The 208,108-nt window shown below is 65.1% G+C and carries 188 protein-coding genes, 1 tRNA gene and 2 pseudogenes; 80 read left to right on the plus strand and 111 right to left on the minus strand.

Going from position 1 to position 208,108, the window contains the following annotated elements; translation table 11 throughout:
* Positions 1-136: 136 nt before the first annotated feature.
* The 9 genes from HL671_RS08990 to HL671_RS09030 form a co-directional block, all read right to left on the minus strand.
* Positions 137-2,035, minus strand: a complete 1,899-nt coding sequence (locus HL671_RS08990) for a potassium transporter Kup (protein WP_172236190.1) — start codon at positions 2,033-2,035, stop codon at positions 137-139.
* 269 nt (positions 2,036-2,304) lie between these two features.
* Positions 2,305-3,135 carry an OmpA/MotB family protein gene (locus tag HL671_RS08995; RefSeq protein WP_012043615.1) on the minus strand — a complete coding sequence of 277 codons (831 nt, stop codon included), beginning with the start codon at positions 3,133-3,135 and terminating at the stop codon, positions 2,305-2,307.
* 36 nt (positions 3,136-3,171) lie between these two features.
* Complete coding sequence (locus HL671_RS09000) at positions 3,172-3,945, minus strand: motility protein A (protein WP_012043614.1); 774 nt, start codon at positions 3,943-3,945, stop codon at positions 3,172-3,174.
* Positions 3,946-4,122: 177 nt separating this feature from the next.
* Positions 4,123-4,485: an Hpt domain-containing protein gene (locus HL671_RS09005; protein WP_012043613.1), complete on the minus strand. Its 363-nt coding sequence runs from the start codon at positions 4,483-4,485 to the stop codon at positions 4,123-4,125.
* Positions 4,482-6,671 carry a hybrid sensor histidine kinase/response regulator gene (locus HL671_RS09010; RefSeq protein WP_172236191.1) on the minus strand — a complete coding sequence of 730 codons (2,190 nt, stop codon included), beginning with the start codon at positions 6,669-6,671 and terminating at the stop codon, positions 4,482-4,484. Before HL671_RS09010 ends, HL671_RS09005 begins: the two co-directional genes overlap by 4 nt.
* 288 nt (positions 6,672-6,959) lie before the next feature.
* On the minus strand, positions 6,960-7,679 hold the full coding sequence (locus HL671_RS09015; RefSeq protein ID WP_012043611.1) for an RraA family protein: 720 nt from the start codon (positions 7,677-7,679) through the stop codon (positions 6,960-6,962).
* 111 nt (positions 7,680-7,790) lie between these two features.
* Positions 7,791-8,681, minus strand: a complete 891-nt coding sequence (locus tag HL671_RS09020; protein ID WP_012043610.1) for a CDP-alcohol phosphatidyltransferase family protein — start codon at positions 8,679-8,681, stop codon at positions 7,791-7,793.
* Between the two features lie 87 nt (positions 8,682-8,768).
* Positions 8,769-9,485, minus strand: a complete 717-nt coding sequence (locus HL671_RS09025) for a phosphatidylserine decarboxylase (protein ID WP_305727951.1) — start codon at positions 9,483-9,485, stop codon at positions 8,769-8,771.
* Between the two features lie 101 nt (positions 9,486-9,586).
* The gene (locus HL671_RS09030) at positions 9,587-11,560 is read right to left on the minus strand and encodes an ABCB family ABC transporter ATP-binding protein/permease (protein WP_012043608.1); all 1,974 of its coding nucleotides are present in this window, start codon (positions 11,558-11,560) and stop codon (positions 9,587-9,589) included.
* A 243-nt stretch (positions 11,561-11,803) separates the two neighbouring features.
* Between HL671_RS09030 and HL671_RS09035 the strand changes: the two genes are divergently transcribed.
* A complete protein-coding gene (locus tag HL671_RS09035; protein ID WP_012043607.1) occupies positions 11,804-12,406 on the plus strand; it encodes an LOG family protein in 603 nt (200 codons plus the stop codon).
* 5 nt (positions 12,407-12,411) lie between these two features.
* Here HL671_RS09035 and HL671_RS09040 read toward each other — a convergent pair whose 3' ends face one another.
* From HL671_RS09040 to cysS, 4 genes are all read right to left on the minus strand, one after another.
* The gene (locus HL671_RS09040) at positions 12,412-12,789 is read right to left on the minus strand and encodes a VOC family protein (RefSeq protein ID WP_012043606.1); all 378 of its coding nucleotides are present in this window, start codon (positions 12,787-12,789) and stop codon (positions 12,412-12,414) included.
* 122 nt (positions 12,790-12,911) lie between these two features.
* On the minus strand, positions 12,912-14,525 hold the full coding sequence (cimA, locus tag HL671_RS09045; protein ID WP_012043605.1) for a citramalate synthase: 1,614 nt from the start codon (positions 14,523-14,525) through the stop codon (positions 12,912-12,914).
* Positions 14,522-15,022 carry a GNAT family N-acetyltransferase gene (locus HL671_RS09050; protein WP_012043604.1) on the minus strand — a complete coding sequence of 167 codons (501 nt, stop codon included), beginning with the start codon at positions 15,020-15,022 and terminating at the stop codon, positions 14,522-14,524. Before HL671_RS09050 ends, cimA begins: the two co-directional genes overlap by 4 nt.
* 114 nt (positions 15,023-15,136) lie before the next feature.
* Positions 15,137-16,555: a cysteine--tRNA ligase gene (gene cysS, locus HL671_RS09055; protein WP_172236192.1), complete on the minus strand. Its 1,419-nt coding sequence runs from the start codon at positions 16,553-16,555 to the stop codon at positions 15,137-15,139.
* A 372-nt stretch (positions 16,556-16,927) separates the two neighbouring features.
* On the opposite strand from cysS, the gene HL671_RS09060 reads away from it, so the two are divergent.
* Together HL671_RS09060 and HL671_RS09065 are read left to right on the plus strand one after the other, a co-directional pair.
* The gene (locus HL671_RS09060; protein ID WP_012043601.1) at positions 16,928-17,236 is read left to right on the plus strand and encodes a hypothetical protein; all 309 of its coding nucleotides are present in this window, start codon (positions 16,928-16,930) and stop codon (positions 17,234-17,236) included.
* A 153-nt stretch (positions 17,237-17,389) separates the two neighbouring features.
* Positions 17,390-18,568, plus strand: coding sequence for a DUF2865 domain-containing protein (locus HL671_RS09065; RefSeq protein ID WP_012043600.1), 1,179 nt, complete (start codon positions 17,390-17,392; stop codon positions 18,566-18,568).
* Between the two features lie 23 nt (positions 18,569-18,591).
* Here the strand turns inward: HL671_RS09065 and HL671_RS09070 are convergent, their stop codons facing one another.
* The 4 genes from HL671_RS09070 to pip all read right to left on the minus strand — a co-directional run bounded on the left by HL671_RS09070 (position 18,592) and on the right by pip (position 23,605).
* Entirely contained in the window at positions 18,592-19,971 is a 1,380-nt protein-coding gene (locus HL671_RS09070; protein WP_172236193.1) for a nitrilase-related carbon-nitrogen hydrolase, read from the minus strand.
* A gap of 12 nt (positions 19,972-19,983) precedes the next feature.
* Complete coding sequence (locus HL671_RS09075) at positions 19,984-20,337, minus strand: diacylglycerol kinase (RefSeq protein WP_172236194.1); 354 nt, start codon at positions 20,335-20,337, stop codon at positions 19,984-19,986.
* Positions 20,337-21,725: a class II 3-deoxy-7-phosphoheptulonate synthase gene (locus HL671_RS09080; protein ID WP_012043597.1), complete on the minus strand. Its 1,389-nt coding sequence runs from the start codon at positions 21,723-21,725 to the stop codon at positions 20,337-20,339. The genes HL671_RS09075 and HL671_RS09080 overlap by 1 nt, the downstream gene beginning before the upstream one ends.
* Before the next feature lie 965 nt (positions 21,726-22,690).
* Positions 22,691-23,605 carry a prolyl aminopeptidase gene (gene pip, locus HL671_RS09085; RefSeq protein WP_172236195.1) on the minus strand — a complete coding sequence of 305 codons (915 nt, stop codon included), beginning with the start codon at positions 23,603-23,605 and terminating at the stop codon, positions 22,691-22,693.
* On the opposite strand from pip, the gene HL671_RS09090 reads away from it, so the two are divergent.
* Together HL671_RS09090 and HL671_RS09095 are read left to right on the plus strand one after the other, a co-directional pair.
* A complete protein-coding gene (locus tag HL671_RS09090) occupies positions 23,604-23,876 on the plus strand; it encodes a hypothetical protein (RefSeq protein ID WP_172236196.1) in 273 nt (90 codons plus the stop codon). The genes pip and HL671_RS09090 overlap by 2 nt on opposite strands.
* 178 nt (positions 23,877-24,054) lie before the next feature.
* Positions 24,055-24,789, plus strand: coding sequence for a metallophosphoesterase family protein (locus HL671_RS09095; RefSeq protein WP_012043596.1), 735 nt, complete (start codon positions 24,055-24,057; stop codon positions 24,787-24,789).
* A 64-nt stretch (positions 24,790-24,853) separates the two neighbouring features.
* On the opposite strand, the gene HL671_RS09100 is transcribed toward HL671_RS09095, so the two are convergent.
* Both HL671_RS09100 and HL671_RS09105 read right to left on the minus strand, forming a co-directional pair.
* A complete protein-coding gene (locus HL671_RS09100; protein ID WP_012043595.1) occupies positions 24,854-25,582 on the minus strand; it encodes a sulfite exporter TauE/SafE family protein in 729 nt (242 codons plus the stop codon).
* 37 nt (positions 25,583-25,619) lie between these two features.
* Positions 25,620-25,814, minus strand: a complete 195-nt coding sequence (locus HL671_RS09105; RefSeq protein WP_172236160.1) for a hypothetical protein — start codon at positions 25,812-25,814, stop codon at positions 25,620-25,622.
* A 223-nt stretch (positions 25,815-26,037) separates the two neighbouring features.
* Between HL671_RS09105 and HL671_RS09110 the strand changes: the two genes are divergently transcribed.
* From HL671_RS09110 to HL671_RS09120, 3 genes are read left to right on the plus strand one after another with little or no spacing between them, the layout of a single operon-like run.
* The gene (locus HL671_RS09110; protein WP_012043593.1) at positions 26,038-26,361 is read left to right on the plus strand and encodes an ArsR/SmtB family transcription factor; all 324 of its coding nucleotides are present in this window, start codon (positions 26,038-26,040) and stop codon (positions 26,359-26,361) included.
* Positions 26,358-26,768, plus strand: coding sequence for an SRPBCC family protein (locus HL671_RS09115; protein WP_172236197.1), 411 nt, complete (start codon positions 26,358-26,360; stop codon positions 26,766-26,768). The genes HL671_RS09110 and HL671_RS09115 overlap by 4 nt, the downstream gene beginning before the upstream one ends.
* Positions 26,769-26,809: 41 nt before the next feature.
* Entirely contained in the window at positions 26,810-27,025 is a 216-nt protein-coding gene (locus tag HL671_RS09120; RefSeq protein WP_012043591.1) for a hypothetical protein, read from the plus strand.
* A gap of 29 nt (positions 27,026-27,054) precedes the next feature.
* Here HL671_RS09120 and HL671_RS09125 read toward each other — a convergent pair whose 3' ends face one another.
* From HL671_RS09125 to rpiA, 4 genes are all read right to left on the minus strand, one after another.
* Positions 27,055-27,456 carry a (R)-mandelonitrile lyase gene (locus HL671_RS09125; RefSeq protein WP_210263828.1) on the minus strand — a complete coding sequence of 134 codons (402 nt, stop codon included), beginning with the start codon at positions 27,454-27,456 and terminating at the stop codon, positions 27,055-27,057.
* 238 nt (positions 27,457-27,694) lie between these two features.
* Positions 27,695-29,080 carry a glutathione-disulfide reductase gene (gene gor / locus HL671_RS09130; RefSeq protein WP_172236199.1) on the minus strand — a complete coding sequence of 462 codons (1,386 nt, stop codon included), beginning with the start codon at positions 29,078-29,080 and terminating at the stop codon, positions 27,695-27,697.
* Positions 29,081-29,112: 32 nt separating this feature from the next.
* A complete protein-coding gene (locus HL671_RS09135) occupies positions 29,113-29,640 on the minus strand; it encodes a DUF2059 domain-containing protein (RefSeq protein ID WP_012043588.1) in 528 nt (175 codons plus the stop codon).
* A gap of 49 nt (positions 29,641-29,689) precedes the next feature.
* Positions 29,690-30,382 (minus strand): ribose-5-phosphate isomerase RpiA, encoded by a 693-nt coding sequence (gene rpiA / locus HL671_RS09140; RefSeq protein ID WP_012043587.1) that lies wholly within the window; start codon positions 30,380-30,382, stop codon positions 29,690-29,692.
* Positions 30,383-30,558: 176 nt separating this feature from the next.
* On the opposite strand from rpiA, the gene HL671_RS09145 reads away from it, so the two are divergent.
* From HL671_RS09145 to HL671_RS09160, 4 genes are all read left to right on the plus strand, one after another.
* On the plus strand, positions 30,559-31,245 hold the full coding sequence (locus HL671_RS09145; RefSeq protein WP_012043586.1) for an HAD-IA family hydrolase: 687 nt from the start codon (positions 30,559-30,561) through the stop codon (positions 31,243-31,245).
* A gap of 273 nt (positions 31,246-31,518) precedes the next feature.
* The gene (locus tag HL671_RS09150; RefSeq protein ID WP_012043585.1) at positions 31,519-31,998 is read left to right on the plus strand and encodes a hypothetical protein; all 480 of its coding nucleotides are present in this window, start codon (positions 31,519-31,521) and stop codon (positions 31,996-31,998) included.
* Positions 31,999-32,166: 168 nt separating this feature from the next.
* Positions 32,167-33,201, plus strand: a complete 1,035-nt coding sequence (gene moaA, locus HL671_RS09155) for a GTP 3',8-cyclase MoaA (RefSeq protein ID WP_172236200.1) — start codon at positions 32,167-32,169, stop codon at positions 33,199-33,201.
* A 7-nt stretch (positions 33,202-33,208) separates the two neighbouring features.
* On the plus strand, positions 33,209-33,895 hold the full coding sequence (locus HL671_RS09160; protein WP_172236201.1) for a spermidine synthase: 687 nt from the start codon (positions 33,209-33,211) through the stop codon (positions 33,893-33,895).
* 37 nt (positions 33,896-33,932) lie between these two features.
* On the opposite strand, the gene HL671_RS09165 is transcribed toward HL671_RS09160, so the two are convergent.
* Positions 33,933-34,904 (minus strand): aldo/keto reductase, encoded by a 972-nt coding sequence (locus HL671_RS09165; protein WP_012043582.1) that lies wholly within the window; start codon positions 34,902-34,904, stop codon positions 33,933-33,935.
* Between the two features lie 389 nt (positions 34,905-35,293).
* Here HL671_RS09165 and HL671_RS09170 point away from each other — a divergent pair, with 389 nt between their 5' ends.
* Complete coding sequence (locus HL671_RS09170) at positions 35,294-35,566, plus strand: hypothetical protein (RefSeq protein ID WP_172236202.1); 273 nt, start codon at positions 35,294-35,296, stop codon at positions 35,564-35,566.
* A 209-nt stretch (positions 35,567-35,775) separates the two neighbouring features.
* Positions 35,776-36,666, plus strand: coding sequence for a cation diffusion facilitator family transporter (locus HL671_RS09175; protein ID WP_012043580.1), 891 nt, complete (start codon positions 35,776-35,778; stop codon positions 36,664-36,666).
* Between the two features lie 120 nt (positions 36,667-36,786).
* On the opposite strand, the gene HL671_RS09180 is transcribed toward HL671_RS09175, so the two are convergent.
* Positions 36,787-37,023: a hypothetical protein gene (locus HL671_RS09180; RefSeq protein WP_172236203.1), complete on the minus strand. Its 237-nt coding sequence runs from the start codon at positions 37,021-37,023 to the stop codon at positions 36,787-36,789.
* A 627-nt stretch (positions 37,024-37,650) separates the two neighbouring features.
* Between HL671_RS09180 and HL671_RS09185 the strand changes: the two genes are divergently transcribed.
* Positions 37,651-38,190: a TRAP transporter small permease subunit gene (locus tag HL671_RS09185; protein WP_012043578.1), complete on the plus strand. Its 540-nt coding sequence runs from the start codon at positions 37,651-37,653 to the stop codon at positions 38,188-38,190.
* Positions 38,187-39,788 carry a TRAP transporter large permease gene (locus HL671_RS09190; RefSeq protein WP_012043577.1) on the plus strand — a complete coding sequence of 534 codons (1,602 nt, stop codon included), beginning with the start codon at positions 38,187-38,189 and terminating at the stop codon, positions 39,786-39,788. The genes HL671_RS09185 and HL671_RS09190 overlap by 4 nt, the downstream gene beginning before the upstream one ends.
* A 13-nt stretch (positions 39,789-39,801) precedes the next feature.
* Here HL671_RS09190 and HL671_RS09195 read toward each other — a convergent pair whose 3' ends face one another.
* Together HL671_RS09195 and HL671_RS09200 are read right to left on the minus strand one after the other, a co-directional pair.
* Entirely contained in the window at positions 39,802-41,139 is a 1,338-nt protein-coding gene (locus HL671_RS09195; protein ID WP_172236204.1) for a sensor histidine kinase, read from the minus strand.
* A 1-nt stretch (position 41,140) separates the two neighbouring features.
* The gene (locus HL671_RS09200; RefSeq protein ID WP_012043575.1) at positions 41,141-41,815 is read right to left on the minus strand and encodes a response regulator transcription factor; all 675 of its coding nucleotides are present in this window, start codon (positions 41,813-41,815) and stop codon (positions 41,141-41,143) included.
* A 243-nt stretch (positions 41,816-42,058) separates the two neighbouring features.
* Here HL671_RS09200 and HL671_RS09205 point away from each other — a divergent pair, with 243 nt between their 5' ends.
* From HL671_RS09205 to HL671_RS09215, 3 genes are read left to right on the plus strand one after another with little or no spacing between them, the layout of a single operon-like run.
* Positions 42,059-43,267 (plus strand): efflux RND transporter periplasmic adaptor subunit, encoded by a 1,209-nt coding sequence (locus tag HL671_RS09205; protein WP_374050113.1) that lies wholly within the window; start codon positions 42,059-42,061, stop codon positions 43,265-43,267.
* A 54-nt stretch (positions 43,268-43,321) separates the two neighbouring features.
* Entirely contained in the window at positions 43,322-46,573 is a 3,252-nt protein-coding gene (locus tag HL671_RS09210; protein WP_172236205.1) for an efflux RND transporter permease subunit, read from the plus strand.
* A gap of 11 nt (positions 46,574-46,584) precedes the next feature.
* Entirely contained in the window at positions 46,585-48,156 is a 1,572-nt protein-coding gene (locus tag HL671_RS09215) for an efflux transporter outer membrane subunit (RefSeq protein ID WP_172236206.1), read from the plus strand.
* A gap of 33 nt (positions 48,157-48,189) precedes the next feature.
* On the opposite strand, the gene HL671_RS09220 is transcribed toward HL671_RS09215, so the two are convergent.
* The 4 genes and pseudogenes from HL671_RS09220 to HL671_RS09235 form a co-directional block, all read right to left on the minus strand.
* Positions 48,190-49,278 (minus strand): TRAP transporter substrate-binding protein, encoded by a 1,089-nt coding sequence (locus HL671_RS09220; protein WP_012043571.1) that lies wholly within the window; start codon positions 49,276-49,278, stop codon positions 48,190-48,192.
* A gap of 183 nt (positions 49,279-49,461) precedes the next feature.
* A pseudogene (locus HL671_RS09225) lies at positions 49,462-50,556 on the minus strand (TRAP transporter substrate-binding protein); the annotation flags it as partial.
* A 174-nt stretch (positions 50,557-50,730) separates the two neighbouring features.
* Positions 50,731-51,861: an Mrp/NBP35 family ATP-binding protein gene (locus HL671_RS09230; RefSeq protein ID WP_172236207.1), complete on the minus strand. Its 1,131-nt coding sequence runs from the start codon at positions 51,859-51,861 to the stop codon at positions 50,731-50,733.
* A gap of 132 nt (positions 51,862-51,993) precedes the next feature.
* Positions 51,994-52,440 (minus strand): VOC family protein, encoded by a 447-nt coding sequence (locus HL671_RS09235; protein ID WP_012043568.1) that lies wholly within the window; start codon positions 52,438-52,440, stop codon positions 51,994-51,996.
* A gap of 228 nt (positions 52,441-52,668) precedes the next feature.
* On the opposite strand from HL671_RS09235, the gene HL671_RS09240 reads away from it, so the two are divergent.
* From HL671_RS09240 to HL671_RS09270, 7 genes are all read left to right on the plus strand, one after another.
* Entirely contained in the window at positions 52,669-53,571 is a 903-nt protein-coding gene (locus tag HL671_RS09240; protein WP_256374719.1) for an NAD(P)-dependent oxidoreductase, read from the plus strand.
* 342 nt (positions 53,572-53,913) lie between these two features.
* Positions 53,914-56,313 carry a TonB-dependent receptor gene (locus HL671_RS09245; protein WP_172236208.1) on the plus strand — a complete coding sequence of 800 codons (2,400 nt, stop codon included), beginning with the start codon at positions 53,914-53,916 and terminating at the stop codon, positions 56,311-56,313.
* Positions 56,314-56,319: 6 nt separating this feature from the next.
* Complete coding sequence (locus tag HL671_RS09250; protein ID WP_172236209.1) at positions 56,320-57,774, plus strand: PepSY domain-containing protein; 1,455 nt, start codon at positions 56,320-56,322, stop codon at positions 57,772-57,774.
* 113 nt (positions 57,775-57,887) lie between these two features.
* Complete coding sequence (locus HL671_RS09255) at positions 57,888-59,486, plus strand: sensor histidine kinase (protein ID WP_012043564.1); 1,599 nt, start codon at positions 57,888-57,890, stop codon at positions 59,484-59,486.
* A gap of 47 nt (positions 59,487-59,533) precedes the next feature.
* Complete coding sequence (locus tag HL671_RS09260) at positions 59,534-59,731, plus strand: DUF1289 domain-containing protein (RefSeq protein WP_012043563.1); 198 nt, start codon at positions 59,534-59,536, stop codon at positions 59,729-59,731.
* 28 nt (positions 59,732-59,759) lie between these two features.
* On the plus strand, positions 59,760-60,296 hold the full coding sequence (locus tag HL671_RS09265) for a TIGR02281 family clan AA aspartic protease (RefSeq protein ID WP_012043562.1): 537 nt from the start codon (positions 59,760-59,762) through the stop codon (positions 60,294-60,296).
* A 62-nt stretch (positions 60,297-60,358) separates the two neighbouring features.
* Positions 60,359-61,387 carry a pyridoxal phosphate-dependent aminotransferase gene (locus HL671_RS09270; protein WP_172236210.1) on the plus strand — a complete coding sequence of 343 codons (1,029 nt, stop codon included), beginning with the start codon at positions 60,359-60,361 and terminating at the stop codon, positions 61,385-61,387.
* Position 61,388: 1 nt separating this feature from the next.
* On the opposite strand, the gene dusA is transcribed toward HL671_RS09270, so the two are convergent.
* Positions 61,389-62,408, minus strand: a complete 1,020-nt coding sequence (dusA, locus tag HL671_RS09275) for a tRNA dihydrouridine(20/20a) synthase DusA (protein WP_172236211.1) — start codon at positions 62,406-62,408, stop codon at positions 61,389-61,391.
* A gap of 145 nt (positions 62,409-62,553) precedes the next feature.
* Here dusA and HL671_RS09280 point away from each other — a divergent pair, with 145 nt between their 5' ends.
* A complete protein-coding gene (locus HL671_RS09280) occupies positions 62,554-63,642 on the plus strand; it encodes a tyrosine-type recombinase/integrase (RefSeq protein WP_172236212.1) in 1,089 nt (362 codons plus the stop codon).
* A 549-nt stretch (positions 63,643-64,191) separates the two neighbouring features.
* Here HL671_RS09280 and HL671_RS09285 read toward each other — a convergent pair.
* The 6 genes from HL671_RS09285 to HL671_RS09310 all read right to left on the minus strand — a co-directional run bounded on the left by HL671_RS09285 (position 64,192) and on the right by HL671_RS09310 (position 70,802).
* On the minus strand, positions 64,192-65,112 hold the full coding sequence (locus HL671_RS09285) for an HpcH/HpaI aldolase/citrate lyase family protein (protein WP_307769017.1): 921 nt from the start codon (positions 65,110-65,112) through the stop codon (positions 64,192-64,194).
* Positions 65,109-66,275: a CaiB/BaiF CoA transferase family protein gene (locus HL671_RS09290; protein ID WP_172236213.1), complete on the minus strand. Its 1,167-nt coding sequence runs from the start codon at positions 66,273-66,275 to the stop codon at positions 65,109-65,111. Before HL671_RS09290 ends, HL671_RS09285 begins: the two co-directional genes overlap by 4 nt.
* A gap of 89 nt (positions 66,276-66,364) precedes the next feature.
* On the minus strand, positions 66,365-66,751 hold the full coding sequence (locus tag HL671_RS09295; protein WP_172236214.1) for a VOC family protein: 387 nt from the start codon (positions 66,749-66,751) through the stop codon (positions 66,365-66,367).
* Between the two features lie 45 nt (positions 66,752-66,796).
* Positions 66,797-68,155, minus strand: a complete 1,359-nt coding sequence (locus HL671_RS09300; protein ID WP_172236215.1) for an NAD(P)H-dependent oxidoreductase — start codon at positions 68,153-68,155, stop codon at positions 66,797-66,799.
* Between the two features lie 18 nt (positions 68,156-68,173).
* Positions 68,174-69,889: a dihydroxy-acid dehydratase gene (locus HL671_RS09305; RefSeq protein WP_172236216.1), complete on the minus strand. Its 1,716-nt coding sequence runs from the start codon at positions 69,887-69,889 to the stop codon at positions 68,174-68,176.
* A 1-nt stretch (position 69,890) separates the two neighbouring features.
* Positions 69,891-70,802, minus strand: coding sequence for an NAD(P)-dependent oxidoreductase (locus tag HL671_RS09310; protein ID WP_172236217.1), 912 nt, complete (start codon positions 70,800-70,802; stop codon positions 69,891-69,893).
* Between the two features lie 414 nt (positions 70,803-71,216).
* On the opposite strand from HL671_RS09310, the pseudogene HL671_RS38935 reads away from it, so the two are divergent.
* The 3 genes and pseudogenes from HL671_RS38935 to HL671_RS09320 form a co-directional block, all read left to right on the plus strand.
* Positions 71,217-71,804: pseudogene (locus tag HL671_RS38935) on the plus strand (TRAP transporter small permease); the annotation flags it as partial.
* A gap of 234 nt (positions 71,805-72,038) precedes the next feature.
* Positions 72,039-73,322 (plus strand): TRAP transporter large permease, encoded by a 1,284-nt coding sequence (locus tag HL671_RS38940; RefSeq protein WP_307769019.1) that lies wholly within the window; start codon positions 72,039-72,041, stop codon positions 73,320-73,322.
* 163 nt (positions 73,323-73,485) lie between these two features.
* The gene (locus HL671_RS09320; protein WP_172236218.1) at positions 73,486-74,487 is read left to right on the plus strand and encodes a DctP family TRAP transporter solute-binding subunit; all 1,002 of its coding nucleotides are present in this window, start codon (positions 73,486-73,488) and stop codon (positions 74,485-74,487) included.
* 41 nt (positions 74,488-74,528) lie between these two features.
* On the opposite strand, the gene HL671_RS09325 is transcribed toward HL671_RS09320, so the two are convergent.
* The gene (locus HL671_RS09325) at positions 74,529-75,419 is read right to left on the minus strand and encodes a LysR substrate-binding domain-containing protein (RefSeq protein ID WP_172236219.1); all 891 of its coding nucleotides are present in this window, start codon (positions 75,417-75,419) and stop codon (positions 74,529-74,531) included.
* Between the two features lie 263 nt (positions 75,420-75,682).
* On the opposite strand from HL671_RS09325, the gene HL671_RS09330 reads away from it, so the two are divergent.
* Together HL671_RS09330 and HL671_RS09335 are read left to right on the plus strand one after the other, a co-directional pair.
* Positions 75,683-75,988, plus strand: a complete 306-nt coding sequence (locus tag HL671_RS09330) for a hypothetical protein (protein ID WP_172236220.1) — start codon at positions 75,683-75,685, stop codon at positions 75,986-75,988.
* Positions 75,989-76,126: 138 nt separating this feature from the next.
* Positions 76,127-76,801: an N-acyl homoserine lactonase family protein gene (locus HL671_RS09335; RefSeq protein ID WP_246705843.1), complete on the plus strand. Its 675-nt coding sequence runs from the start codon at positions 76,127-76,129 to the stop codon at positions 76,799-76,801.
* 160 nt (positions 76,802-76,961) lie between these two features.
* Here HL671_RS09335 and HL671_RS09340 read toward each other — a convergent pair whose 3' ends face one another.
* Together HL671_RS09340 and HL671_RS09345 are read right to left on the minus strand one after the other, a co-directional pair.
* Positions 76,962-78,362 carry a spinster family MFS transporter gene (locus tag HL671_RS09340; protein ID WP_172236222.1) on the minus strand — a complete coding sequence of 467 codons (1,401 nt, stop codon included), beginning with the start codon at positions 78,360-78,362 and terminating at the stop codon, positions 76,962-76,964.
* Between the two features lie 160 nt (positions 78,363-78,522).
* The gene (locus HL671_RS09345) at positions 78,523-79,533 is read right to left on the minus strand and encodes an LLM class flavin-dependent oxidoreductase (RefSeq protein ID WP_172236223.1); all 1,011 of its coding nucleotides are present in this window, start codon (positions 79,531-79,533) and stop codon (positions 78,523-78,525) included.
* 396 nt (positions 79,534-79,929) lie between these two features.
* Here HL671_RS09345 and HL671_RS09350 point away from each other — a divergent pair, with 396 nt between their 5' ends.
* The 4 genes from HL671_RS09350 (at position 79,930) to HL671_RS09365 (ending at position 84,481) form a co-directional block, all read left to right on the plus strand.
* The gene (locus tag HL671_RS09350) at positions 79,930-81,324 is read left to right on the plus strand and encodes a carotenoid oxygenase family protein (RefSeq protein ID WP_172236224.1); all 1,395 of its coding nucleotides are present in this window, start codon (positions 79,930-79,932) and stop codon (positions 81,322-81,324) included.
* A 579-nt stretch (positions 81,325-81,903) separates the two neighbouring features.
* Complete coding sequence (locus tag HL671_RS09355) at positions 81,904-82,326, plus strand: MarR family transcriptional regulator (RefSeq protein ID WP_172236225.1); 423 nt, start codon at positions 81,904-81,906, stop codon at positions 82,324-82,326.
* Between the two features lie 246 nt (positions 82,327-82,572).
* Entirely contained in the window at positions 82,573-83,454 is an 882-nt protein-coding gene (locus tag HL671_RS09360; RefSeq protein ID WP_172236226.1) for an alpha/beta hydrolase, read from the plus strand.
* 430 nt (positions 83,455-83,884) lie between these two features.
* Entirely contained in the window at positions 83,885-84,481 is a 597-nt protein-coding gene (locus HL671_RS09365) for a MarR family winged helix-turn-helix transcriptional regulator (protein ID WP_172236227.1), read from the plus strand.
* A 36-nt stretch (positions 84,482-84,517) separates the two neighbouring features.
* On the opposite strand, the gene HL671_RS09370 is transcribed toward HL671_RS09365, so the two are convergent.
* The 4 genes from HL671_RS09370 to HL671_RS09385 form a co-directional block, all read right to left on the minus strand.
* A complete protein-coding gene (locus HL671_RS09370; protein ID WP_172236228.1) occupies positions 84,518-84,820 on the minus strand; it encodes a hypothetical protein in 303 nt (100 codons plus the stop codon).
* A 67-nt stretch (positions 84,821-84,887) separates the two neighbouring features.
* Positions 84,888-85,406 (minus strand): flavin reductase family protein, encoded by a 519-nt coding sequence (locus HL671_RS09375; RefSeq protein WP_172236229.1) that lies wholly within the window; start codon positions 85,404-85,406, stop codon positions 84,888-84,890.
* A 269-nt stretch (positions 85,407-85,675) separates the two neighbouring features.
* Positions 85,676-86,740, minus strand: a complete 1,065-nt coding sequence (locus tag HL671_RS09380; protein WP_172236230.1) for an aromatic ring-hydroxylating oxygenase subunit alpha — start codon at positions 86,738-86,740, stop codon at positions 85,676-85,678.
* Positions 86,741-87,192: 452 nt separating this feature from the next.
* On the minus strand, positions 87,193-88,524 hold the full coding sequence (locus HL671_RS09385) for an MFS transporter (protein ID WP_172236231.1): 1,332 nt from the start codon (positions 88,522-88,524) through the stop codon (positions 87,193-87,195).
* 151 nt (positions 88,525-88,675) lie between these two features.
* Between HL671_RS09385 and HL671_RS09390 the strand changes: the two genes are divergently transcribed.
* Together HL671_RS09390 and HL671_RS09395 are read left to right on the plus strand one after the other, a co-directional pair.
* Complete coding sequence (locus HL671_RS09390; RefSeq protein WP_172236232.1) at positions 88,676-89,434, plus strand: IclR family transcriptional regulator; 759 nt, start codon at positions 88,676-88,678, stop codon at positions 89,432-89,434.
* A gap of 90 nt (positions 89,435-89,524) precedes the next feature.
* Positions 89,525-91,156 carry an FAD-dependent monooxygenase gene (locus tag HL671_RS09395; protein ID WP_172236233.1) on the plus strand — a complete coding sequence of 544 codons (1,632 nt, stop codon included), beginning with the start codon at positions 89,525-89,527 and terminating at the stop codon, positions 91,154-91,156.
* Positions 91,157-91,181: 25 nt separating this feature from the next.
* Here the strand turns inward: HL671_RS09395 and HL671_RS09400 are convergent, their stop codons facing one another.
* A complete protein-coding gene (locus HL671_RS09400) occupies positions 91,182-92,069 on the minus strand; it encodes a LysR family transcriptional regulator (protein WP_172236309.1) in 888 nt (295 codons plus the stop codon).
* A gap of 159 nt (positions 92,070-92,228) precedes the next feature.
* Between HL671_RS09400 and HL671_RS09405 the strand changes: the two genes are divergently transcribed.
* From HL671_RS09405 to HL671_RS09415, 3 genes are read left to right on the plus strand one after another with little or no spacing between them, the layout of a single operon-like run.
* Positions 92,229-93,206 carry an NAD(P)H-dependent flavin oxidoreductase gene (locus tag HL671_RS09405; RefSeq protein ID WP_172236234.1) on the plus strand — a complete coding sequence of 326 codons (978 nt, stop codon included), beginning with the start codon at positions 92,229-92,231 and terminating at the stop codon, positions 93,204-93,206.
* 35 nt (positions 93,207-93,241) lie between these two features.
* Complete coding sequence (locus HL671_RS09410; RefSeq protein ID WP_172236235.1) at positions 93,242-94,429, plus strand: ABC transporter substrate-binding protein; 1,188 nt, start codon at positions 93,242-93,244, stop codon at positions 94,427-94,429.
* Entirely contained in the window at positions 94,422-95,990 is a 1,569-nt protein-coding gene (locus tag HL671_RS09415) for an acyl-CoA synthetase (RefSeq protein WP_335341770.1), read from the plus strand. Before HL671_RS09410 ends, HL671_RS09415 begins: the two co-directional genes overlap by 8 nt.
* Before the next feature lie 47 nt (positions 95,991-96,037).
* Here the strand turns inward: HL671_RS09415 and HL671_RS09420 are convergent, their stop codons facing one another.
* On the minus strand, positions 96,038-97,699 hold the full coding sequence (locus tag HL671_RS09420) for an FAD-dependent oxidoreductase (RefSeq protein ID WP_172236237.1): 1,662 nt from the start codon (positions 97,697-97,699) through the stop codon (positions 96,038-96,040).
* Positions 97,700-97,793: 94 nt separating this feature from the next.
* Here HL671_RS09420 and HL671_RS09425 point away from each other — a divergent pair.
* Positions 97,794-97,855, plus strand: a tRNA-Gly gene (locus tag HL671_RS09425).
* A 13-nt stretch (positions 97,856-97,868) separates the two neighbouring features.
* Here the strand turns inward: HL671_RS09425 and HL671_RS09430 are convergent.
* A complete protein-coding gene (locus HL671_RS09430) occupies positions 97,869-98,861 on the minus strand; it encodes an alpha/beta fold hydrolase (RefSeq protein WP_172236238.1) in 993 nt (330 codons plus the stop codon).
* A 355-nt stretch (positions 98,862-99,216) separates the two neighbouring features.
* Here HL671_RS09430 and HL671_RS09435 point away from each other — a divergent pair, with 355 nt between their 5' ends.
* Together HL671_RS09435 and HL671_RS09440 are read left to right on the plus strand one after the other, a co-directional pair.
* The gene (locus HL671_RS09435) at positions 99,217-100,602 is read left to right on the plus strand and encodes a carotenoid oxygenase family protein (protein ID WP_172236239.1); all 1,386 of its coding nucleotides are present in this window, start codon (positions 99,217-99,219) and stop codon (positions 100,600-100,602) included.
* Positions 100,603-100,830: 228 nt separating this feature from the next.
* Positions 100,831-101,280 carry a DMT family transporter gene (locus HL671_RS09440; RefSeq protein WP_246579414.1) on the plus strand — a complete coding sequence of 150 codons (450 nt, stop codon included), beginning with the start codon at positions 100,831-100,833 and terminating at the stop codon, positions 101,278-101,280.
* A 340-nt stretch (positions 101,281-101,620) separates the two neighbouring features.
* Here the strand turns inward: HL671_RS09440 and HL671_RS09445 are convergent, their stop codons facing one another.
* Positions 101,621-102,151 (minus strand): hypothetical protein, encoded by a 531-nt coding sequence (locus HL671_RS09445; protein ID WP_312010697.1) that lies wholly within the window; start codon positions 102,149-102,151, stop codon positions 101,621-101,623.
* 200 nt (positions 102,152-102,351) lie between these two features.
* On the opposite strand from HL671_RS09445, the gene HL671_RS09450 reads away from it, so the two are divergent.
* A complete protein-coding gene (locus HL671_RS09450) occupies positions 102,352-102,666 on the plus strand; it encodes a hypothetical protein (protein ID WP_172236241.1) in 315 nt (104 codons plus the stop codon).
* A gap of 276 nt (positions 102,667-102,942) precedes the next feature.
* Here HL671_RS09450 and HL671_RS09455 read toward each other — a convergent pair whose 3' ends face one another.
* Together HL671_RS09455 and traA are read right to left on the minus strand one after the other, a co-directional pair.
* Positions 102,943-103,188 carry a helix-turn-helix transcriptional regulator gene (locus tag HL671_RS09455; protein ID WP_172236242.1) on the minus strand — a complete coding sequence of 82 codons (246 nt, stop codon included), beginning with the start codon at positions 103,186-103,188 and terminating at the stop codon, positions 102,943-102,945.
* 116 nt (positions 103,189-103,304) lie between these two features.
* The gene (gene traA, locus HL671_RS09460) at positions 103,305-106,316 is read right to left on the minus strand and encodes a Ti-type conjugative transfer relaxase TraA (protein WP_172236243.1); all 3,012 of its coding nucleotides are present in this window, start codon (positions 106,314-106,316) and stop codon (positions 103,305-103,307) included.
* Between the two features lie 171 nt (positions 106,317-106,487).
* Between traA and HL671_RS09465 the strand changes: the two genes are divergently transcribed.
* The 4 genes from HL671_RS09465 to HL671_RS09480 all read left to right on the plus strand — a co-directional run bounded on the left by HL671_RS09465 (position 106,488) and on the right by HL671_RS09480 (position 109,351).
* Positions 106,488-106,859, plus strand: a complete 372-nt coding sequence (locus HL671_RS09465) for a conjugal transfer protein TraD (protein ID WP_172236244.1) — start codon at positions 106,488-106,490, stop codon at positions 106,857-106,859.
* Position 106,860: 1 nt separating this feature from the next.
* Positions 106,861-107,121, plus strand: coding sequence for a conjugal transfer protein TraD (locus tag HL671_RS09470; protein ID WP_172236245.1), 261 nt, complete (start codon positions 106,861-106,863; stop codon positions 107,119-107,121).
* 659 nt (positions 107,122-107,780) lie between these two features.
* Positions 107,781-108,203: an AprI/Inh family metalloprotease inhibitor gene (locus tag HL671_RS09475; protein WP_172236246.1), complete on the plus strand. Its 423-nt coding sequence runs from the start codon at positions 107,781-107,783 to the stop codon at positions 108,201-108,203.
* 887 nt (positions 108,204-109,090) lie between these two features.
* A complete protein-coding gene (locus tag HL671_RS09480) occupies positions 109,091-109,351 on the plus strand; it encodes a pyocin activator PrtN family protein (RefSeq protein WP_172236247.1) in 261 nt (86 codons plus the stop codon).
* Between the two features lie 575 nt (positions 109,352-109,926).
* Here HL671_RS09480 and HL671_RS09485 read toward each other — a convergent pair.
* From HL671_RS09485 to HL671_RS09510, 6 genes are read right to left on the minus strand one after another with little or no spacing between them, the layout of a single operon-like run.
* Positions 109,927-110,868: an ABC transporter substrate-binding protein gene (locus HL671_RS09485; RefSeq protein ID WP_172236248.1), complete on the minus strand. Its 942-nt coding sequence runs from the start codon at positions 110,866-110,868 to the stop codon at positions 109,927-109,929.
* Entirely contained in the window at positions 110,865-111,968 is a 1,104-nt protein-coding gene (locus HL671_RS09490) for an LLM class flavin-dependent oxidoreductase (protein ID WP_172236249.1), read from the minus strand. The genes HL671_RS09485 and HL671_RS09490 overlap by 4 nt, the downstream gene beginning before the upstream one ends.
* 20 nt (positions 111,969-111,988) lie before the next feature.
* Positions 111,989-113,173, minus strand: coding sequence for an acyl-CoA dehydrogenase family protein (locus tag HL671_RS09495; RefSeq protein ID WP_172236250.1), 1,185 nt, complete (start codon positions 113,171-113,173; stop codon positions 111,989-111,991).
* A complete protein-coding gene (locus HL671_RS09500) occupies positions 113,167-113,958 on the minus strand; it encodes an ABC transporter ATP-binding protein (RefSeq protein ID WP_172236251.1) in 792 nt (263 codons plus the stop codon). Before HL671_RS09500 ends, HL671_RS09495 begins: the two co-directional genes overlap by 7 nt.
* Positions 113,952-114,968, minus strand: coding sequence for an ABC transporter permease (locus HL671_RS09505; RefSeq protein WP_172236252.1), 1,017 nt, complete (start codon positions 114,966-114,968; stop codon positions 113,952-113,954). The genes HL671_RS09500 and HL671_RS09505 overlap by 7 nt, the downstream gene beginning before the upstream one ends.
* Complete coding sequence (locus HL671_RS09510; RefSeq protein ID WP_172236253.1) at positions 114,946-116,040, minus strand: ABC transporter substrate-binding protein; 1,095 nt, start codon at positions 116,038-116,040, stop codon at positions 114,946-114,948. Before HL671_RS09510 ends, HL671_RS09505 begins: the two co-directional genes overlap by 23 nt.
* A 446-nt stretch (positions 116,041-116,486) precedes the next feature.
* On the opposite strand from HL671_RS09510, the gene HL671_RS09515 reads away from it, so the two are divergent.
* Positions 116,487-117,470, plus strand: coding sequence for an ABC transporter substrate-binding protein (locus tag HL671_RS09515; RefSeq protein ID WP_172236254.1), 984 nt, complete (start codon positions 116,487-116,489; stop codon positions 117,468-117,470).
* A gap of 59 nt (positions 117,471-117,529) precedes the next feature.
* On the opposite strand, the gene HL671_RS09520 is transcribed toward HL671_RS09515, so the two are convergent.
* Complete coding sequence (locus HL671_RS09520; protein ID WP_012043423.1) at positions 117,530-118,309, minus strand: MetQ/NlpA family ABC transporter substrate-binding protein; 780 nt, start codon at positions 118,307-118,309, stop codon at positions 117,530-117,532.
* Positions 118,310-118,347: 38 nt separating this feature from the next.
* Positions 118,348-119,448, minus strand: a complete 1,101-nt coding sequence (locus HL671_RS09525; RefSeq protein WP_012043422.1) for an LLM class flavin-dependent oxidoreductase — start codon at positions 119,446-119,448, stop codon at positions 118,348-118,350.
* 298 nt (positions 119,449-119,746) lie between these two features.
* Between HL671_RS09525 and HL671_RS09530 the strand changes: the two genes are divergently transcribed.
* From HL671_RS09530 to HL671_RS09570, 8 genes are all read left to right on the plus strand, one after another.
* Complete coding sequence (locus tag HL671_RS09530; protein WP_012043421.1) at positions 119,747-120,607, plus strand: ABC transporter permease subunit; 861 nt, start codon at positions 119,747-119,749, stop codon at positions 120,605-120,607.
* Complete coding sequence (locus HL671_RS09535) at positions 120,604-121,323, plus strand: ABC transporter ATP-binding protein (protein WP_172236255.1); 720 nt, start codon at positions 120,604-120,606, stop codon at positions 121,321-121,323. The genes HL671_RS09530 and HL671_RS09535 overlap by 4 nt, the downstream gene beginning before the upstream one ends.
* An 18-nt stretch (positions 121,324-121,341) precedes the next feature.
* Complete coding sequence (locus HL671_RS09540; RefSeq protein WP_172236256.1) at positions 121,342-122,358, plus strand: NrtA/SsuA/CpmA family ABC transporter substrate-binding protein; 1,017 nt, start codon at positions 121,342-121,344, stop codon at positions 122,356-122,358.
* A 36-nt stretch (positions 122,359-122,394) separates the two neighbouring features.
* Positions 122,395-123,624, plus strand: a complete 1,230-nt coding sequence (locus tag HL671_RS09545; protein ID WP_172236257.1) for an acyl-CoA dehydrogenase family protein — start codon at positions 122,395-122,397, stop codon at positions 123,622-123,624.
* A 62-nt stretch (positions 123,625-123,686) separates the two neighbouring features.
* On the plus strand, positions 123,687-124,259 hold the full coding sequence (locus HL671_RS09550; RefSeq protein WP_012043417.1) for a flavin reductase family protein: 573 nt from the start codon (positions 123,687-123,689) through the stop codon (positions 124,257-124,259).
* 28 nt (positions 124,260-124,287) lie between these two features.
* On the plus strand, positions 124,288-125,247 hold the full coding sequence (epsC, locus tag HL671_RS09555) for a serine O-acetyltransferase EpsC (RefSeq protein ID WP_172236258.1): 960 nt from the start codon (positions 124,288-124,290) through the stop codon (positions 125,245-125,247).
* Between the two features lie 462 nt (positions 125,248-125,709).
* Positions 125,710-127,053: an LLM class flavin-dependent oxidoreductase gene (locus tag HL671_RS09565; protein WP_012043414.1), complete on the plus strand. Its 1,344-nt coding sequence runs from the start codon at positions 125,710-125,712 to the stop codon at positions 127,051-127,053.
* A gap of 77 nt (positions 127,054-127,130) precedes the next feature.
* On the plus strand, positions 127,131-127,958 hold the full coding sequence (locus tag HL671_RS09570; protein ID WP_172236260.1) for a MetQ/NlpA family ABC transporter substrate-binding protein: 828 nt from the start codon (positions 127,131-127,133) through the stop codon (positions 127,956-127,958).
* 59 nt (positions 127,959-128,017) lie between these two features.
* On the opposite strand, the gene HL671_RS09575 is transcribed toward HL671_RS09570, so the two are convergent.
* The 4 genes from HL671_RS09575 to HL671_RS09590 all read right to left on the minus strand — a co-directional run bounded on the left by HL671_RS09575 (position 128,018) and on the right by HL671_RS09590 (position 132,202).
* On the minus strand, positions 128,018-128,872 hold the full coding sequence (locus HL671_RS09575; RefSeq protein WP_172236261.1) for an NADPH-dependent oxidoreductase: 855 nt from the start codon (positions 128,870-128,872) through the stop codon (positions 128,018-128,020).
* Between the two features lie 140 nt (positions 128,873-129,012).
* Complete coding sequence (locus HL671_RS09580; protein WP_168167895.1) at positions 129,013-130,233, minus strand: LLM class flavin-dependent oxidoreductase; 1,221 nt, start codon at positions 130,231-130,233, stop codon at positions 129,013-129,015.
* A complete protein-coding gene (locus tag HL671_RS09585) occupies positions 130,230-130,607 on the minus strand; it encodes a 4Fe-4S dicluster domain-containing protein (protein ID WP_172236262.1) in 378 nt (125 codons plus the stop codon). Before HL671_RS09585 ends, HL671_RS09580 begins: the two co-directional genes overlap by 4 nt.
* The gene (locus HL671_RS09590; RefSeq protein WP_172236263.1) at positions 130,604-132,202 is read right to left on the minus strand and encodes an FAD-dependent oxidoreductase; all 1,599 of its coding nucleotides are present in this window, start codon (positions 132,200-132,202) and stop codon (positions 130,604-130,606) included. The genes HL671_RS09585 and HL671_RS09590 overlap by 4 nt, the downstream gene beginning before the upstream one ends.
* Positions 132,203-132,646: 444 nt before the next feature.
* Here HL671_RS09590 and HL671_RS09595 point away from each other — a divergent pair, with 444 nt between their 5' ends.
* A complete protein-coding gene (locus tag HL671_RS09595) occupies positions 132,647-134,071 on the plus strand; it encodes an FAD/NAD(P)-binding protein (RefSeq protein WP_041750663.1) in 1,425 nt (474 codons plus the stop codon).
* Here the strand turns inward: HL671_RS09595 and HL671_RS09600 are convergent.
* From HL671_RS09600 to HL671_RS09630, 7 genes are all read right to left on the minus strand, one after another.
* Positions 134,053-134,829 carry a MetQ/NlpA family ABC transporter substrate-binding protein gene (locus tag HL671_RS09600; protein ID WP_012043407.1) on the minus strand — a complete coding sequence of 259 codons (777 nt, stop codon included), beginning with the start codon at positions 134,827-134,829 and terminating at the stop codon, positions 134,053-134,055. The genes HL671_RS09595 and HL671_RS09600 overlap by 19 nt on opposite strands.
* 230 nt (positions 134,830-135,059) lie before the next feature.
* A complete protein-coding gene (locus HL671_RS09605) occupies positions 135,060-135,842 on the minus strand; it encodes a class II aldolase/adducin family protein (protein ID WP_012043406.1) in 783 nt (260 codons plus the stop codon).
* Between the two features lie 184 nt (positions 135,843-136,026).
* Positions 136,027-136,692, minus strand: a complete 666-nt coding sequence (locus HL671_RS09610; RefSeq protein ID WP_172236264.1) for a methionine ABC transporter permease — start codon at positions 136,690-136,692, stop codon at positions 136,027-136,029.
* Complete coding sequence (locus tag HL671_RS09615; RefSeq protein WP_041750662.1) at positions 136,682-137,800, minus strand: methionine ABC transporter ATP-binding protein; 1,119 nt, start codon at positions 137,798-137,800, stop codon at positions 136,682-136,684. The genes HL671_RS09610 and HL671_RS09615 overlap by 11 nt, the downstream gene beginning before the upstream one ends.
* Positions 137,801-137,963: 163 nt before the next feature.
* The gene (locus tag HL671_RS09620) at positions 137,964-138,809 is read right to left on the minus strand and encodes a CmcJ/NvfI family oxidoreductase (protein ID WP_012043403.1); all 846 of its coding nucleotides are present in this window, start codon (positions 138,807-138,809) and stop codon (positions 137,964-137,966) included.
* 171 nt (positions 138,810-138,980) lie between these two features.
* A complete protein-coding gene (locus HL671_RS09625) occupies positions 138,981-139,919 on the minus strand; it encodes a TauD/TfdA dioxygenase family protein (protein ID WP_012043402.1) in 939 nt (312 codons plus the stop codon).
* Between the two features lie 32 nt (positions 139,920-139,951).
* Positions 139,952-140,155 (minus strand): hypothetical protein, encoded by a 204-nt coding sequence (locus HL671_RS09630; protein WP_012043401.1) that lies wholly within the window; start codon positions 140,153-140,155, stop codon positions 139,952-139,954.
* A gap of 487 nt (positions 140,156-140,642) precedes the next feature.
* Between HL671_RS09630 and HL671_RS09635 the strand changes: the two genes are divergently transcribed.
* Complete coding sequence (locus HL671_RS09635) at positions 140,643-140,864, plus strand: hypothetical protein (protein WP_172236265.1); 222 nt, start codon at positions 140,643-140,645, stop codon at positions 140,862-140,864.
* Positions 140,865-140,875: 11 nt separating this feature from the next.
* Positions 140,876-141,280, plus strand: a complete 405-nt coding sequence (locus HL671_RS09640) for a hypothetical protein (protein ID WP_049795364.1) — start codon at positions 140,876-140,878, stop codon at positions 141,278-141,280.
* A 155-nt stretch (positions 141,281-141,435) separates the two neighbouring features.
* On the opposite strand, the gene HL671_RS09645 is transcribed toward HL671_RS09640, so the two are convergent.
* The 9 genes from HL671_RS09645 to HL671_RS09685 form a co-directional block, all read right to left on the minus strand.
* The gene (locus HL671_RS09645; RefSeq protein ID WP_172236266.1) at positions 141,436-142,329 is read right to left on the minus strand and encodes an amidohydrolase family protein; all 894 of its coding nucleotides are present in this window, start codon (positions 142,327-142,329) and stop codon (positions 141,436-141,438) included.
* 82 nt (positions 142,330-142,411) lie between these two features.
* Positions 142,412-143,401 (minus strand): substrate-binding domain-containing protein, encoded by a 990-nt coding sequence (locus HL671_RS09650; protein ID WP_012043397.1) that lies wholly within the window; start codon positions 143,399-143,401, stop codon positions 142,412-142,414.
* 42 nt (positions 143,402-143,443) lie between these two features.
* Positions 143,444-144,472 carry an ABC transporter permease gene (locus HL671_RS09655; protein WP_246579692.1) on the minus strand — a complete coding sequence of 343 codons (1,029 nt, stop codon included), beginning with the start codon at positions 144,470-144,472 and terminating at the stop codon, positions 143,444-143,446.
* 10 nt (positions 144,473-144,482) lie between these two features.
* Positions 144,483-145,979 (minus strand): sugar ABC transporter ATP-binding protein, encoded by a 1,497-nt coding sequence (locus tag HL671_RS09660; RefSeq protein ID WP_172236267.1) that lies wholly within the window; start codon positions 145,977-145,979, stop codon positions 144,483-144,485.
* A 35-nt stretch (positions 145,980-146,014) separates the two neighbouring features.
* Positions 146,015-147,874 carry a TRAP transporter large permease gene (locus HL671_RS09665; protein WP_172236268.1) on the minus strand — a complete coding sequence of 620 codons (1,860 nt, stop codon included), beginning with the start codon at positions 147,872-147,874 and terminating at the stop codon, positions 146,015-146,017.
* Entirely contained in the window at positions 147,871-148,884 is a 1,014-nt protein-coding gene (locus tag HL671_RS09670; protein ID WP_172236269.1) for a TRAP transporter substrate-binding protein, read from the minus strand. The genes HL671_RS09665 and HL671_RS09670 overlap by 4 nt, the downstream gene beginning before the upstream one ends.
* An 80-nt stretch (positions 148,885-148,964) precedes the next feature.
* Complete coding sequence (locus HL671_RS09675) at positions 148,965-149,978, minus strand: transketolase family protein (RefSeq protein WP_172236270.1); 1,014 nt, start codon at positions 149,976-149,978, stop codon at positions 148,965-148,967.
* Positions 149,978-150,826: a transketolase gene (locus HL671_RS09680; protein WP_172236271.1), complete on the minus strand. Its 849-nt coding sequence runs from the start codon at positions 150,824-150,826 to the stop codon at positions 149,978-149,980. The genes HL671_RS09675 and HL671_RS09680 overlap by 1 nt, the downstream gene beginning before the upstream one ends.
* Positions 150,827-150,840: 14 nt before the next feature.
* Positions 150,841-151,590 (minus strand): SDR family NAD(P)-dependent oxidoreductase, encoded by a 750-nt coding sequence (locus tag HL671_RS09685; protein ID WP_012043390.1) that lies wholly within the window; start codon positions 151,588-151,590, stop codon positions 150,841-150,843.
* Between the two features lie 107 nt (positions 151,591-151,697).
* On the opposite strand from HL671_RS09685, the gene HL671_RS09690 reads away from it, so the two are divergent.
* Together HL671_RS09690 and dinB are read left to right on the plus strand one after the other, a co-directional pair.
* The gene (locus tag HL671_RS09690; RefSeq protein WP_012043389.1) at positions 151,698-152,579 is read left to right on the plus strand and encodes a LysR substrate-binding domain-containing protein; all 882 of its coding nucleotides are present in this window, start codon (positions 151,698-151,700) and stop codon (positions 152,577-152,579) included.
* 125 nt (positions 152,580-152,704) lie between these two features.
* Positions 152,705-153,808 (plus strand): DNA polymerase IV, encoded by a 1,104-nt coding sequence (gene dinB, locus HL671_RS09695; protein ID WP_172236272.1) that lies wholly within the window; start codon positions 152,705-152,707, stop codon positions 153,806-153,808.
* A 150-nt stretch (positions 153,809-153,958) separates the two neighbouring features.
* On the opposite strand, the gene HL671_RS09700 is transcribed toward dinB, so the two are convergent.
* A complete protein-coding gene (locus HL671_RS09700) occupies positions 153,959-154,753 on the minus strand; it encodes an SDR family NAD(P)-dependent oxidoreductase (protein ID WP_172236273.1) in 795 nt (264 codons plus the stop codon).
* Between the two features lie 123 nt (positions 154,754-154,876).
* Here HL671_RS09700 and HL671_RS09705 point away from each other — a divergent pair, with 123 nt between their 5' ends.
* Entirely contained in the window at positions 154,877-155,845 is a 969-nt protein-coding gene (locus HL671_RS09705) for a GlxA family transcriptional regulator (protein ID WP_172236274.1), read from the plus strand.
* 175 nt (positions 155,846-156,020) lie between these two features.
* Here HL671_RS09705 and HL671_RS09710 read toward each other — a convergent pair whose 3' ends face one another.
* Together HL671_RS09710 and HL671_RS09715 are read right to left on the minus strand one after the other, a co-directional pair.
* The gene (locus HL671_RS09710) at positions 156,021-158,258 is read right to left on the minus strand and encodes a xanthine dehydrogenase family protein molybdopterin-binding subunit (RefSeq protein WP_172236275.1); all 2,238 of its coding nucleotides are present in this window, start codon (positions 158,256-158,258) and stop codon (positions 156,021-156,023) included.
* A 12-nt stretch (positions 158,259-158,270) separates the two neighbouring features.
* Positions 158,271-158,720 (minus strand): (2Fe-2S)-binding protein, encoded by a 450-nt coding sequence (locus tag HL671_RS09715; protein WP_172236276.1) that lies wholly within the window; start codon positions 158,718-158,720, stop codon positions 158,271-158,273.
* A 248-nt stretch (positions 158,721-158,968) separates the two neighbouring features.
* Between HL671_RS09715 and HL671_RS09720 the strand changes: the two genes are divergently transcribed.
* Complete coding sequence (locus HL671_RS09720) at positions 158,969-159,526, plus strand: MarR family winged helix-turn-helix transcriptional regulator (protein WP_244424428.1); 558 nt, start codon at positions 158,969-158,971, stop codon at positions 159,524-159,526.
* A 77-nt stretch (positions 159,527-159,603) separates the two neighbouring features.
* On the opposite strand, the gene HL671_RS09725 is transcribed toward HL671_RS09720, so the two are convergent.
* Genes HL671_RS09725 through HL671_RS09755 form a run of 7 tightly spaced genes read right to left on the minus strand, consistent with a single transcriptional unit; the run spans position 159,604 to position 166,984 of the window.
* Positions 159,604-161,241, minus strand: coding sequence for an ATP-dependent acyl-CoA ligase (locus HL671_RS09725; protein ID WP_172236277.1), 1,638 nt, complete (start codon positions 161,239-161,241; stop codon positions 159,604-159,606).
* Between the two features lie 26 nt (positions 161,242-161,267).
* The gene (locus tag HL671_RS09730; protein ID WP_012043381.1) at positions 161,268-162,422 is read right to left on the minus strand and encodes an ABC transporter substrate-binding protein; all 1,155 of its coding nucleotides are present in this window, start codon (positions 162,420-162,422) and stop codon (positions 161,268-161,270) included.
* Between the two features lie 59 nt (positions 162,423-162,481).
* On the minus strand, positions 162,482-163,264 hold the full coding sequence (locus tag HL671_RS09735; RefSeq protein WP_012043380.1) for a cyclase family protein: 783 nt from the start codon (positions 163,262-163,264) through the stop codon (positions 162,482-162,484).
* Between the two features lie 34 nt (positions 163,265-163,298).
* Positions 163,299-164,540, minus strand: coding sequence for an SDR family NAD(P)-dependent oxidoreductase (locus tag HL671_RS09740; RefSeq protein ID WP_172236278.1), 1,242 nt, complete (start codon positions 164,538-164,540; stop codon positions 163,299-163,301).
* Positions 164,537-165,721 (minus strand): thiolase family protein, encoded by a 1,185-nt coding sequence (locus HL671_RS09745; RefSeq protein WP_172236279.1) that lies wholly within the window; start codon positions 165,719-165,721, stop codon positions 164,537-164,539. Before HL671_RS09745 ends, HL671_RS09740 begins: the two co-directional genes overlap by 4 nt.
* A 17-nt stretch (positions 165,722-165,738) precedes the next feature.
* Positions 165,739-166,167, minus strand: a complete 429-nt coding sequence (locus HL671_RS09750; RefSeq protein WP_172236280.1) for an organic hydroperoxide resistance protein — start codon at positions 166,165-166,167, stop codon at positions 165,739-165,741.
* Complete coding sequence (locus HL671_RS09755) at positions 166,154-166,984, minus strand: aspartate/glutamate racemase family protein (RefSeq protein WP_012043376.1); 831 nt, start codon at positions 166,982-166,984, stop codon at positions 166,154-166,156. The genes HL671_RS09750 and HL671_RS09755 overlap by 14 nt, the downstream gene beginning before the upstream one ends.
* A 593-nt stretch (positions 166,985-167,577) precedes the next feature.
* On the opposite strand from HL671_RS09755, the gene HL671_RS09760 reads away from it, so the two are divergent.
* Genes HL671_RS09760 through HL671_RS09775 form a run of 4 tightly spaced genes read left to right on the plus strand, consistent with a single transcriptional unit; the run spans position 167,578 to position 172,288 of the window.
* Positions 167,578-168,726 carry an ABC transporter substrate-binding protein gene (locus tag HL671_RS09760; protein ID WP_041750656.1) on the plus strand — a complete coding sequence of 383 codons (1,149 nt, stop codon included), beginning with the start codon at positions 167,578-167,580 and terminating at the stop codon, positions 168,724-168,726.
* Positions 168,727-168,768: 42 nt separating this feature from the next.
* On the plus strand, positions 168,769-169,812 hold the full coding sequence (locus tag HL671_RS09765; RefSeq protein WP_172236281.1) for a branched-chain amino acid ABC transporter permease: 1,044 nt from the start codon (positions 168,769-168,771) through the stop codon (positions 169,810-169,812).
* Positions 169,809-171,578, plus strand: a complete 1,770-nt coding sequence (locus HL671_RS09770) for a branched-chain amino acid ABC transporter ATP-binding protein/permease (protein ID WP_172236282.1) — start codon at positions 169,809-169,811, stop codon at positions 171,576-171,578. Before HL671_RS09765 ends, HL671_RS09770 begins: the two co-directional genes overlap by 4 nt.
* Positions 171,575-172,288 (plus strand): ABC transporter ATP-binding protein, encoded by a 714-nt coding sequence (locus HL671_RS09775; RefSeq protein ID WP_172236283.1) that lies wholly within the window; start codon positions 171,575-171,577, stop codon positions 172,286-172,288. Before HL671_RS09770 ends, HL671_RS09775 begins: the two co-directional genes overlap by 4 nt.
* Positions 172,289-172,357: 69 nt before the next feature.
* Here the strand turns inward: HL671_RS09775 and HL671_RS09780 are convergent, their stop codons facing one another.
* Genes HL671_RS09780 through HL671_RS09795 form a run of 4 tightly spaced genes read right to left on the minus strand, consistent with a single transcriptional unit; the run spans position 172,358 to position 175,563 of the window.
* Positions 172,358-173,059, minus strand: a complete 702-nt coding sequence (locus HL671_RS09780) for a hypothetical protein (protein WP_244424426.1) — start codon at positions 173,057-173,059, stop codon at positions 172,358-172,360.
* Positions 173,060-173,070: 11 nt separating this feature from the next.
* Positions 173,071-173,508, minus strand: a complete 438-nt coding sequence (locus HL671_RS09785) for an acyl-CoA thioesterase (protein ID WP_172236284.1) — start codon at positions 173,506-173,508, stop codon at positions 173,071-173,073.
* On the minus strand, positions 173,508-174,416 hold the full coding sequence (locus tag HL671_RS09790) for a fumarylacetoacetate hydrolase family protein (RefSeq protein WP_172236312.1): 909 nt from the start codon (positions 174,414-174,416) through the stop codon (positions 173,508-173,510). Before HL671_RS09790 ends, HL671_RS09785 begins: the two co-directional genes overlap by 1 nt.
* Before the next feature lie 40 nt (positions 174,417-174,456).
* Positions 174,457-175,563, minus strand: a complete 1,107-nt coding sequence (locus HL671_RS09795) for a cupin domain-containing protein (RefSeq protein WP_172236285.1) — start codon at positions 175,561-175,563, stop codon at positions 174,457-174,459.
* 268 nt (positions 175,564-175,831) lie between these two features.
* Between HL671_RS09795 and HL671_RS09800 the strand changes: the two genes are divergently transcribed.
* The 4 genes from HL671_RS09800 to HL671_RS09815 are packed head-to-tail and all read left to right on the plus strand — an operon-like array spanning position 175,832 to position 180,575.
* A complete protein-coding gene (locus tag HL671_RS09800; protein WP_172236286.1) occupies positions 175,832-177,991 on the plus strand; it encodes a thiamine pyrophosphate-dependent enzyme in 2,160 nt (719 codons plus the stop codon).
* On the plus strand, positions 177,988-179,547 hold the full coding sequence (locus HL671_RS09805; protein WP_172236287.1) for an indolepyruvate oxidoreductase subunit beta family protein: 1,560 nt from the start codon (positions 177,988-177,990) through the stop codon (positions 179,545-179,547). Before HL671_RS09800 ends, HL671_RS09805 begins: the two co-directional genes overlap by 4 nt.
* 18 nt (positions 179,548-179,565) lie before the next feature.
* Positions 179,566-180,093, plus strand: a complete 528-nt coding sequence (locus tag HL671_RS09810; protein WP_244424424.1) for a MarR family winged helix-turn-helix transcriptional regulator — start codon at positions 179,566-179,568, stop codon at positions 180,091-180,093.
* A complete protein-coding gene (locus HL671_RS09815) occupies positions 180,093-180,575 on the plus strand; it encodes a MarR family winged helix-turn-helix transcriptional regulator (protein ID WP_012043364.1) in 483 nt (160 codons plus the stop codon). Before HL671_RS09810 ends, HL671_RS09815 begins: the two co-directional genes overlap by 1 nt.
* A gap of 10 nt (positions 180,576-180,585) precedes the next feature.
* On the opposite strand, the gene HL671_RS09820 is transcribed toward HL671_RS09815, so the two are convergent.
* The 15 genes from HL671_RS09820 to HL671_RS09890 form a co-directional block, all read right to left on the minus strand.
* Entirely contained in the window at positions 180,586-181,326 is a 741-nt protein-coding gene (locus tag HL671_RS09820) for an SDR family NAD(P)-dependent oxidoreductase (RefSeq protein WP_172236288.1), read from the minus strand.
* 5 nt (positions 181,327-181,331) lie between these two features.
* A complete protein-coding gene (locus tag HL671_RS09825; RefSeq protein WP_172236289.1) occupies positions 181,332-182,948 on the minus strand; it encodes an ATP-dependent acyl-CoA ligase in 1,617 nt (538 codons plus the stop codon).
* A gap of 7 nt (positions 182,949-182,955) precedes the next feature.
* Complete coding sequence (locus HL671_RS09830) at positions 182,956-183,432, minus strand: aromatic-ring-hydroxylating dioxygenase subunit beta (protein WP_012043361.1); 477 nt, start codon at positions 183,430-183,432, stop codon at positions 182,956-182,958.
* Positions 183,429-184,769, minus strand: coding sequence for an aromatic ring-hydroxylating dioxygenase subunit alpha (locus HL671_RS09835; protein ID WP_172236290.1), 1,341 nt, complete (start codon positions 184,767-184,769; stop codon positions 183,429-183,431). Before HL671_RS09835 ends, HL671_RS09830 begins: the two co-directional genes overlap by 4 nt.
* Before the next feature lie 18 nt (positions 184,770-184,787).
* Positions 184,788-185,738: a PDR/VanB family oxidoreductase gene (locus HL671_RS09840; RefSeq protein ID WP_172236291.1), complete on the minus strand. Its 951-nt coding sequence runs from the start codon at positions 185,736-185,738 to the stop codon at positions 184,788-184,790.
* A 304-nt stretch (positions 185,739-186,042) separates the two neighbouring features.
* Positions 186,043-187,551 (minus strand): glycerol-3-phosphate dehydrogenase, encoded by a 1,509-nt coding sequence (locus HL671_RS09845; RefSeq protein WP_012043358.1) that lies wholly within the window; start codon positions 187,549-187,551, stop codon positions 186,043-186,045.
* On the minus strand, positions 187,548-188,297 hold the full coding sequence (locus HL671_RS09850; RefSeq protein WP_012043357.1) for a class II aldolase/adducin family protein: 750 nt from the start codon (positions 188,295-188,297) through the stop codon (positions 187,548-187,550). Before HL671_RS09850 ends, HL671_RS09845 begins: the two co-directional genes overlap by 4 nt.
* A gap of 18 nt (positions 188,298-188,315) precedes the next feature.
* On the minus strand, positions 188,316-189,365 hold the full coding sequence (locus tag HL671_RS09855) for a 2-hydroxyacid dehydrogenase (protein WP_172236292.1): 1,050 nt from the start codon (positions 189,363-189,365) through the stop codon (positions 188,316-188,318).
* Positions 189,358-190,938, minus strand: coding sequence for an FGGY-family carbohydrate kinase (locus HL671_RS09860; protein ID WP_172236293.1), 1,581 nt, complete (start codon positions 190,936-190,938; stop codon positions 189,358-189,360). Before HL671_RS09860 ends, HL671_RS09855 begins: the two co-directional genes overlap by 8 nt.
* A gap of 2 nt (positions 190,939-190,940) precedes the next feature.
* On the minus strand, positions 190,941-192,050 hold the full coding sequence (locus tag HL671_RS09865; protein WP_012043354.1) for an ABC transporter ATP-binding protein: 1,110 nt from the start codon (positions 192,048-192,050) through the stop codon (positions 190,941-190,943).
* 15 nt (positions 192,051-192,065) lie between these two features.
* Positions 192,066-193,169, minus strand: coding sequence for an ABC transporter ATP-binding protein (locus tag HL671_RS09870; protein ID WP_172236294.1), 1,104 nt, complete (start codon positions 193,167-193,169; stop codon positions 192,066-192,068).
* A gap of 7 nt (positions 193,170-193,176) precedes the next feature.
* Positions 193,177-194,034, minus strand: coding sequence for a carbohydrate ABC transporter permease (locus HL671_RS09875; RefSeq protein WP_172236295.1), 858 nt, complete (start codon positions 194,032-194,034; stop codon positions 193,177-193,179).
* 12 nt (positions 194,035-194,046) lie between these two features.
* On the minus strand, positions 194,047-194,973 hold the full coding sequence (locus tag HL671_RS09880; RefSeq protein WP_172236313.1) for a carbohydrate ABC transporter permease: 927 nt from the start codon (positions 194,971-194,973) through the stop codon (positions 194,047-194,049).
* Between the two features lie 105 nt (positions 194,974-195,078).
* Complete coding sequence (locus HL671_RS09885) at positions 195,079-196,518, minus strand: extracellular solute-binding protein (RefSeq protein ID WP_012043350.1); 1,440 nt, start codon at positions 196,516-196,518, stop codon at positions 195,079-195,081.
* Between the two features lie 29 nt (positions 196,519-196,547).
* Entirely contained in the window at positions 196,548-197,537 is a 990-nt protein-coding gene (locus HL671_RS09890; protein ID WP_041750651.1) for a sugar-binding transcriptional regulator, read from the minus strand.
* A gap of 179 nt (positions 197,538-197,716) precedes the next feature.
* Here HL671_RS09890 and HL671_RS09895 point away from each other — a divergent pair, with 179 nt between their 5' ends.
* The 3 genes from HL671_RS09895 to HL671_RS09905 are packed head-to-tail and all read left to right on the plus strand — an operon-like array spanning position 197,717 to position 200,894.
* Entirely contained in the window at positions 197,717-198,991 is a 1,275-nt protein-coding gene (locus HL671_RS09895) for an FGGY-family carbohydrate kinase (RefSeq protein ID WP_172236296.1), read from the plus strand.
* Positions 198,988-199,854, plus strand: a complete 867-nt coding sequence (locus tag HL671_RS09900) for a TIGR01459 family HAD-type hydrolase (protein WP_012043347.1) — start codon at positions 198,988-198,990, stop codon at positions 199,852-199,854. The genes HL671_RS09895 and HL671_RS09900 overlap by 4 nt, the downstream gene beginning before the upstream one ends.
* Before the next feature lie 14 nt (positions 199,855-199,868).
* Positions 199,869-200,894, plus strand: a complete 1,026-nt coding sequence (locus HL671_RS09905) for a class II aldolase/adducin family protein (protein WP_172236297.1) — start codon at positions 199,869-199,871, stop codon at positions 200,892-200,894.
* A gap of 25 nt (positions 200,895-200,919) precedes the next feature.
* Here the strand turns inward: HL671_RS09905 and HL671_RS09910 are convergent, their stop codons facing one another.
* Positions 200,920-202,299, minus strand: a complete 1,380-nt coding sequence (locus HL671_RS09910) for a sensor histidine kinase (RefSeq protein ID WP_172236298.1) — start codon at positions 202,297-202,299, stop codon at positions 200,920-200,922.
* Entirely contained in the window at positions 202,296-203,021 is a 726-nt protein-coding gene (locus tag HL671_RS09915) for a response regulator (protein WP_172236299.1), read from the minus strand. The genes HL671_RS09910 and HL671_RS09915 overlap by 4 nt, the downstream gene beginning before the upstream one ends.
* A 164-nt stretch (positions 203,022-203,185) precedes the next feature.
* Between HL671_RS09915 and HL671_RS09920 the strand changes: the two genes are divergently transcribed.
* Both HL671_RS09920 and HL671_RS09925 read left to right on the plus strand, forming a co-directional pair.
* Positions 203,186-203,488 (plus strand): hypothetical protein, encoded by a 303-nt coding sequence (locus tag HL671_RS09920; RefSeq protein ID WP_049795362.1) that lies wholly within the window; start codon positions 203,186-203,188, stop codon positions 203,486-203,488.
* Between the two features lie 116 nt (positions 203,489-203,604).
* Entirely contained in the window at positions 203,605-204,492 is an 888-nt protein-coding gene (locus HL671_RS09925) for a CE1 family esterase (protein WP_246579691.1), read from the plus strand.
* Positions 204,493-204,526: 34 nt separating this feature from the next.
* Here HL671_RS09925 and HL671_RS09930 read toward each other — a convergent pair whose 3' ends face one another.
* Positions 204,527-204,925, minus strand: a complete 399-nt coding sequence (locus HL671_RS09930; RefSeq protein WP_172236300.1) for a DOPA 4,5-dioxygenase family protein — start codon at positions 204,923-204,925, stop codon at positions 204,527-204,529.
* A 220-nt stretch (positions 204,926-205,145) separates the two neighbouring features.
* Here HL671_RS09930 and HL671_RS09935 point away from each other — a divergent pair, with 220 nt between their 5' ends.
* Together HL671_RS09935 and HL671_RS09940 are read left to right on the plus strand one after the other, a co-directional pair.
* Positions 205,146-207,221: a toll/interleukin-1 receptor domain-containing protein gene (locus HL671_RS09935; protein WP_172236301.1), complete on the plus strand. Its 2,076-nt coding sequence runs from the start codon at positions 205,146-205,148 to the stop codon at positions 207,219-207,221.
* Between the two features lie 13 nt (positions 207,222-207,234).
* Entirely contained in the window at positions 207,235-207,972 is a 738-nt protein-coding gene (locus tag HL671_RS09940; protein WP_172236302.1) for a hypothetical protein, read from the plus strand.
* Positions 207,973-208,108: the final 136 nt, after the last annotated feature.

Here is a 208,108-nt window from a genome sequence, read left to right on the forward strand (position 1 = left end):
CGAGGACTCGTTAATGCTTCACTGCACAATCGCAGGGCGCGCGGCTTATAGCTGCAGCGCTCCAAGGATGAGCCGGGGAGATTGCATACGTTCCATGCAAAATAACATGGATCAACCCTCCGGGCAATCGAGCCGATCAGATCGTCACCTGTGTCCCGACCTCGACGACCCGCCCGGTCGGAATTTGGAAGTAGTCGGTGGCGTCGTTGGCCGACCGGCTGAGCGCGATGAAGAGATGGTCTTGCCAGCTCGGCATGCCCGATTGGGATGACGGCTTCAAAGAGCGGCGAGAGACGAAGAACGACGTCGACATGATGTCGAACTGCCAGCCGAGCTTGCGGGCCACCGCGAGCGCCCGCGGCACGTTCGGCGATTCCATGAAGCCGAAGCGCAGCCGCACCTTGGAGAATTTTTCGCTGATCTTCTGCATGCGCACACGCTCCGACACATCGACCCGGGGCGTCTGCGCCGTCTCGATGGTCAGGATCACATTGTGCTCGTGCAGCACCTTGTTATGCTTGAGATTGTGCAGGAGCGCGGTCGGCACCGAGGTCGGATCGCTGGTGAGAAACACCGCCGTCCCTTTCACGATATGCGGTGGCCGCTTTTCCAGGCTCCCGATCAGGTCATCCAGCGGGACCTCGATCTTGCGCGTCTTCAGCACGAGAATCGCCGAGCCGCGCCGCCATGTCCAGATCGTGACTGCCATGGCCGCGCCGAACAGCAGCGGCACCCAGGCTCCTTCGAAAAGCTTGAGCAGGTTGGCACTGAAGAAGGACAGGTCGACAATGACGAAGGGAACGATGATGGCGGCGGCGACGGCGGCGCGCAGGTTCCAAAGCTTCCAGATCACCACGAAGCCCATGATGCCGTCGGCGACCATGGTGGTGGACACGGCGATGCCATAGGCCGAGGCGAGATTGCTGGAGGTGCGGAACAGCAGCACCAGCAGCATCACGCCGATCAGGAGCAGGCGGTTGACCCGCGGCAGATAGATCTGCCCGGCATGGCTCTCCGACGTATAGCGCACCTCGAAGCGCGGCAGCAGACCAAGCTGCACGGCCTGGCTGACCAGCGAATACGCCCCGGTGATCACCGCCTGGCTCGCGATCACGGTGGCGGCTGTCGCCAGCACCACGAGCGGCAGCAGCAACAGCTCCGGCACCAAGCGATAGAACGAGTTCTCGATGGCCGCGGGATCGGACAGGACCAGCGCGCCCTGCCCGAAATAGTTGATCAGCAGTGACGGAAGCACGAAGAACAGCCATGCCGACTGGATCGGCTTACGGCCGAAATGGCCGAGATCGGCGTACAGTGCCTCGCCGCCGGTGACCGCGAGGAACACCGCTCCCAGCGTGACCAGTCCGATCGTCCCGTGCGAGAGCAGGAATTGGACAGCATAATAGGGATTGATCGCGGCAAGAACGGAGGGATCGTCAGTGATGTGCACGATCCCCATCACAGCCAGGCTGGCGAACCACAACACCATCACCGGACCGAAGGCGGTCGCCACCCGGGCCGTGCCCTTGCTCTGGACCGCGAACAACACCACCAGGATGAACACGGTGAGCGGCACGACATAATGCTCGAGCGCCGGCGCGGCGAGCTTGAGGCCTTCGACGGCCGATAGCACCGAGATCGCCGGCGTGATCATCGAATCGCCGATGAACATCGACGCACCGATGACGCCGAGCGACATCAGAAAGATGCTGCGCCGGCCCAAAGCGCGCTGGCCGAGCGCCATCAGCGACAACGTTCCCCCCTCACCGTTATTGTCGGCTCGCAGCAGCAGCAGCACATATTTGGCCGTCACCACGATGAACAGCGACCATAGGATCAGCGAGAGCACGCCGAGTACGATCATCCGCGACACCGGCTCGCCGTGAGCGGCGCCATGCGCCGCCTCGCGGAACGCGTAGAGTGGCGAGGTACCGATGTCTCCGAACACGACGCCGATGCTGCCGAGGGTCAGCCCCCAGAACCCCGATGTGCTCGCCGCTTCCTGTCCTTCGGTCGATGTTGCGCTGGCCGTCATGTCGCTCGGAACGCATCTTCCCTGTTTGGTTCGGGGCGTTTGGACGCAGACCCGCCGCCGATCAAGTCGCCACCGTAGCAGAGCTTGATTCCTCGGCTATGACCAAACAAGCACGGCGCTCACAGATCTCTCATCCCGCGTCGCGGCAAATTGCAGCGGCGGTCGCTCCGACGCCATGTCAGGTTGGCAAGCGCGCGAATCAAGGTGTGCTCGCACTCGGAGGCAGGAAATGACGGGCGACGCCCGCCCTTCTGGCCGACAATCCCGCTTTAGGGCTTCAGATCGGGGGGCAATGGCGGATCCTCGCGCATCAAGGTGATGGTCACGCGGCGATTGGCGGCGAGCGAAGGATCGTCCGGGAACAGCGGCTGGGTATCCGCCTTGCCGGAAACCGCGAAGATGTGGCTCGGCGGCAGACCTTCCCGCTCCAGGATCTGACGCACGGCGTTGGCGCGGTCTGCCGACAGGTCGAACGCGCCGTAGTCGCTGCGCGCCGGAACGAAGCCGGCCGCGGTATGCCCGGTGATCTGCACCCGCAGCGGCGTCGCCTTGAGCGGCGCAGCCAGCTTCTCGATCAGGCGGCGGGTGCGATCATAGGGCACTTTCGAGCCATCGGCGAACATGGAACGGCCGTCCTGGTCGACGATCTCCAGGTTGAGCCCCTGCTTGGTCTCCTCGAACATGATGTGCTTGGAGATCTCGGTCATCTCCGGCATGTCCTGCAAGGCCTGACGCAGCGATGCGGAGGCCAGGGCGAACTGCCGGTCGGTCTTGAGCTTGGCGCCGTTGGTGTGCTGGCGCTCCTCCTGCTCGGGGCTCGGCTCGCGGGACGTCTCCTCCGGCGAGACATGGGCTGCGTTCTTGAGCTTCGGCCGGGTCGGCAGGCCGTCGGATTCGACGATGCCCGAATAACGCGACTCGGATTGCACGCCGAACGCATCGCGCATCGAGCCCGCGACGACCTTCAGCTTGTTGTTGTCCATGGTCGAGAAGGCGACCAGCATCACGAAGAAGCTGACCAGCAGCCCCATCAGGTCGGCGAAGGTCACGAACCAGCCGTGACCGCCGCCATGCGCATCGCCCCGCTTCTTCTTGGCCATCGCTCACCCCATCCCCGGATCGCCTGCCGCTGCCGATCAGGCAGGCACAGGCTCACCTTCGGCGTGGCGATGCTTCTCCGGCAGATAGGCCAGCAGCATCTCGCGCACGAGAGCCGGGCTCTTGGAGTCGCGGATCATCAGGATGCCGTCGATGATCAGCGTGCGATTGGTCTCCTCATCGAGCAGCTTGCCATGCAGCTTGTCGGCGATCGGCAGACAGATCAGGTTCGACACCAGCGCGCCGTAGAGCGTTGCCAGCAGCGCGGTGGCCATGAACGGACCGAGCTTCGACGGGTCGGTCATGTTGGCGAACATCTGCACCATGCCGATCAGCGTTCCGACCATGCCGAACGCTGGCGCGCAGTCGCCGATGGCGCGGTAGATCTTGCTGCCCTCGTCGAGGTGCATCAGGAAGTTGTCGCGGTCGCGCTCGAGATTGTCACGGATGAATTCGAGGTCGTAGCCGTCAGCCACATAGCGAATGCCCTTGGCCAGAAAGGGCTCATCGGTTTCGACCTTCTCCAGGCCGACCGGCCCCTGCTTGCGGGCGATCTCGGCGATGCGGGCGAGTTCGTCGACCAGCTCGCGGGCCGACAGGCGGCTCATGGTGAAGGCGAACTTCATGCCGAGCGGAATGCCGTGCAGCATGACTCCGAGCGGAAAGCGGATCATGGTCGCGGAGATCGAACCACCGAAAATGATGATCGCGGCGTGCTCGCTGACGAACATTTCGAGATCGCCGCCCAGCAGCATCATCGTCGCGATGACGATCACGCCAGCTACGAGCCCCGCAGTCGTCATAATATCCATGAGTCAACTCCACCGCCTACGCGCACCACCGACCCCGCCGGACCGACGCGGCTCTTCTGAGCCACGTGTTTCGAACCCTACGCGGCCGCCATTAAGGACGAGTTACTGAAATTGGTAGGCATAACACCGGGTAAAGAACGTCGCCGGCATCCTGTCGAAATGGACCACGGTCGCTTCTCAGGCGGCCGCTACGCCACGCTTGAGCAGGTTCGCCTCGGCGAACCGAACCGCCTGCTCGAACGACTGCTGCATCTTGTGGACCATCTCCAGCATTTGCGCCGGCTCCATCGTCGCCGAGCCGAGCTCGAGCTCGCGTGACAGCCTCGACAGCGCCGAGAAGCCGAACGTCGCCGACGAGCTCTTGATGGAATGCGCCTCGCGCTTCAGCTCCAGGCGATCCTCGAACTTGCTCGCAAGAGTGCCGAACTTCCCCGACGTATCGTCCAGGAACGTGCGCAGCACCTCCAGCGCGTCTTCCTCGCCGAGCTCGGACACCAGGATCTGGTAGACGGATTCATCGAATTGAACCAAGTCGGTCATGCCACAAGCCTTTCCTTGTGTTTGGCAGCTGTCGCCCGAAGCAGAGCAGCATTCAGTCGATCGCGTGTGACCGGCTTGGTCACGAAGTCGTTCATGCCGGCATCCGTGCACGCCAGATGATCCTGGCTGGTGGCGTTGGCCGTCAGAGCGATGATGTAGATGTCCCGCGCGGGCGGCGGCAGCGATCGGATCATCCGGGTCGCCGTCAGCCCGTCCATCTCGGGCATCATCATGTCCATGAGCACGAGATCGTAGGCATGCTTCTGCACGGCAGCGATGGCCTGGGTCCCGTTATCGACGATGTCATAGCCGTGACCAAGTTTGTCGAGGAGCTTCTTGATCACGAACTGATTGGTGAGATTGTCCTCGGCGACAAGAACCTTGAGCGGCTCGAAATTAGCCGGCCGCTCCTCGGAAACGCTCTCGCCGACCGGCACGATCGGCGCTTCTGGCACGCTGAGCTGCTCGACATCCGGCTGCGGTTGCGGCTGGACCTCGATGGAGAAAGTGAAGGTGCTGCCTTCGCCGATCTTGCTCTGCACCTTGATGTCGCCGCCCATGCAGGTGACGAGCCGTTTGCAGATCGCAAGGCCGAGACCGGTGCCGCCAAAGCGGCGCGAGATGGAGTTGTCGACCTGCGAGAACTGTCTGAACAGACGGCCGACAGCCTCGGCGGGAATGCCGACGCCGGTATCGGCGACCGAGAACACCAGGGTCAGGTTCGGTCCTGCCAGATTCTCGGCCCGCACATCGATATTGACGCTGCCCGCCTCGGTGAATTTGAGCGCATTGCCGACGAGATTGAACAGCACCTGGCGAAGCCGCGCGGGATCGCCCACCACGTAATTCGGCACGTCCGGCGCGATCGATGTCGTCAGTTGCAGGCCCTTCTCCTTGGCGCGCGAGACCAGCAGTTCGGCCGTCGCGGTCACCGACCGGTGCAGGTCGAACTCGATATGCTCGATTTCCAGGCGATCGGCATCGAGCTTCGAGAAATCGAGCACGTCGTTGAGCAGCTGCAGCAGATAGTCGGCAGATTCCCGCAATGTGGTCGCGATCTTGCGCTGCTCCGGCGCGAGATCGGCCGACAGCAGCAGGTCGGCAAGCCCGATGACGCCGTTCATGGGGGTCCGGATCTCGTGGCTCATCATGGCCAGAAATTCGGATCGCGCCCGCGTCCCGGCCTCGGCCGCGTCGCGTGAGGCGGCGAGGCCGGCCTGGTAGCGCGCGATCAGGATGGTGATGATGCCGATGATGACCGTCAGCAGCGTGCCGACCATCAGGCCGCGGTCGACCCTGATGGCGCTGAAGACCTCGTCGGTCGCCTGCCCGACAACGACCACCAGTGGCTGATCCTTGACACGCCGGAACGAATAGATCCGAGAGATGCCGTCGATCTGGCTCTTGGTGATGTAGGATCCACTGGTCTTTTGCTCGATGTTCGCCATGATGGGGCTGCCGGCCAACGAGGAGCCGACGGCACTCGGACCAGCCGAAGCACGCGCGCGAACAATGCCGTCGGTGCCGACCAGGGTCACATTGCCATTCTTGCCAATGTCCACCGAGTTGTAGAAGCTGGAGAGATATTCAGGATCGAGCGAGACCACCACGACACCGCCGAAGGAGCCGTCCTGCAGGATGATGCGGCGTGTCAGCTGGATCGACCATTTGTTCGAGACGCGGCCGAAGATCGGCTTGCTGATGAAGAGAAAATCGGCCGTGCCGTCGGCGTGGACACGGAAATGCTCGCGGTCGTGCAGGTCGAGGCCGCGCATTTTCGGATCGATATTGCTGGACAGCATGACGCCGTCCTTGCCGATCACGACGACCTGGAACGAGAAGTCGGACAGGAACTGGCTGTTCCTGGCCCACAGCGACATGTCGAAATTCTGCGGATCCTTGGCATAGGAGTCGCGGACATAGAGCAGCGTCTGATCCGCCGCGCGGATCGAGCGGATGATCTGCTCTTCGAAAGCCCGGGCGAGGTTGGCGCCGTTCTTCAACGCCGACTGCTCGGTGCGGGCGCGCTCCTCGGTGATCGTGTAGACAATTCCGACCCACACCAGCGCAATCGCCGACAGGCCGATCACGGCGCTGCCGAAATGCCCGATCAGCCGGACCAGTGCATCGACAGCCCGGTCGAGCCGGCCGAACAGCGGCATGGATTTGGATAACACCCTGAGCATGTCTTCTCGTCCTCGAAGACATGCAATAGCGATGCAGGCTCGCCATCAGGTAAAGCTTGATGGATAAAATCTTCCCAACGCGCGACGGCGCGTTAATTCTCGCCATGCCGCTCGTGGTTCGAGGTAATCCCTCACCTGAATTGGTGCGATTTCAGGGGCGCGGCACTCATCCCCGTAGTCATCCGGAGAAACCCGCCGATGGCCCCGTCCGGCCTCGCGGATGCACGGACCGAGCGAGCCGCCCCTCGAACGAGGCGGCTCGCTCTGGAACGATGGCGCAAGCTGCGCTCAGTGGATCTCGGCGGATCGCTTCAGCGCCTCTTTGAGCTTGTCGAGCGAGAAATCAGCCGACCGTGCGATCTCCAGGATCGGGGTTTCGCGGCGGGCGCAGAGCTCGGCCGCATCGGGCAGGCTGGCGGCGATGTCGTGGGGGATCACGATGGCGCCATGGCGATCGGCATGGATCAGATCATCGGAGTGCACCGTCATGCCGGCGACGCGAACTTCGCCGCCGAAGCTCTCGGCATGCACCCAGGCGTGCGACGGCCCGATCGACCCCGCCAGCGCCTGAAAGCCGGGCGCCCATTGCGGGATGTCGCGAATGGAGCCATCGGTGATCACGCCGAGACAGCCAAGCGCCTTATGGACGTTGCTCTGCACCTCACCCCAGAAGGCGCCATAGCCGATATCCGGCCCGTCGATGTCCTGGATCACGGCAATCCGCGGACCGTGACCGGTGCCGACATACTCATAATAGGCAATGCGCCGCCTCGCCTGCTCCTCGGCCGGGAGTGCGGACTTCACCACCGAGCGGATGGTCACCGTGCGCGCATATCCGACCATGGGAGGCAGATCGGGAAACGGACAGACCAGCGGCTTGGTGGTGTAGCCGATCAGGCGGCGCTCCGGCGCCACGATCTCCATCGCATTGCAGATGGTCGGCGTGTCGTAGCGCGCGAGCGCCTCGAGGATGGAGGGAGCGAGCGGCGCGGCGGCAGGACTTGTCACAGGCGTTATCTCCGGATGATGCGGACGGCATTCACGAGCGTCCTTGGCCATCCGGTATAGACGAGGCGGCCCAGGCCGGCAAAGCTCCGGCCCGGACCTGGGGCCTTGCGCTCAGTGCAGACGTTCAGGCGGCCGCTGCTCCTGCTCGGGCGCAGGCACGCTCGGCTGGGAGAATGAAGCGGCGGACGGCGCCGACCCTTGCGACGCCGTGGCCGCGGCGCCGAGCGCGGCCGCATGGCGCGCCGCCTGCTGACGGTACAGCCGCCAGCCGAACGGCAGGCTCAGCATATAGAGGATCGAGCCGGCCGAGAGGATGTGCCAGGGATAGACCACGAGCAGCGCGACGAAGAACACCACCGCCGCAAATACTGGCAGCACGAGCTCAGGCGCGACGCGCATTCTTGCGGTCTTGCCCGAGAACACCGGAAGCCGCGACACCATGAGGAAAGCGATCAGCAGCGTGTAGGCCGCGGTCACCAGGGCCGGCGGCTTCGGCACATCGAGGAAGGCCAGATAGACAGGCAACAGCACGGTGATCGCTCCCAGGGGGGCCGGGACACCGGTGAAGAAATTCGCCGCGAACGGCGGCTTGTTGGGATCGTCGATGCTGGCATTGAAGCGCGCCAGCCGCAGTCCGCCGCTGATCGCGTACATCATGGCGGCAATCCAGCCGCCGTCGCGCAGCTCATGAAGCTGCCAGAAATAAAGGATCAGGCCGGGCGCCACGCCGAAATTGACGAAATCGGCGAGGCTGTCGAGCTCCGCGCCAAATTTCGACTGCCCCTTGATCATCCGGGCGATGCGGCCGTCGATGCCGTCCAGGAAGGCCGCAAAGACGATGGCGCCGACAGCGAGCTCCATCCGGCCTTCGGTCGACAGCCGGATCGCGGTCAGGCCGGCGCAGATCGCCAGCAGGGTGATCATGTTCGGCACGAGCAGCCGCACCGGAATCGGACGGAAACGGCGACGGCGCAGTTCGGGAGAGTTCGGATCGAAGCTCATGATCACACCGCAGAGTGGCTGGTCTGAACCTTGTGCCGGAGCGCGACCCAAGGTTCCCTTAATGAGTCATACTGGATTGGCCGCGGTTCACTGGCTCCGGAACGTCAGTCCAGGCGTGGCCACATCGAAATCGGCCAGGATGGTTTCGCCGGCAATGGCGGTCTGCCCCTCCGAAACCAGAACTTCCGTGCCATCAGGCAGATAGACGTCGAGCCGCGATCCGAACCGGATCAGGCCGAAGCGCTCGCCGGCACCGACCGTCTGGCCTTCGCGCACGAACGACACGATCCGGCGCGCCACAAGACCGGCGATCTGGACCACGCCGATCTTGCCGTGGGGCGTCGAGATTGCGAGCGAGTTGCGCTCATTGTCCTCGCTCGCTTTGTCGAGCTCTGCATTGATGAACGCGCCGGGGCGGTAGGAGATCTTCTCGATCCGACCGGCCACCGGGCTGCGGTTCACGTGAACATTGAAGACGCTCATGAAGATCGATACGCGCAGCAGTGGACGGTCGCCGAGGCCGAGCTCGGCCGGCGGCAGCGCCCGCGTAATCATCGAGATCCGCCCGTCGGCCGGTGCCACCACCAGCCCCTCCCGCTGCGGGGTGACGCGGATCGGATCGCGAAAGAACAGCGCGCACCAGACGGTGAGCAGCGTTCCGATCCAGCCAAGTGGGGTGAAGATCCAGAACAGGATCAGGCTGACGAGGGCAAATCCTCCGATGAAGGGATAGCCTTCGGGGTGAATCGGGGGAATCTGAGCACGAATGGAATTGCTGATCGACATGGCCTGCTTCGTTGAGATGGTGCCGCTCCGAGATCAGAGCTGAGCGCCGCCCTGACTAGGTCGCCGGGCGGCGAAGGTCAAAATGAATCCTTAACTGGGGATCGCGGCGGTTCGCGGGCTCATTCGGCAGCCGTCGCCACTGGACCGTCCAGATCGGGTCTGGTCACCTCCGGCTCGCTTCGACCGGGCGGATTGCGGTTCGGAGCCGAAACGTCGTCGCCGATCTGAGCCAGCTTCTCGCGCGCCGCCTCGGCCTCGCGCTGGCGGTTCCACATGCTGGCATAGAGACCGCCCTTTGCGAGCAACTCGGCATGGGTGCCCCGCTCCGCGATGCTGCCCCGGTCCAGCACAATGATCTCGTCGGCAGCCACAATCGTCGAGAGCCGGTGCGCGATCACCACCGAGGTCCGGTTGCGCGACACCCGGTCGAGCGCCTCCTGAATCTCGTGCTCAGTATGGCTATCCAGTGCCGAGGTGGCCTCGTCCAGGACCAGGATCGGCGGACCCTTGAGGATCGTTCGGGCGATCGCGACGCGCTGCTTTTCACCGCCGGAGAGCTTCAGACCGCGCTCACCCACCTGCGTCTCGTACCCCTTGGGGGCCATCCGGATCAGGCCATCGATCTGGGCCAGCCGGGCGGCCTCCTCGACCGCGGCATCGTCGGCATCCCACCGCCCGTAGCGGATATTGTAGCGGATGGTGTCGTTGAACAGCACGGTATCCTGCGGCACCATGCCGATCTGGGCGCGCAGCGACACCTGGGTGACGTCGCGGATATCCTGCCCATCGATCAGGATGCGGCCGCTGGACACGTCGTACAGCCGGAACAGCAGCCGCGAGATGGTCGACTTGCCAGCGCCCGACGGCCCCACGATCGCAACCGTTTTGCCGGCGGGCACCTCGAAGCTGAGCCCCTGCAGGATCGGCCGGTCCGGCTCATAGGCGAAGCGGACATCCTCGAAGCGGAGCTGGCCGCTCGTCACCACCAGCGGCTTCGCCCCCGGCGCATCCTTCACCTCTGCATCGCGCGTGAGCACGCCGAACATCTTCTCGATGTCGATGATCGCCTGCTTGATCTCGCGGTACACCATGCCCATGAAGTTCAGCGGCTGGTACAGCTGTATCATCATGCTGTTGATCATGACGAAGTCGCCGACCGTGTTATGGCCCTGACGCACGCCTTGGGCACACATCAGCATCGCCGCAGTCAGCCCGATGGTGAAGATCACCGCCTGCCCTGCGTTGAGCACCGCGAGCGAAGTATAGGTTTTGACGCTGGCGCGCTCATAGCGCTCCATCGAGCGGTCGTAGCGCTCGGCCTCGCGCGCCTCGGCGCCGAAATACTTCACCGTCTCATAGTTCAAAAGCGAGTCGATCGCTTTGGTATTGGCCTCGGTATCCGAGTCGTTCATGCGACGCCGGATCTCGATGCGCCATTCGGTCGCGATGTAGGTGTAGTAAAGATAGGCCGCCACCATGGCCAGAGTGACCAGCACGTAACGCCAGTCGAATTGCCACAGCAGCACCGCGGTCAGCAGTGAGACCTCGACGATCGTCGGGATCAGCTGCAGGATCACCATGCGCACGATCGTCTCGATAGCGTTGCGGCCGCGTTCGAGCACGCGGGTCAGACCGCCGGTCTTGCGCTCCAGATGAAAGCGCAGCGACAATTCGTGCATGTGGACGAAAGTGATGGTCGCGAGCTTGCGCACCGCATGCATGGCGACGCGGGCGAAGATGCCGTCGCGCCATTGCGTCAACACCGCCATCAGCACGCGTATCGCGCCGTAGCTCGCTGTCATCACGATGGGCGAGGCAACCAGCCAGAAGGCCCAGTTATCCGGTTGAATTGGCGCAGTGTTGGCGCCGGTCAGCGCGTCGGTGGTCCATTTGAAGGTGAAGGGTAGAACAAGCGTCGCGACCTTGGCCGCGAGTAGCAGCACGACCGACCACAACACGCGCATTTTGAGATCGGCCCGATCGCTCGGCCAGATGAAGGGCCAGAGACGCCGCAAGGTGCCGGCCAGCGTTCCCTGCTCGAGGGACGCTTGCGGCTGGTTGGCGGCAGGATCGGAGGCGGAATCAGGTGGCATCAAGCAATCTGGAACAGCAGGGGGCGCGGCATGTTGTGATGCCGAGGCGAGCCTGCGTCATATAGAGTGTCCCCGCGCCATATGCACGCGCGTGGCGACCAAAACCGTTGCCGCGGCGCAGTATTTGCATCCTCGATTGCGACAGATTTATCCGGATCGTGCGGGACTCTCCGTAAAAGCCCGCAGATCCAGCCCATCCGCCTTCGTCTTGACGCCTTTCAACTGCAGTGTCACATCCCTCCAATGACTGAAATCCGCACCGTCTGCGTCTATTGCGGCTCCGGCCCGGGGACGAATCCCAGCTTTATCGAATCAGCCAAGGCGCTCGGCAAGGCGTTTGCCGAGAGCGGCGTCAGGCTCGTCTATGGTGGCGGCTCCGTCGGCATGATGGGCGCCGTCGCCAAGGCCGTGCTGGATCATGGTGGCGAGGTGACCGGCATCATTCCGGACTTCCTAGTGAAGAAGGAAGTGATGATGCCGCTGAAGGATCTCATCATCACGCCCGACATGCACGAACGCAAGCGGCTGATGTTCGAGCACTCCGACGCGTTCGTCGCCCTGCCGGGCGGGATCGGCACGCTCGAGGAGCTGGTGGAGCAGCTGACCTGGAAGCAGCTGGGACGCCATGCGAAGCCGGTGCTGATGGCCAATATCGACGGCTTCTGGGAACCGCTGTTCGCGCTGCTCGCCCACATGCGCGAGACCGAGTTCATCCGCCCCGGCTTCCAGATCGAGCTGCTCAAGGCCGAACGCGTCGAGGACATCCTTCCCCGCTTGCGCGAAGCGGCCGCCCGCGTCGCCAAGGAAGAGACGGAAATGGCGCCGGAGATCGCCAAGCGGCTCTGACATCCCTACTCCGTCGGAAATGTCACCGCTTCGATCCGGTTGCCGTCGGGATCGAGCACGAAGGCCGCGTAATAGCGTACGCGGTCATGCGGCCGCAGCCCGGGCGGACCATCCGAGACCCCGCCGGCCTGCAGCGCCGCGGCGTGAAAGCCGTCGACCTCCGCCGTGCTCTTGGCGCGGAAGCAGAGATGCGAGCCGGTGTCAGCCGGCACGCGGGCCATCCCAGGGCGCAGATTGATCCAGAACTCCGGATAGGCCTTGCCAAAGCCGATGGTCGTCGGCCGTTCGATCAGACGCGCCAAGCCAAGTGGCGCCAACGCCTGCTCATAGAAGCGCGTGCTGCGAGCGAGATCGCTGACACCGACGGAAATGTGGTCGATCATGCGTTTGCTCCTGGCCCCTCCGCGTCAATGCGAGGAGCACAGCGACGGAGCAGTCCAGAGTCGCGCGATCGCTCCTGCACTGCTTCGCTGTGCCGCTGCGCTCGCAATGACGGCCACCTATTTCACCCCGCCGCGCCAGACTTCACGAGCTTGTAGAATACCGAATCCATCAGCGCCTGGAACGAGGCGGCGATGATGTTGGGCGAAACACCGACCGTGGTCCAGCGCTCGCCTGTTTCGTCCTCGCTCTCGATCAGCACGCGCGTGACCGCCTCGGTGCCGCCGTTGAGGATACGCACGCGGTAGTCGATCAGCTTGAGGCCGTCGATATAGCCCTGATACTTGCCGAGGTCCTTGCGCAACGCGACGTCGAGCGCGTTGACGGGGCCGTTGCCTTCGGCCGCCGAGATCAGCCGCTCACCGGCAACGTCGACCTTGACGACCGCGAGCGCCACGGTGATGCGCTCGCCGACCGCGTTGTAGCGCTGCTCGACATTGACGTCGAACTGCTCGACACGGAAAAACTCCGGCACCGAGCCGAGGGTGCGCCGGGCCAAGAGCTCGAACGAGGCATTGGCGGATTCATAGGCGTAGCCGGCGGCCTCGCGCTCCTTCAGCTCCTCGACAAGGCGCGTCAGCTTCGGATCGTTCTTGCTGAACGGGATGCCGCCGCGCTCCAGCGCGGCGATGACGTTGGAGCGGCCAGCCTGATCGGAGACCAGCACCTTACGATGATTGCCGACGCTCTCGGGCGCGACGTGCTCATAGGTCTGAGGATCCTTGAGCACGGCCGATGCGTGGATGCCGGTCTTGGTGACGAAGGCGCTCTCGCCGACATAGGGCGCATGCCGGTTCGGCGCCCGGTTGAGCATGTCGTCGAGCGTGCGGGACACCTTCACCAGCGAGCCGAGCTGCTGATCCGAGACGCCGATCTCGAATCGGCTGGAAAATTCTCCCTTCAGCTTCAATGTGGGGATCAGCGAGCACAGATTGGCGTTGCCGCAGCGCTCGCCGAGACCGTTCAAGGTGCCCTGGATCTGGCGGACCCCGGCCCGCACCGCCGCAAGTGAATTCGCCACCGCCTGCTCAGTGTCATTATGGGCGTGGATACCGAGATGATCGCCGGGCACGTGCTTCGCGACCACACCGACGATCGTCTCGATCTCGTGCGGCATGGTGCCGCCATTGGTGTCGCACAGCACCACCCAGCGCGCCCCGGCCTCATAGGCGGTCCTGGCACAGGCGAGAGCGAACTCGGCATTCTCCTTGTAGCCGTCGAAGAAATGCTCGCAATCGAGCATGACCTCGCGCCCGGCGGCCCTGGCCGCCGTCACGCTGTCGCGGATCGACGCCAGATTCTCCTCGTTCGTCGTCTCGAGCGCGACCCGCACCTGATAGGCCGACGATTTGGCGACGAAGCAGATCGCATCCGCCTTGGCCTCAAGCAGGGCCGCCACGCCGGGATCGTTCGACACCGAGCGGCCGGCACGCCGCGTCATGCCAAACGCGGTGAAACGGGCCTGGCCGAGCCTCGGCTTCTCGGCGAAGAACTCGGTGTCGAGCGGATTGGCGCCGGGATAGCCGCCCTCGACATAATCGATGCCGAGCTCGTCGAGCATGCGCGCGATGACGCGCTTGTCGGCGAGCGTGAAATCGACGCCGTTGGTCTGCGCGCCGTCGCGCAGGGTCGTATCGAACAGATACAGCCGTTCCCGGCCTGTGCCCGTGCTGCTCATGCCTGGGCTCCTGCGCCGAGCGTCTTTTTCATCGTGGTGTTCGCGAGCCACTCGCCATTGATGGAGACGCTGTTGCGCTGCTGAGCGACGTAGCCACGCTTGCGAAAGAAATCCACCGCGCTGTCGCTGGCGTCGACCCGCAGGCCTGTGGTGCCACGCGCGCCCGCGAGCTTCTCCAGCGCGTCGCACAGCGTCGCTCCAACGCCCTGCCCGGCGGCGCTCGGATGCACATAGAGCATGTCGATCTGGTCGTTGCCCTTCAGGGAGGCAAAGCCGACGGGCGCCCCTTGCAGCGTCGCGATCAAGGTGAGCTCGGATGCCAGCCTCTTGCCGAAGCCGGCTTCATCATCGGCGGCGGACGCCCAAGCCTCCTGCTGCTCCTCGCTGTAATCGTCTGACGTCAGTTCGTGGATGCTGGCAACGAAGATCGCGGCCAGCAGCGGCGCATCTGCGGGGAGAAACGGCCGCAACGCGGCTTTCGGAAATGCCTGTCCCATGTCCTCACCACATGCCGTAGAGCTTCGTGACCAGCGCCACTGCGCCCGCGATCAGCACCAGTTTCAGTCCGATATAATACAGCCAGTGCCGCGGAAACGGCGTGTCGGGCTTCGTCATCGCGCCATCTCCCAGGTCGTGACCGGCTTGCCGTCGGCGCCCTTGCCGTCCTTCAGCACCACGCCCATGGCCGCGAGCTCGTCGCGCAGACGGTCGGATTCCTTGAAATCCTTGCGCGCCCGCGCCGCGGTGCGCTCGGCAATCAGGCCCTCGACCTTCGCCGCATCGACGCCGCTGGCCTGTTGCTTGCGCGCGCGCCATTGCGCGGCATCTTCGGCCAGGAAGCCCAACAATCGCAGCGACCCGACGAAGCGCGCCACATCGTCGACACCGCCAGAAGCTGCCTCATTGCGCAGACCATGAAGCACGGCGACCATCAACGGCGTGTTGATATCGTCACGCAGCGCTTCGATGACGGCGTCCGCAGGCCTGCCTTCGCGCAGATCGCCCGCCGTGCGGTACCAATCATCGACCGCCTTCGCGCTCTCCTCGAGCCCTCTCAAGGTCCAATCGATCGGCGAGCGATAATGCGTCTTGAGCATGTTCAGGCGTACGACCTCGCCCGGCCAATCCGCCAGGACCTCCCGAATGGTGACGAAGTTGCCGAGGCTCTTCGACATCTTCTCGCCCTCGACCTGCAGGAAGCCGTTGTGCATCCACACATTGGCCATGCGCGCGGTGTGGAAGGCGCAGCAGCTCTGCGCCACCTCGTTCTCGTGATGCGGAAATACGAGATCGATGCCGCCACCATGGATGTCGAAGGTCTCACCGAGGTGCTTCCAGGACATTGCAGAGCATTCGATGTGCCAGCCGGGACGGCCCTCGGCCGCGATGCCGGCCGGCGACGGCCAGGACGGCTCGCCGGGTTTCGACGGCTTCCACAGCACGAAATCGGTCGCATCCTTCTTGTAGGGCGCGACGTCCACGCGGGCCCCGGCGATCATCTCGTCGAGCGAGCGATTGGCGAGCGCGCCATAGCGCGGCAGCACCTTGTTGGCGGCATTCATGGCGGCTGGAGAGAACAGCACGTGGTCCTCTGCGACATAGGCGAAGCCGCCGGCCACCAGCCTTTCGATGATGTCGCGCATCTCGGCGATATGCTCGGTCGCGCGCGGCTCGATCGTCGGCCTGAGGCACCCGAGCGCGTCGACATCCTCATGGAACTGTCGCTCAGTCAGCTCCGTCACATTGCGGATGGCCTCGTTCAGCGGCAGTCCGGGAAAGTCGCGCGCCGCGCGCGCGTTGATCTTGTCGTCGACATCCGTGATGTTGCGGACATAGGTGACGTGCTCGGCGCCATAGAGATGGCGCAACAGCCGGAACAGGACGTCGAAGACGATGACCGGGCGCGCGTTGCCGATATGGGCGAAGTCATAGACGGTCGGTCCGCAGACATACATGCGGACATTGTTCCGATCGAGCGGCACGAAGGGGCGCTTCTCCCGCGTCGCGGTGTCGTACAAACGCAATTCCATGGTCCGTCCCCGAATGCCTGTGCGTTCCGCCTCGCCGGGCGAGACGTGACAGCTGTCCTCCGCCAGATGACGGCCCGCAGGCGGGCGGCCACGGCAAAATCACGCTCCGACCTGCCGGCCGGGCGTCCTGATCATCTCGGGTGAGAAAAGACGGCCTCAGCCAGCGAATCGCTAGCGCGTAATCTCGCGGCAAATGCAGCAGATGGCGAGGAAACCGTTCATGGGTTTCACCATGATCCAGGCTGGTGTTGCCGTCAAGGGTCGCAAAACGGCCGTTTTCGCCGCCCAAATGCACCCGCCCTGCCGCGAGGTTAATCATTATTAACCTTTTTGGCCTAACCATGAGTTGTATCCCTCATCGTCCGGTGCACCATGCGATTCTCCTCGGCGCTGCTCGCCTGCTTCGTCCTTCTCGCCGCCGCAACGACCGCTTCGGCGGAGAGCCGCATCTTCATCATCGCCAACGAATCCGACGGCTATGGCGTCGACCAGTGCCTGGCCAGGGGTGACAAATGCGGTGCCTCGGCCGCGCGCTCCTACTGCCAATCACGGGATTTTGCTCAGGCCTCGTCCTACCGCCGGGTCGATCCCGATGAGATTACCGGATCGGTCTCGAAGGCCGGCGCAAGCTGCACGCACGGCAGCTGCAGCGATTTTGTCGCGATCACCTGCCAGCGCTGAGCCGTCCGGCACCGGCAGTTCCCGCCTTCCGGGCGCCCTGGAAACGACGTGACGCTGCCGAACAAAGCGGCTATTGGAAGCTCGCCGCTGCCGCGATTTTTCCGAATTCTGTGCTAGTCCCGCGGCTGCATCCATGGACCGGAATACCGCATCTTGATCGCTTCCCTGTCTCCGCGCCTGTTGGCCCGCACCGCATTGCTCGGACTGATCCTGACCGGCTCGCACGCGCTCGCCCAATCCAGTTCCGACTCCTATGCGCAGATGCCGCCGGGCCCGCCGACGCCGCAGGCCGGGGTCAATCCGATCTGCCCGCGTCTCGAGGCGCAGCTTGCCTCGATCGACCGCGGCGGTGGCGGCGATCCCGCCCGTGAGGACCAGATCCGGCGCTATCAGGATGCGGCGGCCAAGCAGCAGAGCGAGCTCGATCGCGTCAGCATGCAGGCCAAGCGCATGGGCTGCGACAGTTCCGGCTTCTTCTCGCTGTTCAACGGCCGCTCGGCCGAATGCGCCCCCGTGAACAACCAGATCCAGCAGATGCGCGCCAATCTCGACCAGATCACCGGCAGCCTGGAGCGGCTGCGCGGCGGCGGCTTCGGCGGCGAGCGGGACAATCAGCGTCGTTCGGTGCTTGCGGCGCTCGGTCAGAACAATTGCGGCCCGCAATATCAGCAATACGCCAATGCCAACCGCGGCGGCGGCGGCGGCGGTGGCGGCGGCGGCAATTTCCTGACGAGCCTGTTCGGCGGCGGCCCCGACACCAACCCGGCCGCGTCGCTGCCACCGCCGAGCGCCGATCTCGCCGCGCCCCAGGGCACCTACCGCACCGTCTGCGTACGCAGCTGTGACGGCGCCTATTTCCCGATCTCGTTCGCCACCGTTCCCGGCCGCTTCGCCGATGACGAGCGGGCCTGCAAGGCGCAATGCCCGGCCGCCGACGCGACGCTGTTCACCTATCGCAATCCCGGCGAGGACATGAACCAGGCGGTGTCGGTCAACGGCCAGCCCTACAGCGCACTGCCGAATGCGTTCAAATATCGCACCGAGTTCAACCCATCCTGCTCGTGCAAGGCGCCGGGCCAGACCTGGGCCGATGCGCTGAAATCGATCGACGACCGGGCCAGCGCCGCCGAGCAAGGCGACATCATCGTCACGGAAGAGAGCGCCAAGCGGATGCAGCAGCGCCAGACCGGCAAGCCACCGGCGACGGCTGCCAAGAAGGGCGCAGCGCCCGCCGATGCGGCGCCGCCGGCCGCGACCGCCGACACCACCACCGGCGCCGGCGGCGACAAGCAGATCCGTACGGTCGGCCCGACCTTCATCCCGGCGCGCTGAGCAAGTCCGCCGGGTCATCCGCATCATCCCTCGCACGCGTCGGGCGCTGTCGCCTCGACCGCCCGGCCCCGCGCATCGCCAGGCGTCCAGCGCCCCCGCAAGGCGGCGAGGCGCATCACTTGCATCGTGCTGATGTCGGCGAGCGGAGCGAAGCCGCAGCTCACATCATCAGCGTGACGCGTGCCTCTCCCCGGCAGATCCGACGTGTTGCTGGCGGCAACGACCAGCAGGCCGGATGTGCGCGCCAGCGCCCGCAGCATGGTGCCGCGGATATGCGCCAGCAGGTCGTCCTGAACGCCGGTCGCAAGCGGCCGAGGCAGGATCTTTTCGAAGCCTTCGACGGCAGCCTCGATCGGCCATATGTCGAGGGTGATGCCGAGCCTCGCCGCGAGCGCCTTGGCGTCATCGTTTGCCCCCGGCGCGGTATCGCGCCCAGGCAGCAATACGCCGCGAACCTTGTCCGGCCCGAGCGCATCGACCGCGATCTCGGCTGATAAGACCGTCGAGATGCCGCCGGCCAAATCGAGCAGCACGCCAGAGAACCCGTTCTTGAGCGCGTGGTCGCGCAGGCCGAGCACGCACGCGGCGTAATCGGCCTCGTCACCGTCGATCGCGTTCGCCACCGGGCCGTGGCCGTGCCAGCCGTCGGCGCCCCTGCTCCAGGTCAAGGTCACGACCTCCGCCGCGAAGCCGCTCAACTGGGTGGCCACCGACAAATCGGCATTGAGCGCGAACGAGGCGCCGTCGAACACCACTCCATCCTGGCCGCCCACCTGGTTGAGCCAGACGAGCGGCAGGTCGCTCCCGGTGACAACCGCCACGGCGGCCGAGAGGCGCCGATCGCCGCCACCGCGGACATAGGCCGAACCGCTCGGGACCACGATGATCTCGGCTCCGGTTTCCGCCAAGGTCTCGACCACGCTCTCGTCGTCCGACGATGCTTCGACCCGGATGTCCTCGCCAATCGCAACGCCGATGCGAACCCCGCGCACGCTGACGGGCCCGGCGGCCGGACCACGGGCGAACAGGCGCCTCTGGTCGCCATCGGGCAGGTTGGCCTTGAAGCGCAGCGCGGCAATGCGGCCGCCGTCAAGCAGCGCGCAGGCATTGAAGAGCCTATCGTCCTCGGCCCAGGGCGTGCCGATCAGCACGGCCGGCCCGCCATCTGCGGTCTCACCCGCCAACGTCTCGATCGCGGCGCGGCAGGTGGACTGGAACGCGGGCTCGCGAACCAGATCGGGCGGCGGATAGCCGGCCATGAACAGCTCCGGCAGCACCACCAGATCGGCACCATCGGCCGCCGCCTTAGCGCGCGCCTCGCGCGCCCTCGCGGCGTTGCCCGCGACATCGCCGACCGTGGGATTGAGTTGGGCCAGCGTGATCCGGAAGACGTCAGCGGCCATCGCTCAACCCGTTCACAACAGCCCGAGCCGCTCGGCGATCGCGAACAGCCAGAAGCTGCCGGACATCAGGAGCGCCACGCCGACTGCGGCCGAGCCGAGATCCTTGACCCGGCCGATCTGCAGATCGTGCTCGGTGGTCAGGCGATCGGCGAGCTTCTCGATCGCGGTGTTGAGCAGCTCGACCACCAGCACCAGCACGACGGCGCAGACCAGCTCGACGCTGCGCATCGGCGTCGCGCCGATCACATAAGCGAGCGGCAGCGACAGCAGGAAGGCGACCACCTCCTCACGCACCGCCTGCTCGGAGCGAAGCGCGAAGGCCAGGCCATTGCGCGAGTTAACCGTCGCGCGCCACAGACGCAGCATCAGAAACCCGCGACGGCCGGCATCGGGGCGGACTTGCCGCCGCGCTGCTGCTTCAGCAGCTCGGCGATCAGAAACGCCATGTCGATCGACTGTTCGGCATTGAGCCGGGGATCACACACCGTGTGATAGCGGTCGTTGAGATCCTCATCGGTGATCGCCCGCGCGCCGCCGATGCATTCGGTGACGTCCTTGCCGGTCATCTCCAGATGGATGCCGCCGGCATGGGTGCCCTCGGCCGCATGCACGGCGAAGAAGGCGCGCACCTCCGAAATGATGCGGTCGAACGGCCGGGTCTTGTAGCCCGAGGTCGAGGTGATGGTGTTGCCGTGCATCGGATCGCACGACCACACCACCTTGCGTCCTTCCCGCTGCACCGCGCGGATCAGGTGGGGCAGGTGATCGCCGACCTTGTCGGCGCCGAAGCGGCTGATCAGGGTCAGCCGGCCCGGCTCGTTGTCGGGGTTGAGGATGTCGATCAGCTTCAAGAGCTCATCCGGCTTCAGCGAGGGACCGCATTTCAGGCCGATCGGGTTCTTGATGCCGCGGAAATATTCGACATGGCCATGGTCGAGCTGCCTTGTGCGGTCGCCGATCCAGATGAAATGACCCGAGGTCGCGTACCAATCGCCCGTCGTCGAGTCGACGCGGGTGAAAGCCTGCTCATAGCCGAGCAGCAGCGCTTCGTGGCTGGTGTAGAAATCGGTGGCGCGCAGCTCGGGATGGCTTTCGAGATCGAGGCCGCAGGCGCGCATGAAATTGAGCGCCTCGGAGATGCGGTCGGCCAGTTCCTTGTAGCGCCGCGACTGCGGGCTATCCTTGACGAAGCCGAGCATCCATTGATGCACGCTGCCGAGATTGGCGAAGCCGCCGGTGGCAAACGCACGCAACAGGTTCAAGGTCGCCGCCGACTGCCGGTAGGCATCGAGCTGGCGCTGCGGATTGGGGATACGCGCCTCGGGCGTGAAGGCGGTGTCGTTGACGATGTCGCCGCGATAGCTCGGCAGCTCGACGCCATTGATCTTCTCGGTCGGCGACGAGCGCGGCTTGGCGAACTGGCCGGCGATGCGCCCGACCTTCACCACCGGCACCGCGCCGGCATAGGTCATCACGACCGCCATCTGCAGCAGCACGCGGAAGAAGTCGCGGATGTTGTTGGCGCCATGCTCGGCAAAGCTCTCGGCGCAGTCGCCGCCCTGCAGCAGGAAGGCCTCGCCGGCTGCCACCCGCGCCAGCGATTTCTTCAGGTTGCGGGCCTCGCCGGCGAACACCAGCGGCGGAAAGGTCGCGAGCTGCGCCTCGACCTCGGCCAGCGCCTTCGGGTCGGGATATTCAGGCACCTGCTGCACCGGCTTGGAACGCCAGCTCTCCGGGCTCCAGCGCTCGGTCATGGCTTCTACTCCCTTCGCGAAACACCGCGCGCTTGTTCCCCCGCCGCGGCGCGCGCGTTATACACAGCCTGTCTGCGAACCGCCATCCGGAATTTAAGTCGTCCCGCCAAGCCGTTGCAGCTGCGAAGGGATTCCGGCTCGTCCGAGATTCCGGAGATTGGCGGCGGGCCCACGCCCTGCGCCGTCCTTGCGAGCGCAAGCGAGGCTCGACAATGACCAGTGTCATCCCGGCCATCGCCGCAATCCATCACCACCGGCTGTCGTCGTGACGCCACGTGGATCAACTTGCGCAAACCAACCGCGCCTTGGGCGTATGGGTCCCGGGTCGGCGCCGCGCCGCCGCGGCTTGCCCGGGACGACAGCCGACGATGACCAGGGAGCACGGGATCAGTTGACACGTGGTCTCGTTCCCGCAGCACGGATGCCCGAGGTTGAAGCCGAACGGTTCACCCTCTCGACAGGTCGGAGGGCGCAGGGAATGCCGGGTGAAGGCCCCACCCATGGCCCGCCTGCGGAAAAAAGTGCAGGCGGCAGACACCACAGGCAAAGCCGATCAACCGGCATTCCCTGCGCGACAGTCTTAACGCTTATACGCAGTCTGCCTGGTGCGCCGGCGTGTTGGCCACCATGGCGACAATGCGCTTTCGCACATTGCGCTGGACACCAGCATCGGGGTGTCGGCACGCTGCGACTTCACGTCCGCAGCCTCGCCGTTCGTCCGCGCATCCCAAGGACACGCTGCGGCAAAACCACGGCCATCGCTCCCCGCCCCGCGTGTCGTGACGATCGCGCGCAACGCCCCTTCCGAATGAGGCGGGATGCGCGCAGTAGAGCATGATTTCTGGAAATCGTAAAGACAAATCTTGCAGCGATACCAACCGCGGTCCAAAGCCGACGAGATCGAGGCCACGCCTGCCAGTATTCACTTTCCTGAGGCAGCAAGCCGGAGAGAAGGCCACGGATAATTACAGTGCAGCGAACCGGTTTAAGGCACTAACAACGGCGGTCATGAATGTGTCGCCGCCGCCATGGCCGGCATCGTCCAGGACCTGAAGCTCGCTGGTCGTCCAGCCTTTCGACAGTTTCCACGCGGTATTCAGCGGACAGCTGACGTCATACCGGCCGTGGATCAGGACACCGGGAATGCCGTTCAGGAGCGCGGCATCACGGAGGAGTTGGTCCTCTCCCAGGAAGGCGGCGTGCCGCCAGTAGTGCGTAACCAGGCGTGCGAACCGGAGGCGAAATTCCGGATCTTCGTAGCGCGGATTCGGGAGATGCCCGGGGGTAAGCGAGACGTGCGCATCTTCCCAGGCGCACCACTCCCGCGCCGCGTGGTCGCAGACGGCGGGATCGGCGTCAAACAACAGCGTGGCATACGCATCGGCCAAAGGCAGGTGCCGCAATGTGTCGGGCACGGCTGAGGCGAACCGGTTCCACTCGCGGGGGAAGATGCGGCCGACGTCGTGGGTGACCCATTCGACTTCGCGACGCGATGTGGTGGTGACGAGTGCCAGCACCAATGCGTCGACCCGCCGCGCATGTGTCCGGGCATAGGCCAAGCCAAGGGTGGTTCCCCACGACATGCCCAGGACGGTCCAGCGCTCGACCCCGTGTAGCTGGCGCAACGCTTCGATGTCGGCGATGAGATGAGCGGTGGTGTTAGTGCTCAGGTCGGCATCCGGCGCGCTGGCGAGCGGCCTGCTGCGTCCGGACCCGCGCTGGTCGAAGAGTACGACCCGATAGGCATCTGGATCGAACAAGCGTCGCTGGCCCGGCGTGACGCCTGAACCCGGGCCGCCGTGCAGATAGAGCGCGGGCTTGCCAGCGGGGTTCCCGCAGCACTCCCAATACACCTGATGACCGTCACCGACGTCGAGCATGCCGCTGTCGTACGGTTCAATTGCCGGGAATCGATCGTCCTACATTCAGAGCGGCTCCGCCATCTTCTCGACCACCGCCTCGTTTGCTCAACCCGTTCGAGATGTGGTCTGCAATTCTCCAGGGCCGTCACGGGGTGGCGCCTCATTCACCGATCTCAAGCAGTTCGAGCATCAGATCGATTCCGATGTCAAAGCCGACAACGACAGAACTGCTCCTACTGTCCGGACCAAGAAAAAGCTACGCCAGCGCCTCCTTATCACTCCACTCTGATTCCGAGCACTGGCGGCCCTTCTCCTTTCCGCATTGTCCGCACCAAGGGCGGCATGCTAGCGTGAGGACCAAGCGCCGATTTGACCATCAGCTTGCGGGCGCGTTTCCAAATGCAGCTAAAGCGAACGGTTCATCGCATGGCCACGCCCTGCCCGCCGTTCCCCGAACGGAGGCTTTCATGCGTTTTGCGGCCATCGCCGACATTCATGGCAATTCAGACGCGCTCGCGGCCGTGTTGGCCGACATCGCTTCGCGCGGCATTGATGACGTGGTCAATCTCGGAGATCATCTGAGCGGCCCGCTCGAACCTGTCCGCACCGCCGAGATGCTGATGGCCTGCGGCTTCGCGTCGATCCGCGGCGACCAGGACCGGCACATGATCGACTTGCATCGCGCGGGAGACTCGTCGCGTCGCGATGTCCGAGCGCTCGAACAGGCGCATATCGACTGGCTCGCGGCCCAGCCAGCGACGCTGATCTATCGCGACGACGTCTTTCTTTGCCATGGGGCGCCGGACGATGATGCCGCATTCTGGCTCGAGGAGGTGATGGCAGACGGCACAGTGCGCCCGAACAGTCTTGCTCGCATCGCGGCGCGGGCGGACGGAATCGATGCCTCGCTGATCCTGTGCGGACACAGCCATGTTCCGCGCGTCGTTCGACTGCATGATGGTCGGCTGATCGTCAATCCCGGCAGCGTCGGACTGCCCGGCTATCGCGGCCGTCCGCCGAGCAGCTATCGGGTGGAGACCGGCACTCCCGATGCCTGCTACGCGGTTCTGGAGCGCGGGCTACGCCAGTGGTCGGTCACGCTGCACTACGTGCCCTATGATCCAGCGCCGATGGCGGCGTTGGCGCGCAGCGGGGGCATGCACGACTGGGCGAACGCCATCGCGACCGGCTGGGTGGCGTGAGCCGCTGACGCAGCTGTCCTGTTCGCCGCATGCGCAGGCATCACGCCCAGAAGGGCATGACCTTTCAGACGACCAGCAGCAGACCCGACAGCAGCAGGATGCCCAGGATGATCTTCCTGAACACCGCGTCCTTGATCCTGCGAAAAGCGAGGATGCCGAGGGCGGTGCCGGCAAGGAGAGCGGGAATGCTCATGGCGAGATCGACGAGCACCTTGGACGACAGTTCGTGGCGCGCCAGCATCATGGCCAGCGATGACACCTGCATCACCGCGATGAAGGGCTGCACCAGGCCGCGCTGATCGGCTTTCTGCAGGCCGTGCATCTCGCACCAGATCGTCGGCAGCGCACCGGGCATCGCCGTGAGGCCGCCGATCACACCGCCGCCGAATCCGACCATCGCCGTGCGGCTTCGGCTCATCTCCTGCAGGCGGCCGAGGCCGGGCTTGAACAGCATGTAGCCGGAATAGGCCGCAATCATCAGGCCGAACCCGCGCTGAAAGGCGCGGGCATCGGCATTATGCAGCAGCCAAAGCGCCAGGGGCACGCCGAGGATGCCGCCCAGGATCAGCACCGCGCTCTCCTTCCAGCGGATGCTGTTGCGCAGCGCCCACAAATTCGTCGCCTGCACGCCGATGCTGCAGGCCATCATCAAGGGGACAGCCTCCAACGGCTGCAGCACATGCAGCAGGATGGCGCCGGCCACGGCCGAAAAAGCGAATCCTGCCAGTCCGGAAACGAAAGCACCAAAGAAAACGGCGACGCTGAGCAGCAGGAATGAATCGAGCCCGGGCATGAAATATCTCCGGCTGAAGAATGAAAATGAACTGGGGTCAATCGTAGGTCTGACGCATCGAAACAGAAGAAGGACCATCCACCGTGGCAGAGGCCCGCACGATGACGCCGGCAACAACGTGCAGCAGCAGGAACAGGATCGCGATGCCCACCGCCAGCGCCGCGCGTGGCGTGACCGAAAGTCTCTGCTGCGGCGGAACCCGATGGGCCTGCATATCCGTGATCTCCAGCAACTGATTTGATGGTTGCTAGCATCACAGCGTCCCCTGAGCGTCCCCCGATAGGAGTATGGCACGCGACGTTCGTTCCCCGGCGCGCGCAGCGTTGGCTGTCTCGCCTGGAGCCGGCTCATCCGCCATTGCACCGATGCATTGCTCATTCGGCGAGAGTTCCAGATTGACAAATCCATAACCATACGGTTATGCATATATCCATAACCAACGAGTTATAGATTGAATGGCCCGCTCGCCCGACCTCCTGTTCCGAACGCTCGCCGATCCGACCCGGCGTGCGATCTTCGAAGGCCTGTGCCGCAACGGCGAGCAGACGGTCGGCGCGCTCACCGCCAAGGCCGGCGTGTCGCAGCCGGCGGTCTCGAAACATCTCGGACTGCTCAAGCAGGCCGGCCTGGTGCGCGAGCGCCACGAGGGTCGCCTGACGCATTATCGCGCGCAGCCCAAGGCGCTGGCGCCGCTGCTCGACTGGACCAGCCGCATGGCCGCGTTCTGGGAGAGCCGCTTCGACGATCTCGACAATCTGCTCAACAGGATGGATCAATGAACTCTGCTGCGCCTGAAACCCGCACCGTCGTCGTCGAACGCGAGTTCGCACATCCGCCGGAAAAGCTGTGGCGCGCGCTGACGCAGCCGCATCTGATCGCGGAATGGCTGATGGCGAATGATTTCATTCCGGAGCTCGAACATCGCTTCAAGCTGAAGGCCGACTGGGGCATCGTCGACTGCCAGGTCCTGGCCATCGAGCCGAACAGGACGCTGGCCTATAGCTGGGCCGCGCTCGGCCTCGACAGCGTGGTGACCTGGACGCTGACGCCGACGCGCCATGGCACGCATCTGCGCATGGAGCAGACCGGCTTCGCCGCCGATCAGACCCGTGCCTATCAGGGCGCGCGCTACGGCTGGCCGAAATTCTTCGACGGCCTGGAGCAGACTCTGGCGCGGCTCGACTGAGCCGCACCGACCAAAAGCAACGTCATCACCGGGAGGAACAGATGAACTGGAGCAACACGATCCGGCAGGTCCATCGCTGGGTGTCGATCGCCTTCACGGTCGCGGTCATCATCAACATCGCGGCGATGACGCAAACGCAACCGGCGTTCTGGGTCGGCCTGCTGGCGCTGGTCCCGCTCATCGCGCTGCTGGCGACGGGGCTCTATCTGTTCGCGCGGCCCTATCTGTCGGCGAGTTCGGCAAAGACTCAGCCCTGAGCGGGACGGGCGCGCGCCTGAGCCGAACGTCACAAACGCGCGCGATATTGTGCCTCGCTCACATGCTCGAACCAGTCGGCCGTCTTGCCGTTCAACGACTCCGTGATCGCGATGTGAGACATTGCGGTCGTGGCGGTCGCGCCATGCCAGTGCCGCTCGCCGGGCTCGAACCTCACGACGTCGCCGGGGCGGATCTCCTCAATCGGGCCGCCGTCGCGCTGCACCCAGCCTAGGCCGGAGGTCACGATCAGGACCTGCCCCAGCGGATGGCTGTGCCACGCCGTGCGCGCCCCCGGCTCGAAGGTGACCAGCCCGCCCCGCGCCCGCGCCGGCTCCACCACGTCGAACAGGGGATCGCTGCGCACCGCGCCGGTGAAATGATCGGGCGCTCCCACGCCGGAAGGCCGCGAACCGCTGCGCTTGATGTCCATGTCGTCTCTCGTCCTGCTGCTCATGCTCGCGATGACATGCCTCGTCATCGATCGTGCCCGCCAGTGTAGGACGCGCGCCGCCGCCCGATAAGATGGGACGCGGAGCATGGTTTTCTGAATGCAGCTCACACGGGAGAAGCAACGCCTCAGCCAGCACTGGGTGGCGCCAGTTCGGGTGCAATGTCAACGCATCCGGACATCGCCGCCTCGATCGCGCAAGGCGAGGCCGCTGCGGCCCCTACTCCGCGGCCTGCCGCACGTGGCGCTCGGTCACGGTGCGCATCGTGACGAGTTCCTCGGCGGCCGAAGGATGCAGCGCGACGGTGGCGTCGAAATCGGCCTTGGTGGCCTTCATCTTGACGGCAATCGCGACAGCCTGGGTGATCTCGGCGGCCATGTCGCCGACGATGTGGCAGCCGAGCACGCGGTCGGACGCGCCATCGACGACGAGCTTCATCAACACGCGGGTGTCGCGGCCGGACATCGTCGCCTTGATCGGCCGGAAGCTCGTCTTGTAGATGTCGACGCGGTCGTAGAGTTCGCGCGCCTGGGTCTCGGTGAGGCCGACCGTGCCCACCTCAGGCTGGCTGAACACCGCGGTCGGGATATCGGCGTGGTCGACGCGCACGGTCTTGCCGCCGAACACAGTGTCGGCGAAGGCATGGCCCTCGCGGATCGCCACCGGCGTCAGATTGAAGCGATGGGTGACGTCGCCGATCGCATAGATGCTCGGCACCGAGCTCTGCGAGAACGCGTCCACCGCGATGCCGCCGTTGCGCGGATTGATGGCGACGCCGGCCTTCTCCAGGCCGAGATTGGCGACCGCAGGATGACGGCCGATCGCGAACATCACCTTGTCGGAGGCGATGCTGGAGCCGTTCGACAGATGCGTCGTGTAGTCCTTGCCGTGCTTGTCGACACTCGCCACCGTGCAGCCGGTCAGGATGGTGATGCCTTCCTTCTCCATCTCGGCGCGGACATGCTTTCGCACGTCCTCGTCGAAGCCGCGCAGGATATTGTCGCCGCGATAGACGACGGTGACGTCGGAGCCGAAATTGGCGAAGATGCAGGCGAATTCGAGCGCGATATAGCCACCGCCCTGGATCACGATCCGGCGCGGCAGCTCCTCCAGGTGAAACGCCTCGTTGGAGGAGATGACGTGCTCGATGCCCGGAATCGGCGTACCGTGATTGGGCGCGCCGCCGGTCGCGATCAGGATGTATTTGGCGCGGATCGTCTCGCCGGTGGCGAGCCGCACGGTGTGGGCGTCCTCCAGCACGGCGCGGGTCTTGACGATGCGCGCGCCCGACTTCTCGACATTGGCGGTGTAGGCCGCCTCGAGCCGCGCGATCTCCTTGTCCTTGTTGGCGATCAGCGTCTTCCAGTCGAAGGTCGCGGTCGGGATCGTCCAGCCGAAGCCGGCGGCATCGGCGATCTCCTGGCGGACATGCGAGCCGATCACGAACAGCTTCTTGGGCACGCAGCCGCGGATCACGCAGGTGCCGCCCATGCGGTATTCCTCGGCGACCATCACGCGGGCGCCATAGCCGGCGGCGATGCGGGCGGCGCGCACGCCGCCCGAGCCGCCACCGATCACGAACAGGTCGACGTCGAATTCAGCCATTTCGTCCTCGACCTATCCTTTTGACAACCTGATCAGAGCTGCTTGCCGCGCTTGCGCATCTCGGCGCGGAACTGCGCGGCAACGGTGTCGGAGAACTCCGCCGCCCACTGATTCATTGCGCCCATGCTCATCTGGATCGCCTTCGGCTCGGCCGCAAGCAGCTTCTGGCCGATCGCCGACTTGTAGAATGTGACGAGGTTCGCGATCTCCTGGTCGGAGAACTCGTTGCAGTAGATCTGCGCCATCTTCTCGCCGATCTCCTTCTCCTTGCCGGCATAGGTCTGGGCGACCACCACGGCGACCTCGTCGAGATCCTTCTGGTAGTTGAGGTTGGACTGGAGCAGCGCCTGCTTGGTCTGCTGCACGATGCCGGGGACGGCATTGGCGTACATCGCAGCCGCATTCTTCATTCCCAGAATCTCGCGCGCACCGGCCATGCAGGCGGGCGAGGCCGGCTTCAAGGCCGGCGGCTGCGCTTGCGCCTGCGCGGCAGCGGGGCTCGCCGAGGCCAGGGCCAGCACAACGCCGGCGGCCGGCAAGATTCTGAACACGCTCTTCATTCCAAGTCTCCTGTGAGATTGCGGCGCTGGGCGCAGTTTCGGGCTGCGCTCAAGGCCGCTGGATAACGCGAATTCCCTGTGCGCCCGCCAGGATCGCCGTGCTGCCGAGGCCGATGAACAGCCCGTGCTCGACCACGCCCGGAATTGCGCTCAAAAGACCCGCCAGGCGCGGGGGATCCTCGATCTCCCCAAGGCGGACGTCGACAATCCAGTGGCCGCCATCGGTGACGAAAACGTGGCCATCTGCCGACTTGCGCAGGTCCATCTGTCCGGACACGCCCGCCTTCGCGAAGGCGGCAGCAATGGCATGCCGGGTCGCGGCAAGCCCGAACGGGATCACCTCGATCGGCAACGGGAAGCGGCCGAGCCGGGCCACCCATTTGCTCTCGTCGGCGATCACGATCATGCGATCTGAAGCGCTGGCGACGATCTTCTCGCGCAGCAGCGCCCCTCCCCCGCCCTTGATCAGATCGAGCGCCGGATTGATCTCGTCGGCGCCATCCACAGTCAGGTCAAGATGGTCGATCTCGTCGAGCGTGGTCAGCGGCACGCCGCAGGCCTCCGCCTGTGCCCGCGTCGCCTCCGACGTCGGCACGCCCACGACCTTGAGGCCGGCGCGGACCTTCTCGCCGAGCAGGTCGACGAAATGCTTGGCGGTCGAACCGGTGCCGAGCCCGAGCTTCATGCCGCTTTCGACCTCGCGCAGCGCGTGCGCCGCCGCCTGCCGCTTCAATGCATCCATGTCGACCAAGGAACCCGCCCCTCGCAACCCCTGAGGCTCCGCGCAAGCCGGAGCCGAAAACCGGCGCATATCTAGCGATGTTTTGCCGCGGGGCCTAGCTCTCCGCGGCCACGAAATCGGACAAAAAGCCGTCGCGAGCCCTTGCAAGGGCGCGAGCCTGCCGGTAGCGGATACCCATGCGCATCTCGAGCACCATCGTTTTCGATCTCGACGGCACCCTGGTCGACACGGCGCCGGACCTCATCAACGCGCTCAACCACATCCTGCAGCGCGAAGGTCTGCGGCCCGTGCCGCTGGCCTCGGCGCGCAAGATGATCGGGCATGGCGCGCGCAAGCTGCTCGAGCGCGGCCTCGAGGCTGAGGGCCGCTTCGCCAGCACCGAGGATATCGAGCGCCTGACCGTCGACTTCATCGACTTCTACGCCGAGAATATCGCGGTCGAATCGCGCCCCTTCGACGGGCTCGAGGCCGCGCTGGACGAACTCGCCGGCCGCGGCTGCCAATTCGCGGTGTGCACCAACAAGCTGGAATGGCTGTCGAAGCGGCTGCTCGACCAGCTTGGCCTCTCCGCGCGCTTTGCGGCGATCTGCGGCGCGGACACGTTCGGGGTGGCCAAGCCGGACCCGGCGATCCTGCGCCAGACCATTGCCCGCGCCGGCGGCGAGCTCGGCGCCGCGATCATGGTCGGCGATGCCGGAACCGATGTCGGCGCGGCGCGCCGTGCCGGCGTCCCCGTGATTGGCTGCACCTTCGGCTATACGGATGTGCCGATCGCGGAGCTGAATCCGGACCACCTGATCGACCATATGCGCGAGCTGCCGGCCGCCGTTGCCGCGCTCGGGCCGTCGCTCAAGGTCGGCTGACGGGCACTCAGCCGGGCGCCTCGCAGAGCGCGGTTGCATCTCTTCTCGTTCAAAAGTGCGCAGCCTCGCCCCCGGCCCGGCTGCTCTCCAAAATTGCGAATCTCCCGCAGCACCACACGTAAGACGCTGGCCAATCTCCGGAATTCGTGGCGGTTCCAGGTTTAACCTTCTGTTGAGAATAAGGTTGACCGCAGTTGCGCCGCTGTTCTGACGCTCCTATGGTCGCCCTGGGATTGCGGCGGATGGCCGCAGGGTTGTGGGGCGGACATCATGATGTGGCGTGTCATCGCAATTGCGATCGCGGGAGCTGGGTTGGCCGGCTGCTCGTCCTTCTCCATGGACAGTTTCAAGATGGCGGCGCCGGAGGTGCCGGTGCAGCTCGATTCCGTGCCGCAAGGGGCCGAGGCCAAGACCTCGCTCGGACCGGGCTGCAAAACGCCCTGCACCGTCTCGGTGCCAGCACCGGATGCGGGCTTCAGCGTCACTTTCACCATGGACAAATATCAGCCGGCGACGATCCCCGTGCAGGTCATCCGCAACAGCGGCGATTTCAACAGTTCACCGCCTGTTGTGATGGATCCGAGCCCTGTCGTGGCCGAATTGCAGCCGGCCGCGCCCGCGCCCAAGGCCGTCAAGCATATGCGGCCGAAGAAGCCGAAGCCGCAGAAATCCGCCGCTGCGCCGGCCGCAGCAGCCCCTGCTCCGGCGGCCACCGGTTCCGCATTCCCGGCGCCGACCGCGGCACGCCAATAGCAGCTCGCCCGCGATATCGCTGCTTCGGCGGCGCTGCATCGCAGCATCGAAGGCGCGCATCTCGACGATTGTGAGCCGCGCTGATCATGATTAGATTGCTTCGTAATTGATGTTCGGCCGCGCCACGCGGCCGCCTCGTGGCATCGGCGCCACCTGCCAAGGCTTTCCATGACCGCTGAGACGACGTTGAGTGACACCGCCCTGACGCGCCCGATGACCGACCCCTTCGGACGCCGGATCAGCTATCTGCGCGTTTCGGTCACCGACCGCTGCGACCTCAGATGCTTCTATTGCATGGCGGAGGACATGACGTTCCTGCCGAAGGCCGACCTCCTGACTTTGGAGGAGCTCGACCGCCTCTGCTCCGCCTTCATCCACAAGGGCGTGAAGAAGCTGCGCCTCACGGGCGGCGAGCCGCTGGTCCGGCGCAACGTCATGAGCCTGGTGCGCTCGCTGTCGCGGCATCTGAAGAGCGGCGCGCTCAACGAGCTGACGATGACGACCAATGCGACCCAGCTCGCGAAATACGCCGCCGAGCTCGCCGATTGCGGCGTTCGCCGCATCAACGTCTCGCTCGACACGCTCGATCCTGAGAAGTTCCGCACCATCACCCGCTGGGGCGATCTCGACCGCGTGCTGGCCGGCATCGAGGCCGCGCGCGCCGCTGGCCTTGCGGTGAAGATCAATGCGGTCGCGCTGAAGAACATGAACGAGGACGAGATCCCCAGCCTGATCGACTGGGCGCATGGCAAGTGCATGGCGCTGACGCTCATCGAGGTGATGCCGATGGGCGAGATCGGCGAAGGCCGTATCGACCAATATCTGCCGCTCTCGCTGCTGCGCGGCCGTATCGCGCAGAAATACACGATGACCGATCTCGACGAGACCACCGGCGGCCCTGCCCGCTATGTGCGCGTCGCCGAGACCGGCGGCACGATCGGCTTTATCACGCCGATGACGCATAATTTCTGCGAGAGCTGCAACCGCGTGCGCGTCACCTGCACCGGCACATTGCACACCTGCCTCGGCCACGAGGACGCCTCGGATCTGCGCAAGCCGCTGCGGGCCTCCGCCAGCGACGAGGAGCTCAGCGCCGCGATCGACCGCGCCATCGGCCTGAAGCCGAAAGGTCACGACTTCATCATCGACCGCCGCCACAACCGCCCGAGCGTCAGCCGGCATATGAGCGTGACGGGCGGGTGAACCACCCGTGATCCCCTGGAAGCTGATCGACACCGCAGACGTCCCGGGCGGCGGCGAGCCGCTGCGGCTGATGCAGCGCGGCAAGGAGTTCACCATCAAGCTCGGCCAGAACGAGCTGATGAGCAGCCGCCTCTACGGATCCGAGGAGGCGCTGGCGACCCTGAGCTGCGCCCGTCTCAAGGCCCGGCCCGATCCGCATCTTTTGATCGGCGGCCTCGGCATGGGCTTCACGCTGCGCGCGGCGTTGAAGGTGCTGGGACCGCAGGCCCGGATCACCGTGGCAGAGCTGGTGCCCGCGGTGATCGCCTGGGCACGCGGCCCGATGGCCGAATTGTCGGGCGAAAGCCTGCTCGATCCGCGCGTCGACATCCGCGAAGCCGACGTGGCGCGACTGATCGCGGGCGGACGCGGCACGTATGATGCCATCCTGCTCGACGTCGACAACGGTCCGCAGGGCCTGACCCGGCAATCGAACGACGCGCTTTATGACTCGTCCGGCCTGCGGACGGCGTTCGCCGCGTTGCGCCCCGGCGGGGTGCTGGCGGTGTGGTCGTCGCACCCCGACGATCGCTTCGCCCCGCGCTTGCGCAAGGCCGGCTTCGACACCGAGGAGATCAAGATCCGCGCCACCGGTCGCGGCGGTGGCGGTGGCGCCCGCCATGTCATCTGGATCGCGACGCGACCGGCGCGATGACGCCTGGCGCAGCGACGGCCGACCACATCGATCTTGATCAGGCGCTGGCGAAGGTGCGCTGCTGACGGAACGCCGAATAGATCGAAGCGGCGTGCGCCTCGGACAGGCGTTTTTCCGGAGCGGCAGCGATCTCCCGGAGGTTCTTCAGGTTCGTGGTTCCGAAAATGCAGGCCGACACCTGCGGAAGCCCGAGAATATAGGACATTGCGGCCTGGGCCGCCGAGAGACCCTCGACTGCCGCGAGCGCGGGCCGGACATCACGCGCGGCCAAGGCCAGGCGGCGGGCGTCCGGCTTTAGCAGCGCGCGGGCCAGATACCACAGATCGGCCGCGCTGCGGATGTGACCGATCTTGCCACGGATCAGGTGCCCCTGCGCCAGCACCGTGCCCGCCACGACGGCAATGCCCGCTTTGTGCAGTTGCTCGACCACCGGCAGCCGGTCCAGTTGCGCGACGTTCAGATCGATCAGGGCCACGTCGAACACGCCCTTCAGCTGGGCGACATATTGCATATGCGCCTCGGAATGCGTGTTGATGCCAAGCAACCGGAACATGCCATTGCGGCGCATCGCGGCGAGCTTCGTCAACAGCTCATCGGTGATCGAGGCCGGCGAGAAATTATGCAGATAGAAAATATCGATGAAACCGGCGTTCAAATTCTTGATCGCCTGCGCGCAGGCGCGCTCAATATAATCGGGGCTGTGATCCTGCGTCTTGACCTCACGGAGCGACAGCAAAGGCCGCGGACGCAACGTGCCGGCCTTGGTCGAGACCACGATCTTCGAGCGATCTGAGCGCTTCAATATCTCTGCCAGCGCGCGGCCCAACCGCGGCTCGGCATTATAGTTGCAATAATTGTGTCCAGTATCGAACAGATTGATTCCGAGATCGAACGCTTCATGCACGATCCGGATGGCCTGCCGGTCGTCGAATTGCCGATGCCCCCAGAATCCGGAGCAGCCGAGACCGATTTCGGAGACGGTCAGAGAACCAAGTTGTCGATACTTCATGGACAAACGCAAAGGTTGAACGCTACCGTCAGCCAATCATATCCGGCAATCATTGGCAATATTTGGATACCGACCGACACATTTTTGTCGGCCCACACAGGCGCGCGATGTCGAGTGGTTCGTTGCGGTCGTCCGGTCTCTTATGGCTCGGCCGCCCGTGCGCGACCCGGCCGCTCGGGCTGGGATCGACCCGACACATCAGACCGTGGCGACACAGCGGCCGCTGCAGCCGCTTCGTCCACGCCGCCGATCAAGGGTGTCCGCCACATGTCGCCGGAACGGCTGCCTTGCGCGCGAGTTGCACAGGCGCGGAGAGGATCGAGCGACGACCAGCAAGGCTGTCGGGCGCATCCGTCCTGCATTGGCAGTAACTGGAAAGAGAGGCGACAATGAAAGCACCCCTTCTTCTTGCTGGCGCGGTGATCATCGGATCCATGGCCCCGTCATTCGCTGACGAATACTATGTCGTGCAGGGCCCGAGCCATCGCTGCACCATCACCACCACGCGTCCCGCCGACCGGGAGGTCGTGACCCAGATCGGACCGATGGCGTTCACGAGCCGCGTCGAAGCCGAGGACCGTATCAAGCAGACCAAGGTCTGCGAGGACGAAGGCACCGTCGGCAGTTCCACCAGCACCACCACGGTCATCAAAGAGAAGTAGTCGGCCGTCCCTCGACGGGCTATGGCGACGTCAGGAGGTCGTGCTCATCCCCGGGCGCGACCTTTCTGTTTGCTGGGGTCAGCAAGATCATGCGACATCGCTCCGCCAGTTGCAGGCAGCAACAAGCTCTCCCGAAACTCAGTCGCAGCAACGGACATTGCGTTCCCTCGCGCCCTTGAGTACCCAGCTTCGGTCGGGATCAGGACATCATGCATTCGCAGTCGCTCAAGCTCGCCGTCGGCAGCCTCGTGGTCGGGATGATCGTCCTCGCCCTGAAATATGCTGCCTATTGGATCACGGGATCGGTCGCGCTCTACTCCGACGCGGTTGAGAGCATCGTCAACGTGGTCACGGCGGGCGTGGCGCTGCTCGCGGTGCGCATCGCCGCCAAGCCGGCCGACGCCAACCATCCGTTCGGTCACCACAAGGTCGAGTATTTCAGCGCGGTGATCGAAGGCGTCATGATCGTGGTCGCCGCGCTGCTGATCGTCCACGAGGCCTATGGCAATCTGTTCGCGCCGCGGCCGTTCTCGGCTCCCATTGAGGGTCTCGCCGTGAATGGGCTCGCAAGCGTGATCAACGGCATCTGGTGCTGGCTATTGATCACGCGCGGTAAGCGGCTACGGTCGCCGGCCCTGGTGGCCGACGGGCGACATCTGCTGACGGACGTGGTCTCCTCGGGCGGCGTTGTGATCGGCCTTGGCCTCGCGGTGATGCTGCAGCTGCCGATCCTCGACCCGGCCCTGGCTCTGCTGGTCGCCGTCAACATCCTTTGGTCGGGATGGCAGGTGCTGAAGGAATCGACCGGCGGCCTGATGGATGAAGCGGTGCCGGACGCCACGCTCGCCCGTATCCGCCAGATCATCAGCGGCCATGCCGACGGCGCGCTCGAGGCGCACGACGTCCGCACACGGCACGCCGGCAAGATGACCTTCATCGAGTTCCACCTCGTCGTTCCCGGCGAGATGTCGGTCAACCAGGCCCACGCCATCTGCGACCGGATCGAAGAAGCCTTGCGTGAGGACGACGAGCATAGCTCGATTACCATTCACATCGAGCCCGAAAACAAGGCCAAGCACTCCGGCGTCGTCGTGCTCTGAGTGAAGCGCGGCACCCATGTCGGTTGCCGTTCGGCCGCAATGCTGCGAAGGCTTGCCGACCGCCAAGCGAACGCCCCTGATCCGACGCTCACATTCGGACCGCGTCCCGCGCGAAGCGCGTCACTCCTGAAGCGCGTACTGCTTCGACAAATGATCGCCGATCTGGACCAGCATGGCGACCCATTCGGGATAGCCGGGCTTGCTGATCGTTTCCTGATCTGCGCTGGCGCGAAACTCCCAGGAATGTCCGTCCCGCACGACGGAAATGCGAAGGCCCTCAGCATAATCCGTATGAACCTTCAGCTCGGCCACCGCCATCGCGATCAGTTCGGCCTCGGTCTTGCTCGGCTTGCTCATCCGGTTGATCCCTGGGTCAGACGTTCATGATGACGTTCTATCCAGCTTGTGGCCCCGCGCCAACATTCCCATGGGCGATCTCGAGACAGGTTGGGGATCGCTGTTTGGAACGCTCCGGCGTGGTCGAGCTGTAGGGTCTCTGCTGAACGACGATCCATCCATGGCCATGGACGCCCCGGCTCCGCGCCTGCGGCGGCGGCCGCGGTCGCGTCGCGAACCGAATTGGCACCAGCCCGTTCTGATCCGCCGCTGTGGCGGCTGCGAACCGCCTCCAGCCGACTGCCTGATCCTTCGGCAACAAAGACTGCGCGTTCGCCGTGAGCTGTCGGATCCGAGTTTACCGAACAGCGCCAGACTGTTGCCGGGGCGTCAATGTGTCCATTTTCCGATTGACGGCAGGATGACACGCTGAAATGGTGCCCTCGCTTTCGGGCCCGCGCGGCCGACGGGCGTTCGCCCTCACACAAGCGCCGAACAAGAGCCGGAAGCATCGAGGGGGAGGACGTTTCGTTGCATTCGCTCCAAGCGCGTCGTCGACAAGACCCGCACGCTCAGCGTGATCGCGAAACCATGCCTCCCGTGAGCTCAGGCGCGCTGTTCTGACCAGCGCCCGCAGCGGAGACCATGATGCGCCCCTTGTTGGCAATCAGTAATGCCATCGATCAGCTCAACGAAAAGATCGGTTACATCTGCAATCTGCTGGTGCTGCTGGCCTGCCTGGTCAGCGCGATCAACGCCATGATCCGCTACGCCTTCAGCTATTCGTCGAATGGATGGCTGGAGCTGCAGTGGTACATGTTCGCATTGCTGGTGATGTTCGGCGCCTCCTATACATTCCGGCGCAACGAGCACGTCCGGGTCGAGCTGCTCTATCTGTATCTGTCCGAGCGCGGCCAGCTCTGGCTCGATCTGATCGGCACCCTGTTCTTCCTGATCCCCACCTGCCTGCTGCTTGCCTATCTGTCCTGGCCGTTCTTCATGCAGTCCTATTCGGTCAACGAGATGTCGGCCAATGCGGGCGGCCTGCTGCGCTGGCCGGTCAAGTTCGCCATCCCAGCGGGCTTCGTGATGTTGGCCCTGCAGGGCCTCTCCGAGGTGATCAAGCGTGCGGCGGCGCTGCAGGGCTACGTGACGATCGACGCGAAATACGAGAGGCCGACGCAATGATTACGCTGGAGATGATGCCGCCGCTGATGTTCGGCGGCCTGGTCCTGGCGATGCTGATCGGCTTCCCGGTGGCGTTCACGCTCGCCGCCGTCGGCCTGTCGTTCGGCTTTCTCGCCATCCATCTGGGCTTCTTCGACCTGAACTTCCTGCAGGCGATCCCGGGGCGCATCTTCGGCAGCGTGCTCGCCAACGACCTGCTGCTCGCGATCCCCTTCTTCACCTTCATGGGCGCAATCCTGGAAAGATGCGGGCTCGCCGAGGACATGCTGGATTCGATGGGCCAGCTGTTCGGGCCGATCCGCGGCGGCCTCGGCTATTCGGTCATCATCGTCGGCTTCATCCTCGGCGCCATCACCGGCACGGTGGCGGCGCAGGTGATCGCGATGGCGATGATCTCGATGCCGGTCATGATGCGCTATGGCTACAACATGCGCTACATCACCGGCGTGCTGGCGGCCTCCGGCACCATCACTCAGCTGGTGCCGCCGTCGCTGGTGCTGATCGTGCTCGCCGACCAACTCGGCAAGTCGGTCGGTGACATGTATCTCGGCGCCTGGGGCCCGTCGATCTTCCAGGTCATCCTGTTCGCCGGCTACACCTTCGTGCTCGGCCTGATCAAGCCGAGCCATGTACCGCCGGTGCCAAAGGAGGCGCGCACGCTGACCGGCTGGGCGCTGTGGAAGAAGTGCCTGATGGGCATCATTCCCTCGGCGGTGCTGATCTTCGTCGTGCTCGGCACCATGATGATGGGCCTGGCCACCCCGACGGAGGCCGGCGCCATGGGCGCGGTCGGCGCCATCGTTCTGGCGGTGATCCACCATAAGGAGTTCACCAAGAAGGATCGCAGCATCCTGATCGTCGGCGTGGTGGCGGCGGGCATCGGCACCATCGTGGCGATGCTGTTCACCGAGAACCTGGTGTTCAAGCTGTCGTTCGCGATCACCTATCTCGCAGTGGCCTGGCTCGGCATCCGTGCGGTGGCTATCCCGGACCTGCGCGACCTGATCAAGCAGGGCTACGAGACCACCATGCGCATCACCTGCATGGTCACGTTCATCCTGATCGGCTCGACCTGCTTTTCGGTGGTGTTCCAGGGCGTGTCCGGCGGCGAGTGGCTGGAGCACCTGCTGACGTCCCTGCCCGGCGGCGTCTGGGGCTTCCTGATCTTCATCAACGTCTTCATCTTCTTCCTGGCCTTCTTCCTCGACTTCTTCGAGATCGCCTTCATCATCCTGCCGATGATCGCGCCGATCGCGCAGAAGATCCTGGCCCCCGTGGTGGGCCCGGAGGCCGCGCTGATCTGGTTCGGCGTGATGCTGTGCGTGAACATGCAGACCTCGTTCCTGCATCCGCCGTTCGGCTTCGCGCTGTTCTACCTGCGCGGCGTCGCGCCGAAGGAAGTAAAGAGCTCGGACATCTATTGGGGCGCGATGCCCTGGATCGGCCTGCAGGCGATCATGGTGCTGCTGGTGATCGCTTTCCCGATCACCGTTACCGGCCTGCTGGACAAGCCGGTCCAGGTCGACCTCGACAAGGTCAAGATCGAGGTGCCGCAGATCGACCTGCCGCCGCTCGATTTCGGCCAGCCGAAGCAGTAGCCGCGGCCACTAATTAGGCCGCGGCCGAGGGTGCCGGAGCGGGCCGGAAGCGCAGCGAGAACTCGGTGCCGCCGGCTGCAAGGTCTCCGACCATGATGCTGGCGCCGTGATCCTCGATCACGGCGCGCACGATCGACAGACCAAGCCCGGCGCCCTCGGTATCGCGGTTGTCGCCGCGCCAGAACCGCTGGAAGATGAACCCGCGCTCCGACGGGCGGATGCCGGGCCCGCGATCGCGGACCCAAACTGCGCCGCCTGAGCCGATCTCGACCTCGACCGACGTCCGCGGCGCGGTGTATTTGATCGCGTTCTCGGCCAGATTGAAGATCGCCCGCTCCAGCATGCCGGCATTGCCATAGATGTAGACCGGCGTATCGGGGCCCTTCAGTGCGATGTCCTTGCCGTGCGCCAGCGCGAACGGCGCGATGGCGGCGACGACCTCGGCACAGACCGCCTGGAGGTCGGCGATCTCCTCGGGATCGAGCGCCAGCGTGTCGAGCTCGGCGATCTCGAGCAGCTGGTGTACGATCCGGCTCATCCGCGCGATGTCGTCGAGCAGTTCGGCGCTCCCCGCGGACGGGCCGGTGGTCTCGATCCGGGTGCGCAGCACGGCGAGCGGCGTGCGCAGCTGATGGGCGGCATCCGCCGTGAACTGGCGCTGCATGCGAAAGCCGTCCTCCAGACGGTCCAACGCCTGGTTCACCGCGAGCACCAGGGGGCGGATCTCGGCCGGCATCCCGTCCCCCGGCAGACGGATGTCGGTCCGCGCCGGACCGATGCGGCTCGCCTCCTCCGACGCGCGCAAGAGCGGCGCGAGGGCACGGCGGAAGATCATGATATCGATGGCCAGCAGGACCAGCAGAATCGGGATCGTGATCCAGCCGACCCGGCGGAAGAAATTGGCGGCGATGTCGTCGGTGATGACGTCACGATGGGCGAGATCCTCGGCAACCTCGATGCGCAGCACCCGATCGCCCACCGTCCGGGTGACGCGCGCGCCCGAGATGCTTCCGGAGGATGATGCGCCGGCGGGCAGTATGGCCCGGCCGTCCGCGCGCGAGGAGAACAGCACCTGTCCCTCAGGATCGCGAACGTCGTAGGTGTAGCGGCCATAGGCTGCCGAGTAGAGATCACGCTGGCTCTGGGTGAGGTTGAGCTGCAGCGTGCCGTCGGCCGCCTGCACGAGGCGATCGCCTAGCGCATCGGCCTGCTCCTGCATCGACTCGCGATGCAGATGGTCGATCTCGGAGGTGAGCAGCCAGAACAGCACCAGCGGCAGGAAGACTGCGGCGATCGCCACCGCCACGATGTGCAGCAGCACGATCCGCGAGAGCAGCGATCTGAAGCGCACGCTATTTCTCCGCCGCCATCATGTAGCCGACCCCGCGGATGGTGTGGATCACGACGGTCGCCCCGTATTCCGAAAGCTGCTTGCGCAGCCGCGACACATAGACCTCGACGGCGTTCGAGCCGACCTCGCCGGTCAGGCCGAAGATGTGATCCTCGACGGCCTTCTTCGGCACCACCCGGCCCTGCCGCCGCAACAGAATCTCCAGCACCGAGAGCTCGCGGGCCGAGAAGGTGCGAGGCGTGCCGGCGACGAAGGTCTGCCGGCTCTCGGTGTCGTAGACCAGATTGCCGAGTTCGAGCGACCGGCCGAGCAGCTGTCCCGGACGGCGCAGGATGGCCTCCAACCGCGCCACGAGTTCTTCGAGCGCGAACGGCTTGACGAGGTAATCGTCGGCACCGCTGCGCAGGCCGCCGACGCGGTCCTGCAATCCGCCCCGCGCCGTGAGCACGATGACCGGCAGCGGATCAGAGCCGCGGCGCAGCGCCGTCAGCACCGCCAAGCCATCCTCATCAGGCAATCCGAGATCGAGAATCATGGCAGCGTATCTGATGCCGCTGAGCGCATCGCGGGCATCGGCCGCGGAGCTCACCGCATCCACCTCATAGCCGGCCCTGCCGAGCCCTTGGGACAACAGCTTGGACAGTTCGACATTGTCTTCGACGATCAAAAGACGCATGCGGGCTCACGCAGGCAATGCTCGGCTGGAGCAAGCTCGATAGACCAGGGCTCGGATGAACCAGGGCGCGATGAGGCGCCATCGCGCGCGCACGATGCCCGACCGCCCCGGTGCATGGCAAGCCCGACGGAATGACCAAAGCGGCGGGCCTGTAAGGCCAGTGTCAGCCTGCTCTGCTATTGCCCGCTCAGGCGCGGACCGCCTCCAGGACCTCACTCCGTCAGTTGCTAATCAGTTTCGGACATGGCCGTGACTTCGTCTCTCTTCAAATTCGCGGTGCTCATTGTGGCCGCGGGCGCTCTCCTCAGTGGCGCGTGGATGGCAATGCGCCCCGAAGTGGCGACCGCGACCAAAGCCGCTGAGTCCTCCGCCTCGCCCGCGATCAACGCCGCCGAGCAATGGGTCGAACTGACCGAGCGGCAGGCCGAAGCCTTTGAGGTTCGTCCGGTCGAAACGCGCGCGTTTCGGGTGACCCGGAATGCCGTCGGATCGATCGACTTCAATCAGAACATGCTGGTGCAGGCCTTCACGTCGAATTCCGGCAGGATCGTTGATACGTTCTTCAACATCGGCGACGAGGTCAGGAAGGGCGAAGCGCTGTTCACCATCGACAGCCCCGATCTGCTGCAGGCGGAATCCAGCCTGCTCGCGGCCGCGGGCGTGCTGGAGCTGCAGACGCGCACACTGGCGCGCGTGCAACAGCTGTTGAAGGCAGGCGGCGGCGCGCAGAAGGACGTCGATCAGGCCACGTCCGATCAGCAGACGGCCGAGGGCAACTACAAGGCGGCCCATGACGCCGTACGGATTTTCGGCAAGACCGACGCGGAGATCGAGCGCATCCTGGCTCAGCGCAAGGTCGACTCGATCCTGATCGTGCGCTCGCCGATCTCGGGCCGCATCATCGCCCGCAACGCCGCGCCCGGCATCTACACCCAGCCCGGCGCGTCGCCCGCACCCTACACGCTCGCCGATCTCTCGACCATGTGGATGGTTGCCAATGTGATCGAGACCGACGCGCCAGCCTACCGGCTGGGCCAGCCGGTCGAGGTCTCGGTGCCGGCCTATCCGGGCGAGATCTTTCGCGGGCGGATCACGACGCTCGGCCTCAACATCGATCCGACGAGCCATCGCCAACTCGTCCGCTCGGTGATCGACGACCCCGAGCACAAGCTGCGCGCCGGCATGCTGGCAAGCTTCACCATCGAGACCGAGCCTCCGCGCGACTCGCCGGCCGTTCCGGCCGAGGCCATCGTCCGCGAGGGCGACGGCACGATGACGGTCTGGGTCACCACCGACCGCAAACGCTTCGTCCGCCGCACCGTGACGACCGGCCTGATGCAGGACGGCTGGCGGCAGATCGTCGGCGGGCTCGCCGCCGGCGAGCAGGTTGCGACAACCGGCGCGATCTTCCTCAGCAACAGCTTCGCCAATGCGGTCTCGGGTGGGTCGTGAACTCCTCTCCACAGCAGGGCCCACCCGCGTCGCTGCGAGTTCGGTAGAATCGCCTTGGTCAAAAGCCTCATCCAGTTCGGCCTCACCCGCAGCGCCATCGTCGTGCTGGGCCTGCTCGTGTTCTGCGCAGCCGGCATCGCCGCGTTCCTCAGATTGAACATCGAAGCCTACCCCAATCCTGCACCGGTGATCCTGGAGATCACGGCGCAGGCGTCGGGCCTGTCGGCAGAGGAGATGGAGAAGTACTATACGATCCCGATGGAGGTCGGGCTCTATCCGACCCCGGGCGTCGTCAACATCCGCTCGACCTCGTTCTACGGCCTCGCTTTCGTTCGCGTCACGTTCAAATACGGCGTCGACTATTATTTCGCTCTGACGCAGGCCGCCAACAGCATCCAGCAGAATATCCAGCTGCCCGGCAATCTCGTCCCCACCATTCAGCAATCGAGCCTGATCGGCGAGATCTACCGTTATCGGCTGGTCGGGCCGCCCAATTTCGGGCTGACCAATCTGCGCACGCTGCAGGACTATGTCGTGACGCGGCGGCTGATGACCATTCCCGGCGTGGTGCAGGTCAACGCCTGGGGCGGCACCACCAAGCAATTCAATGTCGACGCCGATCTGCAGAAGCTCGAATCCTACAACATCACAGTGCCGCAGCTGGTGGCTGCGCTCGGCAACGCCAACGTCAATGTCGGCGGCCGCGAGATCACCATCGGCCAGCAATCGGTCAATATTCGCGGCATCGGGCTGATCGATTCGGGCGGCACCGACGACATCACCAAGGGGAATCGCGTCGCGGATATCGAGAACATCGTGCTGACGCAGTCCGCGGGACTGCCGATCCAGATCAAGGACGTGGCCAGGGTCTCGGTCGGCTACGTTCCCCGACTCGGCATCGCCGGCAAGGACAAGGATGACGATATCGCGGCCGCCATCGTCGTGATGGGGCGCACCCAGCACACCAACGACATCATCCCGAAAGTGCAGGCCGAGGTCGCCCGGATCAATTCCGACGGCACGCTGCCGGCCGGCGTGCGCATTGTGCCGTATTACGACCGCAGCGCGCTGGTCGGCGTCACCACGCATACGGTGCTGCACAATCTCGTGTTCGGCTGCCTGCTGGTGTTTGCGATCCAGTGGATCTTCCTCGGCGATCTCCGCAGCGCGCTGATCGTCAGCGCCAACATTCCGTTCGCGCTGTTCTTCGCCATCATCATCCTGGTGCTGCGCGACGAGGATGCCAACCTGCTCTCGCTCGGCGCGGTCGATTTCGGCATCATCGTCGACTCCGCGGTCATCATGATGGAGAACGTGTTCCGCAATCTGCAGTCGCCACCGGAGGCGCGGCAGCTGACGCTGCAGAGGCTGTCCGAGGGTTATTGGGGTGTCGATCCCACCGTCGCCACGCATGGTCATCCGGCGGCGGTCCGTTGGAGCGAGCGGCTGCGCATGATCTATGTCAGCGCGCTGCAGGTCGACAAGGCCGTGTTCTTCACCGCAGCGATCACGGTGACCGCGTTCGTGCCGCTGTTCACGATGCAGGGTGTCGAGGGCCAGATTTTCGGCCCGATGGCGCGGACCTATGGCTATGCGCTGGCCGGCGCGCTGCTCGCAACCTTTACCGTCACGCCTGTTCTCGCCGCGCTGCTGTTGCCGCGGCACGTCGAGGAGGTCGAGACGGTGATCGTGCGTGCCCTCCGCCGCGTCTACACGCCTGTGCTCGCCTGGTCGCAGGCGCATGTCAGGCTCGCGGTCGCGGCCGGCTTGGCCTTCCTCATGCTCAGCCTGCTGGCCGCAAGCCAGCTGGGCAGCGAATTCCTGCCAGCGCTCGAAGAGGGCAATTTCTGGATCCGCGCGTCCATGCCGCCGACCATCTCGCTCGATGCCGGCACCGCCGCCACCCGTAAAATGCGCGAGATTCTTCTGCGCCACCCCGAGATCATCACCGTGGTGTCGCAGCACGGCCGTCCCGACAATGGCAGCGACGCCTCGCCCTTCTCCAATGTCGAACTGTTCGCCCCGATCAAGCCGTTCGACGAATGGCCGGCCGGCCTGACCAAGGAGAAGCTGACCGAACAGTTGCAGCAGGAATTCGCAGCCGAGCTGCCCGGCATCAGCTTCAACTTCTCGCAATACATCCAGGACAATGTCGAAGAGGCGCTCTCCGGCGTGAAGGGCGCCAATTCGGTCAAGGTGATCGGTTCCAATCTCGAGGTGCTGGAGCAGATTGCGACCCACGTGATGGAGGAAATGGCGAAGGTGAACGGCGTCGCCGATCTCGGCGTCTTCCACCTGGTGGGGCAGCCCAACCTGGACATCAAGGTCAACCGCGAGAAGGCGGCGCGCTACGGGCTGAATACCGGAGATGTCACCACGGTGATCCAGGCCGCGCTCGGCGGCACCAACGCGACGACCGTGCTCGAAGGTGACCGAAGCTTCGCCGTCGCCGTCCGGCTCGATGCGCGCTTCCGCAGCAGCATCGATGCGGTGAAGGACATCAAGGTCGCCTATGTGACACCGTCCGGCACCAACGCCTATATTCCGTTGTCGGAGCTTGCAGACATCTCGCTCGATACCGGCGCACTTTTCATCTATCGCGAACTCAGCCAGCGCTACATCCCGATCAAGTTCTCGGTGCGCGGCCGCGATCTCGGCGGCACGGTCAAGGAGGCGCAGGAGCGGATCGCGCGGGCCGTCCCGCTGCCGGCCGGCTACCGCATCGTCTGGTCGGGGGAGTTCGACAATCTCGAAGCTGCGAAGGCGCGCCTTCTGGTCGTGGTACCGATCACGCTGCTGCTGATCTTCGTGCTGCTCTACAGCCTGTTCAACTCGCTGCGCGACAGCCTGCTGGCGCTGGCCGGCATTCCCTTCGCGATCGGCGGCGGCCTGATCGCGCTGTGGATCGCCGGGCTCGCCTTCTCGATCTCGGCTGCGATCGGATTCATCTCGCTGTTCGGCGTGGCCGTCATGGACGGCATTCTGAACATCACCTATTTCCGCGAGCTCCGCGCCACCGGCCGCAGTGTCGCCGAGGCCGTGTTCCGCAGCTCCGAGCAACGCATGCGGCCGATGCTGATGACCGCGCTGTCCGCGGGCGTCGGTCTGTTTCCGGCCGCCCTCTCCCATGGCATCGGCAGCCAGGTCCAGCGGCCGCTCGCCACCGTCGTCGTCGGCGGCATGTTCATCGGCCCGCTGCTGCTGCTGATCGTCGCGCCGGCGCTGCGCCGCATCTTCCTGGCGCACGATCCCACGACGGCCCCGATCGACGACGGCACCGCGGCCTCTCCAGAACCTGCTGAATAGGAGCCGGCCCGATGCGTCAGCTTCATCCACTCTCGCGGTCTGTCCGGCGTGCCTCAAGGGCTTGGCTTGCCCTGGCGCTCTTGATCGCGACAAGCGGCTGCGCCGTCGGTCCTGACTTCGATAGGCCCGAGCCGCCTGCAGTCGCAGGCTATACACGAAAGCCATTGGCCTCGCCTGCGGCGGACCGCACCGGTCCGCAGGTTGCGCCGCAACAATTCCAGATTGGCGCTGGCGTGCCGGCGCGCTGGTGGGCGGCGTTCCGCTCGGTCCCGCTGAACGAGTTGATCCGCAGATCAGTCGCGCGCAACCCGACTCTCGACGCCGCCGACGCCGCGATCCGCATCGCCAACGAGAATGCGCAGGCACAGCGCGGGCTGTTCTATCCGCAGTTCGGCGCGAACTATACGGCCGCGGACCAGCAGAGCTCGAACATGGCGAGGCAGCAGGGGCCGGGTGATCCGCCACAGTCGCGCTACTCTCTCCACACGGCGCAGCTGACCATCAGCTTCGTGCCGGACCTTTGGGGACAGAACGCGCGCAGCGTCGAAAGCCTGGAGGCGCAGACCGAGCAGGCGCGCTTCCAGCTCGAGGCGGCCTATCTGACGCTGACGACGAACGTCGTCACGGCCGCCATCCAGGAGGCCTCGCTGCGCGGCCAGATCGCAGCGACCGAGCGCATCATCAAGATCGAGCGTGACATTCTCGGCATTCTCAACAGCCAATTGCAGGCCGGTCAGGCCGCGCAGGTCGACGTGCTGACGCAACAGACCGCGCTGGCCCAAGTCGAGCAGACGCTGCCGCCACTGCAGAAGCAGATCGCGATCCAGCGCGACCTGCTGACCGCGCTCGCCGGTCAATTCTCGGCTGACGAGATCACTGAGACATTCGACCTGCAGCATCTCGCTTTGCCGCGCAACCTGCCGATCAGCCTGCCGGCTGCGCTGGTGGCGCAGCGGCCCGACATCCGCGCCGCCCAAGCTAATTTGCATGCGGCCAGCGCGCTGGTTGGCGTGGCCATCGCCGCCCGGCTGCCCAACATCACGCTCTCAGCCAATCCCGGCAGCAGCGCCTTCAGGCCCGCCGAGTTGCTCACGCCGGGCACGCTGTTCTACACCGTCGCCGGCAGCGCCACCGCGACCGTGTTCGACGGCCTCACGCTCTATCACCGGCAGAAATCCGCGGAGGCAGCCCTCGACCAGGCCGGCGCGCTGTACCGCCAGGCCGTGATCACCGCGCTGCAGAACGTCGCCGACAGCCTGCGCAGCCTGCAGGCCGACGCCCGCGCGGTGCAGGCGGCGATCAAGGCCGAAGACAGCGCCCGCGCGACCCTCGACATCATTCAGAAGCAGCTGACCCTGGGCCAGATCAGCCAGGTCACCGTCCTCAACGCCCAGCAGGCCTACCTCAACACGGCCATCGCACGCGTCCAGGCGGAGGCGACCCGGCTTGCTGATACCGCCGCCTTGTTCATGGCGCTCGGCGGCGGCTGGCCTGCCGCCTGCACCACGCATGTGTGGCGCGACTGCATCATGAGCGAGGGCCGGGTCGATGTCCTGCGAACGGCCGACGCCGCACCGAAGTGATTGGCCGGCCTGCTTCGCACGCCGGCCGTTGTGTCAGCTCTGGGAACGCCGGGCCATGAAGTTGTCGTAGCCGACCTCGGCGACCTGGAACCAGGAATAGCCGGCGCCCGAATAGGCCGTCAGCGACTCCAGCGCCTTCTTGAAGTTGGGATTGCTGGCTGCGACCTCGGCATGCAGCTCCTTGGCGGCCTTGAACGAGGCTTCCATGACCGGCGCCGGGAAAGGATGCAGCTTGGCGCCGCCGGCGATCAGCTTGCGCAGCGCCAGCGGATTGGCGGAATCGTATTTCGCCATCATCCAGTTGTTGGCGAAGTGGCCGGCCTGCTCCAGGAGCTTCTGATAATGCTTGGGCAGAGCATTCCACTTCTCGAGGTTGATCATCGCGAGCAGCATCGGCCCGCCCTCCCACCAGCCGGGGAAGTAGTAATGCGGCGCGACCTTGAACAGGCCGAGCTTCTCGTCGTCATAGGGACCGACCCATTCAGCGGCATCGATCGTGCCCTTCTCCAGCGCCGGATAGATGTCGCCGCCGGCGAGCTGCTGCGGCACGCAGCCGAGCTTCTGCATGACCCGGCCGGCAAAGCCGCCGATGCGGAATTTCAGGCCGTTGAGATCGTCGACCGAGTTGATTTCCTTGCGGAACCAGCCGCCCATCTGGCAGCCGGTGTTGCCGGCAAGCAGCGAGGTGACGTTGTAGCTCTTGTAGAACTCGTTGAGGATCTCCTTGCCCCCGCCCATCAGGTACCAGGCCTGGTTGATGCGCATGTTCGGGCCGAACGGCACCGAGGAGCCGAAGGTGAAGGTCGGGTCCTTGCCGAAGTAGTAGTACGACGCCGTGTGCCCCATCTCGACCGTGCCGTTCTGCACGGCGTCGAGCACCTGCAGGCCGGGCACGATTTCGCCGGCGGCGAAAGTCTGGATCTGGAATTTGTTGTCGGTGGCCTCGCTGACCATCTTGGCCATCATCTCGGCGCCACCATGCAGGGTGTCGAGCGATTTCGGCCAGCTCGTGGTCATGCGCCATTTGATCTCGGGCAATGATTGCGCGATCGCGGGCGATGCGATTGCGGCGGCGCCGGCCGCGCCGAGCCCCGTGACCTTGATGAAATCTCTCCGCTTCATAGTCTTTCCCTCCCTCATGATGATGATGTGCCTGGTGTTGGGCGGCCTTCTTACGAGGCCTTTGCAACCACTCTGGATCAAACCGCGACGGAGTGCCATTGCGAAACGTTGTCGCAACGCAGCGCAAAAAGCCCGGCCTCTTACGAGGCCGGGCTCAATTGTCCGCCGATCGAATGGTTGAGATCAGCCGCGGGTGCGCGAGCGGATCATGAAGCTGTCATAGGTGTATTCAGCGACCTGCCACCACAGATACTCATCCGAGCGGTAGGCCTGCATGGCGTCGATCGACTTCTTGAAGTCGGGGTTCTTCGCCGAGATCTCGCCCCACAGCTCGTTGGTGGCCTTGAGGCAGGCTTCCAGCACCTCGTTGGTGAACGGGCGCAGCTGCGTGCCGCCGGCGACCAGGCGCTTCAGCGCCGAGGGGTTCTGCATGTCGTAGCGCGCCGCCATCCAGGTGTTCGCCGCCATCGTCGCGTTGGTCAGAATGGCCTGGTAGTTCTTCGGCAGCGAATTCCACTTCTCCAGGTTGGTGTAGGCGTGGACGGTCGGACCACCCTCCCAGAAGCCCGGATAATAGTAGTACTTGGCCACCTTCTGGAAGCCGAGCTTCTCGTCGTCATAGGGGCCGACCCACTCGGCGGCGTCGATGGTGCCCTTCTCCAGCGCCGGGTAGATGTCGCCGCCCGCGAGCTGCTGCGGCACGACGCCGAGCTTCTGCAGCACCTGGCCGGCGATGCCGCCGATGCGGAATTTGAGGCCCGAGAGGTCGGCGACCGTCTTGATCTCCTTGCGGAACCAGCCGCCCATCTGGGTGCCGGTGTTGCCGCAGGGGAAGCCGATCACGCCGAACTTCTTGTAGAATTCGTTGGCGAGCTCATTGCCGCCGCCCTGATACAGCCAGGAGTTCTGCTGCCGGGCATTGAGGCCGAACGGCACCGAGGCGAAGATCGCAAACGTCGGGTCCTTGCCGACATAATAATAAGACACCGTGTGGCACATCTCGACGGTGCCGTTGGCGGTCGCGTCCAGCGCCTGCAGGCCGGGGACGATTTCGCCGGCCGCGAACACCTGGATCTGGAACTTGTTGTCGGTCATCTCGGCGACGTATTTCGCCAGCTCGGTCGCGCCGCCATAGATCGTATCGAGCGACTTCGGGAAGCTGGAGGTCAACCGCCACTTGATCTCGGGCGAGGACTGCGCAATCGCCGGCGAGGCAATGGCGCCCGTCGCCGCGGCGCCAGCGGCCGAAACCTTCAGAAAATCACGACGCTTCATATTAAGGCATCTCCTTGTTGGGGGCGTTTCCCGTGAAAACTATTTGTCCGCCGATGCGATTGGCCGCATCGAGTCGAGTACGATCCGGCCGGGGCTTTAGCACGGAACCGGGTCAGCGAAAACGCGACGTTGGAATGACAGGCCGTCCAATAGTCGCACGCAAATTGCTGCAGCGCGTCACGCCGCGGCGATGGCGCCCTTGATCTGATCCCGAACCGACGCAGCGATAGTCCGGTAGATCGCCGCATGCGGCCCGCTGGGGTCGCTCTCCACCACCGGGGTGCCGGCGTCGGAGGTCGAGCGGATATCCATGTGCAGCGGGATCTCGCCGAGGAAGGGCACGCCGAGCCGCTCGGCCTCGTGGCGGGCGCCGCCATGGCCGAAAATGTCCGAGCGCGTGCCGCATTGCGGGCACTGGAAGTAGCTCATGTTCTCGATGATCCCGAGCACGGGCACGTTGACCTTGCGGAACATCGCAAGACCCCGGCGGGCGTCGATCAGCGACAGATCCTGCGGCGTCGATACGATCACCGCACCCTTCAACGGCACGTTCTGCGCCAGGGTCAGCTGCGCATCGCCGGTGCCCGGCGGCATGTCGACCACCAGAACGTCGAGCGTGCCCCAGGCGACCTCGCGCAGCATCTGGTTGATCGCCGACATCACCATCGGGCCGCGCCAGATCATCGGGCTGTCCTCCTCGACCAGGAAGCCGATCGACATGATCGCAAGGCCGAAGCGCGACAGCGGGATCATCTTCTTGTCCGGCGTGAGCTGCGGCTTCTCGTGCAGGCCGGTCAGCTTGGGCACCGACGGTCCGTAGATGTCGGCATCGAGCAGCCCGACCTTGAGCCCAAGGTCGCGCAGACCGAGCGCAAGGTTGATCGCGGTGGTCGACTTGCCGACGCCGCCCTTGCCGGAGGCAACCGCGATCACCGCGCCGATGCCGGGAATCGCAGCCTGCCGCGACATCGGCGAGTCCGCCGGATGCTGATGCTGGTGGGGACGATGCGCCGAGACCGGCTGCACGCCGGAGCTCCGTGGCGGCGGCGGCGCGGCGCCCGGCTTGCGCTCGGCGGTCAGGGCGATCATGGCCATGGTCACGCCGGGAATGGCGCGCACGGCCGCCTCCGCCTGGGCGCGGGTGTCCTCCCAGCCGCGCGCCTCGCTGGCCTCGACATTGATGGAGAAGAACACCTTGCCGTCATTGGCCGTGATCGGCGACAGCACCCCGGCGTCGGTCAGCGCCACGCCGCGTGGCGAGCGGACCCGCTTGAGTGCCTCGAGAACCTGCTGCTGCGTCACGCTCACGGCGCGTCTCCTGAAGAAGTTCAGAACGCGCCACATCGTCGCGCCCTATCGTCTTGGCCGGACATGATCTTCCGTCGTTGCCGACAGCATCCGCCCGGCCTCCTGTTGGGCTGCTTCATAATGCCGGTCGGCTCAAAACGCCACCATGGTTCCGATGTCGGATGCGGTCTCCACCGGCGCATCCCCGGCCTGCTCCTTGGCTGCCTCGTAATTGAGCTCGATCATCACGCCGTTCGGATCGCGCACGAAGATCTGCCACAGCTCACCCCCCGGAACCTGGCGGGCTTCGAACGGCATGCCCTTGGCCGCGAGCCGCGCCTTCATGGCGGCGAAGCCACGGCTGACGAAGGCGACGTGATGGACGACGCCGGAATCAGGCTTTTGTGCCTCTGACGTCGGCGAGATATCGACCAGATGCACCACCGCCCGGCCCTCGCTGTACATCCAGGCGCCCGGAAACGCGAAGTTCGGCCGGGCGCCGTTTTCCAGCCCGAGCACGTCCTCATAGAAGCGGACCGTCTCGGCAAGGTTGCGGGTCCGGATGTTGAAATGATCGAGCACGCCGACGCTGACGCCCATGCGGGACACTCCCTGGCTGGTTCGTTGGTTATTCGGATTTCGTAGCCGGATGACGGCTTTGCAAGCCGTCATGATCAGGCCTGTTTAGCACACAGTCCCGCTTTCGCATCCGTCACGAAGCCGTTGCCCCCGCCTCGCAAGCCGTTATGGTGCGGCGTCCAGCACGCCGCCGCGAGCCGCGCGGGGTGCTGATGTGTTCCTTCCAAGAACAGCCCGGCCCTCTCAAGGCTGTCGGCAGAACCCAAGGTCAAGGTAGCTCATATGGCTAAAGTCGCTTTCATCGGTCTCGGCGTCATGGGTTTCCCCATGGCAGGACATCTCGTGAAGAAGGGTGGTCACGAGGTCACGGTCTATAACCGCACCGCGGCCAAGGCGAAGGAATGGGCCGACAAGTTCGGCGGCAAGACCGCCGCAACGCCGAAGCAGGCCGCCGAGGGCCAGGACTTCGTGATGTGCTGCGTCGGCAACGACAACGACCTGCGCTCGGTGACGATCGGCGCCGACGGCGCCTTCGCCGGCATGAGCAAGGGCGCGACCTTCGTCGACCACACCACCGCCTCGGCTGAAGTGGCACGTGAGCTGGACGCGGCAGCCACCAAGGCCGGCTTCAAATTCATCGACGCACCGGTGTCCGGCGGCCAGGCCGGCGCCGAGAACGGCGTTCTCACTGTGATGTGCGGCGGCACCGCGGAGGCCTATGCCGGCGCCGAGCCGGTCATCGCGGCCTATGCAAGGATGTGCAAGCTGCTCGGACCGGCCGGCAGCGGCCAACTGACCAAGATGGTCAACCAAATCTGCATCGCCGGCCTCGTTCAGGGCCTGTCCGAAGGCATCCATTTCGCGAAGAAGTCGGGCCTCGACGTCGCAGCCGTGATCGAGACCATCTCCAAGGGCGCTGCCCAGTCCTGGCAGATGGAGAACCGCTACAAGACCATGAACGACGGCAAATATGATTTTGGTTTTGCAGTGGAATGGATGCGCAAGGACCTGTCGATCTGCCTCAACGAAGCGCGCCGCAACGGCGCCCATCTGCCGGTGACCGCGCTGGTCGACCAGTTCTACTCCGAGGTCGAGAAGCTTGGCGGCAAGCGTTGGGATACGTCCAGTCTGCTGGCCCGGCTGGAGAAGTAACAAGACGAATATCGATCCGGCTCTGCCGCCGCCTTGCGTGCGCGGCAGAGCGCTCGCCTCGCTTGGCGGCGAGTCCCCTCTCTCTCGCTCCCCCCAGTGCACCGAGCCACGCGCGATGGCAGGTCGCATCGCCATTGTGCGCATCACGACTCGCTGTTACCGATTGCAATCGCTAGTCGTTCGCAACTGTTGCCGAAACGAGACAGCCCGTGGCGGAAAGAAGGAAATGTAATGTTATAACATTACATTCTTCCGATTTTCGGCTAACTCGTCTCCGTCATCATGAACGCATGGCTTGGGGACGCGGGACGCCGGCACAGCCGACCCGCGGTGGGGATTGGAATGAGCGCGCGGGACGTCTGGGGTTCGATATCGCTGGCGGGGCTGGTTGCGGCAGGCTGGGGCTGGGCGCCCGCGCCCATGGCACATGCGCAGCAGGCCGCCAATTCGTCGGGAAAGCCGGCGGCGGAAACCGTTCTGCCCGGCGTCACGGTCGATGCACCACGCCCGCGACCGGTCGACGGCCGCGCCCCCTCCGCGCGACCGACCGCCGCGCAGACCGCGAGTTCTGCGCCGCGACGTCCGCCGGCGTCCTCCCCGGCAGCAGCCTTGTCGTCCGCCACCACCGGCCCCACGGCCACCACCCCGCTCAATGGCAATGCGACGCCGGCCAGCGGCAGCCGGCTCGGACTGACGGCGCGGGAGATCCCGGCAACAGTTGAAGTGATCGGCGCCGAGACGCTGCGCGAGCAGGGCTATCACACGACTGTCGATGCGGTGAAGGGTGCCACCGGCGTCAGCGCGGGCGATGCGCCGAACGATGTCGGCTTCGCGATGCGCGGCTTCCAGGGCAACCAGATCAATGTGCTCTACAACGGCATCAACATCGGGCCGACCGGATTCACCGCGCTGACGATGGAGACCTTCAACCTCGATCGCGTCGAGTTTCTGAAAGGCCCCTCCTCGCTGAGCTCAGGCCAGGGCGCGGTCGGCGGCACCATCAACTTCGTGACCAAGGCGCCGCACACCGGCCCGGTCGAGAGCGAGGCCTTCATCGGCTTCGACCAGCGCGGCACGTTCCGCAGCGGCTTCGGCTCGGGCGGCAGCACGACCGTCCGGGGGCTCGACTACCGCTTCGACATCAGCCGCACCAGGGAAGTCGGCTTCATCGACGACACCGAGTTCAAGAACGTCCACGTCTCGGGCCAATTGAACTATCGCCTGTCCGACAGCTTCAGGACCTTCGTCGCGGCCGAGTTCAAGGACTACAAGGCCAAGCCCTATGAAGGCACACCGCTGGTGCCGGTGGCCTTCAGTGGCGCGAATGCGACCAGCGGCATCGTTTCGGGCACCAAGGTCTCCGACTACAACGGCACCAATCTCGGCGCCGTCACGATCGATGGCCGCACGCTGTCGACCAACTACAATGTGATCGACGGCCACAAAACCATCAAGGAGTCATGGGTGCGCAGCGGCTTCGAATGGGACCTCAACAACGCCGTCACGCTGCGGAGCCAGATCTACAACTACAATGCCAGCCGCGACTGGTACAACAACGAGGTGTCGGCGTTCAACGCCGGGACCAACCTGGTCGACCGCGAGCGCTTCTTCGTCCACCACAACCACAACATCGTCGGCAACGTCACCGACGTCACCTGGAACGGCAGTATCTTCGGCCTGTCCAATCGCATGGTCGCGTCGGTCGAGAGCTCGCACACCGACTTCACGCGGCCCGGCGCGGCGAACTTTCCCGGCGAGTCGGTCCCGCTGGTCGGCTTCGACCGCGGTACCTATGGCCTGCTGACGACACAATTACAGACTGCCGCCATCGACAGCGTCGCGATCAATCTCGAGGACCGGCTGAAGCTGACGGACAGCTTCGCGCTAGTCGGCGGCCTGCGCTACAATCCGTTCACGCTCGACCGCAACTGGATCCGGAATGGCGCCGAGCGGCCGGGCTTCCCCTATTCCAAGAGCTGGCAGCCGGTCACCGGCCGCATCGGCTATACGTGGGAAGCGCTGCCGGGGACGACCTTCTACAGCCAATATGCGACCGCGAGCGACATCTCGGCCGACAGCATCTTCCTGCTCAGCCCGACGCAGAACCTTACGCTGTCGGACTCCCGCAGCTACGAGACCGGCGTCAAGCAGCTCGTGTGGAACGGCCGCGCAGAGTGGACCTTCTCGGCGTTCGACATCGAGCGCAACAATGTCTACAGCGCCCAGGCCGGCCAGCAGCTCAACCTCGCCGGCAAGGTGAAGTCCCAGGGCATCGAGCTGGCCGCCGCCGTGCGGCCGACGACGGAGACCAGGCTCTGGGGCAACGTCGCCTATGTGCGCGCACGCTACGCCGACTACGATCTTGCCAATGGCGGCTCGTTCTCCGGCAACACGCCGCCGAACATTCCGGCTGTCATCGTCAATGGCGGCGGCTCCTACCGCTTCCTCAATCCGGGCTGGTGGCCGGTCGAACTCGGTTTCTCCGTGCGCCATGTCGGCGACCGCTGGAGCACCGATGCCAACACGGTGAAGCTGCTCGCCTATACCACGGCCGACCTGTTCGCCTTCATCGACCTGCCGAAGGTGCCGCTGTTCGCCACCGCGACCAGCACGCGCCTCGCCTTCCGCGTCCGCAACGTCACCGACAAGCGCTATGCGGCCTGGAGCGATCCGTTCTATCCCGACCAGATCTTCCTCGGCGCGCCCCGCACCTACGAGGTCGAAGCCTCGTTCAAGTTCTAGGGCCGCATGATCCGGGCGCTGATCCTCACGCATCGCTGGCTCAGCATTCTGCTCGGTCCGCTGTTCATGCTGTGGTTCGCGACCGGCATCGTGATGCACTTCGTGCCGTTCCCGGCACAGACGGAGGGCGAGCGCTTCGCAGGACTGGCGCCGCTCGATCTCGCTGTGCCGCTGCACGCCCCGGCAGAGGCGCTCGCCAGCCTGGGCAGCCAACCTGCCCGCCGCATGCGGCTGATGCAGCGCGTCGATGGCGCGGTCTACGTCATTGCCACGCCGGGTCGCGAGGTGGCGATCCATGCCGACAGCCTTGCCGCGGCCGACGTCACCGATCCCGACCTCGCTTTGGCGATCGCCCGCGCCGCCGCACAGCGGCGCGGGCTCGACGCCGCGGGCGCCGCGATCGCGGCGCTCGGCGATTACGATCAATGGACGGTGCCGAACCGGTTCGATGCGCACCGCCCGCTGCATCGCATCGCGCTGAACGATGCCGACGGCACCGAGTTTTACGTCTCCTCGCGCACCGGAGAGGTCGTGCTCGACACGACACGCTTCGAACGCGGCTGGAACTATGTCGGCAGCGTCGTGCACTGGATCTACCCGACTGTGCTGCGCAGAGATTGGGCGGCCTGGAACGTCACGGTCTGGTGGCTCTCGCTCGCGGCGGCGATTGCCGCCGTCACCGGTGCCCTGCTCGGTCCGCTCCGGCTGCGGTTGCGCAAAGCACGCCTGTCGTCGCGCTACCGCAGCTGGCACCTGTGGCATCACTGGGCCGGCCTGATCTGCATGCAGTTCGTCCTGACCTGGATCGTCAGCGGCTGGCTGTCGATGGACCATGGTCGATTGTTCGCGACCGGCCAGCTCACGGCTTCGGAGGACGCCGTCCTCATCGGCGTCCCCGACTGGAGCGCCCTGACCACCATCCCTCCGACGGGCCTGTCTGGCGACGTCCGCGAGATCGAATGGTTTGCGTTCGGCGGCCGCCTGTATCAGCGCGCACGGCGGGCCCTCGGCCAGCAGCAGATCTCGGTGCGCGACCGCGCGACCTGGCGACCGGTCGGCCGCTTCCTGCAGCCCGCCGATATCAATGCCACGGCGGATCACCTGGGCGGCCATTGCGGGCGCGCGACCGAGGTCGAAGCGGGCGACGATTATCCTTTCGTCTCCGACGTCCCGGGAGCGCCGGTCTATCGCATCGTCTGCGGTGACGCCTGGTATCATGTCGACGCCGCCTCGGGCGCCCTGCTCGAGAAGCTCGACTCCTCCCGGCGCGCTTATCGCTGGCTTTATCAGGCGCTGCACACGCTGGACTTCCCCAGCCTGCTGGCCCACCCGACGCTGCGCACGCTTGTCATCGTCGGCCTCTGCGCCTGCGGCTTCGCCTTCAGCATCACCGGCGTCGTGATCGGCTGGCGGAGGCTGCGTTTTCTCGGCATCGCCGCGCGGCGGAAGCCGGCCTCTTAACGCGGCGTTAACGCAAATTTTTCGTTGTCTATAATCCGTCTTAAGGATTTAGAGCCAGTTATAGAAGATGCAGAAAGCAGCCCGTATGGCCACGGGCAGGATTCGTGTTGTTGATGAGTAGACCCGCTGAAAAGCCCGAAGTCGTCGAGCTTCCGGCCGATACGCCGGCGCTTGCACCGGCAAGCCAGCGTCGGGCCGCGCAGCAGCGGGTGCGCGAGGCGCGCGATCGATTGACATCGACATCGGGAACGCGGCCAGCCTTCGATCGCGAATTGCTGCGCCAATATGCGCAGACTCGCATCTCCGCATCCTACATCGTGATGCTGCTGGTCGTGGCGACCGGGCTGATGCTCAGCGTCTGGCTGCATGCGCTGGCGGCCGGCGCCTGGACCTGCGGCGTGCTCTGCATCCACGCCGCGATCGTGCGCAACTGCTCGAACTTCCTCGCCGACCAGCCGTCGATGGCGGCGACCCGGCGCTGGCGCACGCGCTTCGTGCTGCTCGACCTGCTCTACGGCGTGTGCTGGATGGCGATCCTGATCCATCCCGCGCTCGCGGAGGTGTCGGGCACGCTGATGATGTTCCTGATGCTGCTGGTGATCGCCGTCTCCAGCATGCTCGCCGCCAACCTGCCCGTCGCCGCCGTCGCCGTCACCGCGCCGGTGACGGTCGCGATCACGCTGAGCCTGGCGCTGTCGGGCACGTTCGACAATTACCTGCTCGCCGCGTTCGCGGTCGCGGCCGAAGGCTATTTCGTTCTGCTCGCCCATCAGCTGCATTCGACCACGCTCGCGACCCTCGAGGCGCGCGCCGAGAAGGATGCGCTGATCGGCGAGCTCGAACAGGCCAAGGCGATCTCCGACGAGGCGCGCTATCGCGCCGAAGCCGCCAACGTGGCGAAGTCGCGCTTTCTCGCCCAGATGAGCCATGAGCTGCGCACGCCGCTGAACGCCATTCTCGGCTTCTCCGAGGTGATGAAGAGCGAGATCTTCGGCGCGCATGCGGTGCCGGTGTACAAGGAGTATTCCGCCGACATCCACAATTCCGGCGTCCACCTGCTGAACCTGATCAACGAGATCCTCGACCTTTCGCGCATCGAGGCCGGCCGCTACGAGCTTAATGAGGAAGCCGTGGCACTGGTGCATGTGGTGGCCGACTGCCATCATCTGTTGAAGCTGCGGGCGTCCAGCCGTGGCCTGACCATCCATGAAGTGTTCGAGCAGAACATGCCGCGCTTGTGGGCCGACGAGCGGGCGATCCGCCAGGTCGTGCTCAACCTGCTCTCCAACGCCATCAAGTTCACGCCGCAAGGTGGCGAGATCTGGCTGAAGGCCGGATGGACCGCATCGGGCGGCCAGTATCTCAGCGTCAAGGACACCGGCTCCGGGATTCCCGAGAACGAGATCCCGATCGTGCTCGCCTCGTTCGGCCAGGGCTCGAACTCGATCAAATCGGCCGAACAGGGCGCGGGCCTCGGCCTCCCCATCGCCAAGAACCTCATCGAGATGCATGGCGGCACCTTCACGTTGAAGTCGAAGGTCCGCATCGGCACCGAGGTGATCGTCACGTTCCCGCCCGAGCGGGTAATGTCGGCGCTCGCCCCGTTGTCGGACGAGGCGCCGCCGCTGCAGCCCGAGACGGTCGCCGCACCTGCCCAGGAGAAACGCCGGCTGCTCCGCAAACCGATCATGAATGCCGGAACGGGACTGTGAGATGATTGCACTTGCAAAACAGTGCCAGAAGCTTTCACACTCGCATGATGAGCCAAGATACACCATGCATCGCTGTCTGCATGATCGATCCCAAGACCAAGCTCTGCTTCGGCTGCGGCCGCACCTTGCCGGAGATCGCCCGCTGGGGGCGCATGTCAGCCGACGAGCGTCTGGCCCTGATGGACGGGCTGGCCGCGCGGATGCACGACGCCGGCCTCGCCGCGATGGGACGCCGGCGCGACTGAGCGCGGCGGCATCGACGGGAGGCCTGGCATGAACAAGGTCGTGCTCGTCCTGGTCACCATGGTGACCACCGCAAGTGCCGTGATCGTCTACAAGGATCCCGAACAGGCTGCGCTGGCGAGCGACACCGTTTCGGAGATGCTGCGCAGCCGCGCCTTCCGCGCCAAGGCAAGCCCACCGACCAACGCGGTCGAGATCGAGCGCACCCGCGGCGGCGAGTTTGCGCTGCGCGCCAAGATCAACGGCGTCACCGCGCCGATGGTCGTCGACACCGGCGCGACATCGGTGGTGCTGACCTATGAGACCGCCAAGGCGGCAGGCCTGCCGCTCGAGCTGCTCAACTACGATGTCGATGTCGAGACCGCCGGCGGCCACACCAAGGCGGCGCGGCTGACGCTCGATCGGCTCGCGATCGGCCGGCTGGTGGAGCGCTCCGTGCCGGCGCTGGTGGTGCCGCACGGCCAGATGAAAACGAATCTGCTCGGCATGAGCTTCCTCGACCGGCTCGAACGCTGGGAGGTGCGCTCCGACCGGCTGATGCTGCACGGCTATCCAGAGCGCAGCTGAGGCCGCCGCGGCGGCGGTCCGTTCGCTTGCGCGGGCGGCAGGTCCCGGCCTAGATTCCAGCCATGGCCGATGCCCTGCCCCCACCATCGATCCGACTGGCCCTCAACGAGACTCCGCTCGGGCCATCGCCTGCGGCGATCGACGCCATCAAGGCCGATCTGTCCGGCCTTGCCCGCTACACCGGCCGGGAGCTCGACGATCTCACGGCGGCCATTGCCGCGCGTGAAAACATCGCGCCGGAGCAGATCGTGCTCGGCGAGAACCTCAACGTGCTCGGACTATATCTGTCCGCGCGCGGCGGACGCGGCGGCACATTCGTCTACTCCGAGCCGGGCTACACGGCGCTGGTCGATGCGGTGACACCGGCCGGCGGCCGCGTGGTCGGCGTGCCGCTGAATGCCGCGCTGGAGAACGACCTGCCGGCCATCGCGGCGGTGGTCGACGGCACCACGCGCGCGGTGTATCTCGTCAATCCGCACAACCCCTCGGGCACGGTCAGCGACACCGCCGCCTTCATCGCGGCGGTGCGCGACTTGTCGGCACGCACGCTCGTGATCGTCGACGAGGCCTATCTCGAATTCATGCCGGACTTTGCCGCCCGCAGCGTTGCGCCGCTGGTGCGCGAGGGCGGCAATGTCGCCGTGTTCCGGACATTCTCCAAGATCTTCGGACTCGCAAGTCTCGCGATCGGCTACACGCTGGCTCCGAAGCCGCTGGCCGCTGCGCTGAAGCAGATGGGCATCGGCGCGTTTTTCGGACTGAGCCGGCTGAGCCTGGTCGCCGCCACCGCGAGCCTCGGTGATCACGACTACGTCGCTTCGGTTCGTACCAAGGTCGCGGCCGAGCGCGAGGCCTGGCATGCGCTGCTGCGCGCTCGCGGGCGCCGCTTCAGCGCCTCACAGGCCAACTTCGTGTTCTTCGATTGCGGCCGGCCGCATGCCGAGGCTGCGGCGGCGCTCGCCGCCCGCGGCATCATCATCGGCCGTGCACAGCCACAATTTGACGCTTGGCTGCGCATCTCGATCGGACTGCCGGTCGAAAATGCGATTGCGCGCCAGGCCGTGGCAGAACTGCTGCCGGCCAGCGGATGAGTCAGGCGAACGCGGCCGCCGGCGCACGCTCCTCGACCATCGCCACCGCCTCGCGCAGCACCTCGATCCCGGCATCCGGCTTGACGCCGCGCTCGGCGAGATGACGGCGAAAGGCGCGCGCGCCCGGCACCGCGTGATAGGCGCCGACCAGATGCCGCGTGATCGCGTGCAGCCGCGAGCCCTCCCGGAGTTGGCGTTCAATATAGGGCTCGAGCGCCGCCAACGCGTCTTTCATGCTCCGATGCGGCGCGGCGTCGCCGAACAGCATGGGATCGACGTCGAGCAACTGCCACGGTTCCTGATAGGCGGCGCGCCCGAGCATCACGCCATCGACGTGAGCCAGATGCGCTTGCGCCGCCGCGATGCTGGTGATGCCGCCATTGATGATGACCGGCACGTTCGGCAGCCTCGCCTTCAGCCGATAGACCCGGTCGTAATCGAGCGGCGGGATGTCGCGGTTCTCCTTGGGCGACAGGCCGTTCAGCCAGGCCTTGCGCGCATGCACGATCAGCGCGTCGGCGCCCGCATCGACCACCGCATCCGCCAGCGTATCGAGCGCGAGCTCCGGATCCTGGTCATCGATCCCGATGCGGCATTTCACCGTGACGGGAATGCGCACCGCGCGCTTCATCGCCGCGACGCAGGCGGCGACGAGCTCAGGCTCCGCCATCAGGCAGGCGCCGAAGCGGCCATCCTTGACCCGGTCGGAAGGACAGCCGACATTGAGATTGATTTCGTCATAACCGAAGTCTTCGCCGATCCGCGCCGAGGTCGCGAGATCGGCCGGATCGGACCCGCCAAGCTGCAGCGCCACCGGATGCTCGCTCGCATCGAAGCCGAGCAGCCGCTTCCGATCGCCATGAATGACGGCGCCGGTGGTGACCATCTCGGTATAGAGCAGCGCCCGCCGCGACAGCAGGCGGTGAAACACCCGGCAGTGCCGGTCGGTCCAATCCATCATCGGCGCCACGGCGAAGCGCCAACGCGTTGATATCGTAGATTTATTCGTATTTTCAGTCATTTACAAGTCGTACCGGGAGCATCCGATATCCGCCTGTTGACGCCGATCTCCACCGATTTTCACCCATTTTGCGCCCCTCGGTACAACAATGTTGTACCGGAGAGATTGATGTTGTACCGGAATCCGGCACCCCTAGAGGCACCTAATGGGAACGATCACCGCTCGCAAGCGCAAAGACGGGACCACCGCCCATCTGGCCCAGGTCCTCATCAAGCGCGGCGGCGCCATTCTGCACCGGGAGGCTCGAACATTCGACCGGAGGCAGGCGGCCGCAGCCTGGCTGGAGAGACGGGAAAAGGAGCTGGCGGCACCAGGAGGGCTCGATCAGGAAAAAGGTCTCGACCCCGTCCTCTCCGACGTCATCGAGCGCTACGTTTCCGAGTCCAAGAAGGAGGTCGGGCGCACCAAGGCGCAGGTCCTGAACGCAATCAAAGGCTACGAGATTGCGCAGCGAAGGTGCTCAACGATCGATAGCACCGACCTCGTGGAATTCGCCAACCAGCTGGTAAGCAAAGTCCAACCCCAGACCGTCAGCAACTATCTCTCACACCTCGCGGCCATCTTCGCGATCGCACGCCCGGCTTGGGGATATCCGCTCGACCAGGCTGCCATGAAGGACGCCTTCGTCGTCGCCAAGAGGCTGGGGATCACGAGCAAGAGCCGGACACGGGAGCGGCGCCCGAGCTTGGCGGAACTCGATCTGCTGATGCAGCATTTCGGCGAACGGCAGCAAAGGCGGCCCTCGTCTGTGCCGATGCAGAAGGTCATTGCATTCGCAATCTTCTCAACGCGACGTCTCGAGGAAATCACGCGGCTGAGGCGAGCCGACCTCGATGAGGTCGGAAGCAAGATTCTGGTGCGTGACATGAAAAACCCTGGCGAGAAGCTCGGGAACGACGTCTGGTGCGATCTCCCCGCTGAGGCTCTCCACGTCGCACAATCCATGCCTTCGGATACCGATGAGATCTTTCCCTACACGACCGACGCAATCGGCATGGGATTCACGCGCGCATGCCAACTGCTCGGCATCGTGGATCTGCATTTCCACGATCTCCGCCACGACGGCGTTTCCAGGCTATTTGAAATGGGCCACAACGTTCCCCAAGTCGCAGCCGTCTCAGGCCATCGTTCCTGGTCGAGCCTGAAGCGATACACGCATCTCCGGCAGACGGGGAACAAGTATGAAGGCTGGAAGTGGCTGGAGGTCGTTACAGTGAAGACAGCTCCCGGATGAGCTTCGTTGACCGGTGTCCTATGAGAAGCCGTAGGTGCCCAGGGAGTGATCGACGATATCCTCTCATTCAATCGAGTGCGCATTTTTGAAAGCTGGCCGGCAGTGTACGCTCTACCTTGCGCGCGATCGTCGGAACTTCGACCGATCTTTCTGACGAAACTGTTTGCTAGTATCCGACTTTCCACCCGGAACATGGCCCAAGTCGGTGCTTGTTTGTATGCGACTTCGGCTCATGCACCGGGGAATAGACCATCTCGTTAGGCGGTTCGGGTCTCGGGTCCCTACATCGGGTAATCCACGACCTTGTCTTCTGACCAGCGAGCGAATGACGTCGGTAGTCGAGTTGTCACGCTTCGCCCGAAGGTCGTCCTTCCAATGAATGCGGGCGTGCAGGGGCGCAGGGCGCAGGCGTCTTGGTGCCAAACGCTCAACTCCGACGGCACACACCGTCCCCGGGGTCGAGATGGCTGAAAGCGGGTGTGAAAGCTGCCTCCCCCCCATCATGGCGCCATGGGCGGCGCTCTCTGACCTCCAGCCGTAGGGCGTCCTTCAGGTTGCGAGCAGAACCACGCGTTGTGCCATCCTGACATTGGCGTAGTCGATCATCTTGCCGTCGAGCGTCACCGCGCCATGGCCGTGCGCCTCGGCCTGCTCCATGGCCTCGACGATGCGGCGCGCCGTCGCGACCTCCTGCTCGGAGGGGAGGAAGGCGCGCTTCGTCACGGCGATCTGGTCGGGATGGATCACCTGCTTGCCGTCGAAGCCCATCGCGGCGGCCTTCACCGCGCTAGCCTCGGTCAACCTGGCGTCCTTGAAATCGCCGCACGGCCCATCGATCGCGCGCAGGCCGAAGGCGCGGGCGGCGACCAGCAGACGCATCATCGGATAGGCGAACAGATCCAGCGGCACGCTCTCGTAGCTGGCATCCGGGCCGCCGACGTGACGGTAGCTCGACGGCGAGGCGCCGATGGTCGAGGAGCGCGCGCCGATCGAGGCCGCGAGATCGCCGACCCCGAGATGCAGCGCGCCGACATCGGGGTGAGCCGCCGCCAGGGCCTCCACATTGACGAGCCCCCTCGCCGTCTCGATCAGCAATTCGATCGCGACCGGCCGCGCCCGCGCCGGTGCGGCTGCGCTCAGCGCCTGCGCCGTTGCGGCGACCGTGCCGACCTGCTCCGCCTTCGGTAGGATCACCGCATCGAGCCGCGGACACAAGGCGAGCGCGCGCAGCTCCTCTGCGACGGACGGACTATCAGCCGCGTTGACGCGAACGGAGACCAGTTTGTGGCCCCAGTCCAGCTCGGCGAGCGCCGTCACCGCCCCCGCAAGCGCCGCAGCCTTCTCCGCGGGCGGAACCGCATCCTCCAGATCGATGAACACGGCATCGGCCGGCGATCGCGCAGCCCCCGCGACCATGCGCGGCCGATGTCCGGGCACCGCCAGGTAGGTCCGTGTCGGTCGCGCGCTCACTGGGCGTCCTCCGGCCGCTGCAATTCGGCGAGGATGGCCGCGTTGTGCTCGCCGAGAGCCGGCACCGGCCCCATGCGCGGCGACATACCCGGAATGGTCAGCGGCGGCAGGAAGCTCATCAGAGGTCCACCGGGTGAGTCCACGCTCGTGATCCGTGATCGCGCGCGAAGCTGCTCATGGCTCAGGAAGCGCTCGACCGAATTCATCTCCGCATTGGCGATCGATGCACGGTCGAGCAGGGCCAGCGCCTCGGCACTGGTCAGCGCGGCGAAGCGGGCCTCGATATGCGCCTCGAGCGCCTCTCGATGCTGCATCCGCAACGGATTGGTGCTGAAGCGCGGATCGTCGGCGAACTCCGCATCGCCGAGCACGACGGCGCAGAAGGAGCGCCATTCGCGGTCGTTCTGGATGCCGAAAAACACCGTGCGGCCGTCGCCGACGCGGAACGGCCCGTAGGGCGCGATGGTCGCATGCTTGGCGCCGGTGCGAGGAAGCGGACGGCCGCTGCCATGGGCATAATACGCCGGGTAGCTCATCCATTCGGTGATCGAATCGAACAGCGAGACCTGGAAGGCGAGGCCTGTGCCCGTCCGCTCCCGGTGATAGAGCGCCATCAGCACGCCGTTCAGGATGTACATGCCGGTGGCGATATCGACGATCGAGAGTCCAACTTTCGCCGGCTCGGCCTCGGTGCCATTGACCGCCAGCACGCTGCCCTCGCATTGCACCAGCAGATCATAGGCCTTTTTGTTGCTGTAGGGCCCGCCAGGGCCATAGCCGGACACGTCGCAGGCGATCAGCCGCGGGAATCTCGCCACCAGGGCCGTCGCGTCGAGACCGAGCCGCTCGGCCGCGCCCGGCGCGAGGTTTTGGACGAACACGTCGGCCTGCGCCAGCAGCGCGTCGAGCACCTTGCGTCCTTCGGCGCTCTTGATGTCGATCGCCAGACTCTCCTTCGACCTGTTGGTCCAGACGAACTGGCTCGACATCCCGTTCATCACATGGTCGTAGTCCCGGCAGAAGTCTCCGACTCCGGGCCGCTCGATCTTGATGACACGGGCGCCCCAATCGGCGAGATGCCGGGAGGCGAGCGGCGCAGCAATCGCCTGCTCGACCGAGACGACCACGAGGCCGGACAAGGGAAGTCTGCTGCCGTCAGCCATGTCTCGTTCTCTCGCTGCCTTATGGAAGAGTACGACGAGGCCTCGATCGGCAGCAAGCCGATGCGCCGGCGCCGCCGGACCTTTCGGTGTCAGGACACTTCGTTGGAAATCTCGACGAGGTTGCGGTCGGGATCGCGGATGTAGACCGAGCGGATCGGTCCGCACGCGCCGGTGCGATCGACGATGCCCTCCTCGATGGCGATGCCGTTGGCCTGCAGGTGCCGGACGACATCCTCGAGCGGCGTCGCGGTGATCAGGCAGAAGTCGGCGGACCCGCTGGTCGGCCGCAGCGCCTTCGGCTCGAACTCCTTGCCGACCTGATGCAGGTTGATCTTCTGCCGCCCGAACTTCAGAGCCTTGCGGCCGCCGGCAAACGTGTCGACCGTCATGCCGCAGGCCGCGACATAGAAGCGACAGGTCGCCTCGATGTCGGCGACGGTCAGCACCAGATGATCAAGACGATCGATCCGCACCATCTCGTTTCTCCCTTCGTCGCGACGCACTCATCATCGTCTGCCTTGTTACGCATGCCGGCGGGCGGCCGGCATATGCAGCGCCTCCTGCTCGCGACGCAGCCGCACCGCCGGCAGGGTCTCGTCGATCGCGACATCCGACCAGGTGATGCAGGCGTCCTTCGCCACCGGACGGACCAGCCGCACCTGGTGCGCGAGGCCGAGCGGAAGATAGCCATGATCGAGCGAGGTCTCCGCCGGCGTCAGCTTGCCGAACACGGTATAGCCGCCCTCGCCATCGAGCACGTCGCCGGGCTTCAGGTCGCGCTTCGCGGTGGCGGCAACGTCGGCGTTGAAGCAGGTGGCGACGCCGGTCGGCTCGCCGCGCAGCGCGATCGAGGCCACGGAGATGCCGAGCTCGAGGCCGATCAGATGCCATTTCTTGTAGGCGCTCATGTAGCGGCCGCTCGGATCGGTGACGACGTTGTACTCCTCGAAGCAGTTGCGGATGTACTCGCTGTCACCCTCGAAGCACACCCAGACGCCCTTGCGGATGTCGTTGGCGATCGGACGCCCGTCCGTGGTGAGGCAGGACACCACCTCGACCTGGCCCTTGGCCTCGAGCACGCCGCCCTCCGCGCGCGGCCGCATCAAGGTCGGAATGTCGTCGACCGATCCCGGCGGAAAGGCCAGCCCCTCAGACGGTGCAGCGAGCCCGGTGGCATTGGCGATCGCCGCCGATTCGATCGCCGGCTTGGATCCATCCAGAAAGGCGTTGAACATTTTCGGATTCATGCCGCCGCGCGCGGCCTGCTCCGCGGTGAGGCCCCAATGATCCCACACCGTCTCCGGCGTCGATTCCCGATATTGCGGCAGCCATTTGTGGCCGCGTCCGGCCGCCACCACGGGGAAGCCGCAGGCACGCGCCCAGTCGACGAGATCGCAGGCCAGCGCCGGCTGGTCGCCATAGGCGAGGCTGTAGATGACGCCCGCCTGCCGCGCCTTGTGCGCCAGGATGGGTCCGCAGAACGCATCGGCCTCGACCGTGACGTTGATGATCGGCTTGCCGGCAGCAAAGGCCGCGAGACAATGCTCGACGGCGGCGACCGGGTTGCCGGTGCATTCCGCGACAACGTCGATCGCGCCGCACGCAATCAGCGCCTGCCAGTCGTCGGTGACGAACGTCGTGCCATGGCGCAGGGCATCATCCAGCGACGTGGCGGCATAGCGCTCCTCAGTCCAGCCGACGCGCTTGAGGTTCTCGATGGCGCGGGCCGGCGACAGATCGGCAATGCCGACCAGATGGATGCCGGGCGTGCGCAGCACCTGGTGCAGATACATCGCACCGAACTTGCCGGCGCCGATCAGCCCGACCTTGATCGGCCGACGGGCCACGGCGCGCCCCATGAGCTTGGCATAGAGGTTCATGGATGGATCTCCCTTGGGCTAGGTCGCGTTGCGATGCTGACGCAGCGACGATGGGACGAGGAAGGCGAAGTCGCATCCCTCCGGCGCCTGCGTCACGTTCTGTCGATACAATGCCTCGTAGCCCCGCTCAGGCTGAGGCGGCGGCACATGATCGCGGAGCCGGCGCGCAAGCTCGTCGTCGTCGACCAGAACGTCGAGGCGCTTGTCGCGCACCGACAAGCGGATCCGGTCGCCATTTCTGACGGCCGCGAGCGCGCCGCCGACCGCGGCCTCCGGCGACACGTGCAGCGCGATCGTGCCGAATGCCGTGCCCGACATGCGGGCGTCGGAGATGCGCAGCATGTCCTTCACGCCGCGTTGCGCCAGCTTCTTCGGGATCGGCAGATACCCCGCCTCCGGCATCGCCGCCGCGACGGGGCCGGCATTCTGCAGCACCAGGACGTCCTCGGGATGGACATCGAGGTCGGGATCATCGATGCGCCGGGCGAGATCCTCCAGGCTGCTGAACACGACGGCGCGGCCCTCCGTCTCGAACAAGGCCTCTGTCGCCGCCGCGCGCTTGAAGATCGCCCCGTCGGGGGCAAGGTTGCCATGCAGCGCGATCAACCCGCCCTGGCGCGACACCGGATCGGAGAGCGGACGCACCACGCTGCGGTCGACCCAATCGAGCGGCTCGTCGAGCCGCTGCGCCAGGCTGCGCCCCTCGACGTTGAGGGTGTCCAGGTTCAGCAGCGGACGCAGCTCGCGCAGCACCGCTCCCATGCCGCCAGCGGCGTGCAGATCCTCCATGTAGCCCTCGCCGACCGGCTTCAGATCGACCAGCACCGGCGTCTCGTCGGAGATCTCGTTCAGCCGCGACAGCGGGATGCGGATGCCGAGCCGTCCGGCGACGGCGGTCAGGTGAATCACGGCATTGGTCGAGCCGCCCAGCGCCATCAGAACGCGGAACGCGTTCTCGACCGATTCATGCGTGATGACCTGGCTCGGCGTGATCGGCGTGTTGATCAACGCGACCGCCGCCCTGCCCGTTTCCTCCGCCGCAACCAGACGGTCGGAATGAGTGGCCGGAATGGTCGCCGTTCCCGGCAGCGACATGCCGAGCGTTTCGGCGATGCAGGCCATCGTGCTCGCCGTTCCCATCACGGCGCAGGTGCCGCTGGTGACCGACAGCCGGCCTTCGATCGTGTCGATCTCGTCGCGCGAAATCTCGCCGCCGCGATACTTGCCCCAGAAGCGCCGGCAATCGGTGCATGCGCCCAGCCTCTCGCCGCGATGGCGCCCGGTCGACATCGGACCGGTCACGAGCTGGACCGCCGGGATGTTGGCCGAGGCCGCCCCCATCAACTGCGCCGGCACCGTCTTGTCGCAGCCGCCGATCAGCACGACCGCATCCATCGGCTGCGCCCGGATCATCTCTTCCGTATCCATGGCCATGAGGTTGCGGAACATCATGCTGGTCGGGTTCAGGAACACTTCACCGAGCGAGATCGTCGGAAAGGTTCGCGGCAGCGCACCAGCCGCCAGCACGCCGCGGGAGACGGCCTCGACCAGCTCCGGCATCGCGCGGTGGCAATTGTTGAAGCCGGACGGCGTCACCGCAATGCCGACGATGGGCTTGCCCAGCATCTCGGTGGACAGACCCATCGAGCGCGCGAACGAGCGGCGAAGATAGCGTGCGAAATCCTGATCGCCATAGTTCGTCAGGCCGCGGGCGATGCCATGGCTCCTGCTCATCCTAATTGTCCTTGCGCGCGTCTGTGGAGAGGTCTCTGCGGAACCGGACGCCGAGGAGATCCTCGAACACCCGGATCATGCCGCCCTTGTCGTGGTCGCCATGGCCGCGCAGCAGCGCCTGCTGATACGTGGCGGTGGCCGCGGCCAGCACGGGCATCGGAATGCCCCGTGCTGCCGACAGCTCGGCTGCGCTCACCAGATCCTTGTAGGCGTGCTTCATCGGATAGCCGTCACTGAACCGATTCTGCAGGATGCGCGGGACGAAGAATTCGGAGGCGTAGCTGCGGCCGGTGCCGCCGTTCACGACGGCGCCGACCTTCTCGGGATCGAGCCCCATCCTCGCCGCCATGGGCAGCACCTCGGCGAGAGCCGCAGCGTTGATGTCGAACAGCAGCTGATTGATCAGCTTGGTCAGCTGGCCCGCGCCGGCGGCGCCCATGTAGAGGATGTCGCGGCCCATGCGCTGGAGCCATGGCCGGGCAGCCTCGAACGCGGCGGCATCGCCGCCGCACATGATGGTCAGCGTCCCGTCCTCCGCCCGGGCCTGCATGCCCGACACCGGCGCATCGACGAACGACAGCTGCATGTCGCGGAGCGTCCTGCCGATCTCCACCGTCGCGCCGTAGCTGATGGTGCTGGTATCGATGACCAGCGCTCCCGGCTGAAGCCGCTTCGCGACCCCATCGACGCCGAACAGGACCTCGTTCACTGCTGAAGTCCCGGGGAGGCTCAGGACCAGCACCTCCGCGCCCGCGAGATCGGCAACGCGGGTCGTTGCCTGTACGCCCCGATCGGCGAACTCGGCGAAATGTTCGGCGCGCCGGCTGCAGACGATGTAGTTGCCGGGCGGCCTCGTGAGATTATGGGCCATCGGCCTGCCCATCTGTCCGAGCCCGACAAATCCGATCGTCACGTTCCTCTCCCTCTCGATTTGCGAGCGACCATCGGGCAAGCCAATCGCGAGGGCCATCGTTCATTGGCGACGGCCGACCTCGCAGCTCACGATGGCCGCGCCGCGCGCCCCCTGCCATCGCAAGCCGCGATGGCGCCCGTGCCGAGTCGATGGTTTTCGCGCTGTCCTGCCAAATCTATTCTCGCGGCAACCCAGCAGGGCGGGCTTCGCGCGCTGGGAGCAATCAAGAAGCACATCGCCGCACGAGGGAGGCACATTTGGATCAGCATTCCGGCCCGCCGTCAGGCGGGAGCATCTGGCCTGTCGCGTTCCCGGCACGCCTCCGCCATGACGCTGCGACGCTCGCTCGCCGAGCGCCCCGTGCCGCCGCGCGGCTGTGTCCGCCCCCCGCCCCTTCGAACCGGCCCGCCTCGCATGCTTGAGACCGTCCCCGTGCGAACGAATACGCGCGCCCCGTTTCAACCGCCGACCATCGCGCGGCTCTTCAACGGCGCACTCGACCATATCGAGGAATGGCTGATCGCGACCCTCATTGCGGCGGCGACCGGCCTGATCTTCATCGCCGTGCTGCATCGCTATGGCGCGGGCGAGTCCATCGCGCTCGCGAGATGGGCAACGGCACACGGTCTGCCGCGGCTCGCCGCCGCTGCCCAAGCGGTGTTTACCTTTGCCTCGGAGCTCGACCTGTCCTGGGCCCAGGAGCTCTGCATCTACATGTTCGTCTGGATGGCGAAGTTCGGCGCCGCCTATGGCGTCCGCACCGGCATCCATGTCGGCGTCGACCTGCTCGTCAACCGCCTCCCCGAACATTCGCGCAAGCAGGTGATCCTGTTCGCTCTGCTATGCGGTGCGGTCTTCACCGGCATGATCGCGACCTTCGGCGCCTCGTTCGTCCGCGCCATGTTCCACACCGGCCAGCAGTCGAACGATCTCGAGGTGCCGATGTGGATCGTCTACCTCGCCATCCCGCTGGGATCGGGCCTGATGTGCTTCCGCTTCCTGCAGGTCGCCTGGTCCTACTTCTGGACGGGGACGCTGCCGCATCACGACGAGGCCCATGTCGAGGGGGTGCAGGCCAACGCTTCGCCGGCGCTGCATCCGCAGCCAGCGGGAGCGGCGACGAAGGCGGCCGCGCGCAAGCTCTCGCCGCTCGGCTTCATCCTGATCCTGGCGCCGATCCTGATCTTTGCGATCTGCATCGCGGGCAAGGCCGAGCTGTTCATCCTGCCGCAGGCGCTGCGGGCCGCAACCATCTTTGCGCTGCTGATCTCGCTCATGCTGACCGGCGTGCCCGTCTCCATCGCGCTCGGCCTGACCGTGATGACCTTCCTGTTCACGCTGACGGCGGTGCCGATCGAAGCGGTCTCCATGAAGCTCTTCACGGGCATCGAGAGCTTCGAGATCATGGCGATTCCGTTCTTCATCCTCGCCGGCAACTTCCTCACCCATGGCGGGGTCGCGCGCCGCATGATCGGTTTCGCCACCTCCCTGATAGGGCACTGGCATGGCGGTCTCGGCCTCGCGGGCATCGTCGCCTGCGCGATGTTCGCGCTGGTGTGCGGATCGAGCGTTGCGACCGTCGCGGCGATCGGCGCCATCGTGCTGCCCGAAATGGTCCGGCACGGCTACCCGATGCGCTTCGGTGCCGGCATCATCACGGTGGCGGGCTCGCTCGGCATCCTGATGCTGCCCTCGATCCCCAAGATCGTCTACGCCGTCGGGACCAACACCTCGATCGGCGCGCTGTTCGTCGCAGGTCTCCTGCCCGGCCTTCTGCTCACCGCCATGCTCTGCGTCGTGACCTGGTGGCTGGCTCGCAAGCGCGACTACCCGCGCCTGCCCAAGGCGAGCTGGGGCGAGACGCTGCGGACGTTCCGCGAGAGCATCTGGGGATTGATGCTGGTCGTCATCATCATCGGCGGCATCTACTCCGGCCTGTTCACCGCCACCGAAGCCGCCGCGATGGCCGCGGTCTACTCCTTCTTCATCTCGGTCTTCGTCTACAAGGCGATCGGCATGAAGGACGTGCCGCGGGTGCTGCTGCGCGCCGCCAACACCAGCGCGATGCTGCTCTACATCGTCACCAACGCGGTGCTGTTCTCGTTCGTGCTGTCGAACGAGAACCTGCCGTCGACGCTCGCCGACTGGATCGCCGCACAGAATCTCGGCTGGATCGGCTTCCTCGCGGTGGTCAACGTGCTCCTGCTGCTCGCCGGCAACTTCATGGAGCCGAACTCGATCATCCTGATCATGGCCCCGATCCTCGCGCCCGCCGCCAAGAAGCTCGGCATCGATCTCGTCCATTTCGGCATCGTCATCGACGTCAACATGGAGGTTGGGCTCTGCCACCCGCCGGTCGGCCTGAACCTCTACGTCGCCTCGATGATCGCAAGGATGCGCATCACCGACCTCGCGGTCGCTGTCCTGCCCTGGCTGATCACCATGCTCGGCTTCCTCGTCATCGTCACCTATTGGCCAGGCCTGACATTGTGGCTGCCGCGGATGTTAGGGATGCTCTGACATGCGCCTCCTCGCGCCCGGCTCGACCGGATCCCGCGTGCTGCTGAGCTCGCCCGCGCCCGACGATCGCTCCACTGTGACGTCGAATGTCTCTCCGCCAGCCGGCCTCCGGACGCCGTAAAGCTGCGGCGGCTGCCTCTCAGGCCCAAGAAAGGAAACGCCAATGAAACGAAGCCTTCTGTTGATCATGGCTGCGGCCTTCATCTCCAGCGCCGAGGCCGCCCTCGCCCAGGCGCCGATCGTGATCAAATTCAGCCATGTCGTCGCCCCCGATACGCCGAAGGGCAAGGGCGCGCTGAAGTTCAAGGAGCTGGCCGAGACGTATACGGGTGGCAGGGTCTCGGTCGAAGTCTATCCGAACTCCAGCCTGTACAAGGACAAGGAGGAGATCGAAGCCTTGCAACTGGGTTCGGTGCAGATGCTGGCGCCCGCGACGGCGAAGTTCGCCCCGCTCGGCGTCAAGGAGTTCGAGGCGCTCGACCTGCCCTGGCTGTTCAAGGACGAGGCCACCTATGCCGCCGCCATGAAGGGGCCGATCGGCAAATATCTGTTCAAGAAGCTCGAAGCGAAGGGGCTCACCGGGCTTGGCTATTGGGACAATGGATTTTATCTCGCGTCATCCAACCGGCCTCTGATCGAGCCGAGCGACTTTCAGGGCCTGAAGATCCGCATCTCCGGCTCGAAGGTCGCCGACCGCTATTATCGCGAGGTCGGCGCCGTTCCTCAGATCATGGCGTTCTCGGAGGTGTATCAGGCGCTGCAGACCGGGGTCGTCGACGGGTGCGAAAACACGGCCTCGAACTACCTCACGCAGAAGTTCCACGAGGTCCAGAAGCACATCACCACCTCCTATCACGAGCATCTCCAATATGCCGTGATCGTCAATTCGAAGTTCTGGGCCGGGCTTCCCGCCGACATCCGCGCTCAGCTGGAGAAGGCCATGGACGAAGCGACGGACTACACCAATTCGATCGCCAAGAAGGAGAACGACGACGCTCTCGCCGAGCTTAAGGCATCCGGCAAGAGCACGTTCCACGACCTCTCCGACGCGCAGCGGGCCAGATGGGCGCAGGCCATGCGCCCGACCTATCGATGGGCCGTCGGCCGGGTCGGCCAGGAGGTCATCGACCTGATCTTCACGGAGCTGAAATTGAACTCGAATTAGCCCCGATCGAGCGCTCTCCTCCGGCGTGGCATCGGCCGCGTTCAGGCGAGCGGGGCGAGCGTCTCGACCAGATAGCGGGCGACCAATGGAAGCGCGCGGTAGTCGCGATAGGCCACATAGAGGGTCCGGTTGGCCCAGGGCTCGTCGAGCGGCACCGCGCGAAGGCTGCGGCTGTCCAGGTAAGGCAGCACGGCGCCCTGCGGCAGGATGGCGATGCCGAGGCCTGCCTCCACCATGCGTCGGATTCCATCGAAGCCGAAGACATGGACGCGCAAGTTGATCTCGACGCCCGCCTCGCGTGCCGCTTCGAGGACCTTGGCCTGAAGCGAGCTGCCGACCTGCAAGCCGACGTGATCGTAGTTTTCCAGGTCACGAATGGTGACCGCCTTCGCATCCGCCAGCGCATGGCCGGACGGCACGATCACCATCAGCGTATCGCGGCGATAGATGCGCTGTTCCAGATCGGTCTGGCCGATATGGCCGGAAAATATGCCGATGTCGGCCGTCCCGTCCCTCACCGCTTCGATGATCCGCGCGCTGGTATCCTCGCGCAGCTCGATCCGGACGGCGGGACGCTGATCGACATAGACCTTCAGGTCTTCAGGAAGGAATTGCGTCACCGCCGAGGTATTGGCCCAGAGCCGGATGCGCCCGCGCTCACCGGTGGTGAACTCGCTGAGATCGGCCTGGAGCCGGTCGACGGCGGAATTGATGCCGCGGACATGCTCATAGAGCACCTGCCCTGCAGCCGTCGGCCGGATGCCATCCCGCAGCCGGTGAATCAGCGCTACGCCGATCTGGTCTTCGAGATCGGAGATCCGCTTGCTGATCGCGGAGGCAGCAATGCCGTTGACGCGAGAGGCCTGCGCGATGTTGCCGTGCTCGATCACCACGGCAAACAGACGCAGCGAAACGAAGTCCAGCGTGCGCATCTTGCTCCTTTCTTCGACGAAGCCCGCTGCAGCGGGATAGCAAGTCTCGGGGCCACCCTCAATCCGCCAGCGGAGCACAACAACCGCTGACGCCCATCGTCGCACACACGACGCCCACAGGCATCGCGTCTGGCGATGCGAGGCATATCGACCGGATGGTTCTGGCTCTGAATGGGCAAAACTATCCTGAAGCCGGGACCATCGGCCAGATGGTTTGAATGCCGTAACGCAAAACAAGCACAGCGGCAACGGGGAGGTTGACCTTGGACTCGACGATCGCCGCACGAGCAATATCGAAGATCGGCTGGCGTCATCTTCCGCTGCTGTTAGCCTGCTTTGTCATCGCCTTCCTCGACCGCGTCAATATCGGCTTTGCCGCCCTGACGATGAATGCCGACCTGACGTTCTCGGCATCCGTCTCCGGCCTGGGTGCAGTGCTGTTCTTTCTGACCTATGTCGCGTTGGAGGTGCCCTCGAACCTCGCGCTCGACAGATACGGCGCGCGGCGCAGCCCGGCCCGCTTGGGGGGCGAGGACGAGACCGCAACGGCTCCGACTGCGGCCGAATAGGAGCGTGCCATGTCGCTTGCCCAGATCCCCCCTGCAACACCTCTCTACGAGGTCTACGCGATCAAATATGCGGAGTTGAAGCAGCGCCCCGCCTCCGACATCTTCCTGGGAGCCGATCCGCACGACGCTCCCGTCGACATGGACTATTTCGTCTGGCTGATCCGGTCGCCGGAACGGTCTGTTCTCGTCGACATGGGATTTAACCGCAACGTTGCGGCCAAGCGCGGACGACGGTTCATCCGTTGCCCGGGCGACGGCCTCAGGGCGCTCTCCGTCGATCCAGCGGAGATCGAGGACGTGATCGTGACGCATCTCCATTACGATCATGTCGGCAACTATGCGCTGTTTCCGAAGGCCCGGTTTCACCTTCAGGATCGCGAGATGGCGTTCGCAACGGGACGCATGATGCGCCATCGCTGTCTGTGCATGGCCTACGAGCCAGAGGATGTCTGCGCGATCGTGAGAAACGTATTTGCCGGCAGGGTCGAGTTTCACGACGGCGACGAGGACATTGCGCCGGGGATCTCCGTCCACCTCGCGCCCGGTCATACAGCCGGCCTGCAATTCGTCCGCGTGGCGACGCACCGCGGTTGGATGGTACTTGCGTCCGACGCGTGCCACTACCGCCGCCATTTGGAACGAAACGAAGTGTTTCCTCTCGTCACCAGCGTGCCCGATCTGCTGGAAGGATATGGCAAGTTGCGCAGGCTCGCGACATCGTCCGAGCTCATCATTCCCGGACATGATCCCGCAGTGCTTAGCTCATTTCATCGTGCCCAATCAGATGATCCGCTAACGGTCAGGCTTGATTAGGCAGCTGAGGTTGTCGCCGACGTCATACGCTGCACAATGACGGAGCGGCGCGACCGGTCATTCTGTCAGATGATCGACGGCGTCGAAGATGACGCCGCCAGCCAACCGGCCGCACGCAGATTAGTTCTCGAGCGGCTTCACCGGCCGCTGCTCCGATGGATCACCGCGTCGAAAATCCCCCGACCGTCTCTCTCAGTGCGCGCGAGGACAACAAGAAGAATCCGGCCGCGACCACGATCAGCACGGATGCGCCGATCAAGGCTCCCATGATCCCGGAGGCCGCGGCCGCGCGGCAGGCCGCATCGATCGCCGCATCGGGTGACACCGCCTGGCCGCGATTGCACAGGGCGCTGAAGTCGCCGGCGGTGAAGCTCCGCCGCGCAAGAGCGTCGCTGACGATGCCCACGAACAGCGGGCCGAGGCCAGCGCCGAAGAGTCCCGTGAAAACACCGAATACGGCGACGGCGGTCGAGCGCATCCTGACGCCCGCGATCGCCTGTACGGTGGCATAGGACGGGGCGGAATAGAAGAAGGCGAGGATCCCGCCGAGCGTGATCAGCGCGACGGCCGGCTGCAGCGCCGTCTGGGCGAAGCCGGCCGCGAAGCAGGCGGCGCCTGCCGTGCATCCGATCGCCGGCAACCACATCGACCAGCGTCGATCGCGGCGCGCGAGCCAGTCCGTCAGATTGCCGCCGATCAGCATGCCCGTCCCGATCGAGACGAAGGCGATCAGGCCGTTGACCAAGCCGGCCTGACCAAGACTCATCTGGTGCACACGAAGCAGATAGACCATCTGGAATTGTCCGATGGCGTTGAGCGCACAGGTGCAGACGGTCCCCGCCACGACGAGCCGGCGGAAGGCGCTCAGCCGCAAGAGCTCGCGCAGCACGGCACCGAAGCTCGGCGCAGCATCGCGGACGATCGCCCCTTCGGCGAGGCCGCGCGGCGGCTCCCGCAGCAGCAGGATCATCAGGAGCGAGACCACGACCCCGGGCACGCTCATCACGAAGAACACCATGCGCCAGCCCCAGTGCTGGGCGACGATGCCCGCCAGCAGCGAGCCGAGAAAGAAGCCAAGAGGAATTCCGAGCAGGAAGATGGCCAACGCCGAGGCACGCCGCTCCGGCTTGTAGTGATCCGCCACGAGCGACGTTGCCGGCGGCATGTAGCCGCCCTCGCCGACCCCGACCAGGACACGGAGCAGGAACAGTTGAACGAACCCGGCCGCCAGACCGCACAGACCGGTGGCGACCGAGAACACCATGATGCAGACCGTGAGGATGCCGATGCGGCTGCGGCGCTCGGCCAGGTAGCCGATCGGAATGCCGGTCAGCGAATACATCACCGCAAAGGCCAGCCCCTGCAGCATGCCGATCTGCAGATCCGACACGCCGAGCTCGTGCCGGATCGGCTCGACCACCGCCGAGAGAATCGCACGGTCAGCGAAGCTCAGCGTGTTGGCCAACAGCAGGATCGTCAGCAGCCGCGCCCGGTACGATCGCCGTAACAATTGACTCTGCGCAGCGTCGGCCGCGCCCAATGATGCCGACAGGATCGTCATGGTCCCTCCCCTGATGAATCCGAAGCCGCTTGACCGCAGCCTTTCTGGATTGATGGCGCGAGGCCCCGCTGCGCGGCGCCTCGCATCGTCGTTCGACGAGCGCTGCTCGTGATGGGTCAACCTGATCGGCCGGCCGTTGCCGGCCGGCGCTGCGGCGCGCCTAGCGCTTCGACAGCGCCGGAATCACGGCTTCCGCGAACAGGCTCACGGAGTCCACGACCTCGTCGAAGCTGAGATCGCCGAAGGCGAAGTTGCCGCTGAGATAGTTGACGCCGCTGATCTCGACCTGGCGCTCGATCTCGGCGCGCACTGTCGTCGGCGATCCGATCACGACAAACCCGCTTTCGATCAGCGGATCGAGCGTTGGCGGCAGCTTCCAGCCGCGCGGCTCGCTGTCATAGCGGTGCCACAACGTCCAGAAGCTCTTGTGATGGACCTGCCAGGCGCGGTCGGCAATCTCCCGGGCCAGCGCATCGGTCTTCGCCACCACGATGTAGCGATTGACGCCGAACAGATTGGCCGACGCCCGTCCGTCGAGCACGGAGGCCTGCTCCGAGCGATAGCGCAGCACGACCTCACGCACACGCTCGACCGGGCCGGCACAGACCATGTTGAAGAAGTTGCGCGCCGGCCAGGCCGCGGAGTCGGGGCCACCCGCCGCATACCAGATCGGCGGCGGCGACTGCACCGGACGGATCGAGAGATTCACGTCGGCGTAGGACCAGTGCTTGCCCTGATAGTCCAGCCGCCCGGTCGCCAGCCCCTGGCGAATGATCTCGAACGCCTCCTGGTACCTTTCGAGCGCCTCGGACGGGTTCACGCCGAGATAGCCAAGCTCGAAGCCCGACGCGCCACGCCCGACGCCGAACTCGAAGCGGCCGCCGGACAGATTGTCCAGCATGCAGATCTCCTCGGTCAGACGCATCGGATTGTAGACCGGCAGCAGATACACCAGCGGACCGAAGCGCAAAGTCTTGGTGCGCTGCGACATCGCAGCGAGAAACACGCTCGGCGACGGCGTCGTGCTCAGCGGCGTGCCATGGTGCTCGCTCATCTGGTAATGCGAGAAGCCCAGGCTCTCGTATAGGGCCGCAAGCTTCAGCCGCTCCTCATATTGCAGCGCAGCCGACCGGCCGGACGAATCGTTCTGGTCGAATACTCCAAACTTCATTTGCCTTCCTTCGATGTCTCTCATCCCGGCGCGACACTACAGAACAGATAACAGTTGTCAACGCAACGATGTCCAAACAACGTTATGCGCTCGCGGCAGCGCCCTTGGCGGCCACAGTCGCGACGCTTTTCCCATTGCATCCAACGAGGTGAGCAGATTGCCGCAGTGCGGCACGCCATCGGAGGCCACGGCGAGGCGCGAACCGGCCTGCTGGCAGGCTGCGAGAACCGGCTTGACATCGATATCGTTGTGTTGACATCATTCTTGCAACGAGCGGCAGGGACGTCGTCCTGAGCCGTCCGGCGAGCCGAGCGAGGCAACGGCCAGCCCGGCTCAGCGCACCCGAGGAGACACGCCCGAACAACGGGCGTGGTGCCACAGACCAAGAGAGGAAACATGCCAGAGCCACTTTACCCATCCGTCGGATTTTGGGGTCTTTCGCGGCCCATGCGTTTCGAGGCCGACGTGCGCGACTGCGAGGTCATCGGCGAGATTCCGAAGGACCTGCGCGGATCCTATTTCCGGGTCGGGCCCGACCGCGCCTATCCGACGCTGGAGGGCGACGCGCTGATCAACGGCGACGGCGTGATTTCGGTGTTCCGGATCGAGGATGGCGGAGTGGACTTCCGCTGCCGCTATGTCGAGACCGAGCGCCTGCGCCACGAGCGCAAGGCGCGCCGCCGCCTCTACGGCATCTATCGCAACGAATTCACCGATGACCCGTCGACGGCGGGCACCGATCGCGACAACACCGCAAACACGCACGCGTTCTCGCATCACGGCAAGCTGTTCGCCCTGCGCGAGGACAGCTACCCGACCGAGATCGATCCGAAGACGCTGGAGACGCTCGGCACCTGGACCTGCGGCAACCGCCTCAAGTCGAAGACCATGACCGCCCACCCCAAGATCGATCCGGACACCGGGGAATGGTGGGGCTATGGCATCTTCGCGCATAAGCGCTACGAGGGCGAGATGACGCTGCAGGTCATCGACCGCAACGGCAAGCTGATCCGGGAAGAGGAGTTCATGTCGCCCTTCCCCGGCATCGGCCACGATTTCGCGCTTACGACCGAGCACATCATCTTCCCGATCATGCCGCTGACGGTCGACCTGAGGCGGGTCCGGCAGGGTGGCGATTTCTACGCCTACGATCCCGACCTCACGCCGGTCTACGGCATCATGCCGCGCGGCGGCAGCGTCTCGCAGATCAAATGGTTCAAGGTCCCCGGCGCGTTCCTGGCGCATGTGATGAACGCCTATTCCGAAGGGCATCTCGTGCACATCGATGCGCCGCTCGCACGTGGCAACAGCTTCGCCATGTTCCGCGACGTGTCCGGCAACAAGACCGATCCGGCGCTCGGCATTCCGATGATTTCGCGGCTGACCTTCGATCTGAAGAGCGGCGAAGTCTCCATCAAGCAGTTTCCCGGCTCGATCGGCGAGATGCCGCGCTGCGATGAGCGCTTCGCGTCGAAGCGCTACCGCTATGGCTTCCACCGATCGCTCGAGGGCATCACGCGAATCGACTGGCAGACCGGCGAGCGCTCGATTTGCGCCACGCCGCACGCGCCCGGCGGAACGCAGGAGCCGGTGTTCGTGCCGCGCGCGCCGGACGCTCCGGAGGGCGAGGGCTATGTCGTCTGCCTCGCCAACGTCGCGTCGGAAAACCGCGCCGAGCTCATCGTGGCTGACGCGATGAAGATGGAACAGGGCCCGGTGGCGACCGTTCGTCTGCCGTTCAACCAGCCCGCGGCGTTCCACGGATGCTTCGTCTCCGACTGGCAACATTGATGCGCCGGCGTGCGGCACCACTGCCGCACGCCGCTGCAGCCTGCGAGCTGCAGCAGCGTTCTCGACACCGCTGAGACGCGCATCGGCGTCACACCGGTTCTTGACTGAGGGCAGGCTTCGAGCAGTCCCCCGACGAGGGCCCCTCTCCTCGCGGCGGGCCGCCCAGCGGGCGCGCGTCCAGCCCTGCGCGGGCGGTCGTCGTCCGGCTGGGGTGGAGCTCGCGCCACCGTTCAGGGCGGGCCGACCGATCCCGTGCGGTCCAAGCCCCTGAAATGCCGGGTTGATGGAAACCGTTCTGCGCGCGTAGTGTTCGCGAGCTTCACCTCGGACAGTGATTCCGGGCATCTGCCCGGACAAGGTGCAGCGATGAGCCACTGATCTCGGCCTCAACGTCCGAGAAGGGGCTGACGAGATTGCCTTGATACGTCCGACAGACGCAGATATTTGCCAGCAAGCCCATCGCAGATGACACAGACCAGCAGATCGGGACACGATCATCGTCCAGTCAGCGGCGCGCGCGGGACCGGCTCCGACGAGGTCGGACATCTCGATGATCTCGTCCTGGTCCGGATCATGCGCATGGCGGAAATGGTCGCGCGTCTGTCAGCCATCAACCTCGAAGCGCGCTACGGCATCCGGATGACCGACATGCGGATCCTGGCGCTGCTGCACGATGCCGACAGGATGTCGGTGGCCGAGATCAGCCGTCAGGCACGGGTGGACAAGGCCTGGATCAGCCGCCTCTCTCGCGAGCTCGAGGACAAGGGGCTGATCGAGCGCGTTCCCGACCCCGAGGACTCCCGCGCCATGCTGCTCTCGCTCACCCGCAAGGGCCGCGACATCCAGCGCAGGCTGCTGCCCGAAGCGACGAAGCGCGAGCAATTCCTGCTGCGGGGAATCGACCGTCGCAAGCTCGTCACCGTGCTCGCGAAGCTCGATCAGAATCTCGGGGCTCTACTGGGCGAGGCCGGACTCATGCTCGATCAGTCAGGGCAAGATTGATCCCATCGATCGGCCTGACTGAGATCAGGCTGGCCTTCATATCCGGCGGCACGAGCCCTCGACCCTCACGTCAAAGGGGTGGTCTGCCGTCTTGCTCCATTTGCTATGACCTCTCTCACGAGGTTTAAATGTCTTGACATCCATTATGTTGTTTTGACATCATTTACGATAGGAGCGACGTCATCACCGCCCGCGAGAGCAGAGGCCGCAGAAACCGTCAATGTCGCTCACGCTGAGGAACCGTTGATGTCCAATCTTCCGATCGCCTTGTGCGAGGCCCTGTCAGAACTCGGCACGGCAATCACGCCACAGCTGATCCAGCAGACATCGTTGCTGCTGGCTCCGACCGCGGCGCGTCCCGCCCCGTCGTTCTGCAGCGTGGAGCGCGATCTCGCTTATGGCCCGCACGAGCGACACCGGCTCGACGTGTTCGTCCCGGTCGCCGCCGGCCAGTCCCGTCCGATCCTGGTCTATGTCCATGGCGGCGGCTTCACGATGGGCAGCAAGGGCGGTCCTGACGATCCGTTCTTCAACAATTTCGGCGCCTGGGCGGCGCGCGCAGGCTTCGTCGGCGCCACCCTCAATTATCGCCTCGCGCCTTCGCATCAATGGCCGGCCGGGCCGGAGGATCTCGATGCCGCCGTCACCTGGCTGCGCGACCATGCGGCGCAGTTCGGCGGCGATGCTGACAAGATCGTCCTGGTCGGGCAGTCGGCCGGCGCCGTTCACGTGGCCGGCTATCTCACGCTCGCCAAGCATGACGGCCGCGCCCCCCTGGCGGCCGCGATTCTGCTGTCGGGCATCTTTGATCTCGAGCGGCACCAGGGCGGCCTGCCCTCCGAGGTCCTCTATTACGGCGATGACCCAGCGCGCCGGGCCGAGCAGTCGACGCTGGCCGGGCTGTTCCAGCAGCGCGTGCCGTGCCTGTTCACCGTCTCCGAATTGGACCCGCCGACGTTCCAGCGCCAGGCCGCCCATCTGGTCGAGCATTGCATCGCCGTGCACGACCGGCTCCCCCGCCTGATCTATCTGAGCGGGCACAATCACCTGACACCCGGCTACAGCCTGGGCGGCGCCGACAGCGCCTTCAGCGAGCTGTTGGAGAGGTTCGTCCGTCAGATGACCTAGATCATGATGCGCTTCTACAGAAACGCATCATGATCTTACCTCTTTGTTTGAGCATGATCTTTTCGGAAAACCGGTTTCCACTTTTCCGGATCATGCTCTAGGTCAGACGTGCTGGACACCGCCGCGCGGGACGCGCCGGCGCCACCATCGGGCCTCGCCGTGACCGGCGAGGCCTTTGCGTGTGATGGGCATGGCTCCCCACGCAGATCCAGGGCCTGATGGCTCTCCCCGCACCGGCCTTTTTCGTCCTGGAGCTGTCGTGGGCCGCGCCGCCCCATGGTGCGGACCCGGTCATTCGAAATGCTGGGTTGAAGGAAGTGGCCTCGGCCGCGTAGTGTGGCATCCAAGCGTCATCGTATGCAACGGATCAGCGCCCTGCTCCGGCGCCAGCTGCAAGCGATGTCGCCATCGGCCTTCCCCGGTCCGGGGCATGGCTATCGTCCCACCTTCGCCCGCGTTCGAGTTGACGCCGAAAAACACCACCAGCCTGCAGCGAATGAAGAAGACCACCAAGGCCCGCTCCGACCGTCGTCGGCCCGCGGACAAGACCGCCGCCCCTCAGGACCAGGTCCAGTACCTCGACGATCTCATCGTCGTGCGGATCGCGCGCATGTCGGAGGCGATCGCGCGCCTGACCGCCGTCAACATCGAGGATCGCTTCGGCATCCGGATGACCGACATGCGGATCCTGTCGCTGCTGCGCGATGCCGACCAGATGTCGGTCGGCGAGATCAGCCGGCTGGCTAGGGTCGACAAGGCCTGGATCAGCCGCCTGTCGCGCGAGCTGGAGGACAAGGGACTGGTCGCAAGGGTGCCGGATCCGCAGGATTCCCGGGCGATGCTCGTGTCGCTCACCCGCAAGGGCCGCGAGCTGCAGAGCAAGATGCTGCCGCAGTCGATCGCCTGCGATCGCTTCCTGTTGCAGGGCCTCGACCGCCAGAAGCTGGTAGCGCTGCTCACCAAGCTCGATCAGAACCTGCTGGTGCTGCTGGAAAACTCGGGCGCGGTCCCAGATCAGGACAGCTGATCCCGAGTGCGGTGGAGAGGTCGCTGCCTGCAGCGTTCAGACCAGCTCGACGTGGACCTTGATCGCCCCGCTTGCTTCGTCGATCCAGCCGCTTGTCCCCGCCTGCCGCAGCATGGTGTCGAACTTGACGTTCCAATCGGCACCGACGCCGGGCCCTGCGAGCCGCCGCAGCGCATCGGGATTGATCAGCGCATCGGTCTGCGACACCAGCGATCCGACGCCAGCGAGCGCCGAGACGAGCGCCGCCTGCGACAGGCTCCGCGGCGACGTGATCTTCAACGCGCGAAAATTGCCGGCATCGACCAGCCGGCAACGTCCGTCCGTGACCTCGATGATCATCCGAGCCTCCCGGTCAGAATAAGAGCCTTGATCCAAGCCGCACGCATTACCCTGGCTTCCGGCAACGTCAGTGTGACCGCGAGACCTTCGGCGCGATGTCCCGCCCGAGCCCGACATAGCGCCCGCCGAAATATCCGAGCGGCATCCCGTTCTCATGGCCGAACTCCGCGACCCGCCCGATCAGGATGGTGTGGTCGCCGGCGCTGATCGCTTCGTGCCTGGCACAATCGAGCCAGGCGATGGCGCCGTGAATGATCGGACTTCCGCGCTCCGACAGCTTCCACGCCACGCCCTCGAACTTGTTGTCGCCGGGCCGCGCGAAGCGCGCCGAGATGTCGACCTGATGCTGGCTCAGAATGCTGACGCCGAAGCTCGGCGCAGCGACGAAGTCGGCCGTGCTGCTGGATGCGTTGGCGACGCAGACGAGGACCAGCGGAGGATCCAGCGAGACGGACGTGAAAGAGTTGGCCGTGAATCCGCGCAGGGTGCCGTCCGGCGCCACTGTTGATACGATGGTGACGCCCGTCATGAAGCGCCCCATCGCCTTGCGAAATTCCAACACGTTGACTTGGTCCGGACTCGTCATTCACTGTCTCTGTATGGCGGCTCGCCGGCTCGACGGCGGCATGTGCACGAGCGGCAGAATAGCTCGGAGCCTATTGTTGTCAACACATCAATTGGTGAGCACGCGCGCCGTTTCATTGCTCAGCCGAATAGCCGAATGGGACCATGAGGGCGGCCGGGAGGCGCGCCACGCAGGACCATCGCGCGCCTCACGCCAGAAGCGTGAGCTTCCGGCTCCTTTGGCTGTTATGGCAAACGGCGGCGGATTGCAGCAGCGGACGACGAGAGAGGCTACGCCTCTGCCGCCAGAAGATCCTTCTCGATGCCTTCGTAGGTCGACAGGACCTTGTCCATCGCGAGACGCATCGTCCGGACCTCGGGCGACATCTTCATGATCTTGTACTGCGCCTCGATCATCGTCTTGTCCTCGCCGAACGCCTGCTCGCTCAGCTCGAAGAAGAACTGCTTCTCGCCGGGAAAACGCGAATCCGGTCCGAAGGCGAAGTAGTAGCGCGCTTTGCCTTCCGTGACCGGCGTCACCGCCTGGCAGGTGTAGGACGAGAACAGCGGCTCGACATCCGGAGGATTTTCGCCGCAGCGCGCCAGCGTGCCTTGCGGGTAACGCGCGGCAAACTGGATGAAGATCCCGGGCGAGAGGAACTCGTACCAGGAATAGAAGTCGCCGGGTCCCTTGTCCTTCAGGACGCGCAGCCCGCCTGCCGGAACCGGCGGAACGTTCTCCATCCTGCGCGTCACGCGAACGCCGCGCGGCAGCTTGTCGACCTCGGTCTTACCGTAGATCCAGCCTCTCGTCGCGCGATCGCTTCCGCCTGCGAAGCTGTTCTTGTGAACCCAGCCGACATGCGACAGATCCAGCAGATTGTCGTGAATGAGCTTTGCCGGCGCGTCCATCTCCATGTGGCCGGGCTCGAGCGCCCAGTCAGGATGCGCATAGCCCTTGAAATCCGGGATCAGCGCTTCGTCGGCCTTGTCCGCCGGTCCCATCCAGACCCACACCGCGTTGTCCTTCTCGACCGCCGGATAGGCGCGCACGCGCACCGACGGCGGCACGATCTCCTGGCCGGGCACCTCGGCGCAACTGCCGTCGGGATTGAACAGGACACCGTGATAGAGGCAGCGCAGCTTCTGTCCCTCGCAACGCCCATGCGACAGCGGCGCGAGACGATGTGCACAACGATCGGCGAGCACGACGATCCTGCCCTCCTCGGTCCGATAGACGACGAGCGGCTCGCCGAGCATCACGCGAGCTTGAGGCGCCTGGGTAAAGTCCCGGTCCCAGCCGGCCATGTACCATGCGTGACGAACGTAGCCATTCAGCGAGTACCCTGTCGCCATGGACGATGAACTCCTTGTGTTGAGGATGGCAGTGTCGAACGGGATCAAGCCTCGTGGTGTCGCCGCGATCGCAGAACGAGGGACAGGTCTGACCAGCGGCAGAGCTGCAGGGGATGCCTATCGCATCCCACATCGGGACGAGTGATCCGCCGGACAACCGACGGCCAGCCCCTTGGGCGTTGCATCCTCATGACATCCTCCCATCGCCGGGCGCTGCTTGCTCGCAGCATCTTCAGGCAGTCTGGGATGTCGCATCGCGACACCCCGGAACCAAAACCTACAACGGGGACTATCGATGTCAACACACCTTTTTGCCCTCGACATTTTGATGTTCTGACATCTATCATTCGCTGCGGCGGCATGAGAGCCGACAGGTCCCCAGGACGCCGGCAAGCACCACGCGCAGCACGTCACCTCGGCACAACCGATGTGATCGTCGGTATGGCCGCGAGCTACACGATCCTGGCCAGCAGCAGCGCTGTTGCAGCGGCCAGCAGCGCCGGGATGGCGGCGACGAGAAACAACGTCTCGACCTCGACATGGCTCGCCAGCATGGCGCCGCCGATCAGCGGGCCGACGATCGAGCCGATCCGGCCGATGCCGAGCGCCCAGCCCATGCCGGTGGCCCGGATGGCGGTCGGATAATAGGTCGCCGCCAGGGCGTTCGAGGCGATCTGTCCGCCGACGATGCAGAATCCCGCGGCGAAGATCGCGATGGTCACCAGCGCGATCGCGTGACTGCTGAGGCCGATGGCGCCGACGGCGGTGGCCGCACAGAGATAGGTGACGGCGAGCGCACGAAACGAGAACCGGTCGATGACGCGGCCGAGCGCGAAGGTGCCGGCCACGCCGCCGACCTGCAGCATGGCGCCGATGATCGCGGCGGCCGACACCGAGACGCCGAGATCGTTGAGCACCGTCGGCAGCCAGTTGGACAGCAGATAGAGATCGAGCAGGCTCATGAAGAACACCACCCAGAGCAGCAGCGTGATGCCGCCGCGGCGCTCTGCGAACAGATGCGCGACCGGCAGGCCGGTGAGGCGAGGCTCCGGCACTACGAAGCGCGCGTCCTCTGCAATGCGCAGCTCCGGATCGACCCGCCGCAGCAGCACGGCGACGTCGCAGTCGCGACCGCGCAGCAGCGCGAGATAGCGGATCGATTCCGGCAGCGCGGCAGCGAGCACCGGCGCCAAGGCCAGCGGCACCAGGCCGCCGACCAGGAACACCGAGCGCCAGCCGAACGCAGGGATCAGCGCGGCAGCGAGCAGCCCGCCGAGCGCCGCACCGATCGAGAAGCCCGCGAACATCGCCATCACCATGGTGGCGCGGCGCCGATGCGGCGCCAGTTCGGCGGTCAGCGCCACCGCGTTCGGCATCGCGCCGCCCAATCCGAGGCCGGTGAGGAAACGCAGCACGATCAGCACGGTCGCGTCCTGCGCCAGCATCGTCGCCAGCGTGCCAACGCCGAAGGCGGTGGTCGCGATCACGATGATGCGCTTGCGGCCGATCCTGTCGGCCAAGGTCCCGAATATGATCGCTCCGAGCATCAGACCGAACAGGCCGGCGCTGAACACCGGCCCGAGCGCGCCACGCGCGAGCTTCCACTCCTGCGCCAAGGCCGGCGCGACATAGCCGATGGCCTGGGTGTCGAAGCCGTCGACGAACAGCACTGCCGCGCAGATCAGCAGGACCCGGATCTGGAAGGAGCCGATCGGAAGCCGGTCGATCAGCTCAGGGAGGTCGACCTCGGCCGTCGACGGCCCGTCCGTGTGGACGATCTGCATCCGCGTGTCCTTCCCCGAGGCCGTTGGCCGCTTTATATTGCTTCTTATAAATCTCTTATTATGAGATTTTTGCGAGTTCAAGTGGCGCTTTCCGGGCCTCGGACCCGGGTTCTGCGCCCGTCACGACGGAGCGGATGGATTGGAGCGGCCGGTGAAGAAGGCGAAGAGCCAGGATCGGCTGCTCGCGGTGCTGGACCTGTTCAGCGAGCAGCGGCCGCATTGGACGCCGGACGAGCTGATGCGCGAGCTCGGCTACACCCGGCCGACGCTCTACCGCTATCTGAAGAGCCTGAAGCAGAGCGGGTTGCTGATGACCACCCGCGCCGGCCAGCTGACGCTGGGTCCGCGCGTCGTCGAGATGGACTATCTCAGCCGGCACGCCGATCCGCTGGTGGCGGCAGCGGCCCCGGAGCTCGCGCAACTGACGGCCGCTCATCCCTGCACGGCGCTGCTCGTGCGCTGGTACGGCGACAAGATGCTGTGCGTCGCCTCGCAATCCTCGGCACCGCATCCGGTCAGCAGCTATCCGCGCGGGCGCCCGATGCCGATGGGCCGCGGCGCGATCGCCCGCTCCATCATGGCGTTCCTGCCGAAGCCGCAATTGCAGCCGCTGATCGCACGCTATGCCGCCGACCTGCGCGCGGTCGGCGTCGGCGCCACGGCGGACGAGATCATCGCGACGCTGCGGCAGATCCGGCGCGCCGGGGTGGCGATCGCGTTCGGCGAGGTCACCCCCGGCGCCGTCGGCATCGCCGCGCCGATCCTCGATGACGGCCATCCGGTGGCGAGCCTCTGCGTCACCGTCGCCGGGCGGCAGACGACGGGTGAGCTGATCGACCGGATCGGCGGCGAGGTGCGCGAGGCCGCCCGTCGGATTGCCGCGACGGAACTCGCTAATCTCATAATGTGAGATTTATATTGACGACATTCATGCCAGACGGCAAGTGAGGAGCAACCGCTCCCGGGCGTCCCAGCCGGTGGACTGCGGAGCGACGGAGGCATGGCCGTGGAAACCAGCACGCAGGCACCGGTGGTGATCGTCGGCGGAGGGCCGGTCGGCTTCGGCCTCGCCATCGATCTCGCAACGCGCGGCATCCGATCCGTCGTGGTCGAGCGCCACGCGACGCCGCAGCCGATCCCCAAGGGGCAGAATCTCACCCAGCGCACGATGGAGCATTTCCATGTCTGGGGCGCCGAGGATGCGCTGCGCGCCGCCCGCACGATTCCGCGCGACTACGGCATCGGTGGCATCACGACCTATGGCACCTTGCTCAGCGGCATCAGCCATGACTGGCTGCAGCGCGAGTTGGTGCGGCCGTTCTACGCCGCCGACAATGAGCGGCTGCCGCAATATGCCACCGAGGCGGTGCTGCGGCAGCGCGCCGCCGAGCTCGGCGCGATCGAGACGCTGATCGGCTGGACCTGCACCGCGGTGCGCCAGGACGCCTCCGGCGCCGAGACCGACATCGTCGATGCGGCGGGGCGCAAGCGCACGCTGCGCTCGGACTTCGTGGTCGGCTGCGATGGCAGCCGCTCGCTGGTGCGCGAGCAGGCCGGCCTCACCCAGACCCGATCCGATCACGACCGGCTGATGGTGCTGCTGGTGTTCCGCTCGACCGAGCTGCACCAGCTGCTCGAACGCTATCCGGGCAAGTCGTTCTTCAACGTGCTGCATCCGGCGCTCGACGGCTATTGGAAGTTCTTCGGACGCGTCGATCTCGGCAGCACCTGGTTCTTTCACGCGCCGGTGCCGGCCGATACCACGCGCGACAATTTCGATTTCGCGCGTTTCCTGCACGAGGCCGCCGGCGCCAAGTTCGACATTTCGTTCGACCATATCGGCTTCTGGGATCTCCGCTTCGCAGTGGCCGACAACTATCGCGCCGGCCGGCTGTTCATCGCCGGCGATGCCGCGCATAGCCATCCGCCCTATGGCGGCTACGGCGTCAACAGCGGCTTCGAGGATGCGGTCAACCTGTCCTGGAAGCTCGCGGCGACGCTGCAAGGTTGGGCAGGCCCGGGCCTGCTCGACAGCTACGGCGCCGAGCGGCAGCCGGTATTCGCCTCGACGGCGCGCGACTTCATCGAGCAGTCGATCCTCATCGACCGCGACTTCCTGCGCCGGCATGATCCGGCCCGCGATCGCGCCGATTTCGAGGCCGCCTGGGAGGAGCGCCGGTCCGGCGCCCGGGCCGAGGTGAACGCGTTCGAGCCGCATTACGAGGGCTCCCCCATCGTGTTCGGACCGCCGGGCTCAGCCTGCAGCGCGATCGGCGGACACGCATTTGCAGCGCGGGCCGGCCACCATCTCGCGCCGCAGCCCTTGTCCGCCGGTGGCTACGTGTTCGAGCGGCTCGGCCGCGGCTTCACGCTCATCGCGCTCGGCGCCGGCGAGGCCGCGGACGCCTTCGCGGCCGCAGCCAAGGAGCTCGGCGTGCCGCTCGAGATCATCAACGACACGGCGGCACAGGGGCGCGAGAAATACCAGGCGCGATTGATCCTGGTGCGGCCGGACCAGTTCGTCGCCTGGGCAGCGGATCGCCTGTCGGCCCCCGCCGAACCGGCCCGCGTGCTGCGACGCGCGATCGGGCACCTCGACAGCGGAGCAGCTCCACGGGCCGCAACGACGTAGCAGGCATTGCTGCCGCAACGCGCCCCTACCCCCGCAGCCGGACGCGATCGAGGCGCGCGCGGGCGGCGACGAAGTCGATGACGGCGCGCACGGCAGGCAGCTCGACCAGGTCGGGATGCGCCAGCAGCCAGAGCTCGGTGAGACTGCCGAGCTTCTGCGGGGCGACGCGCACCAGCTCCGGATGGCTCTCCGCAACGAAGCAGGCGAGCGGACAGATGCCGACACCGGCGCAGGCCGCCGCCAGCATGTCGCCTTGCGACGAGCAGCGCATCACCACCGTCCCCTGCCGGGTGACGGAATCGCTCCAGCGCGCCAGCTGCGCATGAGCCGCCGGATCAGCAAAGCCGATGACGCGATGCCCCTTCCACTCGCCGGCCCGCTCCGGCAGCCGCCGCTCCGCCGCGTAGCGCCGCGAAGCGTAGAAGCCGGCGCCGAGCCGGCCGATCCGGCGCCCGATCAGATTCTCCTCGCCGCTGTCGGTGGGACGCAGAACGATATCCGCCTCGCGCTTCCGCACGCTCGCCGGATAGGGATAGGTGACGATGTCGAGCTGCACGTGGTCATGCGCCAGCAGGAAATCCGGCAGATGCGGCATCAGCCAGTGCGAGGCGAGCGTCGCGCCGATCGACAGCCTGACGGTGCCGCGCGCCTTGCGCGCGTCGGCGGCGACCGCGATCTCCGCCTGCAGCGCCGCCGCCGCCATCGCCTCGGCATGCGGGCGGAAGCTGTGTCCCTGAGCGGTGAGGGCGAGCCCACCGGCCGTGCGCAGCAGCAATTTGGTGCCGAGCTGGGCCTCGAGCGCCGCGATGTCGCGGCTCACCGTCGGGTGACTGGTGCTCAGGCGACGGGCCGCCGCCATGAAGCTGCCGGTCTCCGCGACTGCCATGAACGTCTTGCACAGGTCCCAATCCATCATCATCCAACCGTTCAATTCTGGTCTTAGCTATGTTCAATATTGAACGTCCCGTCGGCCGATGTCCAAGCTTATGATCGCCGCAAAATCGAACGTCGTTCGAATGCACGTTCATGATCAATGGGGAGCGCCGTCGCCGGATGCTTCCGGGAGGACGCGATGGGGTTGCCGGCATTGCTGCGTGAGAGTCTCGAACTGCCGGTGGTCGGATCGCCGCTGTTCATCGTGTCCGGACCGGAGCTCGTCATCGCCCAGTGCAAGGCGGGCGTGGTCGGCTCATTCCCCGCGCTCAATGCCCGGCCGGCCGGCGTGCTCGACGAGTGGCTGGCCCGGATCAATGACGAGCTCGGCGAGCACAAATCGCGCCATCCGGGCCGCAAGGTCGCGCCCTATGCCGTGAACCAGATCTGTCACGCCTCCAACGGCCGGCTGATGCAGGACATGGAGACCTGCGTGAAGCATCGGGTGCCGATCATCATCACCTCGCTGAGGCCTCCTGCCGAGATCGTCGCGGCCGCGCATTCCTACGGCGGCCTCGTTTTCCACGACGTGATCAACGCCAAGCATGCGCACAAGGCGGCCGAGCAAGGTGTGGACGGATTGATCCTGGTCTGCGCCGGCGCCGGCGGCCACGCCGGCACGCTGTCGCCCTTCGCGCTCGTGCGCGAGGTCAAGCAATGGTTCGAGGGCGCGATCCTGCTGTCCGGCGCGATCAGCGACGGCTTCAGCATCGCAGCCGCGATCGCGCTCGGAGCCGACCTCGCCTATATGGGCACGCGCTTCATCGCGAGCGTGGAAGCGAATGCCAACGACGCGTACAAGCAAGCGCTGATCCGGCACGCGGCCCACGACGTCGTCTATACCAACCTGTTCACCGGGGTGCACGGCAACTATCTCGGCCCCTCGATCGCGGCGGCCGGGCTCGATCCCGACAATCTTCCGACCGCCGACAAATCCAAGATGAACTTCGCCTCCGGCGGCAACATGGGACCGAAGGCCTGGCGCGACATCTGGGGCTCGGGACAGGGCATCGGGCAGATCAGCGATGCGCCGCCGGTCGCCGAGCTGGTCGAGCGGCTGAAGCTCGAATTCGACCAGGCGCGGCATGATTTCCTGCTGCGCACCGGCGCCGCATGAGCCACCCTCGCGACATCCACCAGGGAGCGCGCAACATGAAGGGTCATCTCGCCCTGATCGGCGCCGCATGGCTGATGCTGACCGGGACGAACCTCGTCGTCGCTGCCGGGCCGGAGGAGATCCGGATCGGCCAGACCCTGCCCTATAGCGGCCCTGCGTCCGGCTTTGGTGCGATCGGCCGCGTGCAAGAAGCCTTCTTCGACAAGGTCAATGCCGAGGGCGGCATCAACGGTCACAAGGTGAAGTTCATCAGTCTCGATGATGCCTATTCGCCGCCAAAGACGGTCGAGCAGACGCGCAGACTGGTCGAGCAGGACGAGGTGCTAATGATGTTCGGCTCGCTCGGCACCGCGACCAACGGCGCCGTCCATCGCTACCTAAACCTCAAGAAGGTGCCGCAGCTGTTCGTGCTGTCAGGCGCCACCAAATGGGCCGACCCGAAGCGCTATCCGTGGACCATGCCGGGCTCGACATCCTACGATTCCGAAGGCGTGATCTACGCCAAATACGTGCTCGCGACGAAGCCCGACGCCAGGATCGCCATCCTGTCGCAGAATGATGATTTCGGGCGCGACTACGTCGCGGGATTCAAGCGCGCGCTGGGGGACCGGGCGGCGACAATGATCGTCGCCGAGCAGAGCTATGAGACCACCGCGCCGACGATCAGCTCGCAGCTGTCGACGTTGAAGGCGTCCGGCGCCAACGTGCTGTACGGCGTGGTGCTCGGCAAGTTCACCTCGCAGGCGATCAAGGGCGCCGCCGAGATCGGATGGAAGCCGGATCTGTTCTTCGTCCCGACCTCCGCCTCCTCGATCTCCTTTCTCGAACCGGCCGGCCTCGACAATGCCACGGGCCTGATCTCGTCGAGCAACCAGAAGGATCCGATGGATCCGCAATGGGCCGATGATCCCGGCGTGAAGGAGTATTTCGCGTTCATGAAGCAGCACATGCCGAATGCCGACGCGGGGAATGCGAACCATGCAACGGGCTATCACCATGCCACGCTGCTGATGACCGTGCTGCGGGCCTGCAAGGACGATTTCAGCCGCGAGAACGTGATGCGCCAAGCGGCGTCGCTGAACGACGTCAAGCTGCCGCTGTTGCTGCCGGGTATGTCGGCGACGACCGGCCCCGACGACTACCTGCCCTACCAGCAGCTGCAGCTGCGGCGCTTCAACGGCAAGAGCTGGGTCGCGTTCGGCGGCATCATGGACGATCGCTGAACGAAGACCCAGAAGAAAAGATCGAGGAGACGAGATGATCATCAGCGGCGAGCGCCGGATCACCCATGGCGAGATTCAGACCCGCATCCGAAAGGCGACGAGCGGTTTTCGTGCGCTCGGCCTTCCCGAGGGCACTCCGATCGCAACCATGCTACGCAACGATTTCGCGTTCTTCGAGGTCGCTGCGGCCTCTTCGGATCTCGGCTCGTCGATCGTGCCCCTCAATTGGCACCTGAAGGCCGAGGAGGTCCAATACATCCTGACCGACAGCGGCGCCAAGATCCTGGTCTGCCATGCCGACCTGCTGCCGCAGATCCGCGCCGGCGTGCCCGACGATGTCCTCGTCCTGGTGGTCGAAACCCCGCCGGAGATCGCCGCGGCCTTCGGCATCGCGCCGGAGCTTACGCGCGTTCCGGCCGGACTGCGCGACTGGGATCGTTGGCGCGACGGTCACGGCGAATCTCAGGAGCCGCCGCGGCACGGCGCACCGATGATCTACACCTCCGGGACCACCGGCATGCCGAAGGGCGTGCGGCGCACGCCGATGCTGCCGTCGCAGGCGGAGGCCGTCGCGCGTGTCGGCCGGATCACCTACGGGATCAGGCCGCAGGAGGATCAGGTCGTGCTCATCAACGGTCCGATGTATCACTCGGCGCCGCATTCCTATGGCACGCTGGCCTTCCGCAGCGGCTGCACCATCGTCATTCAATCGCGCTTCGATGCCGCGGAGCTGCTGGAGCTGATCGAGCGGCATCGCGTCACCCACATGCACATGGTGCCGACCATGTTCGTCCGCCTGCTCCGGCTGCCGGAGGAGATCAAGCGCCGCCACGATCTGTCGTCGTTGCGCTTCGTCGTGCATGGCGCCGCGCCCTGCGCGCCGGATGTCAAGCGTGCGATGATCGACTGGTGGGGGCCGGTCGTTCACGAATATTTCGGCGCCACCGAGACTGGCATTCCGGTGTGGCATTCGGCCGAGGAGGCGCTGCGGAAGCCTGGCACGGTCGGGCGCGTCATCGATGGCGGCATCGTCAAGGTGTTTCGTCCGGACGGCAGCGTCTGCGGCGCAAATGAGGTCGGTGAGATCTACATGCGCCAGACGGCGCTGCCCGACTTCGACTATCACGGCAAGGCCGAGGCGCGTGCGGAGGCCGGTCGCGAAGGCCTCGTCAGCGTCGGCGACGTCGGCTATCTCGACGAGGACGGCTATCTGTTCCTGTGCGACCGCAAGCGCGACATGGTGATCTCGGGCGGAGTCAACATCTACCCGGCGGAAATCGAGAAGGCGCTGATCACGATGGAGGGGGTGCGCGACTGCGCGGTCTTCGGCATCCCCGACGCCGAATATGGCGAGCGCCTGTGCGCCTGCGTCGAGCCGGAGGCCAATGTGACTCTCTCGGCCGAGGCGGTTCGCACCTATCTGCGCAGCCGACTCGCGAACTTCAAGGTGCCGAAGGAGGTCCATTTCCACGACGCGCTGCCGCGCGAGGCGACCGGAAAGATCTTCAAGCGCAAGCTGCGCGATCCGTTCTGGTCCGGCCACGTTCGCGCGGAGGCGTGACGGCGGAGGGCACTCGTCAGCGCGCCGTCTACCATAGCGGAAGCCGGCTACGCGATGCCGGGACGAGAAGCGGCGCCGCGCAGGCGATCAAACAGCCAGTCGGGCTCGCGCGGCGCAGCCTGTCCGCGCCAGGCAATATGCGAGTCCGGACGCACCATCAGCAGCGGCTCGCCGAAGCCGTAGCAGGCCTTGGTGCGATCGACATCGAGCAGCGTCAGGGGAACTTTCGACCGCGCGGCCGCTTCGACCAGCGGCGCCACATCGACCGCCGGGCCGAAGCGCAGCAGCGTATAGGCGGGGCCGAGCGCATCGAGCAGCGAGCGCCCATCGGACAACCACAGATGCGGGACGCGCGCACCGGGCACCGTGGAAGCTGTGAAGCTACCCATGCTGTAGGGCGGCGGCGCCTCGCCATCATGGGCAATGATCGGCGAGCGGTCATAGTAGTAGCCGAAGTTCAGGCCGGCACAGCAATATTGCTGGACGTTGAGATCGTAGGCGGCCTGGCCGAGCCTGCTGCGAGCGGCCTCACCGGCGGGCCCGTCGAGCTCGACCTCGGGCGGCACCGCGCGGCGCTGGCCCATCACGGCGAGGGCGTGGTTCATCGCGAAATGCGACACCTGCTCGGTGATCGGCTGCCGCTCGGCCTCATAAGCATCCAGCAGCGCGGGGCTGCCCCAGCCCTGCAGCACGCCGGCGAGGATCCAGCAGAGGTCGACGGCATCGGCAATTCCGGCATTCATGCCGTATCCGGCATAGGGGATCCAGAGATGCGCGGCGTCGCCGCAGATGAAGGCGCGGCGGTCACGGAAGCGGTCGGCCACCAGGCGGCGCCCGACCCAGTCCTCCTTGCTGATGATCTCATACTGGAAACGATCATCGACACCGAGAATGGTGCGCAGCGCCCAGTCGCGATCGACGCTGTCGAACGCGACCTCCTCCGCGGCGAGGTGATTGTGGATCAGCCATTTGTCGCGGCCGTCGATCGCGACCGTGGTGCCGCAGCGGCGCGGATTGAGCGACATCGTCATCCAGGCCGGCTTCTGGTGGATCAGATCCTTCAGCGCCGGCGCATGGATGTAGGTGGACTGGACCCGCTGCACCACGTCGGTGCCGGACAGACGCGCGCCGATCAAGCGACGCACCGTGGAGCGACCGCCATCGCAGCCGATCAGATAGTCGGCCGAGATCGCGATCGGCTGCTCGGTGTCGAGATCGCGGGCGCGGGCGATGACGCCATCGGCATGCTGCTCGAAATGTTGGACCTCGACACGGTTGATGATCCTGACACCGGACTGCGCCGCGGCAGCGGCGAACAGGATCGGCTCGAGATAGATCTGGTTGATGCGATGTGGCGGTTCGGGCGTCGGCCAATCCGTATCGGGGCCGACGGTCGCCGTGTAGCGCTCCGCACGGCAGGGGATCGGAATGCGCGTCAGCTCGCGCCCGACGACGGCCGTGCGATAGGCACAGTCGTTGGGAAACTCGGCCGGAAGTCCGCCGTCGCGCACCTCACGCACGATGCCGAGCCGGCGGAACACCTCCATGGAGCGGGCCGAGACGTGGTTGCATTTCACGTTCGGCGGCTCGCCGGCGCGGCGGGTCTCGGCGACGACCACATCGATGCCGCGGGAGGCGAGATCCATCGCGGCCGTCAGGCCGACCGGCCCCGCGCCGACGATCAGGACCTGGGTCTGAATGCTCTTCATGTCATATCCTACCACGTCTCGTGTGACTCAGGTTCGCTCGGGGCCCGCCAGGCGTGTCTCGGCCAATCGAAGACGGCGGATGCGCACCAAGCCGGCGTCAATGGTAGAACGGCAGCTTCCCAAGCTGCATACGAGGGTTCGATTCCCTTCGCTCCAGCATCCCTCCCGATCACCTCGGCAATTCGCGCAAGAACTCCAGCATCGCCGCATTCACCTGTTCCGGCCGCTCCTGCTGGGTCCAGTGGCCGCAGCCGGGCAGCATGATGGTGTTGCGCAGCAGCGGCACGGACTGCTTCATGTTGGCGATCTGCTCCGCGGCGCCTGGAAATTTTGTGACCACGTCCTGATCGCCGGCGATGTAGAGCGTGGGTACGGTGACCTTCACGCCGTCGAAGGCAGCCAGCTGCTCCCAATTGCGGTCGACGTTGCGATAGTAGTTGAGAGGGCCGCGGAAACCGCTGCGGGAGAACTCGCCGGCGTAGAAATCGAGATCGGCCTCGCTGAGCCATGACGGCGACGGGACAGTCCCCGTCGGCAACATGCCGCCCGATCGCTGCACCATGCCCGCGCTGAGCATCCTTTCGCTTGGCGTTCCGTTGGAGCGGGTGGCCGCCATGCCCTCGCCTGAACCGCCGAACAGCATGGCGCGCAATGTCAGGCGCGGATCCCGCTCGAACTCGGCTTCGGTGACGCCGGGCTGCTGAAAGTACAGTTGATAGAACTGCGCCTCCGCGGTCTGCGGCATCAGGCTGGTCGGGGGCGCCGGGCCGCGCGGCCGGTACGGCACGCTGAGAATGACCGCCGCATGAAAGCGATCGGGACGCAGTCGCGCCGCCTGCCAGGCAATGCTCGCGCCCCAATCGTGGCCGACGATGACGGCGTTCGGTGCCTCGAGCGCATCCAGCAGCCCGATGAGATCGCCGACGAGATGAAAGATCGTGTATTGATCGATCGCCTCGGGCCGATCGCTCTTGCCATAGCCCCGCATATCGGGAGCGACGGCGCGATAGCCGGCCTCTGCGAGCGCTGCAAGCTGATGACGCCAGGAGTGCCAGCTCTCGGGAAAGCCGTGGCAGAGCAGAACCAGCGGTCCCTGTCCCTGCTCGGCGACGTTGAGGCTGATGCCGTTGACCTTGATGATCCGCTGCGTCGGCTGGCTCATGTCACGGATCTCCTCGCTGAACGTTCGAACGCTCGTCGATCGTATATCCCGAAGTTCATCTGGTTACTCTCATGGCGCTCCGGCTGAAACAGACTACACTCCATTATTGATGTCAAGACAACAGTATGGTTCAACGCGCCGCTTCCCCAGCTTCGGCACCAGGCGAATGCCTCAAAATGACGGCCTGCTCATTTCGATGTCAACACGTCAAACTTGACTTTCAATTCGATGTGTTGACAATGTTTTTAACAATGGGCGCCTTGGGCATAGTTCAAGAGCCGCTCGGAGAGGCCAGGATCGGCTCGCAAAGACGGCATGCCGAACCTCGACAGATTCGTACCTGCAGGGAGGACATATGCCGGAACCACTTCATCAAGCCATGGGCTTTTACGGACTCGTCCGATCGTTTCGGTTCGAGGCCGATGTACGCGATTGCGAGGTCTACGGCCATTTGCCCAAGGAGCTGAGAGGATCTTATTTCCGGGTCGGCCCCGATCGCGCCTACCCGACGCTGGAGGGCGACACATCCATCAATGGCGATGGCATGATGTCGGTGTTCCGTTTCGAGGACGGCGGCGTGGATTACCGATGTCGCTACGTCGAAACCGAGCGGCTCCGCCATGAGCGGCAAGCGCGACGCCGTCTGTATGGTAAGTACCGGAACGAATATACCGATGACGAGCAGACGACGGGCACCGACCGAGACAACACCGCCAACACCCACGCGTTCTCACACCACGGACGGCTATTCGCCCTGCGTGAGGACAGCTTCCCAACCGAAATCGATCCAAAGACGCTGCAAACGCTCGGCACCTGGAATTGCGGCAATCGACTGAAGTCGAAAACAATGACGGCCCACCCCAAGGTCGATCCAGACACGGGCGAATGGTGGAGTTGCGGCGTATTCGCCCATAAGCGTTACGAGGGCGAAACCACCCTGCAGGTCATCGATCGCAACGGAAAACTGATCCTGGAGGAGGAGTTCATGTCTCCCTACCCAGGCATCAGCCACGATTTCGCAATTACCAAAGAGCACGTCATCTTCCCGATTATGCCGCTGACGGTCGATATGAGACGCGTCAAACAGGGCGGGGATTTCTACGCCTATGATCCCGACCTCGCGCCCGTCTACGGCATCATGCCGCGTGGTGGCAGCGTTTCGCAGATCCGCTGGTTCAAGGTTCCGGGCGCATTAATGGCGCACGTGATGAATGCCTACTCGGAGGGGCATATCGTGCATCTGGACGCCCCCATCGCCAGCGGTAACAGCTTCCGCATGTTCCGCGACGTGTCTGGACACGAGACGGATCCCGCGATGGGCATTCCGACCATTTCGCGATTGACGTTCGATCTCAAGAGCGGCGAGGTCTCGATCAAGCCCTTCCCCGGCTCTATCGGCGAGATGCCGCGATGCGATGAACGCTTCACCGCGAAGCGCTACCGTTATGGCTTTCACAAGGCGCGCGAAGCAATCGTGCGTGTCGACTGGCAAAGCGGAGATCGTACGGTCTGTGCCCTGCCACACGCTCCATGGGGGGCTCAGGAGCCGGTGTTCGTCCCCCGCGCTCCGGATGCCCCCGAAGGCGAAGGCTTTGTCGTCTGTCTCGTCAATATCGAATCCGAGAACCGTGCGGAGCTCCTCGTGCTCGATGCGATGAAGATGGACAAGGGTCCGGTGGCAACTGTCCGCCTGCCCTTCAATCAGCCCGGCGCGTTTCACGGCTGCTTCGTCTCCAACTAGAGAGACCACCCGCAGGCGTCCGGCGAACGCCGCTGCACGCCTGCCATCTGCTTCAATTGTCGTCGACGAGCCACCAGGCCTCGTCGACGGCATGGTCAGTCATGCGGAAGGCTTGCGGGCGGCAGGACACCGCGGAGGCCCTCGATCAACATGGCTGGTGCTCACCATGTGGACACCGTCGCGTGGCTGGCCACTGCACCCGATTGCGCTTGGCGCGGCGACCTTCTGATGGTCGGCGCCGCGCTTTACATGGCGCTCTACAGCATCTGGTCCAAACCCATCATTCGCCGCTCGGGCCCCATTCCCTTCACGACGCTTGCGATGGCGGCCGGTGCTGCCGTCCTCGTTAGCCTCTCCATGCTCCACGGCAGCTTTGCAACCGTCGAAGCCTTCGGCCCGCCGCAATGGCTCGGCGCACTCTATCTCGGTGCCTTCGGCAGCGCGCTGACCTTCTACCTGTGGGCCTTCGCACTGGAGCGAACCACGCCGACCCGTGTCGTAATCTCCGTCACCGTCAATCCGGTTGCAGCCTCGCTGGTCGGCGCAGCATCGCTGGGCGAGCCGCTGTGCTGGAATCTCGCGGCCGGGATCCTGACAGTCTTCATCGGCATCTGGATCGCGACGCAATCACGACCGAGGACAACCGCCGAAACCGATCGTGCATTGCAGGAGCTGTGACACTGAGCGGCAGTTGCCGACTCGATGCAGCGCCGCAAGTCAGCAGGCTCCAGGCCATCCATGGCCCGGTCGGGCAACCCGATCACGTCCGCAATTCGGCTATAACCGGCCTTCCCGCCGAGTGCATCGACGGCAGCTCCTGGCCCATGGCTGCCGACTTGCGGCACTGCGGCAAGTCGGCAGTTATCTGGGATACACCGACCGTGGCGCCGACCCGTTTCGGAAGGACAACCCATGGTCCGGCAGTGAGAGCCGTCAGGGCCGTGCCATGTCGGTTATTCGAGGTTGTGCAGAAGAAACTTTGCTCGGCATGAGATTTTCAGTCTTTGACCCATTGCGGTCATTCCGGCGGACGTGGGAATCGACGTAGGCATTGCTCGGCCCTGGGCATGGCATCATGCAGAAATTGCTTGGGCTCTCGAAGCCAGAGACCATCATACTCACGCGACTTTGACTCTGAGATCAGCACCTCCATTGGAAGAGGAATCAACTGAGCAGACCATCCTGGCCACCAGCGGTTCGCTTTCGCTTCGATGTGGCCGAACAGATGGCTCCAGCTTGAAAAGCCATGATAGTCGAAGGCCATATCATCGCGTACAACCACGATGTGGTTGCCGGTGAAGCCCTTTGACGGCTTGATCCAGAGCGGAGCAAAGCCGGACTGCGGATACGCCTTGAGGAAAGCAAAGGCGAGGATATGGCACGCCCCACAGGCAAAGAAGACCCGGTCCGGCAATGACCAACGGCGAACGGGGTCCTGCTTCACTCCATCTGCGACAACATACATGAAGACGCCCTCCAATCCGACCTCATCAAATGTCTGATACGTCGCCTTCTGGCCCAACTCGGAAATCCCTTTCAGCGCTCGCACGATCCGGCTGCCAAGGTGCAAACGGAAGTTAACGGCCGCGGAAGTGCAGAGCTGCTCTTCCCGGAGTCGCTGGCAGAGCGGAAATGTTTGGCAGACAGCCAAATCGGCTCACAAATCGGCTCAGTTGACCACGCGAACTCTCTAGACGAGCAGACAAGGATTCTAGACTAGCATAGAAGGCATAAGAAGGAGCCTAGGTCGTGCATATACTTTCCACGCTGTGCGGCCTGCTCGCTGGCCTGATCCTCGGGGCTCTCACCGCGTTTTTTCAGCTGTTTGGGCTGGCTGCGCTTGAGCTTGGCGCCCAGCGTTTGCTCAACTCTCCTCTGTCTCCGAAGCAGGATCTGTTCTTGAACTTGGCGGTCTATGCGGTCCTGCTGTATTTCGTCTTCTTTCGTGCGCTGTTCGGTCGTGACGAGCCAACTCCAACTCAGTTGTTCTATCGTACTTTCATCGTTGCTCTGCCGCTGCCGGGCATTTGGCTAATGTATGCATGGCCAGCTTATGGAGGCTAGAGCTTCTCGCGTGACCCCCGCCATCCGCTGCCAATCGCCGGAACCTGACGATTTTTAACTAAGGAAATGTGAGGACAGCTATTGGTCCATGGCTGCCGAGCCGGGATGTCCGCGCTAACGGTCGCGACCGGAGGTAACCCGGACATAGTGATCCAGCCCGGTTCGATCTTGAGTACCAGCGACCTTCGACCTCCGTAATGGGCTGGAAGGGGACGCTGTTGACTTGATCGAAGATTCAGCTTCGGGTCAGATGTCGCCCTTCGGTCCTGCCGTGCGCTACTTCCGGTTGGCTCCCGGAGCGGACATGGCCGTGCAGGCGACGGACAGGCATGTCGGACGCCACGCCGCGGGATCGGCGATCCAGCGGTTGATGTCGGATTCCCGCCAGCCTGCGCCGTTGACGCTGATCCTGAGTTGGGCCGGGAATGTGCCTTCGCCGATCTTGCGGTAGATGGTGGATCGGGACAGGCCGGTACGAGCAACAACGGTTTTCAGGCGGACGATCCGGTCTGGTTCGCGCATGGCTGCGCTGCCTCCTGCTGACTGCTCCTGATCTACACAGAGCAAGCAGTCGCGCGTGCAAGGGCATTTTTCAAGGCGTCGTACTGTGGCGGGCAGACGGCGGCAAACAGGCCGGGTCAACGTTCGAGGCCTCTGTCTCTTCCAAAGCCTATGCCATGGGCGATGGCCAATTGCTGGCCGAGCCGGCGACCTGATTCGAAGGCGATGCCGAGGTCTTTCCTGCGGCTGGTGAGGATGGACTCCAGTTGCGGATCGCGTTCGAGGCCTTTGGCCATGTCGCCCATCGCCGCGCGCGTCGCCCTGTAGCCGGACATGTCGCCGGCCTGATACTGTCGCTGGCTGGTGTGGTCGAGCTTCTGCCAGCGCTCCACGAAACGCGCGGCGCGGCGGCTCGGATCGATGCGCAGTTTGGTCTCGAGCTGGAGCGCGCGGATGGCGCGGTTGAGGCGTCCGCCAGCGGCCTCGCGGGCCAGCTCGGGGTTCTTCTTGTAGGCGGCCTCAGCGTCGTGGGAGCCATAGGGACGCACCTTTTCGAAGGCCTGCCGGGCGGTCTGTAGCTCTTTGACCTGTTCGGGGCTCGCTCCGCCGCCCGTCTCATGGGCCGCGAAGATCGCATCCACGGCACGAGCATGGCGCACCAGCGCCCGGGTCCGCACGCGACGGGCTTCCGCTTCGGGATCTTGCGCCACGGTCCTTGCCGGCACTTCGGCTTCGCGTCGGTCGCCTGTCGTGCCGCTGCTTTCTCTTTCGGAGGTTCCCCGTTCGGGCCGTCGTCCGCCATCACGGTCGAGCACCTCTCCAGGAACGCCAAGGCCGTCGAACATGCCGCGCAGCTTCTCCGGCACGGCCTTGCGCACGATCTCGGCCACGCGCTCGCGGAACGTGATCCCGCGCCGCTCGGCGTAGCTCTGGACGGGATCGGCACGGTCGTAATCCGAGGCCATGTCCTTCGACCGGTCGCGCGACACGGCACGGTTGAGCCGATCGGCATCGGTAAAATCGTCGCGGCCATAATGCAGGTCCACGCTGTGGCGATGCCGCGACAGGGCGACATAGCTGCTGTGGGCGTCCATGCCGGGCGTTGCCAGTACATGGACCTGGTCGACTGTCATACCCTGCGCCTTGTGGATCGTCGCGGCATAACCGTGGTCGATCCGGTTGTAATCCTTGAGGTCAAAGCGCACGGACCGGCCATCGTCGATCTGCACGGTCATGGATTGCGCGCTGACCAGTTCAATCGTCCCGAGTGTGCCGTTCTTGACGCCAAGCCCACGCTCGTTCTGCAGGAACATGATGCGGTCTCCGCCGGCGAAGCTTCTCGCGCCGCGCTCGACCGTTACACCCACCTCGTCACCCAGATCGCCGGCGGCCCGCATCCGTCCGCGCGCCGCCTCGTTCAGCGCGCGCACCTCGTCATTGGTATGGGTCAGGATGATCCGGCTCCGGTCCGGCGAGACCTGCCGGTCGCGGTCCCAGCGCGCGATCAGATCGCCCCGCGCCTGCTCGCGGGTCATCGCCTCATGCACCATGCCATTGGCCCGATAGGCTTCCAGCGCATGGCTGACTTTGCCGGTCGCCAGATTGCGCGTGGCGTCGCGCTGCCAGTCTTCGCGCTGACGGCGTATTTCGCCGATCTCCGCCCCACCATGACGCTCATGGATCGACCGGAAAGCTGCGCCCGCCTCGATAGCCTGCAGCTGCTGCGGATCGCCGACCAGCACGACCTTGGCGCCCGCCTCGGCAGCACGGGACATCACGCGCTCGAGCTGGCGTGTGCCGACCATGCCCGCCTCGTCGATGACGAGCACCTCGCTCGATTTGAGCAGATCACGGCCCTGTTCCCAGCCATGCTCCAGGCTGGCAATCGTGCGCGACGCAATGCCCGATCCGCCTTCGAGGTTTTCCGCGGCAATGCCGGACAGTGCCACGCCCCGGACCTCGTAGCCGGCTGCCTCCCAGGCCTCCCGCGCCACCCCCAGCATCGCGCTCTTTCCCGTCCCGGCATGGCCGACCACGACGCTGAGACCGCGTCCATCCGTGACATGCGCCAGCGCCTTCGTCTGCTCCGACGACAGCACCAGACCGCGCGCTTCCGCTTGCACCAAAGCGGCTTGGCGGTCCGCGTCACGGACCTCATGGCGCTGCCGGTCCGCCAGCAGCTCGGAAGCGCGATGCAGGCGCTGTTCTGCCTCGACCATTCCACGGGTGGTGAATCGATCCTCGCCGCGTGCGTCCTTGCCGAGTTCGACCAGATCGGGCGCTCCTTGCATTGCGCCCGCCACCTGGTTGAACTGGTCGAGCCCATCACTGTGACGATGCGCGAACTTCGCCAAATCCCGGCGTGTGAAGGTCGATTGCTGCTGCGTGATGGCGTCCAGTCCAAGGGAGGGATCAGCGATGATCCGCGCGCCGTTGTTCCGCGCGATCTCGCGGTGCATCTCGGCGCGGTCGGCCTCAGCGCCTTTGCCTGCGATGTCCCGACCCTCGATGCGTTTGGCCGGTGCGCCGATCTGGCTTTGCGGCTCCAGCGCGAAGCCCTGGGCTTCCAGACTGCGATGATCGATTCTCGCGTCGATATCGAGCTCGGCCAAGCGCTCGTTGGTGAGCTCCGCCCAGCGTTCGCGCCAGCGCTCGACCATCTCCGTGCGATTCCAATCCCGCACCTTCTGGCCAAAGCCGTTCTCGTCGACCGAGCGCATCGTCAACATGACATGAGCGTGGGGCTTGGGCAGTCCGTCCTCGGACCTGTCCCAATGTACATTGAGATCGGCAACCATGCCCAGACCCACGAACTCGGTTCGAACGAAGTCCCGGGATAGCTCGATGCCCTGCGCCTCACTCAGCTCGCGCGGAAGGGCGAATTCGACCTCACGGGCCAACTGGGCGTCCTTCCGGACTTCGAACGCCTCGACATCGTTCCAGAGCCGCTCGCGGTCGCTCCATGCCACCGGCGCATTGTCGGGCAGCATCACCTCGGAATGAACGACACCGCGCTTGGCGGAAAACTCATGCTCACGGCCGAGCCGCTCGTCGCGCAGGCGGGAGGCCGAGCGGTACGCCGCCGACGCCACCGCGCTGCTCCCAGCCTTCCGGCCAATGACCTTGACATGAAAATGATAGATCGCCATCGCGATCAGATCACTGGCACAGCGAAGAGTACGTCGGAACGACGTATAAGCGCGCCCTCCCTCGAAAAATTCTCGGGAGGGATTACACCGTCTCAAGCCGTCCTGACGACCTTACAGCATTCTGTCGGGTGTCCAGCTATCATTTCTCCATAGACACTCATGGAGACGACGATGCGTAAACCAAGGGACTTTGATGCGGACCTAAAGGTACTGGACGACAAGGCCCGCGAGCTGAAAACCCGCAAGGTGCGCCAGCTCGGCGAACTGGTCATCGCCACCGGAGCCGACACGCTCAGCGCCGAAGAACTGGCAGGCGCGCTCATTGTGCTGGCTGAGACGAAAGAGGCCGGAAAGAGGGAGGCATGGGCCAAGCGCGGGGCCGCGTTCTTTCAAGGCCGGGCGCGGCGAAATGCACCGACAACTGACCAAAACAGTCANGGCCGGGCGCGGCGAAATGCACCGACAACTGACCAAAACAGTCACGGCGCTCCTGCGCAACCGAGCGGCGCGCAACCGGCATCAAGCCGCAAGAGCGCGACATGATATGCGTACATGGCAGGTCGAGCGCCGCAAGCGCACACGGCATCTCATCGAACTTGGCGGCCTCGTCGTCAAAGCCGGTATCGTGGATTTGACCGGCGATGATCGTGCCATGATCTACGGCGCGCTGTGCTGGATGGCTGACAAGCTCAAGAGCGATCAAGGCGAACGGGCACGAGCGCTATGGACCGCAAAGGGGACGCAGGAGCTGGAGGCGGACACTGCAACACACATAGATCGAACTGCTTCAGCAGTTCGCCGTTAGTAATTTCATCTTCGCCTCCTTGCTTTCTGGGTGCCGCAGCTGCTGCACCCCTACCCTCATGCTCGGTCCAACGACCGTGTCGGCCTTCGCCGAAATGAATACCCAGCGTGGTGGTATGCTGGATGAAATTCTGGCTTTGGGCTAATTGCATCCTGAAACGGTCGACGATGGCCGCTTCAAACGATATCGTTGCCCAGAAGACCGGCATATCGAGCCTCTCGGCCGGTGACCGCCGACACGAGGCGTAAAAGGGGCGAGGGGGGTATCAACGTGGTATTCTTGTTCGTCGTTGCAGCCGCGATCTTTTTTGGTGTACTCGCCATTTTGCTCGCGGTGGTCGTCGCGGGGGCCCTTAGTTCGCGGAAAAATCCAATCGGCGAACACCGAAGACGGCGAGGAAGTCTGGTATTTTCGCGGCAGCTCACCCATTACATTTTGGATTCACGGTGGTCTGCGCTCGCCATTTTGTGTGATTTCAAGCGTTATGCTTCTGCGTATTCTTCCGCTGTTTATGAAATCGTGAAATAAACGCCGACGCGACGGAGCGCGTTGCAATCCGGCTCAGTTACCCTATCGACAATAAATCGATTCGGATCAAATGACTTGCGACGATGGGTGTCGCAAGCGCTGTTTAAATCCAATGGCCCCGGAGATTAGCCATGCTTCGTCGTAATGTGAGAGCGAAGTCAATTGTCATTGCGTTCGCTTTTCTTCACGCCACTTCGGCGGACGCCGCGCGGGTAATAAAAATCCAAAACATTGCTGGAAACTATATTTTCGCCGACGGATCTGCGGCCCATCAATATAAATGCAAGATCAAGTTGTCGCTGGAGAAAGAAGGCGAAAACTATCATCTCGACATCCCGCCGGCTTGCCGTGAGCGATTGGCAGTGCAGTCGGTGAGCGCCTGGAGGTTTCGGCCTGAAACGAACATGATCGTATTCTTCAGCGATGGTGGATCACCGATCCTGGCGTTTGCAGAAAATGAAGAACTCGAAGCAGGCAGTGGCGGGTTTTACTTCGATGAGTCATTGGGTGACGGAAAAATGGGGTCACGTTATATTCAACAATTGGCGCGCTAGGCGGCAATCGCAGCGCATCTCGAGCGCCGGAATGATCGCCGTAGCGTGTAGTGCGTAAGACGGATCGGAGCCGAAGGCGTAATCCGCCGCTTCGAATCATGGCGCGGTGAGGTTGAACGGGCGGGTGAGGACTGCGGCCAATACGTCCCAGCACAGGATGTAGAACTAACCCGGCACCTCGGCGCAAACTGCCGATCAGCAACAGGCCTCGGCGCTATTCGCGACGCCCGCGCAATGGGCCTGCCCGGCAGGCGCCGCGCACGAAGCCACCACCATGCACAATGGCGCCGAATGGAACGACGCCGAAGGCTGAACCAGTTGAAGGATCGGCGCGCTACATGAGAAATGAGCAGTTCGCGGCAACTTTTCCCTGAGCGCTCTGAGCAACCGCTCGGACGGCCTGCCCGCCTGCTGCAATTCTCTAATCGTGTCATGACCGGCGACCCAGAGAAATTTGCCACGCGGGTGCGCCGCCGAGACGAGCGGGCGTCCCGGATCTTGATACGTTCGGCATCACTGCCGCCGAACGTATGGCCTCCGAAGCACAGCAAATGGCTCCACGAGCGATGTGATGTTGAAAGAGAACAAGCTGTTTGAAAAGCCGGTTTTGTTTTCAAAACTCAAACGGTAATTTTGGCTAAGCGCTTGATTTGAGTGGCGCGCCCCGGAACGCTTCGAACGTCCGCCCCTCAGATCCGTAGTCAGCCGACCTGGGCGATAGAGGTTGCGCCATTGTACCGGTCGACCAAACGACCCGCCTTTCTCCCTCTATGCTAGCCAAATATTCGATCCTGATCCCAGGATCTGCCTTGTCCTGATTTCTTCGGTCAGGATGCAGAGGTCAGCTCCAACCGCGCGTGGCGAGAGCGCATTTAACGGTTCTGGTCATGAACACCGCATTTCTCCTGATGGCGCAGTATGGTGCCAAAGCCATCATTCCGATTGAGGACGTCTGCCGAGATTATTTTTCACATCTCAGCCCCACAAAGCTCGTCCAAAAAATTGGCGCGGGGGAAATTCCAATCCCCCTGGTACGCATGGAAGACAGCCAGAAATGCGCGAAGGGTGTACATCTGGTGGATCTCGCTCAGTATTTGGATGCTCGGGCTGAAGCAGCGCGCAAGGAATTAAACGCGCTCATCAGCTGAAGCGCGTCGATCAGCCCTACCTGGCATAAGAACAGCCTCGCGCTTCGCCGTCGGCGCCTAGCTCTCGTTCTAAGCGCACCCAGAATCTGCCAAAGCTGGTGCCGGCTTCTAGTCGACGCCTGCCCACCGCCTGCGCTTCTCCTGCGGATCGAAGTCACCTTGGAGCGTCTGGATCCTGCGCGCTTAGCCGGTACAACAAAAGGTACGACACGAACTTAAAGACCCGCCTTAAGCTTCTGACCTCATTCGCTTTTCCTTAGCAACAGGTCCAATCCATCATCGGGGCGACGGAGAAGCGTCCGATTCCGGCGGAGCCGTATTTTGAAGTCTGTTCAGGCACCTGGGAGCCGATCCGAACTCTTGATCCGATCAGCCGCGGACCGCGCCGGACTTCATCCGGCATCAGACCGCGACTGCAGCACGGCAGGTAATGGGAACGCGAAGTGCCCGCAAGCGCAAAAAGCGCGCCTCCGGCGCATTCCCGGGAGCAGAAACCGGACCATGACACCGGAACGGGCTACGGAAAAGAGGAGTGGAACGAGATCAGACCAGGGAGCGTCGAGAACGGACAGGCGTCAGAGCCCCGCCCCCTTCGCGATCGCCGCGGCGAACGAGCGATCGAGAATGGCAGCGGCGTCGAGCCGCTCCTTGATGAGGCCGCTGCGCGTGTAAAGGTCGATCGTCCGCTGTTCGTCGCTGACCACGCTGTCGTCGATTGGCGCGATCCGCACCTTGGCGCGCTTGAGCCAATTGAGCGGCACCGCCGGCGGAATGTTCATCAGCCGGCCCCAGGTCTCGGCATAGCTCTCGACATTGCCGAGCGACCAGGCGCGCGCGGCGGTGAGGCGCTGCACGAAATCCTCAAGTGCGGCGCGCTTGTCCTTGATCGCCGCTGGCGTTGCCACCTGGAAGCTCAGGCCGGGCGTCAATCCTTCGCCGGTGATGATGCGGCGTGACTTGAACAGCACCTCCTCCTGGCTCACATACGGCTCCCATGTCGACCACGCATCCACCGAGCCTTGCGTATAGGCGACCTTGGCGTCCGATGGCGGAAGGAACACGAGCTGGATATCGTTGGTGGTCCAGCTGCGCGACTCCAGCGCGGCGAGCACAAGCTGATGGCCGATCGAGCCGCGGCCGGTCGCGATGGTCTTGCCCTTGAGATCGTCGAAGCTCCTGATGCGCGAGGTCTCCGGCACCAAGATTGCGAGCCCCTCTTGGGTCTGCCGGATCGCCGCGATGGCCTTGACCGGCACGCCCGAAGCCGCCGCGAAGGTGAACGGCGCGTCGCCGACCAGCCCGGTCTCGATCGCACCGGCGCTGAGCGCCTCCAGGAGCGGCGCCGCCGCGACGAACTCCTTCCACTCGATCGTGTAAGGCACGTCCTTAAGCACGCCCGCCGCCTCCATCACGGCGCGCGAATTGCCCTTCTGGTCGCCGACACGCAAGCTGACTTGCGCGAGCGCCGATGCGGTGAATGCGAGCAAGATGCCTGCAACAGCGAGAACACGCTTCATTCCGCCGCCACTCCCTTGGCGCGCTGCCGGGCGGCGATCAATTGCCGCGTCGCGGGGATCAGCTCGCGGCCATATTCGATGGCATCGATCAGCGGATCGAAGCCGCGGATCAGGAAGTGGCTGATGCCGAGGTCGTAATAATCGCCGAACACCTCGGCGACCTGCTCCGGCGTGCCGACCAGGGCCGTGGTGTTGCTGTTGGCGCCGGTGAGCTTGGCAATCTCGGTCCACAGCCGCTTGTCAACGCGCTTGCCCTGTTCGGCGATCGCGAGCAGGCGCTTCGCGCCATCGGTGGCATGGCCGTCGGCCGGCTTGCGATAGCCGGTCTGGTCCTGCAATGCGGTGGCGCGCTCGAGAACGGCCTGCGCCTTGGCCCAGGCCTTCTCCTCGGTCTCGGCGAGGATCGGCCGCACCGACAGCGAGAAGCGCGGCGCCGGCCGGCCGTGCCTGGCGGCTGCGGCGCTGACGCGGGCGACCTGCTCGCGCACCTGGGCGTAGGACTCGCCCCACAGCGCATAGGTGTCGGCATGGCGGCCGGCGACGTCGATCGCGGCATCCGAGGCGCCGCCGAAATAGATCCGGATGCCCTCCTTGCGATACGGCTTGAGCTGCGCAAACGCGTTCTCGACCTGGTAGTACTTGCCGGCATAGCTGAACGGCTTCTCGCTGGTCCATTGCGACCGGACGATGTCGAGGAACTCGCTGGTCCTGGCGTAGCGCTCGCTCTTGTCGTCCAGCGTATTGCCGTCCTGGCGCAGCTCGGCGGCGTTGCCGCCGGTGATCACGTGCAACGCGACGCGGCCCCTGGAGAATTGATCGAGCACCGCAAACTGCCGCGCTAGCAAGGTCGGCGCAGTGAAGCCCGGCCGCTGCGCGATCAGCACGTTGAGCCGGGAGGTCACGCCCAGCACATGCTGCGCGACCTGCAGACTGTCCGGCGAGGTCGAGTGGAACGCCAGCAGCGCGCGGTCGAAGCCGGCATTCTCATGCGCTTTCGCGACCGTCTCGATGTGCACGGGATCGAGCACCGGGCCCTGCCGCACGATCGTCTCGGACGAGTTGTTGTTGGAAATGAAGCCGATGAATTCGATGTCGGACATGGGTCCTCTCTCCTGAAATCTCAAAGTCCAAGCGCCAGACGGCCGGCAGCAATTCGCGTCGCGTCGTCCTGCGGGGTATGCACGCGCCCGCACAGCACATCGCGATAGTGCCGCTCGAGCGGATTGGCGCGGCTGAGCCCGTGGTTGCTCGACAGCGACAGCGCATCCTCGACCGCGGCGACCGCGTTGTTGGTCACGGTGAGCTTGATCACGTTGCCTTCCACGGGGCTGATCACGCGGCCCTCGTCGAAATCGCGCGCGACGCTATGGATCAGCCGCGCATTCACCTGCAGCCGCGCCTCGATCGCGCCGAGCACCTCCTGTGCCCGCGCCAAGGTCGCCAGCGGCGCGCCGAGGCTCGACGGGGTCCGTGTCTTGAGAAAATCGACGATCCAGTTGCGGGCGGCGCGGGCGACGCCGTCATAGATCGCGCCGACAAAGGCCGCATGCACCAGCGCCTGGGTCGGGTTCTGCACGCGCCAGTCCTCCGGCTTGCGCAGCTCGATCTCGTGGTCGAGCGGAACAACGACGTCGTCGAACACGACATCATGGCTGCCGCTGGCGCGCAGGCCGAGATGGTCCCAGGTCTCCACGATGCTGATGCCGGGCAGTCCCGCCTGCACGAGGAACAGGCCGAGCCGCGGCTCGGCCTCATCCGTCTTGGCCCACACCGAGTACCAGGACAGGATCGGCGCGCCGGTCGAATAGATCTTGTGCCCACTCAGCCGCCAGCCGGTCTCAGTCCGACGCGCAATCGTCTCGGGCAGGCCGCCACGCGACGGCGAGCCCAGCGCCGGCTCGACGCGGAACGTGTTGATCAGGGCGCCGCGCTCGACCGAGTCGCGCGCCAGCTTGCGCGCGAGCCGCGGCGGATATTCCTGATGCCGCGCCATGACGAAATGCTGGATGTAGTGCATGGCCAGCACCAGCGCGGTTGACGGATCGGCTTCGGCGATGATCCCGAGCACACGCGCCGTGAGACCTGCGCCGGCCCCGTGTCCGCCGAGTGCAATCGGCACCGTCAGCGACAGCAGGCCCGCCTCGAACAGGTCCTGGAAGTTCTGGAACGGGAAGCTGCGATCCCGATCATGCAGCGGCGCGCGTTCGGCGAACGCCGGCACCAGCCGGAGCGCACGTGCGATCACCTCGTCCTCGTTTGCCGGCGCGGTCTGGCGCGACAGGATGCTTTCCACAGCGGCTACCATGTCGCCTCCAATCCGAGGAGACCGAGGATCTGACGGCGCAGATCGGCAAGATGCGGATCGCCGCGATGCCGCGGATAGGGCCTGTCCACGACGATGTCGGCCTTGATGCGCGCCGGCCGGTCGCTGAGAACGACGACGCGGTTGGCGAGCACCAGCGCCTCCTCGACATCGTGGGTGACCAGCAGCGTCGTGAATCCCTTGCGCTGCCACAGCGTCACGAGCTCCGCCTGCATCGCGATGCGCGTCAGCGAATCGAGTTTGCCGAGCGGCTCGTCCAGCACCAGCACCTTGGGATCGTTGACGAGCGCGCGCGCCAGCGCGACGCGCTGCGCCATGCCGCCGGACAGCTGGTGCGGATAGGCATTGCGGAAATCGGCCAGGCCGACGAGATCGAGCGCGGCGTCGACGCGATGCCGCTGCTTCTTCAGGATGCCCTGCGCCTCCAGGCCGAGCGCGACATTGTCCCAGACGGTGCGCCAGGGAAACAAGGTCGGATCCTGGAACACGACGACGCGCGAGGGATGCGGGCCCTTGATGCTGACATCGTCCTCGCGTAGCGCGCCGCTGCGCGGCTTGTCGAGGCCCGCAATCAGGCGCAGCAAGGTCGACTTGCCGCAACCGGATGGTCCAAGCAGCGCCACGAACTCGCCGGGCTCGACGACCAGGCTGACGTCGTCGAGCACCTTCAGCTCGGCGCCGTCGATATCGAAGGCATGATCGACATGCGCAATGTCGATCGCAGCACCGGGGAATTGCGCCCGTGTCACCTCAGCGACGGCTACCATTTGACGACCCCCTTCTGCCAGACCAGCACACGGTCGCGGGTCTTGAACAGCAGCGTGATCGCGCCCGAGCACAGCAGCGACATCACCAGCAGCGCGGCATACATGTTGGCATAGGCGGCCCAGCCTTGCGCCCATTGCAGATACCAGCCGAGCCCAGCCTTCACGCCGATCATCTCGGCAACGACCAGCACAGCGAAGGAAGCGCCGAGCCCCATGAACAGGCCGACGAACACATGAGGCAGCGCCGCGGGAATTGCGACCTTCAGCACCAGGAACCAGGGCTTGGCGCCGAGCGTGCGCGCGACGTCATAATAAGCTGTCGGCACGCTGGCGACGCCGGACCAAGTCAGCACCGTCACGGGAAAGCCGGTCGCGAGCGCAATCAGGAACGTCGATGCGCTCCAGCTGGTCGGGAAGGTGAAGAACGCGATCGGCAGCCACGCCGTGGCCGGCAACGGACCGATGAAGCGCAACACCGGATGCACCCAGTAGCCGATCCTGGTCGACCAGCCGATCGAGACACCGGTCACGAAGCCGATCGCAGCGCCGATGACATAGCCGCCGAGCTGCAGCTTGACCGACGCCCATGCGCTGTCGAGCAGCTTCGGCAGATCGTCGGTGTAGACCTCGATGATGGCTTGCGGCGGGGGAAAGAATGGCAGCGGCAGCCAGGCGAATTTGGCTGTCGCGAGTTCCCACGCCGACAAGAAGACGCCGACTGCGATCAGCCAGGGGCTGCGCTTGCGCAAGGCCGCGCCGGCGCGGCCGAGCCGTGACGCGGTCAGACCGGCGACCAGCACCAGCGCTGCGATCACGAAGGCCGCGACGGCGAGATCCGTCGTGCGTGACCAATCGCCGACATCTTCCCGCACCAGGCAGGACGCGCCAAACAGCGCCCACGCCAATGCTGCAGCAATGCCCGGCGCGAGTTCACGCAGTCTGTCAGCCAGACCGGTGCCGCGTTCGAGTCCGCCGGCGGTGGTGGTGTCAGACAGAGAAAATGTCGACATAGATTCGCTCGGCAAATTTGTTGGTGTCGGTGCTCGGCTTGAACACGGAGACGACCTTGAGGTCGTCGGCATAGGCCTTCAGCTCCTGCTTCAGCGCCGGACCATGCGGATGGTGATGATGGGTGTGGTAGCGCGCCATGCCTTCGAGATCGGCCAGCGTCGCCTGCTTCGGCGCGTACGGCTGGAACGACTTCGCCGCCTCGCTCGGATTCTGTGCCGTGAACATCGCGGCATCGAGCAGCGCCTGGGTGATGGCGCGCCCCACGGCCGGCTCGTCGCGCACCAGGCTGCCGCGCAGCCCGAGGATGCAGCAGACCCGGTTCTGATACTCGCCGTCGAGATTGGAGGCCACTTCCTTGTAGGCGGGGTCCTTGAGCCAGAGATAAGCGAGCGGATCGGAGGCCAGGAACGCCTGCGTCTCGCCCTTGTCGGCCGCGACGTTGACGACGGCCCCCGGATAGACCCGCCAGTCGACGTCCTTCACCGGATCGATGCCAAGCCGCGCCAGCTGGATCGAGAAGAAGTTCTTGTCGGGGCCACCGAGATCGCCGACCGCGACCGCCTTGCCCTTAAGGTCTGCGAGCTTGGTGATCCCGGAGTCGGCGCGCACCAGCACGCGCATGCAGCCACCATGCGTGCCGGCGGCGATCTTGACATCAAAACCCTGCTCCAGCGGCTTCAGCCAGCGCAGCGCCATGCCGAGGCCGGCGTCGCTCTTGCCGGTCGCGATGGCCTCCAGCAACTGGTCGGTCGAGCCCGAGTAGTTGATCAGCTCGACGTCGAGATTGTGCTTTTTGAAGAAGCCCTGATCGATCGCCACCGGGACCGGCGTCAGGCAGACCGCACCGGCATTCCAGGACAGTTTCAGCTTGCGCGGCGCCCCCGTGAGGGCTGGTCCATCCGTCGCGGTCCTGCAGATCGGAAACTGCGAGAGATCGATCTGCGGTGTCGCGCGCAGCGACAATGCCTGCGCCCCATACCCGCCAAGCGGCGCCGCAATCGCTGCCGCAGCGCCGGCCTGCAACAGCCTCCGCCGGTCGAGCATCGTGGGTGTCCTACGCTCTTCGTTCATCACTATCTCCCCCGGGAAATGCTCCGCGGCGGGCGCAGACGCATGGCGTCCGCGCACCCGTCCTGCGGCGTGCGTCAATCAATCATCAGACAAGATGGCGGTCTTCACCGCATGAATTCATGCACAAATGATGCGGGCGAGCGGACCAGCCGTCAATGAAATGGATTTTCGAATGCACCGCCGCACCAAGTGATTATCTCCCCGCACTGCAACCCAGGCGATGAAATCCGTTTCTTTCGTAGTTGTCCCGATCATGCGCGACGGTCGCAAGACGGACTGCGGATTCGTCCGGCTGCGAATAACGGTGCGACAACGTCCTATGGACTGATGCGTTAACGACACGATCGTTGCCGGGCACGGCTGCAAATCAGTCGGCCATTTCATTGACGCTCTGCCGGACCGTCTTACAGTTCAGCTTTCAGCAACGACACTCAGGATACGACGGAATGACGGCGGCTTCGAAGAGACACGGTTCAATCGATCGGCGAGGGCTGGTGGCCGCCACGCTCGGCACAGCGCTGCTGCTCGCCGGAACGGCATTCGCTGCGGCAGGCGACTCGATCGTGCTGCGTGTCGGCGACCAGAAAGGCGGCAACCGCTCGCTGCTCGAGATTTCCGGTCTCGCGCGCGACCTCCCCAACAAGATCGAGTGGGCCGAGTTCCCCGCAGCCGCGCCCATCCTCGAAGCCATCAATGCCGGCTCGCTCGACGTCGGCTACACTGGCGACCTGTCGTTCCTGACGGTCTATGCCGGCGGCGCGCCGATCAAGGCCATCGGCGGCACGCGCTCCGATGCGAAGACGCAGGCGATCCTGGTGCGCAAGGATTCGCCGATCAAATCCGCGGTCGATCTGAAGGGCAAGAGACTGGCCGGCACGCGCGGCGGCTGGGGACAGTTCCTGATCGATGCGACGCTGGAGAAGGCCGGCTACAAGCTCGACGAGGCCACCTTCGCCCCGCTCGGTCCGGTCGATGCGAAGGTCGCGCTACTGGCTGGCTCCGTCGATGCCTGGGCGGTGTGGGAGCCGTACATCTCCTACGCGACGCTGAAGGACGGTGCGCGGGTGGTCTCGCATGGCGAGGGCCTGACGCCGACCATCACCTTCATCGTCGCCTCGGACACCGCCATCGCCACCAAGCGCGCCGCGCTCCAGGATTTCGTCAACCGGCTGAACCAGGCGCGCCTGTGGTCCCTCGACCATGTCGCCGACTATGCGAGAAGCACGGCCGAGCTGACGAAACTGCCGGAGGACGTCCTGCTGGCGGCCTATCAGGCGCAGCGCACCACCCCGATCGTCATCGATGACGTCGTCGTGACGGAGGTGCAGGCAGCCTCGGACCGCGCCACGCGCTACGGCATCCTGAGCAGGACGCTCGACGTCAGCAAAGCCGTCGATCGCAGCTTCACGGTGCCGGCCGGATCGAACTGAGCTCGCGCAACCAGGCCGAACGAGGCAAGCCCCGTTCGGCCGTTCGTGAACGCCAGACCCTACCAGCTGGGCAGCACAGCACCCTTGAACTTGCTCAGGACGAACTCCTTGACTTCCGGCGTCCTGTAGCTGTCGACAAGCGTCTTCACCCAGGGCTTGTCCTTGTCGGCGGCCCGCACTGCGATCAGGTTGACGTAGGGCCCCTTGGGGTCCTCGCGCAGGATCGGATCCTTCACCGGATCGAGACCCGCCTGGGTCGCGTAGTTGGTGTTGATCGCGGCAGCATCGACGTCGTCCAGCGCCCGCGGCGCCTGCGCCGCATCGACCTCGACGAATTTCAGCTTCTTGGGATTCTCGGTGATGTCGAGCACGGTCGGCTTGAAGCCGACACCGTCCTTCAGCTTGATCACGCCCTTGTCGCGCAACAGCAGCAGCACCCGGCCACCATTGGTCGGATCGTTCGGAATCGAGACCTTGCCGCCATCAGGAATGTCGGCCCAGCTCTTGTGCCTCTTCGAGTAGACTCCGATCGGGAAATTGACGGTCAGGGCGACCGCCTCGATCCTGTAACCGCGATCGGCCTTCTGGTTGTCCAGATACGGCTGGTTCTGAAACGAGTTGGCCTGGATCTCGCCGGCGTCGAGCGCGGCATTCGGCACCACATAGTCCGAGAACTCGACGAGCTGGATCTCCAGCCCCTTGGCCGCGGCAATCGGCTTCACCGCCTCGAGGATCTGCGCATGAGGCCCCGGAGTGACACCGATCTTGATCGTGTCCGCCATGGCCGCGCTCGACCAGGCAAGCGCCGCCGAAACCAGCAGCAAAGAACGTCGCAACATCTGAAATCTCCCAATGATCGATTCTGTCTCCGCGTCGATCAGCCGACGCGGCCGGCCGCCTGACGGTGGGACCTCTCAACGCCGCGCTCGGCCTGGCGCTGCCGTATCCGCGGGATGATCTCTTCGGCGAACCGCGTCATCTCGGCCTCGAAGGGCTGAAATTGCAGCATGAACAGTTCGATGCCGGCGGCATGAAAGTCGATGATGCGATCGGCCACCTCGTCATAGCTGCCGACAAGCCCGGCGGCCGTGCCGCCATTGCTGCCCACCCGCGCGCTCTTCTGCATGGTCTGCATCATGACGACCTTGGGGTCGGTGTTCTGCTTCTGGATCGCCTTCATCGGCGCGTCCTTCTCCGCAAGCCGCAGCAGTCGTTCATGCGCCGCATCGGCCTCCGCCGCGGTCGACCGCGCGATCACGAACGCCGACAAGCCGAAGCGAAGCGGCACGGCCGCGCCTCTCGGCCGGGAGGCGACATTGTTGATCAGCGCGGCGACATCGGCGAGCGGCTGGCCGTTGATGAACCAGACATCGCCATGATCGGCCACCAGCGCCCGCGCCGGCTCCGATTCGCCGCCGACATAGATGCGCGGCCGCGCACGATAGAGATCCTTCGGCCGCAGCGCGTAGTCCTGCACATCGAAATATTTGCCTTTGTAAGTCAGGCGCTCGCCCTGCAGCAGCCGCGACACCACGGTGATCCATTCCCGGCCATAGGCATAGCGCTCATCGTGCTCGGCAAAGCCGATCCCGGCGCGCGCCAGCTCCGGCCTGTTCCAGGCATTGACGAGGTTGATCGCGAACCGACCTCTGCTGATGTTTTCGATGCCGAGCGCCATCTTGGCGAGCACCACGGGATGGAAGAGGTATGGCTTGATGGCAGTGATGATTTCGATGCGGCTGGTGAGCGCGGCGAGCGCCGCGGCCGCGCTCCAGGCCTCCAGCTGATCGAGATCCTCCTGATGCGGATTGATCGTGTGCTGGGCCACCAGCGTGGCATCGTAGCCGAGCTCCTCCGCCTTCAACACGAGAGCGCGATTGCGCTCCCACGACGCATCATAGGGCTCCTCCGGATCCTGATGGGCCGCGCGCGGGCCATGCACCGACGCCCAGATGCCGAAACGAAGCGGATGAACCATGATCGAACCTCGCGAACGCGTCCGGATCGTCCCCGCGGCGCGGCACGATCTCCGGCTCTCCTACTAACAAATTCAGAAAAGAAGTTCTTGCCGCTTTTGGCTCACGGCGGAAACCGAAAACCTCCAACCGCGACGACAATTGGAATACCGCTCTATTCCGGTCCGCGATGTTTCGTGGGAAAGTTTGGCGGCATCAAGCGGCGGCGCCGGCCTGGCTTGAAGAGCCCGGTGCGTCAAAGCCCACGCGTGCCGACGCACATGACGCGGACGCACCTGACATCGCGAGGACTGCACGACCTTGAGCAATATCGACCAGACCGCAGGACCGATCGAACTGGCCCAGGCGACCACCGACGGGCATCTCAACGGAGCGGATCGGCGTCATGCGATCGGCCCGGCGACGCTGCAGGCCTTGTCATGGCTGGCGCCGGCGCTTCTGGTCGTGATCTGGGAAGCGCTGGCCCAAGGCGGCTACCTGTCGCCGCAGGTGCTGCCGGCTCCGAGCAAGATCCTGCGCACGGCCTACAAGCTGACGACGCAGGGGACCTTGCTCAATGATCTCGGCGTCAGCCTGTTGCGGGCGACTGCAGGCTTTGCGATCGGCGGCGCCATCGGCTTCGTCCTCGGCCTGCTCGTAGGTTTCTCCCGCCTCGCAGAAGCCCTCATCGATCGCAGCATTCAGATGATCCGCGCGATCCCCTTCCTGGCCGTGCTGCCGCTGGTGATCGTGTGGCTTGGCGTCGGCGAGGCCGAGAAGGTCTTCCTCGTTGCGCTCGGCGTCACCTTTCCGATCTACATCAACACGACACTCGGCATCCGGCAGGTCGATCCGAAGCTGATCGAGCTCGCGCGCGTACAGGGCCTGTCGCCGCTCGCATTGATCCGGCGCATCATTCTGCCCGGCGCCCTGCCCTCGATTCTCACAGGTGTGCGCTATGCGCTGGCGACCGCCTGGCTCGCGCTGGTCGTCGCCGAGACCATCGGCGCGCAATCGGGCCTCGGCTTCCTCGCGATGGACGCCCGCGAATTCCTGCGCACGGACGTGATCGTGCTGACGATCGTCATCTACGCGCTGATCGGCGTGCTCGCTGACCTGATCGCGCGTTGGCTGGAGCGACGGCTGCTCGCCTGGCATCCGAACTACGGAGCCGGGCGATGAGCGTCCATGAGGCTGCAGCGGCGCAGCGTCCGGCCGATCCAGCCGTGATCGTCAACGGCCTCCGCCGCGCCTATGGCGACCGGACCGTGATCCAGGGTCTCGACCTTCGTATCGAACGCGGCGAGTTCGTGGCGCTGCTGGGCGAGAGCGGATGCGGCAAGACAACACTGCTGCGCGCGCTCGCCGGTCTCGACCCGATCCAGGGCGGCCGGATCATCGTCCCCAAACGACCGGCGGTGGTGTTCCAGGAGCACCGCCTGCTGCCCTGGGACAGTCTATGGCGCAACGTTGCGCTCGGTCTCGACGGTCCGGACGCACGTGCGCGCGCAGCCGCCGCGCTGGCGGAGGTCGGATTGGGCGACCGGCTCGACGACTGGCCGCGCAACCTGTCCGGCGGCCAGGCGCAGCGCGTCGCCCTTGCTCGCGCGCTGGTGCAGCAGCCGCAGCTGTTGCTGCTCGACGAACCTTTCGCCGCGCTCGATGCGCTGACTCGCATTCGCATGCACGCGCTGGTGCGCGAGCTCGTCGCCACGCACCGGCCCGGTGTCCTGCTCGTCACGCATGACGTCGACGAGGCGATTGCGCTCGCCGACCGCATCCTGGTGATGCGGGGCGGGCGGATCGCCTTCGCGCACCGCGCTCATCGCGATGGCCTGGTCGCACGCGGCGACCTGCTGGCCGAACTCGGTGTGCTCGCCGCACACGCTCCCGCCTGATTGTTGGAAGGATCGACCATGTCTTCGGATGACTTCTCCCGCCGCCAGTTCCTCGGCACCGCCGCCTTCGGGATCGGCGCGCTCGCCGGACTGACCTTGACCGACGACGCCTGGGCGGCGCCAGGGCGCGTCACCGACACGGTGCGCCTCACATGGGGATTGTCGGGTCTCAACCTGATTGCCAAGGAGCGCGGCGCGTTCGAGAAGCTGCTCGCCCAGGACGGCATCAAGGTCGAATGGCTCGGGCCGTTCCCGAACCACGCGCCGACCTTGCAGGCCGTGACCGGCGGAACCGCCGATTTCTCGTTCGGCGGCTCCACGACTCCGGCGCTGGCGGCGATCATCGCCGGCTCCCCGCTGGTGTTCACGCAATTCGTCGTCTACGAGCCGCGCACCACGGCGATCATCGCGCGCGACGATTCCGGCATCAACAAGGTCGAGGACCTGGTCGGCAAATCGGTCGCCGTCAATCGCTCGGGCCTCGGCGAATTCCTGCTCGTCGCCGCGCTCGAGAAGCACAAGGTCGATCGCTCCAAGGTCAAGTTCGTCTATCTCAATCCGCCGGACGCGGCGCCGGCGCTCGCCTCCGGCAAGGTCGACGCCTGGTCGATGTGGAGTCCCGGCGTCGATATCGCCCGGCTCGACTACAAGGCGCACGACATCTTCCTGGAAGGCCGCGACCTCGAATTCCAGATCGACTACACCTCGTATCTGACGACCCGTAAGTTCGCTGCCGAAAATCCGGCGCTGGTCCGCGCGGTCAACGACGCCTTCCGCGCCGAAGGCAAATGGATCTCGGAAAACAGCAAGGAGGCGGAATACATCGCGCAGAAGGCGGGCAAATACAGCGACCAGGTGCGCGATCAGTTCATCGCGATGAACCGGCAGTACCGCTATTTCTCCGTCAACGACAAGCAGTTCGTCGCCGATCTGCAGAAGGCGGCGGACTGGCTGGCCGAGCGCAAGGTGCTGCCCGAGCCGGTCAAGGTCGCCGACCATCTCGCCCGGATCGAGGATCCGGCGCCGCAGCGCTGAAGCCGATCCGCTCCTCCTGGCATCATCGAGACCATCATGAACAAGCCGCTTTCGACCAAGACGCTCAGCGCCGAGACCCCGCTTCCTCCTGCACCAGGCGCGCTCGATGCGTTGCTGGCCGCGATCGCCGACGGCGAGCCGGAACGCGAGCGCGAGCGCATCCTGCCGCACCAGCAGATTGCGCTGATCAAGCAGGCGCGGCTCGGCGCACTGCGGCTGCCCGTCGCCGCGGGCGGCGGAGGCAGCTCGATCCGCGATCTGTTCGCGATCGTGATCCGGCTCGCCGAAGCGGATGCCAATGTGGCGCACATCCTGCGCAACCACTTCAGTGTGGTCGAGCGGCTGGTGCGCAATCCACGCGATGATCAGGCGCGCGAATGGCAGAAAGCGGTCGCCGGCGGCGCGATCATCGGGCTTGCCACGACCGAACTGGACAGCCCACAGGTCGGTAACATCACGCCAAACACGACCTTCACGCCGGATGGCGACGATTACCTCCTCAACGGCACGAAATACTACAGCACCGGGACGCTTTATTCCGATCTCGTGCTGGTGCGCGCTGCCGATCCGGATGGTCGTCCGGGCGCCACCATCATCCCCCTCGATCGCGACGGCATCGAGCTGATCGACGATTGGGACGGCATGGGGCAGCGCCTGACGGCGACCGGCACCACCCACTTCCGCAATGTCAGAGTCAAGCGGCAGGAGATCGTGTTCGACGCTCCGGACATCGGCTACGGCGTGCCCTACTCCAACACGTTCGCGCAGCTGTTCCTGACGGCGGCCGTCGCCGGCATCAGCCGCGCCGCTTTGCGCGACGCCATCGCACTGGTCCGCTCGCGCAAGCGCACATTCTATTATGCTCCGCACGAGAAGCCGACCGACGACCCGCTGCTGCAGCAGACGATCGGCCAGATCGCGAGCGCCGCGCATGCCGCCGAGACGGTCGTCCTGGTCGCGGCCGAAGCGCTCGACGCGGCGACGGACGCATTCGATGCCGGGCGAGCCGATGCCGAGGAGTTCGCGCACCGCGCCGCCTTGCTCTCGGCACAGGCCAAGATCGTCGCCGACGATGCCGCCATCCGCAATGGCGGCCTGATCTTCGATGTCGGCGGCGCCTCGTCGACCAAGAAGGCCACCAATTTCGATCGGCATTGGCGCAACGCGCGGACGCTGTCATCGCACAATCCGGTCACCTACAAGGAACGGGCGATCGGACAATTCCTGATCAACGGCACACCGCTTCCGGCCAAGGGCTTCTTCTGACCGACGGCGCTGCCGCGACGAGGGACACGACCCAAACGGCTCGTGCCCGAAGGAGGCGACGGATGAGCAAGCGTGACCTTCATCTCGTATCTGAGACCGCGTTCGATCCCCAGCACTTCCACTCGGCCCTGCGCCGTGTCGCAGCCGGCGTCAGCGTTGTGACCGCGGGCCGCGGCGAGGAGATCACCGGGGTGACCATCGCCTCTCTCATCTCGCTGTCATCAGAGCCGCCGCGGCTCATGATCAGTCTCGGCAATCGATCGTCAGCGTACCCGCTGATCGCGCGCGACGGCTGGTTCGGCATCAACATCCTCAGCTCGGATCAGCTCGCGCTCGCTGATCGCTTCAGCACGCCGCATCTGTCGGGACAGCAGAAGTTCGAGGGCATCGACTGGTCGCGCGGTCCGGCCGGCGTCCCGCTGCTGCAGCACGCCCAAGCTGCGATCGCGTGCGAGGTGGACGAGATCATCGAGCGCTACGCGCATGCGATCATCGTCGGCCGGCCCGACAGCGTCGAGCTTGCGCCCAAATTGTCGAGCCTGCTGTATTGGAACGACCAGTATGTCGAGGTCGACCGCAACGCGGATCTCGACCTGCTCGCCGAGGTCAGCGTGCCCTTGACCCATGTCCGGTGATGACGCGCATGCTCACGGAGACAACGGCATGAGCTCTCGCCCCATTACGGGATCGGGTCTGGACAACGCCACCTCGGCAGGCGAACGCTGGGGCCTCGATCGGCTGGTTGCGGAGCTGCGCGTGTCGCGGGAGGAGACGCACAGCATCCGCAAGGACGGCGTCATCCACCGGCCGCCGTCGCGCGAAAAGCTGGCGCAGGTCGTCTCGGCGCTGACCGAGGCCCTGTTCCCGCGCCACTATGGCCAATATGATCTCGATGGCGAGAACATCGACTATTTCGTCGGCCATCGGCTCAGCGTCGCGCTCGACCTGCTGTCCGACCAGATCCACCGCGCAGCCTTGTTCGTCGGCGATGAGCTGATCCCGGGCTTCCGGCCGCCCGAGGCCGTGGAGTTGACCCGCCGCTTCGCGGCCGAGTTGCCGGCCCTGCGCGGTATCCTGATCAGCGACCTGCGCGCCGCCTTCGTCGGCGATCCCGCCGCCAAGAGCTTCCCGGAGATCCTGATCGGCTATCCCGGCATGACCGCGATCATCCATCATCGGCTCGCCCATCTTCTCTATGGCCTCGGCACCCGCCTCGTTTCGCGGCTGATCGCCGAGATCGCGCATGCCCGCACCGGCATCGACATTCATCCGGGCGCGCAGATCGGCTCCGGCTTCTTCATCGATCACGGCACCGGCGTGGTGATCGGCGAGACCGCCATCATCGGCGACCACGTCCGGATCTATCAGGCCGTCACGCTCGGCGCGCGCCATTTCCCGACCGAGGAGGACGGGACGCTGATCAAGGGCGACGCCCGCCATCCGATCGTCGAGGACGATGTCGTGATCTATGCCGGCGCCACGATCCTGGGCCGCATCACGATCGGACGGGGATCGACGATCGGCGGCAATGTCTGGCTCACGCATGACGTGCCCGCGAACAGCGTCGTCACCCAGGCCTCGCTGCGCAACAAGGTCGGCGGGCCTGCGCTGCAGAAGTCATGATCGAAACGCCGCTCCTTGGTTCCTGATGAGGACGAGGTGATCATGCTCGCGCCGTGGTCAACAATGCAAATCCATTTCATCGACAGCATCGGGACAGAGCCGCTAGATTTTCATCCAGCGTAGCCGGCGTTCGTCGTTGCGATGGCAGCCGCGTTTCAACGGATTGCACGATGTTTGACCCTCTCGCCGTGATCAGCCTGCAGCAGGATACGCCAGGGCCTTCCACTCCCGATGGCCAGCTCCGTGACATCCACGACCACGCAGGCAGGCTGCGCCTGGAGCACCATGAACGAGGTCTCGCCTCCCGCGCCGGCATCAGCCGGCTTGCCCGCCCTATCGTCCGTCGCCTGCGATGGGTTCACCACCTGAGCGATGCATTCGCCCGCGATCCGCATTAGCCAGCGTCAGTCAGTCGATCACCGCTCCACATCCGACATCAGCGAGCCAAGACAAGAGCGCCCCATGAGCCAGCGTCGCCAACTGAACCTCAACCTCTTCATCTATCCCGGCGGCCATCACGAGGCAGCGTGGCGCTACAAGGGCTCGGCAGCGAGCCGGGCGCTCGATATCAGCTATTACCAGCAGCTGGCGCGCACGGCCGAGCACTATACGTTCGACGCGATCTTCTTCGCCGACGGTCCGGCATTGGCCGATAATGTGCGCTATGCGCAGCGCTTCCGCTTCGAGCCGATCACCTGGCTCTCGGCCATCGCCGCAGCCACCAGCCGCATCGGCCTGATCGGGACGGCCTCGACCACCTATCACGAGCCCTACAATCTGGCGCGGCTATACGCCTCGCTCGATCATCTCAGCGGCGGCCGCGCCGGCTGGAACATCGTCACCACCAGCGCGCCGCAGGCGGCGCAGAATTTCGGCCTGCCCGAGCATCCTGATCATCACGAGCGTTACGAGCGCGCCAAGGAGTTCCTCGACGTCGTCACCGCGCTGTGGGACAGCTGGGAGGACGACGCCGTCGTCAATGATCCGGCGTCCGGCATCTTTGCCGATACCGACAAGGTCCATCCGCTCAACCACGTCGGCAAGCATTTTCGCGTGCGCGGGCCGCTCAACGTACCGCGCTCGCCGCAGGGCCGGCCGGTCTATGTCCAGGCCGGCTCGTCCGAGGACGGCCGCGCCTTTGCAGCGCGCTTTGCGGAGGCGATCTTCACCGCGCACCAGACGCTGGCCAGCGCCCAGGAGTTCTATGCCGATATCAAGCGCCAGGCGCGGGCGCTCGACCGCAATCCCGATCACGTCAAGATCCTGCCCGGCATCAGCCCGTTCATCGGCTCGACCCAGGCCGAGGCCGATCGGCTGCAGGAGGAGTTCAACGACCTGATCCAGCCGGAGTACTCGCTGGTACAGCTGCGCCAGATGTTGGGGCTCGATCTCTCGGGCTTCGATCTCGATGGTCCGTTCCCGCGCCATCTGATCGAAACCGACGGCGCGCGTGGCGTCGCCAGCCGTTTCAAGCTCGTGGTCGACATCGTCGACCGCGAGAAGCCGACGATCCGGCAGCTCATCCAGCGCCTCGCCGGCGCCCGCGGCCATTGGGTGATCGCCGGCCCGCCAGAGAAGATCGCCGACAACATCCAGACCTGGTTCGAGAACGGTGCCGCCGACGGCTTCAACGTGATGCCGCCCTGGCTGCCCGGCGGCTTCGATCTGTTTGCCGAGCACGTCGTGCCGATCCTGCGCAAGCGCGGCCTGTTCCGCGAGGAGTATTCCGGCAAGACCCTGCGCGAGCACTACGGCCTGGAGCGGCCGGCCAGCCTCTACAGCCATCAGGTCCAGGCGATCGCCTGAGATCCTCAACCCGGGCGGCGCGGATGCCTTGCATGGCGTCAGCGCCGCCTTTCATTTGTTCAAGATCTGGAAGTCCCATGCATTGTTTGACGAGATTGCGTTTCCTCGGCCTGCTGGCTGTCTCCGTCCTGTCGATCGCCGCCGGTGACAACGCGCAGGCGCAGTCGGCCGAGAAGAAGGACCTGAAAGTCGGCTTCGTCCCCGGCCCCTATATCGACGAGTTCAAGATCGGCGTCGCGCCCGAGCTTGCGAAGAAGGGCTATCAGATCCGCTATGTCGAGTTCTCGACCGGCCTCGAAGCCAACAACGCCGTGTTCAAGAGCGAGATCGATGCGAACGTCATGCAGCACACGGTGTTCCTGAACTCCTACAATGAGCGGCAGAAGACCGACCTGGTCGGCATCGTCCACGTGCCGACCCCACCGATGGGGATCTATTCCAAGAAGCACCCGCTGGGCACCAAGATCGGCGCTGGCGCCAAGGTCGCGGTGCCGAACGATCCTGTCAACCTGCAGCGGGCGTTGTGGATCCTGCGCGATCTCGGTCTGGTCGAGATCCGCGATTCCAAGCCGATCGACGTCACCGAGCTCGATGTCGTCAAGAACCCCGGTGGTATCAAGATCATCCCGCTCGAGGCCGCGCAGGCGCCGCGTGCGCTCGACGACGTCGACTTCGCCGCCATCCAAGGCAATTTCGCGATCTTCAGCGGCCTGAAGCTGACCAACGCCTTCGCGCTGGAAAAGATGACGGCGCCCTATATCAACGTCGTCGCCGTCAAGCGTGACAATGCCGAGACCGCATGGGCCAAGGACATCGTCGCCGCCTACAAGTCGCCGGGCTTCAAGGCCGCCATCCTCGCCGATCGCTTCTATGACGGCTTCACGCTGCCCGACTACATGAAGTGATCGGTGCCGGCGGCCCGTGATCATCATGGGCCGCCGCTGCTATCAGTATCTGCTGATCGCTACTTCAATCCGAAGCCGAGCGCGCGCAGCGCCTCGGTCAGCCTGTCGCGGCCGTTGAGCGCCTTCGCCGAGCCGAGCCGGTTCAGCACCGTTTCCCGCCAGCCGACCGGCGCCACGCCCTGGCTGGTCTGGAAGTCGCGCAGCGTCTCGTCATAGGCGGCGATGCCGTGGATCTCGTCCGTCGGCGCATAGCGCTCGCGATGCAGAACCATGCTCTGGCGCAGCCGTGGCTTGACGTCCTCGCCGGCCGCCTGATCGGCATAACCGACACAGAGGCCGAACACGGCGAGCACGTTCGGCGGCAGGCCGAGCTCCTCGGCCACCGCCTGCGGGCGGTTTCGGATCGCGCCGATATAGACCGAGCCAAGGCCGAGCGCCTCGAGCACCACCACGGCATTCTGGGCTGCGAGGGCCGCGTCGATGATCGCGACGAACAGCGTCTCCAGGAAATGGATGCCATCGTCGGGGCGTCCTTCGCGCTTGGCCAGACGCTCCGCCCGCGACAGATCGGCGAGCCAGACCAGGAACAGCGGCGCCTCGCGGATATGCTTCTGACCGCCGGCGAACTCCGACAGGCGCTGCTTGCGCCCCTGATCCTCCACCGCCACGACGCTCCAGGTCTGCAGATTCGAGGACGATGCGGCCGACTGGGCCGCGGCCACCAAGGTCTCGACGGTGTGCGGCGGCACCGGATCCGGCCGATAGCTGCGGATCGAGCGGTGCGCCAGCAGGTGACCGAGAATGTCGTCGGCACCGGAGGCGAGCTCTGGAATATGCGCGCCATATCGCTTGCGCAGCGCCGCCGAGATCTCGTCTTCGGCCGCCGTTGGCTTTCTCGTCTCGATGATCGTCATTCCCTCGTCCTCATGTCGGTCCGTACATCATTGTACCAGCCGATGCGCGAATGAGCTGGCGCGTCGATCCGCAGCAAAGCCCACCGGGCAGGCGACGACAATCCCCTGCAAGATCATACGTCCATTGTCGACGCGCCCCACTACTCCGCGGCCTGGGCCGCAGCGGCCGTCTCAATCACCGGTTTACGCAATCCTGCCTGCTCCATCAGGGGCAGCACGCGGCGGCCAAAGAAGTCGAGGTCCGGCTTGAAGTCGTAGAACGACAGCTGCAGGCCGTCGACGCCGGCTTTCTTGAGCTGCACGAACTGCTCGACCACCTGCTCCGGCGTGCCGATCACCTCGATATTGCCGCCGATCGCCCGGCGCTTCGGCGCGTCGACGCCGACGCGGCCGCGCCAGGCATGCGCGTCGCTGTCGAGCTTGTGGAAGTCGCCGACCGGATCGGCATGGGCCACGATCGCGTCATGATAGGCCCAGGTTTCTCGTTCGGTCTCGCGGCAGATCACCATCGGATTGAGCAGCGTGCGGACCTCGCGGCCGATGTCGCGCGCGGCCTGCTTGACCCTGGCGGTGTGCGCCGGCAGCGCCGGAAGGGCGCTCTCGAAACTGGAGCCCGCCGGGCTGGTGATGAAGACGATATCCGAATAGCGCGCGGCGAAGGCGATGCCGGCGTCGGAGCCGGTGGCGTTGACGAGCACCGGCCGGCCGAAGCGCGGCTTCGGCGTCACAAAGGCGTTGTTGAGCTTCCACGACGACTGGCCGGAGAACGAGTAGTTCTCGGTGTCGCTCCACAGCCGCTGCAGCACTTCAAGAAACTCGGCGGCGAGCTCGTAGCGGCGGTCATGATCGATCCGGCTCCAGCCGAACGCCTCATGCTCGGCGGCGCGGTGGCCGGTCACGACGTTGATACCCCAGCGGCCATTGGAGATATGGTCGAGCGTGGCGCCATATTTCGCAAGATGCAGCGGATGCCACGGGCCATACAGCACATGAATCGTCGAGATCAGGATGATGCGCCGGGTCAGGCTGGTCAGGGCCGAGGTGGTGATGAAGGAGTCGAGCGCCTCGCCGGTGAACACGCCGCCATAGCCGCCCTTCGGCAGCCATTGTGACAATGCGAACACCAGATCGAAGCCGAGGTTTTCCGCCGTCAGCACCAGATCGCGGTTATAGTCGAAATGCCACGACGTGGTGCGCGGCAGGGTCGAGGCGCTCCAGCCGCCCGCCTGGATCGGCAGGAAAAGGCCGAGCAGCAGCGGCTGCGTCAGTGCACGCGACAGCGGGCTCTCAGGCCAATCGGCGGGGCCGCGAAAACCGTCGAGATCGACCAGTGCCCCCGGGCGATGCGTGATAATCGTCATGCTGTCCTCTTGTCGTCTGCGCCGGCTGCGCCCGCAGCCGCTTCGCCGGCGCGACGAAACACGGTCTCCATCAGCCATTGCTCGTTCGGAAATTGACCGGCCCATTCATCCCAGCCGGAATGCTGGCGGTATTGGCCGAGACGGCCAGAGGCGAGCGCCGTCTCCTGCGTGATCGCCACGCGGCGGTCGCAATCGGGCGCGACGTAGATCGCGTCGGCACGGCAATAGAGCTCGCACATGAAGCAGGTCTGGCAATCTTCCACCCGGGCCAGTTGCGGCGGCCCGGATGGCGCCCGTTCCAGCACATTGGTCGGGCACACCTCGACGCAGGCGCCGCAATCGGTACAGCGATCGGCGACAATCAGCTCGATCATGACGCAGCTTCCAGCTCGCGCGCCGAGGATTGCGGCTCCCGCGCCGTATCAGCAGTGACCTCAATCCGATCGAAGCCGCGGCTCAACAGCCGCACCGCAAGCTGCGGATCGAGCCCTGGATGATCCACCCTGCGATGCAGGCCCCTGCTCTCGGTGCGGCGGCGTGCCGTGGCGACCGCCCAGCGCGCGCTCGCGACCAACGCCGCTGTTTCGCGTGACCGCAAGGTTTCGCCGGCTGCATGATCGACGATCTCGCGCCAGAGTCCGTCGAGCGCGCGCTGCGAGGCGGCCAGCGTCGCCTCCTGCCGAAACAGCGTCTTCTCGAACGGATGCATCTCGGCACGCACACCGGCCCTGATCGCCTCGAGATCGATGGCCCTGGTACGACCGTGCGGATGCAGGCCGGCACGTCCGAGCGGCCTCAACACAGCAGCGGGCGGTCCGATCTCGCGCGCCAGCCGCGCTGCAGCCTGCCCGGCCCGGATGCCTGAACTCAGTGCCCAGGCCGAATTGACATTGCCGCCGCCGGAGATCGCACCGGCGACCTTTTCGCGCGAGGCATTGTCGCCGGCCACGAACAGCCCTGGTACCGCGGTGCGGCCATCGACGGCGTCGACCTTGACGCCACCGAGGCCGCGGATCGTGCCGTCATTGTGCAGCGTGACCTCGAAGCGATCGCGATAAGGGTCGATGCCCCAGCGATCGAACACCAATGGCACGTTCGGCGAAATCGTATGCAGGCGCGCCTTGATGTCGTCGGGCAGACGGTGGAGCGAGCAAAACACCGGACCGGCGAGCAGCGCTTTCGCGAGCCCGACCGTCTGCTGAGGTCCGAACGGCAGATCGAGCTCGCGCCCGTCGCCGTCGTAGTAGGTCGCGAAGGAATACGCCATGCTGCGCGTCATGGTCGAATGAGCCGGCGCGATCGTGTAGGCCGCGGTGAACTCCATGCCGGAAAGCTCGGCACCGGCTTCCGCCGCAAGCAGATAGCCGTCACCGGTGTTGGTCCGCGATCCCAACAGATGCGACAGGAAGCTGGTGCCGCCAGCCGCGAGCACGGTCGCCCCCGCCGCGACCTGATACGGACGGCCGCCATCCTGCCGGCGCTGGCCACGGGCGCCACCAATCGAACCGTCACTGCGCGCCAGCAGTTCCAGCACCGGCGAATGGTCGAGAATGGTGACACCATGCTCGCAGGCGAAGGCGCGCAGCGCGCGCATATATTCGGGACCACGCACGGCGCGATGGTTCGCGCGGCCGTCGTCGTCGATGCCGAACGCATAGTGGCCCGACAGGGTCGGCAAAGAGCGCCAGGTCTCCCCGATGATGGCATGCATCCAGGCGGCTTCGCCGAGACCAAGTCCCGCGGCAACGCGCTGGCTGACAGCCTGCTCGCGCGCTCCCGGCGGAACCCACCAATGACCGGGCCCGGCTGCCGCCGTGACGCCGCTGGTGCCGCAATAGCCCTTGTCGACCAGGATCACGCGAGCGCCCGAGCGCGCGGCAGACACCGCGGCCCAGGCGCCGGCCATGCCGCCGCCGATGACGAGCACGTCGGCCGTGAGCGCCAATCGATCTGGCACGGAGACGGTCATCACACCACCGGATCGGTCTTTGGCCAGCCCGAGGTTCCTGTCCGTTGTGTCCCCGTGCGCAGCCCAACCATGTTTCCAGCTCCGAAGCCGTGCGCGAACGACGCAGGCCGGCGCATCGTCATTCAGCGCAGCGCCGCTGGCAATTTCAGAGTTGCGCGATTCTCGGCGCCTCCATTCTCGCGACAATCGTTGATCGAGAAAATTTCAGTTGAGCGGCTCAAGCATCCGAAACCGCTAATGGCACGAGCTCGCCTGCATAACAATTCTATCGCGCCACCGCCTGCTGCGGCACAGTTTCGACAACAATCTGGATTTTCCTGGAACAATGCCGACAGGAAAAGGGCGTCGGATAGAATATTCGTCTTTCCGAATCCGGCCGGCGGTTTGCGTGTTAGATTATGAATCCTACGCATGGTCGGCACGCGAGAGAAAAGGCATCTTTGCATGAGCCGTTTTTCGGAACGACACGTGATCATCGTCGGTGGCGGAGCATCCGGCGTTCTGCTGGCCTATCAGTTGCTGCAGCAGGCCCATTCCAACGTCCGCGTTACCCTGATCGAGAAGCGCCCGGAGGTCGGCCGCGGGCTCGCCTACCACACCGGAAATGCCGATCATCTGCTGAACGTGCGTGCCGCCAATATGAGCGCGCTGCCTGAGGATCCTGATCATTTCTGGCGCTGGCTGTCGTCTCATGAGCACGGACAGCAGCTCTGTCCCGACCCGTTCTGCTTTGTACCACGCCGCCTCTATGGCGATTACATTGCGAGCCTCATCGCACCGTTCCTGGCCGAGGACGATGGCGCGCGCCGTCTGACCATCATTCGCGGCGAATGTGTCGCTGTCAGCGAGGGTGCCAGCGGCGTCACCGTCAGCCTCGCCGACGGCACGCGTCAGCTCGGCGACGTCGCCGTGCTCGCGACCGGCCACGATGCCGCGGTTCCGCGCTCGGCCTGGCACGCTGATCCATGGATCTCCCCTTCCGTGCCGGGCTTCAGCCAGGATGCGACGGTGCTGATTCTCGGCACCGGCCTGACCATGGCGGACTACGTGCTGTCGCTGCTACGCGCCGGCCATCGCGGCCCGATCGTGGCGATGTCGCGCCGCGGGCTCATGGCCAAGGGCCATCGGCGCATCGCGCCCTGCAAGATCAGCGAGGACGAGATTCCGTTCGGCGCTCCCGGCAGCACGCTGCTGCGCTGGTTCCGCCAACGCATTGCCGCCCACGTCGCTGACGGAGGCGACTGGCGCGGCGTCATCGATGCGATCAGGCCGTTCAGCCACCGGCTGTGGCACGAATTGCCACAGTCATCGAAGCGCAGCTTTCTGGAGCATGCGCGGGCGTGGTGGGACGTCCACCGGCATCGGATGGCACCGGAGGTCGAGGCGCGTATCGCAACAGCGATCGCGGATGGGCAACTGCGCATTGCCGCAGCCAAGCTCGTCAAGATCGATGGCGGCTCCGTCGCTGGACGGGCGCATTATCGCCGCCGCGGCCGCAGCGAGATCGAGACCCTGGAGGTCGGCGCCGTGATCGACTGCACGGGCATCGTCAGGGATCCTCGCGCCACGGCCAATCCGGCGGTGCGCAGCCTGTTCGATCAAGGGCTCGCGCGCTGTGATCCGCTCCGGATCGGCATCGAGGTCACGGCCGATTGCGCCGTCGTCGGCGCCGATGGCACGCCCTCGCAACGCCTGTTCGCAATCGGCCCGCTGACCCGCGCCGCCTTCTGGGAGATCATCGCCATCCCAGACATCCGCAGTCAGTGCGCTGCGCTTGCCAATCGATTGGTGCAAGCGCAGCCGATCGAGGTGCCGCCGCGCGAGGCGCCGGCACTCGCCGCCGCTCCCGATCACCAGGTCGCGATATAGGTTCCCTTGAAGCGGGTCTCCAGGAATGCCTTGACCGGCTCGGACTGATAGGCCTCGATCAGCTGCTTGACCCAGGGCTTGTCCTTGTCATCCTCGCGGACCGCGAGGATGTTGACCCACGGCCCTTCGGCGTTCTCGCGCGCGATCGCGTCCTTGGCTGGATTGAGTCCCGCCTGGACCGCGTAATTGTTGTTGATCGAGACGAGATCGACGTCGGCGAGCGCGCGTGGCAGCTGTGCCGCATCGAGCTCGACGAATTTGAGCTTCTTCGGATTGTCGGTGATATCGGCAACGGTGGCTGCGACGTTGTTGGGGTCCTTCAGCTTGATCACGCCGTGCAATGCCAGGATCATCAGCCCGCGCGCGCCATTCGAGGGATCATTGGCAATCGCGACGCGGGCGCCCTCGGGCAGCTCGGCCAAGCTCTTGTACTTCTGCGAATACACGCCCTGCGGCGAGGCGATCGTGGTCGCGACCTTGACGATCTTCCAGCCGGTCTTGGCGATCTGGTTTTTCAGATAGGGCTCGTGCTGGAACGAGTTGGCTTCGAGGTCCTTCAGCGCCAAGGCCTGGTTAGGAATGACGTAGTCGGTAAATTCGACGACCTTGATGTCGAGCCCGCGCTCGGCGCCGACCTTCTTCACCACGTCGAGTATCTCAGCATGCGGCCCGGCGGTGACGCCGACACGAATGGTCTCGGCCCGTACGGGCGTGAGCAGCGACACGAGGGCAGCCAGGGCAACGACAGGAAGGCGCATTCAAGTCTCCAACGAAACAAACAAGTTCCGCCGCTCACTAGCGCCGCTGCCATTCGCGTTCAATTGCAGCCGCGAACAAAGCAACGAAGACGCTATGGATCCGCGCCGCCCGATCCGGATATTCTCCCACCAAGGGTTTTCATGACCGGTTTGTTCTCGTCCCCCGACCGAGATCATGGCCCGCGAGATCGCCCGCATGCCGTTGTGCGCATGCGGGCTGCGCAATTCGATCAGTTGAACAGGTCCGGCTCCTGCGCCGTGATCCAGTCCCACAACGGCTGGAAGCTGAAATAGCCGCCCTTATGAGTGCCGACCTGCCCCGCAGTATGTTTCGCAATGTCGTGCGGGATCGGTTTGGTCGGGCCTGCCGCCTCGGCCAGCAGCTGGGTGCGCGCAGCGTTGTCCATCGCGATGTACCACCACGCCGCGGCTTCGATGGTCGGGCCGACCGTGAGCAAGCCGTGGTTCTGCAGGATCGCAGCCTTCCTGCTGCCGAGCGCAGCTGCGATCTTCTTCCCCTCATCGGCGTTGAGCACGACGCCGGTGAACGGATCGAACAGCACGTGATCGTCGTAGAACGCGCAGGAATCCTGGGTCAAAGGGTCGAGCAGCCGGCCGAGCGCCGAGAACGCCTTTCCGTAGGTCGAATGCGTATGGGCAGCGGCAATCACCTGCGGATGGGCCGCATGAATCGCGGAATGGATGACGAAGCCGGCCTGGTTGATCGGCTTGTCGCCGATCAGGATGTTCCCGTCGTGATCGACGAGTTGCAGATCGGACACCTTGATCTGGCTGAAATGCGTCGACAACGGATTGATCCAGAACCGGTCGGGGAATTCCGGATCGCGCACGGTGACGTGTCCGGCCAGACCCTGATCGAAGCCGTAGCGGGCGAACAGGCGGAAGGTCGCCGCGAGCCGCTGCTTGCGATGCAGCCGCTCCTCCGCGAAGGTCGCTGCCGGCTGACGCTCGACGAGCGCAAATTTCCGGGGTCGTTCGACGAACTCATTCATGTCGTTTCACCTCTTGCACCGAGCCCCCGCGCCATGCCGCCGGACGAGCTCACTGCCGTCATGGTAGAACGAACCTTGCGAGACGATCTTTTCAAAGATCAGGGCTCGCCGGCAATACCGGCAAGCCCTCCTCCGCCAGGCTCGATCCAAACCATCTCTGCCGCGCCTGAACGGGCCGCACGACTCAGCGATGCCGCAGCCGCCGATTCAGCCGGCGCGCCAGATGATCGCCGACCGTCTGCACGGTTTGCACCAGCACGATCAGGACGACGACCACGGCCAGCATCATCTCCGGCATGAAGCGCTGATAGCCATAGCGAATGCCGAGATCGCCGAGGCCGCCGCCGCCCACCGCCCCCACCATCGCCGAATAGCCGAGCAGGCTGACGACCGCGAGGGTCAGAGCCAGGACAAGGCCGGGCAGTGCTTCCGGAATCAGCACCTTGAACACGATCTGCAGCGGCGTCGCGCCGAACGAGGATGCGGTCTCGATCAGACCGCCATCAACCTCGCGAATGGCCGCCTCGACCAGCCGCGCGATGAACGGCGTCGCGGCCACGGTCAACGGCACGATCGCCGCGCCCGATCCGATCGACGTACCGGCCACGAGACGCGTGAAGGGAATGATGGCGACGACGAGGATGATGAAAGGCGTCGAGCGCGTGGCATTCACGACGACGCCGAGGATCGCATTGACCGAGGGCGCTGCGAACAGCTCCCCCTTGCGACTGGTCGCCAGGAAGATGCCGAGCGGCAGCCCGAGCGAGGTCGCGACCAGCGCAGCGGTCGAGACCATGAACAGGCTTTCGCCAGTGGCCTGGATGATCAGATTGATGAGCTCAGGAGACATAGCCGAGGCGCTCCGCTGCGAACTGGTGCTGTGAGAGATAGGCCAGGGTCTGCCGGGCCGCCGCTTCGCCGCCGGGAACGCCCAGGATCAGCGAGCCGACAGGCTGGCCGCCGATCTCGTCGATCCGCGCCGCCAACAGCGCAACGTCGACCGACAGCTCGCGCGCCAGCCGCGCCACCAGGGTATCGCCGGCGTGGGAGCCGCGCACCTGAACGCGGATGACCGCCTGTCCGAGCGGCGCCGGCTGCTGCACGAGGCGGCTGGCCAGCGACACCGGCACGGCGTCGCCAAGCACTTCCGCAAGGAATGTCTGCGTGGTCGCATGTTTCGGATGGGTGAAGATGTCGGCGACATGGCCGCGCTCGACCACGCGGCCGTCATCGATCACCACGACTTCCTTCGCGAGCTGGCGGACGACCGACATCTCGTGGGTGATGAGGATGATGGTCACGCCGAGCTCGCGGTTGATGTTCGCGAGCAGATCAAGGATCGCCCGCGTGGTCTGCGGGTCCAGCGCCGACGTCGCTTCATCCGACAACAAGACGTTCGGCCGCGTCGCCAGCGCACGCGCGATGCCGATGCGCTGCTTCTGGCCGCCGGACAGCTCAGACGGGTAGCGGTCGTGCTTGTCGGCGATGTCGACGAGCTCCAGCAGTTCGGCGACGCGCGTCCGGATGTCCGCCTTCGACCAGCCGGCGACCTCCAGCGGCAGAGCGATGTTGTCGGCCGCCGTGCGCGAGGACAGCAGGTTGAAGTGCTGGAAGATCATGCCGATCGAGCGCTGCGCAAGCCGCAGCGGCTGACCGCGCAGCGCCGAGATGTCGCGGCCATCGACAATGACGCGGCCCGTGGTCGGCTTCTCCAGCCCGTTGATCAGCCTGACAAGACTCGACTTGCCGGCACCGGAGCGTCCGATCACGCCGGTGATCGCGCCGCGGGCGATCGCAAAATCGACATCTTTGAGCGCCTCGACGGCTGGCTTGTCGCGATAGGCGGGATAAGTCTTGGACAATCGCTCGAAGCGGACCATCGGCTCGGCGATGAGACCTTCGGGCAACGCGGGCTCCGCCGGCCGGATCGGCTCGGCAATGGATGGGTGAGCATTCATGGAGTGACCTTGGGCTGACCTTGGCTTGGCGTGTTGCAGCGCACGCGTTGGCGTCAACATCGCCTGCGATCCTGCTCAAGGCTATTTCAGAAAAAGCGCCCAATTTGGATGAAGCTTCTCGGGAGGATGACGGCGGTGAAATGTCATCCTCCTCGCCGCGTGTTCATTCTCGGTGGAACACGAGAGTCCGCACTTCGATGCTCTCGCGCGGCGGCGCGTCAGCCGGAGTCGTCGGGTCGACAAAAGCGGTGTGCGGCGCGAAGCGCGTGCGCCCGTCGGTTGCCGAATCATAGCATTTCAGCAGCAGCGCTTCGTCGGGCGTCATCTCCGGGAAATAGAACCAGCGATGCGACGGATTATAGGTAACCGAATAGGTCTCGCCGTTGCGATTGGGATAGATCAGGTCGGAGGCGACCAGATCATCGCGCGCGACAGTCGTGCCATCGCACATCGCCAGCGGCGTGTCGCGCAACGGGCCGATGATCGGCCGCCAAAGGTTGACGACCTGCACCCGGCCGCGTAGCAGCTCCTCCGCCTCGGTGCCGAGATGCTCGCGGACCCGATCTGCGCCTGATCGCTCGGTCTGATCCACATGCACACGCGTCGCCGGCTGGCGCGGTCCGCTGTTGCGGACATCGGGCGCGCCAGGAACGCGCTTGCGAATGGTGTGATCGAAGATCACGACCCGATCAGCGCGCAAGGTCGCACGAAGGAACGCCTCGACGGCCGGATAATAGACGTTGCGGATCTCCTTCTCATTGGTGAAGTCGCGCACGAAGGTCGGGTGACGGACCAGGGCGAAACCCTCACGGTCGAGGGAGAACGACTGCGCAATCGGACGACCATTGAACACGGCGACCTGGCGCGGCTCCGGCACGGCGGTCGATTTCGCCTCGCCCGGCGGCGGATCGAAGGCGTAGGTGCGCGGCTTGGCCGAGGTCGGCGCAAGATAATTGAGCTCGGCGAGAACGAGGGGCAACGATTCGATCTTTCTCTCGACCAGGCTCATGGCTGTCTCCAGGCAACTTCATGCTGATGCATGCATGTTGGTTCGTGCCGTCCGCGCCGGCAACCCGCCGGCAAAAATAGCAACGAACCTGCTACCGGCCACACGGCCGGTAGCATGACACGTCGCGCAGCGCGGCGCTGTCGACTGGTTTCTCCTCTGCGTCGGCGCGCTCTACTCCGCCGCCTCACTCAGGCCGAGTCGCGCCTGCGGGATTTCGCCGGTTACCACCGACACACGCTCACCCCACCGCTCTTCCGGATAGTAATCCCAGACGGCGTGGTGCTGGCTCGCCCAATTATCCCAGACCAGAAGCGAGTTGGGGCGCCACGGCACGCGCGTCTGCAGCGCCAGCTGGCCCTCGATATGACGGAACAGCAGCTGCAGCAGCGCGTCACTCTCCCGCCGGGTCAATTGCACGATGTGGGAGGTGAAGGACGCATTGACGTAGAGGAACTTGCGGCCCGTGCGCGGATGGCTCACCACCACCGGATGCTCGGATTGCGGGTAGGTCTTGCCGGGATCGGGCTTGGCGCCATAGCCCGCGGTCCACGCCAATGAGCCGTCATGAATGGCGGTCAGGCCCTCGAGCAGCTGCTTGATCGGATCCGACAGGAATTCATAAGCGAGATACATGTTGGCGAACGCCGTATCGCCGCCGAGCGACGGTGTCTTGGTCACACGCAGCAGCGAGACACGAATCGGGCTCGGATCGCAGGACACGTCCGGGTGCCAGCCGTCACCGGCGGTGAAGCGCGAATTCGCATCGGTCTTCCACGACAGGAATTCCGGATCGAACGGGCCATCATGGCGAAAGCGGGTGGCGGCCAGTTCGTGCCGGTGCAACGACTTGCCGAAGCGTCGCGCGAAGCGCTTGTGGTCGTCCTTCGAAAGATCCTGATCGCGGAACACGATCGCGAGATTCTCATCGAGCGCGCGCTGGATCTCCGTGAACTGCTCGTCCGGCAGATCCTTGGAGAGATCGACGCCGCCGATCTCCGCGCCGACAGTCGGACTGAGCTGTCGCACCTCGATCGTGCGGTAAGGCTCGCGCCTTGCGCTGTTCCAGGCCTGGATGGCCAGCTTGTCGTTGAAGTCCCGGTAGAAACTCATGACCTCTCGTCCTCGAAATGTGTGATGGGAAATCAGAAAGCCGCCCTGCGCACGCGGCCGCCGCGGACGGTCAGGAGCGCGCGGGCCGCGCGCTCGGCATCGCGCGCCGAGGCGAAATGCTGACCGTCGAGACTGTCGAAAGCGCGCTCGGACGAGAAAAAGCTGAAGCCGCGCTCGTCAGCGGTGACGATGCCTGCGGTGCGGTTATGGACCTCGATGATATAGGCTTTGGACATGATTGATCGTTCGCCGCCTGCCTGCGGCGCTCCTGTCTGATCTGCTGATGTATTGAAGGCGTTGCGTTCGGCTGCAGCGATCAGCAACAGGCCCCGGTCGCCGCAGAGAAGCAGCGTCCGGCAAGGCGCTTGCGCACCAGGCAACGGGCTGCGTTCGTGGTTCTCATCTCGGTGATCCAGGGTTGAGCGATGATGGCGATGAATATCCGCGCCGGAGGCCGTGCGGTCAATGAAATGGAACTTCAAAGATCGTGAACCGGCGCATCGTTTGTTTCAGGACCAGACACGCCGAAGCAAATTTCGCTCGCAATCCCCGCCAGCTCGGACTGCGACTAATTTGCACGGGGCGATGCCGCGCGTGCGCCGCAGAACCACGCCTGATCAGGGATCGGGAGAATCATTGCGCTCTTCGACAGGAACCCTTCCGTGCGGCGCCGGTTGCGGTCCTAGACGACGCGACGTCCCATCCCCGAGGGAGAGTCAACTCATGGCAGTCCAGATCGTGATGGATCGAACAGGCGACAGCCGCTACCTGTTCGATCCGGCAAGCCCGGCACAGGTCGCGGAGGCCGAGCGGCTGTTCCGGCATCTGACCGACCGCGGCTTCACCGCCACGGCCCGCGTCGCACCTGGACGATTGGAGATCATCCGTTCGTTCGACCCGGGCGTGGAAGAAAGCGTGTTCTTCCCGCGGCTCGTCGGCGGTTAGCAGCACCGATCATGTTCGCGGCCATTCGATCAAAGCAGCGCGCCTTGCTGCGCCGGCTCGCGGTGCAGAACCTGTTCTGCCACCACCAAGCCCACCGCACGCCCGACGGCCGGTCGCGACGCCTCTTGCAGCAATGGCTGACGCCACTGCAGTGGAAGCAGTTGACCACCCGCGGATATTTCGACGTCATCGGCTCCCAGAGCGGCAGCCGCTACCGGATCTACACGGGCTCGGCGATGAATGTCTGCCTGCTCGACGACAAGGGACGCGCACGCCGGGGCCTCTGCTTCGTTCCGGTCGGCGACCTGCCTGCCGGCGACGTCATGCTGGCCCAGAAGCTCGCGCTGGAGCTATGCGAGGACAGCGCGATCACGGTCGCGAAGGAATTCGTCCCGCGCTCATCCTACTGGATCTGACCGCCTCGGCGTACCCTTCCCACGCGTCGTCGCCATTCGATCACGCGTTGCCGCCCCTGCAGATCAGCATCCGCCGGGGCGACCAGGTCGCAGGGATCCGGCGCTCACGGATGGCGTCGTGCTTCTCATCACCGCGAGTTCGAGCTTCCACCAATTCACAACCGGTAGAAGCGCGCCGCATTGTCGTGGAACAACTTGCGGCGATCGCCGGCGGCAAATCCGGCCGTGATCGTCTTGAAGGCCTCGAGCAGCCTGTCATAGCTGCTGAAGAGCTTGTCCACCGGGAAGTTGCTCGCGAACATGCAGCGGTCCACGCCGAACATCTCGATCGCCGACAGCACATAGGGACGAAACGACTCTACGGTCCAGCTCCAGTCGCCCATTCCCAGACCCGAGATCTTGCAGGCGACATTCGGCGCCTGAGCCAACAGCTTCATGCCCCTCTTCCACGCCTCGAAATGGTCGTGGCCGTCGACCTGCATGCCGGTATGGTTGAGGATGATCTGCGTGTCCGGGAAGTCGCGTGCCAGCTCATAGGCCTCTTGCATCTGCGGATAATAGATCTGCAGATCGAAGGACAGGCCGAGGTCACGCAGCAAAGCGAAGCCGCGCCGCCACTCTGGCTCGCGGCAGACGCCGGGACGGTCGAGATAGGTCTTGGCCGGATCGGGATGATAGTTCAGCGACTGGCGGATGCCGCGGAAGTTCGGATAGGCCAGATGCGCTTCGAGCACGTCGCGCACATTCGGCTGCGCCAGATTGGCATAGCCGACAATGCCATGCGGGAAGCCGTTCTGATCGGCCACGGCCTGCAGCCATTTCGTTTCACCGACGGGATCGTCGGGATCGAACCCGACGTCGAGATGAACCGACTTGACAACGTTCTGGTTCTTGCAATCGGCAAGGAAATCCTCGACCAGATAGCTGTGGCAGATCGCCGTGTAGTCGCCGAACGCAGCCGGCTTCACACCGTCCTGCAGCCAGGGATAGCGGTGATTCTCGAGATCATAGAGATGATGGTGCGGATCGATGATGGGAAAGTCGGACATGGTGGCATCCTGAAGCAGGAACAGGCCGGGCGTGGGTTGCGGATGCCTGAGGACGCAGGCACCCGCTGCGATGTCGCAGCGATCAGTAATCACCCGCCGACGGCGGATAGACGCGCTTCAGCTTGGCCTGCGCTTCCGGTGTACCGACATTGCTTGATGTCACCAATGCGAGCGGCAATGGCAGGCTCTGGGTCACGGCCGCTCCCGTCAGCGCGTTATAGACCTGCTGCACCGCTTCGATCCCCTGCCCGCCGGCTTCCTGCAGGAACAGCCCCTGGACGACGCCCTCGCGCAACAGCTTGACGGTGGTCGGGCTGCCGTCGGCGGTGGCGAGGCCGACCTTGCCGACCAGGCCACGGGTCTGCAGCGCCTTGGCGGCGCCGGTCGCGGCTTCGTCATACATGCCGTAGATCGCCTTCACGTCGGGATGTGCGGTGAGGAGATCGTTGGCCTGGTCGACCGCCTCGCGCACCGTGAGACCCTTGGTCTGCAGGATCTGGACGAGCTCACAGCCGTCGGCCTGGAAGGATTCCTTGGCGCCGGCGAGATATTTCTGCGCGTTCTCGCGATCTTGCGGCAGCGACAGCATGCCGACCTTGTTGCCGCCGCGCTCCTTCGCAAGCGCACAGACGAACTTGCCTTCGGCCTTGCCGCCCTCGAAATTATTGGCGGTCACGGCCGACGTGTAGTCGGTTTCGCCCGGCTGCGGGCCGATGCCGGCAAAGGCAATCGGGATCTTCTTCTCCTTCAACAGCCGCAGTACGGGGGGCGTGCTGGTGGAGCTCACCGGGCCCATCACGATGGCGTCGACGCCGCGGGTGATGGCGGTCCGCACATTCGTCATCTGGTCAGCCGGCGAGTTGTGTGAGTCCATCTCGATATAGGTCATGCCGAGCTCGGCCGCCTTGGTCTTGGCGCCGTAGCCGACCCACTGCCAATAGGAGATGTCCAGCGACGGTGCGATATAGGCCACCGTGAACGTCTTGGCGCCTTCAGCCGCCACGGGCTGCGCGACCGAGGCGATGACCGCAGCGACGGCAAGCGCGAACAAGCGATGAGATCGTCGATTCATGATTTCCTCCGTGTTTTTTGGTGGTTCCGCAATTTCGCAGTCTCAGCTGCGGACCTTCGTGGCGCGATCGATCAGGACTGCGACGAGAATGACGGCTCCCGTGACGGTTCCCTGCCAGAAGCTGTTGATGCCGATCAGGTTGACGCCGTTCTGGATCACCGTGATCATGATCGCGCCGAGCATGGCGCCGATCGCCGAGCCGGTGCCGCCGAACAGGCTGGCGCCGCCGATCACGCAGGCCGCGATCGCCTGCAGCATGAGGTTGGCGCCGGCGGTCGATTCCGAGTTGCTGATATAAGACAGGCTCAGAAGGCTGGCGAAGGACGCCGCCACGCCGGACGCGACATAGACTCCGAAGCGCACGCCATGCACGGGAATGCCGAGCAGCCGGGCGGCCTTATCGTTGCTGCCGATGGCGAAGACCCAGCGGCCGACGACGAGCTTGCGCAGGACACATTCGAGCGCGATCACGGCGAGCGCGCAGAACAGCACGAAGTTGGTAATACCCGGGATCATCTCGCCGCCATTGAGCGTCCAGAAATTCGGATCGGCGATCGCAATCGAGTGGCCGTCGGTAATCACGAAGGACAGGCTGGCTCCGATCGCATAGGTGATCAAGGTGACGACGAAGGGTGCGAGGCCGACAACCGTGACGAGGCCACCATTGATCGCGCCGACCGCAAGCCCGACACCGAGGCTGATCAAACAGACCACCGGCCACGGCAGGGCGGCAGAGAAGCAGAGGCCGGCCACCATGCCGGTCAAGGAAAACGTCGAGCCGACCGACAGATCGATCCCGCTGGTCGCGATCACCAGGAACACGCCGAGCGACATCAGGATCAGCGGTGCCGCGGCCTGGGCGATGTTGGCGAGATTGCCCCAGGTCAGAACATAGGGCGACCAGAAGCTGATGCCGACCAGGAGAACCACGATGGCCATCGCGATCGCGATCTCCGTGCGATAGATGCGCGTCAGGCGTACGACGAGCGAGGCGCGCTTGCCCGGCTGCGGCCGGTCGGCCGCGCGCTGATCGATCACCACTTCCGTCATGCTGCCCTCTTGCTTGCCCATGCGCAGATCTTCACGCCGCCATTCCGGTCGCGCGCGACAGCGACACCTCATCGAGTTCGTCGCGATCGAGAACGCCGCTGGCCTGGCCGCTGAGATCGAAGGCGACCACCCGGTCGCACACCGCAATCAGCTCGGTGAATTCGGTGGACCACCACACCACAACGCAGCCGGCGGCGGCGGCATCGCGGATCATCGCGTAGATCTCGCGCTTGGTGCCGATGTCGACGCCGCGCGTCGGCTCCTCCAGCACCAGGATCTTCGGCGCCGGCGCGAGCCAGCGTGCCAGCAACAGCTTCTGCTGTGTGCCCCCGCTCACGGTTTGCGGCAGCGCGTCGATCGAGCTGGCTTTGATGGAGAGCGTGTCAAGCGCCGTCTGCGCGGCCGTCGCCTCCCTGGACGAAGCCAGAATGCGACGGTCCGCCACCCGAGCGGCCGCGACGATGTTGTCGAGGATCGGCAGGGTCGCGAGAATGCCCTTCTCCGCGCGATCGCCGGAGACGTAGCCGACCCCTGCCCTGATCGCTTCGGCCGGACTTGAGAATCTCACATCGATGCCGTCGATCGTGATCTGCCACGCCGCGGGCCGGCTCGCCCCGATCAGGGTCTCGATCACGCCGGACGGTCCCGCCGGCGCACCGGCGAGCCCGAGCACCTCCCCCGAGGCGACGCTCAGCGACACACCTGGACTGCGCAACACAATCTGCATACGCGCGGACGCAGCCGGCGCGCCGCGCGGCGCAGGAGGCGACACCGCACTGCTCTTCTGCCCCATCGCCTCGACGATGGCCTCGTCACTGATGTCGGAGAGAGCCACGCGGTCGAGCACGGAGCGCCCGTCGCGCAACACAGTGCAGACATCGGCGAGCGCGCGGATCTCGCCCATGCGATGCGACACCAGCAGCGTGCTGATGCCCTGCTGCGCCAGCCTGCGCAGAATGCCGAACAGCCGCTCCGTCTCGGAAAAGGTCAGGTTGGCGGTCGGCTCGTCCAGCAGCAGCACGCGCGCCCCGGAGCTCAGCGCCCGCGCAATCTCGACAAACTGCCGCTCGTGCAGGTCGAGCTGCGCCACCGGCCAATCCAGCGTCCGCTCCGCCAATTCCTCGTCGACCAGCGCCAGCGCGGCGCGGGCCTCCGCGTAGCACGCGGCCTCGCCGAGCCGCGCGAAGGCGCACTTGCGATGCGGCAGATAGATGTTCTCGGCCACTGACAGATGCGGCAGCAGCGCCAGCTCCTGAAACACGACAGCGATCGCGTTGGGGTTCGGATCGAGCCGGCCATCGATGCTGATCGACCCGGCATCAAGGCGGTGCGACCCGGATATGATCCGGATCAGCGTCGACTTGCCGGCTCCGTTGCCGCCCAGCAGCGCGTGGATTTCGCCACGGCGGATCCGCAGATTGGCTCCGCGCAGGACGTGCGTGGCACCAAAGCTCTTTTCGATTTGCTTGGCTTCGAGGACGAATGCCGTGGCATTCGTCCCGGCCTGGGTCTCACGCGGGGCTGACATTTCGGGATTCACGTTCTCACCTGCACCACGATGCGTCAGAGGAAACCGATCGACAACCACGGGATGAAGGCGACGAGCAGAAGGCCGAGCACCAGCGCGCCGAGATAGGGCCAGATGCGCGCCAGTCCGGCATTGGGATCGATCTGGCCGATCGAGCACGCCGCGTAGTAGCCGAGCCCGAAAGGCGGCGCGAACAGGCCGATGCCCATCGCGAGGATGATCACCATCGCGTAGTGCACCTCGTGCACGCCGAGCAGCTTGGCGGCCGGGAACAGCAGCGGCCCGAACAGGACCATTGCGGGAAGACCTTCGAGAATGCTGCCGAGCAGGACGAACACGGCGATTGAGATCAGGAGGAAGCCGTATTTGCCGCCGGGAACCGATGTCATCATCGCCGCCAGCGCATGCGAGAAGTTCGACTGGGTCAGCGCCCAGGCCATCGCGGTGGCCGCGCCGATGATGAAGAGAATCGCGCCCGACAAGGCCGCAGTGTGGACCAGCGCCGGGTAGAGCTTGCGCCAGTCGAAGCGGCGGTAGACGAGCAGCCCGACGATGACGGCATAGGCGATGCCGATGGTCGACACCTCGGTCGCGGTCGCCACGCCTTCCGTGACGGCGGTCCGGATCAGCACCGGCAGCAGCAGAGCGGGGATCGCTGTGATGAGCGCGGCGCGGATCGTGCCCCAGGACGGGCGCGGACGAATGACGCTCTCCGGCTCGACCATGCGCCGCTTGGCAACGATCGCCAGGGCCGCCGCCAACACCAGGCCTGGCAGAATGCCACCGGTGAACAGCGCCGAGATCGAGACGCCGGCCACCGAGCCGATGATGATCAGCACGATCGACGGCGGGATGGTCTCGGCCATCGCGCCGGAGGCGGCGAGCAGCGACACCAGCTCGCCATCATGAATGCCGCGCCGCTTCATGTCGGGAAACAGCACCGGCGCAACTGCGGCCATGTCGGCCGTCTTCGCACCGGAGATGCCGGACACGAGCAGGATGGCGCCGAGCAGCACATAGGACAGCCCGCCCCGGACATGCCCGACCAGCGAGACGAGGAAGCCGACCATCGCCTCGGCCATCCGGGTCATCACGATCAGGTGCCCGAGCAGGATGAACAGCGGGATCGCGAGCAGCACCAGCGAAGAGACGCCTTCATCGATCCGGCTGGTGACGACCTCGAGCGGCGCGGTCGTGACCGTCAGCAGATAGGCAATGGTGGCGAGGCCGAAGCAGAACGCGATCGGCACGCCGGCAAGCACGGCCGCGCCCAGCAGCAGCGCGAAGAAGACGATCAGGTTCCAATTGCCGAGAGCCTTCAGCGCCGGAGCGGTGCCCCACAGCACAAGCGCGACTGTCGCAAGCAGCACCAGCGCGATCGCGAGATCGCGCGAGGCGTGGCGGGTCATGCGCAGCAGCGCGGTCGCGAGCATCAGGCCGATGCCGACCGGCACGGCGCCGGCCCGCAGGCTATCGGACAGGCCGAGCGCCGGCGTCTCGACGAAGGACTGACCATTGGCGTAGTCGATAGCCGGATGCAGCAGGATTCCCAGGAACAAGGCCGGCGCCATCAGGGCGAGACATTCCAGCACGGCACGCACGCGCGGGCTGACGCGGTCGACCAGGGCCGTCATCCGCATGTGCTCACCGCGGCTGAGCGCGAGCACCGCGCCGAACATGGCGAGCCAGAGAAAGGTGATCGACGCGAGCTCATCGGCCCAGGTCAGCGGCCGGTTGAAGACGAAACGCGACATCACGCCGGTGAAGAGAATTCCGACTTCCGCGACCAGGGCGACGATCGCCGGAATCTCGATCAGCCTGGTCAGCGCCCGTTCGAGACCGTCGACGACGCCGTGCTTGGTGGAGGCCGTCAGAGACATGTCGACGCTGTTCATCCGAGCTCTCCCACATTCGACTGCAGGATCGTCCAGGCCTCCTCGCCGAACTTGCCGCGCCAATCCTTGTAGAAGCTGCTCTTGCCGAGCGCGGCACGGAACGCGGTCTTGTCGACATCGACGAAGGTGAAGCCCTTGGCGGCCAGGTCGGCACGCAGGCTCTGGCTCAGCGCGGCAATATCGGCGCGCTCGTCGTCGGCCGATGCGTTGAACTCGCGCGTGACGATCGCCTGCAGATCGGCGGGCAGCCGCGTGAACGCAGCGCGGTTGCAGAGAATCCAATAGGCGTCCCAGACGTGGCTGGTGAGCGAGCAGTATTTCTGGACCTCGTAGAGCTTGGCGGTGGCGATGATCGGCAGCGGGTTTTCCTGCCCCTCGACCACCTTGGTCTGCAGCGACGTGTAGACCTCGTTGAAATTGATCGGTGTCGGACCGGCGCCGAGGGCCTGGAACAGGCTTGTCAGGATCGGCGCAGCCGGCACGCGAATCTTGAAGCTCTTGAGATCGTCCGGTGTCCTGATCTCACGGGTCGAGGACGTGACCTGGCGGAAGCCATTGTCCCAAGGCTTGGAGAGCGCGATCGCGCCGGTCTTCTCGATGTCCTTGCGGATATGATCTCCGAGGCTGCCGTCCATCGCCTTCCACACCTGATCGTAGGAGGAGAAGGCAAAGCCGGTGTTGACGATGCCGGCGAGCGGCACGCGCGTAGCGAGCACGGAGCTCGCGATATTGATCGCGTCGACCGCGCCGACCCGGACCTGCGAGATCAAGTCCGTATCCGATCCGAGCTGATTGGCCGGATAGAGATTGATCTCCAGGCGGCCGCCGCTGGCGTCCTTGATGCGGTCGACGGCCTCTCGCGCCCGCTTGTTGACCGGATGCGACGGATCCTGCCCGGTCGCGAGCTTCATCGTGAACTCCGCCGCCTTCGCGTAGCGCGAGATCGCGAATGTGAAAGGCAGAGCAGCAGCTGCCGTGATCAATTGCCGACGCGTCGTCCCCTTGCGCATTGCCGTCCCTCCAATATGATATTGTTTGTTATGATCCGGCACTGCAGCGCGCCGGCGGGTCAATGAGAGCGGATGGCCCGCTATTTGAGCCAGGCCTTCACCTGCTTCGCGACCTCCGAAAGCGAGATGCCGTAGCGGTCGTGCAGCGTCGGCAACGCGCCTGCGTCGAGGAACGCGTCCGGCAGGCCGATCTGCCGGAACGGCACATGCACGCCCGCCCGCATCAGCAGGCCGGCGACGGCCTCGCCGAGGCCGCCGATCACCGTGTGATTTTCGGCGACCACCACCAGGCGGCCCGACCGGCCCGCCTCGCGCCGGATGGTCTCTGCATCGAGTGGCTTGATGGTCGGGACGTGCAGCACGGCGACTTCGACGCGATCATCAGACAGCGCCTTGGCCGCCTCGAGCGCGCGCATGGTCATCAGGCCGGAGGAGATCATCAGCACGTCGCGGCCGTCGCGCAGCAGCTTGGCCTTGCCGAGCTCGAATGTGTAGTCGTATTCATCGAGAACGAGCGGCACCTGGCCGCGCAGCAGCCGCATATAGACCGGGCCCTGATGCGCCGCCATGGCCGGCACGACCTGCTCGATCTCATGCGCGTCACAGGGATCGATCACGGTCATGTTCGGCATCGCCCGCATCAGCGCGAGATCCTCGGCCGCCTGGTGGCTCGGGCCGTAGCCGGAGGTCAGGCCGGGCAGCGCGCAGACGATCTTCACATTGCGATCTTCCTCGGCGATCGTCTGATGGATGAAGTCATAAGCGCGGCGCGAGGCGAACACGGCGTAGGTGGTTGCGAACGGCATGAACCCTTCGGCGGCCAAGCCGGACGCGGCACCGAACAGGAGCTGCTCGGCCATGCCCATTTGATAATAGCGCTCGGGGAATTCCTTCGCGAAGATATGCAGGTCGGTGTACTTGCCGAGGTCCGCGGTCATGCCGAGCACATCGAGCCGGCGGCGCGCCAGCTCGACCAGCGCGTGGCCGAACGGCGCCGGCCTGGTGCGCTGGCCCTCGGAGGCAATCGAGGCGATCATCGCCGATGTCGTCAGCCGGGGCTTGCTCAGATCCGGTGCGGGTCTTGTCGATTTCATCACGGCCTCCCGGCGTCGAGTGCGGCGATCGCGAGCTGCCACTCATGCGGCTCGACGCGAATGAAATGGTTCTTCTCGCGCTGTTCCAGGAACCGCACGCCCTTGCCCATCAGCGTGTCGGCCACGATCATACGCGGCCTCGGCGCCTCGTGGGTCTTCGCGGCGTCGAAAGCGGCGACCACGGCATCGAGGTCATTGCCGTTGACGCGCTGCACGAACCAGCCGAATGCCTGCAGCCGATCGACGAGCGGCTCGAAACCCATGACCTGGGTCGAGGGCCCGTCGGCCTGCTGATTGTTGACGTCGACGATCGCAATCAGGTTGTCGAGCTTGTAGTGGCTGGCGGACGAGATCGCCTCCCACACCGAGCCTTCGTCGAGCTCACCGTCGGAAAACAGGGTGTAGACGCGTGAGGTCGAGTTTTTGCGCTTCAGGCCGAGCCCCATGCCGACGGCGATGCTGAGCCCCAGACCCAGCGAGCCGCCTGACATCTCCATGCCGGGCGTGTAGGACGCCATGCCGGACATCGGCAGCCGGCTGTCGTCGCTGCCATAGGTTTCGAGCTCGGCCTCGGGAACGATGCCGGCCTCGATCAGCGCGGCGTAGAGCGCGATCGCGTAATGGCCGTTGGACAGCAGGAAACGGTCCCGCTCCTCCCAATTGGGATCTTCGGGCCGATAGCGCATTGCGTGGAAATAGGCCGTTGCCAGCACGTCGGAGATGTCGAGCGCCTGCGCGATATAACCCTGCCCCTGCACCTCGCCCATGCGCAGCGCATGGCGGCGGATGTTGTGGGCGCGCTGCGCCAAAGTCGGCGCGTTGACGAGCCGATGAGTTGCGGTATCCATTGTCTCAGACCTTGCTAGTGAATCAGCATGCCGCCATTGACGTCGATGACCGCGCCGGTGACGTAGGCGGACAGGTCAGACGCCAGGAAGGTGTAGATGCCGGCGACATCGTCGGCGGTGCCGAGGCGGTTCAGCGGAATGCCCTCGAGAATCTTGGCCTTCATGTCGTCGGTCAGCTTGCCGGCGGTGATGTCGGTGCCGATCAGGCCCGGCGTCACGCAATTGACGCGGATGCCGTCTGGGCCGAATTCGCGCGCCATGGCCTTGGCGAGGCCGAGCACGCCGGCCTTCGCCGCGGAGTAATGCGGGCCGCCGAAAATGCCGCCGCCGCGCTGCGCCGAGACCGACGACATGCAGGCGATCGAGCCCTGCTTGCGGCCGCGCATATGCGGGATCACCGCCTGCGACAGGAACAGCACGCCCTTGAGGTTGACGTCCTGGATACGCTCCCAGTCGTCCGGCGTGATGTCGAGCAGCTTGACCGGCTGGGTGATGCCGGCATTGTTGATGAGAATGTCGATGACGCCGAACTTGGCGATGACTTGCGCGACGGCGTCATTGCAGGAGCTCTTGTCGGCGACATTGCAGCCGAGCCCGAGATGCGCAGCGCCGAGCGTCGCGGCTGCATCGGCCGCCGCCGCGGCGTCGATGTCGAGAATGGCGACGCGCGCGCCTTCGGCAGCGAACCTCCGCGCGGTCGCGAGCCCGATGCCGCGCCTGGACGCTGCGCCCGAGATGATCGCCGTCTTGCCGCTGAGCAGCATCCTTGGTCCTCCCAAAGTGTCGTTGTGTTGGGCTGACCATGGCGGGCCGGACCGGCGGCGACAAACGCGCAGTTGTCATGGATAGATGAATCTGGTTCACTTATAGAATGCTGTCCAACGTCCCGATCTCGTCAATCAAGGCCTTCGAGGCCGCTGCGCGGACTGGTTCTTTTCGCGATGCAGCGAATGAACTTCATCTGACCCCGAGTGCGGTCAGCCACGCCATCCGCAAGCTGGAAGCGACCTTGCGCACGGTCTTGTTCGAACGCACGGCCCGCTCGGTGCGGCTGACGCCGGCTGGCGAGAACCTGATGCGCCATGCCGGTGCCGCGTTCGATCAGTTGCGCCGCGGCCTCGAAGAGGTCGCCGCGCGCGGTCCGCAATTGGTCCGCGTCCATTCGGCGCCGAGCTTCGCGGCGCAATGGCTGACGCCGCGTTTGGCGCGGTTTCTCGCCGCCCACCCCAAGCTCGAGGTGCGGCTGGCCGCCAATACCGACTATGCCCGGTTCAAGACCGACGATTTCGACATCGACATCGTCTATGGCCAGCCGCATGCCGAAGGCGTCGAGATCGTTCCGCTGGCGGAGGAGACGGTCACGCCGCTTTGCGCCCCGGCGCTGGCAGCAACGATCAAGCAGCCCGCCGATCTGCTGGAACGCACGCTGATCCGCTCCGACGTCAAGCAGGTTCAATGGCATCAGTGGTTCGCGGCCAACGGTCTCGAGTCCCCCGCTTTGCACGGCATGCGCTTCGACCGCAGCTTTCTCGCCCTTGCGACCGCCGCTGAAGGCCTCGGCGTCGCGCTCGAATCCACCTTGCTGGCCGAACGCGAGCTGGCGTCGGGGCGACTCGTCGCGCCGCTGGCCGGCCGCGCGACCGACATCCGCTACATCGGGCATCGTCTGGTCGTGCCGCGCAGCGACTACCAACGCAGTGCCGTGCGCGCTTTCGCCGACTGGATCATATCCGAGCTGCATCGAGAGCGCTGAGAAGCTCGCAGGGGTGCCCCGCCTGCCTTCTGCTCATTTGGGACGGCCTGCTCCCAGAAAGCGTCGTCGCAAGTTGCAAGCTGGAGCCCAGCAGACTCGCATGCCAGGATTTTGTACAATGCGGCATGCCAACGTCAGCCCCAGAACAGGATGCCCCTCCAGCGGTGATCCGCAAGATCATCCATATCGACATGGATGCGTTCTATGCGTCCGTCGAGCAGCGGGACAATCCAGAGCTTCGCGGCAAGCCGGTGGCGGTCGGCGGTTCACGCGAGCGAGGCGTGGTGGCTGCCGCAAGCTATGAAGCCCGGAAGTTTGGCGTCCGCTCGGCGATGCCGTCGGTGACCGCAAAGCGCCAATGTCCAGACCTGATTTTTGTGAAGCCCCGCTTCGAGGTCTACAAGGCCATCAGCCTGCAGGTCCGCGCGATTTTCGCCGAGCACACGCCGCTCATCGAGCCTTTGTCGCTTGACGAAGCCTATCTCGACGTCACCGAGAACCTGCAAGGCATTCCGCTGGCGCGGGACATCGCCTTACGGATCCGGGAGACGATCAAGACCGAGACCGGTCTCAATGCCTCGGCCGGCATTTCCTACAACAAGTTCCTGGCGAAGCTCGCGTCGGATCACCGCAAGCCCAACGGTCAATACGTCATCTCTCCGGAGATGGGACCTGCTTTCGTGGAGACCTTGCCAGTCGGGAAATTCCACGGCATCGGCCCGGCCACAGCGGCAAAACTCACCGCGCTCGGAATCCGGACCGGACTCGACATCCGCCGCCAGTCACTCGCTTTCCTGCAGCAGCATTTCGGCAGATCCGGCGCGTATTATTATTGGATCTCGCGGGGAATAGATGAGCGTCCGGTCCGGGCCGACCGCATCCGGAAATCGGTCGGCGCGGAGACCACGTTCGTCACCGACCTGACGGAGCTGGAGCCCATGACGGCGGAGTTGCGCCCGCTGATCGACAAGGTCTGGCGCCATTGCGAAAGCACCGGCAAAAGCGGGCGAACAGTAACGTTGAAGGTGAAATTCTCCGACTTCGAGATCATCACCCGCAGCCGGTCACTGTTGTCGCCGGTGACCGGTCGCACGGATCTGGAGCGATTGGCGGTCGGGCTGCTTCAGGCCGAGATGCCGCTGCCAAAGCCGGTGCGGCTGTTGGGGGTCGCACTCTCGTCGCTGCAGCATCTGGACGACGCAGAACCTCAACTGGATTTCGGGCTGTGAGCGGCTACGGCGTCGAAAGAGCCGCCTGTTTGCTAATGACGAGTCTGGTTTGTCCAAATCGAGCAGTCACCAAAACTCCCGCAGATTGAACGGCCGCGGGAGCTTCGGTCCGAACGGCGCGGCGAAAACTGCCGCGCCGGATCGATCGCATCAGCTGCGATAGCGCTCGGCAACCACGGCGCTCGACAAATGCGGCAGCATGGTCTGCCGCGCGGCCTCCCAGGCCTCGAACTCGGCGCCATCCGCAAGCGAGGGCACCGTGGCGAACTCACCGCGATCCAGGCCACGCAGCGCGGCATCGACCAGATCGGCCGCCGACATCACCCATTCCTTCGGCAGATTGCTGGCCGGCAGACCGGCGATGTCCCAGAACTCGGTGCCCGTTGCGCCGGGCAGCACCACCTGCACATGCACGCCGGTGCCGGCGAGTTCCTTGCGCAGCGACTGGCTGAAGGCAAGCACGAAGGATTTGGTGCCGCCATAGACGCCATTCAGAATCTCGGGACCGATTGCCACGATCGACGCGATGTTGACGATGGTGCCCTGCTTGCGCGCAACGAATTGCGGGACCGCCGCGTAAGTGAGCCGCAGCGGCGCGGTGACGTTGATGGCGACCATCTTCTCCATCTCTTCAACTGAGGCGCTGGCGAGCGGCGCCGCACTGCCAAACCCGGCATTGTTGATGAGATGCGTGATGGAGGCGTCGGTCTTCAGGACGTTCTCGACCTGGCTCAGGCCGGCGCGGTCGGTGAGATCGGCGACGAGCATCCGCACCTTCCCGCCGTGCTGAGTGGTCAGCTTGTCGGCGAGCGCGGCGAGCCGATCCTTGTTCCTGGCGACAAGGATCAGGTCATGGCCGCGCGCGGCGAAGCGCGCAGCGTAGATGGCGCCGATCCCGGACGACGCTCCGGTGATTAGGACGGTCCCTTTGGTCTGGTTGGTCATGGCCGACTTCCCTCGCTAGCGTCCCGCCGAAGCGGCTGGAACGGATGGACCACACCTACCCCTGGATTTTCTCGTCTCAAATGTCATATAAACGGCAAATCAGGACACAACAACGGTATCATCATGCGCCACATCGGCTTCATCATGGAAGATGGCTTTCAGATCATGGCGATGGCCGCCTCAAGTGCGTTCGAATTTGCCAACATCCAGAGCGGCGAGAAGCTCTATCGCGTCAGCGTCATGTCCGAGAAGGGTGGCCCGATCCGGTCGACCTTGGGCGTGCGGATCGACACCGAACCGCTGGGAGACTTTCCCGATACGCTGATGGTGGTGGGTGAATTGCGGCCGCGGCCGTCGAGCCCGGGCTTGCGCGCCTATATCGCCGAGGCTGGTCAGAAGTGCCGCCGCGTCGCAGGCGTCTGCACCGGAGCCTTCTTGCTCGCCGAGGCCGGGCTGCTTGATGGCCGCAGCGCGACGACGCATTGGGCATATGCCAGCGACCTTCAGCAGCGCTATCCCGCCGTCAGGGTCGATGACGATCGCATCTTTGTCTCCGACGGCAATGTCTGGACGTCGGCGGGCATGACCGCGGCCATCGACCTGGCGCTGGCGCTGATCGAGGAGGATCACGGCGCCGAATTGTCGCGCGCCGTCGCGCGTCGGCTCGTGGTCTATCACCGCCGGCCGGGCGGCCAGTCGCAATTTTCGGCGCTGCTGGATCTGGAGCCGCGCTCCGATCGCGTGCGGCGCGCGCTCACTTACGCAAAGGAAAATCTGCGTAATGCTTTGAACGTCGAGGAGTTGGCCGAGGCCGCAAGCCTGAGCCCGCGCCAGTTCAGCCGCATCTTCCGCGACGAGACAGGACAGTCGCCGGCCAAGGCGGTTGAGCGTCTCAGGCTCGAAGCTGCCAAGGCGATGCTGGAAGAAGGACGGCATTCCCTGGACGTCGTGGCACGCGACACCGGCTTCGCCGATCGCGACCGGATGCGCCGCGCCTTTCTGCGCTTTTTCGGCCAGCCACCACAAAGCTTGCGTCGGAGCCTGCGGTTGATCGAGGGCGAGCCTCAGGAGACGGCAGACAGCATGTCCTGAATGGGCGCTTCTGCGCGCTATAGCAGTCGGCACCGGATGCCAAGCTCTTGCTCTATCCCGAGGCCGGCTGCGCTTTCCTGTTTAAGAAATCGACGACGTCGCCGAAATGGACAGGTTACTGACGCGCTGATTGCAGAGCATCCCGGCACGCCTGTGCCGGGATGCAAATCGCGTCTCAGACTCCGAGCTTTGCCTTGGCGAGCGGCAGGCTGCGCACATGCCGCCCGGTCAGTGCGGCGACCGCGTTGACGACTGCGGGCGCAATTCCGGGCAGGCCGGGCTCACCGACACCGCCCATCGGGGCGCCGCTCTCGACGATCTCGACATGCACCGACGGCATCGCGCTGCGCGACAGGATCGGATAGTCGTCGAAATTATGCTGCTGGCGCCGACCGTCCTTGTAGACGAGCTCCTCGAACAGCGCCGCAGACAGGCCGAGCGCCGCCGCCGATTCCACTTGCGACGTGATGATCGCAGGATTGACGATGCTGCCGGGATCGAACGCGATCCAGAGATTGTGGACACGCACCTCGCCTTTCTGCAGCGAGACCTCCGCGATGGTCGCGGTCTCCGAGCCGAACGGCGACGCTAGCGCCACGCCGCGGGCGCGCTTGCCGCCCTCCGCCTCGTAAGGTCCGCGCTTCCAGCCGCCGGACATCCTGGCGACGGTTTCCAACAGTTTCAGATGGCGCGGCTTGTTCTCTAGCAGCGCGAGGCGCAGCTGATACGGATCCTTGCCGCCAGCATCGGCGATCTCGTCCAGGAAGCCTTCATAGAAGTAGTCGTTCATGGAGTGGCCGACCGAGCGCCAGAAGGCGATCGTCACGGGATGGGCGAACTTCACATATTCCATGCTCCGATTGGCAATCGCGTAGGGCTTCTCGACGAGGCCCTCGACAGCGGAGCTGTCGACCTTGCCGCCGACGGTGACGCCGAACCAGCGTCCTATCGGCCCCTCGCCCACGGTGCGCACCTTGATCGCAATGGGGATGCCGTCCTTGTCGAGCGCCGCCTTGAAGCGGCTGAAGCTCAGCGGACGCAACGCGTCCATCTTGAACTCCTCCTCTCGCGACCACAACACCTTCACCGGACGCTTGGTGGCCTTGGCCAGCAGGATTGCCTGCTGGAACGGATTGGACGAGCCGTAAGCGAAGTGGCGGCCGAAAAAGCCGCCGAGCATCGGTGAGTGCAGGATCACCCTGTCCGGGGCAACATCCCCGACTTTCGCAGCGATGCTCTGGAACAGCTCCGGCATCTGATTGGGCACAAACAGCTCGAGCGTCCCATCGGCATTGAAGCGCGCCATCGACGATGGCGGCTCGAGCTGGCCGTGCGCCAGATAAGGCGCGTCATATTCGGCTTCAACGATCTTCGCTGCATTGGCAAAGGCTGCCGCGACGTCGCCATCCTTCTCGGCGGACAGGCCGCTCGCGTCCGACGCTTTCAGCGCGGCCAGAATGCCCGTCGACGAATAGTCGGCGGCCACGGCGTCGAACCCCGTCGCCGGCGCCTTGGACCACGTCACCTCCAGCGTCTCGACCGCCTTGCGCGCGCGATACCAGCTGTCGGCGGTAACCGCGACGGCACCCGGCAGTCTGTGCACGGCGTGGACGCCCGGCATCGCGGCCACCGCAGACTCGTTGCTGACGCGTTCCGGCTCGGTCCCGAGCACCGGCGCATGCTGGATCGCCGCGTACAGCATGCCGTCGAGCTTCTGATCGATCGCATAGACCGCCTTGCCGGTCGATTTGGCGCGGACATCGAGCCGCGCCATCGGCTGGCGGATATAGCGGAAGGTCGCGGGATCGCGCAGCGCCACGTTCTCGGCCGGCGTCAACGTAAGCGCCTGTTCGGCGAGCTCGCCATAAGTCACGCGGCGGTTTGATCCGGCATGGACGACGTAACCGTCGTCGGTGTTCAACGTATCCGCCGTCACGTTCAGCTTTGCGGCCGCAGCGCGGATCAGCATGTCGCGTGCGCTGGCGCCGAGCCTGCGCATCACCTCGTAGCTCGACCGCGTCGAGAAGCTGCCGCCGGTCAGGCGCAGGCCGTTGAGAATGGCGTAATCCGGACCAGGCGGCGCGCATTCGACCTCGAAACGGCTCGGATGTACATCGAGCTCTTCACCGATGATCTGGGCGAGCCCGGTGTTGATGCCCTGCCCGCCTTCGACGAATGGGCTGAGCAGCTTGACCGTGTTGTCCTGGCCGATGACGAGGAACGCCGGCACGCGGGTGCCCGGCTTCACAGCCGCGGCGGCCTGTGCGCGCGCACCGAACGCCGGCAGCAACGTCCCAAGGACGAAGGCGCCTGCGCCGAGCCCGAGCAGACGGCGGCGCGACAGGTTGGTCACACCCTGATCAGGGATCAGCGGCATCACCGCGGACAGGTCGATCTTGAGGAGAGCGTTCATGGTCGTGTCTCCTCAGGCCTGAGCTACGCGACGGATCGCTGCGGCAACGCGATTATAAGTGCCGCAGCGGCACAGATTGGTCATGGCATCGGCGATGTCGGCCTCGGACGGATGCGGGGTCTGCTTCAACAGCGCGGTCGCCGCCATCACCTGCCCCGACTGGCAATAGCCGCATTGCGGCACCTGATCCGCGACCCACGCCTCGACCACCTTGCGACCGACAGCATCCTGATCGATCGCCTCGATGGTCCGGATGTCGGCTGAGCCGATGCTATCGAGTGGAACTTGGCAGGACCGTGTCGCCTGCCCGTCGATCATCACCGTACAGGCGCCGCATTGCGCAATGCCGCAGCCATATTTGGTGCCGGTAAGCCCCAACGTATCCCTGAGCACCCAAAGCAACGGGGTGTCGGCCTCGGCCGCAATCTCGTAGTCGCGGCCGTTCACGTGAATTCTGGTCATGGCGATTGCACCTCGGTTTGAGCCGACAGGCTACAGGCGATCGGACGGTTGGCGGATGACAAAAATCCGGCAGTTCCGGACATCATGGCGCAATTGGGCGGCCAGATCGGAGCCGTTCGCGCGAGAGGCTGACCGCACTTCTGGTATTTCGAAATCTGCCGGCCACGCCGTCCGGGTCGAAGCGACCGCTTCCGTGCTGACCTCAATGGGCCGAGCCTTGAATTTACTTTTGGTACGAAGTAATTCAGATGGACACGAGCGAGGACTGTGACGACGTGAAACGGGCCGACAGGAAAGTCGATTTGGCACTTAAGGAGGCCCCGCCTGTTGCGTCCAGGACCGGCACCGATCAGGAGGCTGAGCACAGGGCACAGACACGGCTATGGCTGCGGCTGCTCGCCTGCACGACGCTGATCGAGGGAGAGTTGAGGCGTCGCTTCCGCGAGGAATTCGATTTCACCATGCCGCGTTTCGACGTGCTGGCTCAGCTCGATCGCGAACCCAGCGGGCTCGTTCTGGGCGAATTGCCCAAGCGCTTGATGGTCTCTGCCGGCAACCTCACCCCGATCGTCGACCGTCTGGTCGAGGATGGCTACATCACCCGCACGCCTTCGAACCTGGATCGGCGCGTCCAGATCATATGCATGACGGTCGAGGGCCGCAAAGCATTCAGGCGCATGGCGAAGCGGCACGGTGCATGGCTCGCCGAGCTGCTGGCGCAATTTCCGCCGGAACGGCTCGACGGGCTGACCTTGGAGCTTGATGATCTGAAGGGAGCCGTCAAGCAAGCGACACGAAAGCCTTAGGTCGCCGCCGTGATCAGTTGGCGCGGCTGAGCTCTACGAAACGCGCAAAGACTGTCGAGCAGCAGTGGGCAAGACAATCACTGCCGCCGAACACGAATCCCGGCCGCGTCGCGATCCCACGTATCGGCGGTCACACCAGCCTCGCGCAACACACCCTTCTTGATCTTGCCATTCTCCGTCAGTGGCATCTGCGCAACGATGCGCACATAGCGGGGCACCGCGAAATAGGCGATCATCGTCTCGCAATGCCTGATGACATCGACAGGCTCCAAGCTCTGTCCGGGCTCGAGCAGAATTGCGACGGCGACCTCATCCTCCCCCAGCTCCGATGGCAACGGGTAGACGGCGCAGGCCGCTACGGCAGGATGCGCCTGGATTGCCTGCTCGACCTCCCAGGACGATACGTTCTCCCCGCGCCGGCGGATCGAGTCCTTCATCCGATCGATGAAGCGAAAATGTCCGCTCGGCTCACGGACCACGCGGTCGCCGGAATGAAACCACAGGTTCCGCCATGCTTCGACGGTCTTCTCGGCCATGCCGTAATATCCGCTGGCAAAGGCGAATGGCTCCTTGGCGCGCAGAACGAGTTCGCCAGCCTCGCCGTCAGGCAGCTCCGTATCGTCCTCATCGACAATCCGGGCTTCGATCCCGTCCGCAAGATAGCCCATCGTCCCCGGACGATCGGATGGAATCGTTCCCGCAAATACGAAGTTCGTTTCCGTGGAGCCGTAGCCGTCGAGCAGGGGAACGCCGAACCGTTCGAAGAAGGATCGATGCACCTGCGCCGGCACACCGCCGCCAAGCGCGACGCGCAGGCCGTGCGTGGACTCCTCCTCCCGCTTCGGCTGCGCCAGCAGCATCGAGGCCATGGCGCCGAGCAGATAGCCCACGGTTGCCTGGTGCCGTCGCGCCGCCGCCCAATAACCCGAGGCGGAGAATTTCGGCTCCAGGACGTAGGTACATCCGTTCAGCATCGCCTGATAGAACGCATTCAACGCATTGGTGTGGAAGAGCGGCAGCGTCGTGAACAGCACATCGCCCTCGCGGATGCCGAGCGCCCGCGCCGAATAGATACCCCACCAGAACATCTGGGCCTGCGGGCAGCAAACGCCCTTCGAAGGCCCGGTCGTGCCGGACGTGTAGAGGATGGCCACCGTGTCGGCCGGGCGTATCGCGCCAGCGCATGCACAGGCGCCGAGCGGCGGCAGCGGGACAGCTGACAGCGCGGTCTCCACGGCCGATCCGATGATCCAGATCGACGGCGGCAGTTGAACATCGGGCTCGATCGTCTCGATCGCCGCGAGATACGGAGCTTCGACGACCAGCAGCGCGGGGCGCGAGTTGCGAAGCACATGGGACAGTTGCAGACCTCGCAGCGCCGTATTGATCGGCACGACGATCGCACCAAGCCAGGCGCAGCCGAGATAGACCCGAAGAAACTCCGGCCGGTTCGAGCACATCAAAGCGATGCGATCGCCCGGCTTGAGTCCGGCCTCGATCAGCGTCTGTGCCGATGCGGCGGCAATCTGGACCGTGTCCGCATAGGTCCAGCGCTCCTCCCCAGACACGAACAACACCTGCTCGCCGTAGTGTTCCGCCTGCCGTTGCAGAATCGCCGGAAGCACCCTTTCGGACGGCGAGAATCGCGCGACCGCGCGCGCCCAGCTCGGCAAGGCGTCACGCTCCGCGACGGGATCACATACGTCTGTCCGCACCTGCTACTCCGCTCAAGCGCCGACCATCATGGCAGCAATTTGTAGTGACCGTCTTCGATCTGGACCATGATGCGCGCTCGCGCATCGACACCATGCCGATCGGCCGGCGTGAAGGTGTAGACGCCCTGGGTCCCGACGACATCCTTGGTGGTGAACAGCGCTTCGCGGAGAGCGGAGCGGAATTCCGGCGATCCAGGCTTCGCACCCGTCGCCAACGCGCGCTTCGCAGCGTCGACGAACACCAGCCAGCCGTCGAACGAATAGGATGAAAATGAATCGGTCGGCGCTTCGCCATTGGCCTTGGCGAAGGCCGCGCGGAAGGCCAAGGCCACCTCTCGAATGGGATTGCCTGCCGCAAGCTGCTCGGCCGCCGTGACCGGTCCGGTCGGACAGATGATGCCGTTCGCCGCCTTGCCGGCCAGCCGCAGGAAATCGGCGCTGATCAGTCCGTGATTGCCGTAGAGCGGCCCCTTGTAGCCGCGCTCGGACAAGCCAATGACCGGCAGCGCGCCGGGGGTCCCCGTCCCGCCCAGCATGATGGCATCCGGCCGTGCCGCGAGCGCACGCAACAGCTGCGCTGTGACGGACGAGTCGGAGCGCGCGTAGCGCTCATTGGCGACGACCTTGATGTCGGCCGCCTTCGCGCTGGCGGACAATGACTCGTACATGAGGTCGCCGAACGCGTCGGAGAACCCGATGAAAGCGACGCTCTTCAGCCCGCGCGCCTTCATATGATCAACGATGCCTTGCACCAGCAATGGCGTCGGCTGCGGCGTCTGAACGACCCACGGCCCGCCGTCGCCGGACGGCACCGGGGCGATCGGAGACACCGCGATCATGGGCACCTTCATCTCGATCGCGGCCGTCGCCATCGCCAGCGTCTGCGGGGCTCCCGAGGTCCCGATCAGGATGTCGACCTTGTCCTGCTCGGCAAGCTTGCGGGCATTGCGCGTGGAGGCCGTCGGGTCGGACCCGTCGTCGAGCTGAATGACGCGGACCTTCTCACCGCCGATCTCTCCGACATAGGCCTGGCCGGCAGCGATCCCCTTGGCGTTCGGAATCCCGATCGATGACACCGGCCCGCTGAGGCCGGTGACGAAGCCGACAAGGATGTCCGCCTGCGCGGCCTGTGAAAGGCCGAGCAGCACAGCAAAAGAAGTCAACCAGCTCTTGATTAGCATGCGGCACCTGTTCCGGCGGTTTGCAATATTGTCATCACATCTAGAACTCACAGCCGGCTTCAGCTCGACGACACCAGCGCGATCACGCGCAACGGACTGCCTGACCCGTTCTGAATCTTCAGCGGCGACGCGATGATGACAGCTCCCTTGGCAGGAAGCTGATCGAGATTGCAGAGGCACTGCAGACCATAGCGGCCCGCGCCATGCAGGAAATGATGGGCCGGATACGGCGGATCGAAATGGCCCGCCTGGCCGGCATCCGTGCCGATGGTTTCGGTGCCGAAGCCGATGATGCCGCGCTGCTCAACCAGCCACTTCATCACCGCCGGGTTCGGGCCCGGCGTGTGCGCGCCGTCATCGCGCAGATTTGCATAGTCACGCCAGCCCTTCTTCGACCAGTCCGTCCGCAGCAGCACCCAGTTGCGCTCGGGAATGCGACCATGCTGGGCTTCCCAGGCCTCGACCACGGGGATCGTCAGGAGGAAATCGGGATCCTGCTTTGCTTGAGCCGAGCAGTCGATGACGCAGGCTGGAGCCAGCATGTCCTTCGGGGGCATCGTATCGACCGCGTTGTTCGGCAGGTCCTTGCCGGTGAACCAATGGATCGGCGCGTCGAAATGAGTTCCGGTGTGCTCGCAGAACGACACGTTGTTCCAATACCAGGCCGGGCCGCGGGCATCGTAACGCGACAGCTCCTGAATCCGAACCGGCGCCGCCGGGCTGAATTCCGGTGGCAGCACGATGACCGGAAAATCCGGACTGAGCGTAAATGTCAGATCGACGACGCGGACCGCGCCGGAAGAGATCGCGCCTGCTAGCTCCAGGAGGTTCGAGCTCTGCATGGTCATGGTTCCCGGCTTGGTTGGGCTTGCGAGATCATCGGTCGAGCTCACGCTCGAGCGCCTTCGGATTGGCGGCGAGCCGCTGCCGGATTTCTTCTGCAACGTCTCCGACATAGACGTCCTCGAGGCCGCTCTTGAGCGCGGCCACGATCGCCTGCGCAATGGCGCGGGGCGCGACCTTCGGCGGCGGCACCATCTGGAACCACTCGGTATCGACAGGGCCAGTGAACAGGTTCGTCAGCTTGACGCCGCCGGGACGCAACTCTGCACGCAGGCAATGGGACAGCGACAGGCAGGCGGCTTGTGAGGCCGAATAGGCGCCGTAAGCAGGCCAGTTGGCCAAGGCATAGACCGACAAGACGTTGACCCAGGCGGCACTGCTGTTGACGCCATCCGCGCCCCGCATCCGCATCGCGGGCCCGAATCCCTGCGCCAGATTCAGGAAGCCGAGATAGGCGTGGTCGATCTCCTCGCGGGCAATGGCGGTGCCCTTGCGGTCGAGCACGCCGCCGGGCCTGATATATTCGGTCGTGTTGATGAGGATGTCGACCTTGCCGCCGATATCCGCGGCGAGATTGGCGACCGACTTCTCATCGGAGGCGTCCAGCGCGACGATCTCGATTCCATCCAGCTTGCGGAGGTGTTGTTCGCCAGCAAACGGGCGCCACGGCTCGGCAACGCCGACAAACACCGTCTTCGCGCCGGCGGCCTGCAATGCGGTGACCGTCTCCAATCCGATGGCACTGCGACCGTTGGTCACGAGCACGCGCCGGAATTTGGGATCAGCCGTCATTTCCCGCCACTGCCGGTCATCGTCCATGTTGGGAGTCTCCTCCTCCGGCCGGGCAAAGGCGACCGCCTGACCGCTCTTGTCGAGCTGAAACGACATGCGAACGGGCGCCCCTTCGCTGCAATCGGCGTGCAGATGCGCGACGATCGTCGGTCCGCAATCCATCTTGACCAGACCGATCCGCCAGGGCGCCCGCTCACGGAAATAGACATCGCTCGGAACGCGAGCCGTCGTCTCCGCCAGCAAGGTGCCGCGCCGCGGCGCATCGACGAAAGGCAGATCTGCCGACAGGCACGACGGACAGGCGTCGCGCGCCGGATAGGCAAAGGTGTTGCAGGCGGCGCACCGCTGCAGCATGAAGCGCCCCTCGGCGGCCGCTCGCGTGAAGCCATGCGACTTTCGGCTGCGCGCCCGCGGCGGCGACGCCGGCAGCCGCGTCCGCAGCAACGGGTTCTTGCGCCGGGGAGGATCGATCGGGTTGATCATCGCGCAGGCCCCGCCAGGATCACGGCCCCCGAGGCGAGACCGCGATCATAATTGATCATTCCGAAGCCAGACGCGAGAGCGAGCCGCGCCGCTTTCACCTGGGTCGGCCCTGCCGTTCCCAGCACCTGCCGAAGCCCTTCGACGAGTCCGAGATAGGCGCCGGCCGCACCGGCCTGCCCGACCGAGAGCTGGCCGCCGGACGTATTATGCGGGAAGTCGCCATCGATCGTGAGATCGTGCTCGCGCACGAAGGCCGCCCCTTCCCCCTTCTTGCAGAAGCCGAGATCCTCGAATTGCATCATGGTGATGACCGGGTAATCGTCATAGGTCTGGACGACATCGAGATCGTCCGGCGTGACCCCGGCCATGGCGTAGAGTTCGCCAATATCTTTGGCCCAGCCGCCGCGTAGCTGCATGGGATCATCCGCAAATGCGTTGTGCCGCTCGATCGTCGAAAGCACGCGGGCGGCCGGTAATCCGAGCGATGCCGCCGTGTCGTCCCGCATCACCAGAAACGCCTCGGCGCCGGCGCACGGCATGACGCAGTCGAACAGGTGAATCGGATCCGAAATCGGGCGGGCGGCGAGATATTGCTCGATCGACAGCGGCGTCTTCATCAGGGCATTCGGATTGCGGAGCGCGTTGGCGCGCTGCGCAACCGCGATCCTGCCGACATCCTCGCGCGTCACACCGTAGGTGCGCATGTAATTGCGCGCAATCAACGCAAAGCTCGCATTGGCGCCGCCTGCTCCGTAGGGATAGACGGCGTCTTGATTGAAGCGGGAGAAATTCTCGAGTGTCTGCCGGAACGAATCGACATGATTGGCATCACCGGCCACGCAGGCCACGATATCAGCGTCACGCGCCTGGACCGCCCGCGCCGCCTTCCGCACCGCCGCGATGGCACTCGCGCCGCCGAGCGGGATCGTATCAAGCCACCGCACGCACAGACCGAAATGCTGGGTCAGACCAACGCCGCTGTCGTTCCCCAGCGTGAAGCTGGAGACACACAGGCCGTCGATATCCAAACTCTTAATCCCGGCCTGCGCCACGAGCGCGCTCAAGGCGCGGCCGATCCACCATTGCGCGCTTTCGATCGAATAGCGCATGTAAGGAATCGTGACCGGAACGGCCATGACGACCCCATCGTAGGATGCGCGCTGAGTCTTCTCCACTGTCATCCGCCCGGATTAGCGCTTCAGACCACCGTCAGCTTCACGTCGATATTGCCACGCGTCGCATTCGAATAGGGGCAGCGCTCATGCGCACCAGCAACGATCTCCTCGGCCAGAGACTTCTCGATGCCCGGCAGGCTGACCCTGAGCTCAACCGCAAGCGCATAGCCGACCGGGATCGGGCCCATCCCAACCTTCGCGGTGACCGACGGCTCGGCGGACGGCGTCATCTTCCTGGTACGAGCCACGAGCTTGACCGCGCCGAGAAAACACGCCGCATAGCCGGCGGCAAAGAGCTGCTCCGGATTGGTTCCCTCACCGCCGGGCCCACCCAGCGCTTTCGGCAAGGACAGCGACACCGACAGCAAGCCATCCGCGCTCGCAGCCTTCCCGTCGCGGCCACCCGTCGCCGTGACCTCGGTCTCGTAGAGGATCTTTTCAGGCTGCACCATTCTTGGTCTCCACCGCGGGACTCGGCTCCCGGCACAATTGCGTGTTGCAAGCGAGCAGCGCGCGAAAATCCTCGCGGGCGAGCGCGCTGGCCCGGCTGAAGCTGGGGCCGCGACTCGGCTCGGTCCCGTTGAGCCGCCTGAGCTGCACCCACATCTCGGCATTCTTCAAGGCGACCGCCGCGCAATTGACCACCGGCGCGTGATCGATCTTCAAACCGTGTTCACGGCCGATCAACAGCCCCGGCAGCACGCCGGCGGGAATCACCACATCGGCGCCGCGCTCCAGCAGCGGACGCGCACACGCCACGAAGTCCCTGATCATCCGCGCCTGCGCCTCCTGGTCGCCGGCAAACGCGGCGGCAAAATCCTCGGGCTTGCAACCAAGCCCGACAACATGGGCAATGCGACCACCGAGACCGTAACGTTCGGCCTGCTCATAATGCCAGACCTCGAAGACGGGATCGAGCGTCACCAGGCCAAGCCGCCTGCCGAGCTGCGAGGCGGCAAGCAGGGTCGCCTCCCCTGTCCCGATCACCGGAATGTCGAGCGCGGAGCGAAGCTCATAAAGCCCGGGATCCTGAAAGTGTCCCATGACGAAAGCGTCGAACCCGCCCTGTTCGGCTGCGATGCCGTTGTCGATGGCCTGAATCGCACAGCGCAACTCCGCGAGGCGACCGAATTCGCGATCAGGCGGCGAGATTCCTTCGACGTGAACGCTCGTGCCAGGCGCCGCGATCGCGTTGAGGTACTCCGACAGCCGCGCCATGTAGGGCGCATTCACGCTCGCATCAACGAAGCTCTGCCAGAAGATGCGCATCGCCCTTCTCCCCGGACGTCGGAAGATCCATCCTCGATCTGCCGCCGTAGAAATTTCAATCATAAACTAATTGGTGCGTCAATGCGCTCAGCGCGATACGCGGGCAGTTGGACGACAGCCGGCCAGACTGCACATTGCTCGGCGGGCGATGGCGCGGCAATCGGCGCAGCCTGACGAAAATGTATGCAATAACATTTTTTTCTTACGAAACGCCGGCGCGTGTTGACGGCTTCGCCAATAATACTTTAGGCTTTAACTAATCCATCGGCGCAGCCGCTGGGCCCAGACACCGATGTTGCAGGGCACCGATTTTGAGACTCTCGATCGCCTGGACAGTCACAGAGCCGCCGGCAGCATCGTCGCTCTCGCGTCGCGGCTGCAGCGCTCCTCAGGCGATGCCCGAAAGCGCTTCCGGGTCTCTCGCATGGCAACGCGGCTTCGACAGCAGCCGATGCCATGACCGCTGACGCCCGCCAAGCAGCCCTTCATCGGTGCGCCCGGCCTGCGGCGCTGCAGCATCGTCTCCGATCATTGTGTCAGCTCCCGGCGGGGAGCAAGCTTCCCAAACCGGTCACCCCAGGAGGAGAACGCAAATGCGAAGGACTGTGAGCATACTCGCGCTTGTCGCCGGCGTCTTTGCGGCAACAGCTGCTCAGGCCGACATAACCATTGGTTTCGTCACATCGCTGAGCGGCCCCGGCGCCTCGATCGGCATTCCGTATGGCCGCGGCATCGCAGCGGCGTATGAATACAAGAAGGTGATCAATGGCGAGACCATTCGTCTGATCCAGCTGGACGATGGATCCGACCCATCCGCCGCAACCCGCAATGCGCGCAAGCTCGTGGAAGAGGAGAAGGTCGACCTCCTGATCGGCACGGCCACGGCTCCCTCGACCATCGCGATGGCCGCCGTCGCCAGCGAATTGAAGGTGCCGATGATCGCGGTGTCGCCGATCGGCAAGCTGCCGGAATCGCCGGAGCAATGGGTCGTCTCGGTCCCACAACCCGCATCCTTGCTGGTCAAGATCGTCGCCGACCGCATGAAGCGCGATGGCATGAAGAACATCGGCTATATCGGCTTCTCCGACGCCTGGGGCGATCTCGTCTATAACGGCGCAAAGGCGGCCGAAGCCACCGATGACATCAAGGTGCAGACCAACGAGCGTTATGCTCGGACGGACACGTCGGTGACGGCGCAAACGCTGAAGGTGCTCGCGGCCCGGCCGGATGCCGTCCTCGACGGCGGCTCGGGCACGCAGGGTGCGCTGCCTCTCCTGAGCTTGGCCGAGCGGGGTTTCAAAGGCAAGACGTATGGCACGGTCGCCCTGGTCAATCCGGATTTCGTCCATGTCGGCGGCAAGGCCGCCGAAGGGATCCAGGTGTCGGCCGGCCCGGTGATCGTGGCCGAGCAGCTCCCGGACGATCATTTCGCCAAGAAGCTCGCGTTGGATTTCCGCGCGGTCTACCAGAAGACCCATAATATTCCGACGACGGACGGCTTCTCCGCCTATTCGTTCGACGCCTGGCTCATCTTCGCCAACGCCGCCGAACAGGCACTCAAAACCACAAAGCCCGGCACCAGCGCATTCCGCGGCGCCCTGCGCGACGCCATTCTCAGCACCCGGGAACTGCCCGGCGTCCACGCCATCTACAATTTCAAGCCGGGAGCGGTCACGGGCGTGGACGAACGATCTCTCGTCATCGTTCGCCTGACCGATGGCGCGTGGAAGTATGCGCCATAATTCGACGACTGACCACCACTCGGAACGGGGAAGCGCGCCGTCATGACGAGCGATATCGCCGCCATTCTTGCGATCGACGGCATCGCCACCGGCGCAGTCTATGCGCTGGTGGCGATCGGAACCGTGCTGATCTTCACGGTCACCCGCGTCATCTTCATTCCGTTCGGCGATATTGCCGCGTTCACCGCGCTGACGCTGGCTGCTCTCGATGCGAAGCGGTTTCCCGGCACCGGAACGCTCGTTCTGGTGCTGGCCTGCCTCGCAACCCTCGTGGAAATCATTTCGCTGCTGCGCACGAACGAGCCGCGGCTCGTGCCGCGCGCGCTGCTGCTTTATCTCGCTCTGCCATGCGCGATCGTCGGCGCAGCCTGGATCGCGACCCGCATGGATCCGCCACTGGCGGTCCGGCTCGTGCTCGCACTGATGCTGATCACCCCGATCGCTCCCCTTCTCGACCGGATCGTGTTTCGTCCGATCGCCGACGGCACGGTGCTGTTGTTGCTGACGGTCTCGGTCGCATTGCATTTTGCACTGGTCGGTCTTGGCCTGCTGTTTTTCGGACCTGAGGGCGTGCGCACCGAACCGCTGACCTCGCTGTCGACCGAGATTGCCGGCATGCTCATCTCCGGTCAGACCATGCTGATCGTGATCGCGGCGCTCGTCTTCAGCGGTCTACTTTATCTGTTCTTCGACTTCACATTGGTTGGCAAATCGCTGCGCGCCACCGCCGTGAACCGGACCGGCTCGCGCCTGATGGGAATCCGGCCGGCACGCGCCGGGACCATCGCCTACCTCCTCGGCTCGCTGATGGCCGGCGTGTCGGGCATCCTGATCGCGCCGGTGAACACCGTGTTCTACGATTCCGGCTTCCTGATCGGCCTCAAGGCTTTCGTCGGCGCGATCGTGGGCGGCCTGACCAGCTATCCCGGAGCGGCGATCGGCGCCGTGGGCGTCGGCATTCTCGAAAGCTTCGCATCCTTCGAGAGCAGCGCGCTGAAGGATGTCATCGTGTTCTCGCTCCTGATCCCGATTCTGATCTGGCGGTCCCTATCCTCCCTGCATTCCGAGGAGGAGATCGAAGAATGACCCGTCTTCACGTCCAACTGGCGGCAATGGTGGCGATGCTGTGCCTTGCTGCCGCGCCCTTCCTCCTGCCCCCGTTCACGATCACGCTGATGAACTATATCGGGGTGTATTCGCTGGTCGCGATCGGCCTCGCGCTTCTCACCGGCGTCGGCGGCATCGTCTCGTTCGGACAGGCGGCTTTCGTCGGGATCGCGGCCTATGCCACCGCCTGGGTGTCGGCCCTCAACGGACACTCCCCCTGGGTCGGCCTCCTCCTGGCGTTGACGCTGACCTGCAGCATCGCGACCCTGCTCGGGCTCGCCACCCTTCGGCTGCAGGGGCATTTCCTCTCGCTCAGCACCGTGGCATGGGGGCTCGCGATCGGCTTCCTGTTCGGCAATGTGGAAGGGCTCGGACGCTTCAACGGCATCGCATCGATTCCGCCGATCAGCTTCGGGTCCTATGCCCTGGTCTCCAGCGCGCAGGTCTATTTCCTGATCTGGGGCATCGTCGCAGCCGTTCTCTGGATCGGATATAATCTGCTGGACTCGCGCCTCGGCCGCGCGATGCGCGCGTTGCGGGGCGGCAACACGCTGGTCGAGAGCCTCGGCATCAGTGCGTTCCGGATCAAGCTGCTGATCTTCGTCATCGCGGCGTTTCTGGCGGCCCTGTCCGGCTGGCTCTACGCCCATATGAGCCGTTTCATCAGTCCCGGCCCGTTCGATGCCGGCATGGGCATCGAGTACCTCATGATGTCGATGGTCGGCGGCGCAGGAAGTCTGCTTGGGGGCGTCGTCGGCGCCGCGATCGTGACGCTGCTCAAGAACAGCGTCCAGGACTATCTGCCATTGATCGCCAAGGGGGCATCCGGCCAGCTTGAGATCGTCGCCTTCTCCGCGCTGTTCATCCTGTTCCTGCAATGGGCCCGGCAGGGGATCGTGCCATTCGTCGGGCGCTATCTGCCGAAGCTGCGTCGCGATCGGCCGCAACCCGCCCCTGCCCTGCCGCGCCGTGCACAGCCTGCGCCTGGAGAGCTGCTGCTCAAAGTGGACGGTGCCGAGCGACGTTTCGGCGGCCTTGTCGCCGTGAACAATGTGAGCTTCGACGTGCGCTCCGGGGAGATCCTGGCCGTGATCGGGCCGAACGGCGCCGGCAAGAGCACCATGTTCAACTGTCTGACGGGCGCGCTCCGCGTCAACAAGGGCGACATCGTCTTTGCTGGACGCTCGATCACCCGTGAGGCGCAATCGCGGATCGCCAAGGCGGGCATCGCCAGAACGTTTCAGCACGTCAAGCTCAGGCCGCGGATGAGCCTGCTCGAAAACGTGATGCTCGGCACCTATGCTCGGACCCGCACCGGCCTGCTCGCGAGCGCCTTGCGCCTCAACCGGCGCGAGGAGGCCAGTGCGCAGTTCGAAGCGCTGCGTCAGTTGGAGCGCGTCGGGCTCGGCGACAAGCCGTTCGACATCGCCGGCAACCTGCCGCTCGGCAACCAACGCATCCTGGAGATCGCGCGGGCCCTCGCCGCGGACCCGGCGCTGCTGGTGCTCGACGAACCGGCTGCCGGACTTCGCCGCCAGGAGAAGCTGCGGCTGGCCGAACTGCTCAGGTCGTTGCGGAATGACCACCTGACCATCCTGATCGTCGAGCACGATATGGAGTTCGTGATGTCCCTGGTCGATCGCATCGTCGTGCTCGATTTCGGATCCAAGCTCTGCGAAGGCGACCCCGCCGCGATCCGGAACGACGAGCGGGTTCAAGAAGCCTATCTCGGAGGCGTCGCGTGAGCCCGATGTTCGCTATGACGGATGTGACCGTCTGTTACGACCATGTCGAAGCGGTCCGCAACGTGTCGCTGTCGGTCGAAGAAGGACAGATTGTCACGGTGATCGGCCCGAACGGGGCCGGCAAGACCACGCTGCTGATGGCGGCAATCGGGCTGCTCGCGTCGCGCGGCCGGATCCGTTTTCAGGGCAGCGAGATCGGCAGGATGTCGGTCGAAAACCGCGTCGAGCGGCGGCTGTGTCTCGTTCCGGAAAAGCGCGAGCTGTTCTCCGACATGACGGTCGCGGACAATCTCCTGCTCGGCTCCTACAGCCTGCGCGATCGCTCGGGTGTCCGCCAGGCGCTCGACGAGGTGTATGATCGCTTCCCCCGGCTTCGGGAGCGGCAACGCCAGACTGCCGGAACACTCTCCGGCGGTGAACGCCAGATGCTGGCGCTGGGACGGGCATTGATGGCCAAGCCGAAGCTGCTCATGCTGGACGAGCCCAGCCTTGGTCTTGCTCCGCTGATCGTGCGCGAAATCTTCCGCACCATCGCGTCCTTGCGCGATCTCGGCGTGTCCATCCTGCTGGTCGAGCAGAACGCTCGCGCGGCACTCGAGACGGCCGATTACGGCTATGTGCTCGAGACCGGCGAGATCGTCCAGTCGGGCCCGGCCAAGGACCTGATCCACGATCCCCGGCTGATCACAGCCTATCTCGGCGGCCATTGACGCGATGGTGTGACGGGCTGGCCGCGGCGCGTGGACAAATCGTCCAAGCGGGCAGCAACGCTCGCCACGCTATGGATGTGCCGTGCCGGGACGGACCGTCGTGGTCAGCATCGGAAAATGCTTGTTGCCGCCCGCAAATGGCGGGAAGCGGAGAAAGTCCTCCCGCATCCGCTTGATCACATCGGAACTCAGCGCCCGCGCCAGCGCGTCCGGACTGTCGAACACCAGTTTGTTGCGCTGCATGTGCTCGACGCGTCGTGAGGGCAGCCGGTCGATCCAATCGACCCGCGTATAGATCTCGATCTGGCGGACATCCGGAAACGTCCGCATGATCGCGGGATGGTGCTCGATATAGTGCAGATTCCAGGCGTTCATGTCGTCGGCTGGCCCCGGATAATGAACGAGATAGCTGCACGGTCTCACCGTGCCGTCCGGATGCGTGGCGACATCGACAGGGAAACGTCGCGTCACCATCACCTGATGCGTGACGTCCAATCCAGCAAGGCTCGACAGCCCCCTGCCCGTTGCCAGGCCAGAGAGAATGCCGCCCCTGTTCAGGGCAGCCTCACAGGTCGGCAAGTCCGGAAAGCGCAGTTGCAGTGCAAATGCCGGTCCGGCACCGTCGGCGCGATAGGGATGATCGACGGACTGCTCGAGTGGCGTAAACAGCAGCCCTTCCGTCATATCCGGGATCGACGCGACTGCCTCGATCGCGGCCGCGAGATCCCCGGCACTGATCCGCCGCTCGCCGGCCATGTCAGCAAAGGTCATGAAACATGAGATCATGCGATGGATCGTGCTCCGTCGGCCGCGATCTCCAGGCCTTTCACAAGCGCCGCACGAACGTCGTCCGGCCATGGAATGGCACGGCGATCAACCAAGGATGTTGCAGCCAGGATCTGATTTGCGGTCCATCGGGCGCCATCCGATCCCGATATCACGTGGCCCAGTTGAAGCGATGCCCGGCCGACGCGCTTGATGCGGAGCTCGAAGGTCAGCCGGTCGCCGAACAGCGACGGGACCGAGAAATCGCAGTCGAGATGCACCGTGGGGGTCCCGATCTTGCGGACCGTGATCAGCTCCTGCCAGGGAAAGCCGATCGTCGCCCAGAACTCCTCGACAACTCCATTGAGCATGTCGAGATAGGACGGGAAGTAGGCAATCCCTGAAGGGTCGCAGTCGCCGAATCTCAGCTCGCGCTCGAATGAGAACCGGCTCATCAGATCGCCACCACCGGGTGCCTGATGACCCCGATCCCGTCAATGCCGGCCTCGACCACGTCGCCCGGCCACAACCATTCCTGCGGTGTCATTCCGGCGCCGACGCCATCGGGCGTTCCGGTCGCGATGATGTCGCCGGGCTCCAGCGTCATTCCCGAAGAAATGTCCGTGATCAGCGTTGGAATGTCGAAGATCATGTATTTGGTGTTCGAATCCTGCTTCGTTTGCCCGTTCTTCGTGAGCCAGAGACGCAGATCGTGCGGATCGGGTATCTCATCGGCGGTCACGATGCACGGGCCGAAGGGCGCGTAGGTGTCCATGCCCTTCGAGAAAATCCACTGGCCGGCGCGACGATTATCGCGCGCGGAGATGTCGATCATCACCGAATAGCCGAAGACATGCTTCATCGCATTTACGACCGCAATGCGCGTTGCGGTCTTGCCGACGATCACCGCGAGCTCCACCTCCCAGTCGAGCTGCTGCGTCATCTTCGCATTGTGCTGGATGGCCGCGCCCGGCCCGATCACCGCGGTCGGCGGCTTGGAGAAGACCACCGGCTGCTTCGGCAGATCCTTGTCCGTGTCCAGGCTCTTGGCGGACTCCGCAACATGGGCGCGGTAGTTGAGGCCGATGCCGAAAATGTTCTTTCGCGGACGGGGAATGGGAGCCAGCAATTTGACGTCCTCGACCGGGACGGCAGAACCGCTCGGCAGAGATCCGCTTCCGCTGTCCAGGCATTGCCCGAGCGCGGGAAGAAGCGTGACGCTATTGTCGATGAACGACAGCATGTCGTTCGGCCACGAGAGATGGTGCGAGGCACCGAGGCGCTCGACATCGACGACCAGTCCATTGACGAGAGCACCCAGACGGGCGCCGCTGGAGCCCAGGGTGTAAGTAACAAGGCGCATGACGTGACGATCCGGCTTTTCTGGTGGAACTGTTGAAGGCTCAGGACGCTGCGGGCTGATGGCCTGAATTGTCGCCGTAGGCCTCTTCCCGATAGAACCCAAGCCCCTCGATGACCGGGAGGTCGTTGAAGCTGAACAGGCAGGCGTCGTCACTGTCCGACGCATTGCCATGCTCGTGCCAGGCCCAGGACGGGACACAGAAGATATCGCGCTCCTGCCAATCCAGCCGTTTGCCGGCGACGATCGAATACCCCCGTCCCTTGGCGACCTGATAGATGAAGCTGCCGGTGTGCCGATGCGACTTGGTCTTTTCACCGGGCCGGAGCAGTTGCATGCTGGCGCCGATCGTCTGCATCACGTGCCCGCCGGTGATCGGATTGACGTAGTTCATCAGAATTCCGTCAAAGGGCGACCCGTCGGTCGCGGCAGCATACTTCCGCAAGGAGTCGTAAGTCGGCTCCCATTCATATTTGAACATCGGCGAATAGCCCTTCGACCATCGCGAGTCCGCCGGACGAAGACCGGGATTGCCCCAGGTCTTGGTCATATCGTCCACGGGATAGCCGGACTCCTCCTGCTGGATCTTTGGATGCACAGCGAAGAAATTGGCCTCCAGCGCATTGACCAGCGGAATGTCGAGACCATCCTGCCATATGCAGACGGAGCCGCCGGCCTCGACCCCATGCTCGTGCCAGGTCCCATTCGGCGTGAGCACAAAGTCGCGCGCGCCGAGCGTCATCTTGTGGCCGTCGACGATGGTGTAGGCGCCCGTCCCCTCCATGATGAAGCGCAGGGCGGAGGCGGAGTGCGCATGCGCGGAAGCGACCTCCCCGGGATGCATCACCTGCAGGCCGGAATAGAGCCAGCCGACCGCGGCCGACACGTCCCGGCGGCCCGGATTGTTGAGATAGATCACGCGGCGTCCCGCCTTCTCCGGGGAGACCAGCTCCACCGACCGGAGCACATGCTCGCGCAGATCCTGGTAGCGCCAGAGCACGGGAACGGACGCAGATTGCGGCTGCCATGGCTCGATCTTGTTGGCGACCGTCCAGAGCGCTCCCGCCTCGTATTTCTCCAGATCCTTGTAGTAGGCCTGTAGCTCGGGCGTATCCTCGACATTGGCCCGACCGATGACGTTCTCGCGCATTCTTCCCTCCATGTGTGCGTCACGGCGTGTCTGGCGGCGGCCTCGTCCACCAATGCGGCCTTGGCAGCGGTCGCGCTTGCGTCGAGACAGGCGGGGTGAGGCCTGGACCGCGGCAGCCCTGAAACCAGAGTGTTTCAGCATCCGGACCGCGCCGTCACCGGCCTGTGGTAACGTCCCGGAGCGATGCTCCGGAAGGATCGGCAACGCTTAACCGCGTTGACTTATTTCACATGTAAAATTATGATATCGCATATTTCTGGAGGGTGCAATGGCGGAACGTTCTTTTGCGCGCGAGGTCGAGGATCTCCGGCTTGGGCACGGCGACACCTTTCGCGGCGAAGGCATCCTCGCAATCACCAAGGCGCTGTTGCAGTCGGGAGTAGCCTATGTCGGCGGCTACCAGGGATCGCCGATCTCGCATCTGATGGACGTGCTCGCCGACGCCAAGGATGTCCTCGATGAGCTTGGCGTCGTCTTCCAGAGTTCGGCGAACGAAGCGGCGGCGGCGGCGATGCTCTCGGCGTCGGTCATGTATCCCCTGCGCGGCGCGGTGGCGTGGAAATCGACCGTGGGGACCAATGTCGCCTCCGATGCGCTGGCCAACCTCGCGTCGGGCGGCGTCACCGGCGGCACGATGATCATCGTCGGCGAGGATTACGGCGAAGGCTCCTCGATCATGCAGGAGCGCACGCATGCCTTCGCGATGAAGTCGCAGATGTGGCTGCTCGACCCGCGCCCCGATCATGAATGCATCGTCAATCTGATCGAGAAGGGCTTCGAGCTCTCGGAATATTCGAACACACCCGTCATGCTCGAGGTTCGTGTTCGCGCCTGCCACATGCACGGAAGCTTCGTCTGCAAGGACAATCTCAAGCCGCGCCACACTATCAAGGACGCCCTCAACAATCCCAAGCGCGACGTCAACCGCATCGTGCTGCCGCCGGCGGCCTACGAGCATGAGCAGGAGAAGATCAAGACCCGGATGCCGGCAGCGATCCGGTTCGTTCACGAGAACAGGTTGAATGAACAGTTCGGACCGAAGCAGGGCAAGGTCGGCATCATCATGCAGGGCGGGATGTACAACAACGTCATCCGCGCGCTGCAATATCTCGGCCTCTCCGACGCTTACGGCAACACCCAGGTTCCGCTCTATGTCATGAACGTCACCTATCCGGTGATCGACAGCGAGGTCGCGGAGTTCTGCCTGGACAAGGAGGCCGTGCTGATCGTCGAGGAAGGTCAGCCGGAATATCTCGAACAGGCGATCAACACCGTGCTCCGGCGGAAGGACATTCAGGCACGCATTCATGGCAAGGACGTGTTGCCCATGGGAGGCGACTATACTGCGCAGGTCCTGCTTGGCGGCGTCCGCGACTTTCTGGAGAGGTGCGAGCCAAGACTGCTCGGCAATCGGCCGCCCGCTCCCGATGCCACGCCCGTGCTCAACCATCCTGCCGTGGAGAGGCTGAAACAGGTCGTACCGGCCCGTCCCCCCGGACTTTGCACCGGTTGTCCGGAGCGGCCGATCTTCGCTGCCATGAAGCTCGTCGAGGAGGAGCTCGGCCAGCACCATGTCTCGGCCGACATCGGCTGCCATCTGTTCTCGATTCTTCCGCCCTTCAACATCGGCGCAACGACCATGGGCTTCGGCCTCGGTCCCGCCTCGACCTCGGCCTTCAACGTGAAGGCTGACAAGCGCGCGATCGCGGTGATGGGCGATGGCGGCTTCTGGCACAATGGACTGACCAGCGGCATCGGCAATGCCGTGTTCAACAAGCACGACGGCGTGTTCGTCATCGTCGACAACTACTACACGTCGGCCACCGGCGGCCAGGACATCCTGTCCTCGCGCGCCACCAATACGCGGCGCAAGACCAACAATTCGATCGTGCAGGCCGTCAAGGGCATTGGCGGCCAATGGGTCCGGCAGATCGATCGCACCTATGACGTCGGCCGGATGCGCGACACCCTCAAGGAGGCGCTGACCACGAAGGCAGAAGGCCCGAAGGTCATCGTGGCGTCCTCCGAATGCATGCTGAACAAGCAGCGTCGCGTGCGGCCGCAGATCAACAAGGCCATCAAGGACGGTGTGCGCACCGTGAAGGAGCGGTTCGGCGTCGATGAAGACGTCTGCACCGGCGACCATGCCTGTATCCGGCTCTCCGGCTGTCCGTCGCTGTCCGTGAAGCAGCTCGACGATCCGCTGCGGGATGATCCCGTCGCCGCCATCGACAATTCCTGCGTCGGCTGCGGCAATTGCGGCGAGGTCGCGGAGGCGGCCGTGCTCTGCCCGTCCTTCTACCGCGCCGATGTCATCCATAATCCGACGCGCTGGGACAGGTTCAAATCCAAGCTGAGCATGGCCGTGATCGGCTGGCTGCAGCAGCGGCGAGACCGCAAGCGCCCCGTGCTCGAGGCGCTGGCATGAGAGACGAATCCACCCGCCTGGCGCTTCCCGCGGCTGGCGATGCCACCGAACGGCCGATCTCGATTGCCATCGTGGCGATGGGTGGCCAGGGCGGCGGCGTGCTCACCGACTGGATCGTTCAGCTCGCCGAGGACCAGGGCTGGGTCGCGCAATCGACATCGGTTCCCGGCGTCGCCCAACGCACCGGCGCGACCATCTATTACATCGAAGCGATGCCGCCGCTCGATGGCCGCAAGCCTGTGCTCGCGCTCACGCCGACTCCCGGCGACGTCGACGTCGTCATGGCGGCCGAATTCATGGAGGCCGGCCGCTCGATCCTGCGCGGCCTCGTGACCCCGGACCGGACCACGCTGATCGCGTCGGATCATCGCTCATTCGCGATCGCCGAGAAGATCGCGCCGGGAAATGGCATCGCCGACCAGGGCGCGGTGACCGGCGCGATCGGCATCGCGGCCAAGACCGAGATCGTCTTCGACATGAATGCGCTGGCGATCGCCCATGGCAGCGTCATTTCGGCGGCGATGTTCGGCGCCCTCGCCGCGGCCGGCGTTCTGCCGTTCAATGTGGAGAGCTTTCGCGCAGTGATCCGCGCCGGCGGCAAGGGCGCGAATGCCAGCCTGCGGACCTTCGATGCCGCCCTCGCCCAGGTTCAGACGGGATCCTTCGCGGCCGCGGCACCAGAACCGGCGGAGGCCACCCGCCCGGCTCCCGCTCCGATGGAGCCGGGTCTCGCCGCCCTTGTCACGCGCCTCAAGCAGCAATTCCCGGCCCCTGTGCAGGCCATGGCGCTGGCCGGACTGAAGAAGGTTATCGACTTCCAGGATCTCGCTTACGGCAGCGAATATCTGGATCTGCTCGACAGGTTGCTGGCGGCCGACCGCCAATGCGGCGGCGGCGACAAGGCGTTCGCCTTCACCGAGGCCGCGGCGAAATACCTCGCCAACGCCATGGCCTATGATGACGTCATCCGGGTCGCCGATCTGAAAACACGGGCGGGCCGCCGCGCACGGATCGCGAATGAACTCGAATTGTCGCAGGATTCCGTGCTGCAGACGACCGAATTCATGCATCCCCGGATGGAGGAGGTGATCGGCATGCTGCCAGCGCGCCTCGGCCGCTGGCTCGGCGGCAAGCCGCGTCTGGTCGGCTGGCTCGACCGCCGCGTCAGCAAAGGGCGCCGGGTCCGGACCTACTCCCTCCCCTGGTTCCTGGCCCTCTATGCCGTCGGCGGGTTCCGCGGCCTGCGCCGCGCCACCCTGCGTCACGCTGTCGAGACGGCGCACCGGGACGAATGGCTCGCGGCCGCCACAGCGGCCGTCCGGAGCAATTACCAGCTGGGCGTCGAAATCCTGCAATGCCGCCGTCTGGTGAAGGGCTATTCCGATACGCACGGAAGAGGTCTTTCGAAGTTCGACCGCACGCTTGCAGCGATCAAGCTGATCGAGCGGCGCGAGGATGCCGCCGACTGGGCACGGCGGCTGCGGGAAGCCGCGCTGAAGGACAGCGCGGGCACCGAGCTCGACGGCGTGATCCGGACCATCAAGTCTTTCGCCTGATCGCGCCGGCTGCGCATCTTGCCGTTCACTGCCCCTACTCGACGGGACGCCATGTCTGCAGCACGCGAGAAGGCCACCACGCCCGCCACCGGACAGACCGAGACCCGGTTCTGGCTGCAACTTCTGTCGCTTCACGGCGAGCTGTTTGCCGCCCTGAACGCGGCGATGATCGCGGAACTGGGCTTGTCCTTGGCGAAGTTCGATGCGCTCGCTCAGCTCGCCCGCTATCCTGACGGTCTGACGCTCGGGCGGTTGACGCAGAACCTGAAAGTGTCGGGCGGCAATGTGTCAGGGCTGGTGCAACGTCTGGCGGCGGACGAGCTCATCAGCAGGGAGATGTCGAACGAGGATCGGCGTTCGTTCATTGTTCGCTTGACGCCCAAGGGCGAAGCGGTGTTCAGGAAGGCGGCTGGCGTGCACAACAGGCATCTGCGACAGCGCCTCGAAGATGTCCCGACTCACGAACTGGAGGCCGCGCTTTCGATCCTACGGTCGATCTCCTCCAAAGTCCGCTCCGAGCAGAAAAATCAGAATCGCAGGACCTAATGGCCAAGGACTCCAGGAATCGGTGGAAATCGGGACCACCTCGGACGCGAGACCAGCTGCAGAGCTACATTCCCTATCTCCTCAACCGGCTCGCCAATCGCTGGAACCTCGATCAGAACCGTGATCTCAGCGAGCACGGCATCAACAACGTCGTATTCCGAACCTTGTCGGTGCTGTTCATCTACAAGACCCTCACCGTCAATGAGGTCGCCGTTCTCGCCGTGACCGAACAGTCGACCGCGAGCCGCATGGTCGAATCCATGGTGACGTCGGGCCTCGTGAAGCGGGAGATTGCCGAGGAGGATCAGCGCCGGCGGGTCGTGGGCCTCACTCCGGACGGCGAAGCCTTGCTGCGAAAGGTCTGGCCGATCATGGAACGAAACTATGATCGGCTGACCGCGGGCATCGACCCCGACGAGATCGAGATCTGCGCGCGCGTGCTCGCCAAGATGGTCACCAACATCCGGCAGAACGACATCTGACCTGCCGAGGTCAGGGACCGAGGCCGACCAGGCTGGCGCCGCCGCAGACATACAGCACTTGTCCGGTCACGAAGTCGGAACGCTCGTCGAGGAAGAATTCGATGGCATGGGCCACGTCCTCGCGCGCGCCGAGCCGTCCCACGGGGATGTTGCGCGCCATCCGCTCCTGCTGCTCCGATCCCTTGGGAATGACGCCCCAGAAATTATCCGTCAGGATCGGGCCTGGGGCGACGACGTTCACCGTAATGCCCCCGGACGCGAGTTCGAGCGCCCAGGTCCGCGCCATCCCATGGACTCCGGCCTTGGTCGCGGAATAGGCCGAGCGCGTCACCGCGCCCATCGCCGCGCGCGAGCTCACGAAGACAATTCGTCCGAACCGACGCGCGCGCATTCCGTCCAGCGCCGCCTGTGTCAGAAGCATCGGCGCTCCCAGATGCAACTGCGCAAGCGTCAGAATATCTTCCGGCTTGGCATCGGGCAGAAGATTGGGAAGGATCACGCCGGCATTATGCACGAGACAATCAACGGCATGGGCCTGACAGATCTCCTGCGCGATCGCGCGCGTGGCGTCGATGCTGGTCAGGTCGGCGCGATAGGCCGCGAGCAAGTCATGCGTCCAGTCCGGCTTGTCCAGGCCGACCGAGACCACGCGCTGCCCCCTCGCGACGAGCCTCTTTGCCAATTCCTCGCCGATCCCGGAATTTCCACCGGTGATGAGCGTGGTCCGTCTTGGACCGGAGGTCTGCTGCATGGTCATCACACCTGCCGCCGCTTGAGATCACGCAGATCGAAGAACGCGCCATCCTGCATCAGTCTGGCGACGTGATCCTTCAGTCCGCCGCGCTGGATCTTCTCGGTTGCCGTCAACGGCAAACGGTCCACGAAGCAGATCCAGCCCGGAGCCTTGTAATAGGCCATCTGCGCGAGACTCCAGCGGACGATCTCCTCGGCCAGTTTGCGGTCCGCACCGCCCTGCTCCGCAATGATGACCGCCGCAACCTCGTCGCCACGAACCTTGTCAGGTGTCGCTGCCACCGCGGCCTGCCGGACTGCAGGATGGCGGTTGAGGACCGACTCGACCTCGACCGCGGCAATATTCTCGCCCGATCGGCGGATGACGTTCTTCTTGCGATCGACGAAATGCAGATCGCCATCGTCGTCGCGGGAGACGATATCACCGGTATGAAACCATCCGCCCTGCCACGCTTCCGCGGTGGCTTCCGGGTTCTTCAGATATTCCCGGAAGAAGCCGTAGCGCGGATCCGGGCCCGCCCGCCGCACCAGCAATTCGCCCGGCGATCCCGCCGGCGTCTCTTTGCCGCTGTCATCGACGATGCGGATCTCGATGTCAGCGGACGGCCGCCCGAAGCAGCTGGTGCCGACCTTGCGCGGCTCGACATTGGCGGCGATGACGCCGCCGCTTCCCGTCTCGGTCATCGCCCAGGCTTCCAGCAGCGGGAAGCCGAAACGCTCCTCGAACGGCGCATGCAGGAGCTTGTCCACGCCGGCCCCGAAGCCGAAGCGCACCGAATGCGCGCGATCCTCCGCCGATGCCGGCGCGCTCATCAACATCGACGGCATGACGCCCAGATAGTGCAGGCAGGTCGCGCGGCTTTCCTTGACCGAGTCCCACCAGGAGCGCGGATGGAAGCGATCCAGCATCGTGAGACAGCCGCCGACCGACAACATCGCCATCAGCGATACGGCCATGGCGTTCATGTGAAACAGCGGCAACGGCGTGATCATCCGCTCGCGACCAGTCCTGAGATCGATCAACCCGCCGACGTCCCGATACCAGTCTCCGCTGTAGAGGTAGTAGGTATTGGTGAGCACGCAGCCCTTCGGCTGACCTGTCGTCCCCGACGTATACAGCAATGCGCATTCGGAAGATGCATCGCCGGCCCGAGACGGATGCGGGCCGCCAAACGGCGCGGGGATGTCGTCCTCGACCGTCACCACCGGGATTGGACGGCCGGCATTGCGCGCAGCCGCCTCCACCTCCTCGCGCCGTTCGGCGAGGACGAAGGCCGCATTCATGTCTGAATGCGCGATGATGTATTCGAGCTCGCTGAGCCGGAGATCCGGGTTGATCGGGACGACCGAGACCCCGAGCGCGTTGAGCGCGAACCACAGCTCGACGAAGACCGGTCTGTTCTGAAGCAGCAGCCCGACCCGATGGCCCTCGCCATAGCCCCGTTCTGCGAACGCAGCCTGCCACGCGTCCACCCGCGCGAGCATGGTGGCATAGCTGATCTCGCCGGGCGCGATGCCGTAATTCGCGGCGGTCTCCGTCAGCACGTTGAGAAATGCCGATGGACCGAACCGCAGCGCGGTGTCGCGAAAGCGGGCGTAGACGGAAGGAGAAGTCGTCAAGAGGCCCTCACATGAAGAGCTGGATGTTGCCGAACGGAGCGTCGAAATTGACGAGATCGATCCGCTTCAGCTTGATTTTCAGGTGACCATCGCTCTCGATCAGGTCGTGCGACGCCCATCCCGAATAGCGTTCAAGCACATCCCCACGGGTCTCGGTATAGATGAAAGACGTCCGCGCCTTGAACAGTCCATTGGCCGGATCGCAGGCAGTGATCGTCGGCGCCTGCAGCAGATGATGGCAGCGACTCTTCGGCTTCTGGCTGAAGGTTCGCTCACCCGCCAATCGCTCCACACGCACCTTCAGCAGCAGCAGATCCTCATACATCAAGGACGGCTGCAGCACGGGATCCTGCTGCTGCCATTCCAGCGGCATCCAATAGCGCCCACTGGCGTGGAACAGAGCGAGCCACGCGTCCCACTGCATCGTGTCGAGAAGCTCGGCCTCGCGATAGATGAAATCGGTGATGCTCTTCTCGGTGATCATTCGGCGGCCTCGACGCGCTTGTCCATGTTCATGGTCATAAACTTGGCCCAGGCATGAAACTGGTTGCGCATCTGGCGCTCCGAGGTGCCATTGATGACGGCGGTGACGTCATCCGCTTCGCCGGGCTCGTGCAGCCGCTGCAGATTGACCCACTGGTTGCCATTCGATGTCAGGCCCTCCTGAGCCCGCTCATACATTTCGAGATCATCATGCCCGACGATCGAGGTCGGTGCATTGATGAAGCGGTTGTACATCAGCGCGCGCTCGTAGAGCTTGTCGGGAGCGCCGACAAGACGGTACACCCAGCTCTCGACCAGGGTCTTGTCGACCGCGATCGGGATGAAGTTGCGCAGGATCTGCACGGCGCCCTTCACCATGATGTTCGGGAAGTAGATCGTGTTGTGCCTGACTTCGCCCAGAACCTCATGGGCGCGCTTCTCGCCATAGGTCGCGACCATCTGCTCGACATAACCCTCGACATCCGAGTAGTTCGAGTGGATGGAATTCGCAACGCCGGTATGGCCGTGGCCGTTCGGCCAGATCCTGATGCCGCTCTGCTCGTAGAACTCGTAAGGGCTCATGAACGGAGCATAGAGCTGCACCGCCATCGGCGTCTCCGTCGAGTCGCCCTGCTCGCGCTTCCAGACCTTGACCGCGGTGCCGGCTGAACTCTCATGCGCAACCATCGGATGACACGTATCGGTCTGGTTCTCGACCAGCATCTTCCAATTGCAGTTGTGCATGTAGCGGATCGGCGCGGCCACGACCGCGAGCTTTCCTTCCGGAGAGCGATCAACCATGTTGTCGATGGTCGAGAGGCTTTCGCCGAAATAGTCCGCGAAGGACAGGCCTGCATCGCTCAGACGGACAAAGATGAAGTCGCGATAGACCACGACGTTCTTGACCTTCGCCAATCCTTCGCTGGCTTGCGTGTCGGGAAAGCCGGTGCCCTCATATCCCTTCTTCAAAGGGATGGCGAGCAGCGAACCGTCGGTCTTGAACGACCAGGCGTGGTAGGGACAGCGGAAGAATTTTCCAGTGTTGCCGCACGGCTCCGAGGCGATCTTGACGCCCTTATGCGGACACCGGTTGTAGAAGACATGGATGGCGCCATCGCTATGGCGGCTGGCCATCAGCGGCTGGCGGCCGACATTGGCGGTGATGAAATCTCCTGGTTTCGAAAGCTGGCTGGCATGCCCGATATAGATCCAGCTGTTCGGAAACAGGTGCTCCATCTCGAGATCGAAGATCTCGGGATCGACATAGACGTCGCGATGAACCTCGGCCTTGCGGACCAGCGCCATGATGGCGCCGGCATCATTCCCGTATCTTCCCATGGCGAGCCTCGACTCTCTTCAAAGATCCAACACCAGCCGGTCTGATTTCGCGCGCGACACACAGATCTGCATCAACTTGTTGGAGCGCTTCTCCTCATCGCTGAGAATGACGTCGCGATGATCAGGAACGCCCGCGATCACGCCGCACTGGCAGATGCCACAATCGCCGCGCTGACAATCATAGAGCACGTCGAGCCCGGCCGCCTCCAGCGCTTGAATGATCGTCTGATCTGCCGCGACCGTGACGACCTGCCCCGTCGATCTCAGCTCGACCTCGAACGGCCGGTCTGGCGAACTGGGCGTCTCCGCCCGAAACAGCTCGAAATGAATGCGATCCGGCGGGACGCCTTTCGTCAGCGCCGCGGCCTTCACCGCCTCGATCATGCCTGCCGGGCCGCAGACATAGACGTGAGACCCGGGCGCAGCCGCGGCCAGGGCGGCCGCGATGTCCAAGCGCGACTCGTCGCTGTCATAGTGGATCGAAAGGCTGCGACCACAGATCGCCTGCAACTGTGGCAGGAAAGCGAGCCCTCCCGGCGCCCGCCCCGCATAGTGCAGCCGGAACGGATGTCCTCGCGCGCTCAACTCGGCAGCCATCGAGAGAATGGGAGTGATGCCAATACCGCCAGCGAACAGCAGCGCCGGCGCGGCGCCAGCATGCAAAGGAAAGTTGTTGACCGGCGCGGACGCCTTTACGACATCGCCCGCTCTCAACGCGTGCATGTAGTGCGAGCCGCCGGTCGACGCGGCCTCGCGCAACACGCCGAGCGCCAGCACGCCAGCCGGCAATTCCGGCAGGGCCAGCAGAGAATACGGCCGGTCTCCGCCGTTCGGGAGGGCGACGCGAATATGGGCCCCGGCCTGCCAGTCCGGGACGGCTCCGCCCTCCACGCCGAACACAAGGCTCCGAACGTGCGGTGTCTCCGCAGCGATCGACAGCACCTTGAGCGTCAGCGGATGCGTCTCCATTCCGGCATCTCACATTATATGAATTTGCATATTTTTAGAGGTGTAATAATTGACTGTCAATCGTCGGGACCGATTGTCGACAGCCCGCTCTGCACGGTTCTCCTGGGCAAACTCGACTGCACCGCAAGAGCGATCTGCCGCCGCTTGAAGCGTAGCGGCTGGCGTGACGGCCCTCCAGGTAAAAATAGCAGCAGAACGATCCGTTGAATGCCGTCGCATTGGGCCGGTCGCCGGCCCCAGGTCACACCGGCGTCGGTTCACCCCGCGCAGACTCCTTCACCAGGTCAGCGGTGCTCCCACCGCCTCAGAACTGAAGCTCGAACGCCTCGCGCTCGCTGCGGGTCAGATGCAGCCCGTGCTTGGTACGCCGGTCCAGGACATCGGCCGCGGTCACGGCCCACTCGCGTTCGCGCAGATAGAAAAGTTCGCGTTCATAGAATGTGCCGCCGAAATGACGGCCGAGATCGTTCGGGCTGCGGGCGGTGCCGAGCAGATCCCGCGCACTGCTGCCATAGAGCCGCGCATAATGCGCCACCAGCTCGCGCGGCAGTCCCTGATAGTCGCGAGCGAGATCGATGAGGAACTGTTCGAACGGCCCGCCGAGATCGCCGCCGGGAAGACAGGCGCCCGCCGTCCACGCCGGCGCCAGTTGCGGAAACCACGGCGCGAGCCGCTCCAGCGCCTGCTCCGCGAGGCGGCGGAAGGTCGTGATCTTGCCGCCGAAGATCGACAGCAGCGGCGGCTGATCGGCCGCCCCATGCACCTCGAACACGTAGTCGCGCGTCACCGCGGACGGATTGTCGGCATTGTCGTCATAGAGCGGCCGCACGCCGGAGAACGCATGAACGATGTCGCCCTTGCCCGGCGCGGCGCGGAAATAGCGGTCGAGCACGGCCAGGAGATAATCGACCTCGCCGTCATCGACCGCGACGTCCTCGGCGCGACCATTGTGCACGATGTCGGTGGTGCCGATCAACGCGAGGTCGCTCTCATAGGGATTGACGAAGATCACGCGGCGGTCGGTGTTCTGCAACAGATAGGCCTGCGATCCGCTCCAGAACTTCGGCACCACGAGATGACTGCCTTTGACCAGCCGCACGTGATGCGCCGAGTTCAATCCCGCGACGCCTTGCACCACATCCTGCACCCAGGGGCCGGCGGCGTTCACCAGGGCCCGTGCGCGAACGATCTGCAATTCGCCGTTGGCCGCTCGCATCTCCAGATGCCAGGCGCCGTTCTCCCGCCTTGCGCTGACGGCGCGGGTCCGCGGCAGGATGGTGGCGCCCTTGCGCGCGGCATCGACGAGATTGAGGATCACCAGCCTGGCATCGTCGACCCAGCAATCCGAATATTCGAAACCGCGCCGGAACTCCTCCCGCAGCGGCGCCCCCTCCGGCTCATGCGCGAGATCGACCGCGCGGCTCGGCGGCAGTTGTTTGCGGCCGCCGAGATGATCGTAGAGGAACAGGCCGGTGCGCACCAGCCAGGCGGGCCGCTGCTCCGGCGAATGCGGCAGCACGAAGCGCATCGGCCAGATGATGTGCGGCGCCGAGGCCAGCAGCACTTCGCGCTCGATCAGCGCCTCGCGCACCAGGCGGAACTCGTAATATTCGAGATAGCGCAGCCCGCCATGGATCAGCTTGCCCGAACGCGAGGACGTGCCCTCGGCGAAATCGTCCTTCTCGCACAACAGCACTTTGAGACCGCGGCCCGCGGCATCGCGCGCGATTCCCGCGCCATTGATGCCACCGCCGATCACGGCGACATCGACGTCGCCATGATCCCGGCCGATGCGTGAAACCGTCGCATTCATCGCTTGCTGCTGCGCTTCTTCTCGGGCTTGCGGCGCTCGGCGGCCGCGCGCGCCTTCGTTGCCGACTTCGCGGGCTTGGTCGGCTTCGCCTTGAGCTCCTGCAGGCCGTAGGTCGAGAATCCGCGCGCCGTCTCGGCGATCTCCGCCTCGCCCAGGATGTGCGGCTGGCCGAGCGCCAGCGAGAGATAATACTGCTTGGCGATGGTCTCGAGCTCGACCGCGAGCCACATCGCCTTGTCGAGATTGGCACCGACCGCGATCATGCCGTGATTGGCGAGCAGGCAGCCATTACGCCCTTCCAGCGCCTCCAACGCGAGTTCGGACAATTCAGCCGTGCCGAAACGCGCATAGCCGGCGCAGCGTATATCCATACCGCCGAACGCCGCCATCATGTAGTGGCAGGCCGGGATCGACTTGCGGGCGATGGCGAGCACGGTGGCATAGGTCGAATGGGTGTGCACGACGCTGCCGACATCGGGGCGGCCGCGCATGATGTCCAGATGGAAGCGCCATTCGGTCGAAGGCTTCAGCGGCCCATCCCAGGACCCGTACTCACCTTCGAGCGGCATCGAGGCGATCATCTCGGGCTTCATCGAATCATAGGGCGTCGCCGACGGCGTGATCAGCATCCTGTCCTTGTAGCGGGCCGAGATGTTGCCCGACGTGCCCTGGTTCAAACCCGACGCATTCATCCATCGGCACTTGGCGATGATGTTCTCGCGGATCTGTCGTTCCTCGCGGTTCATGTCGAAAGCCTTTCGTCGTCAGCAGGGATTGAGCGGTGGCTCGCCGGCGAGATAGCGGCGAACCTCTTCGGCCGCCTGGTCGGCGGCAAAGGTGACGGTGCGCACGGAGGCGCCGGCGATGTGCGGCGTCAGCGTGACGTTCGGCAGCTGCAACAGCGGCCAATCCGGCGGCACCGGCTCGACCGCGAACGTGTCGAGCATGGCGCCGGCGAGCCGCTGCGAGCTGAGCGCCTCGTAGAGCGCCTGATAGTCGACCAGCGGGCCGCGGGCCGTGTTGATCAGGATCGCGCCCGGCTTGATCCGCGCCATCGCCTCGCGATCGATGAAGCCGGCGGTCTCGGCGGTGACGCGGGCATGCAGGCTGATGACATCGGCGCGCGCCAGGAGATCGGCGAGCGCCACATGCTCGACGCCGTCATTGCGATCCTGCGCGCTGAGCTGGACGTAGGGATCCGTGACCAGGATCTTGCAGCCGAACGGCTTCAACAGCTTCACCACGCGGGTACCGATCGCGCCGTAACCGACGATGCCCACCGTCATTTCACCGAGCTCGCGTCCGGTGCGGTCGGCGCGGTAGAGATCCCCGCGCCACTCGCCGCCGCGCATCGATTCATGGCCGCTGCGGATCAGCCGGGTCTCGGCGAGCATCGCACCGATGGTGAATTCAGCGACCGCGCTGGCATTGCGGCCGGGCGTGTTGACGACGAGCACGCCGTGATCGCGCGCCGCCTGCATGTCGACATTGACCGGACCGCCGCGCGACACCGCAACGAACTTCAGGCTCGGCAGCCGCTGCAGCATCGCGCGCGAAATCGGTGCCAGATGCGTGACCAGCAGCGGTGCCGTGCCGATGAAGTCGGCCAGTTCGTCCGGATCGCCCATGAACTCCTTCAGGCCGTCGAGCTTGGATCCGGCATAGCCGTGCTCCATCGGCTCGTCCGGCCAGGGCTGTTCGAGCATGCGGATATCGACGCCGCCGCACAGAGCGGTGATGCGCTCGGCGAACACCGAGGGCAGCATGAAACGATCGCCGATAATGGCGATGGAAGGAGACGCGGCGCTAGACATGATTTGCACCTGCGCGCTGTGCGGCGAGCTGCTTCCAGACCGGACGTGCCGCCAGGCGGGCCTCGACATAGGTCGGGAACATCTGCTCGTAGCGCGCCGCAAGCGCAGCGTCCGGCGCCTGCGCCACATCCAAATACGGTCTCACCCAGTCCTCCGCGCAGTCCATCATATTGCTGTAAATGTTGGTGGCCACCGCTGCGATCATCGCCGCGCCCGAGGCTCCCGCCTCCTCGCGACGGCAGACCCGAACCGTGCTGCCGAGCGCAGCACCGAGGATGGTGCCGAGCGCCCGGCTTCGGGCTGCCCCGCCGGTCAGGCGGATCTCCGCCGGCAAAGATCCCATCGCCGCGTAGCAGTCGCGGGCGGCGAAGGCCAACCCCTCCATCACGGCGCGCATCAGGTCCCAATAGCCGTGTCGGGTACGCAGCCCGATCAGCTGCGCGGCAGCCTCGTGCGACACGAATGGTCCGCGCTCGCCGGCATCGGAGATGAAAGGATGATAGAGCAGCTCGCCGGCCCTCGCGTCGAGCACGCGCTCGTCGAGCCGCCTGATCAGATCGTTGCGCGAGCGCGCGATTCCCTCCATGGCGAGCACGCCGCGCGCGACATCGAGCAGCCAGTCGATGTTCAAGGTCGCGGCCATGGTCGACTGCATCTGCGCATAATGGCCCGGCACCGGGAATGGCATCGTATAGCCGGTCGCCTCCGGATTCAGCCTGACCGCATCCGCGCCGTTCACCAGCCGCATATGCATGCCGGTCGAGCCGATGATGGTGCAGCCGACATCGGGGCTGGGGTCATAGAGGCCGCCGCCGAGCGCGTTGCAGATGACGTCGACATAGCCGAGCGCCACCGGCACGCCTTCCGGTAACTCCGTCTCCGCGGCGGCCGTGGCCGCCAAGGGGTGCGTTGCCGCCGCACCATCGACCACGGCCGGAAACAGCCGCGCGGCCGCGGAGATGCCGATAAGGCTTGCAGCTTCGTCGTCGAAGCAGCGCGTGCGGAAGTCGCCGCAGGAGAACGTCGCTTCCGAGGGATCGGTGGCGCGTTGTCCGGTGAGCTTGAAGTAGAGCCAGTCCTTGCAGTGGAACACCGTGCTGGCGCGCGCCAGCATCTGCGCATCATGCGCCTGGAGCCAGGCGAGTTGCGGCCCCTGCTGACACGCACTGAGACCGGATCCGGTGCGGCGATAGAGCGCGGCGTTGCGCTCGCTTGCGCGGAAGGATTCGACGAAAGCTCCGGCCCGCGAATCCAGCCACAGCAATGCGGGCGCCACCGGGCGGCCATCGGCATCGATCAGCCAGGTGCCATCGCCCTGCCCCGTCACGGCGATCGCCGAGACGCGCCGGGCGAGGTCCGGGACCGCCTGCGCCAGGCCACGCAGCGCCGCCACCGTGTCGGCCCAGGTCCGCTGCATATCCTGCTCGACCCGGCCGCCCGGCGCCGTCGTGTAACTGTTGGGAATGGCGAAGTCGCCGATCTGACGACCATCGCGCGTGAAGGCGACCGCCTTGACCACCGAGGTCCCGGCGTCGATGCCGATGATCACGTCGCGGGTCGTAGCGGACGCCATGATCAGCGCGCCTCCGCATGACGGATGCAGAGACCGTCGGTCCCGAACAGATGCAGATTCTTGGCGTCCAGAGCGCAAGGCACGACGTCGCCCGGCCGGGCCGCGACCCTGCTCGACGTGACGGCCACCAGCAGATGGCCGGCGCACTCACCGGCGACATGCGACTGGTCGCCCAGCCATTGATTGGACACGACGCGCAGGCGCGCCTCGCCGCTGCCGATCGCGATCCGCTGCGGGCGAATGCCGACCTTGATGCGGTCGGCCTGCGCCAGCGCCTGCTGCGCGGCAGGTGCCAGGGTCTGGCTCGGAATATCGAAGGCCATGCCGGACCCGGCCGTCAGACGGAAGCCGGCCTCGGCGCGCCTCACCGTCGTCTCCAGCAGATTCATCGGGGGCTCGCCGATGAAGCTCGCGACGAACAGATTGGCCGGGCGGTTCTTCAGCTCCCGCTCGTTGGCGAATTGCTGCAACACGCCGTCCTCCATGACCGCGATGCGATCGGCCAGCGCGCTGGCCTCGGTCTGGTCATGGGTGACGAAGATCGCGGTCATGCCGCGCTCGGCGAGCAGCCCCTTGATGCGGCCGCGCAGCACGGCGCGCAGCTGCGGCTCCAATTGCCCCATCGGCTCGTCGAGCAGATAGAGATCGGCGTCGCGCACGAGCGCGCGCGCCAGCGACACGCGCTGCTGCTGGCCGCCCGAGAGCGCCCGCGGATGGCTGTCCAGGATGTCCTCGATCTCGACGAGGCGCGCGATATTGTCAACGCGTTGAGCGATCTCGCTGCGCGACAATTGCTGCGCCTTGAGCGCGAAGGCGATGTTCTCGCGCACCGTCAGCGGCGGATACAGCGAATAGCCTTCGAACGCCATCGCCACCCGGCGTTTCGCCGGCGGCAGCTCATGGATCGGCCGCTGCGCCAGCGCAATCGATCCGGAGCTCACGCTTTCGAAGCCGGCGATCATGCGCAGCGTCGAGGTCTTGCCACAGCCCGACGAGCCCAGCAGCGCAACGATCTCGCCCGACCTGATATCCATGTCGAGTGCGCGCACCGCATGGACCGGCGGCTTGCCCCGGGTATGATAGACCTTGTCGACGTTGCGGATCTCGAGCATTCCCATGATTGATCCTCAGGCTGCCTGCCGCCGCGGCGGCAGGCCGATGCGCTCTCCGCTGGCATGATCGAACAACAGCGCCGCCTCGGGTGCGAACTGCACGAACACCTCCTCGTCGGCGCCGGCCTCCAGCGCCTCGGGCGCCATCGCCGCCAGCCATTCGGAGCCGTCGGCAAAGCGCAGCAGCAGCACGGCGCGCTCATGCATCGGCGTGATCGCCACCACCCGCGCCGGGATCGCGCCACCGCTATTCTGACGCGTCACCACGACATCGTCAGGACGGACACCGAGCCAACACCGTTGCCGCGTGTTGGTCTCCCGCTCGTTGCGATCGAGCATGATCTCGGTTCCGGCGATGGCGGCCGTCAGCCGCCCCTGATCGGCCACCGGCGACACCTCGGACAGATTGATGCTGGGATCGCCAAACAGCCGCGCCACCGCGACAGATGCGGGCCGGGCATAGATCTCCTCCGGCCGCGCCACCTGCACCAGCCGGCCGTTGATCAGCACCGCGATGCGATCGGCGATTGCCATCGCCTCGCGGTAATCCTGCGTCACATAGAGCGCCGCCGCTGAGCTGCGGCGCAGCAGGCTCGGCAGTTCCAGTCGCATCTCATAGCGCAGCTTGGCATCGACATTGCGCAAGGGATCATCGAGCAGCAGCACCTCGGGATTGCCGATCAGCGCGCGGGCCAGCGCGGTGCGCTGCTTCTGGCCGTTGGACAATTCGCGCGGCCGGTGGCCGAGCACGTGCTCGATCTTCAACAGCCGGCTCATTGCCGTCACCTTGGCGGCGATGTCGGACGCGCCGGTCGCACGCAAGCCGCTGGCGATGTTGTCGCGCGCGCTCATATGCGGAAACAGCGCAAAATTCTGGAACGCCATGCCGATGCCACGCTGCTCGGGCGGCGCATCGACGATGGAGCGGCCGCCCACCAGGATGTCGCCGTCGTCAGGCTCGAACATTCCCGCGATCATGCGCAGCAGCACGGTCTTGCCGCTGCCGGACGGGCCGAACACCGCGACGATCTCGCCGGGCTCGACGGTCAGCGACACGCCCTTGGCACAGCTGACGGCGCCAAAGGACTTGTCGACGGCTTTGAGTTCGAGACGCGCCATGATGACCTCAACCCTTGACCGCACCGAGTGAGAGACCTTCGACCAGATAACGCTGTGCGTAGAGCGCGAGCAGCAGGGTCGGCGTGACCGACAGCACGATCGCGGCAGCAATCTGGCCGTACTGAATGCCCGAGGCGGTGACGAAAGCGAGCGCACCGACGGTCACCGGCTGCTTGTCGGCCGACGCCAGGATCAGCGCGAACACGAAATTGTTCCAGCAGAAGATGAAGGACAGCAATCCCGCCGCGGCGATCCCCGGTCCCGCCAGGGGGACCGCGATGTGGGTGAAGGCCTCGCGCCAGGAATGACCCGCCAGCCGGTAGGCATGCTCGATGTCGGGGCTGATATCCTCGAAATAGCCGCGCACGATCCACAGGATCAGCGGCAACGCGATCAGCTGATAGACCCAGACGATGCCGAAGTAAGTGTCGTTGAGGCCGAGCTGCTGATAATACAGCGACAGCGGCAGCAGCACCAAAAGCGGCGGCGCGAAGCGGAACGACAGCAGCGTGAAGGCGATGGTCTCGCCGAGCCGGAACTTGAAGCGCGCGAACGCATAGGCGGCGGGCACGCCGAGCAGCAGCGCCAGGATCACCGATGCGCTCGACAGCAGGAAGCTGTTCATCAGGTTGCGCATGAACGAGATCTGCAGATTGCCGGCGGCTGTGCGCAGCTGGCCGGAGATCAGCGCCTCGTAATTGGCGAGCGTCGGCTCGAACAGGATGCGCGGCGGAATGCGCAGGATCTGCTCATTGGTCTGGAACGACATCAGGAGGATCCAGACGATCGGAAACATGAAGAACACGAGCACCAGCGCGAGCGCGATGCCACGGAAGATACGACCAGCCAGACTGGAGTGATCCACGACGTCTCTCCCTTACGCGTGGCCATGGGCGCGCGCGCGCAGCCGCAGCCAGTTCTTGATGAAGATGTTCGACAGGATGTTGGTGATCAGCCACAGGATCATCAACAGCGCCGCCGAGCGCCCGACATTGGTGTATTGGAAGAATTCGAGATAGGCCTGGACCTGGAACACCATCAGCCGGTCGCCGGGGCCGCCTTGCGTCATCGCATAGACGATGTCGAATTGCTGGATCGAGTCGAGCAGCCGGAACAGCGACGCGGTGATGATGTAGGGCGCGAGCATCGGCAGCGTGATGCGGAAGAACACGAAGCTCGCCGGCACGCCGTCCAGCGCCGCCGCTTCGAACGGCTGCCGCGGCAGCGAGCGCAGGCCGGCCAGCAGCAGGATCATGATGAACGGCGTGTAGACCCAGACGTCGACCAGAACGACCGTGAACAGCGCGGTCGACGGGTCGGACGCCCATTTGAAATCATGCACGCCGAGCAGGCCGACCAGATAGGACAGGATGCCAAAGCTCGGATTGGTCATCAGCTTCCACATCAAGGCGGCGATGGCCGGCGCCGTCATCAGCGGCAGCAGCAGCATGATCGAGACGGCATTGTGAAAGCGCGTCGGCCGACGCAGCAAAAGCGCGATGCCAAGGCCGAGCAGCAGCTCGGCGACAACCGTCACGGCGGTATAGACCAGCGAGATGCGCAGCGTATTCCAGAACGCCGGATCGGACAGGAAGTCGATGTAATTGTCGACGCCGATGAAGCCGCGCAGATACGGCAGATTGAGCCGGTAGCGCTGCAGCGAGTAGATCGCGGCGGTCACGAACGGCACCAGAATGGCGATACAGACCAGCAGCGCCGGCAGGCTCAACAGATAGGGCAGCAGGCGCCCGCGCCGTCGTTTGGGGCGGCGTGGCACCGCATCGGTCTGCACAAGTTCGGCCATGCTCATGACAGGTGTGATCACATCGTCGCAGGAAGATGGGCCGGTCCGGGCACTTGTGGGGAGCGCCCGGACCAGCAGGTGGTCATGGAAGGAACGGCAGCGGCCTCAACCGAGGCCGGCCTGCTTCAGCTGGCGGTTGATGCTCTCGGCGAGCTTGTCGAGACCTTCATCGACACTGACCTCCTTGGCCACCATCTTCTGCAGCGAGGCCGCCCACTCCGTGGTGAGATCGAAGAACAGCGGCTGCGCCGTGAAGTAGATCTTGGCCCCCGGTGCCGAGAGGTCATGCTGCTCGAGATAGCCCGGATAGGATTTGGCGATGCGGTCGCGGAATTCGCTGTCCTTCCACACCGAGGTGCGGACGGGATTGACGAAGTCCATCTTGCGTGCGCCGAACAGGCCGTGCTCGGTCGAAGCCGCCCACTGCATGAACAGCCAGGCCGCATCCTTCTGCTTGGAGAAGCTCGACATCGCCAGCGACCAGATCCAGACGTTGGGCGTCGGCGCCTTGGCGGCCGGATTGGCCGCGAACGGCGCATAGCCGAGATTGCCGCGCTCCTTGTTCTCGCCGCCGTTCATGAAGTAGCCGAGGATGTCGGCATCGAAGATCATGCCGGAGGCGCCGGCGCCGAGATCGGTGCCGACCTGGTACCAGGTGTAGGTCGACCAATTCTTCGGGCCCGATCCCTGGATCATCTTGACCCATTTGTCGTGGAACTCCTTCGAGGCCTTGGTGTTCATCGCGGCCTTGAGCTTGCCGCCCTCCATCACGAAGTCCTTCTGCCCGAAATTGGCATAGGCGGACAGGAAGCCAGGATGGATGGTGGCCCAAGACCGCGAGCCGCGCACGCCGACGCCATAGGGCCCACCGGCATCCTTGGTGATCTTGGCAGCGACCTCGAGCATCTCATCGAGATTGCCCGGCGGCTTCACGCCGACCTTGTTGAAGATGTTGCGGTTATACGTGACGTTATTGAGCTCGTAGCCCCACGGGATGCACCATTGCTTGGCCTTGCCCGAGCCAAGCTCGGAGCCGGCGACACCGTCCCACGCGGTCGACGAGCGCAGGCCGGGCAGCACATCATCCCAGGCGAACGCCGGATTGGTCTTGGCGGGATCCTTGATGTAGGTGTTGAGGTCCTCGATCCAGCCGGCCGGACCATAGGTCCAGGTCATGTAGGCGCCGGTCATGAAGGCGTCGTACTGATCGGACTTCGACGACAGCGCCGCCGTGACCTTGTCGAAATAGACATCCTCCGGGAAGATGTCGTAGGTGATGTTCATGCCTGTGAGGCTCTTGAAAGCCTCGATATTTCCGATCATCGCATCGACATAAGGATGCTTGTTCAGGAGCAGCTTGACGGTCTTGCCGCTCTGCGCCTTCCAATTGAAGTCCGCCGCCAGGGCCTTCGACATCGTGGAGGCAAAGGCAGCATTGGCTGCGGCGCCGGCGATGCCGAGCTTGGCGGCGCCGTCGAGCAGGTCACGCCGGCTGATGCGCTTGCCGGCATAGGATGCAAACAGGTTCTTCTCGCGATCGTACATGATACCCTCCCATCGTTTGGTTGTTAGCGTTACCTACCCTTCCGACTCTTCTTCTTGGATTGGCCGGATGTTTTCTCCGGCTTGTCGGTAGCGAGTGCCTGAGCGGTCGTCTCGTCGATGATCAGACCGTTCAGAAAGCCGCTGCGCAGCACGGCGCGCAGGGCTGTGATTTTCGCCTCGCCGCCGCCAATGGCGACGATGCGGTGTTTCCTGAGATCTTCCGCCGACATCGAGGTGGCGCGCGCCGACAGATCGAGATCGAGCAGCTCGCCCTCGGCGTTGAAGAAATGCCCGAGCAGATCGGCGCAGGCGCCGGCACGCTTCAACTCCACGACCTCGTCGGGCTTGATCATGCCGCTCGACACCAGGAAGCCGTCGGCGTGAATCTGGCCGATGCCGACGAACAGCAATGACGCGCGTCGCGCCAGCGCGAACACGTCGGCGATGCCGAACTGCTGCATCAGCACGGCACGGTCCGCCACCGAATTGGCGAACACCGGCACTGGCAACAGATAGGCCTCGGCCCCGGTGCGCTCCGCCAGACGATGGATGACATCGAACGGATTGGCGGCGAATTTTCGCGTCAGGCCTCCCAGCAGCGACACGAACTGAACGTCGCGGGCCGGCGTCTGCGGCAGTTGCGCCACCACGGCGGCAAGCGTGCGGCCGTGACCGACGCCGATGATCTTGTCGTCGCCACGCTCCAGCACCTGACGCAGGAAGCTCGCGCCCTCCAAGGCAAGCGCCTTCAGCGGCAGATCTCCCTCGCCGAGATCAGGTGCGACGCGGCAGAAGGCCAGCCCGTAACGTTCGGCGAGCGCGTTTTCAAGCGCCACGCATTCGGCGACCGGCCCCTCGACGAAGACGCGGATCATGCCTTCGCGGCTGGCCCGCGCAATCAGACGATGCGCCTTGGTGCTCTGGATGTTGAGACGATCGGCGACTTCGGACTGCGTCAGCCCGGCGGCGAAATAGAGCCACGCCGCGCGGGTGGCGAGCGAAGCCTCGCCATCCACCATCGGAACTCTATCGGAAGCTGTCGTCACGCCGGATTGCCTACTTGCAAATTTCTTCACACCTTGCAAAAAATTGCAGACGTCGATCCGGCCGTCAATCCCCCAAACGTGCTGCAGCGCAACGGAAGCTGACGCGCCGGCCAACGAAAAAAACGTAATCGCGCAAACCGTGATGAGGTCGCATGACGGAGCTATTTGTCGGCATCGATGTGGGCACCAGCGGCGTGCGCGCCTGCGCTGTCGATGCGCGCGGCGACATTCAGGGCGCGGCAGCGATGGCGCTCGCCGCGCCCCGCCAAAGCGGCAATGCGCTGGATCAGGACCCTGAGCTGTGGTGGCAGGCTGCGACCGCCGCGATCAGCAAGCTCGGCGAGATCATCGATCTCGGCGCGGTCGCCCGCATCGCGATCGACGGCACCTCCGGCACGCTGCTGCTGATCGATGCGGACGGACGCCCCCGCTCGCCCGGATTGATGTACAATGATGCGCGCGCGACCCACGAAGCCAAACGCATTGCCGCTGTCGCACCGCCCGAGAGCGGCGCGCATGGCGCGAGCAGCGCGCTCGCCAAGCTCCTGCATCTTATGGCCTCGACCAGCGGCGCGCGTCACGCCGTGCATCAGGCCGATTGGATCGCGGGGAGATTGGCCGGCCGCCACGGCGTCAGCGACGAGAACAACGCGCTCAAGCTCGGCTACGATCCGGTCCGGCGCTGTTGGCCGCAATGGCTCGACCAGCTCGGCATTCCGCCCGACCTGCTGCCGACCATTCTGGTGCCGGGCACGCCCTTTGCCGAGATCGATCCGGCGGTCGCGCGCCGGCTCGGCCTGTCCTCTTCAGCGCGGATCGTCGCCGGCACCACCGACGGCGTCGCCGCGTTCATCGCCACGGGCGCCGAGACGCCAGGCGACGCCGTGACCTCGTTGGGCACCACGCTCGTCGTCAAGCTGGTGGCGACGCAGCCGATCTTCGCCGCCGATCAGGGCGTCTACTCGCACCGGCTGGGCGACAAATGGCTCGCGGGCGGCGCGTCGAATTCCGGCGGTGCCGCGCTGCTGGCGCATTTCTCCACCGAGGACATGGACCGCATGACGCCGCTGCTGCGCCCGGACGATCCGACCGGACTCGACTACTATCCCCTGCCCAAACCAGGCGAGCGCTTCCCGATCGCCGATCCCGCGCTGGCGCCACGGATCGCGCCGCGGCCGGCGGAGGACCATCGCTTCTTCCAGGCGCTGCTCGAAGGCATCGCAGGGGTCGAAGCGCTGGCCTATCGTCGCCTCGAAGCGCTCGGCGCGCCGACGCTGCGGCGCGTGATCAGCATCGGCGGCGGCGCCAGGAATGCGGCCTGGGCGACGATCCGCGCGCGCATCATCGGCGTGCCCGTCAGCATCGCCACGCACACCGAAGCGAGCTACGGCACGGCTCTGCTGGCGCTGCAGGGGCCACCGCGATGATGGCGGCCTGCGAGATCAGCGGCCTGTCCGCCATCGCCGACCGGTTCGATCACGTCCTGCTCGACCAATGGGGCACGCTGCATGACGGACGGACGGTGTTTCCGGTCGCACTCGATTGCCTCGCCCGGCTGAGGGAGGCCGGCAAACGCGTTCTCGTGCTGTCGAACTCCGGCAAGCGCGCCAGCCAGAATGCCGAGCGGCTCGCCAGGCTCGGCGTGCCGCGCTCCGCCTATGACGGCATTCTCACCTCGGGCGAGGTGACCTGGAACGGCTTACGCGAGCGGAACCGCGCGCCGTTCACCGATTGCGGTCGCGCCTGTTTCCTGATCACCCGCGGCGGCGACCGTTCTCTGACCGAAGGGCTGGATCTCGTGATCGTCAGCGACCTGCGCGAGGCCGACTTCATCCTGCTCGGCGGCCTCGACGACGAGGTCACTGAGCCCGACCTGTGGCGCGACCAATTCACGCACGCAGCGGCGCGGCGCGTCCCGATGATCTGCGCCAATCCCGACCTGATGATGTTTGGCGCAACTGGCCTGGTGCCCGCGCCCGGCACGCTGGCGCGCGCCTATGAATGGCTGGGCGGCAGGGTGTCGTTCGTCGGCAAGCCGCATGGACCGATCTTTGCGGCGGCGCTGGCGCAACTCGGCGATCCGGATCCGCATCGCGTACTGATGATCGGTGACTCGCTCGACCACGACGTCGCCGGCGGTCGCGCCCAGGGCCTGCAGACATTGCTGCTCAGCGACGGCGTACATCGCACCACGCTGGCCGGCGCGCCGGATCTCGCCGCCGCGACCCGCCGGCTGGCCGGCGCGCCGCAGCGGATGCCGACCTGGACCATGCAGCATCTTGTTTGGTGAGAGGAGACCGATCGATGCGCGAGCCCGGTGATTTGATGGCGTTACGCGAGATGTCGGCACGCGTCGGCCGCGACATGTCGATGGTGCAAGGCGCCGGCGGCAATTCTTCGCTCAAGGACGGCGATCTGCTCTGGGTGAAGGCGTCGGGGACATGGCTGTCCGACGCCGCCGAGAAGGACATTTTCGTGCCGGTGCTGCTGCCGGCCGCGCTTGAAGCGCTCGCGCGTGACGACGAGCGCATTCCGCTGGCCGCGCCCGGCAACTTACGCGCCTCAATCGAGACGTCGCTGCATGCGCTGATGCCGCACCGGGTGGTGCTGCACGTGCATTCCGTCAACACGATCGCCTGGGCGGTGCGGCGCGACGCAAGCGACGCCTTCGCCACGCGGCTCGCAGGGCTGGCCTGGCGACATCTCGATTATCATCATCCCGGCCTGCCGCTGGCGCGCGCCGTCGGCGAGATCGTGACGCAGGACCGCATCGACGTTCTCGTGCTCGGCAATCATGGCCTGGTGGTCGGCGCCGAGAGCTGCGACGCCGCCTTGGCACTGGCGCGCGACGTCGAAGCGCGGCTGGCGCTCCCTGTCCGCGCGGCGCCCGCCCCCGACGAAGCCGCGCTGCGACGGCTCTGCGCCGGCACGGATTATCGCCTGCCGCTGGATGCGGGCTGCCATTGCATCGCGACCGATCCGTTCAATCGGGCGGTTGCCAGCGGCGGCTCGCTTTATCCGGATCACGTGGTGTTTCTCGGCCCGGGGCTGCCGACGGTAGACGGCGCCGACGCCCTCGCTGCGCTGCTCACACGCGCGGAGGCGAACCGCCTGCCGGCGCCGGTCGCCGCGCTCGCGCCGGGCCTCGGCGCGATCATTCGTCGCGATGCCAGCCCGGGCGCCGAGGCCATGCTGAGCTGCCTCGCCCTCGTCACCAGCCGCCTGCCGCGCGACGCGGATATCGTTTATCTCGCGGCGGAACACGAGCAGGCGTTGCTGAACTGGGACGCCGAACGCTATCGCCAGCAATTGACCGCCAGCCGTCTGTAACAACGCAGCGCATGACGCCCTTGGGTCATGCGTGAGACTGGCCGTCGGCACTGTCCTGAAACAATGGCAGCCGGACGATGATGCGCGCGCCGCGCGGCGCATCGGCGATCTCGATGCTGCCGCCATGCGCCTCTACCAGGGTTCGCACAACCGCGAGCCCCAGACCCGCGCCGCCCGTGCTGCGATTGCGCGACATGTCCATGCGCGTGAACGGCTCCAGCATGGCATTGCGCTTGTCGGGCGGAATGCCGGGGCCCTGGTCATCGACGATCAGAACGGCGTGCGCCGCCTCGGTCCGCAGCGCGACATCGGCGACCCGCCCATATTTCAGTGCATTGTCGATGAGGTTGGCGATGATCCGGCGCAGCGCCAGGCGGTCGCCGAGCAGCAAGAGCTCGCCGGACTCCCCTGCCCGATCGAGCCGCACCGGCGCGTGCTGGTTGCGGCGATCGTCGATTTCGGCGCGCACCACCTCGTCGAAGGCGATGAGCTCCTGTGGCAGTTCGCCGGCGCCGGCGCGGCTCGCCACCAGCGCATCGTCGAGCAGCCGGATCATGTCGGAGATATCGACCACGGCGCGCTGCCGCTCGGCGTCGTCCGGAATCTGGTCGACGCGCAGCCGCAAACGGGTCGCGAAGGTACGGACGTCATGCGCGATGCCGCCGACCAGCGCCATGCGCGCCTGGATCAGCTCGGCGAGCCGGTCCTGCAGCCGGCCGAACGCCGTCACGACGGCCCGAACCTCCGGCGCGTTGCGACGGATGTCGGGCAATGGCACCCGCGCTCCGGCCGGATCAACCCGGTCGACCGCGGCGGCGAGGCGCACCAGTGGCCGCGTCTCGCGCTGCATGATCACGAGCGCCAACAGCGCCACCACGGTGCCGAACAGGCCGGCGCCGAAGCCGATCGGCAGGCCCTGCTGCGTCACCACCAGCGAGGCGCGGGAGTCGACCTGCAGGATCTCGCCGTCATTCAGGGCGATGCGAAACTCCATTGCGTTGTGCGGCGCGCGCGCCAGTCGCGGCCACCAGCGACTGTCCGGCTCCGACACCGGGCCGATCGCCCATCGCCGCGACCCGAGCGCATCGGCATAGGCTTCGCGCAATCCTGGTTTCAGTGTGAGCTGTGTCGGATCGGCCTGTGGCAACCGCGCCGCTGCCGCTTCATCGATGAGCCGGACTTCAAAGCGGTCGGACGATGTGGCGGCGATGATCCGCCCGCGCTCCCGGGGCGGCGTGCTCTCCATCAGCTCGACGAGCGCGGCCAGCCGCGCCGGCGGCGGCGCTGCGCCTTCGAGGTCTGCGGTCCGGCTGCGGTAGAACCGTGCCAGCGTGCCGATCCAGATCACCAGCAGACCGATGATCACGATCAAACCGATGCGCATGGCGAGCGACAGGCGCATCATCCGGCGACGGGCCTCACGATGGCCGTGAACAGATAGCCACCATTGCGGACCGTGGTGATCAGGCTGGTCCCGGGGCTTGCCGCCTCAAGCTTGCGTCGCAACCGCGAGATCAGCATGTCCACGGTACGGTCGAACGGCTCGGCGGAGCGGCCGCGGGTGAAATCAAGGATCTGGTCGCGGCTGAGCACGCGGCGGGGCCGCTGCACGAAGCAGGCGAGCAGGTCGAACTCCGCAGAGGTCAGCTGGATCGGCGCATCGCCGCCGCTCACGGTCTCGATGCTGCGCGCATCGACGTCGAGCACGAACCGGTCGAAGGCGAAGCGCTGGCTCGCCTCACGCCGCGGACTTGCCTGCGCCCGCCGCAGCAGCGCGCGGACGCGGGCGAGCAGCTCGCGCGGTCCGAACGGTTTCACCATGTAGTCATCGGCGCCGAGCTCCAGCCCGACCACCCGATCGATCTCGTCGCTTTTCGCCGACAGCATCAGGATCGGAATGTCGTCGCTCTGACGCAGGCGGCGGCAGATCGACAGCCCGTCCTCGCCCGGCAGCATCAGGTCGAGAATGATCAGATCGGGCCGCAGCCGCCGCAGCACGGCGTCCATGGCCGCGGCATTCTCGGCGACCTCGATCTCGAAGCCTTCCCGACGCATGAAATCGCGCACGAGCCGGCAGATCTCCGGATCGTCCTCCACCATCAGAAGCGTGGCCGAGGGGATGCTCATCCCCCTGATGGATGCGCAAAATTCGCCGTTTGGCAATAAGCCGGCGCCTGCTGTTACATTCCGTTACGCGATGACATCAGCCGTGCATCACGCCACGACATTCGCGCGGCACCTTCTGTTGCGCAGGACACGAATGCCTGCAGCATCGACCTCGGGAGAGTGACGTGAAGAGACTGATCGCGACCTTATTGTTTGTCGCCGCCGCTGCGGCAGCGACCGCCAGCGACGCCAGCGCCTGGACACGCAGCGGTGCGGTCACGGGCCTGCGGGGCACCACCAGCTTCGGCGGTTCCGGCAGTTGCTCCGGCGGCACCTGCGCCTGGCAGGGCGGCGGCACCGGCCCGGCCGGCAACAGCTGGTCGCGCTCGGGATCGGCCAGCTGCAGCGCTGGCAGTTGTACGCGGCAGGGCCAGGGCACCGGCCCGCGCGGCCATTCCTACAGCTACAGCCGTACCGTCAGCCGCTGAGCCGGCCGCGACCTGAGCTCGGTGACGACGGCGGGGTGGACTGATCGCCCGTTTCTGGCGTGGTGTGCCCGCCGTCGCGTCACGCCGGTGACAATCGTTCCGCAGGAGACATGCCGATGAGACCGCACGGCCTGTTGATGTTTGCTGTCATCGCCATGCTGGCGTCGGCCCCAGCCCTTGCCGTCGACCGCGACATGGTCATCGACACTACCGATGGCCCGCGTCATGCGCTGGTGATACCGGCCGGCAGCGGGCCGCGCCCCACCGTGATCGTGCTGCATGGCGCGCTCGGCTCCGGGGCCGGCACCGCGCGCACGGCCGGCTTTGCCGAAGCCGCCGCGCGCCGGAACTTTACCGCCGTGTTTCCTGATGGCCTGGATCGGCAGTGGAATGACGGCCGCATGGATGGGCACAACGGGCCCGATGATATCGGCTTCATCCGCGCGCTGGTTCGCCGTCTCGTGGCGGACGGCGTCGCCGATCCCCACCGCGTGTATCTGGCCGGCATCTCCAATGGCGGCATGATGAGCTTCGCGCTGGCCTGCAAGGCGCCGGAGCTGTTCGCCGGCATCGGCACCATCATCGCCAACATGCCGGCCGGCGTCGAACCCTGCACCGCCAGGCCGATGCCCGTGGTGATGATCAACGGCACGGCGGATCCGATGGTGCCCTATCGCGGCGGCGAAGTCGGGCTGCGCGGCGGCCGCGGCCTGGTGTGGAGCGCGGAGACGACGGCGGCGTTCTTCGCCCGGCGCGACAGCTGCGACGCCCAGCGCATGGTCGCGTTGCCGCATCGCGATGATACGAACGGCACGTCGGTCACGCAGATCAGCTGGCAAAACTGCAAGGTGACCGGCGGCGTATCGCTCTATCGCGTCGAAGGCGGCGGTCATGCCCTGCCCGGCCGACGCGCGCTGGCGCCACGCCTGCTCGGCCCCAGCAATTTCGACATCGACAGTGCAGAGATCATTCTGACGGCATTCGATCACGACGGAGCCTTGTAATTCGCTCCGGGCGCAGCAACTCCGCGTCGAGCGGTCAGGCCGGCAGGGTCGGAGTCGTGTTCGGCGCGAGCGGCAGCTCGGCCTCGCTGGTCTCCGGCAGTTTCTCCCCGCGAATGCCGAGCTGCGCGCCGATCCACAGCGCATGCGCGGTGTGATCGGCAAGCGGGTGCGTCGTGTTCGGGTGCACCAGCACGCTCAGGCGTCCATGGTTGAGCATCAGCCAGGGCACCAGGGTTGCAAACAGCTCGACGGCGAAGGCGACCTGATACATCGCGCGCTCATGAGGGCCGACCAGCGCGTCGTGCCAGCGGCCGAGCGTGACGGCGAAGCGTTCGCCGATCCAGTTGCGCAGCTGCTCGGCGTCCGCGCGGGTCTCTTGATCGTAATAGATGTGGGCATGGAAGCTGGCGATGCTCTTCAGATCGTGCGGCATAGGCTCTCCTCTGTCCTCCGGATATTCCGCCGCGCCTGTCACCATCGCGGCGTTCTGTCTCGCCGCATCTGCGTGCTGGCCGAGATCCCCAAGCATGTCACGGCGCCGGCTCCCGGGCATGCAGGGTGGTACCCCGATGCAGATCACCCCGCGAAGGTGACTTGTCCGGACCGGGATCACGTGGTCATCTGGTTGCGCTCGCTTCGAGGTTGCGATCGCCATGACCGTATCCCCGCCCCATGATGAGCAGATGCGGCCGGAGCGCGTGATCACGCGGCTGGTCGATCGCGTGTTCGGCTACGACTTCTTCCTGTCATACAGCCGGTCCGACGGAATGCATCTGCCGCAGCGGCTGAAGGAGCGGCTCGAGCATGCCGGCTTCCGCGTCTTTCTCGATCAGACCGAATATGTGGCCGGCGCCGATCTCAGACGCGAGACCCGGCGGCAAGTGCTCAAGAGCCGCAAGATCGTCGTGATCGGGCGTCCCGGTGCCTTCAGGTCGGAATGGGTCAGGCGCGAGGTTGCGGTGGCGCTGGCGAGCGATGTCGGCCCGGTGATCCTCGATCTCAACGGCGCGCTGGCGGCTGCGCCCGCGGACGCGCCGCTGGCTGCGATGGTGCGTGAGCGCGACTGGCTGCGCCTGCCGGAAACATTGCCGGATGCGGACGGCGAGCCGAGCGATCACATCGTCGCTGAGCTGGTGCGCAGCTTCAACCACACGCGCCAGGAGACGCGCCGGCAGCGCGTGTTCCTGACGGCCGCGCTTGTCCTGTTCGTGATGGCCGCGGTCGCGAGCTGGCAGGCGTGGCAGGCCATTCAGGCCCGGGACATCGCCGAAGCCGAGCAGCGCCGTGCCGAGCGCGCGCTGGATCAGGTCCAGAGCACGGCCAATCGAAGCGTCCAGGCGCTGGCGCTGCGGATCCGGACAACGCGCGAGACCTCGGCGGCCACGCCGCAGATCCAGCCCTGCACGCTCGCCAATCTGCCGGCCTATGACGCGCTCGCCGCGACTGCCCTGAAGGTTGGCGAGGGCGAGGCGGCGCTGAAGCTGCTGGGGAATTGTCTCAGCATGGCCGAAGCGAACATCACCACGGCCGCTGATGGCGCGGCGTGGCAGACAGGCGCGGCGATGCTGCACCAGCGGATCGGAGAGCTCTCGGATGCCGCGGACAAAGAGCGTCATTTTCGCGCGTCCTTGACGCTGTGGCGCGGGCTGGCCGATCGGTCGGCGCCCGCGCGCGAGCCGTTGGCCGCGGCGCTGAACCGGCTCGGAGATGTTCAGCTGACGAGCCGACGCGCCGACACGGCGCTCCCGCTCTATCGCGAAGCGCTGTCGCATCTCGAGGCGCTCGCCGACTCGCAACCGGCGCGGGGCGAGCGGCGGCAACTCGTGTCAGCGACCTATCAGCGCATCGCCGATGCGCTGCTGCAGCTCGGCAATCCCGGCGAAGCCCTGGGCTGGGCCGACAAGGATCTGCAGACCTATGGCGATCTCGCCGGGATTGAGCAGACGGCCCCGGACCGGCAACGCGACGTCGCGTCCAGCCTCGACCGGCGGGCCCAGGCGCTCGATCTGCTGGGGCGGCACGACGAGGCGCTGGCCGTGTTCCAACGCGGCGTCGCTCTGCTCGACCGGGCCATGGCCGCCGCAGGCGCCGAGCCGAGCTGGCAACGCGATGCCGCGGCAATGCGCGAGATGATGGGCAAACTGCTGGGGCGGATGGGCGAATCGGATCGCGCCATCGACCAGTTCTGGCAGGCGCTGCAGCTTCGCGAGCGGCTCGCGACCTCGCAGGAGGATCCGGGCTGGCTGAGCGAGCTGACAGAAGCCTATCGGCGCTCGAGCGAGCTGATGCTGCACATCGACCGGGTCGCGGAGGCGCGTGAAATGGCCGAGCAATATCTGCTCGCGGCCAGCATCAATGCCGATGCGACCAGGGACAAGCTCTCGCGGATGCGGCGGGCATTGGGAACAGTGTGCTGGACGGCGGTCAATGACGGACAGTTCGGACGCGCGCTCTGGGTCGGACAGCGCGCCGTCGAGCTGTCGCCGCAACGCGACTGGGTCAGCCTGAACTATGCCCACGCTTTGATGCTGTCGGGCCAGCCGGATGCGGCACGGACGATCTACCGGGAGCTTGATGCAGCACCGGGTGATGCCGGCGGTCTGCGACGGCAGATGCGCGACGATTTCGCCGTGCTGCGCCGACGCGGCCATGGCCATCCGCTGATGGCCGAGATCGAAGCCACGATGAGGTCGGTCAACGCCGCCCCGAATCAATTGCAGCAGCCATGAAGGAGCGATCGCGATGAAGGTGCGAATTGTCGTCCTGCGCCGCTTGGCCGCGGCGCTCCCACCGCTCCTGCTCGCCTGCGGCCTCGCCCGGGCCGATGACCCGAAGCTCGCGCTCATCGACATGACCGCTGGCGATCTGGCGCGCCAGGGCATCGCAACCCGCGAGCTGCGGATGCGCGCCTTTCCGAATTCCTGCGCTGTCGCGGGCAACGCAAATCTGTCGGTCTCCAACGAGCTGTTGCAGCATTTCCGGTCGCGCGGCTTCTCCCTGGAAAGCCTCTGCCTCGGTCTCAGCTCCCAGGTGCATTACGACCCGGAGACCGGAAAGCAGCTGCCGCTCGCCAATCTGGTCGAGCTCGGGCAACGCGGGCGCGAGACCGTGATTCCCTTGAACCTTCCGGACTGCTTCCGCCATGCCGTGGCGCATCTGGACTGCGATTCGAAATACGACACTTGGGAGTTTGTCCGGCTCGAACCGCGTGATGATCCGCGCTCGTTCGCGCGCAAGTTCGACACGATGGTTCGCCGGCATCTCGAGCGGACCGGCATCAGCGGTGTGTTTCACGTGCCCGATCTCGGACAGGGCATGTTCACGAGTTCATACGAATGGCTGCTCGCATCGCCTGCCCTGCCGCGCGGCTACGGTTACGCGCTGCACGGCTCCGAGGGCGACGATCCCGAAATGGAGACCGTGGACCTCAGCACCTACCGCAAGAAGGCCGATGTCGGCAACTTGTGGAATGAGCAATGATCGACGGACGATGATCGACGGACCGGGAAAGACGCAGCCGGAGCAGCAACGAGGCAGCAAACAACGACGCCACAAACGAAAACGCCGCGCTGAGGTTTCAGCGCGGCGTTGTTGTTGTTGGGGTGTGAAGAGGGGA

Source organism: Bradyrhizobium denitrificans (assembly GCF_013179005.1).
GTDB lineage: Bacteria > Pseudomonadota > Alphaproteobacteria > Rhizobiales > Xanthobacteraceae > Bradyrhizobium > Bradyrhizobium denitrificans.

Bases quoted from the DNA above. Each gene is read 5' to 3' on its own strand.
- HL671_RS08990 (WP_172236190.1), bottom strand. From the start codon at position 2,035: ATGACGGCCAGCGCAACATCGACCGAAGGACAGGAAGCGGCGAGCACA.
- HL671_RS08995 (WP_012043615.1), bottom strand. From the start codon at position 3,135: ATGGCCAAGAAGAAGCGGGGCGATGCGCATGGCGGCGGTCACGGCTGG.
- HL671_RS09000 (WP_012043614.1), bottom strand. From the start codon at position 3,945: ATGGATATTATGACGACTGCGGGGCTCGTAGCTGGCGTGATCGTCATC.
- HL671_RS09005 (WP_012043613.1), bottom strand. From the start codon at position 4,485: ATGACCGACTTGGTTCAATTCGATGAATCCGTCTACCAGATCCTGGTG.
- HL671_RS09010 (WP_172236191.1), bottom strand. From the start codon at position 6,671: ATGCTCAGGGTGTTATCCAAATCCATGCCGCTGTTCGGCCGGCTCGAC.
- HL671_RS09020 (WP_012043610.1), bottom strand. From the start codon at position 8,681: ATGAGCTTCGATCCGAACTCTCCCGAACTGCGCCGTCGCCGTTTCCGT.
- HL671_RS09030 (WP_012043608.1), bottom strand. From the start codon at position 11,560: ATGCCACCTGATTCCGCCTCCGATCCTGCCGCCAACCAGCCGCAAGCG.
- HL671_RS09035 (WP_012043607.1), top strand. From the start codon at position 11,804: ATGACTGAAATCCGCACCGTCTGCGTCTATTGCGGCTCCGGCCCGGGG.
- HL671_RS09040 (WP_012043606.1), bottom strand. From the start codon at position 12,789: ATGATCGACCACATTTCCGTCGGTGTCAGCGATCTCGCTCGCAGCACG.
- cimA (WP_012043605.1), bottom strand. From the start codon at position 14,525: ATGAGCAGCACGGGCACAGGCCGGGAACGGCTGTATCTGTTCGATACG.
- HL671_RS09050 (WP_012043604.1), bottom strand. From the start codon at position 15,022: ATGGGACAGGCATTTCCGAAAGCCGCGTTGCGGCCGTTTCTCCCCGCA.
- cysS (WP_172236192.1), bottom strand. From the start codon at position 16,555: ATGGAATTGCGTTTGTACGACACCGCGACGCGGGAGAAGCGCCCCTTC.
- HL671_RS09060 (WP_012043601.1), top strand. From the start codon at position 16,928: ATGCGATTCTCCTCGGCGCTGCTCGCCTGCTTCGTCCTTCTCGCCGCC.
- HL671_RS09070 (WP_172236193.1), bottom strand. From the start codon at position 19,971: ATGGCCGCTGACGTCTTCCGGATCACGCTGGCCCAACTCAATCCCACG.
- HL671_RS09075 (WP_172236194.1), bottom strand. From the start codon at position 20,337: ATGCTGCGTCTGTGGCGCGCGACGGTTAACTCGCGCAATGGCCTGGCC.
- HL671_RS09080 (WP_012043597.1), bottom strand. From the start codon at position 21,725: ATGACCGAGCGCTGGAGCCCGGAGAGCTGGCGTTCCAAGCCGGTGCAG.
- HL671_RS09090 (WP_172236196.1), top strand. From the start codon at position 23,604: ATGCCGCTGTCGTACGGTTCAATTGCCGGGAATCGATCGTCCTACATT.
- pip (WP_172236195.1), bottom strand. From the start codon at position 23,605: ATGCTCGACGTCGGTGACGGTCATCAGGTGTATTGGGAGTGCTGCGGG.
- HL671_RS09095 (WP_012043596.1), top strand. From the start codon at position 24,055: ATGCGTTTTGCGGCCATCGCCGACATTCATGGCAATTCAGACGCGCTC.
- HL671_RS09100 (WP_012043595.1), bottom strand. From the start codon at position 25,582: ATGCCCGGGCTCGATTCATTCCTGCTGCTCAGCGTCGCCGTTTTCTTT.
- HL671_RS09110 (WP_012043593.1), top strand. From the start codon at position 26,038: ATGGCCCGCTCGCCCGACCTCCTGTTCCGAACGCTCGCCGATCCGACC.
- HL671_RS09115 (WP_172236197.1), top strand. From the start codon at position 26,358: ATGAACTCTGCTGCGCCTGAAACCCGCACCGTCGTCGTCGAACGCGAG.
- HL671_RS09120 (WP_012043591.1), top strand. From the start codon at position 26,810: ATGAACTGGAGCAACACGATCCGGCAGGTCCATCGCTGGGTGTCGATC.
- HL671_RS09125 (WP_210263828.1), bottom strand. From the start codon at position 27,456: ATGGACATCAAGCGCAGCGGTTCGCGGCCTTCCGGCGTGGGAGCGCCC.
- gor (WP_172236199.1), bottom strand. From the start codon at position 29,080: ATGGCTGAATTCGACGTCGACCTGTTCGTGATCGGTGGCGGCTCGGGC.
- HL671_RS09135 (WP_012043588.1), bottom strand. From the start codon at position 29,640: ATGAAGAGCGTGTTCAGAATCTTGCCGGCCGCCGGCGTTGTGCTGGCC.
- rpiA (WP_012043587.1), bottom strand. From the start codon at position 30,382: ATGGATGCATTGAAGCGGCAGGCGGCGGCGCACGCGCTGCGCGAGGTC.
- HL671_RS09145 (WP_012043586.1), top strand. From the start codon at position 30,559: ATGCGCATCTCGAGCACCATCGTTTTCGATCTCGACGGCACCCTGGTC.
- HL671_RS09150 (WP_012043585.1), top strand. From the start codon at position 31,519: ATGTGGCGTGTCATCGCAATTGCGATCGCGGGAGCTGGGTTGGCCGGC.
- moaA (WP_172236200.1), top strand. From the start codon at position 32,167: ATGACCGCTGAGACGACGTTGAGTGACACCGCCCTGACGCGCCCGATG.
- HL671_RS09165 (WP_012043582.1), bottom strand. From the start codon at position 34,904: ATGAAGTATCGACAACTTGGTTCTCTGACCGTCTCCGAAATCGGTCTC.
- HL671_RS09170 (WP_172236202.1), top strand. From the start codon at position 35,294: ATGAAAGCACCCCTTCTTCTTGCTGGCGCGGTGATCATCGGATCCATG.
- HL671_RS09175 (WP_012043580.1), top strand. From the start codon at position 35,776: ATGCATTCGCAGTCGCTCAAGCTCGCCGTCGGCAGCCTCGTGGTCGGG.
- HL671_RS09180 (WP_172236203.1), bottom strand. From the start codon at position 37,023: ATGAGCAAGCCGAGCAAGACCGAGGCCGAACTGATCGCGATGGCGGTG.
- HL671_RS09185 (WP_012043578.1), top strand. From the start codon at position 37,651: ATGCGCCCCTTGTTGGCAATCAGTAATGCCATCGATCAGCTCAACGAA.
- HL671_RS09190 (WP_012043577.1), top strand. From the start codon at position 38,187: ATGATTACGCTGGAGATGATGCCGCCGCTGATGTTCGGCGGCCTGGTC.
- HL671_RS09200 (WP_012043575.1), bottom strand. From the start codon at position 41,815: ATGCGTCTTTTGATCGTCGAAGACAATGTCGAACTGTCCAAGCTGTTG.
- HL671_RS09205 (WP_374050113.1), top strand. From the start codon at position 42,059: ATGGCCGTGACTTCGTCTCTCTTCAAATTCGCGGTGCTCATTGTGGCC.
- HL671_RS09215 (WP_172236206.1), top strand. From the start codon at position 46,585: ATGCGTCAGCTTCATCCACTCTCGCGGTCTGTCCGGCGTGCCTCAAGG.
- HL671_RS09220 (WP_012043571.1), bottom strand. From the start codon at position 49,278: ATGAAGCGGAGAGATTTCATCAAGGTCACGGGGCTCGGCGCGGCCGGC.
- HL671_RS09235 (WP_012043568.1), bottom strand. From the start codon at position 52,440: ATGGGCGTCAGCGTCGGCGTGCTCGATCATTTCAACATCCGGACCCGC.
- HL671_RS09245 (WP_172236208.1), top strand. From the start codon at position 53,914: ATGAGCGCGCGGGACGTCTGGGGTTCGATATCGCTGGCGGGGCTGGTT.
- HL671_RS09250 (WP_172236209.1), top strand. From the start codon at position 56,320: ATGATCCGGGCGCTGATCCTCACGCATCGCTGGCTCAGCATTCTGCTC.
- HL671_RS09255 (WP_012043564.1), top strand. From the start codon at position 57,888: ATGAGTAGACCCGCTGAAAAGCCCGAAGTCGTCGAGCTTCCGGCCGAT.
- HL671_RS09260 (WP_012043563.1), top strand. From the start codon at position 59,534: ATGAGCCAAGATACACCATGCATCGCTGTCTGCATGATCGATCCCAAG.
- HL671_RS09265 (WP_012043562.1), top strand. From the start codon at position 59,760: ATGAACAAGGTCGTGCTCGTCCTGGTCACCATGGTGACCACCGCAAGT.
- HL671_RS09270 (WP_172236210.1), top strand. From the start codon at position 60,359: ATGGCCGATGCCCTGCCCCCACCATCGATCCGACTGGCCCTCAACGAG.
- dusA (WP_172236211.1), bottom strand. From the start codon at position 62,408: ATGACTGAAAATACGAATAAATCTACGATATCAACGCGTTGGCGCTTC.
- HL671_RS09280 (WP_172236212.1), top strand. From the start codon at position 62,554: ATGGGAACGATCACCGCTCGCAAGCGCAAAGACGGGACCACCGCCCAT.
- HL671_RS09290 (WP_172236213.1), bottom strand. From the start codon at position 66,275: ATGGCTGACGGCAGCAGACTTCCCTTGTCCGGCCTCGTGGTCGTCTCG.
- HL671_RS09295 (WP_172236214.1), bottom strand. From the start codon at position 66,751: ATGGTGCGGATCGATCGTCTTGATCATCTGGTGCTGACCGTCGCCGAC.
- HL671_RS09300 (WP_172236215.1), bottom strand. From the start codon at position 68,155: ATGAACCTCTATGCCAAGCTCATGGGGCGCGCCGTGGCCCGTCGGCCG.
- HL671_RS09305 (WP_172236216.1), bottom strand. From the start codon at position 69,889: ATGAGCAGGAGCCATGGCATCGCCCGCGGCCTGACGAACTATGGCGAT.
- HL671_RS09320 (WP_172236218.1), top strand. From the start codon at position 73,486: ATGAAACGAAGCCTTCTGTTGATCATGGCTGCGGCCTTCATCTCCAGC.
- HL671_RS09325 (WP_172236219.1), bottom strand. From the start codon at position 75,419: ATGCGCACGCTGGACTTCGTTTCGCTGCGTCTGTTTGCCGTGGTGATC.
- HL671_RS09335 (WP_246705843.1), top strand. From the start codon at position 76,127: ATGGACTATTTCGTCTGGCTGATCCGGTCGCCGGAACGGTCTGTTCTC.
- HL671_RS09340 (WP_172236222.1), bottom strand. From the start codon at position 78,362: ATGACGATCCTGTCGGCATCATTGGGCGCGGCCGACGCTGCGCAGAGT.
- HL671_RS09345 (WP_172236223.1), bottom strand. From the start codon at position 79,533: ATGAAGTTTGGAGTATTCGACCAGAACGATTCGTCCGGCCGGTCGGCT.
- HL671_RS09350 (WP_172236224.1), top strand. From the start codon at position 79,930: ATGCCAGAGCCACTTTACCCATCCGTCGGATTTTGGGGTCTTTCGCGG.
- HL671_RS09355 (WP_172236225.1), top strand. From the start codon at position 81,904: ATGGCGGAAATGGTCGCGCGTCTGTCAGCCATCAACCTCGAAGCGCGC.
- HL671_RS09360 (WP_172236226.1), top strand. From the start codon at position 82,573: ATGTCCAATCTTCCGATCGCCTTGTGCGAGGCCCTGTCAGAACTCGGC.
- HL671_RS09365 (WP_172236227.1), top strand. From the start codon at position 83,885: ATGGCTATCGTCCCACCTTCGCCCGCGTTCGAGTTGACGCCGAAAAAC.
- HL671_RS09370 (WP_172236228.1), bottom strand. From the start codon at position 84,820: ATGATCATCGAGGTCACGGACGGACGTTGCCGGCTGGTCGATGCCGGC.
- HL671_RS09375 (WP_172236229.1), bottom strand. From the start codon at position 85,406: ATGACGAGTCCGGACCAAGTCAACGTGTTGGAATTTCGCAAGGCGATG.
- HL671_RS09380 (WP_172236230.1), bottom strand. From the start codon at position 86,740: ATGGCGACAGGGTACTCGCTGAATGGCTACGTTCGTCACGCATGGTAC.
- HL671_RS09385 (WP_172236231.1), bottom strand. From the start codon at position 88,524: ATGCAGATCGTCCACACGGACGGGCCGTCGACGGCCGAGGTCGACCTC.
- HL671_RS09395 (WP_172236233.1), top strand. From the start codon at position 89,525: ATGGCCGTGGAAACCAGCACGCAGGCACCGGTGGTGATCGTCGGCGGA.
- HL671_RS09400 (WP_172236309.1), bottom strand. From the start codon at position 92,069: ATGGATTGGGACCTGTGCAAGACGTTCATGGCAGTCGCGGAGACCGGC.
- HL671_RS09405 (WP_172236234.1), top strand. From the start codon at position 92,229: ATGGGGTTGCCGGCATTGCTGCGTGAGAGTCTCGAACTGCCGGTGGTC.
- HL671_RS09410 (WP_172236235.1), top strand. From the start codon at position 93,242: ATGAAGGGTCATCTCGCCCTGATCGGCGCCGCATGGCTGATGCTGACC.
- HL671_RS09420 (WP_172236237.1), bottom strand. From the start codon at position 97,699: ATGAAGAGCATTCAGACCCAGGTCCTGATCGTCGGCGCGGGGCCGGTC.
- HL671_RS09430 (WP_172236238.1), bottom strand. From the start codon at position 98,861: ATGAGCCAGCCGACGCAGCGGATCATCAAGGTCAACGGCATCAGCCTC.
- HL671_RS09435 (WP_172236239.1), top strand. From the start codon at position 99,217: ATGCCGGAACCACTTCATCAAGCCATGGGCTTTTACGGACTCGTCCGA.
- HL671_RS09440 (WP_246579414.1), top strand. From the start codon at position 100,831: ATGGTCGGCGCCGCGCTTTACATGGCGCTCTACAGCATCTGGTCCAAA.
- HL671_RS09455 (WP_172236242.1), bottom strand. From the start codon at position 103,188: ATGCGCGAACCAGACCGGATCGTCCGCCTGAAAACCGTTGTTGCTCGT.
- traA (WP_172236243.1), bottom strand. From the start codon at position 106,316: ATGGCGATCTATCATTTTCATGTCAAGGTCATTGGCCGGAAGGCTGGG.
- HL671_RS09470 (WP_172236245.1), top strand. From the start codon at position 106,861: ATGCGTACATGGCAGGTCGAGCGCCGCAAGCGCACACGGCATCTCATC.
- HL671_RS09475 (WP_172236246.1), top strand. From the start codon at position 107,781: ATGCTTCGTCGTAATGTGAGAGCGAAGTCAATTGTCATTGCGTTCGCT.
- HL671_RS09480 (WP_172236247.1), top strand. From the start codon at position 109,091: ATGAACACCGCATTTCTCCTGATGGCGCAGTATGGTGCCAAAGCCATC.
- HL671_RS09485 (WP_172236248.1), bottom strand. From the start codon at position 110,868: ATGAAGCGTGTTCTCGCTGTTGCAGGCATCTTGCTCGCATTCACCGCA.
- HL671_RS09490 (WP_172236249.1), bottom strand. From the start codon at position 111,968: ATGTCCGACATCGAATTCATCGGCTTCATTTCCAACAACAACTCGTCC.
- HL671_RS09495 (WP_172236250.1), bottom strand. From the start codon at position 113,173: ATGGTAGCCGCTGTGGAAAGCATCCTGTCGCGCCAGACCGCGCCGGCA.
- HL671_RS09500 (WP_172236251.1), bottom strand. From the start codon at position 113,958: ATGGTAGCCGTCGCTGAGGTGACACGGGCGCAATTCCCCGGTGCTGCG.
- HL671_RS09505 (WP_172236252.1), bottom strand. From the start codon at position 114,968: ATGTCGACATTTTCTCTGTCTGACACCACCACCGCCGGCGGACTCGAA.
- HL671_RS09510 (WP_172236253.1), bottom strand. From the start codon at position 116,040: ATGAACGAAGAGCGTAGGACACCCACGATGCTCGACCGGCGGAGGCTG.
- HL671_RS09515 (WP_172236254.1), top strand. From the start codon at position 116,487: ATGACGGCGGCTTCGAAGAGACACGGTTCAATCGATCGGCGAGGGCTG.
- HL671_RS09520 (WP_012043423.1), bottom strand. From the start codon at position 118,309: ATGTTGCGACGTTCTTTGCTGCTGGTTTCGGCGGCGCTTGCCTGGTCG.
- HL671_RS09525 (WP_012043422.1), bottom strand. From the start codon at position 119,448: ATGGTTCATCCGCTTCGTTTCGGCATCTGGGCGTCGGTGCATGGCCCG.
- HL671_RS09535 (WP_172236255.1), top strand. From the start codon at position 120,604: ATGAGCGTCCATGAGGCTGCAGCGGCGCAGCGTCCGGCCGATCCAGCC.
- HL671_RS09540 (WP_172236256.1), top strand. From the start codon at position 121,342: ATGTCTTCGGATGACTTCTCCCGCCGCCAGTTCCTCGGCACCGCCGCC.
- HL671_RS09545 (WP_172236257.1), top strand. From the start codon at position 122,395: ATGAACAAGCCGCTTTCGACCAAGACGCTCAGCGCCGAGACCCCGCTT.
- HL671_RS09550 (WP_012043417.1), top strand. From the start codon at position 123,687: ATGAGCAAGCGTGACCTTCATCTCGTATCTGAGACCGCGTTCGATCCC.
- epsC (WP_172236258.1), top strand. From the start codon at position 124,288: ATGAGCTCTCGCCCCATTACGGGATCGGGTCTGGACAACGCCACCTCG.
- HL671_RS09565 (WP_012043414.1), top strand. From the start codon at position 125,710: ATGAGCCAGCGTCGCCAACTGAACCTCAACCTCTTCATCTATCCCGGC.
- HL671_RS09570 (WP_172236260.1), top strand. From the start codon at position 127,131: ATGCATTGTTTGACGAGATTGCGTTTCCTCGGCCTGCTGGCTGTCTCC.
- HL671_RS09575 (WP_172236261.1), bottom strand. From the start codon at position 128,872: ATGACGATCATCGAGACGAGAAAGCCAACGGCGGCCGAAGACGAGATC.
- HL671_RS09580 (WP_168167895.1), bottom strand. From the start codon at position 130,233: ATGACGATTATCACGCATCGCCCGGGGGCACTGGTCGATCTCGACGGT.
- HL671_RS09585 (WP_172236262.1), bottom strand. From the start codon at position 130,607: ATGATCGAGCTGATTGTCGCCGATCGCTGTACCGATTGCGGCGCCTGC.
- HL671_RS09590 (WP_172236263.1), bottom strand. From the start codon at position 132,202: ATGACCGTCTCCGTGCCAGATCGATTGGCGCTCACGGCCGACGTGCTC.
- HL671_RS09595 (WP_041750663.1), top strand. From the start codon at position 132,647: ATGAGCCGTTTTTCGGAACGACACGTGATCATCGTCGGTGGCGGAGCA.
- HL671_RS09600 (WP_012043407.1), bottom strand. From the start codon at position 134,829: ATGCGCCTTCCTGTCGTTGCCCTGGCTGCCCTCGTGTCGCTGCTCACG.
- HL671_RS09605 (WP_012043406.1), bottom strand. From the start codon at position 135,842: ATGAATGAGTTCGTCGAACGACCCCGGAAATTTGCGCTCGTCGAGCGT.
- HL671_RS09610 (WP_172236264.1), bottom strand. From the start codon at position 136,692: ATGTCTCCTGAGCTCATCAATCTGATCATCCAGGCCACTGGCGAAAGC.
- HL671_RS09615 (WP_041750662.1), bottom strand. From the start codon at position 137,800: ATGAATGCTCACCCATCCATTGCCGAGCCGATCCGGCCGGCGGAGCCC.
- HL671_RS09620 (WP_012043403.1), bottom strand. From the start codon at position 138,809: ATGAGCCTGGTCGAGAGAAAGATCGAATCGTTGCCCCTCGTTCTCGCC.
- HL671_RS09625 (WP_012043402.1), bottom strand. From the start codon at position 139,919: ATGAGTTTCTACCGGGACTTCAACGACAAGCTGGCCATCCAGGCCTGG.
- HL671_RS09630 (WP_012043401.1), bottom strand. From the start codon at position 140,155: ATGTCCAAAGCCTATATCATCGAGGTCCATAACCGCACCGCAGGCATC.
- HL671_RS09635 (WP_172236265.1), top strand. From the start codon at position 140,643: ATGGCAGTCCAGATCGTGATGGATCGAACAGGCGACAGCCGCTACCTG.
- HL671_RS09640 (WP_049795364.1), top strand. From the start codon at position 140,876: ATGTTCGCGGCCATTCGATCAAAGCAGCGCGCCTTGCTGCGCCGGCTC.
- HL671_RS09645 (WP_172236266.1), bottom strand. From the start codon at position 142,329: ATGTCCGACTTTCCCATCATCGATCCGCACCATCATCTCTATGATCTC.
- HL671_RS09650 (WP_012043397.1), bottom strand. From the start codon at position 143,401: ATGAATCGACGATCTCATCGCTTGTTCGCGCTTGCCGTCGCTGCGGTC.
- HL671_RS09655 (WP_246579692.1), bottom strand. From the start codon at position 144,472: ATGGGCAAGCAAGAGGGCAGCATGACGGAAGTGGTGATCGATCAGCGC.
- HL671_RS09660 (WP_172236267.1), bottom strand. From the start codon at position 145,979: ATGTCAGCCCCGCGTGAGACCCAGGCCGGGACGAATGCCACGGCATTC.
- HL671_RS09665 (WP_172236268.1), bottom strand. From the start codon at position 147,874: ATGAACAGCGTCGACATGTCTCTGACGGCCTCCACCAAGCACGGCGTC.
- HL671_RS09670 (WP_172236269.1), bottom strand. From the start codon at position 148,884: ATGCGCAAGGGGACGACGCGTCGGCAATTGATCACGGCAGCTGCTGCT.
- HL671_RS09675 (WP_172236270.1), bottom strand. From the start codon at position 149,978: ATGAAATCGACAAGACCCGCACCGGATCTGAGCAAGCCCCGGCTGACG.
- HL671_RS09680 (WP_172236271.1), bottom strand. From the start codon at position 150,826: ATGGATACCGCAACTCATCGGCTCGTCAACGCGCCGACTTTGGCGCAG.
- HL671_RS09685 (WP_012043390.1), bottom strand. From the start codon at position 151,590: ATGCTGCTCAGCGGCAAGACGGCGATCATCTCGGGCGCAGCGTCCAGG.
- HL671_RS09690 (WP_012043389.1), top strand. From the start codon at position 151,698: ATGCTGTCCAACGTCCCGATCTCGTCAATCAAGGCCTTCGAGGCCGCT.
- dinB (WP_172236272.1), top strand. From the start codon at position 152,705: ATGCCAACGTCAGCCCCAGAACAGGATGCCCCTCCAGCGGTGATCCGC.
- HL671_RS09700 (WP_172236273.1), bottom strand. From the start codon at position 154,753: ATGACCAACCAGACCAAAGGGACCGTCCTAATCACCGGAGCGTCGTCC.
- HL671_RS09705 (WP_172236274.1), top strand. From the start codon at position 154,877: ATGCGCCACATCGGCTTCATCATGGAAGATGGCTTTCAGATCATGGCG.
- HL671_RS09710 (WP_172236275.1), bottom strand. From the start codon at position 158,258: ATGAACGCTCTCCTCAAGATCGACCTGTCCGCGGTGATGCCGCTGATC.
- HL671_RS09715 (WP_172236276.1), bottom strand. From the start codon at position 158,720: ATGACCAGAATTCACGTGAACGGCCGCGACTACGAGATTGCGGCCGAG.
- HL671_RS09720 (WP_244424428.1), top strand. From the start codon at position 158,969: ATGGACACGAGCGAGGACTGTGACGACGTGAAACGGGCCGACAGGAAA.
- HL671_RS09730 (WP_012043381.1), bottom strand. From the start codon at position 162,422: ATGCTAATCAAGAGCTGGTTGACTTCTTTTGCTGTGCTGCTCGGCCTT.
- HL671_RS09735 (WP_012043380.1), bottom strand. From the start codon at position 163,264: ATGCAGAGCTCGAACCTCCTGGAGCTAGCAGGCGCGATCTCTTCCGGC.
- HL671_RS09740 (WP_172236278.1), bottom strand. From the start codon at position 164,540: ATGATCAACCCGATCGATCCTCCCCGGCGCAAGAACCCGTTGCTGCGG.
- HL671_RS09745 (WP_172236279.1), bottom strand. From the start codon at position 165,721: ATGACAGTGGAGAAGACTCAGCGCGCATCCTACGATGGGGTCGTCATG.
- HL671_RS09750 (WP_172236280.1), bottom strand. From the start codon at position 166,167: ATGGTGCAGCCTGAAAAGATCCTCTACGAGACCGAGGTCACGGCGACG.
- HL671_RS09755 (WP_012043376.1), bottom strand. From the start codon at position 166,984: ATGCGCATCTTCTGGCAGAGCTTCGTTGATGCGAGCGTGAATGCGCCC.
- HL671_RS09760 (WP_041750656.1), top strand. From the start codon at position 167,578: ATGCGAAGGACTGTGAGCATACTCGCGCTTGTCGCCGGCGTCTTTGCG.
- HL671_RS09765 (WP_172236281.1), top strand. From the start codon at position 168,769: ATGACGAGCGATATCGCCGCCATTCTTGCGATCGACGGCATCGCCACC.
- HL671_RS09770 (WP_172236282.1), top strand. From the start codon at position 169,809: ATGACCCGTCTTCACGTCCAACTGGCGGCAATGGTGGCGATGCTGTGC.
- HL671_RS09780 (WP_244424426.1), bottom strand. From the start codon at position 173,059: ATGACCTTTGCTGACATGGCCGGCGAGCGGCGGATCAGTGCCGGGGAT.
- HL671_RS09785 (WP_172236284.1), bottom strand. From the start codon at position 173,508: ATGAGCCGGTTCTCATTCGAGCGCGAGCTGAGATTCGGCGACTGCGAC.
- HL671_RS09790 (WP_172236312.1), bottom strand. From the start codon at position 174,416: ATGCGCCTTGTTACTTACACCCTGGGCTCCAGCGGCGCCCGTCTGGGT.
- HL671_RS09795 (WP_172236285.1), bottom strand. From the start codon at position 175,563: ATGCGCGAGAACGTCATCGGTCGGGCCAATGTCGAGGATACGCCCGAG.
- HL671_RS09800 (WP_172236286.1), top strand. From the start codon at position 175,832: ATGGCGGAACGTTCTTTTGCGCGCGAGGTCGAGGATCTCCGGCTTGGG.
- HL671_RS09805 (WP_172236287.1), top strand. From the start codon at position 177,988: ATGAGAGACGAATCCACCCGCCTGGCGCTTCCCGCGGCTGGCGATGCC.
- HL671_RS09815 (WP_012043364.1), top strand. From the start codon at position 180,093: ATGGCCAAGGACTCCAGGAATCGGTGGAAATCGGGACCACCTCGGACG.
- HL671_RS09820 (WP_172236288.1), bottom strand. From the start codon at position 181,326: ATGCAGCAGACCTCCGGTCCAAGACGGACCACGCTCATCACCGGTGGA.
- HL671_RS09830 (WP_012043361.1), bottom strand. From the start codon at position 183,432: ATGATCACCGAGAAGAGCATCACCGATTTCATCTATCGCGAGGCCGAG.
- HL671_RS09835 (WP_172236290.1), bottom strand. From the start codon at position 184,769: ATGGGAAGATACGGGAATGATGCCGGCGCCATCATGGCGCTGGTCCGC.
- HL671_RS09840 (WP_172236291.1), bottom strand. From the start codon at position 185,738: ATGGAGACGCATCCGCTGACGCTCAAGGTGCTGTCGATCGCTGCGGAG.
- HL671_RS09845 (WP_012043358.1), bottom strand. From the start codon at position 187,551: ATGAATGCGACGGTTTCACGCATCGGCCGGGATCATGGCGACGTCGAT.
- HL671_RS09850 (WP_012043357.1), bottom strand. From the start codon at position 188,297: ATGAACCGCGAGGAACGACAGATCCGCGAGAACATCATCGCCAAGTGC.
- HL671_RS09855 (WP_172236292.1), bottom strand. From the start codon at position 189,365: ATGTCTAGCGCCGCGTCTCCTTCCATCGCCATTATCGGCGATCGTTTC.
- HL671_RS09860 (WP_172236293.1), bottom strand. From the start codon at position 190,938: ATGGCGTCCGCTACGACCCGCGACGTGATCATCGGCATCGACGCCGGG.
- HL671_RS09865 (WP_012043354.1), bottom strand. From the start codon at position 192,050: ATGCTCGAGATCCGCAACGTCGACAAGGTCTATCATACCCGGGGCAAG.
- HL671_RS09870 (WP_172236294.1), bottom strand. From the start codon at position 193,169: ATGGCGCGTCTCGAACTCAAAGCCGTCGACAAGTCCTTTGGCGCCGTC.
- HL671_RS09880 (WP_172236313.1), bottom strand. From the start codon at position 194,973: ATGGCCGAACTTGTGCAGACCGATGCGGTGCCACGCCGCCCCAAACGA.
- HL671_RS09885 (WP_012043350.1), bottom strand. From the start codon at position 196,518: ATGTACGATCGCGAGAAGAACCTGTTTGCATCCTATGCCGGCAAGCGC.
- HL671_RS09890 (WP_041750651.1), bottom strand. From the start codon at position 197,537: ATGGTGGATGGCGAGGCTTCGCTCGCCACCCGCGCGGCGTGGCTCTAT.
- HL671_RS09895 (WP_172236296.1), top strand. From the start codon at position 197,717: ATGACGGAGCTATTTGTCGGCATCGATGTGGGCACCAGCGGCGTGCGC.
- HL671_RS09900 (WP_012043347.1), top strand. From the start codon at position 198,988: ATGATGGCGGCCTGCGAGATCAGCGGCCTGTCCGCCATCGCCGACCGG.
- HL671_RS09905 (WP_172236297.1), top strand. From the start codon at position 199,869: ATGCGCGAGCCCGGTGATTTGATGGCGTTACGCGAGATGTCGGCACGC.
- HL671_RS09910 (WP_172236298.1), bottom strand. From the start codon at position 202,299: ATGATGCGCCTGTCGCTCGCCATGCGCATCGGTTTGATCGTGATCATC.
- HL671_RS09915 (WP_172236299.1), bottom strand. From the start codon at position 203,021: ATGAGCATCCCCTCGGCCACGCTTCTGATGGTGGAGGACGATCCGGAG.
- HL671_RS09925 (WP_246579691.1), top strand. From the start codon at position 203,605: ATGAGACCGCACGGCCTGTTGATGTTTGCTGTCATCGCCATGCTGGCG.
- HL671_RS09930 (WP_172236300.1), bottom strand. From the start codon at position 204,925: ATGCCGCACGATCTGAAGAGCATCGCCAGCTTCCATGCCCACATCTAT.
- HL671_RS09935 (WP_172236301.1), top strand. From the start codon at position 205,146: ATGACCGTATCCCCGCCCCATGATGAGCAGATGCGGCCGGAGCGCGTG.
- HL671_RS09940 (WP_172236302.1), top strand. From the start codon at position 207,235: ATGAAGGTGCGAATTGTCGTCCTGCGCCGCTTGGCCGCGGCGCTCCCA.